This is a genomic window from Streptomyces sp. TP-A0874 (genome assembly GCF_001748085.1).
Classification (GTDB): domain Bacteria; phylum Actinomycetota; class Actinomycetes; order Streptomycetales; family Streptomycetaceae; genus Streptomyces.
This window is the reverse complement of sequence record NZ_BBZK01000003.1, coordinates 690407-921092: the sequence shown is the minus strand read 5'-3', so window position 1 is coordinate 921092 and position 230686 is coordinate 690407. Positions and strand designations below refer to the sequence as shown.

The following is a 230686-nucleotide window of genomic DNA, read 5'->3' as shown; positions in this document are numbered from 1 at the left end:
TCACGCTGTACAGGCCGATGCCGGGTGCCGGCGTGTCACCGGTGACGGAGGAGAGGTTGACGACGGTGCCGCGGCGCTGGGTGAAGTGCAGCTCGGGGTGTGCGAGAGCGGCCTGCACCCACGCCAGCGTGGCGAGGACGTTGACCTCCAGCACCTTGCGGGCGGCGTCGAGGTCTATCTTGCTGACCGGACCGTAGGCGGGGTTGACGCCGGCGTTGTTGATCAGGATGTCCAGGCCTCCGAACTCCCGCGCCACGGTGTCGAGGACCTCGGCACGGTGCCGCGGGTCGTCTGCCTTGCCTGCCACGGTGAGCACCCGGGCGGCGGGCAGCGTCCGGGCGGCCTCGCCCAGCGGCTCGGCGTTGCGGGCGGTGATGCAGACCCGCGCGCCCTCGCTCACCAGGCGTTCGGCGATGGCCAGGCCGATACCGCGGCTGGCTCCGGTCACGACGGCGGTGCGCCCGGCGAGGCGGCCCGGTGGCTGTCGGCTGTGCTGGTCCTCGCTGGTGTGCTGGTAGGGCACCGGTCAGCCTTTCGTTGTGGTGGGCGGGAGATCACGGTCCGATGTCCGGCGCAGTTCGGCGCGGCGGATCTTGCCGCTCTGGGTCTTGGGGAGATCGGCACGGAGGTGCACCTCGGTGGGGCGCTTGTACGCGGCCAGCCGGTCCCGGGTGAAGGAGATCAGCTCATCGGGGGTGGCGGTGGCGCCGGCGGTGAGCGAGACGTAGGCGACGACGGTCTCGCCGCGGTAGTCGTCAGGCTGTCCGACCACGGCGGCCTCGTGCACCGCCGGGTGCTCGTAGAGAGCGTCCTCGACCTCCCGAGGCCAGACCTTGTAGCCGGAGACGTTGATCTGGTCCTTGAGCCGGTCGACGAGATAGACCCACCCCCGCTCGTCGATGATCGCGCCGTCACCGGTGCGCAGCCGACCGCCGGGCATGGTCTGCTGGGTGGCGGCGGGATGGCGCCAGTAGCCGGGCGCCACCTGAGGGCCGCTCAGTTCGAGTTCACCCTGCTCGCCGGGGGGCAGTGCATGGCCGTCGGGGTCGATGACGCGGGCGGTGAGGTTGGGCAGCGGGACGCCGATGGAGAGGGTGCCGCTGGCCTCGTGCACCGGGGCGCTGGTGCCGGGCGGCACGGCGATGACGGCGGAGCTGGTCTCGGTCATGCCGTAGATGTTGTGGATGTAGACGCCGAACCGGTTCTGGAACCGGTCGACTGTGGAGGGCGGAACGGGGGAGCCGCCGGAGAAAAGGTGTTTGGCGGTGGCGAAGTGCTCCGGGCCGGCGTGCTCCACCGCGTACATCGCGTTGTAGGCGGTGATCGAGCCGACCATGAAGGTGACGCGGTGCTCGGCGAGCGCGTCCAGCGCGACCTCGGGATGGAATCGGCCGGTGAAGACCAGGGTGGTGGGGGTGATCAGTGAGATGGCCGCGTTCACCACCGCCCCGGTGATGTGGAAGAGCGGGGCCAGCGCGTACACCACGTCTCCGTCGGCGAGATCGGCCCAGGCCGCGTTGGTGAGCGCCACGTTGAGGACGTTGCCGTGGGTGTTCATGGCCCCCTTGGGCGGGCCGGTGGTTCCGGAGGTGTACGTCAGCAGGGCCACGTCGTCGCGGGTGAGCTCCACCGGATCGGGACGGCAGCCCGTGAATTCGCGCAGCAGGGCGGAGAGATCACCGTCGGGGGCGGGCGTGGGGCGCTCGGCCGAGAGGAAGACGCGCGGGTCGTCACGGTTCTGGAAGTCGAGTGCCGACGTGCTGACGGTCCAGCGCACCGGGCTGCCGGCGAGGGACGCTCGCATCTCCCCCACATCGGTGTCGGCGCAGACGATGCCCACGGTCGCAGCGTCGTCGACCAGGCGGCGCAGCTCATCGCGGCGGTACATCGGATTGAGGAGGAGGGCGACGGCGCCCAGCTTCCACAGGGCGAGCAGCACCAGGGCGTACTGCGGGATGTTCTGCAGGTAGATCCCGACCCGGTCACCGCGGCGGGTGCCGCGGGCCGCGAAGGCGACGGCCAGCGCGTCGGAGGCGGCATCCACTTCCTGAGCCGTCAGGGCACCGTCGAAGTAGCGCAGGGCGACGGCGTCGGGGGCACGCGCCACGCGGGCCCGCCACGCCGCTGCCAGGGAGTCGTGCTCCACCGCCATCTGTGCAGGGACCGCGGCCGGGTACAGATCCCGCCACGGACATGCCTGGGGTATCGACATCTCCCGCTCCCTCCCACCGTCCCGAACGGTTCCGGGTATGCTGGACGACATACCGACCGATCGCTCGCTCGGTATATTGCAGGTGAGGATCTACGGGGCGCAGCAGCGTGTCAAGGGGGTGCGCGGCGGTTCCCGGGTCGGCCGGGCGGTCGGGGAGCCGGGGGCATACTTGCCTGTCAGCCCCAGCACACGCGGGTGAGGAGAGCAGTGACTGAAGCCGACGCCATGACCGCTGGCAAAGCTGCCGTGACCAGCGTTGACGAGGCCGGAACCGCGGCGGGCTGGAGGCTCTACACCGACGACGGCCTACCGCCCGTCCTGCAAGCCGCGTTGGCCTGCTTCGTGGAGCAGGGCTATCACGGCACCACGATCCGGGAGGTGGCCGCGCGGGCCGGCCTGTCGGTGCCGGGGGTGTACCACCACCATCCCTCGAAACAGGCTCTGCTGGTCGGGATCGTCACCCGGGCCATGGCGGAACTGTGGGAGCGGAGTACGGCGGCCCTCGAAGAAGCCGGGCCGGATGTCGGGCGCCGACTGGATCTGCTGGTGGAGTGTCTGGTGCTGTTCCACGCACACCGGCGGGAGTTGGCCTTCATCGCGGCGAGCGAGATCCGCAGCATGCTCGGCGACGACCGCACCACCTACATCGAAGCCCGCGATCGGCAACAGCGGCTCATGGACACGGTGGTCGAGGAAGGCGTGACACGGGGAGCGTTCACCACCGACTACCCCCGCGAGGTCAGCCGGGCGATCGTCACCATGTGCACAGCGGTGTCCCAGTGGTACCGCACGGACGGAGAACTCTCGCCCCCGGAACTGGCCGCCCGCTACCGAACCATGGCTCGCATGACCGTCGGCGCGGCCTGACCCCTCCCCACCGCCGCCCGTGGAAAAGGGTTTGCCGAAGAGAACCGGGGTCGGATAGACAAGGCGACGGCTCCCCAGCCACAAGGGGTTGCGGGCCATGACGACGAAAGGAGGGGTGAGCCGATGTTTCCCCTGTTTACCGCGCTTGCGTCCTCCCGGGCCGCGGACCGAGTCTGACCCGGAAACGGACGGGCGCTTTCCATGGAGCGTGCCTTGACCGTCCTGCAGCATGAACTGATCATGCGTCCGATCACCGGACACGAAGAACTCGACCTCTTCTGTCGGCTTCCCTACGTCCTCAACAGGGAACTGGCCGACGACCTCGCCAACGACCGCCGACGGCCGGAGTGGCTGTGGGTTGCCCTGCGGGGCGACCGGCTGCTCGCCAGGGTCGCCTGGTGGAGCCGATCAGGCGATGACGCGCCGTTCATTTTGGACGTCGTCGATATCGACGACACCATCCCCGGGCCCGATCGGGTGGAAATCGGCTCGCGGCTGCTACGCACTGCCATGGCCGCCGTCCTTCCGTCCGGGGCCCGACCGCCCAGGTACAGCCGTTTCACGCCGCCCCACTGGCGGGAAGACACCGCGGCCAGAAGGGCCGTCGGAGACCGTATGGCGGTGCTGGAGCGGCTCGGCGCCCGGCTGTTCGTGGAGCGTCTGCGGCTGGAGTGGCGCCCGGAGACGCCTGTGCCGAAACACAGCGGGCGCCTAACGTTCCGGCCCGTCCGCACCACCGAGGAAATCCTCTCGATGATGACCTCGGTTCTGGACGGCACGCTGGACGCCCACAGTCGTGACGAACTGAGCCGGATGTCCGCCCGCGAAGCGGCGGACAGCCAGTACCGGAACGAGCTCACGCGTTACGGGACCCCGAGGGAATGGTGGCAGGTCGCGACCCTGCCCGAGGGCGAGCCCGTGGGGTTCGTGATCCCGGCCCGTAACGACTACAACCCGGTCATCGCCTACATCGGCGTGCTGCCGCAGCATCGGGGCAACGGCTATATCGACGACATCCTCGCCGAAGGAACCCGCATCCTCGCCGGAGAAGGAGCCCCTCGTATCCGGGCGGCCACCGACCTCGGCAACATCCCCATGGCGAACGCCTTCCGGCGTGCGGGATACGACAATTTCGAGCGCGAGATCAACATGACCTGGAGCTGACCGCGCATGGGCGGGGGCACCTCGGGAAGTGCCCCCGCCCTACTCGCCGAAGTGGTCGACGCGGGCCGTCCGGCACGGCGCTGGGTCGCGCAGGAATCCCAGAACCGCGTCCACGAACGCCTTGGGCTCCGTCTCGTGTATCAGGTGCCCTGCCGGAATGGTGGTCGCTCTCGCCCGGGGAATGCGGTGGGCCAACTCCGCAACGCCTCGTTGCGGCACATGGCTTTCCGGGCCGCCAGCCAAAACCAGGGTCTCCGCGGTGATGTCACCGAGGCGCTCCAGCCACCGGGGGTCGGGCGTGTCGATCTGCCTCCGGACCGCCAGCACCATCTCCCAGTCGAAGTTGAGCTCCCCCTCCGGGCGGGTCACGGTGGCCGGCCGCCGAGGCCGTGGGACGGGTACGTCCTCCAGGATCAGCCGGTCCACCCGCTGCGGATACTCCTCGGCGAGGAGATAGGCGACGACCCCGCCTATCGAGTGCCCGATCAGATCGACCCGCTTGAGGGCGAGCATGTCCAGGAAACCGAGGACATCGTCCCGCATGAGTTGCAGCGAGTACTCCCCCGGCCAGCCACTCCGACCATGTCCCCGAAGCTCAAGGGCATGGACCCGCCGAGCAGCGGCCAAGGCGGGCGCCACCACGCTCCAGTCAGCGGCGTCCGCGCCCAGCGCGTGCAACAGCAGGAGCGGGGGAGCGTCCGGCGGTCCGGAGACCTCGTAGGCCAGCCGGAGACCTCCGACGTCGACCCCGCGTTGATCAGCCATAGCCGAAACATAGGGCGGAGCACCAACACGGGAGGCGCTTCTTCACCGCCGGCCGAAGCGGCTTCCGCAAGCCCGTGACGACGGCCTCACTCCGGCGGGTTCGACTCACCGCCCGTACCCACCGAACCGGGCGATCGCCTCCCCGACCGCCCGGCCCATCGCCGGGCTTCCGGTGTGGCCGGAGTCGTCGATCACCTTCAACTCCGCATCCGGCCATGCCTTCGCCAGTTCCCAGGCACTCTGCAACGGTCCGCTCAGATCGAGCCGGCCGTGGATGAGCACGGCCGGTATGCCGGCCAACCGGTGGGCGTCGCGCAGCAGCTGCCCGTCGTCCAGCCAGGCGTGGTTGGCGAAGTAGTGGGTGCAGATACGGACGAAGGCCATCAGCTCGTCCTGCGGTTTGCGGCTGTACTGGCCCGGATTGCCCAGCGCCTCGTGGGCGATGACGGCGTCCTCCCAGGCACACCAGTCGAGCGCCGCCTTCCGTCGGACGGCCTCGTCCGGGCTGTTCACCAGCCGGCTGTAGGCGGCCACCAGGTCGCCGCCGCGCTCCGTCTCCGGCAGCGCGTCGCGGAACGCCTCCCAGGCGTCGGGCAGCAGCCGGCCGACCCCGCGGTAGAGCCAGTCGATCTCCTGGGGCCGGGTCATGGTGACGCCCACGATGACGATCTCCGAGACCCGCTCGGGATACCGCTCGGCGTAGGCGAGTATCAGCGTCGATCCCCAGGAACCGCCGTACAGCAGCCAGCGTTCGATGCCCAGATGCTCGCGCAACCGCTCCATGTCGGCGATCAGGTGGTCGGTCGTGTTGTGCTCCAGGCTGACGGACGGGTCGGAGGCGTGCGGCCGACTCTGACCGCAACCGCGCTGGTCGAAGATGACCACGCGGTAGGCCTCGGGGTCGAACCCCTTGCGGCTGCTACGGCTACCGCCGCTGCCGGGGCCGCCGTGCACACAGAGCGCCGGCTTGCCCTCGGGGTTGCCGCTGGCCTCCCAGTAGATCTGCTGGCCGTCGCCGACGTCGAGCAGGCCCTGCGCGTACGGTTCAGCGGATGGGAAGAGTCCGGCCACGGCGATCCTCGATCTCCTCGACAGGTGGAAAACAACCTCTTGAGAGTAGGCATCTGCCGGACCGGCGGCATCCGCTTTATCCGCTCACAGCTGCCGGCCGTCTCCGCGGTCAGTCGCGGCGCTCGTCGTCCGCCGCAGCGGCGAACGCCACGAACTCCGACCAACCCGCTACGCGGACCCGGAGTTCACGATCGGACGCCCGCTTTGAATCCCGCACATGCACGACACCGGACCGCCCGGCCGCCACCTCGACACAGTCGCCGCCGTCCGAGCCACTGTGGCTGCTCTTGAACCAGGTCAGCCGATCAGGACCGGGACTCGCCTGTTCGCTGCTCATGCTTCTCCCGCCAGACGCTCGAGGAAACGAGTCGACTCTTCGAAGGTCGACTTGGCCGGTCGTCTTCCCTGTTCCACCGAGGCGACCAGTTCGCATGAGTAGCCGAGTGCCTCGCCCAAGGCCTGCTGGGTCAGCCCGGCGCGCTCCCGGAAGAGTTTGACGAGCTTTCCGTAGCCGACCCAGATGTCCGGGCGCTTGTCGTCGGTGTCACGCCGTTTGGTACGGCTGCTGTCGGTGTTCGCCACGTTCCCACGCCCCCACTGCCTGGTGCCGATGTGCTCGGGTCGGCCTTCCGCCGGCACGGCCGCGATCGCACAGCCGTACGTACGTGGTGCAACGAACAGCGACCGGAGCGGACACGGAGGGCGGGCCGTAGAGGAGCGGCCCGCAGCCGTACGGGGTTGGTACCGGTCAGCCGGCACCGGGCCCGGGGCTCATCGGCTGCCGCGTCGGGAAGGTGAGGGCCGAGCGCCCGTGCAGGAGAGTACGGTCGTACGCATGTCGACGGACTACTTCGCTCAGGATCCACGCAGCAACCTGGAACGGATGGCCGCGGGGGACCTCTACATCGCCGACGACCCGGAGATCGCCCGGCGTCAGCAGCGCGCGATGCGGCTCGCCACCCGCTATCACGCCGCCTACGTCGAGGACGCCGACAGCGCCCGGCCGCTCCTGACCGAACTGCTCGGCTCCGTCGGCGAGGGCGTCGACGTTCGGCCGCCGCTCTCCGTCGACTACGGCGGGAACATCAGCATCGGGGCGCGCACCTTCGTCAACTACAACCTGACCGCGCTCGACGTCGCAGGGATCGTCATCGGCGAGGACTGCCAGCTCGGACCGAACGTGCAGTTGCTCACCCCGACCCATCCCGTGGAACCGCAACCCCGGCGGGACAAACTGGAGGCGGCACGCCCGGTCACCATCGGGGACAACGTCTGGCTCGGAGGCGGCGCCATCGTCTGTCCCGGGGTGACGATCGGCGACAACTCGGTCATCGGCGCGGGCGCGGTGGTCACCAAGGACATCCCCGCGAACGTCGTGGCCGTCGGCAACCCTGCCCGTCCCGTCCGCGAGATCTGAGGCTCGTCCCCCGGCCACCGGACTCACCGGCCCCGCAGCGGCGCGAACGACCCTCGCCGCGCGCCGCCCCGAATACCGGCACGGCCGACCCAGGCCCGGACGGAGCGCAGCCGCCGCCTCCCGGAGCGGCACTTCGCCCCGACCACCGCCCGCCGGCTGAACGCCTTGTCGAAGGGTTGACGCCGCACCGCGCTCTCGGCGCCGCACGACCGTGAGCTGACACATGCGGCCGTCACCCGGCTCACCACCGCTGCGCAGCCTCCTCCAGCAGCCCGTGGGGTCCCGTGGACCTGACACCGCACGGCCCCACGGGCCCCACCCGGCGGGTCTCCGGCCCCGCGGTCAGCCGGTGGTGGAGCCTGCTCGGCACAGGACGGCGAGAAACCGCGGAGGCTACCGGGCGGGGTGGACGCGGGTGGCGTCCGCCCCGCCCGGTCGAGGTGGGCGGTTCCGGAGGAGTCAGTCGTTGCTGTGCAGGGCTGCGTTGAGCCCGCCCCAGGAGCCCGAGCGCTGGATCGCCTGCACGGTGCCCGTGGTGGAGTTCCTGCGGTACAGGAGGTTGTCGGCGCCCGCCAGCTCCAGCGCCTTGACGATCTTGCCGTCCGGGAGGGTGACCCGGGTGCCGGCGGTGACGTACAGCCCGGCCTCCACGATGCAGTCGTCACCGAGCGGGATACCGATGCCCGCCTCCGCGCCCAGCAGGCAGCGCTCGCCGATCGAGATGATCTGCTTGCCGCCGCCGGAGAGGGTGCCCATGATCGAGGCGCCCCCGCCGATGTCCGAGCCGTCGCCGACGACGACGCCCGCGCTGATCCGGCCCTCGATCATGGAGGTGCCCAGCGTTCCGGCGTTGAAGTTGACGAACCCCTCGTGCATGACCGTGGTGCCGGAGGCCAGGTGGGCCCCGAGCCGGACCCGGTCGGCGTCGGCGATCCGGACGCCCGCCGGGGCGACGTAGTCCGTCATCCGGGGGAACTTGTCGACGCTGGTGACGGCGAGGTGCAGGCCCTCGGCGCGGGCGGCGAGGCGCACCTGCTCCAGGCGGTCGACGGGGACGGGGCCGAGGTTCGTCCAGGCGACGTTGGCCAGCAGGCCGAAGATGCCGTCCAGGTTCTGACCGTGCGGCCGGACCAGCCGGTGGCTGAGCAGATGCAGCCGGAGGTAGGCGTCGTGCGCGTCGGCCGGCTTCTCCTCGAGCGAGGAGATGGCCGTACGGACGGCGACGGTCTCGACCCCGCGGCGCGTGTCGAGGCCGAGTGCCTTCGGGGCCGACTCCCCGAGCAGTTCGGCGGCGCGGGCGGCGTCCAGCCGCTCGGTGCCGGCGGGGCCCGGTTCGGCGACGAGTTCGGGGGCGGGGAACCAGGTGTCGAGGACGGTTCCCTCGGGGGTGATGGTGGCGAGCCCGGCGGCGACCGCGCCGGTGGTGGTGCGAGTAGTGGCTGCATCGGTCATGGTCGAACGCTAACCGGAGCGGACTCTCCCTGGCGAACCGGGAGCGTCGATGACCTGGGAAATGACCTGCCGGGCCGAGGCCGGGTCGAACGGTCTTCCGGTGAGCAGGAGCTGGAGCATCAGGCCGTCGATGAGGGCGACGAGGGTTCGGGCGGTGGCCTCGTCGGCGGTGCGGCGGCGCAGTACCGCGGCCGTCCGGTCGAGGCAGTCGGCGGCGATCGGCCGTACGGCTTCGTAGCGCAGTGCGGCGAGGTACAGCTCGTACTCGAGCCCGACACGGGTCCGGTCCCCGGCCATGTGTTCCTCGATGAAGCGGACGATCTCGTCCGCGAGCGGAAGCGCGGGGTCGATACCGCGTTCCCACCGTTCGAGCTGCTCCAGCCACTGTTCGTCGATGACCTGGGTGAGGGCGGCCGCGAGAAGATCGTCCAGGGTGGTGAAGTGGTATGTGGTGGAGCCCAGCGGCACGTCCGCCTCGGCGGCGACCGAGCGGTGGCTGAGCCCGGCGATCCCGCCTCGCTCCACGACCCGGACGGCCGCGTCGACGATGCGCTGGCGGCGGTCGGGGTCGTGTCGGCGGGGGCGGGCCATCACCGGGCCCCGGTGAGGTTGAGGACGATGACTCCGGCGATGATCAGCGTGATGCCGAGGAGCTTCGCGGCGCTGGCGGTCTCACCGAGGAAGAACATGCCGATCGCCGCGATGATGGCCGTTCCGGCCCCGGACCAGACCGCGTAGGCGGTACCCACCGACATGGTCTTGAGGGTCTGGGCGAGGAGCAGGAAGGCGACACCGTATCCGGCGACCGTTCCCAGCGACGGCCAGAGCCTGCTGAAGCCGTCGCTGTACTTCATGGCGGTGGTCCCGAGCACCTCGGCCAGGATCGCGGCCGCCAGCATCACCCATGGCATGTGTACGACCGTACACAACCGCCCGTGATACTCCCAGACGGCCTCGGAGGGGAACGGAACGGCGGTGGTCCTCAGCCGTGGCCCCGTTCGCCCGGCGCAGCGATCCACCGTGCTCGGGCCGACCGCTGCACTGCGCGCTCGACGCCGAGAAGGACCGGGCGGGACGCGCCACCCGGTGGTCGGCGACGGCGGTTACCCGCTGACCGAAGGCGCAGACCGCGCCTGTCCTCCCACGCGCTCCCGCTCCGGGCGCGGACGGCAGGACGCGGTACGGCCGTGACCCCCAGAAGAGCTCTGGTGGCCACGGCCGTACCGGTGTCGGCGGGCGTTGGGACGCCTCAGACGTTGAAGCCGAGCGCGCGGAGCTGCTCGCGCCCATCGTCGGTGATCTTGTCCGGACCCCACGGCGGCATCCAGACCCAGTTGATCCGCAGCTCATTGACGACGCCCTCGGTGGCCGCCTTCGCCTGGTCCTCGATGACGTCGGTCAGCGGGCAGGCCGCCGAGGTGAGCGTCATGTCGATGGTGGCGACGTTGGACTCGTCGACGTGCACGCCGTAGATGAGCCCGAGGTTGACCACGTCGATGCCCAGTTCGGGGTCGACGACGTCGTAGAGGGCCTCGCGGACCTCTTCCTCGCTCGCCGGCTGCGTGGTGGTCTGCCCGCCGCTCTGGTCGTTCTCGGTAGTGGTCATGCCGTCTTCCTCGCAGACTTCTCGTCCAGGGCCTGGGCGGTGGCGTCCTTCCAAGCCATCCAGCTCAGGAGTGCACATTTGACGCGGGCCGGATACTTCGACACTCCGGCGAACGCGACGGCGTCCTCCAGTACCTCCTCCATCGCGTCGTCCGGTTCCAGCTTGCCCTTCGACTGCATCAGCTCCAGGAAGGTCTCCTGGATCCGCCGGGCTGCGTCGAGGTCTTTGCCCACCAGCAGTTCGTTGAGCACCGAGGCGCTGGCCTGGCTGATCGAGCAGCCCTGCCCCTCGTAGGAGATGTCCCCGACCGTCTCCCCGTCGAGCCGCACCCGCAGGGTGATCTCGTCCCCGCACGTCGGATTGACATGGTGCACTTCGGCGTCGCCGTCGCGCAGCCCGCGCCCGTGCGGGTGCTTGTAGTGGTCCAGGATCACGTCCTGGTACATGGAGTCAAGCTTCACGAGTCACCCTCTGCTCGTTCGTTCACCCGAAGAAGTTCCGTACGTACTCCAGGCCCTCGGCCAGTGCGTCGACCTCCGCCCGGGTGGAGTACAGATAGAACGACGCTCGGGTGGTCGCCGGAATTCCGTACCGAAGGCAGACGGGGCGGGCGCAGTGGTGTCCGACCCGCACGGCGATGCCCTGCTCGTCGAGCACCTGTCCCACGTCGTGGGGGTGGATGTCCCCCAGGGTGAAGGAGATCGTGGCACCCCGGTCCTCGGCCGTGGTGGGGCCGATGATCCGCAGGTCGGGCACGCGGGCCAACTCGCCCACGGCGTACTCGGTGAGCATCCGCTCGTGGTCGGCGATGTTCTCCATGCCGATCGCGGTGAGGTAGTCCACCGCCGCGCCGAGACCGACGGCCTGGGCGATCGGCGGCGTACCGGCCTCGAACTTGTGCGGCGCCGGCGCGTACGTCGACGAGTGCATGGAGACGGTCTCGATCATCTCGCCGCCGCCGAGGAAGGGCGGCAGGTCCTCCAGGAGCTCCTGCCGCCCCCACAGCACCCCGATGCCGGTCGGCCCGCACATCTTGTGGCCGGTGAAGGCCACGAAGTCGGCCTGGAGCGCCTGTACGTCCAGGAGCATGTGCGGGGCCGCCTGCGAGGCGTCGACGACGACCAGCGCGCCGACCGACTGGGCCCGGCGGACGATCGCCTCGACCGGGTTGAACGTGCCGAGGATGTTCGAGACCAGGGTGAAGGAGACCACCTTGGTCTTCTCGGTGATGATCTGGTCGATCGCGGAGAGGTCGAGCCGGCCGTCGTCGGTCAGCCCGAACCACTTCAGCTTCGCTCCCGTGCGCTGCGCCAGCAGCTGCCAGGGCACGATGTTGGAGTGGTGCTCCATCTCCGTGATCACGATCTCGGTGTCGCCGTCCACCCGGTAGGGCTCGTCCGCCCAGCCCAGCATGTTGGCGACGAGGTTGAGCGACTCGGAGGCGTTCTTGGTGAATATGACCTCGTCGCGGCTCGGCGCGTTGATGAAGGCGGCGACCTTGTCGCGGGCGCCCTCGTACAGTGCCGTGGCCTCTTCGGCGAGGACGTGCACGCCCCGGTGCACATTGGCGTTGTGTCGCTCGTAGTAGGCGCTCAGGGCGTCGAGCACCTGACGCGGCTTCTGGGACGTCGCGGCGTTGTCCAGGTAAACGACCTTCTTCCCGTCGTGGACCTGACGGTCCAGCAGTGGGAAGTCCTTGCGGATCGCCTCGACGTCGTAGGGAGCCGCGGAGAGGAGGCCCGGCAGCTGTGTCACGCGGTCGCGCCTCCCTTCGTGTACTGCTCGTAGCCCTCGGCCTCCAGGACGTCGGCGAGCTCGGCGCCACCGGACTCGGCGATCCGGCCCCGGGCGAAGACGTGCACGTGGTCCGGCTTGATGTAGCGGAGGATGCGGGTGTAGTGGGTGATCAGCAGGGTGCCGACCTCGCCGGTCTCCCGCACCCGGTTGACGCCCTCGGAGACGGTGCGCAGGGCGTCCACGTCCAGACCGGAGTCGGTCTCGTCGAGGATCGCGACCTTCGGGCGGAGGAGCTCCAGCTGGAGGATCTCGTGGCGCTTCTTCTCACCACCGGAGAAGCCCTCGTTGACGTTGCGCTCGGCGAACGAGGGGTCGATGTCGAGGCGCTCCATGGCGCCCTTGACCTCCTTCACCCAGGTGCGCAGCTTGGGGGCCTCGCCCCGGACGGCGGTGGCGGAGGTGCGCAGGAAGTTGGAGACCGAGACGCCTGGCACCTCCACCGGGTACTGCATGGCGAGGAACAGGCCGGCGCGGGCGCGCTCGTCGACGGACATCTCCAGGACGTCCTCGCCGTCGAGGGTGACGGTGCCACCGGTCACGGTGTAGCGCGGGTGGCCGGCGAGGGCGTAGGCGAGGGTCGACTTGCCGGAGCCGTTCGGGCCCATGATGGCGTGCGTCTCGCCCTGCTTCACGGTCAGGTCGACGCCGCGCAGAATCTCCCGCGGGCCGTTCTCGGCCTCGACGGAGACGTGCAGGTCGTGGATCTCAAGCGTTGCCATGGGTGCCTCAGGACTCCTGGGTGACGGAGACGAGCACGTCGTCCCCTTCGATCTTTACGGGGTATACGGGTACCGGCCGGGTGGCGGGCGGGCCGGAGGGCTTGCCGGTGCGCAGGTCGAAGCTGGAGCCGTGCAGCCAGCACTCGACCTGGCAGTCCTCCACCTCTCCCTCGGCGAGGGAGACGTTCGCGTGCGAGCAGATGTCGTTGATCGCGAACACCTCGCCCTCGGTGCGGACGACGCAGACCGGGGTGCCGTCGAGTTCGACCCGCTTGGGGGTGTCCTCCGCCAGCTCCTCCAGCGCGCAGGCGCGTACGAAAGTCGGGGCGGCTGTCATCCGACGGACGCCTCCAACTCCTCCTCGATCTTGGCGATGAGCCGCTCCTCCAGGTCGGGGACGCCGATCTGCTGGACCAGCTCCGCGAAGAAGCCGCGGACCACCAGCCGGCGGGCCTCCTCGGCCGGGATGCCGCGGGCCATCAGGTAGAACAGCTGCTCGTCGTCGAAGCGGCCGGTCGTCGAGGCGTGGCCGGCTCCGACGATCTCGCCGGTCTCGATCTCCAGGTTGGGCACCGAGTCCACCCGGGCCCCCTCGGTGAGGACGAGGTTCCGGTTGAGCTCGTAGGTATCGGTGCCCTCCGCCGCGGCCTGGATGAGCACGTCGCCGATCCAGACGGCGTGTGCCTCCTTGCCCTGGAGGGCGCCCTTGTAGACGACGTTGCTGCGGCAGTGCGGCGTGTCGTGGTCGATGAAGAGCCGGTGCTCCTGGTGCTGTCCGTTGTCGGTGAAGTAGAGGCCGTAGAGCTCGGCCTCGCCGCCGGGACCGCTGTAGACCACCCGCGGGTGGAGCCGCACCAGGTCGCCGCCGAAGGTGAGGACCACCGACTTGAAGGTGGCGTCCCGGCCGACCAGCGCGGTGTGCTGACCGGCGTGGACCGCGCCGTCGGCCCAGTCCTGGAGGGAGACCACGGTGAGCTTGGCGCCGTCCCCCACCAGGTACTCGATGTTGGAGCCGAAGGTCGCCTCGCCGGTGTGGTCGACGATCACCACCGCCTCGGCGAAGGCCCCCACCTCGACGACCTGGTGGTGGTAGGCGGTGCCGCCCGTACCCTGCACGCTGATCCGGACCGGCTCGGTCAGCACGGTCTCCTTGGGGATCGAGAAGACGGCGGCCTTCTCGAAGGAGCTGTACGCCTGGGCTGCGACCCGGTCCACCGGCTTGCCGGCCCGACCCAGCCGCGGGTCCTCCCGGTCGACCAGCTCGTAGGTGACGCCCTCGGGGGTGGTCACCTCGAACCGGATGCCGCCGTCGGCCGTGGCGGTGCCGTCGTGCAGCCCGCGGAGCCGCTCGAGCGGGGTGAACCGCCACTCCTCCTCGCGGCCGTGTGGTACGGGGAAGTCCGCGACGTCGTACGAGGGTGCGGCGCTCATCCGCGCCTCTGCGGGACGGTGCTCGCCCCCGCCCACCTGCACGGCACCCTCGGTGGTGCTACCGGCCGGAATGTTGTCAGCCATGGCTGTCGTACTGCTCACTTTCTCGAAGGACGGGCGCCTCGTGGTGGTGCGCCGGGGGGAGGTGTCGCGGTGCGGCGGTCAGCCGACCGCGCCTTCCATCTGCAGCTCGATCAGCCGGTTGAGCTCCAGCGCGTACTCCATGGGCAGCTCGCGAGCGATGGGCTCGACGAAGCCGCGCACGATCATCGCCATGGCCTCCTCCTCGGAGAGCCCACGGCTCATGAGGTAGAAGAGCTGGTCGTCGCTGACCTTGGAGACCGTGGCCTCGTGGCCCATCGACACGTCGTCCTCACGGACATCCACGTAGGGGTAGGTGTCCGAGCGGGAGATGGTGTCCACGAGCAGCGCGTCGCAGAGCACGTTGGACTTCGAGCCCTCGGCGCCCTCGCCGATCTCGATCAGACCGCGGTAGGACGTCCGCCCGCCGCCGCGCGCCACCGACTTGGAGACGATGTTCGAGGAGGTGCGCGGAGCCATGTGGACCATCTTCGCGCCGGCGTCCTGGTGCTGGCCCTCGCCCGAGAAGGCGACCGACAGGGTCTCGCCCTTGGCGTGCTCGCCCATCAGGTAGACCGCCGGGTACTTCATGGTGACCTTGGAGCCGATGTTGCCGTCGACCCACTCCATGGTCGCGCCCTCGTACGCCACGGCACGCTTGGTGACCAGGTTGTAGACGTTGTTCGACCAGTTCTGGATGGTCGTGTAGCGGCAGCGGCCGCCCTTCTTGACGATGATCTCCACGACGGCGCTGTGCAGCGAGTCGGAGGAGTAGATCGGCGCCGTGCAGCCCTCGACGTAGTGCACGTAGGCGTTCTCGTCGACGATGATCAGGGTCCGCTCGAACTGGCCCATGTTCTCGGTGTTGATCCGGAAGTAGGCCTGGAGCGGGATGTCGACGTGGACGCCCGGCGGCACGTAGATGAAGGAGCCGCCGGACCAGACCGCGGTGTTCAGCGAGGCGAACTTGTTGTCGCCCACCGGGATCACCGTGCCGAAGTACTCCTTGAACAGCTCGGGGTGCTCCTTGAGCGCGGTGTCGGTGTCCAGGAACAGGACGCCCTGCGCCTCCAGGTCCTCGCGGATCTGGTGGTAGACGACCTCGGACTCGTACTGCGCCGCGACACCCGCGACCAGCCGCTGCTTCTCCGCCTCGGGGATGCCCAGCTTGTCGTAGGTGTTCTTGATGTCCTCGGGCAGCTCCTCCCAGGACGTGGCCTGCTTCTCGGTGGAGCGCACGAAGTACTTGATGTTGTCGAAGTCGATGCCCGACAGGTCGCTGCCCCAGCTGGGCATGGGCTTCTTCTCGAAGAGCTTCAGGCCCTTGAGCCGCAGCTTCAGCATCCAGTCCGGCTCGGACTTCTTCTCCGAGATGTCCCGGACGACGGCCTCCGAGAGGCCTCGCTTGGCCTGCGAGCCGGCGATGTCGGAGTCGGCCCAGCCGTACTCGTAGTTGCCCAGGCCCTCGAGCTCGGGGTGAGCGGTCTCCGTGGGGAGTGTCATGCGGGGTTCCTCCCGGCCGTGCTTGGTGGATGCTGTGGTGTGTCGATGGTGAACGCGGTCTGTGGTCTAACGGGCGGGGGGTTTGGCGTTCGGGACGAACGTCGTACACACCCCGTCGCCGTGGGCGATGGTGGCCAGTCGCTGCACATGGGTGCCGAGCAACTGGGAGAAGAGCTCGGTCTCCGCCTCGCAGAGCTGTGGGAACTCCTCCGCGACGTGGGCGACCGGGCAGTGGTGCTGACAGAGCTGTTCGCCGACCGGTGCGCTGCGCGCCGTAGCAGCGTACCCGTCGGTGGTCAACGCCTTGGCCAGGGCACCGGTCCGCTGTTCGGGCGCGGCGCTGCGGACCGCCTCGCCGTACCGCTCGGCGTAGGCGGCCATCCGGGCCCGGGCGAAGGCGGCGACCGCGGCCTCGCCCATCTGGCCGCCGCCGGCGGCCTGGGCGATCCAGCGGAGCGCGTCGACCGCGAGCTTGTCGTAGGCCTGGTCGAAGGCGTCCCGACCGAAGTCGGTGAGGGCGAAGGCACGGGCGGGCCGTCCGCGGCCGCGGGCCCCGTAGACCCGGCGTTCGCGCGGCTCGACGACCCCTTCCGCGACGAGTGCGTCCAGGTGCCGGCGGACCGCCGCCTGGGTCAGCTCCAGCCGCTCGGCGAGATCCGCGGCGGTGGACGGGCCGTGGTCCAGGATCGAGCGGACCACCCGGTTGCGGGTGCTGCGCTGCCCGTCGTCCCCGAACGAGGCCGACATCGACTGCGGACCGGCGGTCGTCTCGACCGCCGGTTCCATGCCGTATCCCTCGCCGGTGTATTTCACAACGCCATTGTTGCGTAATTCCCCGCGACCCGACAACTCGCGGCTCGCGGGGACGGGAGTGCCCTTGATCACTTAGGGTGACCTAACCCCTCTGCCCCCTGCCGCCCCGCCCCCGGCGAAGCCCGCCGCCCGAGGGAGCGTCCGGCCCTCCGTAGACTTCCTCCCATGGGAAACACGCCCGTCGTCCAGCTCCGGGGCCTGGTCAAGCGCTACGGCTCGAAGACCGCGGTGAACGGGCTCGACCTGTCCGTCCGGCGCGGGACGATCACCGCCGTCCTCGGCCCCAACGGCGCCGGGAAGACCACCACCGTCGAGATCTGCGAAGGCTACCGGCGCCCGGACGCCGGATCGGTGCGGGTCCTCGGGCTCGACCCGGTGACCGAGGCGGCCGCGCTGCGGCCTCGGATCGGCGTGATGCTGCAGTCCGGCGGGGTCTACCCCGGGGCCCGCGCGGAGGAGATGCTGCGGCACATCGCCGGACTCCACGCGGAGCCGGTGGACGTCGGACTGCTGGTCGACCGACTGGGGCTGGGCGGCTGCGGACGCACGCCCTACCGCCGACTCTCCGGCGGTCAGCGGCAGCGCCTGGCCCTGGCCATGGCGGTCGTGGGCCGACCGGAGCTGGTCTTCCTCGACGAACCCACCGCCGGCCTGGACCCGCAGGCCCGGCACGCCACCTGGGAGCTGCTGCGCGAACTCCGCGCCGACGGGGTGAGCACCGTGCTGACCACCCACTTCATGGACGAGGCGGAGCAGCTCGCGGACGATGTGGCGATCATCGACGCCGGCAGGGTGGTGGCCCAGGGCAGCCCCGAGGAGCTGTGCCGCGGTGGCGCGGAGAACACCCTGCGCTTCACCGGCCGCCCGGGCCTGGACCTCGGCGGGCTGCTCGAAGCACTGCCGGCCGGCACGGCCGCCGCAGAACCGGCGCCCGGTTCCTACCGCGTCACCGGGACCGTGGACCCGCAACTGCTGGCCACCGTCACCTCGTGGTGTGCGCAGCACGGCGTACTCCCCGACCGGATCTCGGTCGAACGCCACACACTGGAGGACGTCTTCCTGGAGCTGACCGGCGAGGAGCTGCGCGTATGACCACCGACACCACCGGCACCACCGGCCCCGGGGTCTTCCGCCCGGCGCCGGGGGCGGCCCCGCTCAGCCGGATGATCCTCGCGCAGACCGCCCTGGAGACCCGGATGCTGCTGCGCAACGGCGAGCAGCTGCTGCTGACCGTGATCATCCCGACCCTGCTCCTGGTGCTGTTCAGCACCGTGGACATCGTGGACTTCGGCGCCGACGGCGCTTCGGTCGACTTCCTGGCCCCCGGGGTGCTGGCGCTGGCCGTGCTGTCGACGGCCTTCACCGGGCAGGCCATCGCCACCGGCTTCGAACGCCGCTACGGGGTCCTCAAGCGGCTGGGCGCCTCGCCCCTCCCCCGCTGGGCGCTGATGACCGCGAAGACCGGCTCCGTGCTGGTCGTCGAGGCCCTGCAGATCGCGCTGCTCGCCGTGGTGGCGGTCGCTCTGGGCTGGTCCCCCGAGGGCCTCGGCTCGCCGGGCGGGGCGCTATCCGTCGTGCTGCTGCTGGCCCTGGGCACCGCCGCGTTCTGCGGACTCGGCCTGCTGATGGCGGGCACCCTGAAGGCCGAGGCCACCCTCGCCGCGGCCAACCTCGTCTTCCTCCTCCTGCTGGTCGGCGGCGGCGTGGTGGTACCGCTGGACAAGTTCCCCGAGGCGGCGCAGGGAGTACTCTCCCTGCTGCCCATCACCGCGCTCTCCGAGGGGCTGCGCGGGGTGCTCCAGGGAGCCGGTCCGGTGCCCTGGCGGGAGCTGGCCGTGCTGACCGCCTGGTCGGTGCTGGGCCTGTCCGCCGCCGCCCGCTTCTTCAAGTGGGAATGACCCTCGTGAAAAGTTGCACAAGCTCCCGCGTAGGATGAACCGCGTGTCCCAACTGACCCAAGCCGTGCGCAATCCCCTCGCCTACCTCGCCGAGCGCTGGACCCCCACCTCCAAGACGGTCCAGCGGGCCGCCCTCTCCTCCGTGGTGATGATCGTGGTCATCGTGGTCACCGGCGGGGCCGTGCGTCTGACCAGCTCCGGCTTGGGCTGCCCAACCTGGCCGTCCTGCACCGAGGAGAGCCTCACCACCACCCGTGAGATGGGGCTGCACGGCGTCATCGAGTTCGGCAACCGGCTGCTGACCTACGCGGTCTCCGCGGCCGTCGGCTGGACGATCCTCGCCGCCCGCTCGGCGAAGCCTTGGCGGCGCTCCCTGACCCGGCTGGGCTGGTGGCAGTTCTGGCTCGTCATGGGCAACGCGGTGCTCGGCGGTATCACGGTGCTCACGGACCTCAACCCGTACACGGTGGCCTCCCACTTCCTGCTCACCACCGCCCTGCTCACGGTCGCGCTGGTCACCTGGCAGCGCACCCGGGAGGGCGACGCGGCCCCGCGCCCGCTGGTCGGTCTCCGGATCCGTCGTCTGGTGCAGGCGATGGTCGGCGTCTCCGCGGTCCTGATCGCCGTCGGCACCGTGGTGACCGGCGCCGGTCCGCACCCGGGCGACTCCAGCGAGGTGCCCCGCATCCCGGTCGACTGGGAGGGCATCTCCAAGTTCCACGCCGCCTTCGCCTGGCTACTGGTGCTGCTCGCCCTGGCGCTCTGGGCCGTGATGCGCGCCGTGGACGCCCCGGCGGGCCCCCGCGCGCGCACCAGGGAACTCCTGGCGATACTGGTCGCCCAGGGCGCGATCGGCTACGTGCAGTACTTCACCGGTATGCCAGAGGTCCTGGTGGCGGCCCACATGCTCGGCTCCTGTCTGCTGTGGATCGCGGTGCTCCGCCTCCTGCTCTCCCTCCGGGAACGCCCGCTCCCCCCGGCCTCCCCCACATCCACCCCCACCCCGGGCGAAGCCTCGGCCCCGCTCCCCACCCCCTCCGCCTGACCCGGGACAGTCACCGCCCTCAAACCAAATACCCCCCGAACCCCGGCCACGCCCCAGGCGCCCTCTCCTCCCCCGAACCGGGGCGGGCGGGGCCACGGGGCCTGAGGGGGTCGATGCTGGTGGGGTGGGGTGGGGTGCGTGCGACACTGCCGTGCGTTTGCGGGGCTTACGGTCCCGCGGCGAGAAGCCGATCCTCAGGCCCCGTGAACATACGGTCGCGGCGCCCCATCCCACCGGCAGCCGTACCACCACGCACCCGCGACAGCCCCCGGACCACGACGCACCCAGCCCGCGCCCGCAACAGTCCCGCGCCACAGCAACCCCGCCCGCCGCAGCAGGCCCCCGGCCCCGACCGGCGAGACCGCTCACCCCCCGCGCGGTCCCCCGATCTGCATCCCCGCCATCCGCGACCACTCGTACCGCCCCGTGCGGACCTTCGCGGCCAACTCCCCGTCGAAGGACTCCCGCACCTGGATCCCGGCCCGCTCCAGGGCCTGCCGGCCGAGCTGGTACGAGGGTGCTGTCAGGTCCCCCCACTGCCCGTTCTCACCGACGAGGACGATCCGTGCGCCGACCTGCCCGAGGTAGGCGAGCTGCCCCTCGGCGTTCCCACCGTGCCGCTTGGCGAAGTCCCTGATCTGCCGGGCGAGTCTCGCCGTCCGCCACCGGTCCGCCAGAGCGGCCCACCGTTCCCTGCCACCCGGGGTGCGCTCCGGCTCCTGGTCGGACCGGCTCGCACCCGCTCGCTTCTCATCCGTCATGACGACGATGCTACCGACCAGTAGGGCAAGGGTCGACGGCATGGTCGAAGGCCGTGGCCGATGTCTCGAAGACGCTGTCGCAGCGGGCCCCCGCGCCACACGCGGACCGCCGCGCTGCCCGACGGGCAGCGCGGCGGAGGAAGGGGAACGGGGTCAGCGGAGGAAGGGGTCCACCGCGACGGCCACGAAGAGCAGCGACGCATAGGTGATGGACCAGTGGAAGAGCCGCATCTCCTTGAGCTTGGCGCCGGTGAGTCCGGCCCTGGCCCGGGCCCGCAGGGCGTACGCCTCCTTGAGCCAGAGCACCCCGAGCACGAGCGCCGCCGCGGGGTAGAACCAGCCGGTGTAGCCCAACGGCCAGAGCAGGAGCGAGACCCCGACCATGACCCAGCTGTAGAGCACGATCTGTCCGGCGACCGCCTTGTTGCCGACCACGACCGGAAGCATGGGGACACCGACCCGCTCGTAGTCCTCGCGCACCTTCATCGACAGCGGCCAGTAGTGCGGCGGCGTCCAGAAGAAGATGACGAGGAAGAGGACCACCGCGGCCCAGGAGAGCGAGTTCGTCACCGAGGACCAGCCGATGAAGACCGGCATGCAGCCGGCGATGCCGCCCCACACGATGTTCTGCGCGGTGCGCCGCTTGAGCCACATCGTGTAGACCACGACGTAGAAGAGGAGCGCCCCGAGCGACAGCATCGCGGACAGCGGGTTGACCAGCACCCAGAACCAGACGGTGGAGGCGACGGCGAGGGTGTAGGCGAAGACCAGGCACTCGCGTGGCGAGACCATCCCGGTGACCAGGGGGCGCTGCGAGGTGCGCCCCATCAGCCGGTCGATGTCCCGGTCGAGGTACATGTTGAACGCGCCGGCGCCGCCCGCCGACATGAAGCCGCCGACACATGTGGCGACCACCAGCCACAGCGGCGGCACCCCCTGGGCGGCGAGGAACATCACCGGAACCGTCGTCAGGAGCAGCAGTTCGATGACGCGCGGCTTCGTCAGAGCGAAGAAGGCCTTGGCCCTGGCCCCGAACGGCCGGTGGCCGGGGCCTTCGGTGAGGACCCCCGCAGGACGGGATTCGACGGCCGTCACGCACACCCCTGGTTAGTGACATCGGCGGCTGTTGCCGCGAGGAATGACCAGCAAGCACTCGGGCTTCCGGCCCGTTCGGAACTTGCACTTACCACGCCACTCTAGACGTAGGGGAGGGGCGCTCCGGCGCCGGGGGTGGCTGTGTTGGCCGTGCTCCGTCCGCCCCGCAAGGGGCCGGCGAGGCGGCCGGGAACGCTGCCGCACGGCCTGCGGCGGGCCGTGGCACGCCGCCGCGGGGGCCGTGCGCCACGGTGCGGGCGGGGGCCTTTCGTCGGTCCGCGGTCGGCGGTCACAGCGGTGCCGACCTCAGCAGATAGGCTCGGCCCTGTTCGGTGGATTACGTCACCGGCGTCCGACATTGTGGAGAGGAGCCCTGACTCAGGGTGAGCACCAAGCCGACCACCACAGACCTCGAGTGGACCGAACTGGACCAGCGTGCTGTCGACACGGTCCGCGTCCTGGCCATGGATTGCGTGCAGAAGGTCGGCAACGGCCACCCCGGCACGGCCATGAGTCTGGCACCGGCCGCCTATCTGCTCTTCCAGAGGCTGATGCGCCACGATCCGGCGGACGCCGACTGGATCGGCCGGGACCGTTTCGTCCTCTCCCCGGGCCACTCCAGCCTGACGCTGTACATCCAGCTCTACATGGCCGGCTACGGTCTGGAGCTGGACGACCTCAAGGCCTTCCGCAGCTGGGGCAGCCGGACGCCCGGCCACCCGGAGTACGGCCACACGGTCGGGGTGGAGACCACCACCGGCCCGTTGGGCCAGGGCATCGCCAACGCGGTGGGCATGGCGATGGCCGCCCGCTACGAGCGCGGCCTGTTCGACCCGGAGGCGCCCCGGGGCTCCTCCCCCTTCGACCACACCATCTGGGCCATCGTCTCCGACGGTGACCTGGAGGAGGGCATCGCCGCCGAGGCGTCCTCGCTCGCCGGCCACCAGAAGCTGGGCAACATCGTCGCCCTCTACGACGACAACCACATCTCGATCGAGGGCGACACCGCCACCGCCTTCTCCGAAGACGTGCTGAAGCGCTACGAGGCGTACGGCTGGCACGTCCAGCGGATCGAGCAGGCCCCGAACGGCGACTTCGACGTGCGGGAACTGCACTCGGCGCTGCTGGCCGCCCAGGCGGAGACCGAGCGCCCGTCGATCATCGCCGCCCGGACGATCATCGCCTGGCCGGCGCCGAACGCCCAGAACACCGCGGCCTCGCACGGCTCGGCGCTGGGCGCCGAGGAGGTCGCCGCGACCAAGCGGGTGCTCGGCTTCGATCCGGAGCGGCACTTCCAGGTCGACGACGAGGTCATCGCGCACGTCCGGGCGGTCCGGGAGCGGGGGCGCGAGATCCGTTCGCGGTGGGAGGAGGAGCTTCGGCAGTGGCGGTCGGCCCAGCCGCAGCGCGCCGCCGAGTTCGACCGGATCACCGCCGGGGAGCTGCCGGCGGGCTGGGAGAAGGAACTGCCGGTGTTCGAGCCGGGCAAGTCGATCGCGACCCGCAAGGCCTCCGGCGAGGTCCTGAAGGCGCTCGGCGGGGTGCTCCCCGAGCTGTGGGGCGGTTCCGCGGACCTGGCCGGTTCCAACAACACCACCATCGACGCGTCCTCCTCGTTCCTTCCCGCGGACAACCCGCTGCCCGAGGCCGACCCGTACGGCCGCACGGTGCACTTCGGCATCCGCGAGCACGCCATGGGCTCGACCATGAACGGCGTCGCGCTGCACGGCAACACCCGTATCTACGGCGGCACCTTCCTGGTGTTCTCGGACTACATGCGGCCGGCGGTGCGGCTGGCCGCGCTGATGGGACTCCCGGTCACCTACGTCTGGACGCATGACTCCATCGGTCTCGGCGAGGACGGCCCGACCCACCAGCCGGTCGAACACCTGGCCGCCCTCCGGGCGATCCCGGGCCTGAACATGGTCCGTCCGGCCGACGCCAACGAGACCGCGATCGCCTGGCGGGAGATCACTCGGCGGCACACCGCCCAGCCCGCCCCGCACGGCCTGGCGCTGACCCGGCAGAACGTGCCGGCCTACGAACCGAACGAGGCGGCGGCCAAGGGCGGATACGTGATGCTGGAGGCCGCCACGGCCGGCGGCGCGGCCACCGACCCCCAGGTGATCCTGATCGGGACCGGCTCCGAGGTTCAGCTGGCGGTGGAGGCCAGGGAGCGGCTCCAGGCCTCCGGCGTGCCGACCCGCGTGGTGTCCATGCCGTCGATCGAGTGGTTCGAGGAGCAGGATCAGGGGTACCGCGAGAGCGTGCTGCCGCCGTCCGTGAAGGCCCGTGTGGCGGTGGAGGCCGGAATCGGTCTGACCTGGCACCGTTTCGTCGGGGAAGCGGGACGCATCGTCTCGCTGGAGCACTTCGGAGCCTCCGCGGACTACCAGGTGCTGTACCGGGAGTTCGGTCTCACCGCTGACGCCGTAGAGGCCGCGGCCCGGGAATCTCTCGCCGCCGCCGGTCGCTGACGCCCATAGACGACAAGTAGGAGCTGCATTTCCCATGGCAGACGCACTAGAGCGCCTCTCCGGAGAGGGCGTGGCGATCTGGCTGGACGACATGTCCCGCCAGCGCATCACCTCCGGCAACCTCGCCGAACTAATGGACCAGAGCCATCTCGTCGGCGCCACCACCAACCCGACGATCTTCCAGAAGGCGATCTCCGCCGGGGACGGCTACCAGCAGCAGATCGCCGACCTCGCGGTCCGCCGGGTCGGGGTCGAGGAAGCCCTGCGCATGATCACCACGGCGGACGTCCGGGACGCGGCGGACGTCCTCCACCCGGTCTTCGAGGCGACCGACGGCCGGGACGGCCGGATCTCCATCGAGGTCGACCCCCGGCTGGCCCACAGCACCGACGCCACGGTCGCCGAGGCCAAGCAGTTGGCGTGGTTGGTCGACCGGCCGAACACCTTCATCAAGATCCCGGCGACCCGGGCCGGCCTGCCCGCGATCACGGAGACGACCGCGCTGGGCATCAGCGTGAACGTCACCCTGATCTTCTCCCTGGAGCGCTACCGGGAGGTGATGGACGCCTTCCTGACCGGCCTGGAGAAGGCCAAGGCCGCCGGCCTGGACCTGTCCAAGATCGAGTCGGTCGCCTCCTTCTTCGTCTCCCGGGTGGACACCGAGATCGACAAGCGGCTGGACGCGTTGGGCACCGACGAGGCCAAGGCGCTCCGCGGCAGGGCGGCGGTGGCCAACGCACGCCTCGCCTACCAGGCGTACGAGCAGGTGTTCGGGTCGTTGGACGGCTCCACCCCGGCCAGCGAGCGCTGGGCCGCGCTGGAGCGGGCCGGCGCCAACCGGCAGCGTCCGCTCTGGGCGTCCACCGGGGTGAAGGACAAGTCCTACCCGGACACCAAGTACGTCGACGGCCTCGTCGCTCCGGGCACCGTCAACACCATGCCGGAGTCCACCCTGGAGGCCGTCGCCGCCCGCGGCGAGATCCCCGGCGACACGGTGACCGGCGGGTACGAGCAGGCCCGGGCCGACCTTGACGCCCTGGCCGGTGTGGGCGTCTCGTACGACGAGGTCGTCCAGCTCCTCGAGGTCGAGGGAGTGGAGAAGTTCGAGGCGTCCTGGAACGATCTGCTGAGGTCCACCGAGGCCGAGCTGAGCCGACTCGCTCCCCCGGAGGCATGAGTGACCGGCGGGAACCCGCTGCGTGACGCACAGGACCGACGGCTGCCGCGGATCGCGGGGCCGTCGGGCCTGGTCATCTTCGGCGTCACGGGCGACCTTTCGCGGAAGAAGCTCATGCCCGCCGTCTACGACCTCGCCAACCGGGGACTGCTGCCCCCGGGCTTCTCGCTGATCGGATTCGCCCGCCGGGACTGGGCGGACCAGGACTTCGCGCAGGTGGTGCACGACGCCGTCCGGGAGCACTCCCGGACCCCCTTCCGGGAAGAGGTCTGGCAGCAGCTCGCCGAGGGCTTCCGCTTCGTCCCCGGCGAGTTCTCCGACGACCAGGCCTTCGAGAACCTGGGCTCGACCATCGAGGAGTTGGACAAGGCACGGGGTACCGGCGGCAACTTCGCCTTCTACCTGTCGGTGCCGCCGAAGTTCTTCCCCAAGGTCGTCCGGCAGCTGAAGGACCACGGGTTGTCGGAGGGTCGGGGCGACTCCTGGCGCCGGGCCGTCATCGAGAAGCCCTTCGGACACGACCTGGCCAGCGCCCAGGAGCTGAACAAGGTCGTCCACGAGGTGTTCCGGCCCAGTGACGTCTTCCGGATCGACCACTACCTGGGCAAGGAGACCGTCCAGAACATCCTGGCGCTGCGCTTCGCGAACACGATGTTCGAACCGCTGTGGAACCGCTCGTACGTCGACCACGTGCAGATCACCATGGCCGAGGACATCGGCATCGGCGGTCGGGCGGGCTACTACGACGGCATCGGCTCCGCCCGGGACGTCATCCAGAACCACCTGCTCCAACTGCTGGCGCTGACCGCCATGGAGGAGCCGGCCTCCTTCGACGCCAAGGCGCTGGTGGCCGAGAAGCTGAAGGTGCTGATGGCGGTCAAGCTGCCCCAGGACCTCGGCAAGCACACCGTGCGCGGCCAGTACGCGCACGGCTGGCAGGGCGGTGAGGAGGTGCTGGGGTACCTGGAGGAGGAGGGCATCGACCCGAACTCCACCACCGACACCTACGCCGCCATCAAGCTGGAGATCGACAACCGGCGCTGGGCCGGGGTGCCCTTCTACCTGCGCACCGGCAAGCGGCTGGGGCGGCGGGTCACCGAGATCGCGATCGTCTTCCAGCGCGCCCCGTACTCGCCGTTCGACACCACCGACACCCAGGAGCTGGGGCAGAACGCACTGGTCATCAGGGTGCAGCCGGACGAGGGGGTCACCATCAGGTTCGGCTCCAAGGTGCCCGGCACCTCCATGGAGATCCGGGACGTGACCATGGACTTCGCCTACGGCGAGTCCTTCACCGAGTCCAGCCCCGAGGCGTACGAGCGGCTGCTGCTCGACGTGCTGCTGGGCGACGCCAACCTCTTCCCCCGGCACCAGGAGGTGGAGGAGTCCTGGCGCATCCTCGACCCCGTCGAGGCCTTCTGGGAGAACGCCGGCAAGCCGGAGCAGTACACGGCGGGCACCTGGGGGCCGAAGGCGGCGCAGGAGATGCTCGCACGAGACGGACGGAGCTGGCGCCGGCCATGAACATCGACCTGACGGACACCACCTCCAGCCAGATCAACTCAGCGCTGGTCAAAGCGCGGCGGGCCACCGGCTCGCCGGCTGTCGGCATGGTGCTCACCCTGGTCATCGTGACCGACGAGGGCAACCACTACGACGCGCTGAAGGCGGCGAACGAGGCTTCGAAACAGCACCCCTCCCGCATCCTCGTCGTGATCAAACGGCCCGGGCGCTCACCGCGCGACCGCAGGGTCACCCGGCTGGACGCGGAGGTCCGGGTCGGCGGGGAGACCGGTACCGGGGAGACCGTGCTGCTGCGGCTGCACGGGGAACTCGCCAACCACGCCCACGCCGTGGTCCTGCCGCTGCTGCTGCCGGACGCGCCGACCGTCGTCTGGTGGCCGGAGCAGGCTCCGGAGAACCCCTGCCAGGACCTGCTGGGGCAGCTCGCCGCACGTCGCATCACCGATGCCTCGGCCACCGAGGACCCGGTGGGGACGCTCTCGCTGCGGGGCGGGAACTACTCTCCCGGCGACACCGACCTGGCCTGGACCCGGATCACCCCCTGGCGCAGCGTGCTGGCCGCCGCCCTCGACCAGCGCCACTCGCAGATCAGCGCGGCGGTGGTGGAGGGCGAGGCGTACAACGCGAGCGCGGAGCTGCTGGCGCTCTGGCTCGCCGACCGGCTCGGCGTTCCCGTGGAGCGCGTCGTGTCGGAGGGTCCGGGACTGACCGCGGTGCGGATGACCACCCGGGACGGGGAGATCTGCCTGGACCGGGCGAACGGTTCGATCGCCGAACTCGCCATGCCGGGCCAGCCGGACCGCCATGTGGCACTGCACCGGCGGGCGACCTCCGAGCTGATCGCGGAGGAGCTGCGGCGGCTCGACCCTGACGAGACCTACGCGCGCACGGTGAAGTTCGGGCTCGCCAACCTCGAGGCGATCGAGGCGGGACAGCGGGAGGCCGCTCCGGCTCCGTCGGAGCGGAAGGCCGGCGAGCGAGCCTCCTCCGAGCGGCGCTCCTGAAGACCGACCGGAGGTCCCGGCTGGTTCATCAGGCGGGTGCTCGGGAGAGGTCGCCGCGCCGGCCGGGAGCGCCCCGGCGGTGCGCAGTCAGTCGGGACGGATCGAGGAGAGAATGAGCACCACCCCGCAGATCGTCGTACACGACGACAAGGACGAGATGGCGCGGGCCACGGCAGCGCGGTTGCTCCACCGGATCGTCGACGCGCAGTCCTCCCGTGGTTCGGCCTCCGTCGTGCTGACCGGCGGCCGGAACGGCAACGGCGTACTGGCCGCGCTGGCGGCCGCACCCGCCCGGGACGCCGTCGACTGGACCCGGATCGACCTGTGGTGGGGGGACGAGCGGTTCCTGCCGGAGGGCGATCCGGAGCGGAACGTCACCCAGGCGCAGCAGGCGCTGCTCGACTCGGTACCGGTGGATCCCGCACGGGTCCACGCCATGGCCGCCTCGGACGGGCGGTACGGCGGCGATGTCGACGGGGCGGCGGAGGCGTACGCGGCGGAGTTGGCGGCGGCCGCCCGGCCGGAGGACCAAGGGCCGGTGCCCGCCTTCGACGTGCTGCTGCTGGGGGTGGGCCCGGACACCCATGTCGCCTCGCTGTTCCCTGAGCACCCCGCGGCGCGGGAGCGGGAGCGCATGGTGGTCGGCGTCCACGGCGCGCCGAAGCCTCCGCCCACCCGGATCTCCCTGACGCTCCCCGCTATCCGCTCGGCCCGCGAGGTGTGGCTCCTGGCTGCCGGCGAGGACAAGGCAGGCGCCGCCGCCCTCGCACTGGCCGGCGCGGGCGAGGTGCAGGCCCCCGCCGCCGGGGCGTACGGCCGGACCCGCACGATGTGGCTGCTCGACACCGCGGCGGCCTCACAGCTCCCGCCCGAGCTGCGGCGGTCCGCCTCCTGAACCGGCGCGGGCCCCTCCCCGGGATCCACGCCCGCACTTGCGCCTTCCCTGACGTCAACTCCTACCGTCCTCGGTAGGGCCGGAGAGACCGGCCCGGCGAGCGGAGGCGGCGATGGCCTGGTCGATCGCGGAGGTGGCCCGGATGTCCGGGGTAACCTCCCGGACCCTGCGGCACTACGACGAGATCGGACTGCTCCCTCCCGCATGGATCGGCGGCAACGGGCACCGCTACTACGAGCGCGCCGACCTCCTGCGGTTGCAGCAGATCCTGCTGCTGCGGGAGCTGGATCTGGGACTTCGCGAGATCGCGGAGGTCATGGACGGGGGCCGAGACCGGGTGGCCGTGCTGCGGGAACACCATCGGCGGCTGCTGCGGGAGCGGGACCGGCTGTCGACACTGGCCCGCACGGTCGGCCGCACCATCGCCGAACTACAGGAAGGCGGAGGCGAGATGGTGGAGATCAACCGTCCGGAGAACCTGTTCGAGGGGTTCGACCCGGCCCGGTACGACGCGGAGGCCCGTGAGCGGTGGCCGGCGGAGTGGGAGAGTTCCCGGCGGTTCGCCGACACCCTCACGGAGGAGGACCAGACACGGCTGCAACGCGAGACCACCGCGCAGATGATCCGGCTGGCGGAGCTCATGGCGGCCGGCACGCCGGTGTCGGATCCGGCCGTGCAGCAGGAGATCCACGAGCACTACCGGGGGATCTGCCGCTTCTGGACCCCGAACGCCGCAGCGTACAAGGGGCTGGGGCAGACCTACGTCGAAGATCCGCAGTTCCGCGCCAACTACGAGAAGATCGCCACCCGGCTCGCCGAGTACCAGCGTGACGCGATGGCCGTCTACGCCGACGCGCGGCTGGCCTGATCGCTCACCGGTCGGCACCGGGGGGCGGCGGCCCTCCGGTGCCGGGTGCGGCGGTCGGGGCCGAGCGTGCGACGCGGAACCCGACGTCGTCGATCCGGAAGGTCGGGTGGCTGCGCCGCCGAACCGAGGCCCGGCAGCTCCAGTGCTCGTCGAACCATCCGCCGCCTCGCAGCACCCGGTAGCTGCCGTAGACCTCCGGGTCGTAGTGGTCCCAGCACCACTCCCAGACGTTGCCGAGCATGTCGTACAGGCCCCAGGCGTTCGGCTGCCGGCCGCCCACCTCGTGGATCCGCTCGGCGGAGTTGCCGCGGTGCCAGGCGATCTCGTCGAGGGGTCCGTACCGGGCGTCCGCCGTACCGGCCCGGCAGGCGTGCTCCCACTCGGCCTCGGTCGGCAGCCGGTATCCGTCGGCAGCCGTGTCCCAGTCGACGGTGGCGCGCTCGGAATCGAGACGGTAGGACGCCGTCAACCCCTCGTCGCGGGAGAGCGCGTTGCAGAACCGGGCCGCGTCCCACCAGGAGACGCCCTCGACGGGCAGGCGGTCGCCCTCCGCGCTGCTCGGCCGCTCGCCGGTGACCCGGGCGTACTGTTCCTGGGTGACCGGAAAGGCGGCCAGCCGGTAGGGGCCCAGCTCGACCGACCAGCTGGTCCGCGTCCGCCGGTCCGTCAGTGTCGCCCGCCCCGGCGGGACCGCGATCATGTCGTTCGTCATGCTGAGATCCATGAACCGGCCAGCCTACCAGGGCGGTTCACCGGCCGGCGCCGGGCGGACCGACGGCTGCCGGAGGGGCCTGGTGAGGGGCGGGGGCCGTTGCCGCCCGCGCGTTCCGGCGACAACGGCCCCCCGCCGCTGCTGCCGGCTCAGCGGCCCCGAAGCTCGCGGTAGCGGTCCACCAGCGCGCGGGTGGAGGGGTCGAGACCCTGGACCGCCTCGCCCCGGGTGAGCGCGGGCTCGATCCGTTTGGCGAGGACCTTTCCGAGTTCGACGCCCCACTGGTCGAAGCTGTCGATGTCCCAGATCGCGCCCTGCACGAAGACCTTGTGTTCGTAGAGCGCGATCAGCTGGCCGAGCACTGAGGGCGTGAGTTCGCTCGCCAGGATGGTCGTGGTGGGGTGGTCGCCGTGGAAGGTGCGGTGCGGCACCTGCTCCTCGGGGACGCCCTCGGCTCGCACCTCGTCAGCCGTCTTGCCGAAGGCGAGCGCCTGTCCCTGCGCGAACAGGTTGGCCATCAGCAGGTCGTGTTGGGCGGCGAGCCGCTCGTCGAGTTCACCGACCGGCCGGGCGAATCCGATGAGGTCCACGGGGACCAGCTTGGTGCCCTGGTGGAGCAGTTGGTAGTAGGCGTGCTGCCCGTTGGTGCCGGGGGTGCCCCAGACGATCGGACCGGTCTGCCAGTCGACGGGACGGCCCGCGCGGTCGACCGATTTGCCGTTGGACTCCATGTCCAGCTGCTGGAGGTAGTCCGTGAAGCGGGAGAGGTAGTGGCTGTAGGGCAGCACTGCGTGCGACTGGGCGCCGAGGAAGTTGTTGTACCAGACGCCGAGGAGGCCGAGGAGCATCGGCGCGTTCTCCTCGGGCCGGGTGCAGAGGAAGTGCTCGTCGACCAGGTGGAAGCCGGCCAGCATCTCGCGGAAGCGGTCCGGACCGATCGCGATCATGAGGGAGAGACCGATGGCCGAGTCGTAGGAGTACCGGCCGCCGACCCAGTCCCAGAACTCGAACATGTTGGTGGTGTCGATACCGAACTCCGCGACCTTCTCGGCGTTGGTCGACACCGCGACGAAGTGCTTGGCGACGGCCCGCTCGTCGCCGCCGAGCCCCGCCAGCAGCCAACTCCGGGCGGAGGTGGCGTTGGTGATGGTCTCGATGGTGGTGAAGGTCTTGGAGGAGATGACGAAGAGCGTCTCCTCCGGATCCAGTCCGCGGAGCGCTTCGTGGAGATCGGCGCCGTCGACGTTGGAGACGAACCGAAACTGGAGGTTCCGGTCGGTGTACGGCCGGAGCACCTCGTAGGCCATGGCCGGCCCCAGGTCCGACCCCCCGATCCCGATGTTCACCACCGTCCTGATCCGCCGTCCGGTGTGCCCGGTCCAGTCGCCGGAGCGGACCCGGCCGGCGAACACCGACATCTTCGCCAGGACCGCCTGGACGGCGGGGACGACGTTCTGCCCGTCGGTCTCGATGACGCTGTCGTGCGGGGCGCGGAGCGCCGTGTGGAGCACCGCGCGGTCCTCGGTGGTGTTGATCCGCTCGCCACCGAACATCGCGTCCCGCAGCCGCTCCACTCCGGTGGCCGCCGCCAGCTCCTGGAGCAGGGCGAGCGTCTCGTCGTTGACCAGGTGTTTGGAGTAGTCGAGGTGGAGATCGCCCACCTGGAGGGAGTAGCGGGCGGCACGCTGCGGATCGGCGTCGAACAGCTCACGGAGCCGCACCTTCCCCAGCCGCTGCCGATGATCGACCAGCGCCGTCCACTCGGGCCGCCGGTCCAGCCTGATACGGGTTTCGCTGTTCATCTCCGCCATCAGTCCCACTTCTCTACTCGCTCGAACCTGCCCCGCTGGGTCTCCAACCTAAGGGATCAAGCCGCCGTAGAAGGGGTGCCTCCGACCTCCGGCCGCCGCACGGCGGGGACCAGCGACACCACTCCGAGCAGGAACAGGGCGGCGGCGAGCAGGGCGGGGGCGTTCAGCCCCCAGGCAGTGGCGACCACACCGCCCAGCAGGGCACCCAGCGGAGTCACCCCGACGGAGACGGTGCGGAACGCCGAACTGACCCGCCCCAACATGCCCAGCGGACTGCGCTGCTGCATCAACGTCACATGGATGACGTTCCAGACCATTCCCACGAAACCGAAGGCGGCCATGGCGGCCATCGCCACCGGAAGGCTGCGCGCCAGGCCGAGCACCACCAGGCAGACGACCTGCAGCGCCCCGCCGAGCATCAGGGTCAGGGGGGCTCCCAGCAGTCGGGCGAGCCGTCCCGCGACCAGGCCGCCGACCACACTGCCCACCCCGTACGCCGTGATGACGGCCGCGTAACCGGTCTCCCCCGCGTCCAGCCACCCCGTCACATGGAGCACGAGCGTGGCGATGAGCGCACCGACCCCGATGTTGCAGAAGACCTCCGAGGCGCACAGCACCCGGAGCATCCGGTCCCGCCACAGCGTCCGCAGCCCCTCGGCGATGTCGCGCCGCAACGTGGCGCCGGCCGCGCGTGGTTCACGGAGCACCCTCTCGACCCGCACGCCCGCCACCAGCAGCGCGGCCAGGAGGTAGGTGACGGCGTTCACCCCGAAGGGCGCCGCGATGCCGAGGACCAGCAGCGCCGGTACGAGAGGCGCGGCGACGAAGGATCCGGCGATCTGCTGCCCCGTCATCAGCCGGGCGTTCGCCGTCGGCAGTGCGGAGTCCGGAACGACACAGGGGAGCAGCGCCGTGGCGGCGTTGTCGAAGAGCGTCTGGAGGGTGGTGAGGGTGAAGGCGAGCCCGAGGAGCAGCGCGATGGTGGCGTGTCCGAGCAGGACGGCTACCGAGAAGCCGGCCATCAGCAGCCCGCGCAGGATGTCCACCGCCCACATCGCACGGCGCTGGTCCACCCGGTCCGCCACCGCTCCGCCGAGCAGCCCGAAGACCAGCCAGGGCAGGAAACCGCAGGCGGTGACCAGGGAGACCAGCAGCGGCGAGTCGGTCAGCGAGACGGCCAGCAGCGGTAGCGCCGCGCTCCGCAGGGCGTCTCCGAACCGGGAGAGTACGGCCGCGCTACACAGCAGCCCGAACCCGCCGCGCCAAGTGGGCCGCACTGGTGCCGGCCCGGCATCCGTCACGGTTATCGGGTCAGCGACCGTTCCGCCGTGTCGTTCTGCTGACTCGTCCATCCGCCTTCTCCGGGCACCCGTACCGCAATCAGACGCCGGACGGTAGCAGCAGTGAGTGACAACGAACGCCGGTTCGGGGGAGCCTCAGGAGCGGTGCCGCGGCAGGTGCCGGGACGCGGTCGGTGGTGGGCCGGGTTCCGGCGGGCGGGGCCGTTGCGGGAGGGCTTCGGCGGTCAGCCCGGGCCGACGGCCGGTGGGGCTCCGGCCGGGGGTGCGTCCGCTGTCAGATCTCGCCCCGCAGCTTGGCGAGCGCCTCGGCGAGGATCGCTTCCCCGTCGGCGTCGCTGCGCCGCTCCCGCACGTAGGCCAGGTGGGTCTTGTAGGGCTCGGTCCGCGGCGGGTCCGGCGGGTTGTCGCGGTCCTGGCCCGCCGGGAACCCGCAGCGGGGGCAGTCCCACGTGTCCGGCACCTGCGCGTCGCTGGCGAAGCTCGGTTCCGTCTCGTGCCCGTTCGAACACCAGAAGGAGATGCGCAGACGCGGCGCCGCCTCGCCTCGCTCAGCCTCTCCCATCGGCCCCGCTCCGACCCGGCTACCACGGATCGCGTTGCCACTTGCCACGGTCGTAACTCCCTGCGTGATGGTGCTGCGAGCATCGGTGGGCAGCTCGGCTGCCGAGCACCCCAGTCTACGTAAGGCCCAACGCGCGTCCAGTCACGGGAACTAACGGCCGTAACACTGTTCCGGAGCAATCACGGGAGCCGATCCACCGGGCTCCCTACACGGAGCGGACCAGCAGGGAGCGGATCAGCTGTCCAGTTTCATCAGCACGCCGAGCACGGCGATGCAGGCGAACCAGAGCAGACCGACCACCACCGTGATCCGGTCGAGGTTCCGTTCCGCCACCGAGGAGCCGCCGACGGAGGACTGCATACCGCCTCCGAACATGTCGGAGAGACCGCCGCCCTTCCCCTTGTGCATCAGTACCAGCATCATCAGCAGCAGGCTGAAGAAGATGAGGAGGATGGAGAACCCCAGGACCACGGCTGGACCAACTCTCTGCGATGTGACGGCGGCATTGCTGTGTGTGAACGTTTCGGGGGCCGGAACAGTGACGCAGCACCGCGCCGGCCCCCGACAGAGTACGACGGAGTAGCCCCTCCGGCCCACTCAGAACGGTCTCAATCTGTCCGGAAGGCCGTGGTGGGAGCGTTTCTACTGGTCACGGAACCGGATGATCTTCACGAACTCGTCGGCGTCCAGCGCCGCCCCGCCGACCAGCGCACCGTCCACATCGGGCTGGGCCATGATCGCCGCGACGTTGCCGGACTTCACCGAGCCGCCGTACTGGATCCGGACCCCGTCCGCCAGCTCCCGCGAGTACAGCTCGGCGAGCCGGCCGCGGATCGCACCGCAGACCTCCTGGGCGTCCTCCGGGGTGGCGACCTCGCCGGTGCCGATCGCCCAGACCGGTTCGTAGGCGATCACGATCATCTCCGCCTGCTCGGCGGGGACGTCCTTCAGCGCGCCGTCGACCTGCGCGAGGGTGTGCGGGACCTGGTTGCCCGCCTTGCGGACGTCCAGCCCCTCGCCCACGCAGAGGATCGGGGTGATGCCGTGCTTGAAGGCCGCCTTGACCTTGGCGTTGACGATCTCCTCGTCCTCACCGTGGTACTGGCGGCGCTCGGAGTGGCCGATGGCCACGTAGCGGCACTTCAGCTTGGCGAGCATCGGTCCGGAGACCTCTCCGGTGAAGGCGCCGGAGTCGTGCGCGGAGATGTCCTGGGCACCGTAGGCGATCTTGAGCTTGTCACCGTCCACCAGGGTCTGCACCGAACGCAGGTCGGTGAAGGGAGGGAGGACGGCGACCTCGACGGCCTCGTAGTCCTTGTCGGTGAGGGCGAAGGCGAGCTTCTGGACATGGGCGATGGCCTCGAGGTGGTTGAGGTTCATCTTCCAGTTGCCCGCCATCAACGGCGTACGGCCCTTGGGGGTCTCGGTCATCGGTCAGTCCTCCAGTGCTGCCAGGCCGGGGAGCGTCTTGCCTTCGAGGTACTCGAGGCTCGCGCCGCCGCCGGTTGAAATGTGGCCGAATGCGTTCTCGTCGAATCCGAGCGTCCGTACCGCTGCGGCGGAGTCGCCGCCGCCGACGACCGTGAAGGCGCCCTTCCCCTCCTCGGGGGAGGCCGCGTCGATGAGCGCCTGGGCGACCGCGGCCGTGCCACCGGCGAAGTCGGGGTGCTCGAAGACCCCCATCGGCCCGTTCCAGAAGACGGTGGCCGCGTCGGCGAGCTTGCCCGCGAAGAGCTTCCGGCTCTCCGGGCCGATGTCGAGTCCCATCAGGTCGGCGGGGAAGGCGTCCACCGAGGTCGTCACCGCGGTCACCGGCGCCTTGGCCCTGAGGTCCGGGAAGGCGCCGGCGGCCAGCACGTCCACCGGCAGCACGAACTCCACGCCCCGCTCGGTGGCCCTCCGCAGGTAGTCCTGGACGGTCGGGACCTGGTCTTCCTGGAGCAGCGAGGCCCCGACCTCGTGGCCCTGCGCCTTGAGGAAGGTGTAGGCCATACCGCCCCCGATGAGGATGCGGTCCGCCTTCTCCAGCAGGTGGTCGATCACCCCGAGTTTGTCGGAGACCTTGGCGCCGCCGAGTACCACGGCGTAGGGACGCCGGACGTCCTCGGTGAGCCGCTTGAGGACGGCGACCTCGGTGGCGATCAGCCCGCCCGCGGCATGCGGCAGCCGGGCCGGCAGGTCGTAGACGGAGGCGTGCTTGCGGTGCACGGCGCCGAACCCGTCTCCGACGTAAAGTTCGGCGAGCTCGGCCAGTCGGTCGGCGAACGCGCCCCGCTCGGCGTCGTCCTTGCTGGTCTCTCCCGGGTTGAAGCGGAGGTTCTCCACGACGGCGACCTCGCCGTCGCCGAGCCCACGGACCGTCGAGCGGGCCGAGTCGCCCACCGTGTCGTCGGCGAACGCCACGTCGGCGCCGAGGAGTTCACCCAGGCGGCGGGCGGCGGGGGCCAGCGAGAAGCGTGGGTCGGGTTCGCCCTTCGGCCTGCCCAGGTGGGAGGCGACGATGACCCGGGCGCCGGCCGCGGCGAGTTTGCTGATCGTCGGAAGGACGGCGCGGATCCGGCCGTCGTCGGTGATGGTGCCGCCGTCGAGCGGCACGTTCAGGTCGGCGCGGACGAAGACCCGCCGGCCCGAGACCTGGAGGTCGTCGATCGTCTTCATGAGGGTGGACTCCTTCGTGGCGTCTGCGCGCGGGGCGGAGCGGCCACCGCTCGGTCAGGTGGCCGGCCGGAACCCCGTCGGGCGGTATCCGGCTGCTGGAACGACGGACAGGGCCCGTGCGGCGCGGCGGTGCGCTGCCCGAGCCCTGTCGTTCACATCGCGTTCTCCGCCGCGGTCAGAGCCGGCCGCCGACGAAGGTGGTCAGATCCACCAGGCGGTTGGAGTAGCCCCACTCGTTGTCGTACCAGCCGACGATCTTGACCTGCTTGCCCTGGGCCATCGTCAGCTGGGAGTCGAAGGTGCAGGAGGCGGGCCAGTTGACGATGTCCGAGGAGACGATCGGGTCCTCGGTGTACTCCAGGATGCCCTTGAGCTGGCCTCCGGCGGCCTGCTGGAAAGCGGAGTTGACTTCGTCTCGGGTGACCTCGCGGTCCAGCTCCAGGACGAGGTCGGTGACGGAGCCGGTCGGAACCGGCACCCGCATGGCGATGCCGTCCAGCTTCCCCTTGAGCTGCGGGAGCACCAGCGCGGTGGCCTTGGCGGCCCCGGTGGAGGTCGGGATGATGTTCTCCGCGGCGGCGCGGGCGCGGCGGAGGTCCTTGTGCGGGAAGTCCAGGATGCGCTGGTCGTTGGTGTAGGCGTGGACCGTCGTCATCATGCCGCGGACGATGCCGAAGGACTCGTCCATGACCTTGGCCATCGGCGCCACGCAGTTGGTGGTGCAGGAGGCGTTGGAGACGACGTGGTGCTGCGCCGGGTCGTACTTGTCCTGGTTGACGCCCATCACGATCGTGAGGTCCTCCTCCTTCGCGGGCGCGGAGATCAGGACCTTCTTGGCGCCGGCGGCGAGGTGCTTGGCGGCGTCGGGGCGCTTGGTGAAGATGCCGGTCGACTCGATCACGATGTCGGCGCCGAGCTCTCCCCAGGGAAGTTCGGCCGGGTCACGCTCAGCCATCGTCCGGAAGGTCTGGTTGCCCACCGTGATGGTGTCCTCGGTGTGGCTGACCTCCTGCTTCAACCGACCCAGAATCGAGTCGTACTTGAGCAGGTGGACCAGGGTGGCGTTGTCGGTCAGGTCGTTGACACCGACGATCTCGATGTCCGCGCCCTGCTCAAGGAGCGCGCGGAAGTAGTTGCGACCGATACGGCCGAATCCATTGATGCCTACGCGGATCGTCACGAAACCGATCTCCTCGTTGGTGCGCCGGTGCGACACCGGCGTGCTGTATGGGATGTCCCCGACCACGTCCGACCCTACCTCTAAGAGGGGACGTACGCGGCATTGGCGGTAACGCTCACCCCAACGTGGAGAGCCGGTTTCCCGGGCCGCGTTCAGCTCACCATTTCGCCGGGCAGATCCTCGGACATCTCTTCGGTCAAGTTCGATTCCGTGGTCGGAATGCCGAGGTCCTGGGCGCGCTTGTCGGCCATCGCCAACAGCCGCCGGATCCGGCCGGCCACGGCGTCCTTGGTCAGCGGCGGATCGGCGAGCGCCCCCAACTCCTCGAGTGAGGCCTGCTTGTGCTCCATGCGCAGTCGGCCCGCCGCGGCGAGGTGGTCCGGCACCTCGTCGCCGAGGATCTCCAGGGCCCGCTGGACCCGGGCGCCGGCGGCCACCGCGGCCCGTGCCGAACGGCGGAGGTTGGCGTCGTCGAAGTTGGCCAGCCGGTTGGCCGTGGCGCGCACCTCGCGGCGCATCCGCCGCTCCTCCCAGGCAAGCACGGACTCGTGGGCGCCGAGCCGGGTCAGCAGGGCGCCGATGCCGTCGCCGTCCCGGACCACCACCCGGTCCACGCCGCGCACCTCGCGCGCCTTGGCCGGGATGCCCAGCCGCCGGGCCGCACCGACCAGCGCCAGCGCCGCCTCGGGCCCCGGGCAGGTGACCTCCAGGGAGGAGGACCGGCCGGGCTCGGTCAGCGAGCCGTGGGCCAGGAACGCCCCGCGCCAAGCCGCCTCGGCGTCGCAGGTGGCGCCGGAGACCACTTGCGGGGGCAGCCCCCGGATCGGGCGGCCGCGCCCGTCCACCAGGCCGGTCTGCCGAGCGAGTTGGTCGCCTCCGGCCACCACGCGTACCACGTAGCGGCTCCCCCTGCGCAGTCCACCGGGGGCCATCACCACCAGGTCGGAAGCGTGCCCGAAGATCTCCAGGACGTCCTTGCGCAGTCGCCGGGCCGCGATCCCGGTGTCGAGTTCCGCCTCGATCACGATGCGACCGCTGACCAGGTGCAGTCCGCCGGCGAACCGCAGGATCGACGAGACCTCCGACTTCCGGCAGCAGGTCCTGGTGACGGGGAGTCGGGAGATCTCGTCCTTCACCGCAGCCGTCATCGCCATGGGCCGATCCTTCCATACATGCGAAAAATACGGTCGTACGCGGCTGCCAACCGCTCCGGGTCGTGTCGGGCGGTGCCTCCCCGGCCGTCCGCCTCGGAGGTGTCCCCCGCGGCGGCGACCCGGGCCAGTTGCAGCGTGCCGCCCAACTGCTCGGCGGCCTCGGCCAGGCTTTCCCGGTCGGGCACGGCGTCCTCGTCGGCGAGGACCGCGTCAAAGGCGAGTTTAGGGGCGTGTCGGGCCAAAACCTCCAAATGACGCTGCGGTGAAAAGCCCTCGGTTTCTCCGGGCTGCGGTGCCAGATTGAGCGAGAGCACCCGCCGGGCCTTGGTCTCCATGAGCGCGTCGAGCAGCTCGGGCACGAGCAGATGGGGGATCACCGAGGAGAACCACGACCCCGGGCCGAGTACCACCCAGTCGGCGTCGAGCACCGCCTCCACGGCCTCCGGAACGGCCGGCGGGTCGTTCGGCACCAGGTGCACCGACTGCACCTCACCCGGTGTCAGGGCGACCGTCGCCTGACCGCGGACGGTGCTGATCTCCTCGGGCAGCGCGGGGTCGTGGCCGCGCACCAGCGCCTGGAGTTCCAGCGGTACTGCGGACATCGGCAGGACCCTGCCGTGCGCCCCGAGCAGCCTCGCCACCCACTCCAGCGCCCTGACGTGGTCACCGAGCTGTTCCCAGAGGGCCACGATGAGCAGGTTGCCCACCGCGTGGTCGTGCAGGTCCCCGCCGCTGGCGAAGCGGTGCTGGACGACCCGCGCCCAGGTCTGCCCCCACTCGTCGTCCCCGCAGAGCGCGGCGAGCGCCTTGCGCAGGTCGCCGGGCGGCAGCACCCCGAGCTCGTCCCGGAGCCGGCCGCTGGAGCCGCCGTCGTCAGCCACGGTCACCACCGCGGTCAGTTCTCCGGTGATCCGGCGCAGCGCCGCGAGCGAGGCGGACAGCCCCATACCGCCGCCGAGCGCGACCACCTTGGGCGCCGTGCCCCGCCTGCGGGTGCGGCTGGGCCGGGACTCGCCGCCGCCGGCGGTCCGCTCGGGCACCAGTCGCCGCACCCGTCCCAGCCGAGACGGTTTGCCCCTCGTCACTCCCGCCCCATGTCCCGGTGGACGACGACGGTCTCCACCCCTTCGGAGGCGAGCCTGGCGGCGAGCTTCTCGGACATCGCGACGCTGCGGTGCTTGCCGCCGGTGCAGCCGACGGCGATGGTCACGTAGCGCTTGCCCTCCCGGCGGTAGCCGCTGGCGATGAGGCGGAGGAGCTCGGTGTAGCGGTCGAGGAACTCCTTGGCCCCGGGCTGGTTGAAGACGTAGCCCGACACCTCCTCGTTGAGTCCGGTGAACGGGCGCAGCTCCGGCACCCAGTGGGGGTTCGGCAGGAAGCGGCAGTCGGCGACCAGGTCGGCGTCGACCGGTAGGCCGTACTTGTACCCGAAGGACATCACGGTAGCCCGGAGCTCCGGCTCCTCCTCACCGGCGAACTGGGCGTCCATCTTGGCGCGCAGTTCGTGGACGTTGAGACCGGAGGTGTCGATCACCAGGTCGGCGTCGCCACGCAGCTCCCGCAGCAGGCTCCGCTCGGCGTCGATGCCGTCGACGATCCGCCCGGAGCCCTGCAGCGGGTGCGGCCGGCGGACGGACTCGAAGCGGCGGACGAGCACCTCGTCGGAGGCCTCCAGGAAGATCACCCGGCGCTTGACCTGCTTGGCGTCCAGATCCGCCAGCGCCTCGCGGAGGTTGTCGAAGAACCGCCGGCCGCGGACGTCGACCACCACCGCGATCCGGGCCACGTTCCCCTGCGAACGGGCGCCCAGGTCCACCATGGTGGGGATCAGGGCGGGGGGCAGGTTGTCGACGACGAACCAGCCGAGGTCCTCCAGACACTTGGCGGCGGTGCTGCGGCCGGCGCCGGACATTCCGGAGATGATCACCAGCTCCGGGATCGGGGCCTGCTCGGTCCCGCCTTCGGCCGCCGTACCTCTGTTCACCGGCGCTCCTCCTCTGTCGCCGCCCTGGGGCCCGCGGCCCGTGGCGGTGCCGCGGTCTGTGTCGCTGCCGTTCTCGCTCATCGCGCCTGTCCTCGTTCCGCCGCAGCCGTGCCGGGCTCGGCCTCGTCTTCGATGATCTCCCCGGTGGCGGTGTTCACCGCGGGAGCGGCCGGGGCCGCCTGGGCGAGCGCGGCGACGACGGTCTCGGCGGTCTTGCGGCCGACTCCGGGCACCTCGCAGACCTGGTCGACGGTGGCGGTCCGCAGCCGCTTGACCGAACCGAAGTGCTTGAGGAGCGCCTTGCGCCGGGTCTCGCCGAGGCCCGGAATGGTGTCCAGCGGGCCGGCCCGCAGCGTCCTACCGCGCTTGCTGCGCTGGTAGGCGATGGCGAAACGATGCGCCTCGTCGCGGACCCGCTGGAGGAAGTAGAGCCCTTCGCTGCTGCGGGGCAGCACCACCGGCTCGTCGTCGTCCGGCAGCCAGACCTCCTCAAGGCGCTTGGCCAACCCGCACACGGCGACGTCGTCGATGCCGAGTTCGTCGAGGGCGCGCCGGGCGGCGGTGACCTGTGGGCGGCCGCCGTCCACCACGACCAGTTGCGGCGGATAGGCGAAGCGCCGGGCCCGGCCGGTCTGCGGGTCGATCGGCCCGCTCTGCACCTCGTCGGCGTCGGCCCCGCCGGGGACCGGGACCGCCTCCGGATCCGCCACCGGACCGCCGTCCCGCTCTTCCTCCCACTCCCCCGTCTTCTGCTTCTCCAGCAGGTAGCGGCGGAAGCGGCGGCTGATCACCTCGTGCATCGAGCGGACGTCGTCCTGCCCCGCGCCATGCCAGACCTGCTCCTCCCCCACCCGTCCCTTGATCTGGAAGCGGCGGTACTCGCTCTTCCGGGCCAGGCCGTCCTCGAAGACGACCATGGAGGCGACGATGTCCTGGCCCTGGAGGTGGGAGATGTCGAAGCACTCGACGCGCAGCGGGGCCGAGTCGAGTCCGAGCGCCTCGGCGATCTCCTCCAGCGCGCGGGAGCGGGTGGTGAGGTCCGAGGCCCGCTTGCTCTTGTGCATCACCAGGGCCTGCTCGGCGTTCCGCTGCACCGTCACCATGAGGTCGCGCTTGTCCCCGCGCTGCGGGGTCCGCAGGTCGACCCGGGAGCCGCGGCGCTCGGCGAGCCAGGCGGCGGCCGGCCCGGCGGGCTCGGGGACGGCAGGTACGAGCACCTCCCGGGGGACGCCCTCACCCGACTCGTCGGCGTAGAGGTGCTGCAGCGCGTGCTCGACGAGATCGGCGGTGTCCACCGCCTCCACCTTGTCGGTCACCCAGCCGCGCTGACCGCGCACCCGGCCGCCGCGTACGTGGAAGATCTGCACCGCCGCCTCGAGCTCGTCCTCGGCGACGGCGATGAAGTCCGCGTCGGTGGCGTCGGCGAGCACCACGGCGTTCTTCTCCATGGCCCGCCGCAGCGCCTCCAGGTCGTCCCGGAGCCGGGCGGCCCGCTCGTACTCCATCAGCTCGGCGGCCTCGCGCATCTCCCGCTCGAGCCGGCGCAGGTAGGCGCCGGTGCGGCCGGCCATGAAGTCGCAGAACTCCTCGGCGAGGTGGCGGTGCTCCTCCGCCGTCACCCGACCGACGCAGGGTGCCGAGCACTTTCCGATGTAGCCGAGCAGACAGGGCCGGCCGATCTGGGCGGAGCGCTTGAAGACTCCGGCGGAGCAGGTGCGGACGGGGAAGACCCGGAGCATGAGGTCCACCGTCTCCCGGATGGCCCAGGCATGCGAGTACGGTCCGAAGTAGCGAACCCCCTTCCGCTTCGATCCACGCAGTACCTGGACCCGGGGGAACTCCTCGTTCAGGGTGACCGCGAGCGAGGGGTAGCTCTTGTCATCGCGGTACTTGATGTTGAAACGCGGGTTGTACTCCTTGATCCAGGAGTACTCGAGCTGGAGCGCCTCCACCTCCGTGGAGACCACCGTCCACTCCACCGAAGCCGCGGTGGTGACCATCGTCCGGGTGCGGGGGTGCAGGCCGGCGAGGTCCTGGAAGTAGGAGGAGAGCCGCTGTCGGAGGCTCTTGGCCTTCCCGACGTAGATCACCCGACGGTGCTCGTCACGGAACCTGTAGACCCCCGGCGAGTCGGGGATCTGTCCCGGCTTGGGTCGGTAGCTACTGGGGTCTGCCATGTTTCCCACCCTACTGGCGACCACCGACGGTCACGATCGCTTCCCCTGTCCGGGCGCTCGGTCCACGCCGGGGCCGGGCCCACCAGCACGGTGGACCGGTCTCAGCCCGCGACCAGCTTCCCGGAGTCGACCCTGACGGGCACCCGCGGCAGCTCCTCCACGGCGGGACCGGCGAGGACCTTCCCGGTGTCGACGGCGAAGCGGCTGCCGTGGCAGCCGCAGACCGCCTCGGCGACCTTGACCGCGCTCAGCACACACCCCCGGTGGGTGCAGAGGGCGCTGAACGCCCGATACTCGTCGGCTGCCGGCCGGCTGACCAGGATCCGGGCTTCCGCGTACAGCTTGGCCCCGCCGACCGGCACGTCCTCTGCCTCACCCAGCTCCACCGGGGCGGTGGGCGAGGCGGCGCGGCGGCCACCGCCGGCGCCGTCGGACCCCGTCTCCGGTGCGCAACCGCTGATCGCGGCCCCGGTCAGGCCGGCGACACCGGCCAGCGCCGCGGAGCAGAGCACGGTCCGGCGGGGGGCGGGGCGGTCGGGCATGGTGGCTCCACTGCGTTCGGCGGGGTCTCGTATCAGACCATATCGGCTGAGAGCGCAGCCGGCCGAAGCCCCTCGGGAGCGCGCGGTCCTGGGCGGCGGCCGGCACCGGGGGGCCGGTTGGACGCCCCCGCCGTGGGCACGGAAGGATCGGAGCCGTGATCGTGATAGCTGGAGAAGCCCTGATCGACCTGGTCCCCGCGGCAGCGAGCGCCGAGTCCGCTCCCGGGGTGCCCGGGACCGACGCGCTGTCCCCGCGGCGCGGCGGCGGCCCCTACAACACCGCGGTGGCGCTGGGCCGGCTGGGATCGCCCACCGCCTTCTGCTCCCGGGTGTCGACCGACCGGTTCGGTCAGGGGCTGATGAGCGGACTCCGGGACGCCGGAGTCGACGTCTCACTGGTGCAGCGGGGGCCGGAGCACACCACCCTGGCGGTCGCGGAGATCGGGGAGGACGGCTCGGCGGGCTACAACTTCTATGTGGAGGGGACCGCCGACCGCCTCTTCGAGCTCCCCGAGCGGCTGCCCGAGGCGGCGACCGCGCTCTGCGTGGGCACCTGCTCGATGGTGCTGGAGCCGGGCGCGAGCGCCTACGAGGCGCTGCTGCGGCGGGAGGCGGCGCGCGGGCTCTTCACCATGCTCGACCCCAATATCCGTCCCGGCCTGATCGGGGACCCGGAGGCGTACCGCGAGCGTTTCCGCTCCTGGCTGCCGCACACCGCGCTGGTCAAGCTGTCGGTCGAGGACGCGGAGTGGCTCGGTGGCCGGCCGCAGGAGTGGTTGGAGCAGGGTCCCTCGGCCGTCGTGCTGACCCGGGGCGGCTCGGGCCTCTCGGCATGGACCCGGGAGGGCGAGATCTCCGTGCCGGGGGAGCCGGTCGAGGTGGTGGACACCATCGGCGCCGGGGACACCGTGAACGCGGCGCTGCTGCACCGGCTGGCGACGGTCGGAGCACTGTCCCGCCCCGCGGCCGCGGGGCTCGACGCGGCCGGTTGGCGCGATGTGCTGGCCTTCGCGGCCCGCGCCGCGGCCGTCACCTGTTCCCGTGCGGGAGCCGAACCGCCCTACGCGGCGGAGTTGGCCGACTGACGGCCGCCGGACGGTGCTCCCCGAGAGGGCCCGTTCCAGGAGCGGGGCGGGAACGGACGGAGGAGGCCCGGGACGGCCGGGCCTCCTCCACAGGCCTTGATCACCTGAGCACAGGATGACAGGACCGGCAGCCCAGCGCCCGGGCTGCCGGCCGGGACGGGCTAACGCCGCCGCCTCGTCTTTCTGGCACCGCCGTCCGCGCCGCGGGAGAACGCCGCGTCGCTGACCCGGTTCCCCAGCACGTCTCGGAGGAACTTCCCGGTGTGGCTCGCCGGTTCCGCCGCCACCTGCTCGGGGGTGCCCTCGGCGACGACGAGGCCACCGCCGTGGCCACCCTCCGGCCCCATGTCCACGATCCAGTCCGCGGTCTTGAGCACATCGAGGTTGTGCTCGATGACGATCACGGTGTTCCCCTTGTCCACCAGCCCGGACAACACCTTGATCAGCTTGCTGATGTCCTGGAAGTGCAGCCCGGTGGTCGGCTCGTCCAGCACGTAGACCGTGCTGCCGGTCGAGCGCTTCTGCAACTCGCTCGCGAGCTTGACCCGCTGGGCCTCGCCCCCCGAGAGGGTCGGCGCCGGCTGGCCCAGGCGGACGTAACCGAGCCCCACCTCGTTGAGGGTGCGCAGGTGCCGGGCGATCTTGGGGACCGCCTCGAAGAAGTCGAGGGCCTCCTCTATCGGCATGTCCAGCACTTCCGCGATGGACTTGCCCTTGTAGTGCACCTCCAGGGTCTCGCGGTTGTACCGCGCACCGTGGCAGACCTCGCACGGTACGTACACGTCCGGCAGGAAGTTCATCTCGATCTTGATCGTGCCGTCGCCGGAGCAGTTCTCGCACCGGCCGCCCTTGACGTTGAAGGAGAAGCGGCCCGGCAGGTAGCCGCGGACCTTCGCCTCCGTCGTCTCCGCGAAGAGCTTGCGGACGTGGTCGAACACACCGGTGTAGGTCGCCGGATTGGAGCGCGGGGTACGACCGATCGGCGACTGGTCGACGTGGACGACCTTGTCCACCAGTTCGTCGCCGTCCACCCGGGTGTGCCGGCCCGGGACGGCCTTGGCTCCGTTGAGCTCGCGCGCCAGGTGGGTGTACAGGATGTCGTTCACCAGCGTCGACTTACCGGAACCCGAGACCCCGGTGACCGCGGTGAGCACCCCCAGCGGGAAGGAGACGTCGATGTCCCGGAGGTTGTGCTCCCGGGCGCCGCGGACCGTCAGGCGCCGTTCGGTGTCGACCGGCCGCCGGTCCTTCGGAAGCTCGATCGCCTCCGTTCCGGAGAGGTACCGCCCGGTGATCGACTCCTCGTTGGCCAGGAGTTCCTTCAGCGTCCCGCTGTGCACCACCTGGCCGCCGTGCTCGCCGGCGCCGGGACCGATGTCCACGACCCAGTCCGAGGCCTTGATGGTGTCCTCGTCGTGCTCGACGACGATCAGCGTGTTGCCCAGGTCCCGCAGGCGCACCAGGGTTTCGATCAGCCGGTGGTTGTCGCGCTGGTGGAGGCCGATCGACGGCTCGTCCAGCACGTACAGGACCCCTACCAGGCCCGAGCCGATCTGGGTGGCGAGCCGGATCCGCTGCGCCTCACCGCCGGAGAGGGTGGCGGCCGCGCGGTTCAGCGAGAGGTAGTCGAGGCCGACGTCGACGAGGAACCTCAGCCGCTCGTTGACCTCCTTGAGCACCCGCTCAGCGATCCGCCGCTCCCGCGCCTCCAGCTCCAGGCCGCTCAGGAAGTCCGCGCAGTCGTTGATCGACATCCCGGAGATGTCGGCGATGGACCTCCCGTGGACGGTGACGGCCAGCACGATCGGCTTGAGGCGGGTCCCCTCACAGGTCGGGCAGGGCACTTCGCGCATATAGCCCTCGAAGCGCTCCCGGCCGGTGTCCGTCTCCGCCTCGGCGTACCGCCGCTTGACGAAGGGGATCGCCCCCTCGAAGGAGGTGGTGTAGGCGCGCTGGCGTCCGTAGCGGTTGCGGTAGCGGACCTCGATCCGCGTCCGGTGCCCGTTCAGCAGCGCCTTCTTGGCCCGCCGAGGCAGGCCGGCCCAGGGGATGTCGGTGCGGAAGCCGAGCTCCTCGGCGAGGGCGCCCACCAGCCGGTTGAAGTACTCCTTGGTGTGCCCGTGCGACCAGGGGTGGATGGCGCCCTCGTCCAGCGAGCGTTCCTCGTCGGGCACGACCAGCTCCGGGTCGACCTCCATCCGGGTGCCGATGCCGGTGCAGTCGGGGCAGGCTCCGAAGGGTGAGTTGAAGGAGAAGGAGCGGGGCTCCAACTCCTCGAAGGAGAGGTCGTCGTACGGGCAGTAGAGGTGCTCGGAGAACATCCGCTCCCGTTGCGGATCGTCCGGCTCCAGATCCACGAAGTCCAGGATCACCATGCCGCCGGAGAGGGCGAGGGCGGTCTCCACCGAGTCGGTCAGCCGCCGCTTGGCGCCCTCCTTGACCGTGAGGCGGTCGATGACCACCTCGATGGTGTGCTTCTCCTGCTTCTTGAGCTCGGGCGGCTCGCTCAGCCGTACCGTCTGCCCGTCCACCCTGGCCCGGCTGTAGCCCTTGGTCTGGAGGTCGGAGAAGAGGTCGACGAACTCGCCCTTCCGCTCCCGCACCAGCGGCGAGAGCACCTGGAAGCGGCTCCCCTCCTCGAGGTCCAGTACCCGGTCGACGATCGCCTGCGGCGACTGGCGGGAGATCGGGCGGCCGCACTCGGGGCAGTGCGGCTTGCCGATGCGGGCGAACAGCAGCCGCAGGTAGTCGTAGACCTCGGTGATCGTGCCGACCGTCGAGCGCGGGTTGCGGGAGGTCGACTTCTGGTCGATCGAGACCGCCGGCGAGAGCCCCTCGATGAAGTCCACGTCCGGCTTGTCCATCTGGCCGAGGAACTGCCGAGCGTAGGAGGAGAGGGACTCGACGTAGCGACGCTGCCCCTCGGCGAAGATCGTGTCGAAGGCGAGGGAGGACTTGCCCGAACCCGACAGCCCGGTGAAGACGATCAGGGAGTCGCGGGGCAGGTCGAGCGAGACGTTCTTGAGGTTGTGCTCACGAGCGCCGCGGATGAGGAGACGGTCGGCCACGCCGGTCGGCACCTTTCTTGAGGAGGAGGAAGCCAGGGCGGAGCCCCGGAATCCAGGGTAGGGGGCGCCACAGCGAGCTCTTGGGGAAGCAACCCTGAGCTTATAGCACGCACATTCGATTCTGCGGGCTCTCGGGTTTCTTTCACCCGGACGAGTATCAACGCTCCGCGGCCCCCGCTTCATCCCGCTGACCGGATCCCTTCGGTCAGGATCGACCGCGGCGGTTCCTGTCCGATTCAGCCCGATACCGACCGTCACGAGGTCGGCGGCCACGACGACCCGGCAACCACCGAACGGCGTACCGCACGCAGCGAACCCGAGACCCGCGGCCACCGGATCGGGGCGGGCGCGGCACTCGCGACCCCGTGCACCGGGAAGCGGGCGGCAGCACACCGGGTGCCGGACCGCCGGCGGAGCGCGGGCCCCGGCTGTCCTGTGCGCCCGCCGGTGGGGATGCGACAACCCTTAGTGTGGCCCCCATGACGTACAGCGGAAGGGTCACGGTCGGCGGACCCGCGGATGTGCACGAACTCACTGACCTGATGATCTCCAAGGTCGCCGTCGGCCCGATGGAGAACAACGCCTATCTACTGCGCTGCCGGGCCACCGGCGAGCAGCTGCTCATCGACGCGGCCAACGAACCGCGCACCCTGCTGAACCTCGTCGGCGAGGACGGCCTCGTCTCCGTGGTCACCACCCACCGGCACGGCGACCACTGGCAGGCCCTCGGGGAGGTCGTCGAGGCGACCGGCGCCCGCACCCTCGCCGGACGGTACGACGCCGAGGGCATCCCGGTCGCCACGGAGGTGCTGGTCGAGGACGGGGACACCATCCGGGTCGGCCGCGTCGAACTCACCGCCCGCCACCTGGTCGGTCACACCCCCGGCAGCATCGCCCTGGTCTACGACGACCCGCACGGACATCCCCACCTCTTCACGGGCGACTGCCTCTTCCCCGGCGGCCCCGGCCGGACGACCAGCACCGAGGAGTTCACCAGCCTCATGGACGGCCTGGAGGAGAAGATCTTCCCGCTGCCCGACGAGACCTGGGTCTACCCGGGGCACGGCAACGACACCACACTCGGCGACGAGCGACCGCACCTGCCGGAGTGGCGCGCCCGCGGCTGGTGAGCCGGAGCGGTGGCCGGCGGGGACAGTTCCCGCCGGCCCCGGTCGAACGGGACACCGCTCAGTCCGCGTCCCGCCTCCCGCCGGTGACCGCCTCCCGCTCCGCCTGCTTCCGGGAGGCCCTGAGACTGGAAGCCGTGGTGACGAGGAGGACACCGCAGATCACCGCGAGCGAGACCGGGGTGCTGATCTCGGGAACGGCCGCCCCGGACTCGTGAAGCGCGTGGAGCACCAGCTTCACCCCGATGAACCCGAGGATGGCCGAGAGGCCGTACGAGAGGTGCACCAGCCTCTCCAGCAGTCCGCCGATCAGGAAGTACAGCTGACGCAGCCCCATCAGGGCGAAGGCGTTCGCGGTGAAGACGATGTACGGGTCCTCCGTCAGCCCGAAGATGGCGGGGATGGAGTCCAGCGCGAAGAGGACGTCCGTGGTGCCGATGGCGACCATCACCACGAGCATCGGGGTGAGCAACCGCTGCCCGTCCCGGACCACGAACAGCCTGGTGCCGTGGTAGTCGTCGGTGGAGGGGAAGCGGCGGCGCACCAGCGCGAGGAAGCGGTTCTCCCGGAACTCCTGCTCTCCCTGGCCCGAGTCGCCCGCCCCGGCCTCCCGGAGAAGCTTCCACGCCGTCCAGATGAGGAACGCGCCGAAGAGGTAGAAGACCCAGGAGAAGTGCGCGATGATCGCGGCCCCGCCGGCGATGAAGACCGCGCGCAGCACCAGGGCGATGAGCACCCCCACCATCAGCACCCGCTGCTGGTAGCTGCTCGGCACCGCGAACTTCGCCATGATCAACACGAACACGAACAGGTTGTCGACGCTGAGCGACTTCTCGGTGATGTATCCGGCGGTGAACTCGCCTGCCGGTCGGCCACCGCCGAAGAGCAGCAGGGCGAGCGCGAACACCGCGGCCAGCAGCACCCAGACCGTGGTCCAGGCAGCGGCTTCCTTGATGGTGACCTGGTGCGGCTTCCGGCCGCCGACGAAGAAGTCAACGGCGATCAGGAGACAGAGACCGACGACGGTCAGCGTCCAGACGGTCAGGGAGACGTCCACTGCGTTCCTCCGGGCAGAGTCCTACGGCTCGGAGCTCCCCGGGACGGGCGGCCGGCCGCCGCGTCGCGCGGGTGCGACGTGTACCGGCCGAGCGCGGTGAGGAGCCCTTATAGCTCTGGTGCTGCCGGAGGTCTCTTCCGCCCGCTGAATTCCGGGCCGACGGCCCGGGCTCGCGGCGGCCCGGGACCGGGCCGTCGCTCACCGTACTGACGGGCGCATCGCGTAAGGAGTACTCCCCTCCGCTGCGGCGAGAGTAGCAGGAAGCCCAAGGAAGCGTAAAATATTCACCAAAAGCCCAGGCGGCGCGGGGTTGTGGGACGGGGCGAGCAGTTCCAGGACGGCGAGGACGGCCGAGGCCCCGCGGAGAGGCTCCGGCCCCCACGGCGTGCGGCGGGTGGGTCCCCGCCGAGCCGGAAGCCCCGCGGCAGGGCCCCGGGCTTCCGGTCGACGCGGTGCGGGGCACTCACCATCGGCGGCCGGGGGACGAACCACCGCCAGGACCGCGACGGCCGCCCCCTTCCGCCACCGGCACCGCCTACAGGTGCGGCAGTATCGCCGGCATCAGGTCCTGGAAGGTCCGCCCGTTGGCGGGCTCCCCGATGGCCGTCATCTGCCAGCCGCCGCCCACCCGGTGCACCTTCGCCATGATCTGCGCGGTGTACTGACCACCACCGGTGAGCGTGTAGCGGGCGGTCTCCTGGCCGGTGGTCTCGTCGACGAGACGGCAGAACGCGTTCTCGACCTCGGCGAAGGTCTGGCCGGTGAAGGAGTTCACCGTGAAGACGATCTGGTCGACGTGGGCCGGCACCCGCCGGAGGTCGACCGAGATCGACTCGTCGTCGGCGCCCTGGCCGGCTCCCCCGGAGAGGTTGTCGCCCGAGTGCTGTACCGAGCCGTCGTCACTGGTGAGGTGCCGGAAGAACACCACGTCCACCGGCCGCTCGCCGTCGAACAGCACGGCCGACGCGTCGAGGTCGATCTCCCGTGCCCGGAAGGCGAAGAACCCGCGCCGGGGAGCCGCCTTCCAGCCGAGCCCCATCCGCACCGCGGTGAGGGTCCCACCGCCGGACTTCTCCAGGCTGATGCCCTGCCCCTTCGCCAAGCTGACACTCACCGCTGTCCCCTCTCAACTTCACTGAACAGCAGCCGATTTTCTGGATATCGACTGGTCTGTACGGTCGCGGTGAAAGACTAGGCAGGACAGCGCCCGGGAGGACACCCCCGGTGTTGTTTGTGTCGCAGCTGCTACAGAGCGCCTCCGGGTCAGGAGAGCCCCGCCTCCCTCATCTGCCGTAGCTCCTTCTTGAGTTCGCCGACCTCGTCCCGGAGCCGTGCCGCGACCTCGAACCGCAGGTCGGCGGCGGCGGCCCGCATCCGTCCGGTCATCTCCTCGATCAGCCCGGCGAGCTCGGCGGCCGGCCGGTCCGTCAGCGCCCTCCCGCCGTCGCCGGACGGCGTCCTGCCACCGGGGTCGGGGACCCCCGCCTTGATCTCCTGCGGTGCGTCCGCGCCCTCCCCGGCGGTGCGCTCCCCGCCCTTCCGGTAGCCGGTGCCCAGCAGCTCGCGGGTGTCGACCTCCTCCCGGGCGATCGCGGCCACGATGTCGTTGATCTTCTTCCGCAGCGGCTGCGGATCGACACCGTGCAGGGTGTTGTAGGCGATCTGCTTCTCCCGGCGCCGGTTGGTCTCGTCGATCGCCTTCTCCATCGCCGGCGTGATCCTGTCGGCGTACATGTGAACCTGCCCGGAGACGTTGCGGGCGGCCCGGCCGATGGTCTGGATGAGGGAGGTTCCGGAGCGGAGGAAGCCTTCCTTGTCGGCGTCGAGGATCGCGACCAGCGAGACCTCCGGCAGGTCGAGGCCCTCCCGCAGCAGGTTGATGCCGACCAGCACGTGGTACTCACCGGAGCGGAGCTCCCGGAGCAGCTCGACCCTACGCAGGGTGTCGACGTCGCTGTGCAGGTAGCGGACCTGGATGCCGAGCTCCAGGAAGTAGTCGGTCAGATCCTCGGCCATCTTCTTGGTGAGGGTGGTGACCAGGACCCGCTCGTCCCTCTCGGTGCGGAGCCGGATCTCGTGCACCAGGTCGTCGATCTGCCCCTCGGTGGACTTCACCACCACCTGCGGGTCCACGAGTCCGGTCGGCCGGATGATCTGCTCGACCTGTCCGTCGGCCCGGGAGAGCTCGTAGTCTCCGGGGGTTGCCGAGAGGTAGACGGTCTGACCGATGCGCTCCGTGAACTCCTCCCACTTGAGCGGGCGGTTGTCCATGGCGGAGGGCAGTCGGAAGCCGTGTTCGATGAGGGTCCGCTTCCGGGAGGCGTCGCCCTCGTACATCGCCCCGATCTGCGGCACGGTGACGTGCGACTCGTCGATCACCAGGAGGAAGTCCTCCGGGAAGTAGTCGAGCAGGGTGTGCGGGGCCGAGCCCGGTTCCCGGTCGTCGATGTGCCGGGAGTAGTTCTCGATGCCCGCGCAGGAGCCGACCTGGCGCATCATCTCGATGTCGTAGGTGGTGCGCATCCGCAGCCGCTGGGCCTCCAGCAGCTTGCCCTGCTTCTCCAGCCGGGCCAGCGTCTCCTCCAGTTCCTGCTCGATCCCCGTGATGGCCCGCTCCATCCGCTCCGGGCCGGCGACGTAGTGGCTGGCGGGGAAGACGTAGAGCTCCTCGTCCTCGGAGAGGACCTCGCCGGTGAGGGGGTGGAGGGTGGACAGCGCCTCGATCTCGTCGCCGAACATCTCGATCCGGACGGCGAGCTCCTCGTAGACCGGGAAGATCTCTATGGTGTCGCCGCGGACCCGGAAGGTGCCTCGGGTGAAGGCCATGTCGTTCCGGGTGTACTGGATGTCGACGAAGCGGCGGAGCAGCTGGTCCCGGTCGTACTCCTCGCCGACCTTGAGCGGCACCATCCGGTCGACGTACTCCTGCGGGGTGCCCAGACCGTAGATGCAGGAGACGGAGGCCACCACGACGACGTCCCGCCTGGTCAGCAGCGCGTTGGTGGCGGAGTGGCGGAGTCTCTCGACCTCCTCGTTGATCGAGGAGTCCTTCTCGATGTAAGTGTCCGACTGCGGTACGTAAGCCTCGGGCTGGTAGTAGTCGTAGTACGAGACGAAGTACTCGACCGCGTTGTTCGGAAGCAGCTCGCGGAACTCGTTGGCGAGCTGGGCGGCGAGCGTCTTGTTCGGCGCCATCACCAGGGTCGGACGCTGGAGGCGCTCGATCATCCACGCGGTGGTCGCCGACTTGCCGGTCCCGGTGGCACCGAGCAGCACCACGTCCTTCTCGCCCCCGGTGATACGCGCCTCGAGGTCGTCGATGGCGGACGGCTGGTCGCCGCTGGGCTGATAGGGGCTGACGACCTCGAAGGGCGCCACCTTGCGTTCGATGTGGGATACGGGCCGCATGGTTTCCACGGTACGTCCCCGCACCGACAAACCAGCTGGTGATCGTCGCGCCCACCGCTCCGGCGGCAGCCCCGCGATCGTCTCGCCACCGCCGCCGCGGTGGCCGGCCGACCGGGGACGCATCGTCTGGGCGGCTGGGAAAAACCAGCGGGAACAGCAGCGATCAACCTGTTTTCTGGGTAAGTCGCCGTCAGTGCTCAGTTGTTCGACATCACATGTCCGGATGGTGGTTGCCGGCGTGTTCCCGTAAAGTCCGTTTTCTCAACGGACATCCGGCGAGCACCTCTTGCGGGTCGATGTCGAACTTCTGGCTCCGTCATGCTCCCTCACTCGAAGGCGGCACATGGACCGACACGTTCACGCAATCGTGTGCTTGTTCAGCCTCCGGCCACTCCGAGACCGTCCGTCGTTAGCCCGCGCCTGCGAACCTCAGCGCGTCCTTGACCAGACAACGCGAGGAGTCCACGTGCTCAAACGCCCTGTCGCAGCCGTAGTCGCCGCGCTCATGGGGTTCTCCGCGCTCTCCGTCTCCGCCTCGTCGGCAGAGGCACTCGGGCGTTCACACCCGCCGGTGCTCGTAGCGCACCGCGGCGCCTCCTCCTACGCCCCCGAGAACACCCTGGCGGCGGTCGACGAGGCCCGGGACCGCCATCTGCCCTGGGTGGAGAACGACGTCCAGCGCACCAGGGACGGCAAGCTCGTCGTCATCCACGACACCACGCTCGGCCGCACGACCGACGCCGAGGACCGCTATCCGGACCGAGCGCCGTGGAACGTGTCAGACTTCACACTCAGGGAGATCAAGCGGCTCGACGCGGGTGGCTGGTTCTCGGCGGAGTACCGGGGCGAGCGGGTGCCGACCCTCACGGAGTACCTGCGCACCATCACCCGCAACGGGCAGAACCTGCTGCTCGAGATCAAGTCGCCGGAGCTCTACCCCGGCATCGAGCAGCAGATCCTGGACGAGCTGCGGGCCGGTGGCTGGCTGGACCGCGACCACGTTCGGAACCGGCTCATCATCCAGAGCTTCAGCGCCGACAGCGTGCGCACCGTCCATCAGCTCCGGCCCGATGTGAAAACCGGTTTCCTGGGCACCCCGGCCGTGGCCGAGCTCGCCGACTACGCCCGCTTCACCGACCAGATCAACCCCAGTCACACCACGATCGACGCCGATTACGTGAAGGCGGTCCACCGGTTCAGGGGCCCGCACCACGCGCCGCTGGAGGTGTACACCTGGACGGTCGACGACGGGCCGACCGCACGCTCGCTCGCCCGTTACGGCGTCGACGGCATCATCAGCAACTCCGCCGACGTCGTCCGCGCCGCCCTCCGCGGCCACCATCCGGACACGGAGTCGCCGACCGAGGCACTCCTCCCGGCCGGGCGTTGATCGAGCCCGACCCACCCCGGCAAGGCCGGCAGGCCGTGTCCCGTGCGTCGGGACACGGCTCGTGCCGTTTCCGGCCGCTCCCGGCCGCACCGGGGCCCCGGGCGGACGGAAGCGGTCGCCGGTCCGGAGCGGGCGGTTAGGCTCTCCCGGTGAGCGCAGTGAGCTGGACGGTACTGGAGAGCCCCATCGGCCCGCTCTTCGTCGCGGCGACCGACCGCGGGCTGGTCAAGGTCGTCTTCAACGCCGACCAGGACCGGGTCCGCCGCACGGTGGCGGCCCTGGCGAGCCGGTGCGGCACGGAGCCGGTGGCGGCCCCTGAGGCCCCGGGGCTCGCCGAGGCGTCCCGGCAGCTGCGGGAGTACTTCGCCGGCGGGCTCCGCAGCTTCACCCTCGAACTCGACTGGTCGCTCTCGGGCGGCTTCAACCTCCGGGTGCTCCGGGAGCTGGCGTCCACCGTGCCGTACGGGGCGGTCGTGGGGTACCAGCAGTTGGCGGACCGGGTGGGCGAGCCGGGCGCGGCCCGAGCGGTCGGCGCGGCCATGGGGTCGAATCCGCTGCCGGTCGTGGTGCCCTGCCACCGGGTGGTCGCCAGCGACGGGGGGATCGGCGGCTTCGGCGGCGGTCTGGAGGCCAAGCGCACCCTGCTGGCGCTCGAAGGCGTCCTCCCGGCACCGCTCTTCTGACCTGGAGCGAACCGCCGGTCACTCTGAGCCCGGGGCGGTCGGGGTCGCCCGGGCCACGACGCACGGGCCCCTCGCCGTGCACCTCGGCTCCGGTGGCGGCGCCCCCGTCCCAGGGTGATGCTGGAGGGCAACGGCCGGCCCGCACCTGCCTGCTCGTGCCCGCCCCAAGGGGCCTGCTCTTCTGTGCCGGCACGGGCCACGCCATCCGCGAAACGAGCCGAAAGGACGGCAGCCATGAGCGGAGGAAACCGCGGAGTCGCATACCTCGGCCCCGGAACCGTCGAAGTGAGGACTACCGACTATCCGACGCTGGAACTGAAGGACGGTCCGGGTGTGGCTCCGGAGAACGCCGGCCGCAAGTGTCCGCACGGTGTGATCGTCAAGGTGCTCGCCACCAACATCTGCGGAAGCGACCAGCACATGGTGCGCGGTCGGACCACCGCTCCGGCCGGTCTGGTGCTCGGCCACGAGATCACCGGGGAGGTCGTGGAACTCGGCCCGGACGTGGAGTTCATCAAGGTCGGTGACATCGTCTCGGTGCCGTTCAACATCGCCTGCGGGCGCTGCCGGAACTGCAAGGAGCGAAAGACCGGCATCTGCCTCAACGTCAACCCGGTGCAGCCCGGCGGTGCTTACGGCTATGTCGACATGGGCGGCTGGGTCGGCGGGCAGGCGGACTACGTCATGGTCCCCTACGCGGACTTCAACCTCCTGCCGTTCCCGGACCGGGACGCCGCCCGGGAGAAGCTCCTCGACCTCACGATGCTCTCGGACATCTTCCCCACGGGGTTCCACGGCGCGGTCACGGCCGGGACGAAGGTGGGGAGCACCGTCTACGTCGCGGGGGCCGGCCCGGTCGGCCTCGCCGCCGCCTGCTCCGCCCATCTGCTGGGTGCGGCGGTGGTCATCGTGGGCGACCTCAACCCCGAGCGGTTGGCCCAGGCCCGCAGCTTCGGCTGCGAGACGGTCGACATCTCCCGCGGCGACATCGGTGAGCAGATCGCCGAGATCCTCGGCGAGCCGGAGGTCGACGCCGCGGTCGACGCGGTCGGCTTCGAGGCGCGGGCCCACGGCAGCCCGGACGCGGAGGAGGCCCCCGCGACGGTGCTGAACTCGCTGATGAGCGTGACCCACGCCGGCGGTGCGCTCGGAATCCCCGGCCTGTACGTGACCGCCGACCCGGGCGCCTCCGACCAGGACGCCCAGACGGGCACCCTGAAGGTCCGACTCGGCCTGGGCTGGGCGAAGAGCCACCGGTTCACGACCGGCCAGTGCCCGGTCATGAAGTACCACCGGGGGCTGGCCAAGGCGATCCTCCACGAGAAGGTCCACATCGCCAAGGCCGTCAACGCCACGGTCATCAGCCTCGACGAGGCTCCGCGCGGGTACGCGGAGTTCGACAAGGGGGCGAGCCGCAAGTACGTCCTCAACCCGCACGGCGCGCTCGACGGGGTCCGCCCCGTCTGAAGCCTCGGCCGCCGTCGCGGGCTCCGTCCGCCGACCGCCGCGAGGTCCGGGAGACCCTGCGGCGGTCGGCCACGCGCATCCGGCGGGACGGCCGCGCGCGGCGGACGGCGAGCTCCGTGCAGCCCACGTAGCCCTCAGCCCACGTAGCGTCGGGCGGTGGAGGCCCGCTGCGCCTCCTCCAACCGCGCCAGCCGCTCCTCCAACCAGCCCGGCACCGGGTCGCGGGTCTTCAGCACCCACGGGATCCCCGCCGCCGCCTGGAGGAACGCCCTCAGCGAGGCGGTGTCGCGGGGGACGGTCCGCAGCAGGTACCAGGTGCGGCGCACCGCCGGCAGTGCGGGACGCCGCAGCCAGGTGAACCAGAGCGTGTTCCGCAGGCCGACGACGCGGCGGGCCGTGCTGTCCCGCACCTCGGAGACGGCGTGATGGATCGTCATCTCGGGGACGTAGCAGAGCCACCAGCCCTGGCGGAGCAGATCGGTGGCGAGCAGTTCCTCCTCCCCGCCGAGCCAGAGGCCCGGGTGGAATCCGCCCGAGGAGCGGAAGGCGTCGGTGCGGAGCACGGTCGCGGCGGCGAGGAAGGAGCCGAGGGCGGGGCCGGGCAGCCAGTCGGGGCGGGGCAGCGGTGAGTCCCGGAGTTCCCCGACGACCGGGTCCTCCCGGTCATCGGGTTCCACCAGGATCCGGGCGGTGACCGCCGCCAGGGAGGGGTGCGCGTCCAGCAGGTCGGCCGCGCGCTGCAGCGATCCCGGCTCCCACCTGGTGTCGTCGTCGCAGAAGGCGACATAGGGGGTGGAAGCCTGCTCCACCGCGAGGTTGCGGCCGATGGACCCGAGGTTCTCGCCGGGCTGCAGCAGTGTCATCTCCGGGAAGTCCCGGGCGACGGCCTCCGCCGTCCCGTCCGTCGAGGCGTTGTCGGTGACGATGACCCGGGGCCGTTCGGGCAGTTCGCGGAGGCTGCGCAGGGTGCGGAGCAGCTCGGGGCGGCGGTTGCGGGTGATCACCACGACGGTGGTGCGGTGGTCCGCGGCCGACCCGACATCGCCCGGGTGATCCGCCGGGGCACCGGGGCGCGGCCGCCCACCGCGTCCCTCCTCCGCGGGCCGGCCGCCGGGCCGACTGCCGTCCGGCCGGTGGTCGCCGGTCATGCCCGCGCCTTCCGACGGCCCGGTCGGCGACCGTCCGCGGCCCGGGGCTCCGGCTGTCGCCGTTCGACGGTGCGGACGGCGTCCTCCACGTGCGGCGGCAGCGTCCTGCGCTGCCGCAGCGCGGCGGGGAGGCGGACGAGCGCCGAGCACAGCGCGGTGGCGGCCCCGGGGTCCCGACGCGCCGCGGCCAGCGCGAGCCGGCCGGTGCCGCCGAGGGCGACCCGGAGCGGCCGGCGCAGCCAGTCGGTGAGAAGGGCGTTGCGGCGCACCCGGGGTGAGCGCCCCGGCCGTTCCTCGGCGGCCGGGTGGTGGTGGGCGACGAGCGAGGGTTCGTAGGACACGCCCCATCCGCCCGCTGCCAGGTCGTAGGCGAGCAGGGTCTCCTCGGCGCCGAAGAAGAGCAGTGGATGGTAGCCGCCGACGGCGAGGAAGGCCCGGCGGCGGACCACTGCGGCGCAGCCGAGGAAGCCGAGTACCGGCCGGCCCGGGAGGTCTTCGGCGGGCGGCAGGGGGGATGCGGCCAGCACGGCGTTCAGCGGGTCCTCGGTCTCCACCGGGCCGACCAGTGTGCGGGCCGCCAGCAGGCCGAGCCGAGGGTGTGCGTCGAGCAGCGCGGCGGCGGTGCGGAGCGCCCCGGGGCGCCACCAGGAGTCGTCGTCGCTGAAGGCGACGTACCGGGTGCCCGCCTGCTGCACCGCGAGGTTGCGGCCCAGCGCCCCGGTGTTGCGTCGGGGGGTGAGCAGCCGCGCCCCCACCGGGTGGTCGCGGACCCGTTCCGCGGTGTCGTCACCGGAGGCGTTGTCCACCACGATCACCTCGGGTCGCTCCGGCAGTTCCGCGAGACGGTCGAGGGTGCGTAGCAGGCTCGCGCAGCGGTCCCTGGTGATGACGACCACGGTGACGCCCTCGGCCTCGGCTGCCGTGGAGGCCGCCCCGGGTGCGCCGTGGGCCGGGGCGGCGGAACGGTCATCCGGCACGGCTGCCACCTCCGCTCCGGTTCTCCGTCCTGGCGGGCTCCGGTCGGCTTCCCTCGGCGCGGGGTACGAGGGCGGTGGCCGGCGGCTCCGTCCGGCCGGCCGCGGCCGCGAGGACCTCCTCGGCGGTGATGCGCAGCAGCAGCGGATCCGGCTCGGCGGCGTGCGGGTCCCCCGGGGGGCCGGGGTGCCAGAGCGCGGTGTGCCTCTGGTCACTGGGCGGCGGCCCCCACAGCCGGGGCGGGACGGGGCCGTACAGGGTCACCGAGGGGGTGCCGTGGGCGACGGCCAGGTGCGCGGGACCGGTGTCGCCGCTGAGGAAGAGCGCCGCTCCGGCGATCAGCGCGGAGAGTTCGGCGAAGGGGAGTCCGCCGGGGAAGGTGTCCCGGGCCGGTAGGCGGGCGCCGTGGGCGACCCGCCGCAGCAGGGGCTCCTCCCCCGGGCCACCGGCGAGTACCACCCGGTGCCCGGCGGCCCGCAGCCGGCGGGCGACGGTGGCGTACCGGTCGGCGGGCCACCGCCGGGCGGGGGAGTCGGCGCCGGGGTGGACCACGACGGCACCGGGGGCCGGGGAGGGGGTGGCCGGGGAGGGGGTGGCCGGGGAGGGGAGCCGCAGGTCCGCCGGGTCGGCCGGGACGCCGTAGGCGCGCAGGAAGCGGCACCAGCGGTGGCGTTCGTGTTCCTCGCTCCGCCAGTCGGGCGGGGCCTGGCGCCCCGTGCGGGGTGCGGCGAAGGCCCACAGCCGGCGGGGCCGGAGTTCGGCGAGCGCGTCCCGGCTCGCCGGGCCGTTTCCGTGCAGGTCGATCGCCAGTTCCGGCGGGTCGCCCGTCCAGTGGCGCAGTACCGGCACGGCCCGGCCCGGGGCGTGCGCCGGCAGCAGTCGGTCGACCGCTCCGGTGGCCAGGGCCGGCTCTTCGAGGGCCGGCGGCGCCGCGAGGACGATCTCGTGACCGGGGAAGGCGCGGCGGACGGCCCGCAGCGCGGGGACGCCGGCCAGCAGGTCGCCCAGGCCGAGGGCGCGTAGCACCAGCAGCCGGGGGCGCGGCGGATCGGTGGGCACCGGTCACCTCCGAAGGCTCACGGGCCACTGGCCGGGGTCGCCGTCCGCGGGCGGCGCGGTCGGCCGTCCGGCGGCGCGGTCCGCGAGCCGGGTGGTGGAGCGCCCGTCGAGGTACGGAAGGAGGACGACCTGGCCTCCCCAGCTCTCCAGGAGCGCGGTCTCGGGCAGTTGGGAGAGCGCGTAGTCGCCGCCCTTGGCCCAGACGTGGGGGCGGAGTTCGCGCAGCAGCGACTCGGGGGTGTCCTCCTCGAACACGGCGACGGCGTCGACGCACTCCAGGGCGAGCAGTACCCGGACCCGGTCGGCGACCGGCACCAAGGGCCGGCCGCTGCCCTTGCGGCGGCGCACCGAGGCGTCGGAGTTGACGCAGACGACGAGGCAGTCACCGGCGCGGCGGGCGGCCTGGAGGAGCGCCACATGGCCCGCGTGCAGCAGGTCGAAGCAGCCACCGGCGGCGACCACGGTGCCGCCGGCCGCGCGCACCCGGGCCACCGTCGTCGCGACGTCCGTCGCTCCGGGGCCGCCCGGGACGGCCGACGGCGGGTCCGGCTCCGGTTCTACGGCGTGTGCGCCGCCGTCGGCGACGTAGCGGGCGGCGGCGTGCACGGCCCGCTGCACGGCGGTCTCCGGAAGGACTTCGTCGGCCAGCAGCCCCGCCACGGCCGAGGCGAAGCGGTCACCGGCCCCGCAGGCGTCGCCCTCGGCCCGCCAGGGGGTGGGCACCAGCAGGGGGGCCTCGCCGTGTGAGAACAGCGCGCCCTGCGGCCCGAGGGTGACGGCCACGGAGGTGACGCCCCAGCCGCGCACGAGCCGCCTGGCGTCCCGTGCGGCGCCGCCCAGTTGGCGTCCCGCGCTCTCCTCGGCCGCGTCGGCCCGGCCGCCGTCTCCGCTCGGACGTCGGCCCGCCCTCGGGTCCTTCTGCTCGGCCTCCCGGCGCAGCGACTCGGCCGCCATCGGAGAGGCGAACGCCCGCGCCTCGTGGGCCGCCGGGGTGGCCAGCCGCACCCCCGCGACGGGGGCCCCGCCGCGGGGGTGGGGGTCCCAGACCACCGGTACCCGGCGGCAGGCCGCGGCGAGGTGGGCCCGCAGCGTGTCGGCGGCGCCCCGGCCGTAGTCGGAGACGAGGACGGCCCGGGCCCGGGCGAGGGCGGCGACGGCCTCCTCGGTGGCGCCCGCGGCGCCGCCCGCGCCGTCGTCCATCCGCAGCAGCACCCGACCACCGGCCATGATCCGTGTCTTGCGGGGCAGTCGGCCGGTCAGCGGCAGTTCCACCAGCCGGACACGTCCCCTGAGCAGCCGTCGGAGGGCGCTGCTGGCCTCGTCCGGGCCGAGTCCGGTGATGAGGGTTACTTCGCGCCCGTCCGAGGCGGCCAGGTACGCCGCGAGGGCCGCGCCGCCGGGCCGGGTGGTCCGGCGCGCGTCCTCGACCACCGGGGCGGGTGCGTCCGGTGCCAGTCGCTCCGCCCGGCCGGACAGGTCGGTGTCGAGCAGGCTGTCGCCGACCACCAGGAGCGGGGTGAGGCCGCTCATGCTCTGCCTCCTTTGCCTCGGTCTCGTACGCGGTGGCTTCCGGCGGCCGCCTCCCCGGGGTGGCGCCGACCCCGCCGCGCCGACGCTCAGACGTTCTCGTCGAATGCCTCGCAGATCATGTGGAGGGCGACCAGGTGCAGTTCCTGGACGGTCGGCGTGCTGGCGGCGTTCACGCACCAGGCCTCGTCGCTGGCGGCCGCGAGCGGGTTGGGCTCCGGTCCGGTCAGGGACCACACGCTCATGCCGATCCGGCGGGCTTCGGTCGCCGCGGAGAGCAGGTTGGCGCTGGATCCGCTGGTGGAGAGCAGCACCAGCACGTCGTCGGGCCGCCCGTGGGCGAGCGTCTGGCGGGCGAAGACGTCCTGCACTCCGTAGTCGTTGGCGATCGCCGTGGTGGACGAGGTGTCGGCGTGCAGGGCGAGCGCGGAGAACGGTGGCCGGTCGTCCCGGTACCGGCCGACCAGTTCGGCCGTCAGGTGCTGGGCCTGGGCCGCGCTCCCCCCGTTGCCGGCGGCCAGTAGCCTGCCGCCCGCGCTCAGCGAGCGGGCCAGTTGGGCGCCCCAGCGTTGCGCGGTGCCGCTGGAGTGCCGGAACTCGGCGAGCGCGGTCAGCAGCTCGTCGCAGTGCTGGCTGGTGGTGGCGAGTTTCGGGGGGCCGCTCCTGAGAGAGGTCATGGTGCCACTCCTGACAGAGGGGGGATGGCGGCGAGTTCGTCGTAGACCCGGGCGACTCCGTCGGCCACCCGGTCCCAGGTGTACCGGGCGAGCACCCGGTCCCGACCGGCGGCGCCGTACCGGGACAGCAGTTCGGGCGAGTCGAGCAGACCGCGGATGACGCCGGCCAACTGGTGGGTGTCGTCGGTGGACACCAGCGCACCGGTCACCCCGTCGAGCACGGTGTCCAGGTGGCCGCCGACGGCCGTCGCGACCACGGGCCTGCGGCAGGCCATGGCTTCCAGCGGGACGATGCCGAACGGCTCGTAGCTCGGTAGGGCCAGCACCAGGTCGGCGCCGGAGATCAGCTCCGGCATCCGGTTCCGGGACACCCCGCCCAGCAGCCGGACCCGGTCGGCGACCCCGTGTTCGGCGGCGATCCGCCGCAGCCGTTCGGCCTCCGGGTCGGCGAAGAGCAGAGCGGGCTCCGGGCCGCCGGCGATGAGCAGTTCGGTGTCCGGAACGGCCGGCAGGGCCCGGATGGCGCGGTCGAAGCCCTTGCGGGGCACCAGTCGGCCGACCGCCAGGAGGCGCCGTGGCGCCCGGTCGCGGCGGGCGGGTGTGGCCACCGGGGCGAAGTGCTCGGCGTCCACACCGCAGGGCACCACCGAGACGTGGGCGCCGGACACGCCCATGGCCGCCAGTTCGGCGACTTCGTCGGCGCAGGTGGCCAGGACCCGGTGGCACTCGCGGCCGTTCCGCCGCTCGATGGCGACGCGCTGCCGGGGGCTGCTGTCCTCAGCCCCCTGATGTCGCCTCTTGACGGTGCCCAGCGCGTGGTAGGTCTGCACCACCGGGACGCCGAGTCCGCGCGCCCCGGTCAGCGCCGCGACCCCGGACATCCAGAAGTGGGCGTGCACCACGTCTGGCCGCGCGAGCGTCCAGGTGCGGGCCAGGTGGGCACCGAAGGACGGCATGTGGACCAGCAGTTCGTCCTTGAGCAGTGGCGCGGGCGGCCCGGCGGGCACGTGGACGACGCTCACCCCGTCGTCGGTCTCGACCTGGTCGGGCAGGTCGGTGTCGTCCCGGCGGGTGTAGACGGTGACCTCGTGTCCGCGGCGGGCGAGGTGACCGGCGAGTTGTGCGACGTACACGTTCTGCCCACCGGCGTCCGGCCCGCCCAGCGCGGCCAGCGGGCTGGCGTGCTCGGAGACCATGGCGATGCGTCGGCGGGCGGATGCTGCCTGTTTCATCGCGAGACCTCTTTCGTCAGGTGTGCCCAGTCGTCGAGGAACCGTCGCACCCCGTAGCGGACCTGCACGGCGGCTCTGGCCTTCTCCCCCGCCCGCCGGGCGTGTTCGGGGTCCCGAAGGAAGCCGCGGACGGCCTCGTCGAGTACCTCGAAGCGGTTGGACACCACCCCGGCGCCCTCCGGCACCGCCTCCCGCACCTCCGTGGTGTCCAGCGCCACGATCGGCATGCCCAGGAACATCGCCTCCAGCAGGGAGAGTCCGAGGGAGGTCCAGCGGACCGGGTGGAGGTAGAGGCGGCAGCGGGCCATCTCCGGGTGGAGCCGGCCCTGCGGCAGGTCCCGGGCCCGGCACCGCTCCGGTGGCAGGCCGAGGTGGTCGGCCAGGCCCTCGCTGCCCATGCCGAACACGTCCAGCGGTGCGGCCCGCGCGAACCGCGGGAGCAGGTCGGTGCCGGTGGTGCGGCCCCGGCGCACCGGCTCGTTGACGACCACCGCCGCCCGGCGCTCGGTGCCCGTCCACAGCGGGCCGGGGTCCATGACGCCGTGTTCGACCACGGTGGTGGGGGCGCGTCCGCTGTCCCACATCAGGCGGTTGAAGTGGGTGACGTGGACGAGGGGGATGTCGTCGCGTTCGGCGAGCGGGTGCCGGGTCCCGACGGCCGTGCCGTGGGGACTGTTGTGCTCGACGTAGACCGCCGGTACGTCACGGCCGGGGCTCCGACCGGTCCAGGAGCGGGCTAGTTCGATCTCGTGCGGACGCTGGAGCACCATCAGGTCGATCCGGCTGCGACGGAGCTGCTCAGGGGTGACCTCCCGGACCGACGGCGGCCACTGCCAGGTGCGAGCCCGCCCCAGACCGTCCGGTCCGCGGTCCGGCGTGACCGGCACCAGGTAGTCGTGCGGCCCCTGGACGAACGACGTGATCCAGGACCCGTGCACATGCCAGATGAGGACGTTCATGTGCTCTCCTTGAGGAGTTTCTGCACGGCGCGGACCACGTCCTCCCCGGTCACCTCGGTCAGACACGGGTGTCCTGGCACCGGGCAGCGCCGGGCGCGGGAGCCCGCGCAGGGAGCCGACTGGTCGCCGAGCAGGACACTGGGCACCCGGTACGGGCCCCAGCGGTCGGCCGGTACCACGGGGGCGAAGAGCGACACCACCGGGGTGCCGACCGCCGCCGCCAGATGGGCGGGTCCGGTGTTGCCGCTGACCAGGACGTCCGCGGCGCGCACCACGCCGGCCAGCTCCCCGGGATCGGTGCGCCCGCCGAGGTCGATCGCCGTGCCACCGCTGACCCGCCGGGTCAGCGGGGTCTCCGCGGGCCCTCCGGTGACCACGACGCGGTGGCCGGCGTCGGCGAGGAGGCCGGCCGCCTCCGCGCAGCGGTCGGCGTCCCAGGCGCGCGCCGGTGCGCTGGCCCCCGGGTGGATGACGACGTACGGTTCGCGGCCGGTGAGGTGGCCGGTGTCGGGCGTCGAACGGATCCGGAGGCGACCGTCGTCCCCAGAGGGGAGGGGGAAGCCCAGGGCCTCGGCGGTGTCGAGCGCCGCCTCCGCCTCGTGCCGGCCGGGGCGGCGCCGGTGGCGCACGTCCAGGAGGCGACCCGGGTTGTCCTCGCTGTCGGCGCCGATCCTCGGGACGCCTGCCAGCCGCAGCAGCAGCGCGGTGGGCAGCGGGCTCTGGTGGAAGGAGGTGAGTACCAGGGCCGTGTCGAACTCCTGCTCCCGGAGCCGGTGCACCAGGCCGGCGATGTCGGCCGCGTCGACCTCGGGCGGGTCGTCCCCTTCCCACGGCGCTTCCCAGACCAGCACCTCGTCCACGCCCGGCAGCAGCCGGGCGGCCTCCTCGCCGCGCGGCCCGCACCACATCGCCACCCGTTCGGAGCGTGCCGCGACGGCCCGTACCGCCGGACCGGCCAGCAGCACGTCACCGAAACCGTCCAGACGCACGACCAACGACCTCATCCGCCCCTCCACTCCCGGCCAAGGGCCTCTCTCGCCGAGCCCACGGGGCGGGCCGCGCCCCGCAGCAGACGGCGTACCGCGGTCAGTACGTCGGGGGCCGTGCAGGGCTCCGCCGCGATCTCGGCTGGCCGGGTCGCGGCGTTCGGCACGAGGACGGCCCGGGCCCCGGCCGCGCGCGCGGCGTCCGTGTCGGCGGCGATGTCGCCGACCACCACGGTGTCCCGCGCGGCGACGCCGAGCCGTCGGGTGGCCTCCAGCACCAGTCCCGGGGCCGGTTTGCGGCAGCGGCAGCCTGCCTCGGGTCGGTGGGGGCAGTACAGCCAGGTGTCGAAGGGGCCCAGCAGTTCCTCGACCCGTTCGTTGACCCCGCGCACCTGCCGCTCGGTGACCAGGCGGCGGCCTATCCCGGACTGGTTGCTGACCACACCGGTGGCGATGGACACGCTGCGTAGCAGCCGCAGCGCCTCGGACACTCCGGGCAGGACGCGCACCCGCTCGGGGTCCGGGTTGTAGGGGACGTCCTCGATGAGTGTGCCGTCCCGGTCGAACAGCACGGCCGCCGGGACGCCCGGCGCCCAGCCGTCTTCTCCCGCGCCCCGCACCGCGCTCGGGCGGAGGCGTCGATCGGGGATCCGCGCCCCGTCCATCAGCCCGCCCCCTGCCAGGCGGTGACGTCACGATGGCGCACCAGACCGGCGAGCCAGTGCCCGACCGCCGCCGGGGGGATGACCACGCTGGTGCAGACCATGGTGGCGACCTCCTGCCGGGTGCGGGGGCCGGGGGCGATCCGCGCCCCGGCGAACTCGGCGGTCCCCGCGGCCCACACGGCCGCGCTGACCGCCGCCGCCGTGCGGCGCCCCGTCAGCCCCAGTAGGACCGTCGCCAGAGCGGTGGCGGTCACCACCAGATGCCGGGGCAACCGTCCTCGCGGGGCCCGGGCGCGCGACCACCAGTCGCGGCCGTGCAGCCGGCCCATCAGGACGTCGTCGGCGTTCCCGCGCTGGGCGCGCAGCGAGGCCCAGCGGTCGGCGCGCCGGACCGGGTGGTCGGTGACCCGCTCGCCGCGCCGCAGCGACCAGCCGGCGGCCAGCACTCGGAGGGCCAGGTCGGCGTCCTCCCGGAAGGCCCTGGTGAACCGCTCGTCGAAGCCCCCGACCTCACGGAGCGTCTCGGTCCGGTAGGCCATGTCCGCGGTGGCCCAGGCCGCCTCCTCCAGTCCGGCGGTGCCCCGCTCCCAGTCGGTGGGCCGTCTGCCTTCCGGGAGCGGGACCTGCAGCCGGCCCTGGACGCCGCCGACGGCCGGGTCGGCCGCCGCGAGGTCGGCGGAGAGCAGACGGGGCCAGTCGGGGCGGACCCGGACGTCGTCGTCGAGGAAGACCACCCACGGCGTGTCCACCGCCCGCAGGCCGGTGTTGCGGGCGGCCGCGGGCCCCCGGCCGCCGCTGGTGAGGACCCGGGTCCGCTCCGACAGCGGGCCGGGCGCCTCCGGCACCAGCGGACCGGCGGGGTCCGGGCGGTCGTCGACCACCACCACCTCCCGTGGCGGCGGCCCGCCGCTCAACCCCAGCGCCCACAGGCACTCGGCCAGGCAGTCGCGCCCGACGGTCGGGACCACCACGGAGTAGGCGTTCTCCGGCGTTCCCGGCCCGGTGCTCCCGGCGTACCGGTGAGGGGCGGTGTTCATGCGAAGGCCTTTCCTCGACGCACCACGAAGGGTCCGAGGGCCAGCAGGTCGATCGGGGCGGAGCCGAAGCACTCCAGCGCGTCCCGGGGGGCGTCCACCATCGGACGTCCGGCGGTGTTGAGGCTGGTGTTGACCACGGCGGGCAGGCCGGTCCGCCGTTCGAAGGCCCGCAGCATCCGGGCGACCAGCGGCTCCCGCTCGTCGTCCACCGTCTGGACGCGCGCGGTGCCGTCGACGTGCACCACGGCCGGGAGGCGCTCCCGCCAGGCCTCGGACACCTCGTGGACGAAGAGCATGTAGGGGCTGGGCAGCGGGCCGGTGAAAACGTCGGCGGCCCGGTCGGCGAGCACCATGGGTGCCACCGGCCGGAACTCCTCCCTGCCCTTGACCGCGTTGAGGCGGTCGAGGTTCGCCGCGCGGCCCGGGTGGGCCAGCAGGGAGCGCCGGCCCAGGGCCCGCGGGCCGAACTCCCCCCGTCCCTGGAACCAGGCGACGATCCCGTCGCGGGCCAGTTCCTCGGCCACCGCCTCGGCGACGTCCTCCGGCTCCGTGTAGGGCAGGGCCGAGCGCTCCAGCCAGTCGCGCAGCTCCGCCGCGTTCCAGTGCCGTCCGAGTGCGGCCCCCTCCATGGGGGCGGTCCGGTCCTGCTCGGCGGCGATGTGCAGGGCGGCGCCGAGCGCCGTCCCGGCGTCGCCGGCCGCCGGCTGCACCCAGATCTCCCGGAAGGGCCCCTCGCGGTCCAGCCGGGAGTTGGCCACGCAGTTCAGGGCGACCCCGCCGGCCATGGTGAGCCGCTTCTCCCCCGTGCGGTCGTGCAGCCAGTGCGCCAGGGCGAGGATGACGTCCTCCAGGCAGGCCTGGGCGCTGGCGGCGAGGTCCGCGTGGTCCTGGCTCCAGGGCGCTCCCGGCTCGCGCGCCGGGACCAGCGACTCCCAGGGCACCGACCGGGCCCGGAAGCCACCGTCCCCGAGGGCGCGCACATGCTCGCCGAGGTGGTCACGGAAGCGTGGCACGCCGTACGAGGCGAGGGCCATGACCTTGTACTCGTCGCTGCTGCGGAGGAATCCGAGGTGCTCGGTGAGCTCCTCGTAGAACAGTCCGAGCGAGTCGGGGAGCTCCTGACCGCCGAGCACGGTCAGCTCCCGGTCCCGGTAGTGGCCCGCGAGGTGGGAGGCGCTCTCCCCGCGGCCGTCCAGCACCAGCACGGCGCAGTCGCTGTGCGGGGAGGCCGGGCCGGCCGACGCGGCGTGCGCCACGTGGTGGGCCACGAAGCGGACTTTCTCGGGGTCCAGCCCGGGCAGCGCCGTCGCCAGGAACTCCGGGGCCCGGCGGGCGTACTCCTGCCGGAGTGCGTCCCACGGGTCGTCGAGCCCCATCCGGTCGGCGGGGCGGGCCAGTGCGGGGTCGTAGGAGTAGGCGACCGCGTCGAGGTCGGCCGGGGCGAGACCGGCCTGTTCCAGACACCAGCGGGCGGAGAGCTCGGGCAACTCCCAGGCCGAGAAGGGGACCGGCCGCTTACCGTGCTTACGCCTGCTGAAACGTTCCTCCTCAGCTGCGGCCGCGACTCTGCCGTCCACGACCAGAGCCGCGGCGGGGTCGTGGAAGAGCGCGTTGACGCCGAGAACACGCACGGTTGCCTCCGTCAGGGCTGCGGGGCCGGCTCTTCGGAGAAAGCGCTGCGGAGCCCCGTGCCGGCACTCCGGATCCGGGGGAGCCGCTGGTCCTCCAGCTGCTCGGCGAAGTACTCGACGGTCCGTCTGAGCCCCTCCTCCCAGGGGACGCTGGGCGACCAGCCGAGCAGCTCGCGGGCGAGCGTGGTGTCCGGCCGACGCCGTTCGGGGTCGTCGGTGGGGCGCTCCACGTACCGCGGGAGGGAGGACGAACCGGTCAGCTCCAGCACCCGGTGGGCGATCTCAGCGACACTGGCCTCGTCGGTGGCACCGATGTTGACCGGGCGCACCGAACGGCTCGCCGCCACCAGCAGCACCCCCTCCACGGTGTCGTCCACGTAGCAGAGCGAGCGGGTCTGCTCCCCGTCGCCGGCGATGGTCACCGGCTCCCCCGCCAGCGCCTGGCAGATGAAGGTGGGGACGGCCCGGCCGTCGTGGGAGCGCATCCGAGGCCCGTAGGTGTTGAAGATCCGGACGATCCCGGCGTCCGTGCCGCGGGCGCGGGCCTCCGCGGTGACCAGCGCCTCCGAGAAGCGCTTGGACTCGTCGTAGACACTGCGCGGACCGACCGGGTTGACGTTGCCCCAGTAGTCCTCCCGCTGCGGGTGCACGAGCGGATCGCCGTACACCTCGGAGGTGGAGGCGAGCAGGAACCGCGCACCGTCCCGATGGGCGACGGCGAGCGCATTGCGGGTGCCTGAGCTGCCGACCTCCAGGGTCTCCAGCGGCATGCGCAGGTAGTCGGCCGGGGAGGCGGGGCAGGCGAAGTGGAGGACGAGGTCGTAGTCGCCGTCGAGCCGGTCGAGGCACTCGGAGGAAGAGACGTCGCACTCCAGGAAGCGGAAGCCCGGGCGGCCGAGCAGGTGCCGAACGTTCTCCCGGGACCCGGAGGAGAGGTTGTCGACGCAGTCGACCTCCACCCCGGAGTCGACCAGACGCTCGCAGAGATGGGAACCGAGGAAACCAGCACCGCCCGTCACCGCGGCACGTCGCCAGGAGGCTCGCGTCGGTATGGGGACCATCAGGCGGACCTTCCTTCCACGCTCGGGCTCGCGCGGCCGTGCGGCCGCCTCGCCGTGGTCGGTCGGCTCCGTCGGCCACGGCCGTCCCGGGGCTTCCCGCGGACGCTGCCGACGGTGTTCGCCACCGCGAGTCCCCCCAGCTCCCGCCTTCACACCTTGACGACCACTACCGCCGGTGGCACGGGGTACCCGTCACCCTCGCCAGGCCGACCGGCCCGCACCCCGGGACGACCGTCCTCAAGGCCTGGGCGCCCCGGCGGCCCGCGAAGCCTGCCGGGGCGGCGGAGCAGCGGACACCGGGATGGGAGAAGGATGGGAGAGAACCAGCCGGCGCCGACGGTGCCGGGGACCCTGGACGAGCTGCGGGGGGCCACCGCGGGCCGCCGCCGCACCCTGCTGACCGGCTGGTTCAGTTTCCGAGACGGCGAGGCGACCGCCGGAGACGTGCTGGCCTGGCGGCTCGTCTCGGAGCGGCTCGACTGTTGGGGAGTCCTCCACGACACCGCCTGGAGTCCCGGTTTCGCCCCGGGAGCGCTCCATCTGGCGGACGTCGACCCCGCCGCCTACGACCAACTGCTGTTCGTCTGCGGACCGGCGCACGGACCGCGGGTGGCCGAGCTGCACCGCCGTTTCTCCCGGTGCCACCGGGTGGCCGTCGACGTCTCCGTCGTGGATCCGGCGGACCCGGCCGTCACCGGCTTCCACCGCGTCCTGCCCCGGGACGGCCCCACCGGCCCGTCCCGGACCGACCTCTCGGTGGTCGCCGTCCTCGGGGACCGGCCCCCGGTGGCGGGGGTGATCCTCTCCGGCGGGCAGGGCGAGTACGGCGGACGGCGGCGCCACTCGGAGCTCTCCGCGACGCTGACCCGGTGGATCGGCGAACGGGACTGCACTCCGGTGGAGGCCGACACCCGGCTGGACACCCGGGACTGGCGGCACTGTGCGACGCCGGAGCAGCTGCTGGCGCTCCTGGAGCGGCTCGACATCGTCCTGACCACGCGCCTGCACGGCATGGTGCTGGCCCTGCGGGTCGGCACCCCGGTGCTGGCGGTCGACCCCGTGCGGGGCGGCGCCAAGGTCTCCGCCCAGGCGAGCGCTCTGCGCTGGCCCGCCCTCCTCCAGACCTCCGAGGTGACCGAGACGGCGCTGGGGCAGTGGTGGGAGTGGTGCCTGTCGCCCGCCGGACTCGCCGCCGCCCGACGGCGGTCCCGGCTGCTGCGGCACCGGCGCCGGTCGCTGCGCGCCGGCTGATAGGCGGCTCTCCTTCGGTCGGCCCATGGCGGCGGAGCACTCGGGTGGCAGGCGGTCGGACCCGGTCCGCTCGGAGCGCGGAACGGGAACGGAGAAGGCGTGCCCGATGTGCCCCAACCCGTCATCGCCCTGGTCCGGCGCCGCAAGGAACCTGTGGTCGTGCAGACGGTGCGTTCCACGGTCGCCGCGGTGCTCAGCTATGTGGCGGCGCTCTGGCTGAGCAACGCGAAGGTCCCCCTGCTGGCTCCGCTGACCAGCCTGCTGGTCGTGCAGGTCACCCTCTACGCCACCCTCACCCGGGGTATCCGGAGGGTGAACGCCGTGGTGGTGGGCGTCCTGGTGGCCGTCGGCTTCAGCTCACTGGTCGGGCTGAGCTGGTGGAGTCTGGGACTGCTCATCCTCGCCTCGCTGACCATCGGCCATATCGTACGGGTGAACGAGTTCGTGCCGGAGGTGGCGATCAGCGCCATGCTGGTGCTGGGCGTGAGCGTCAGCCGGGTCGCGGCCACAGCCTGGGACCGGGTGCTGGAGACGCTGATCGGCGCCGTGGTCGGGCTGCTGTTCAACGTGCTGTTCGTGCCGCCGGTCTGGACCGAGTCGGCCGGAGAAGCGATCGGGGGCCTCACCAACCGGATGCGGCAGTTGCTGCTCCGCATGGGTGAGCAGCTCGGTGGACACACCCCGGTGGACCTCGCTGCCGCCCGCCTCCACGAGGCACGCCAGCTCGACCAGGACATCGTGCAGGTGGACGCCGCCCTCACCCAGGCCGAGGAGAGTCTGAGACTCAACCCCCGCGTCCGCGAGGGCCTGCTCTCCCGCGTCGTCCTCCGCACCGGTCTGGACACCGTGGAGGTCTGCGCCGTGGCGCTGCGCGTCATAGCGCGCACCATCACCGATCTGGCCAAGAACCGGACCGAGGAGGAGTTGTTCCCTCCGGAGGAGGCCGAGGCCCTGGAGGGGCTCCTCCGGCATGTGGCCGGTGCCATCGAGGCGTTCTCGCTGCTGATCACCACCGATGTCACCGCCGACGCCGAGGTCGCGGAGGCCCGTCTGCTGGCCGAGCTGTCGGCGAGCCACGAGACCCGGGAACGCCTCGCCCACCTGCTGCTCGCCGGTGTCCAGCAGCATCCGCGCCAGTGGCAGCTGCACGGGTCGCTGCTTGCCGGGGTCGACCGGATCCTGGACGAGCTCGACGTGGAGAAGCGTTCGCTACGGCTGGCCGAGGAACTCGACCGCTACTCCCGGGAGCAGGTCGAGGGCCACCCCCGCCTGGCTCGGATCAAGCAGTTCATCTCGCTGGGCCGCCCCGGCCGGGAGGTCCGTCCGCCCAGCCGAAGCCCGTTCTGACCGCGGCAGCGGGGGCGGGCCCACCGGGAGCGGGTCCCGCACCCGACCCGCCGCGGGGACTGGGCGGGCCTCGCGGCGGAGGTGCGGGGACGGCTGGGCGGCTCCCCTCAGCCGGTCTCCGATCCCCACCGCACCGGCGGTGGCTACCCCCCGTTTCCTCGGGCGGCTGGAAGACTGGGCGGTATGCCGAGCGCCCCCCGGCCCCCCTCCTCGCCCTCCGACCCACCGCCGCTGCTCACCTTCGGGCACGGCACCGCCGGACGCGAGGAGTTGGCTTCCCTGCTGCTCGGCGCCGAAGTGGCGACCGTCGTGGACGTCCGCACCGCCCCGGGCAGCCGACGCAATCCCGATGTGGGGAGGTCCGCGCTGAGCCAGTGGCTTCCGGAATCCGGCATCGACTACCGGTGGGAACCGCGACTGGGCGGTTTCCGGAAGGTGGCGGCGGACGCGCCGGACACCTTCTGGCGCAACGATTCCTTCCGTGGCTACGCCGGCTACACCAGGGACCCGGAGTTCGTCGCCGCCATGGACGAACTGCTCCACGACGCGCGGTCCAACCGCCATGCGGTGATGTGCGGCGAGACCCTCTGGTGGCGCTGCCATCGACGGATCATCGCCGACTTCGCCGTCCTGGCCCGCCGGACACCCGTGCTCCACCTGGCTCACGACGGCCGCATGACGGAACACCAGCCGACCTCGGGCGCCAGGCTCGGCAGTGACGGGCTCCTGCACTACCCCGGCCCACCGGACCGATAGTTGGTCGACCGGTACCGGACGTGCTAACAAACACTCGGACAGTACCGGCCCGCACACGGACAGTGGCGGGACTCACGCAGCGTTAGGGGACCGTCATGATCGGCCGTGAGGACGGCCCAGGCCCGGGCCGTGGAGGGCAGCCGGGTGCCCCGCTCCGCCCCCGGGAGAGGCACGCGGACAACCATCCGGAGGGCTTCAACCGTCAGGTGGGACTGGCTTCGCTGCTCTTCAGCTCACTGCTCGCCGTCGTCTTCGCCGGCCTGCTGGTCTTCTCCGCCTGTACCGAGCACTTCACCTGGGGCCGGCTGGCCGTGGCGCTGATGGCCACCGGGGGTGGCGCCGCCGCCTGGTACGGATGGCGGCGGGAGTCGGCCTCCGCCTCCTGGTGCGGACTCTTCCTGGCCGTCACCTCCACGGCGCTGGCCCAGTCCCTGCTCTGAGGTGGCGGTCAGCGGGAGCGCTCAGCGGCGGGGGTCACCCGCCGGCTCCCGTGCGGGTCGTCAGTTCCCGCCACAGCCGCCCGACCTGAGGTTCCAGATCCTCCAGCGGACCGTCGTTGCTGATCACCAGGTCGGCGACGGCCAGGCGTTCCTCTCTGGTCGCCTGCGCCGCCATCCGGGACCGGGCCTCGTCCTCCGTCATGCCGCGGAGCCGCACCAACCGGTCCATCTGCGTCTCCGGCGCCGCGTCCACCACGACGACGAGGTCGTAGAGCGAGGCGAGGCCGTTCTCGGCGAGGAGCGGCACGTCGTGCACGACGATGGCGTCCTCGGCGGCGGCTGCCTCCAGCTCCGCCGACCGGTCGCGCACCAGCGGGTGGACGATGGCGTTGAGCGCCTGCAGCCGCTCGGCGGAGGCGAAGACGATGGAGGCGAGTCCCGGCCGGTCGAGGCAGCCGTCGGGTGCCAGCACCTCGGGGCCGAACTCGCCGACCACCGCCGCGAGACCGGGGGTGCCCGGCTCCACCACCTCCCGGGCGATCCGGTCGGCGTCGATGACCACCGCCCCGCGGGCGGCGAGCAGCCGGGACACCTCGCTCTTGCCCGCGCCGATCCCGCCTGTCAGTCCCACCTTCAGCATGTGGTCAGCCTACGTCCGGCTCAGCCGGTCTCTCCCTCGCGCTCGGCGAGGAACCGCTCGAACTCCTGGCCGATCTCCTCGGCGGACGGCAGTTGGGAGGGTTCGGCCACCAGGTTGCCCCGGCTCTCGGCCCCGGCCACCGCGTCGTACTGGTTCTCCAGACCTCGCACCAGGCTGACCAACTCGTCGTTGCCCTCGCTGATCTGGCGTTCGATCTCGCTCTGGGTCCGCTGGGCGGCGGTGCGGAGTCCCTGGGCGATGCCGGGCAGCACGAGGCCGGTGGCCGCTGTGATCGCCTCCAGCGCCGTGAGCGCCGCGTCCGGATACGGCGATCGGGCGACGTAGTGCGGCACGTGCGCCGCGACCCCCAGGACGTCGTGCCCGGCCTCCGTGAGTCGGAACTCAACCAGGGACTCGGCGCTGCCGGGCACCTGGGCCTGTTCGAAGACGACTCCGTGCCCGGGCACGAGGTCCGCCCGGTTGCCGTGCGGGGTTATGCCAACCGGCCGGCTGTGCGGCACCCCCATGGGGATGCCGTGGAAGTTCACCGAGAGCCGCACCCCGAGGCGTTCCACGATCTGGATGACGGCCGCCGTGAAGCGTTCCCACTCGACGTCCGGTTCGGGGCCGGAGAGCAGGAGGAACGGGGTCGCCGTCGCGTCCCGCACCAGGTTGACCTCCAGGCGCGGCATGTCGTACGCGGTCCAGCGGTTCCGCTCGAAGGTCAGCAGCGGCCGGCGGGCCCGGTAGTCGATCAGCCGGTCCACGTCGAAGCGGGCGACGGGCTGCCTGGGCAGGCCTTCCAGTAGCCGTTCGATGATCTGGTCGCCGGTCTCTCCCGCGTCGATGTACCCCTCGAAGTGGTACAGCAGCACCAGTCCGGCGGAGTACCGGTCCCGCGCCGCGTCGATGGCCGCGAGTCCGCTCCGTTCCCACTCGTACAGGTCCCGAGGATTTCGCACAGCACCGTCCTTCTCAAGTCTGTCCGTTCAAACGCGGCACGCCCGCACGGCATTCCTGTCGGCGCCGGGCCCCGGCACCGGCAACGGCAAGGCCCGCCCTCACGTGGAGAGCGGGCCTTACCGTATACATCTTGTTCAGCTGTTCAGCCCTGAGGGGGTGAGCAGCCGGGGAGCCGGAGCGTCAGCTCTGGCCGCCCGCCAGCTTCTCCCGGAGCGCGGCCAGGGCCTCGTCCGAAGCCAGGGCGCCGGAGTTGTCCGCCGACTCCGAGGAGTAGGAGCCACCGGAGTTACCGCCACCGGAGTTACCGCCCTGGGCGGAACCACCGCTGCCGGCCTCGGCCGCTGCCTGCTCGTCGGCCTCGCGGGACTTGACCACCTGCGCCTGGTGCTGCTCGAAGCGGGCCTGCGCCTCGGCGTACTGGCGCTCCCACTCCTCACGCTGCTTCTCGTAACCCTCGAGCCAGTCGTTGGTCTCGGGGTCGAAGCCCTCGGGGTAGATGTAGTTGCCCTGGTCGTCGTAGGACGCGGCCATGCCGTACAGGGTCGGGTCGAACTCGACCGCCGTCGGGTCGGCACCGAAGGACTCGTTCGCCTGCTTCAGCGAGAGGCTGATGCGACGGCGCTCGAGGTCGATGTCGATGACCTTGACGAAGATCTCGTCGTTGACCTGGACGACCTGCTCCGGGATCTCCACGTGGCGCTCGGCCAGCTCGGAGATGTGCACCAGGCCCTCGATACCCTCGTCGACACGGACGAACGCACCGAACGGCACCAGCTTGGTGACCTTGCCGGGGACGACCTGCCCGATCTGGTGGGTCCGGGCGAACTGCTGCCACGGGTCTTCCTGGGTCGCCTTGAGCGACAGGGACACGCGCTCGCGGTCCATGTCGACGTCCAGCACCTCGACCGTGACCTCCTGGCCGACCTCGACCACCTCGGAGGGGTGGTCGATGTGCTTCCAGGACAGCTCGGAGACGTGCACCAGACCGTCGACGCCGCCCAGGTCCACGAACGCACCGAAGTTGACGATCGAGGACACGACGCCCGAACGGACCTGGCCCTTCTGGAGGGTGGTGAGGAAGGTCTGGCGGACCTCGCTCTGGGTCTGCTCGAGCCAGGCACGGCGGGACAGGACCACGTTGTTGCGGTTCTTGTCCAGCTCGATGATCTTCGCCTCGAGCTCCTTGCCCACGTAGGGCTGGAGGTCGCGGACGCGACGCATCTCGACCAGGGAGGCCGGGAGGAAGCCACGGAGGCCGATGTCGAGGATGAGACCACCCTTGACGACCTCGATGACCGTACCGGTGACGATCCCGTCCTCTTCCTTGATCTTCTCGATGGTGCCCCAAGCGCGCTCGTACTGCGCGCGCTTCTTCGAGAGGATCAGGCGGCCTTCCTTGTCCTCCTTCTGGAGGACCAGGGCCTCGATCTCGTCACCGACGGCCACGACCTCGTTCGGGTCGACGTCGTGCTTGATCGAGAGCTCGCGGGAGGGGATGACGCCTTCGGTCTTGTAGCCGATGTCGAGCAGGACCTCGTCCCGGTCGACCTTCACGATCACGCCGTCGACAATATCGCCGTCGTTGAAGTACTTGATCGTCTCATCGATCGCGGCGAGGAAGGCTTCCTCGGAACCGATGTCGTTGACCGCCACCTGCGGGGTGGTGGGGGTTGCCTCGGTGCTGCTCGTCATGTGGGAAAGGGCTCCGGTACGGACATTGAGTCGTAGGTACTGCTACGCCGAGAACCCGTATCGCACCGCCGAAGCCGAACAGCCCGGGGAGGACGTCTCTTCTCTCACTGGAAGATCAGGAGACGCCTCGACAGCTGAGGGGACATGCGACAAATGCGAGCGCGACCTGCTCTGTCTGAGGCGCGCAGGCCCGCAGCGCAACTTGTAGCATACGGGGGCGACCGGAGACGGTCAATGCACGAAGAGCCATACCTGGGTCGGAATCACCCATATCAGGCAGAAGTCACCCGAGAAGCGGGGGTCCGGGTGGTCGGTCGACCCCCTACCTACGCCGTCCGGTGCCCGGCGACGCAGTGCGCGGACGCTGGTGCCGACCCGTTCCACCGACGAAGACTACGACGACGGGCACGATGATCCAAGAGGACGATGCAGAGGCGGTACGGCGCGAGGCGGGCCCTGCCGAGAGCAGCCGGGCCAACCGGGGCTGGTGGGACCGGAACGCCGACGACTACCAGGAGGAGCACGGCGGCTTCCTCGGTGACGACCGCTTCGTCTGGGGCCCGGAGGGCCTCAGCGAGGACGAGGCGGCCCTGCTCGGACCGGCCGCCTCGCTGCGGGGGCGGGACGTGCTGGAGGTCGGTGCCGGGGCGGCGCAGTGCTCCCGGTGGCTCGCGGCCCGCGGTGCCCGACCGGTCGCCCTGGACCTCTCCCACCGCCAGCTCCGCCACGCGCGCCGGATGGATCTGGCGAACCCGGCCGCCCCGCCGGTCCCCCTGGTCCAGGCCGACGCCGCCGCCCTGCCGTTCCGGGACGGCTCCTTCGACCTCGCCTGCTCCGCCTTCGGAGCGCTGCCCTTCGTGGCCGAGCCGGTCCGGGTGCTGCGGGAGGTGCGGCGGGTGCTGCGCCCCGGAGGACGCTGGGTGTTCTCGGTGACCCATCCGTTCCGCTGGGCCTTCCCGGACGAGCCGGGGCCCGAGGGGCTGACCGTCTCGGGCTCCTACTTCGACCGCACGCCCTACGTCGAGCAGGACGCCGAAGGCCGGGCCGTGTACGTCGAGCACCACAGGACCCTCGGTGACCGGGTGCGGGACGTGGTCGCGGGCGGTTTCCGGCTGCTCGACCTCGTGGAGCCCGAGTGGCCAGCCTGGAACACCCAGGAGTGGGGCGGCTGGTCCCCGCTGCGGGGAGAGCTCCTCCCCGGAACCGCGATCTTCGTCTGCGAACGAGACTGAACGACTCCGAGGGGCCGCACGGTCGCCGGAGTCGACCTGAGGTGCCACCCGGAGCCGGGCGGGGCGCTGCGAGGATGGTCCGGTGAGCATCCGGACCGACGCCCTCGCCTCGCTCCCCGTCCGCGCCGCGCTGCCCCGCCTGCTGGCCGAGCTCGACCGCTGGGGGACCGCCGTGCTGTGCGCCCCACCGGGCACCGGCAAGACCACCGCAGTCCCGCTGGCCCTGGCCGGCCTGCTCCCCGGGACGTCCGCCCGCACCGGCCGCGTCCTGGTGGCCGAACCACGGCGGATCGCGGCCCGGGCGGCGGCCCGGCGGATGGCCTGGCTCCTGGGTGAGGAGGTCGGGGGGCGGGTCGGCTTCACCGTGCGCGGCGAGCGGCGGGTCGGTCCCGGGACGGTGCTGGAGGTGGTGACCACCGGGGTGCTGCTGCAGCGGTTGCAGCGGGACCAGGAGCTGGCCGGGGTGGACACCGTACTGATCGACGAGTGCCACGAGCGCCATCTGGACGCGGACACCGCCGCGGCCTTCCTACTGGATGTGCGGGCCGCCCTCCGCCCCGAGCTGCGGCTGGTCGCCGCCTCGGCGACCACCGACGCCGAGGGGTGGGCCCGGCTGCTGGGCGCGGACGGCGGCCCGGAACCCGGCGAGGGGGCGCGCCGCCCCCCGGCGACCGCCCCCGTCGTCGAGGCCGCCGGCGGCTCCCACGAGGTGGCCGTCGTGTGGGCCCCGCCGCCCCGGCCGGTGCGCCCGCCGCACGGCACCCGGGTGGATCCGGACCTGCTGAGGCATGTGGCCGCCACCGTCCGGCGCGCCCTGCGGGAGCAGGAGGGCGACGTGCTCTGCTTCCTTCCCGGCGTGGCCGAGATCGCGCGGGTCGCGACCGACCTGGTCGGCGCCGGCGTCGAGGTGCTCCAGGTGCACGGACGCTCCCCCGCGGCCGTCCAGGACGCGGCGCTGGCCGGCGGGGACGGGCGGCGGGTGGTGCTCGCCACGTCCGTCGCCGAGTCCAGCCTGACCGTGCCCGGGGTGCGGGCGGTGGTGGACGCCGGCCTGGCCCGGGAACCGCGGGTGGACCAAGCCCGCGGGCTGAGCGCGCTGACGACCGTACGGGCCTCCAGGGCCTCGACCCGGCAGCGCGCCGGACGGGCCGGGCGCGAGGCGCCCGGAACGGTCTACCGGTGCTGGTCCGAGTCCGAGGACGAGCGGTTGCCGCGGTGGCCCGCTCCGGAGATCGAGGTCGCGGACCTCTCGGCGTTCGCCCTGTGGGCGGCCTGTTGGGGCGATCCAGGGGCCCGCGGACTGGCTCTGCTGGACCCGCCGCCGGAGGGGGCGATGGCCGCCGCCGGCGAGGTGCTGACCGCGATCGGGGCGCTCGACGCCGCCGGGCGGGCCACCGAACGCGGGGTCCGGATGGCCCGGTCAGGGCTCCACCCGCGGCTCGCCAGGGCGCTGCTGGACGGTGCGGAGGAGTTGGGGGCGCGACGGGCGGCGGAGCTCGTGGCACTCCTCTCGGAGGAACCGCCGCGCGGGCTGGGAGACGACCTGGCGACGGTCTGGCGTGCGGTGCGCGGCGGCGGCAGCGACGGCTATCCCGCCCGGTGGCGCCGGGAGGCCCGCCGGTTGGAGAGCGCCCTGCGCTCCGGCGGATCGGCACCCGCCGGTCCCGGGGCCGGGCGCGGTGACGACGCCTGCGCCGGGCTGGTCGCGGCCCTCGCCTTCCCGGAGCGGGTGGCCCGGTCCCGTGGCCCCGGGTCCTATCTGATGGCCAGCGGGACCCGGGCGGAACTCGTGGCCGGCTCCGCGCTGGCCGCCGCTCCGTGGCTGGCGGTGGCCGTTGCGGACCGGCCGGTGGCCGCGCCGTCGGCCCGTATCCGGCTGGCCGCGGTGGTGGACGAGGAGTCTGCCCTGCTGGCCGCCGCGCCGCTGCACACCGCGGAGGAGGAGGTCGGCTGGTCGGCGGAGCGGGCGGATGTCATCGCCCGGAGCGTCGAACGACTCGGGGCGATCGAGCTCTCGGCACGCCCGCTGGCCGCCCCGGCTCCGGCGCTGGTGCGGACCGCTCTGCTGGACGGGTTGCGGCGGCGGGGACTCGGGCTGCTGCACTGGTCACGGCAGGCGACCGAGTTGCGCCGGCGGCTCGCCTTCCTCCACCGGGAACTCGGCGAGCCGTGGCCCGAGGTGTCGGACCGGGCGCTGCTGGCCGAACCGGAGAGCTGGCTGGGCCCGGCCTTCGCCCGGGCCCGCAGCCGAGCCGACCTGGAGCGGCTCGACGCGGGCGAGGCCCTGCGGAGTCTGCTCCCGTGGGCCAGCGGTGAGGCGGCGCTGCTGGACGAGTTGGCGCCCGAGCGGGTCGAGGTGCCGAGCGGATCGCGGGTCCGTGTCGACTACAGCGGCGAGCAGCCCGTACTGGCCGTGAAGCTGCAGGAGCTCTTCGGGTGGTCGCAGGGCCCCCGGATCGCCGGCGGACGGGTGCCGCTCCTGATCCACCTGCTCTCGCCGGCCGGCCGGCCGGCGGCTGTCACCGCCGATCTGGCGTCCTTCTGGCGGGAGGGGTACCGCTCCGTGCGGGCGGAGTTGCGCGGCCGGTATCCCCGGCATCCCTGGCCCGAGGACCCGTCCACGGCGGAGCCGACCCGTCACACGAAGAGCCGGGCCGCCCGCTGACCTGGCCGCCCGGCTCCGCTCGGTCAGTAGGTCGGCCGGGTGGTGCCGAGCGCCGCGATGGTGGTGCTGGGGGAAGGCCGGGGGCTCGGCTCCGTGCCCTCGCTCCCGTCGTCGCCACCCGGGCACGGGTCCTCACCGGTCGGGCTGGGCGACGGGGAGCCGGTCTCGCCGTCGCTCGGCGAGGGCGTGGGGGTCGGCGTCGGGGAGGCGGTCGGTGAGGCGGTGGGGCTGGGCGAAGCCGTCACGGTGGGCGTGGGTATGGGGGATGTGGTGGGCGACGGCGAACTGCTCGGGCTCGGCGACGGAGAGGCGGTAGGCGTCGGCGAGGCGGAGTCCGTGGGGCAGACGGTCGGGGTGGGGCTGGGCTCACCCGGCTCCGCGGTGCCGGTGTCCGAGGGGGTGGGCGAGGCGGTGGGCGAGGCGGTGGGCGAGGGCTCGATACTGCCGGTGGCCGAGACCGTCGGTCGGGGCGAGCCGCTCGATTCCCCCGGGGAGCCGGGGCGCGGGGAGTGGCGCGGGCCGCCCGAGCCCCCGGAACCGCCGGGCCGGTCGGAGCCCGCCCCGGGCGAGGTGGGCAGCACGCCCGTGTTGTCGGGCACTTCGTGAGTGCCCTTGCGGTAGTACTCGTACCAGGTCAGGACGGTTCGGAGGTACTCGCTGGAGCGGTTGTAGCCCAGGATGGCCTGCTCCAGATCGTTCCTGACCGAGAGGTCGCGCCCGTTGGCGCACAGGTACCGCCCGGCGGCCAGTGCCGCGTCGTAGATGTTGTTCGGGTCCTTCCGGCCGTCCCCGTTGCCGTCCGCACCCCAGTTGGCCCAGGTCGAGGGGATGAACTGCATGGGGCCCACAGCACGGTCGTAGACCGGGTCCCCGTCGTACTCGCCGCCGTCGGTATCCCGTATCTCGGCGAAGCCGTTGCCGTCGAGGCGCGGACCGAGAATCGGCTTGAGAGTGGTCCCCTCGGAGTCCACGTTGCCGCCGCGGGCCTGGCCGGACTCGACCCTGCCGATGGCGGCCAGCAGTTCCCACCTCAGGTTGCAGCCGGGGTTGCTGCTCTTCAGCTGGGACTCGGCCTTCCGGTAGGCGTCGAGCACGGTGGCCGGGATACCCGCCTCGGTCGCCGGCTTCTCGGGTTTGCTCTCGCCCTTCTCCGGCGTCCGGAGCGGCGGGAGTTCGGTGTGGTATTCGGAGCCTCCGTCGATGGGCGGCTCCTCGGTGGGCGCGGAGCCGGCCGGTGGCTCCGGATCGGCTCGGAGGAGTCCGGGGGCCTGCGAGGCGGTCAGTGCCGCCATGGCGACGGCCGCCACCGCGGTCGTCGCCGCTCCCCTGCGCAGTCGGCGCCCGAGTTCCGCTGCCATCCTTGGCTCCCCCTCCGTCCGGGGCCTCGGGGCGAGGTCGCTCCCCCGCTCTCCGCACGGCCCACCCGCTCACCGTCCCGCCCCCAACGACCCGACGTGTGTGGGGACTTTGGGTGACCCTACGGCAAGCACCGCCCCCGGCGGCAAGGTGTCCGGCCGTCTGCGGCCACCGGGGGGCGGGGGTCAGTGCGCCGCCGACTCCCAGTCCGCCCCGCGGCCGACCGACACGTCCAGCGGGGCCCGCAGCGACACCGCGCCGATCATCTCGGTACGGACCAGCTCCTCCACGCGGTCCGCCTCTCCGGGCGCGATCTCGAGCACGATCTCGTCGTGCACCTGGAGCAGCATCCGCGAGTTGAGCCCTCCGCCGCGCAGCGCCTCGTCCACCCGCAGCATCGCGATCTTCACGATGTCCGCCGCGGTGCCCTGGATGGGGGCGTTGAGCGCCATCCGCTCGGCCATCTCCCGGCGCTGGCGGTTGTCGCTGTTGAGGTCCGGCAGATAGCGGCGGCGGCCGAGCATCGTCTCGGTGTAGCCGGTGTTCCGGGCTTCGACCACGGCCCGCCGCAGGTAGTCGCGCACCCCGCCGAAGCGCTCGAAGAAGGTGTCCATCAGCCTGCGCGCCTCCTCCGGCGCGATGTTGAGCTGCTGGGACAGGCCGAAGGCGGACAGCCCGTAGGCGAGCCCGTAGGACATCGCCTTGATCTTGCGGCGCATCTCCGGGTCCACCTCGGTCTTGGCGACGCCGAAGACCTGTGAGGCGACGGTGGTGTGCAGGTCCTCACCGGAGGTGAAGGCGTCGATCAGGCCCTCGTCCTCGGAGAGGTGGGCCATGACCCGCAGCTCGATCTGGCTGTAGTCCGCCGTCATCAGGGACTGGAAGCCCTCGCCCACCACGAAACCGCGGCGGATGGCCCGGCCCTCGTCGGTGCGGACCGGGATGTTCTGCAGGTTGGGGTCGGTGGAGGAGAGGCGGCCGGTCGCGGCCACCGTCTGATTGAAGGTGGTGTGGATCCGCCCGTCCGGGGCGATCGTCTTGATCAGACCCTCGACCGTGGAGCGCAGCCGCGCCTGCTCCCGGTGGCGCAGCATGATCACGGGGAGTTCGTGGTCGGTCTGGGTGGCGAGCCAGGCGAGCGCGTCGGCGTCGGTCGTGTAACCGGTCTTGGTCTTCTTGGTCTTCGGCAGACCGAGCTCTCCGAAGAGCACTTCCTGGAGCTGTTTCGGAGAGCCGAGGTTGAACTCATGGCCCACCGCGGCGTGCGCCTCCCGCACGGCCTGCTGCACGGCGCCGGCGAACTGCTGCTCCATGCGGTCCAGCCAGCCGCGGTCGGCCGCGATGCCCGAGCGTTCCATCCGGGCCAGCAGTGCGGAGGTCGGCAGTTCGACGTCGCGCAGCAGATCGGCGGTCGCGCCGGCGGGCGGGCCGCCCGCGGCGGGGGCGGCAGTGGGACCCTCGACCTCCGGGAGCTTCTCCTCGAATACCTCGGCGAGGTCCAGGATCGTCCGGGCCTGGGCCATCAGGGCGTCCTGTTCGGCCTGTTCCTCGGCCCCGAAGGCGAGTTGGCCGTCGTCGGCGACCGGGGTCCGCAGCTCCCGGCCCAGGTACTCGATGGACAGCGCGTCCAGCAGGAAGGAGCGGCGGCCCGGCTTGACGAGGTAGGCGGCGAGGGCGGTGTCCATGGTGACCCCCTCGACCCGCCAGCCGTGCTCGGCGAAGGACCGCATCGCCGCCTTGGCGTCGTGCATGGCCTTCGGCCGGGCGGGGTCGGCGAGCCAGGCGGCGAAGGCCCGCTCGTCGGCTTCGTCCATCTCGGAGGGCTCGAACCAGACGGCGGGGCCGGAGCCCAGCGCCAGGGCGATCTCCCGGACCTCCCCGCTGCCCAGGGCCCAGCTGTGGACCGTGGCCACTCCGAGCTGCTGGCCGCCGTGCTCCGCCAGCCAGGGGGCCAGTTGGCCGGCGGCGAGCGGCTCCCCCTCCACCTCCACGGCGCCGACCGGTGTCGGCTGTGCCTCGGCGGCGCCGGGGTCGGCGGCCATCAGCCGGTCGCGGAAGTTGGGGTGCCGGAACTCCAGGGCGTCGAGCAGCACGACGAAGGCCTGCCGGTCGTACGGGGCGCGTACCAGCTCGGCAGGGCCGGCCGGCAGCTCCACGTCCCGGATCAGCTCGGTCAGCCGGCGGTTGAGCCTGACGGAGTCCAGATGGTCGCGGAGGTTCTGCCCGACCTTCCCCTTGATCTCGTCGGCGCGCTCCACCAGCGCCTCGAAGGACCCGAACTGCTTGATCCACTTGGTGGCGGTCTTCTCCCCCACCCCGGGGATGCCGGGGAGGTTGTCGGAGGGGTCGCCGCGCAGGGCCGCGAAGTCCGGGTACTGGGCCGGGGTGAGCTGGTAGCGCTCCTCGACCTTGGCGGGGGTGAACCGGGTCAGCTCGGAGACGCCCTTGGTGGGATAGAGCACCGTCACGTGGTCGGTGATGAGCTGGAAGGTGTCCCGGTCCCCGGTGACGATCGAGACCTCGAACCCCTCGGCCTCCGCCTGGGTGGCGAGGGTGGCGATGACGTCGTCCGCCTCGAAGCCCTCCACCGCGAAGCGGGGGACGTTCATCGTGTCCAGCAGCTCGCCGATCAGCTCCACCTGCCCCTTGAACTCGTCCGGGGCCTTGGAGCGGTTGGCCTTGTAGTCGGTGAACTCCTCCGAGCGCCACGTCTTGCGGGAGACGTCGAAGGCGACCGCGAGATGGGTGGGCTGTTCGTCACGGAGCGTGTTCGCCAGCATCGAGGCGAAGCCGTAGATGGCGTTGGTCGGCTGCCCGGAGACCGTGCTGAAGTTCTCCGCCGGCAGCGCGAAGAAGGCCCGGTACGCCAGGGAGTGCCCGTCCAGCAGGAGGAGGCGGGGCCGCTCTCCCGAGCTGGGGGTCCCGGGGTCGGGGGCGGCGGTCGCTGCGGTCTTCTTCGATGCTGTCTGTGCCACGCCCCGATCCTGCCACGACTCACTGACAGCCTTGACTGCGCCGACCGGAAGCACTCCTTCCGCAGCCCGGCCGGAAGCGACCCCTCCCTACCCACCGCCCCGCGTACATGGGAGGATCGCTTTTCAACCATCGGATCGTATCCGCAGCTCGACAGGCCGAAGGGAGAGCGACATGGCATCGAAACCCCCCGCCGGGGATCCGATCCAGGACGCCCCGGAGGTGACCGCCCCGCAGCACGCCGCCGCCGGCCTGCCCGCGATCGGCCACACCTTGCGGATCGCCAACCGACAGATGGGTGCCACGCGCACCGCGCTGACCCTGCTCCGGGTCAACCAGAAGGACGGTTTCGACTGCCCCGGCTGCGCCTGGCCCGAAGGCGACAAGCGCCATATGGCGGAGTTCTGTGAGAACGGGGCGAAGGCCGTCGCCGAAGAGGCCACACGACGCCGGGTCACCGCGGAGTTCTTCGCCTCCCACCCGGTCTCCGACCTGGCGAACCGGAGCGGCTACTGGCTGGGCCAGCAGGGCCGGCTGACCCAGCCGATGCTGCTGGAGAAGGGCGGCGAGCACTACGAGCCGGTGAGCTGGGAGCGCGCCTTCGACATCGTCGCCGAGGAGCTCCGGGCCCTGGACTCGCCGGACGAGGCGCTCTTCTACACCTCCGGCCGGACGAGCAACGAGGCGGCCTTCCTCTACCAGCTCTTCGCGCGCGAGTTCGGCACCAACAACCTGCCGGACTGCTCCAACATGTGCCACGAGTCCTCCGGCTCGGCGCTGAGCGAGACGATCGGCGTCGGCAAGGGCAGTGTGCTGCTGGAGGACCTCTACCGCGCCGACCTGATCATCGTCGCCGGCCAGAACCCGGGCACCAACCACCCGCGGATGCTGTCCGCGCTGGAGCGGGCCAAGAAGGAGGGCGCCCGGATCATCACCGTCAACCCCCTCCCCGAGGCCGGGATGGAGCGGTTCAAGAACCCGCAGACCCCGCTCGGCCTGAGCCGCGGCACCGCCCTCACCGACCTCTTCCTGCAGATCCGGCTCGGCGGCGACCAGGCGCTGTTCAGGATGTTGAACAAGCTGATCCTGGAGACCGAGGGCGCCCTGGACGAGGAGTTCATCCAGCAGCACACCCACGGCTACGAGGAGTTCGCGGCCGCCGCGCGCGACGCCGACTGGGAGGAGACGCTGCGCGCCACCGGGCTCGACCGGGAGGCCGTCGAGCAGGCGCTGGGCATGGTCCTGGAGTCGCGCTCCGTCGTCGTCTGCTGGGCGATGGGCCTGACCCAGCACAAGCACTCGGTGCCGACCATCCGGGAGATCGTCAACTTCCTGCTGCTGCGCGGCAACATCGGCCGCCCCGGCGCGGGCGTCTGCCCCGTCCGCGGTCACAGCAACGTCCAGGGCGACCGCACCATGGGCATCTTCGAACGTCCGCCCGAGGAGTTCCTCGACGCCCTGGAGAAGGAGTTCGGGTTCGCCCCGCCGCGCGGGCACGGCCATGACGTCGTCCGGGGCATCCGCGCGCTGCGGGACGGCGAGTCGAAGGTCTTCTTCGCCATGGGCGGCAACTTCGTCTCCGCCTCGCCCGACACGGAGGTCACGGAGGCGGCGATGCGCCGCGCCCGGCTCACCGTCCACGTGTCCACCAAGCTGAACCGGTCCCATGTGGTGACCGGAGCCCGCGCGCTGATCCTGCCCACCCTCGGCCGCACCGAGCGGGACCTCCAGGCCAGCGGGGAGCAGGTGGTCACGGTCGAGGACTCGATGGGCATGGTGCACGCCTCGCGCGGACGGCTGGAGCCGGCGAGCAAGGAGTTGCTCTCCGAGACGGCCATCGTCAGCCGGCTGGCCCGCCGGGTGCTCGGCGACGCCAGCAAGACGCCCTGGGAGGAGTTCGAGAAGGACTACTCGAAGATCCGCGACCGGATCTCGCGGGTGGTGCCGGGCTTCGAGGACTACGAGGAGAAGATCTCCCGCCCGGGCGGCTTCGTGCTGCCGCACGGCCCTCGGGACGACCGCACCTTCCCGACCGCCACCGGCAAGGCCAACTTCACCGCCGCGCCGATCGAGTACCCGGAGCTGCCCGAGGGCCGGCTGCTGCTCCAGACGCTCCGCTCGCACGACCAGTACAACACCACGATCTACGGACTCGACGACCGCTACCGCGGCATCAAGAACGGCCGCCGGGTGGTGCTGGTCAACCCGGAGGACGCGGAACGGCTGGGGCTGGCCGACGGCGCCTACGCCGACCTGGTCAGCGAGTGGCGGGACGGCGTCGAGCGCCGTGCGGCGGGCTTCCGGGTGGTCCACTACCCGACTGCGCGGGGCTGCGCCGCCGCCTACTACCCGGAGACCAACGTGCTCGTGCCGCTGGATTCCACGGCCGACACCAGCAACACCCCGGCCAGCAAGTCCGTCGTCGTACGGATCGAGCCGGGCGACCGCGAAGAGGCCGCCGCTCCGGCCGCCCGGTAGCGGTCGGCCGGAAGCGCACGGAGGGCAGGGCGGCGCCGGTAGCGGCGCCGCCCTGCCCTCGCCCTCCGGCGGACTCCGCTTCCCGGTCCCGCCGGCAACGCCCCCAGAAGTCATCCCGATCGGAGCAGGAGCCCATGGGCGAGCAGCGACTCAGCACGAAGTTCCCACCGGAGGTACTGGACGCCTATGCCGACAGCGGCGTCGACCTGTCGGCGCTGTTCTCCGCCGGCAGCCTCGGTTCCCGGATGGGTCTCACCGTGCTCGAGGCCTCCGCCGAGCGGGTGGTCGGCACCCTGCCGGTGGAGGGCAACACCCAGCCGTACGGGCTGCTGCACGGGGGCGCCTCCGCGGTGCTGGCGGAGACCCTCGGCTCGGTCGGCGCGATGCTGCACGGCGGGCCCGAGAAGATCGCGGTCGGGGTCGACCTGAACTGCACCCACCACCGCAGCGCCCGCTCCGGGCAGGTGACCGGTGTCGCCACCCCGCTGCACCGCGGCCGATCCACCGCCTGCTACGAAGTCGCCATCACCGACGAAGCGGGCAAACGGGTCTGCACCGCCAGGCTCACCTGTGCGCTCCGGCCGGCCAAGGCCGCGTAGGCGCACAGCGCTTCCCGCGCCGGGTGGGGCCGCCGGCCCCGTCACCGCCGACACGGGATGCTACTGCCCGTAGTCACGATCGCACCTCTCCGCGGGGCGGCCGTACCGTCCCTCCGGGCCGGACGGTACGCCCCGCCGCGCGTTCGATAGCCGGACGCGCCAGAGCGCCCCCGCCTCCCTCCACTTGGCGGAACTGCACATTCAGCGCCTTGCGGCCGTCCGCCGCCGCCCGCCCGCTTCGTCCCCGGAAGCCCCAGAAAGCCAGCGTCCGGCAGTGAGACCTACGTCATAACAAGAGAGTCACATCCTGTTCCGGCTCTCTACCCAGGCACAGCAGTGGACATATATTCACGGCCAGTCACCGCGCAGTCGGGCGTCTGCGGTACGGAACACTCCGACCGGCGCGCGACACGGCCCCTCGACAGGAGGAGGCCGCCGCGCCAGGGGAAAGGACTGATCGTGCGTCACCGTTCCTTGCTCATACTCACCACTGCGGTAACCGCCGGGGCGTTGACGCTCTCCGCCTGCGGTTCCCGCGGCGACAGCGACGACGGCGCCAGTGGCAAGACGACCCTGGTCATCGGCCTGGACGCACCGCTGACCGGCGATCTCTCGGTGCTCGGGCAGGGCATCAAGAACTCCGCCGACCTCGCGATCAAGATCGCGAACAAGAACGAGGAGGTGCCCGGGGTCACCTTCGAGCTGCAGGCGCTCGACGATGTCGCCCAGGCCGCCACCGGCCTGCAGAACGCCACCAAGTTCGTCGGCAACAAGAAGGTCATCGGCGCCGTCGGCCCGCTGAACTCCAACGTCGGCCAGTCCATGCAGAAGGTGTTCGCCAACGCCGGCATGGTCCAGGTCTCCCCCGCCAACACCGCGCCCGAGCTCACCCAGGGCGCCGGGTGGAGGACCGGGGAGAAGAAACGCCCCTTCGACACCTACTTCCGCACCTCCACCACGGACGCCATCCAGGGCCCGTTCGCGGCGCGGTACATGTACGAGGAGAAGAAGTTCCGGAAGGTCTTCGTCATCGACGACAAGAAGACCTACGGCGCGGGCCTCGCGGGCACCTTCAAGGACGAGTTCACCAAGCTCGGTGGGAAGGTCGTGGGCACCGACCACGTCAACCCCGAGGACAAGGACTTCTCCGCGGTCGCCACCAAGGTCAGCCGCTCCGGGGCGGACTTCGTCTACTACGGCGGCGAGTTCCCGGCCGGTGCCCCGCTCGCCGACCAGATCAAGAAGGCCGGGGCCAAGATCCCGACGGTGGGCGGCGACGCCCTCTTCAGCGCCGAGTACATCAACCTGGCGAAGAAGAACTCCGAAGGCGACTTCGCCACCTCCGTCGGCGCGCCCCTGGAGACGCTCGACACCGCCAAGACGTTCATGAAGAACTACAAGGACGCCAAGTACGGCGTGCCGTACGAGGCCTACGGCGGTTACTCCTACGACAGCACCTGGGCCATCATCCAGGCCGTCAAGGCCGTGGTGGAGAAGAACGACGGCAAGCTCCCCAGCGACATCAACGAAGCCCGCAAGCAGGTCGTCGAGGCCACCCAGAACGTGAAGTTCCAGGGTGTCAGCGGCGACATCGGCTTCGACGAGTTCGGCGACACCACCAACCGGCAGCTGTCGATGTACGAGGTGAAGGACGGCAAGCACGCGCCGGTCAAGATCGACACCTTCGACGACTGACCGCGGTCCCCTCCCACCTCCCGATCCTGCTGCCCGCGCGGAGGCGACACCACCGCCTCCGCGCGGGTGCCTCAACACCATCCCGGAGGCCCCGCGGTGCAAGATCTGCCGCAGCAACTCGCCAACGGCCTGATACTCGGAGCGATGTACGGCCTCATCGCCATCGGGTACACCATGGTCTACGGCATCGTTCAGCTCATCAACTTCGCCCATGGCGAGATATTCATGATCGGGGGCTTCGGCGCGCTGACCGCCTGGCTGATGCTCCCCGAGGGCACCTCCCTGCTCGTCGCCCTCCCCCTGATGATCCTCCTGGCCGTCCTCTGCTCCGTACTGGTCGCCGTCGGAGCCGAACGCTTCGCCTACCGTCCGCTCCGCGGCGGGCCGCGACTGGCCCCCCTGATCACCGCCATCGGCCTCTCGATCGCCCTGCAGCAGGCCGTCTGGGCCCTCTACCCGGACGCGACGAAGGCCCGGACCTTCCCGCAGTTCTCCGGCGGGCCCGTCGAGATCGGCCCGATGTCCGTCCAGCGCGGTGAGCTCTTCCTGCTCATCGCCGCCCCGATCTGCATGATCGGCCTGGGCTTCTTCGTGGCCAAGACCCGCACCGGCCGGGCCATGCAGGCCACCTCGCAGGACCCGGACACGGCGAAGCTGATGGGCATCAACACCAACCGCATCATCGTCACCGCCTTCGCCATCGGTGGAGCGTTCGCCGCCGTCGCCGCCGTCGCCCACGGCCTCAAGTTCGGCCAGGTGGACTTCAAGATGGGCTTCATCGCCGGACTGAAGGCCTTCACCGCCGCCGTGCTCGGCGGGATCGGCAACATCTACGGCGCCATGATCGGCGGGCTCGCCCTCGGCTTCGCCGAGGCCATGGCGACCGCCTACATCGAGAACATCCCCGGCATGCAACAACTCGGCGGCGGGGCCTGGAAAGACGTCTGGGCCTTCGCTCTCCTCATCCTCGTACTGCTGCTGCGGCCCCAGGGCCTGCTCGGCGAACGCGTTTCGGATCGGGCGTGATCCCCTTGACCAGCACCGCACCCCCCAACACGGCGTCTGCGCAGAGCGAGTCCGCCCGGGCCACCGTGGCCGGCACCCTGGCACTGCCCCCGGCCGTCGCCCGTCCCTCGGTCGCCGCCGCGGCGGCGGTCACCTTCGCCAGCACCTTCCTCGCGTGGACCTGGACCGCGGAGTTCCCCGGCGACCTCACCGTCGACGGCTACCCCGGCGGGCTCCAGGTGCTGACCCTGGTCGGCGCCGCGCTCACCTTCCTCTTCACCCTCTCCGGATACGGAGTCCGCGGTCTGCGCTGGCTCACCCCCGGGGGGCGGACCAGCCCGGTGCTGCTGCTGGCCCTGGGCACCTTCGCCACCACCTGGTACGCCGTCGGCGCGATCGCCGTCTCCCTCGGCGGCCTGGTCAATCTGGAGCCCGGCGGCTGGATCGCCGCTCTCGCCTCGCTCGCCACCGCCCTAGCGGCTCTCGGCCTCCCCGCCGACCAGCCCGCGGATCCCGACGCCCCGGACGGCCCGCCGAGCAACGCCTGGGCGCGCCTGCGCCACTCGCTGCAGGCCCCGGCCCCCTCCGAGGCGGAGCTGCGTCTGCCGTCCTGGGCGGAGCTCCTGGTGATCGCCGCCGCCGTCGGCCTGGGCCTGTACGTGTTCACCTACGGCATCGACACCGAGTACGGGGAACTGTTCGTCGGTTTCCTGCTCCTGGCGGGCCTCGGTTCCGCCTCGGTCGGCAAGGCCGGGCTCGGCCAGCGGCTGTCGGCCCTCACCGCCAAGCACCGAAGCGTCACCATGGCCGCGGCGTTCGTCGCGGCCGCCGCCTTCCCCTTCACCCAGAGCAGCGACACCTACACCTCGATCGCGACCAACATCCTGATCTTCGCCACGGTCGCCCTGGGGTTGAACGTCGTGGTGGGCCTCGCCGGCCTGCTGGACCTGGGCTACGTCGCCTTCCTCGGCGTCGGCGCGTACACCGCGGCCCTGGTCTCCGGCTCCCCGTACTCCAGCATCGGAGTCCAGTTCCCGTTCTGGGCGGCGGTGCTCACGGGAGCCGCCGCGTCGCTGGTCTTCGGTGTGGTGATCGGCGCGCCCACGCTCCGGCTGCGGGGTGACTACCTCGCGATCGTCACCCTCGGCTTCGGTGAGATCTTCCGCATCGCCATGAAGAACCTGGACGGCGATTCCGGGCCGGACGTGACCAACGGGCCCAACGGCATCCCGAACATCCCCGACCTGGAGCTGCTCGGCTTCAACTTCGGCCAGGAGCACAGCTTCCTCGGCTTCACCCTCGGCAGGTTCGCCAACTACTACCTGCTGATGCTGTTCTTCACCGCCATCGTCGTGATGGTGTTCCGGCGCTCCGACACCTCCCGCATCGGGCGGGCCTGGGTCGCGATCCGGGAGGACGAGACGGCGGCCCGGGCGATGGGCATCAACGCCTTCCGGCTGAAGCTGCTCGCCTTCGCGCTGGGCGCGACGCTCGCCGGTATGGCGGGCACCGTCCAGGCCCACGTGGAGTTCGCGGTCAACCCGGAGAGCTACAAGTTCGTCGAGTCCGTCCCGCCGAACTCGGCGTTCCTGCTGGCCGCCGTGATCCTCGGCGGCATGGGGACGGTCACCGGCCCGCTCATCGGCGCCGCGCTGCTCTTCCTGATCCCCTCGAAGCTGCAGTTCATCGGGGACTACCAGCTCCTGCTCTTCGGCATCGCGCTGGTGCTGCTGATGCGCTTCCGCCCGGAGGGAATCGTCGCCGACCGGAGGAAGAAGCTCGAGTTCCGCGAGACCGGCCAACTGGACGTCCCCGAGGGCGGCGTCGGCCTCAGCAAGGTGGAGGCGTGAGCCATATGACCAGCGACACCATCACCGAGACCGCCGGCCGGGCGGAGCAGCGCGGACAGGTGCTGCGGGCCACCGGGGTGACCATGCGCTTCGGCGGCCTCACGGCCGTGCGCGGCGTCGACCTCTCGGTGGACAGCGGCGAGATCGTCGGACTGATCGGGCCCAACGGGGCAGGTAAGACCACCTTCTTCAACTGCCTCACCGGCCTCTACGTCCCCACCGAGGGCACGGTCGCCTACCGCGGTACCGTCCTCCCGCACCGGTCCCATCTGGTCACCCAGGCCGGCATCGCGCGTACCTTCCAGAACATCCGGCTCTTCGCCAACATGACGGTGCTGGAGAACGTGCTGGTCGGCCGGCACACCCGGACCCGGGGCGGGCTGTTCTCGGCCCTCGTCCGCGGCCCCGGCTTCCACCGGGCCGAGAGTGAGTCCGAGGCCCGTTCGATGGAGCTGCTCTCCTTCGTGGGCCTGGAGTCCAAGCGGGACCACCTGGCGAGGAACCTCCCCTACGGTGAGCAGCGGAAGCTGGAGATCGCCCGCGCCCTGGCCAGCGACCCCGGTCTGCTGCTGCTCGACGAGCCGACGGCGGGGATGAACCCGCAGGAGACGCAGGCCACCCAGGAGCTGGTCTTCGCCATCCGCGACCAGGGCACCGCGGTCCTCGTCATCGAGCACGACATGCGCTTCATCTTCAACCTCTGCGACCGGGTCGCCGTCCTGGTCCAGGGCGAGAAGCTCGTCGAGGGCACCCCGGACGTCGTGCAGGCTGACGAGCGGGTCGTCTCCGCCTATCTCGGTACCCCCTTCGAGGGGGAGCCGGGCGAGGAGGAGGCCGCCGAGGTCGAGGCGGCCGAGGCGCACAGCACGGCCCGCAGCGAAGGAGAGGACGGGGCATGACGGCACTGCTCGAAGTGGAGGACCTCCGGGTCGCCTACGGCAAGATCGAGGCCGTCAAGGGCATCTCGTTCACGGTCGAGGCGGGCCAGGTGGTCACCCTCATCGGTACCAACGGCGCGGGCAAGACCACCACCCTGCGCACCCTCTCCGGACTGCTCAAGCCGGTCAGTGGCCGCATCGTCTTCGACGGGCAGCCGCTGAACGGCATTCCGGCGCACAAGATCGTGGCGCTGGGGCTGGCCCACTCCCCGGAGGGCCGCCATATCTTCCCCAGGCTCTCGATCGCGGAGAACCTCCAACTCGGCGCCTTCCTGCGGAAGGACGCCGACGGCATCGAGAAGGACGTCCAGCGCGTCTACGAGCTCTTCCCGATCCTGGGAGAGCGGCGGAAGCAGGCCTCCGGCACGCTCTCCGGCGGTGAGCAGCAGATGTTGGCGATGGGGCGGGCGCTGATGTCACGTCCGAAGCTGCTGATGCTGGACGAGCCCTCGATGGGGCTCTCCCCGATCATGATGCAGAAGATCATGCAGACGATCGCCGAGCTCAAGGCGGAGGGCACGACCATCCTGCTGGTGGAACAGAACGCGCAGGCCGCCCTGTCCCTGGCGGACCAGGGGCATGTGATGGAGACCGGGCGGGTGGCCCTCTCCGGCACCGGTGAAGCGCTGATGCACGACGAGTCGGTGCGCAAGGCCTATCTCGGCGAGGACTGAGGACCGGCCGGAACCAAGGGGGTCGGCGCCGCGGCGACAGCGGTGCCGACCCCTTCCGACGCCCGTCCCGCCGCTCAGGCCTGCTGTTTCCTCTCCTCGCCGTCCGCGATGACCGCCTCGGCCACCTGGCGCATGGAGAGCCGGCGGTCCATGGAGGTCTTCTGGATCCACCGGAAGGCGGCCGGTTCGGTCAGGCCGTACTGCGTCTGGAGGACGCTCTTGGCGCGGTCCACGAGTTTGCGGGTCTCCAACCGCTCCGCGAGGTCGGCGACTTCGGACTCCAGCGCCCGCAGCTCCGCGAAGCGGGACACCGCCATCTCCACGGCGGGTACCACGTCGCTCTTGTTGAAGGGCTTCACCAGGTACGCCATCGCGCCCGCGTCCCGGGCCCGTTCGACCAGTTCGCGCTGGGAGAAGGCGGTCAGCATCAGCACCGGGGCGATGCGTTCCGCGGCGATCTGCTCGGCGGCGGAGATGCCGTCCAGCACAGGCATCTTGACGTCGAGGATGACGAGGTCGGGGCGGAGCTCGCGGGTGAGGTCGACGGCTTTCTCTCCGTCGCCCGCCTCGCCGACCACGGTGTAGCCCTCCTCCTCGAGCATCTCCTTGAGATCGAGGCGGATGAGCGCCTCGTCCTCGGCGATGACGACTCGGGTGGTCTGTGGCGGGAAGTGCGACTGCTCGTCGTCGACGGGCTGCTCGGGCTCGGCGGCGGTCACGGGACTCCTCGTTCCAGGCAGGTGGTGCTCCACGAGCCTACCCAGCTCCTGTATGTTTGACGGACAGAGGGTATAGGCTAGCCTTCGTTTCAAAGGGGCCCCGGTAGCCCAGCGGTAGAGGCAATGGTCTCAAACACCATCCAGCGTGGGTTCGAATCCCACCCGGGGTACTTGACCTTCGTTTTCCATTCGTTTTCCGGGCATCTCCGGCACGGTCTTCGGTTCCGGAGCGCCCGCACTCCGTTCCCGGCCGGCGCCCGTGCCGCCCTCCGCCACGGCGGCCCGGTCCGGTGCCCGGCGGACCGGAGCACCGCCGCCCGCTGGGCCGGAGCCGCTCGGACCCACGCCTCCAGACCTCAGCCGGAGGCCTCCGGTTCGCCGATGCGGTGGACCCGCACCAGGTTGGTGGAGCCCGGGACGCCCGGTGGGGAACCCGCCGTGATGACCACGACATCGCCCTTCCGGCAACGGCCCAGCCTCAGCAGTTCGGCGTCGACCTGCCTGACCATCTCGTCGGTGGACTCGACCTCGGGCCCGAGGAACGCCTCCACTCCCCAGGTGAGGTTGAGCTGGGCCAGCGTCGCCGGCTCCGGCGTGAAGGCCAGCACCGGGATCGGGGAGCGGTAGCGGGAGAGGCGGCGGGCGGTGTCGCCGGTCTGGGTGCAGGCCACCAGGTACCGGGCGCCGAGGAAGTCGCCGATCTCCGCGGCCGCCCTGGCCACCGCGCCGCCCTGGGTGCGCGGCTTGTTCCCCTCGCTCAGCGGCGCCAGCCCGCCGGCGAGCAACTCGCCCTCAGCCGCCGCGGCGATCCGGGCCATGGTGCGGACCGTCTCACCGGGGTACTTGCCGACGCTGGTCTCACCGGAGAGCATCACGGCGTCGGTGCCGTCCAGCACGGCGTTGGCCACGTCGGAGGCCTCGGCGCGGGTGGGTCGGGAGGCCTCGATCATCGAGTCCAGCATCTGGGTCGCCACGATGACCGGTTTGGCGTTCCGCCTGGCCAGTTCGACGGCCCTCTTCTGCACCAACGGCACTGCCTCCAGCGGCATCTCGACGCCCAGGTCGCCGCGGGCGACCATGATGCCGTCGAAGGCGTCGACGATCTCCTCCAGGTTCCGCACGGCCTGCGGTTTCTCGATCTTGGCGATGACCGGGAGCCGGCGGCCCTCCTCCTCCATGATCCGGTGGACGTCCTCCACGTCGCGGGCGCTGCGGACGAAGGAGAGGGCGATGACGTCCGCTCCGGTGCGGACGGCCCAGCGGAGGTCGTCGACGTCCTTCTCCGAGAGCGCGGGCACCGAGACGGCGACGCCGGGGAGGTTGAGCCCCTTGTGGTCCGAGATCAGGCCGCCCTCCAGCACCGTGGTGTGCACCCGTGGGCCCTCGACGCCGGTGACCTCGAGGGTGACCCGTCCGTCGTCGACGAGGACGCGCTCTCCCGGGCCGACGTCGGCGGCCAGGCCGACGTGCGTGGTGCCGCACCGGCGGGAGTCACCCTCGACGTCCTCGACGGTGATGGTGAAATCATCACCGCGTTCAAGGAATACAGGCCCATCATGGAAAGTCCCCAGCCGAATCTTCGGACCTTGAAGGTCGACCAGGACCCCGACGCTCCGGTCAGCCTCCCCGGAGGCTTTCCGCACCCACTGGTACCGCTCCTCGTGCTCGGCGTGGCCGCCGTGGCTGAGATTGAGTCGGGCCACATCCATTCCCGTCTCAATCAGAGCCTTGATCTGCTCATATGAGTCGGTGGCGGGGCCCAGGGTACAGACGATCTTCGCTCGGCGCATGATGCGAGCCTACGACTTACCAATCGGTAGAGAATCTCTTACGCACAAACTCAGAGAATCGACTCCACTTCGACTGCCGACAACTATTGAAAAGTGCGCGGATGCTCGCTCGGATGAGCAACAACCTGGCCCGGCCGCGGTTCCCCGGTATTCCCCTCGCCGCGTTCCCTGATCATCAACACGGCCTGCTTCTCCGGTAGCCGCAGGGCGCGCACCTGCCGGAAACCGGCCCGCCGGAAGGCGCGCACCGAGCGGACGTTGCGGACGTCGGGCTCGGCCACGACCCGCTGCGCGGCGGGATCAACGGCCAGTTGCCATGCGGCGACCGCCCGGAGCAGCCGTGCCCCCAGGCCACGGCCGCGGAACCGGACCGGCCCGAGCAGGAGGTGGACGCCCGCGTCGTGCGGACGGGCGGGGTAGTGCTCGGCGATCGGATCCAGATCGGCGCGGTAGAGCTCCCAGTAGCTCATCGGTTCCCCGTCCAGGCAGCCGAGGTAAGGCACCGAGCGGCCACCGCCCGACTGGTCCCGCAGATGGGCCTCGATCCGGTCCAGCGGTCCCGCCATCTCCCAGAAGCGGGCGACCTCCGGGTCGTTCATCCAGCCGTGCACCAGCCTGGCGTCGGTGTCCGGGTCGACCGGACGAAGAGTGAAGGCGCCGGGCGTCGGTCCGGGGAAGGCGGTCGGCAGCGGAAGGCCGAGCGAAACCGCCTCCGGGAGGTGCGGGGCGGGCCGCTCCCCCGGGCGGAGCGCACGGCTCCGGTGCCCGGCGGGGGTGGTGGCGACCTGGTCGGCGGAAGGTTCCTCGGCGGTGGCGCACGGCCGGTGGTGCCGGGCGGCCGGGGGCTGCGACCTCGGCAGCCCGAAGGAGGTGAACGCGGTCCGGGCGGGCAGGCGGTACACCCCACCGGTGAGGGCGTTGAGCACGAGGGCCGAGCGCCAGGCGGCGAGTCCGAGGTCGGGCGTGCCGACGCCGTGGGTGTGCCGCTCGACGTTCTGCACGAACACCGCACCGCCGGAACGGGTGGCTCCGCAGCCTCCGCCGCCCGTCGCCGCGCTCATGGGGCCCTCCAGTTCGAGGCGCTGGTCCTCGTCGACCAGCGGGCGGCCGGACGCGTCCCGCCGGACGTACTCGCCGACCTCCCCCAGGAGCTGCTCCAGCGGCCGTTCCCGGTAGCCGGTGGCCAGCACGACTCCGTCGGTGCTGAGCCGGTGGCTGCTCTGCTGCTCGGAGTGGGTCAACCGGAGCTCGACCCGGCCCGCGGACCGGGCTGCGCCCACCACGGAGACCCCCGGGGTGAGGGTGACCTCCGGCCACCGACCGGGCAGCGCGCGCCGGTAGAGCTCGTCGTGGATCGCGCCGAGTGTCTCGTGGTCCACCCCCTTGTAGAGCTGCCACTGCCGGGGAAGCAACCGGTCGCGCTGGGAGGGGTCCAGGCCGTGGAAGTAGCGGGTGTAGTCGGGGGTGAACTGCTCCAGGCCGAGCTTGCTGTACTCCATGGGCGCGAAGGAGGGCGTACGGGCCAGCCAGCTGAGCCGCTCCCGACCGGTGGGACGCGAGCGCAGCAGGTCCAGGAAGACCTCCGCCCCGGACTGCCCGGACCCCACGACCGTGATGTGCCCCGCCCCGAGCAGCCGCTCACGCCAGTGCAGGTAGTCCGCGGAGTGCAGCACCGGGGCCGCCTCGCCGGCGTCCTCGGCGCTCTCCGCGAGGAGTGGGCGGAGCGGTTCGGGGACGTGCGGGGCGGTTCCGACGCCGAGGGCGATGTTGCGGGCGAGGATCCGACCGGTGCCGCCGGCGGCGGGCCGGCTGAAGACCACCTCGTAGGCCTGGCGCTCCGGTTCCCAGCGGAACGTCTCGACCCGGTGGTCGAAGTGGCAGGAGTCCAGTCGGCCGCTGACCCAGCGGCAGTAGGCGTCGTACTCGGCGCGGTGCACGTGGAAGCGCTCGGCGAAGTAGAACGGGAAGAGCCGGTCCTGGTCGCGCAGGTAGTTGAGGAACGACCAGCGGCTGCCGGGGTCCACCAGGCTCACCAAGTCCGCCAGGAACGGCACCTGGAGGGTGGCGCCCTCGATCAGCAGACCCGGGTGCCAGTGGAAGGCGGGCCGCTGCTCCAGGAAGGCGGTGCCGAGCTCGGGGACGGCGTCGGCGAGCGCCGCGAGCGAGAGGTTGAACGGGCCGACACCCACACCGAGGAGGTCCAGCGGCTCGCCCTCCTCGCGGAGTTCGGCCGGGGCCGGACGTCCGGGGGCCGGAGCGGGGTTGTCGGGGCCGGTGCGCGGGTGGTTCATCGCCGTCCTTCCGCCGAGGGCGCGGTGGCGGATGTCCGAGCGGCCGGCTCCGCCGCCCCGGTGACGCCGTCCGCGACCAGCTTCAACAGCCCCTCCAGATCGGAGCGGGCGGCGGTGGGGTGCAGCAGCGTCGCCTTGAGCCAGAGGCGGCTGCGCCCGTCCGAGTCCTCGGCCCGGGCCCGGCCGAGGACGGCGCTCCCCTCGGTGAGCAGTCGCCGGCGTACCCGAGCTACGAGTTCGTCGCCCGCCGGGCCCGGGAGCCGGTCCGCGGCCCGCGGCCGGAACAGCACGGTCGTGATGCCGATCGGCCCCGGCCGCAGGCGGAGCGCGGGGTGTTCGTCGATGAGTCCGGCCAGCAGGTGCGCCCGGTCGACACAGCGTTCGACGAGTTGGGCGATGCCCTCCCGGCCCAGGGCCCGCAGGGTGACCGCCATCTTGAGCGCGTCCGGCCGGCGGGAGGTGCGGATGGAGCGGCCGAGCAGGTCGGGGAGGCCCGCCTCGCTGTCGTCGTCGGCGTTGAGGTAGTCCGCCTGGTGGCGGAGCGGGCGGAGCGCGCCGCCGTCGGCCACCGCCAGCAGACCGGCGGCGACCGGCTGCCAGCCGAGCTTGTGGAGGTCGAAACTGACGGAGGTGGCGGCGCCGAGACCGTCGAGCAGCGGTGCGAGGCGTTCGCTGAAGAGGAGCGGTCCTCCGTAGGCGGCGTCCACGTGGAGTTCGGCGCCGTGCGCCGCGGCGGTCTCGGCGAGCGCCGGCAGCGGGTCGACGGCGCCTTGGTCGGTGGTGCCCGCGGTGGCCACGACCAGGCAAGGGGCGGTGACGGAGCCGAGCAGCCGAGCGAGGTCGGCCGGGTCCATCCGGCCACCGGGGCAGGCCACCTCCACCGGTGCGGGGAGCCCGAGGATCCAGGCGGCGCGGTGGACGCTGTGGTGTGCATTGGCCCCGCACACCACCTGGGTCGTCCGGGCTCCGGCGGTCTGGGACCGTTCCCTGGCCAGCAGCAGGGCGACCAGGTTGGACTCGGTACCGCCGCTGGTGACCACCGCCGCCGGGGTGTCCTGTCCCGGGTAGATCAGGCGGGCCAGGGCGGAGGCGGTCTCCTCCTCGACGACCCCGGCGGCCGGGGCCTGGTCCCAGGAGTCCATGGAGGGGTTGAGGGCGGAGGCGGCGAGATCCGCGGCCGCGGCGACGGCCAGCGGCGGGCAGTGCAGATGGGCCGCGCAGTGCGGGTCGGCGGGGTCGGCCGCGCCTTCCGCGACCGCGCGGACCAGAGTGCGCAGCGCGTGGTCGGCACCGGTGCCGCGCTCGGGCAGCGCGGGGGTGCATACCGCCCGCACCCGTTCGGTGACGGCCGCCGGGCCGCCGGGGGGCAGCGGTCCGCGACGGGCGTGGGCACCGTCGGCGAGTGCGTCCAGCACGGTCCGGGTGAGTCCGCGCAGCCGGCGGGGGCCGTCGGTACCTCCGGCGAGGATGGACGGGGCGGCGCCTTGACCGGGGACAGCGGCGCGGTGGGTCCGCGCTTCCGGATCGTCATAAGCCATAGCGGGGCCCTTCGGTGGGGTGTGTTCGGCTAGTCGGTGAGAAGCCCACCAAGCAAGTTAGGCAAGCCTTGCCTGGCCCTCTATCGACCTCCCCTTGGGCGGCGCCGCTTCGAGCGGCTCGGAGCTCTCAACTCCCCTTGGGTTTCCATGACTTGGCCGACCTCGACACTCAAGAGCGATGCGGTCAATGGAGATTGACGACAGGCTCGCGGCCGCGCCCACCGCCGCGCCACGGGATCGGACCGGTCGGCCCTCGCCCCTCCGCCAACGGGCATGCGTCGGAGGGCGGTTGCATTCCGGACACCACCGGGCTGTCGCCGCGGCCGGTCCCTGAGCAAGAATCTACGCGCGTTATGGATCGTCTGACCGACCCCGGCGCGACGGAAGTCCCGCGGCACCCCGCGGGAGACGCACCAGCAAGAGTGGAACGAGGAGCAATCGATGTCTTTCGACCGGAGGAAGTTCCTGGGCCGGACCGCGGCCGCCGGCGCCGGGGCCGCACTGGCCGGTACAGCCGCCAGCACCCCGGCCCAGGCGCACGGCGGGGACGGCCACCACCACGGCAAGCGGCCGGAGCGCTACTCCTTCACCGTCATGGGCACCACCGACCTGCACGGCCACGTGTACAACTGGGACTACTTCACCGACGCCGAGTTCGACGACGCGGACCACAACGACGTGGGGCTGGCCAAGATCTCCACCCTCGTCCAGCGGGTCCGCAAGGAGAAGGGCCGTCGGAACACCCTGCTGATCGACGCCGGCGACACCATCCAGGGCACCCAGCTCTCCTACTACTACGCCAAGATCGACCCGATCACCGGGACGAACGGCCCGGTGCACCCGATGGCACGGGCGATGAACGCCATCGGCTACGACGCCGCCGCCCTGGGCAACCACGAGTTCAACTACGGCATACCCGTGCTGCGCGCCTTCGAGAAGCAGTGCCGGTTCCCGCTGCTCGGCGCCAACGCCGTGGACGCCAGGACCCTCCGCCCAGCCTTCCCGCCCTACGTGATCAAGCGGCTCCGCACGCCCGGCGGCCGGGAGGTCAAGGTGGGCGTCCTCGGCCTCACCAACCCGGGCATCGCCATCTGGGACAAGGCCAACGTGCAGGGGAAGATGGCGTTCCCCGGTCTTGAGGAACAGGCCGCCAAGTACGTGCCGCGGCTGCGCTCACTCGGAGCCGACGTGGTCATCGTCTCCGCCCACTCCGGCGTCAGCGGCACCTCCTCCTACGGGGACCAGCTGCCGCACGTGGAGAACGCCTCCGCCCTCGTCGCCGAGCAGGTACCGGGCATCGACGCGATCCTCGTCGGCCACGCGCACGAGGAGATCCCCGAGAAGCGGGTGAGGAACCGCCGGACCGGCGCGGAGGTCGTCCTCTCCGAGCCGCTCATGTGGGGCCAGCGGCTGACGCTCTTCGACTTCGACCTGGTCTGGCAGCGCGGCCGCTGGACGGTCGACTCGGTCACCGCGAAGGTGCTCAACTCCAACACCGTCGAGGAGGACCCGCGGATCACCGGGCTGCTCACCAAGGAGCACCAGAAGGTGGTCGACTACGTCAACCAGGTGATCGGCACCTCCCTGGAGGCCATGGCCGCCACCGAGGCGCCGTACAAGGACACCCCGATCATCGACTTCATCAACCACGTGCAGGCCGAGACGGTGAAGACCGCGCTTGCCGGGGGCGAGTACGCCGAACTGCCGGTGATCTCCCAGGCGTCCTGTTTCTCCCGCACCGCCGAGATCCCGGCCGGCGACGTCACGGTCCGCCAGGTTGCCGAGCTCTACCCCTTCGAGAACACCCTCGAGGCACGACTGGTCACCGGCGCCCAACTCAGGGAGTACCTGGAGTTCTCCGCCCGCTACTACGTGCAGACGCCGGCCGGCGACGAGGTGGACCCGGCCGAGCTGACCAACGCGGACGGCATACCGGACTACAACTACGACGTGGTCAGCGGACTGAGCTACGACATCGACATCGCCAAGGCCCCCGGCTCGCGGATCGCCAACCTCACCTACCAGGGCGAACCGCTCGACGACACGGCGCGGTTCGTGCTCGCGGTGAACAACTACCGGGCCAGCGGCGGCGGCAACTTCCCGCACGTCCCCGAGGCCGAGCAGCTGTGGTCGGACTCCGAGGAGATCCGCCAGACGATCATCGCCTGGGTGCAGGAGCGGGGCACGATCGACGGCGAGGAGTTCGCCTCGATGGACTGGCGACTGACCCGGGACGGCGCCCCCGTCTTCTGACGGACCCGTCGCAGCCGGCCTACGGCTCCGCACCGCCCTCTCCACCGCGGCGGTGCGGAGCCGTAGGCCGGCGGCCCCCGTTCAGGACCGCGAAAACACGACGGGCGGCCTCAGCCCCGGCGCACGCCCGGCACCCCGTACGCCCGGCGCCCTCACGCTCAGCACCCGCGTACCCGCAGCACCCGGCCCAGATCGTCCAGCCGGTCCTCCAGGGCGCGGCGCAGCGCGGGCAGGACATCACGCTCCCGCAGGCACTCCTCGCCGAGCCGCAGCAGCTCCGGGTCGGCGGTGTGCAGCGGAAAGCCCTCCCGGCCCAGCGTCGCGGCGATGGCGGGGCCGCGGCGCCCGGCGACCGCGACGGCCGCGGGGAAGTACCGGGGCACGTACTCGTCGAGCAGCTCGCGCTGCTCCGGCTGCCAGAACCCCTCCACGGTGGCCGTCAGCAGGTAGTTGGAGAGTTCGTCCGTCTCGTAGACCGCCGCCCAAGCCGCGGCCTTGGCCCGGGGGTCCGGGAGCGCGGCGCGGCAGCGGGCCGCACCCTCCTGCCCGGTGGCGCTGGCGTCCCGCCGCAGCTCCGCGTCGATGTCGTCCGGGGTGGCGGCACCGAGCGCGGACAGTCTGGCCAGCAGCCGCCAGCGCAGCTCCGCGTCGAGCTCCGGGCCGCCCGGGGCGGCTCCGTCGGTCAACCAGTCGCGGAGGACATCGGTGTCGGTGCTGCTGTCGATGAACGTCCGTACCGCGGTCAGCCGGAGCCCGGGAGCAGAGCCGTCCTCGGTGCGCCGGAGGAGGTCCCGGCAGAGGGCGGTGAGGGCGCCAAGGGCGGCGGGGCGCTCGGCGGGCGGTAGGTAGCGGTCGGCGATCTGTCGGCGGGTGAAGACCAGCACCGCCTGGGTGATGGTGAGCTCCGTCTCGAACGGGAGGTGGGCGCGGGCGAGTTCCAGGTAGCCGGCGGGCTCCAACTCGCCCTCCCGCACCATGTCGCGTGCCGCGTTCCAGACGACCGCGCGGCTGAGCGGGTCGGGCAAGGCGGCGAGAGCGCCGCGCACCGTCTCCCAGGATGCCTGGTCGAAGCGGATCTTGGTATAGCTCAGGTCGCCGTCGTTGAGCAGCAGCAGATCCGGGCGGGCGCCCGGGAAACCCATCGGCTGCGGGTCGCCGTCGGCGGGCACGTCCAGGTAGATGCGGTCCCGGGCCACCAGCCGGTCCGCGGCGGCCGGACCGCTGCCCGCGGCCGCCGACAGCGGTCCGGCCGCCGCACTGCCCGGCCTGTCGGCGCCGACCCGGTCGTAGGGGGTGACGGCGATGCGGTGCGGACGGCTGCCGGTGTGCCGCACCTCCAGCCGCCAGCCCACCTCGCCGGCGCCCGGCCGGGCGGGCGCCGGCGAGGTGATCTCGGGCACCAGGATGTCGACGCCCGTGGTGCGCAACCACTGCTCGGCCCAGCCGGCGACGTCCCGGCCGGAGGCGTCGGCCAGCGAGTCGATGAAGTCGGCGAGCGTGGCGTTGCCGAACCGGTGCCGGGCGAAGTGCGTGTTGATACCGGCCAGGAAGTCCTTCTCACCGAGCCAGGCGACGAGTTGACGCAGCGCGGAGGCGCCCTTGGCGTAGGAGATGCCGTCGAAGTTGAGGCGGGCCGCGGCGGTGTCGGGCACGGCGCCGGGCTCCGGGGCCACCGGGTGGGTGGAGGGGCGTTCGTCTGCCTCGTAGCCCCAGTCCTTGCGGGCTATGGCGAAGTCCGTCCAGGTGCCGGTGTAGTCGGTCGCCTCGGTGAGGATCTGGAACCCCATGTACTCGGCGAAGGACTCGTTCAGCCAGATGTCGTCCCACCAGCGGAGGGTGACCAGGTCGCCGAACCACATATGGGCCATCTCGTGGGCGATCACCATCGCCCGGGTCTGCCGCTCGGTCTCGGTGACGGCGGAGCGGAAGACGAACTCGTCGCGGAAGGTGACCAGCCCCGGGTTCTCCATGGCGCCGGAGTTGAACTCGGGCACGAACGCCTGGTCGTAGGAGTCGAAGGGGTAGGGCTCGGCGAAGATCTCCTGGTACCGGTCCAGGCAGCGCCGTGTGATGTCCAGGAGTTCCGCCGCGTCGGCTTCGAGGTGCGGGGCGAGGGACTTCCGGACGTGCAGGCCCAGCGGGAGCCCGGCGTGTTCGGCCCGCACCGAGTGGTAGGGACCGGCGACGACCGCCATGAGGTACGTACTGATGGGCGGCGTGGGGGCGAGGCGCCAGCGCACGGCGTCCGACCGCTCGTGGCCCGCCTCCCGGTCGCCGACGACAGGTGCCGAGTCGCGTTCGGCGATGCCGTTGCCGAGTACCGTCCAGTCCGCCGGAGCGGTGACGGATACCTCGAAGACGGCCTTGAGGTCGGGCTGGTCGAAGCAGGCGAAGACGTTCGGCGCGTCCGACATGCAGCACATGGTGTACAGGTACGTCGCACCGTCGGCCGGGTCGGTGAACCGGTGCATGCCCTCGCCCGTGCGGGAGTAGCGCATGTCCGCCTCGACGCGCAGCCGGTGCACTCCGGGCGTGAGTCCGGCCAGCGGCAGCCGCCCCGCGGCGAAGGTGGCCGGATCCAGCCGCTCGCCATCGAGGAGCACCCGGTGCAGCCGGCCGGGCCGCAGTTCCACGAAGGTGTCCCCGGCCCGGTGAGCGGTGAAGTCGATGGTGGTGGTGGAGCCGAAGAGTTCGTCGTCACCGGCCAGGTCGAGGTCGATGGTGTAACGGTCCACCTCGATCAGGCGGGCACGGCTCTGCGCTTCGTCGCGCGTCAGTTCGGACATGCGCCCTATGCTGCCGTATCCGCGCCGGCCGGCACAGCAGCGGAGGGGGACAGCGTGGTTTCGGCCAGCACCGGTTGGCCCCGCCGCCGTTCTGCGACAGGGTGGGGCGGAGGCCGCCGCAGCTGGAGGAAGAACCGTTGGACGCCGTAGAGGAGCGCGTGAACGCGCGGATCCGGGAGTACTCCGGACAGTTGGTCGAGCTGAGTCGCGCACTGCACGCCGACCCGGAACCCGCCTTCGCCGAGCACAGGTCGGTGGAGCGGTTGGCCGCGCTGCTGGAGGGCGCGGGTTTCACCGTGCGGCGGGCCGCCCACGGCCTGCCGACCGCGCTCGACGCCCGTTACGGTGCGGACGAGCTGGTGATCGGGGTCTGCGCGGAGTACGACGCGCTCCCCGGCCTCGGTCACGCGTGCGGCCACAACCTCATCTGTGCGGCCGGGGCCGGGGCCGCCATCGGCCTGGCGGCCGTCGCCGACGAGCTGGGCCTGGCGGTCCGACTGCTCGGCACCCCGGCTGAGGAGGAGGGCGGCGGCAAGGTCCTGATGCTCGAACGGGGCGCCTTCGACGAGGTGACGGTGGCGATGATGGTCCACCCCGGCCAGCAAGACGACACCGATCCCCGGTCCTCGACCACATCGGTCGCCCGCTTCGAGGTGACCTTCACCGGACGGCCGGCGCACGCCGCGCTCGCCCCGCACCTCGGGGTCAACGCGGCCGACGCGGCGGTGGTGGCGCAGGTGGCGGTGGGCCAGCTGCGGCAGCAACTGCCGGACGGCTACCGGGTGGCGGGGATCGTACGGAGCGGCGGCGAACGGACGAACATCATCCCGGAGCGGACCGTCCTGGAATGGGAGGTCCGCGCCCCCACCGCCCCGGAGCTGACGGAGCTCAAGGAGCGGGTGCTGGCCTGTTTCCGAGGTGCGGCGACGGCCACCGGTTGCGAGGTGGCCTTCCGGCCGACACAGCCGGACTACCTGGACCTCCGCAACGACGCCTGGCTGATGGCCGCCTACGACGAGGGGCTGCGGGCCACCGGACGCCACCCCGGCGAACCGCCCGCCACCCCGCGCCGGCTGGGGGCCTCGACCGACATGGGCAACGTCACCCACGCGCTGCCCGCGATCCATCCGCACATCGGCATACCGGACGCCGCGGGCCCACCGCACACCCGGGAGTTCGCACAGGCCGCGGTGGGCCCGGCAGCCGAGGAGGCGCTGCTGGCGGCCGCTCGGGCGATGGCCCGGGCGGGCGTGGCGCTGGCCGCCGATCCGACACGGCGAGCCCACTACCTGGCGCTGCGGCGCGGAGCACGGGACGGCGCCGGGGCCGGACCGGCCCACCCGACCGACCGAGGACCCTTGGCCGGGGAGCCGGTCGCTTCAGCCCGGTCTTCGCGACAGTGAGCCGCCCCTGGCCGTCCGTCCTGACTGGTGGGCGGTCGGGCTTCCCGACCACGACCTACCCGCGGCACGCGGACTCCCTTCACCTGGGGTCCAGGCCCGCATCGCGTAAGGGGTACCTCCATCGAAGGCGTTCCGCCCCCGAAGGGCTGGGGCCGGTGTCTTTTCTGAGACTCGTCCGGGCAGGCGAGGACGCGGCGTTCGGGGCGGCGACGTGCCCGCCGAGCCCCTGTTTGCCAACTGCGGGCTCAGGCGGTGAGCCTTGTCGACCTTCTGCTCCAGGATTCAACCGGTTCCATGCCAGTCCAGGACCATGACCGTGGCGTCGTCCTCCAGAGGACCGTCGCAGGCTCGGAGGACTGCCGTGGTCAGGACCTGCGCCGTCTCCCGGGGATGAAGGTCGTGGCAGCCCCGCAGGACGGCAGCGAGGTCGACGCCTTCGGCCCGGCGCTCGAGCATGCCGTCGGTGAGCATGACCAGTCGGTCGCCGGGGCGCAGGTCCAGGTTCTGTACCTCGTAACTGTGGGGGAAGGGCAGACCGAAGGGCTCGTCGACCGCCAGGCTGACTTCTTCTACCTTCCCAGCGCGCACCCGTAGCGGCCAGGGGTGGCCGGCGTTGACGAGTTGGGTCCCGCCGTCATGGAGGTTGATGCGCAGGAGTTGCCCGGTGGCGTAGCCGGCGCCGAGGACGACAAGGGCTTGGTCGGCTAGTCGGGCTTGCTCCGCGATGTCGGCCCCTGCTCGGCGAGCACCACGCAGCGCGCCCATGAGAATGGTGGAGATCAAGGCGGCGTTGAGGTCGTGACCCATGGGGTCGGTCACCGACAGGTGGAGCGTCTCACGGTCGAGGTTGTAATCGAAGGTGTCACCGCTGATGGTTGCCGCGGGCTCCAAGGCGCTGGTCAGACTGAATTGGGATGCTTCACAGGACAGCGACGGGGGCAGCAGCCGGTGCTGGATCTCCGCCGGCAGGACGACAGGTCGGGTGGTGCGTCTGCCCCAGGTGAAAAGGTCGGTGAAACGCTCGTTGGCGATCACGTTGTAGGCGAGCGCGCGAGAGGCGTCGCCCACCGCCTGCAGAACCCGCCCCTCGGGTGCCGTGGGCAGGGTCATCTCCAGCAGTCCGATGGCGTCTCCGCGGTTCGTGACCGGACTGATCACCCGCACTCCGCCACCCGTCGATTGCTGGAGGAGGCGCTGGGTTCGGAGCACCTGTTCATAGACACTGCCGGGCAGGTCGACGGCTTCGGCCTCACGGCCCGACCATTCCTGCTCGGCGGTGGCGAGCCGGACCACCACCTTCCCGGTGAGGTCCAGGATGAGGAAGGACACCGCCTCGGCAGCGAAATGTCGGCGCACGGCATCGACGATCACGTCAACCGACTCCACCGGTGTTGTCGTCTCCGCCACTCTCAACAATTCCGGAAGAAGGTACCCCTCTTCAACCATGACGCTGTGTCCTTTCGCCGGTCAGTGTTCTTCAGCTCGCCGATGACTGGCACCAGCCCTTTTATGCGCAAGAAGCCCTCCGGTTGCTCCGACCGCTGGCCTTCGCGGTCCGCAGTGGCCACCGGCGGCGTGTTCTCCGATCACCTCGATCCGCGTCAGCTCCGAAAGGGGCTGCTGCTGTGAGCCTGCGCGCATCAGGTCTGACAGATCGATCCCCCGGACCTCCGGGTTCTACCGCTCCTCCTGGTCGATCCGCCCATACAGCCGCTCAGCCGATCACTGCGGCACAAGTCTCCTGGCAGCACAGCGGTCGAACCACGGAGCAGGCGCTGCCGAACGACCAGCCCACTCATCGCAACGAAAGCGGCATGTCGTTTGCCGTCACACAAGGGGGCAGGACTCCGTTGCGGGGATCCCGTATCCATGCCTCTCCGTCCGCACCAGCTTGGTTCCCCCGGCGGGAAAATCAGATGCCGCATGCCTTCGGACACAAGGCGGCACCCGACAGCATCAGGTGACTGCTACCCGAAAGGCAGACGTCGGCCCCGACGGGAGGAAAAATGTTCGGTGCTCTCCTGGACTGACTTCCCTGGCCCTTGGCACAGCGGCAGGAAGAGAACCCGATGGGACAACTCTCGCCAGAAGGGATGCGAATTGTATTTCGAGTTCCAGGGGCTGCAGGACAGCTGCTCGCCGGTACCGCTCCGAGCCACGTCAAGCATCCACACGGCCCTTGTCCGCGGTTCGTCGACCGACTCCTCGAACGATGCGGGTTCGAACCCGGATTCGACATGGGCGAAATATTCACGCCGGTCACCCACCGGCGAGTCACCATAGGTGACAGCCCCAGAACTCCTCGCTGAAGTCCGCTCGGAATACACGCAGATCTCGGAGCCTGGCGTTACACAGGCTGTCCGCGCCCAGGATCGGCGAGCCCGGCCGACCGCTACCCGGGGGCTTCTCCCCGGTGCCGACGGCGCGGGTGGCGCCGCCTCGGGGGGCGGTCGCCGGGCGGGGCGGATTCCGACGGTGCGTGTCAGGAGCGGGCGATCGTCTCGTGGTGGCGGATGACCTCGGCGATGATGAAGTTCAGCAGCTTCTCCGCGAAGGCCGGGTCGAGTTTGGCGTTCTCCGCGAGTTGGCGGAGCCTGACGATCTGCCGCGCCTCGCGGGCCGGGTCCGCCGCCGGCAGCTGGTGCACGGCCTTCAACTCGCCCACCTGCTGGGTGCACTTGAACCGTTCGGCGAGCATGTGGACGACGGCGGCGTCGATGTTGTCGATGCTGTCGCGCAGCCGCGTCAGCTCGGCTTGCACGGACTCGTCGTCGACGCCACCGGTCGCAGGCTGGTTCGTCAAGCGGATCTCCCCGTCACCGATCGTCGCCGATCACTGTTCCAGAAGGCGTCACGGTAACAGCCGGGAGTGGCCGGCGGTCGGCGTGGTCACTCTGCGGACAGGCTCCGGCCCGGCGACCGGGGTCGCCGGGCCGGAGGTGCCCACCGGCTGTGGGCGCGGCCGCGCCACGCCGGGGTGGTGTGTCAGCCGAGTTGGGCCGCCCCCGCCTTGATGTCGGCGGCGAAGGTGCTGACCTCGGTGTAGACACCGGGCTTGCCCGCCCGGGCGCAGCCCTCGCCCCAGCTGACTATGCCGACCTCGACGTACTCGCCGGCCTCGTCCTTGCGGAACATCGGACCACCGGAGTCGCCCTGGCAGGCGTCGATCCCCCCGGTGTCCAGGTAGCCGGCGCAGATCTCCTCGGCGTCGATCAGGTCACCGCCGTAGGCGGCGCTGCAGGTGGCGTCGTCGACGAACGGCACGGTGGCCTTCAGCAGGCGCTGCTGCTGGCTCCCGCCCTCCCGGTCGGCGCCCCAGCCAGCGACGATGAAGTCACCGCTGTTGAGCTCGGCCGACTCGGCGATCTTCAAGGTGGGCTGGTCGATCGGCTCCGCCAGCTTGATCAGCGCCCAGTCCTTGCCGTAGCCGTTGTAGCCGGGGGCCTGGAGCACCTCCTTCGACTTCACCTTGATCGCGGCCGGGTCGCTCAGGTCCACGACTCCACCGGTGACGGTGATGGAGGTGTCCGGGCCGGAGCCGTCCACGCAGTGCGCGGCGGTGAGCACGACGTCCTGCTCGTACAGCGCCCCGCCGCAACCCATCGACAGCCGGACCATGAACGGGAACTCGCCCTGGCTGGCCGGTGTTCCGCCGACGACGGTGGGGCCGATGTCCCTCTGCGGGGCCACGTCGGCGCTGGCGGCGGTGGGCTGGAGGCTGAAGGCGATGCTGGCGACCGCCATGACGGCGGCGGCCCGCTTGAGCGGCTTCAGAAGTTTCTTCAACGGTTGTCCTCTCGTGGGGGGTTCGGCGCCTGTCAAGCTCATGCCAAAAACCGCAGCACGGGACCGGCTGCGGCCGTCGGGAGCCAGGCGGAAACCGCCCACAACGTCCGAAAGCCGGTGAGGGGAGTCCGCAAAGGGCGCCATCGGATTATCCAGAGCCAGCCGTGCCCATGACAAGAGTGGCTACCGGCCGGTTTCACTGTGGGGTGACTCGCCCCGGTCGCCGTAGAGTTGAGGGGTGGGCTCCTCCAGCGAAGTCGTGCACGGCTACCCGCACCTCGACACCGTGCGGGCGTCCATCACGGCGCTCTACCGTCGTCTCTCCCACCACACCGTGCGCACCTTCGAGACCAGCGTCCTCCCGGTCGAGGTCGCCTTCTCCGACCAGGAGGAGCTGTACGCCGGGGTCCAGCGGGTGGCCGGAGCCATGGTGCGGCAGCTGCGACTGCCGGACGCCCGGATGGTGGTGAGCTTCCGGGAGATGCGGCACGCCGCAAACGTGGAGCTGGAAGCCGGCCCCGAGTACTTCATCGAGCTCAACGCCCGGTTCAAGAACCACCGGCGGGACATCGGCGCAGCGCTCGCACACGAGGTCACCCACGTCTACCTGCACCGCCTGGACCTCGGTTTCCCCGCCGTCCGCGACAACGAGATCCTCACCGACACCGCGACCACCTATCTGGGCGCGGGGTGGCTGCTGCTCGACGCCTTCCGGGAAGACGCGCTGACCTCCCAGAAGCTGGGTTACCTCACCCCCGAGGAGTTCGGTTACGTACTGGCCAAGCGGGCCCTGCTCTTCGGTGAGGACCCCGCCATCTGGTTCACCAGCCCCCAGGCGTACACCGCCTACACCGAAGGCATGGCCCTGGCCCGCCGCGACGGGCGGCAGCCCCCGCTGGCCGCCGCCGGCTGGGCCGGCCGCCGCCGCTACGCCCGGGACCGGAGGGCGGCCCTGCTCGGCGGATCGCCGGCGGCCGGCGCCGGCTACGCCTTCGAACAAGGGCCGGACGGGCCAGGAGAGCAGTTGCGCGTCATCTTCCCCTGCCCCACCTGCCACCAGCGCATCCGGCTGCCGGTACGCGGCCGACTGCGAGCCCGCTGCGGGCTCTGCGACACCCTGCTGGAGTGCGACACCTGAGCTGACCGGCGCACCGCGATCGCCCGTACCGGCCGGGTGGACCGCCGGGGAGGATATCCGCGTGGATCTCCCGCGACGCCCCGGGAGACGACCACCCTGCTGAAACTGGTCCGGAGCGACACAGCTGCCTCGCCCGAGCAGTGCGGTCATCCTGCGGATGCCGGCCGCAGGGATCCGACAGCACCGGACCACCGCCGAATCCACGAGGAAATCGGCGACTCCGCGAGTGTCTGTTGGCGCGCACCGCCCCGGCACTGCTTGATTGGCCGTCGGCAGGCCAGCGAAGACAGGAGCCCACATGGACCTCGACGGAGGGATCGGCCGCCGGACGGTCATCACCGCCCTGGCGGCACCGCTGCTCAGCGGGTGCGGGCCGGGGAGGGCCGAACAGACGGTACGCGCGTCCGGGGACGCCTCCCCCAGCCCACTCCGCTTCCGGCGGCTGGAGCGGGAGTTCCACGCTCGACTCGGGGTCTACGCCGTGGACACCGGGACGGGCCGCAAGATCGAGCACCGCTCCGACGAGCGGTTCGCCATGTGCTCCACCTTCAAGACGTACGCGGCAGCCTCACTGCTGCGCTCCCACTCCCTCAGCGGCCCCTTCTTCGACCGGAGGGTCCGCATCGAGGAGGCCGACCTGGTGGACAACTCACCGATCACCGAAGCCCGTCTGGGCGAGCGGATGACCGTCGCAGAACTCTGCGGGGCGGCCATCACCCACAGTGACAACACGGCGGGGAACCACCTGCTGAGGCTCCAGGGCGGCCCCGGCGCGGTCACCCGGTTCGCCCGCTCCATCGGTGACCGGGCCACCCGGCTCGACCGGTGGGAGACCGAACTCAACAGCGCCTTGCGCGGAGACCGGCGGGACACCACGACGCCGGCGGCCATCGGAGAGGGCTACCGGACGATCGCGCTCGGCTCGGTGCTGCCCGCCGCGGAGCGGAAGCAGCTCATCTCCTGGCTCAAGGCAAACACCACCGGCGACGAACGTATCCGGGCCGGGTTGCCGGACGGGTGGATCACCGGCGACAAGACAGGCGCGGGCTCCTTCGGCACACTCAACGACGTGGCGGTCGCCTGGCCGGCCGAGGATGCCGACCCGATCGTCATCGCGCTGCTGTCGGACCGTTCGAAGGTCGACGCCGTCCCGGACAACGCCCTGCTCGCCGATGCCGCCCAGGCCGTGGTCGAGGCGCTGAGGTCCTGACGGCCGCCCCCGTGCACCCGTCGCTGCCGGTGGCGGGCCGGGACCGTCAGCCCAGGGTTGTCCCGAACAGCACCCCCAGGCCGTACGTCACCCCAGCCGCGGCGCCGCCCAGCAGCAACTGCCGCAGCCCGCTGTACCACCAACTCCTCGCGGTCACCTTGGCCACCACGGCGCCGCAGACGAAGAGGCCGGCCAGTGCCAGCAGCAGCGCGGGCAGCAGGCTCACACTGCCTAGCAGGAACGGCAGCACGGGCAGCAGCGCGCCGAGGGCGAACGACCCGAACGAGGAAACCGCCGCGACCAGGGGTGAGGGAAGGTCCGAGGGATCCACGCCCAGTTCCTCGCGGGCATGTATCTCCAGCGCCTGTTCCGGGTCGTGGGAGAGCTGGCGGGCCACCTCCGCGGCGAGATCGGCGTCCACACCCCGGGACCGGTAGAGCTCCGCCAGTTCGCGCTGCTCATCCTGCGGGTGCCGGCGGAGTTCCTGCCGCTCGACCTCCAGCTCGGCGAGGACCAGCTCCCGCTGGGAGGCCACCGAGGTGTACTCACCGGCGGCCATGGAGAAGGCACCGGCGGCCAGGCCCGCCATACCGGTGATCACGATCGTTCCGGGCGCCACGGCACCGCCGGTGACTCCGGTGATCAGCGCGAGGTTGGAGACCAGACCGTCCATGGCTCCGAACACCGCGGGGCGGAGCCAGCCGCCGTTGACGTCGCGGTGCGTGTGGTTGTCCCGGTGGGCACTGTGCGGGGTGGGGTTCGGCGAGCCGTCGAAGGTCCTCCCCACGATGCGCTGCGCCGCGTCCCCCATGGAGGCGATCATGGTCATCTGCTGTGCTCCCTTCCCCGGGAGCGCGGAAAACGCAGCGCCCCCAGGTCTCGAAGGTACGCACGAAAGACACTCCCCCGCCAGCAAGGCAGGCCGAACTTACCTCGCTGACCTGCGGCTTTACCAAAAGCCGGGAGCCACTGCGCCGTGTCGGGCCGCGCCGAGGGGTGGAGCCGGCAGTCGACCGGCCACGGAGGTCGGATGGCCGAGAGCCGCCGTCCGGTCACGGACAGCGGCTCTCAGTCGTTCACCGCGGTTCTTGCGTTCCGGGTCCGAACGGTCGAACGGGCCGTCCGGTGCGGAAGCCGCCGAGCGCTCATTCCGGCGTGCCGGCCTCCCGAGCTTCGGCCGCCGGGCGCGGCTTCTCCGACTCGGGCTTCTGCGGATCCTGCTCCGCGCCGCTCCCGGCGGCTTCCTGCTCCCCCGGTCCCGTCGTGTTCCCCTCCGGTCGGGCGGAGCCGTCCGCAGTGACCGCCTCGGACTGCGCCGCCGGCTCCACCACGCTCTCCCGGCCCGGCCTGAGCCTCGCGGAGAGCACCAGGTAGACCACCGCGCCGACGAAGACGAGGATCGAGGTCCAGACGTTGAGCCGCAGCCCCAGGATGTGGTGCGCCTCGTCGATCCTCATGTACTCGATCCAGCCGCGGCCCACCGTGTACCCGGCGACGTAGAGTGCGAACGCCCGACCATGCCCCAGCCGGAAGCGGCGGTCCGCCCAGATGACCAGCAACGCGAGGCCGACGCACCAGAGCGACTCGTACAGGAAGGTGGGGTGGAAGGTGCCGATCTCCGGCCCCTTGTCGATCTTGAGCGCCCAGGGAACATCGGTGCGCTTGCCGTAGAGCTCCTGGTTGAACCAGTTGCCCCAACGGCCGACCGCCTGCGCCAGCGCCAGACCGGGTGCGATCGCGTCGGCGTAGGCCGGCAGGGGCACTCCCCTCCGGCGGGCTCCGATCCAGGCGCCGACCGCACCGAGTGCGACCGCCCCCCAGATGCCGAGGCCGCCCTCCCAGATCTTGAAGGCGTCGACCCAGTGGCCGTCCTCACCGAAGTAGGGCTCGTAGGTGGTGCACACGTGGTACAGGCGTCCGCCGACGAGCCCGAAGGGCACCGCCCAGATGGCGATGTCACTCACCGTACCCGGCAGGCCGCCGCGGGCGACCCACCGTCGGCTGCCGATCCAGATCGCGAGGAAGAGACCGGCGAGGATGCAGAGCGCATAGCCGCGCAGCGGGAACCATCCGAGATGGATCACGCCGGTCGACGGGCTGGGGATGAATGCGAGGTCCATGACAGTCTCGACGCTACCGCGCCGGGAGGGGTGGGCGGCAACCGGGGCGCAACGGCTCAGTAACACCGCCCCCTCCGGTTACTCCTTCCGAACCATTTGCTTCAGCTTGTCCGGGGTCAGCGGATTGCGCTGGTCTCCGTAGACGTTCTCGCCGTCCAGCAGGACCGTCGGGGTGCCCTCGTGTCCGGACTCGAGGAAGGCCCGGTTGGCGGCCTCCACCCAGCCGTCGTGCTCGCCGCCGTCCACGCACTTCCGGAAGCCGTCGGTGACCAGGCCGTCCACCTGCTCGGCGAGCTTCACCAGCCGCTTGTTGTCTGCGAAGGCGTCGTCCGCCTCCGCCGGCTGGTTCCGGAAGAGCACATCGTGGTACTCCGGGAACTTCCCGGCGTCCTGGGCGCAGGCCGCGGCGTTGGCAGCGCGGAGCGAGCCGGTGCCGCCGACGTTGCCGTCGATGATCGTGGCGAGGTGGTACTCCACCTTCAGCCGGCCGTCTTTCTCCAGATCGCGGATGGTGTCGCGGAAGGCGTCCTCGAACTGCCGGCAGGCCGGGCAGCGGAAGTCCTCGTAGATGGTGAGGGTGGACGGGGCGCCCGGCTTGCCTACCGGGATCACCAGGTTGTTCCGCCCGGTGGCGTTCTTGGGCGTGGCCACCGCCCGGCGGGCCTCTCCCGACGTCCCGTCCTCGGATCCGTTGACCGCGAAGCCGACGGCCGCGGCGATGCCCAGGACCCCGACCCCGGCGACCACGACGAACAGCGTCCGCCTGCGCTTCTCCCGCGCCTTCTCCCGTGCACGCTGCTGTCGCAGCCGCTCCCGGGCGGCGCGCTTCCCATCAGGCTTCTTCTCGCTCACACCCTGAGGCAACGAACCGGGAGCGCCCAGGCCCCGTCCCCCGTTCCGCTTTCCCTCGAAGGAGCGACGGGACCGGCTCCCCGGGATGACCTGGCGAGGGGAACGGCTGAACCGCCGCCGCGGTGGGATCCCGATGCCGGCTCGAAGGGGACCGGCGGTCCGGGGCGGTCGGCACCGCGCCCCGGGCGCACGGGCCCGGGGCGCGGTGCCACAAAGCCGGGGAGCACCCGCATACCCGGAGTATGCGGGTGCTCCGAGCGACGCGGCGGAGCTTCACGGGCCCGTGCGCCCGCCGGGGCTCCGGGGCGGTCCTCAGTCCCGGACGGCGTGCGCCACCCCACCGGCCAGTTCGCCGGCCAGCTCCCGCACCCCGGCCAGCCCGGTCTCCAGGTCGGTGGCGTCCAGGAGCCGTTTGACGAACGCCGAGCCGACGATCACCCCGTCGGCGAAGGAGGCGACCTCGGCGGCCTGCTCGGCGTTGGAGACTCCGAGCCCCACGCAGACCGGCAGGCTCGTGGTGGCCTTGGTGCGCCGGACGAGTTCGCGGGCCTGCCCACCGACCGAAGCCCGGGTGCCGGTGACACCCATCAGCGAGGCCGCGTAGACGAAGCCGCTGCCGGCCGCGGTGATCCTGGTGAGCCGCTCGTCCCGACTGCTGGGGGCGACCACGAAGACGGTGGCCAGGCCGTGCTGCTCGGCCGCCTTCCGCCAACCCTCGGACTCCTCCACCGGAAGGTCCGGCAGGATGCAGCCGGCTCCACCGGCCTCGGCCAGCTCGGCGGCGAACCGCTCCGGCCCGTACCGGTCCACCGGATTCCAATAGGTCATGCAGAGCACCGGAGCGCCGGTGGCGGAGTGGGCGCGCTGGACGGTCTGGATGACGTCCGCGATCTTCACCCCGCCGCGCAGCGCGATGTCGTCGGCGGTCTGGATGACCGGCCCGTCCAGCACCGGGTCGCTGTGCGGCAGCCCGATCTCCAGGACGTCGCAGCCGCCCTCCACCATCGCCACAGCGGTGCGCACGCCGCCCTCGACGGTGGGGAAGCCGGCCGGGAGGTAGCCGATCAGGGCCGCCCGGCCCTCCTCGGCCGTCCGGGCCAGGGTGCTGCTCAGCAGTTCGAGGTTGCCCGCCATCACTTCGCCTCCTGGTCGTAGAGCCCGAAGTAGCGGGCGGCGGTGTCCATGTCCTTGTCGCCGCGGCCGGAGAGGTTGACCAGCACCACGGCGCCGGCACCGAGCTCGGGCCCGAGCTCGATCGCTCCGGCCAGCGCGTGCGCGCTCTCGATGGCGGGGATGATCCCCTCGGTCTCCGAGAGCAGCCGGAGCGCCTGCATCGCCTGGTCGTCGGTGACCGCGCGGTACTCGGCCCGGCCGCTGTCCTTGAGGTAGGCGTGCTCGGGGCCGACGCCCGGGTAGTCCAGGCCCGCCGAGATCGAGTAGGGCTCGGTGATCTGCCCCTCCTCGTCCTGGAGGACGTAGGAGCGTGAACCGTGCAGGATCCCCGGCTCGCCGCGGCTCAGTGTGGCGGCGTGCTCACCGCTGTCGAGTCCGCGCCCCGCGGGCTCGAACCCGAGGACCCGGACGTCCCGGTCCTCCAGGAAGGCGTGGAACAGGCCCATGGCGTTGGAACCGCCGCCCACGCAGGCGGCGACGGCGTCCGGCAGCCGGCCGACGCGTTCCAGGATCTGCCGGCGCGCCTCGACCCCGATCACCCGGTGGAAGTCGCGGACGAGTGCCGGGAACGGGTGCGGCCCGGCCACCGTGCCGAAGAGGTAGTGCGTGCGGTCGACGTTGGCGACCCAGTCGCGGAACGCCTCGTTGATCGCGTCCTTGAGGGTGCGGCTGCCCGAGGTGACAGCCACCACCTCGGCGCCGAGCATCCGCATCCGGGCGACGTTCAGAGCCTGCCGCTCGGTGTCGACTTCGCCCATGTAGACGGTGCAGTCCAGCCCGAACAGCGCGCAGGCGGTGGCGGTGGCCACCCCGTGCTGCCCGGCACCGGTCTCGGCGATGATCCGGGTCTTGCCCATCCGCCTGGTGAGCAGCGCCTGGCCCAGCACATTGTTGATCTTGTGGGAGCCGGTGTGGTTGAGGTCCTCCCGCTTGAGGAAGATCCGGGCCCCGCCGGCGTGCTCGGCGAAGCGGGGCACCTCGGTCAGCGGGCTGGGCCGACCGGTGTAGTTGACCAGCAGCTCTTCCAGCTCCGCGGCGAAGGCGGGGTCGCTCTTCGCCTTCTCGTACTCGGCGGCGACCTCGTCCACCGCGGCGACGAGCGCCTCGGGGATGAACTTGCCGCCGAAGGCGCCGAAGTAACCGGCGGTGTCGGGCACCGGACCAGCGGGGTCCGGAATGAAGAAATCGGAGGACATCGGTCTGCTCCTCTAACGGGGACGAGCCCCGGAAAACGATCTGCGGGATCAGCTCCGGCGCCGACCGCGGTACGGCCGGTCCGGGGCCGGCATGGACGGCGGGGAGGCCGGCTCCGACACGACGTGTGCCGGACGGCCGGCCTCCGGCCATCGCATCCCGTTGATCTGCCCGGGTTCGCAGCCGATGTGGTAACGCACCCGGCGGCCCCGCACCCTCCGGGCGGGGGCGCGGCAGCCCCGCGGCCGGCAGCCGGGGGCCAGGTGGGCGTGCGGGCTCATCTCAGCTCGGCCCCGGCCCCTGCCGGAGTGCCGGGTGGGCCCCGGCGGCGACGAGGTCGGCGACCGCGGTCCTGGGGTCCCGGCCGGTGACCAGCGACTCCCCGACGAGCACGGCGTCCGCGCCCTCGTTGGCGTAGGCGATCAGGTCGTGCGGGCCGCGGACCCCCGACTCGGCGACCTTGACGACGTGGTCCGGGATGGCGGGGGCGATCCGGGCGAAGTTGCCCCGGTCCACCTCCAGCGTCCGCAGGTTGCGCGCGTTGACGCCCACCACCCTCGCCCCGGCGGCCAGCGCGCGCTCGGTCTCCTCCTCGTCGTGCACCTCGACCAGCGGGGTGAGTCCGATGGACTCCGCCCGCTCGATCAGCGAAACCAGGGCCTCCTGGGGCAGCGCGGCGACGATCAGCAGGGCGATGTCCGCCCCGTACGCGCGGGCCTCCCACAGCTGGTAGGAGGTGACGATGAAGTCCTTGCGGAGCACGGGGACGTCGACCCTGGCCCGGACGGCCTCCAGATCGGCCAGCGACCCGCCGAACCTCCGCTGCTCGGTCAGCACGCTGATGACGGACGCCCCGCCCGCCTCGTAGTCGGCGGCGAGCCCGGCCGGGTCGGCGATGGCCGCCAACGCGCCCTTCGAGGGGCTGGAACGCTTGACCTCGCAGATCACCTTCACGCCGTCGCCCCGCAGTGCGGAAGCCCCGTCCCTGGCCTGCGGCGCCTTCGCCGCACGGTCCTTGAGCTGGTCGAGGCTGACCGTCGCCTGCCGCTCCGCGAGGTCGGCCCGGACTCCATCGATGATCTCGTCGAGCACACTCACGCGAGCGGCCCCCTTTCGGAGGTGGTGGAGCTGTCGTCGGCGTCCTGGCGGACACCTGCGGGCGGGCGGCCGGCGGCCGGCTCTGCCCTGGTCTGTACTGCGATGGTATCCGGCCGGGATGCGCCGCCCCGCATCCGGTCTCCCGGGACACGTCGCCGACCTGCTGGAACCGGGGCGTGCGGCGCGGCGGCGACCGGCTCACATCCCGCCCTCCCCGGGAACCGCGGCGCGCGTCCGCACCCTGGGATGCCAGTGCCTCAGGGCGCCAGTACGGAGCCGAAGGGAAGGTTCCGGACAACCGTGAAGACGGCGAGCAGGGCAGCCAGCAGCCAGGCGTGCACCGGGCGCAGGGGGAGGCTCATCGGCCGGCCGCGGGCCGCTCGGCCGACCCAGAGCGCCCAGACGCAGAGGAAGGCGGCACAGCCTGCGACCACCGGCGCGTTGGCGCCGAGGGCGGCGGTGAGGTCGCCGTGCGCGAGGGAGTGGACGCTGCGCAGGCCGCCGCACCCCGGGCAGAGCACACCCGTCCAGCGGAAGAGCGGACAGACCGGGTAGTGGCCGGGCTGGTGCGGATCGACGGCGCCGACGTAGCCGACCGCGGCAGCCACCCCGGCCAGGGCCGCTGCCGGGGCCATGAGGTTCCGGCCGGTCGATCGGCGTCGGCCGGTGGCTCCGAGCGGAGGCCGCCGCGGGGCGCCGGCGGGCCGGTTCCGTCCGGCGCCGGGCCGCGTCCACGCTTTTCCCGCGCTGGGAGCGGCCGGTCCCGGAGCGGCGCCACCGAGGGAGCCGGTGGTCCGGTTCGGGGAGGTGTCGGTCATGCCGCCGAGTCTCCTCCCGGTGGCGCGGGACCGCAGCCGGGACGGCGGCCCCACTGGCCGGGAGGGTTGCCCCGGGAGCCGTTCGACGGGGCCGCCCTGCCCGGTGGCGGCCCCGTCGGCGAACGACTCCCGCCCCGCTCGGTGCCGCGGCTCGGACCGGCGGGCTCAGCGAACGGGCTCGGTGCGACGGCTCAGTACTGGGGTTCGTTCTCCCGCCGGGCCTCGTCACGCTCCCGCTTCTGCTCCAACTCCCGCTGGCGCCTGCTCTCCTGCCCCAGTCCCGCTCCGCGCATCAGCAGCCCGACGAGGGCACCGGCACCGACGATCGCCATGCCCACCAGGAACCCGACGGGTTGAGCCATGACGGTGCAGATGCCGGCCACGCAGAAGCCGGCGAAGGCGATGATGACGCCGGTCCAGGCGGCCGGGGTGTGTCCGTGATGGCTGTTGGCCATGAGTACTCCTCGTTGCAGTGTCGCTCTCCGGAACCCGGGATGGCCGGGCGGGGCCTGTCCAGGCCGGGGCAGGCGTTGAACGCTCGTCCCATTGTCCCCGATGGGCCCGACCACCGTGATCGGGGGTGGAGGCCCGCCTCAGGTCTCCTGTGTCGGGTCCTCACCGCGGTCCAGGGCCTTCCAGATCTCCTCGGGTCGTTCCGGGTCCGCAGCCCTGGGACCGCGTGCCGGCGTCGTCCGTTGGCCGGGCCGTTCGTACCGGCCCGACATGGCCGGCCAGCGCGCTCCGTACCGCAGCGCGAGGACTCCGGCGAGAAGGAGTAGCAGCCCGCCCACGGCGGAGACCCAGGGCCACACGGTGTGGGTGACGTGCTCCACCCCGGCGTTGGTGAGACCGGTGACCTCGGCCGCCTTCGACCGCAGGGCCGCGGGGTCCCGGGCACCGAGAAGAGAGGTGAGTACGGTCGCCGCCCCGCTGAGCGACAGCAGGCCGGCCACGACGGTCCGGCCCGCGCCGCGCACCGCGAAGACCGCGACGAGGGCGGCCAGCCCGGCGATGGCCAGTGCCGCCGGCAGCCCGGTGACCTGGCGGCCGCTCACCGACACCGGCAGCGCGCCCTGACCGGCCGTGGAGACGGCCTCACTCCAGGTCTGTCCGCCGGCCAGCAGGCACAGGGCGGCGCCGGCGGCGCCCAGCAGCAGGGCGGCGGCGAGGCTGCTACGGCCGCTCCGCCCGGTTTTCGGGGGGACGGCCTCGCGACGGGGCTCGGGTACGGCGCTCACCCCTCCACTATCGCCTGTCCGGCCGCGGTGTGCCGGGCCGGGGGCGGATCCGGGGCGGAAATCCGGGCCGCGGCAGGGCTCCAGGAGGGAATGGTCCGGTGTCCGAGAGCCGTGCTCAGCTGCGCCCGGCCGACTCCGGCTGGGTCAGTCCGCTCGCCATCGCGACGGCCCGGAGGACCGCAGCCGCCTTGTTGCGGCACTCGGTGTCCTCGGCCACCGGGTCGGAGTCGGCCACCACCCCGGCCCCCGCCTGCACGTAGGCGGTGCCGTCGCGCAGCAGCGCGGTGCGGATGGCGATCGCTGTGTCGGAGTCACCGGCGAAGTCGAGGTAGCCGACGCAGCCCCCGTACAGGCCCCGGCGCGTGGGTTCGAGCTCCTCGATGATCTGGAGCGCCCGTGGCTTTGGCGCTCCGGAAAGGGTGCCGGCCGGGAAGCAGGCGGTCAGGGCGTCGAAGGCGGTGCGGTCCGCGGCGAGTCGGCCGACGACCGTGGAGACGATGTGCATGACGTGGCTGTAGCGCTCCACGGACATGAAGTCGACGACCTCGACGCTGCCGGGCTCGCAGACCCTGCCGAGGTCGTTGCGGCCGAGGTCGACGAGCATCAGGTGCTCGGCCCGTTCCTTGGGATCGGCGAGCAGCTCCTCGGCGAGCGCGGCGTCCTCCTGCGGGGTGGCACCGCGGGGCCGGGTGCCCGCGATGGGGTGCAGCATGGCCCGGCCGTCCTCGATCCTCACCAGCGCCTCGGGGCTGGAGCCGACGACGTCGAACCCGTCGAAGCGGAAGAGGTACATGTAGGGGCTCGGGTTGGTGGCCCGCAGCACCCGGTAGACGTCGAGCGCGGAGGCCGAGCAGGGTGCCTCGAACCGCTGGGAGGGCACCACCTGGAAGGCCTCACCGGCATGGATCCGCTCCTTGATCTCCGCCACGGCGCCCTGGTAGGCGGCCCCGCCCCAGAGCGCGGTGTACTCGGGGAGTTCGGAGGTGGGGAGCAGGGCCGGTCCGGTGGGGACCGGACGGGCCAGGTCGGCGGTCATGGCGTCGAGCCGGGCGACGGCGTCCGCGTACGACTCGTCCACACCGGTGTCGAGGTCGTTGTGGTTGATCGCGTTGGCGATCAGCAGCACGCTCCCGTCGCGGTGGTCGAGCACCGCGAGGTCGGAGGTGAGCAGCATGGTCAGTTCGGGGAGCCCGAGGTCGTCCCGGGCGCTGTCGCCGACCCGCTCCAGGCGGCGCACCACGTCGTAGCCGAGGTAGCCCACCATGCCGCCGGTGAACGGCGGCAGGGAGGCCAGACCGCCGAGGTCGCGGGGGGTGTGGAGGACTTCCACGGTGGCCCGCAGGGCGGCGAGCGGATCGCCGCCGGTGGGGACGCCGACAGGCGGGGTGCCCAGCCAGTGGGCCTCGCCGTCCCGGACGGTCAGGGTGGCGGCGCTGCGCACGCCCACGAAGGAGTAGCGGGACCAGGTCCGGCCGTTCTCGGCCGATTCCAGCAGGAAGGTGCCGGGGCGCTCGGCCGCCAGCTTGCGGTAGAGGCCCACCGGGGTGTCGCCGTCGGCCAGCAGTCTCCGGGTGACCGGGATCACTCGGCGGTCGGCCGCCAGCTTGCGGAAGGTCTCGAGGTCCAGAGTGGGTGCACCGGTGGTCATGTCAGTGAGCCTTAGCGTTGTCGAGCGGCAGGGTGTCGGCGTCGAAGCAGGTGCGGTCACCGGTGTGGCAGGCGGCCCCCACCTGGTCGACCCGGACGAGAACGGTGTCGCCGTCGCAGTCCAGCGCCACCGACTTCACCCATTGGTAGTGGCCCGAGGTCTCCCCCTTGACCCAGTACGCGCGGCGGCTGCGGCTCCAGTAGGTGCACCGGCCGGTGGTGAGGGTGCGGTGGAGGGCCTCGTCGTCCATCCAGCCGAGCATCAGCACCTCGCCGGTGTCGTACTGCTGGGCCACGGCCGGGAACAGGCCCTGGTCGTTCCGGTTGAGGCGGGAGGCGATGGCGGGGTCGAGCCCGGCGCCGGGCGTGCTGCTGGACATGCGCCCATTGTGCCGTGTTCCGGCACCGCGCCGTCTCCCGCCGCGTCCGCGGGTCCCGCGCGGCGCCGTGGCCGGCTGTCGGCCGCAGCCCGTACCCTGTCGGACATGTCGACCCATGCCAAGCGCGAACGCCTCCTGCTCGCAGACCTCTTGGAGAGCTCCGGGCCGGCTGCGCCGACCCTCTGCGACGGCTGGACCACCCGAGATCTCGCCGCCCATCTCGTGGTGCGGGAGCACCGCACGGACGCCGCCGGCGGCATACTCTTCAAACCGCTCCGGCCCAGGCTTGACCGGGTGCAGGCGGAGTACCTGGAGAAGCCCTACGAGGAGTTGCTCCAGCTGATCCGCACCGGCCCGCCCCGCCTGTCGCCGTACGCCCTCAAACAGGTCGACGAGGCGGCCAACACCGTGGAGTTCTTCATCCACGCGGAGGACGTCCGCCGCGCCGCTCCCGACTGGACGCCGCGGGAGCTGGACCCGGTCTTCGCCGACGCCCTGTGGTCCCGCATCGAGCGGTTGGCCAGGGTGGTGGGGCGGAAGTCGCCGGTGGGCCTGGTGGTGCGCCGGCCGGACGGCCGTACCGCGGTGGCCCGCCGGGGCACTCCGGTGGTGACGGTCACCGGCGAGCCCGGCGAGCTCACCCTGTTCCTCTTCGGCCGTCAGGGCGTCGCGGACGTGGAGTTGGAGGGCGAACAGGACGCGGTGGCGAAGCTGCGCCAGGCGAAGCTCGGTATCTGACCGGGGCGGTCCGAGTTCAGCGGACAGGATGCCCGGCCGCCCGGAGCGCCTGCTTCACCTCGGAGATCCGCAGGTCGCCGAAGTGGAAGACGGAGGCGGCCAGCACCGCGTCGGCGCCCGCCGTCACGGCCGGGGCGAAGTGCTCGGCGCGGCCCGCTCCACCGGAGGCGATCACCGGGACGCTGACCTCCCGGCGGACCGCCTCCAGCATCTCCGTGTCATAGCCGTCCTTGGTGCCGTCGGCGTCCATGGAGTTCAACAGGATCTCGCCGGCGCCCAGTTCGGCCGCCCGTCGGGCCCACTCTACGGCGTCGATGCCGGTACCCCGCCGGCCGCCGTGGGTGGTGACCTCGTAGCCCGAGCCGGTGGTTGTGCCGTCGGCGGACGGCGGGCAGCGGCGGGCGTCGACCGACAGCACCACCACCTGCCGACCGAAGCGTTCGGCGATCTCCCTGATCAGCTCCGGGCGGGCGACGGCGGCGGTGTTGACGCCGATCTTGTCGGCGCCGGCGCGCAGCAGCCGGTCCACGTCGTCGGCGGTCCGGACGCCGCCGCCGACGGTGAGCGGGATGGAGACCTGCTCGGCGGTGCGCCGCACCACGTCGTAGGTGGTCTCCCGGTCGCCGGAGGAGGCGGTGATGTCGAGGAAGGTGAGCTCGTCGGCGCCTTCGGCGTCGTAGAGCCTGGCCATCTCGACGGGGTCGCCGGCGTCCCGCAGATCACGGAAGTTGACGCCCTTGACGACCCGACCGCCGTCGACGTCCAGGCAGGGGATGACACGGACCGCCAGGCTCATCGCCGGGACTCCTCACTGCCGCGCACGGCTTCGAGTTCCACCTCGACCAGGACCCGGGAGTCGACGAAGCCGGAGACGACCACCACGGTGGCAGCCGGCCGTACGGCGTCGAACAGCTCCTTGTGGGCGCGGCCGACGGCGTCCACGTCCCTGGCGTGGGTGAGGTACATACGGGTACGGACGACGGACTGCGGGCCGAGGCCGAACTCGCCCAGGGCCGCCAGTCCGTTGCGGAAGGCGGTGAGCGCCTGGAGGTAGGGGTCGCCCTCGCCCTGGAGATCTCCCTCGGCCACCGGCATGGTGCCGGAGACCAGCACCCGGCCATCGACCTCGACGGCGCGGGCGAATCCGATCGACTCCTCCCACGGACTGTCGGACTGGACCCGCCGGACCGCCTCGCTCATCGCTCCACGGCCTCCAGCGCCTCTTCCAGGGTGAACGCCCCCGCGTAGAGCGCCTTCCCCACGATGGCGCCTTCGACGCCCTCCGGCACCAGCTCGGCGATGGCCCGCAGGTCGTCGAGGGAGGAGACGCCGCCGGAGGCGACGACCGGCTTGTCCGTGGCGGCGCAGACGTCCCGCAGCAGCCCCAGGTTCGGGCCCTGGAGCGTGCCGTCCTTGGCGATGTCGGTGACGACGTACCGCGCGCACCCCTCGGAGTCCAGCCGGGCGAGCGTCTCGTAGAGGTCGCCTCCGTCGCGGGTCCAGCCCCGGCCGCGGAGCGTGGTGCCGCGGACGTCCAGGCCCACCGCGATCCGGTCGCCGTACTCGGCGATGACCTTCGCCACCCACTCCGGGCTCTCCAGCGCGGCGGTGCCGAGGTTGACCCGGGCGCAGCCGGTGGCGAGGGCCGCCTCGAGGGAGGCGTCGTCCCGGATGCCGCCGGACAGCTCGACCTTGATCTCCATGGCACGGGCGACCTCCGCGATTTGCTCGCGGTTGTCACCGGTGCCGAAGGCCGCGTCGAGGTCGACCAGGTGCAGCCATTCGGCGCCGGCGCGCTGCCAGGCGAGGGCGGCGGCGAGCGGGTCTCCGTACGACGTCTCGGAGCCGGACTCGCCGTGCACCAGGCGGACGGCCTGACCGTCCCGGACGTCGACGGCGGGAAGGAGTTCGAGTCGGTTCGTACTCATGGCGTCTGGAGCCTTCGGTTCGTTGCGGGTGGGGGTGCTTGCGGGACGGGAGCGGCGCCGGCCGTAGCCGTGCTCTCAGAGGGTCTCGATCCAGTTTCTGAGCAGGTGGGCGCCGACGTCACCGGACTTCTCGGGGTGGAACTGGGTGGCCCACAGCGGGCCGTTCTCGACGGCCGCGACGAACGGTTCGCCGTGGGTGGCCCAGCTGACCTTGGGCGGCCGGAGGGCGGGGTTGGCGCTCTCCAGGCTCCACTCGTGAACCGCGTAGGAGTGCACGAAGTAGTAGCGGCTGTCCGCGTCCAGCCCGGCGAAGAGCCGGGAGCCCTCGGCGGCCCGTACGGTGTTCCACCCCATGTGGGGTACCACGTCGGCGCGGAGCGGGCCGACGGTGCCGGGCCATTCGTCCAGCCCTTCGGCCTCCTCGCCGTGCTCTACGCCGCGGGAGAAGAGGACCTGCATCCCGACGCAGACACCGAGGACGGGTCGGCCGCCGGCCAGCCTGCGGCCGATGATCCAGTCCCCGCGGACGGCCCGCAGGCCGGCTATGCAGGCGGCGAACGCCCCCACCCCGGGCACCAGCAGTCCGTCGGCGGCCATCGCCCGGTCGTAGTCGCCGGTGATCTCGACCTCAGCCCCGGCGCGGGCGAGGGCCCGCTCGGCGGAGCGGACGTTGCCGAAGCCGTAGTCGAGGACGACGACCTTCCCCGCGGCACCGCTCATGCCCAGACCCCCTGGATCCGCAGGACGCCGGCGAGCAGGCACATCGCGGAGGAGAGCGCCAGCAGCAGGACGACCCCTCGGGGCAGCCCCTGCTTGACGAACGAGAAGACCCCGCCGGCCAGGAAGAGCCCGACGACGATCAGCAGGATGGAGATACCGGTCACAGCGCACCCTTGGTCGACGGGATGACGCCCGCGGCCCGGGGGTCGCGCTCCGAGGCGTAGCGCAGCGCCCGCGCCAGGGCCTTGAACTGGCACTCGACGATGTGGTGGGCGTTGCGGCCGTAGGGCACGTGCACGTGGAGCGCCACCTGTGCCTGCGCCACGAAGGACTCCAGGATGTGCCGGGTCATGGTGGTGTCGTACTCGCCGATCATCGGCGCCATCTTCTCGGGCTCGGTGTGCACGAGGTAGGGGCGGCCGGAGAGATCGACGGTGACCTGGGCCAGGGACTCGTCGAGCGGCACCGTGCAGTTGCCGAAGCGGTAGATGCCGGCCTTGTCGCCGAGCGCCTGCCGGAAGGCGGCACCGAGCGCCAGCGCGGTGTCCTCGATGGTGTGGTGGCTGTCGATGTGCAGGTCGCCGTCGGTCTTGACCTTCAGGTCGAAGAGGCCGTGGCGGCCGAGTTGGTCGAGCATGTGGTCGTAGAAGCCCACCCCGGTCGAGATGTCGGCCACACCGGTCCCGTCGAGGTCGATCTCGACCAGTACGGATGTCTCCTTGGTGGTGCGCTCCACCCGGCCCACGCGGCTCATCTGTCGTTCTCCTTCATCACTGCACGTACCGCGTCGAGGAACGCGTCGTTCTCGGCCGGGGTGCCCGCGGTGACCCGCAGCCGTCCCGGCACACCGTTGTCCCGGACCAGCACTCCCCGGTCCAGCAGCGCACGCCAGGTGGCCTGCACGTCGTCGAAGCGGCCGAACTGGACGAAGTTGGCGTCCGATTCGGTGACCTCGCAGCCCGCCGCCCGCAGCTCGGTGACCAGCCGATCACGCTCGGCGCGGAGTCTGTCGACGTAGCCCAGCAGCGTATCGGTGTGCTCCAGCGCGGCGAGCGCGGTGGCCTGGGTGACCGCCGACAGGTGGTAGGGCAGCCGGACCAGTTGGAGGGCGTCCACGACCGCCGGATCGGCGGCGAGGTATCCCAGGCGCAGCCCGGCGGCGCCGAAGGCCTTGGACATCGTGCGGCTGACCACCAACCGCGGGCGCCCCTCGATCAGCGGCAGCAGCGAGGGGCGGTGGCTGAACTCCACATAGGCCTCGTCGAGCACGAACATCGACGGGCCCGCCTCCTGCGCCGCCTCGTAGAGCCCCAGCACGGTCTCGGTGTCGACGGCCGTACCCGTCGGGTTGTTCGGGGAGGTGACGAAGACGACGTCGGGACGGTGCTCGGCGATGACCGACCGGGCGGCGCCGAGGTCGATGCCGAAGTCCTCCCGGCGGGGTCCGGTGATCCAGCCGGTGCCCGTCCCCCGGGAGATCAGCGCGTGCATGGAGTAGGAGGGCTCGAAGCCGATCGCGGTCCGGCCCGGACCGCCGAAGGCCTGCAGCAGTTGCTGGAGGACCTCGTTGGAGCCGTTCGCGGCCCAGATCGACTCGGCGCCGAGCCGGGGTCCACCGCTGCGGCCGAGGTACCTCGCCAGCTCGGTGCGGAGTTCGATGGCGTCCCGGTCGGGATAGCGGTTGAGCGAGCGGGCGGCCTCCGCGACCCGCTCGGCGATGCTGGCCACCAGCGGCTCGGGCAGCGGGTACGGGTTCTCGTTGGTGTTCAGCCGCACCGGGACGTCGAGTTGCGGGGCGCCGTAGGGCGACTTGCCGCGCAGTTCGTCCCGGATGGGCAGATCGTCGATGCCCGCCATCAGCTCGGCACCTGCCAGTCGAAGCGGGCCTTGACGGCGGAGCCGTGGGCCGGGAGGTCCTCGGCCTCGGCGAGCGCCACCACCTGGCCGGCGACCTCGGCGAGCGCCTCCCGGCTGTACCGCACGACCTGGACGCCGCGCAGGAACGACTGCACGGACAGCCCCGAGGAGTGGCAGGCGCAGCCTCCGGTGGGAAGCACGTGGTTGGAGCCGGCGCAGTAGTCACCCAGCGAGACGGGGGCGTGCGGCCCGACGAAGACGGCGCCGGCGTTGCGTACCCGCTCGGCCACCGCGTCCGCGTCCTCGGTCTGGATCTCCAGGTGCTCGGCGGCGTAGGCGTCGACGACCCGGAGGCCCTCGTCCACCCCGTCGACCAGCACCGTGGCGGACTGCCGACCGGTCAGCGCCTCGGTGATCCGTTCCCGGTGGCGGGCGGCGGCGACCTGGGCGTCCAGCTCGGTGTCGACGGCGTCGGCGAGTTCCGGGGAGTCGGTGACGAGCACCGCGGCGGCCAGCGGGTCGTGCTCGGCCTGGCTGACGAGGTCGGCGGCGATGTGCCTGGGGTCGGCCCCGGCGTCGGCGAGGACGGCGATCTCGGTCGGCCCGGCCTCGGCGTCGATGCCGATCCGCCCGCGGAGCAGACGTTTGGCGGCGGCCACGTAGATGTTGCCGGGGCCGGTGACCAGATTGACCGGCGGGCACTCCTCGGTGCCGTAGGCGAACATGGCGATCGCCTGGGCACCGCCGGCCGCGTACACCTCGTCGACGCCGAGCAGCGCGCAGGCGGCGAGGATGGTGGGGTGCGGACGCCCGCCGAACTCGGCCTGCGGCGGGGAGGAGACGGCGATCCCCTCGACGCCCGCCTCCTGGGCCGGGACCACGTTCATCACCACGGATGACGGGTAAACGGCCCGCCCACCGGGTACATACAGACCGACTCGCTCGACCGGGATCCAGCGTTCGGTGACGGTGCCGCCGGGCACGACCTCGGTGGTGTGGCTGGTGCGGCGCTGCTCCCGGTGGACCAGTCGGGCGCGGTGGATCGACTCCTCCAGCGCCTTCCGGACCTCGGGGTCCAGCTCGTCCAGTGCCCGGGCGAGGGTCCGTCCGTCCACCCTGACCTGCTGGATGGCGACCCCGTCGAACTGTTGTGCGTAGTCGATCAGCGCGGCGGTGCCCCGTCGACGCACCTCGGCGCAGATCGGCCTGACCCGCTCCAGGGCGGCCTCGACGTCGAACTCGGCTCGGGGCAGGAGGTCGCGCAGGGCGGCGCCCGAGGGCAGGGCGGCACCACGCAGATCGATTCGGGAGATCACACGGCCAAGTGTGGCAGATCAGGCCAGCCGACCGGCCGCCCGTATCACCCGTTGATACGGGTCACGGACTCTTCCGTCACGGTCGGCTTTCAATCCGTTACGCGTCGGGAAGGTATCGGGACAGAGAATGCTTGCGCGATCCTCGGGGGTGCGCCGGGTGGCGAGGGGGGCTCCATTGTCCGGGTCGGGAGACGGCGAACCGCCGTCGTCGCTCCAGTTGACCTCGTCCGAGTGGGGCATGTGGCAGGCGTTCCGCAACGGCAGCACCCATGACCTCAGCAGTGGCAACCCCGCGCACGACGACCCGGACGGCCAGTACCCCTGGGGACCGGACCGCAGCGTCCGCGCCCGGGTGATCGCCCTGCTGCTGCTCGACGGCCCGCCGGCCCAGCCGGGCCGGGTCGCCGCGCTCAAGCTGAACGGCGCCTGCGTCACCGGCAGGCTCGATCTCTCCGGAGGCGAGGTCGAGCCGTACGTGGAGTTACGGAACTGCCGTTTCGAGGAGCGGGTGATGCTGGCGGAGTGCCACTTCTCGACGCTGCGCCTCGTCGGCTGCCGCATTCCGCGGCTGGAGGCCGCCCGGCTGACCACCGAGGGGGACCTCCATCTCCAGCGCTGCACCGTCGCGGGCGGCATCCGGCTCACGGACGCCCACGTGGGCACCGATCTGCTGCTCAACCAGCTGACGGTGCGCAGGGACCGCAAGGGCCGCTCGATCAGCGCGGACGGCCTCTCCGTGGCCCAGGACCTCCATGCCGAACTCTTGGACTCGGAGGGGGAATTCAGTCTGCGGGGGGCGCAGATAGGGGTCTCGCTCAGCCTCCGCGGCAGCCACCTGAGCAACAGCTACGGCAAGCGGGCGCTCAACGCTCCGCAGCTGACCGTGGAGCGGACGATCCACCTGACCTCCGCGACGATCAGCGGCGCCACCGCGCTCTCCGAGGGCAACGCGCCACACCAGTTCGCCGCCACGCCGGCGCGCGGCACCCGGATTCAGCGTTTCGAGTGCCAGGGCGGTGTCCGGCTGGACGACGGGAGGTTCGGCGACGCGGTCGACTTCAGCCAGGCCCGGTTCGTGATGGAGACCGATCAGGAGCTGTCCCTGCGCCGTATCCAGACGCCGGAGCTGCGGTTCCTCTGCGAGCGGCAGCAGCGTGGCCGGGTGGTGCTCTCCGGCGCCAAGGTCGTCAACCTGGTGGACCGGTCGTCCAGCTGGCCGGGGCCGGGCGGGTTGGCGATGGCCGGGTTCTCCTACGAGACGCTGATACCCCGCGGCCCCTTCCCCCTCCACCGGCGGTTGGAGTGGGTGGCGGCGGCGACTCCGGAGTACGCCCCCGAGCCCTACGAGCAGCTGGCGCACGCGCTGCGGGCCGGCGGCGAGGACGCGGACGCCCGGGAAGTGCTGCTGGCCAAGCAGCGACGGCGCCGCGAGACCCTGCCGGTGGCCGGAAAGCTGTGGGGCTTCCTCCAGGACTGGACGGTCGCCTACGGCTACCGTCCCGGCCGGGCGGCGATCTGGATGGCGCTGCTGTGGGCGATGGGCGCGGCGGTCTTCTCCCATTCCCAGCCGCACCCCATAAAACCGGACGAGGCGCCGGAGCTGAACCCCTCGCTCTACGCCCTCGACCTGCTGGTGCCGGTCATCGACCTGGGGCAGCAGAGCTACTTCGACCCCGGCGGCCGTCTCCAGTGGGCCGCCTCGGCGCTGATCGTGCTCGGGTGGATGCTCGCCACGACCGTCGCGGCCGGAGCCTCCCGTCTGCTGAACCGCGGCTGACACCCGCGGCCCCTCCCCCACCGCGGCGCCGCCGCGGGGGCGGAGCGACTTCTTTACCGGTTGTTGACCATCCCGCAGGCAACCGATTTTCCGATATCGAAGCGTCATGCGTTCCGGCTGGTACCACCTGCGACCTGCGGTTTTCATAGAAGGACCGCTCGTTTCCCCTACCGCCGGAAGGCACGATGGTCTTCCTCCGCGCCCTCGTCGGCACCGCGCGCATGATCCACCACACCCCCCGACTCGCCGTCGGACTGCCACCGGACGACCAGGTGGTCCTGGAAGCGCCCGACGACCGACTCGGGCCGGCGCTCACCGCCGCCGGACGCGGCGACCACCGCCCCGCCGCCAGGCTGCTCGCCATGACCCGTGAGGCGGGCGAGTGGGAGTCCCGCGACCACTACACGTCCCAGCTCGTCCGACTCGTCCCCGCCGGCCGCTCCGACTGGCTCCGCGCCTGGCTGTCCGCCGCGCCCCGAGATCCGGACGCCGCCCTGCTCAGGGCGGGGGTGGCGGTGCGGCGCGCCGAGGACCGGTCCCGGGGAGAGGACTCCGCCGGGGCTACCAAAGACTCGGCCGCGCTGCCGCTCGTCGAGGCAGCCGCCGAGGCGTCCCCGCGGGATCCGGTGCCCTGGCGCCTCGCCCTGGACCGTGCCCGCTCCACCGGGGCTCCGCCCGCCGAGTTCGAGTCGTACTGGTCGGAGGCGGTCAAGCGCGCACCGCACCACTACGGCTGCCATCTGGCGGCGCTGCGGTACCGCGGCGCGGACTGTCCGGCGGCGGAGGACCGGCCCCGGCCTCACCTCGAAGCTGACCTGACAGGCCGTCAGCCGTGGTCGGGAGGCGGGAGAATCACCGGCGCCGCCCCCACCGCACCGGGCGGGTCGGGTGGCGGGTGCCCGACCCGGCACGACTGCCTCGGCTTCGCCGAGCGCGCCGCGGAGCAGGCCCTGCCCGGCTCCCTGCTGCGGGCGCTGCCCCTCCGCGCGGTCTTCCACCACCTGGCTACCGTTCCGGTCCGCCGCACCGACGCAGCCGCCGACCTGGCGATCGCGCTCTCCTCGCGCTACGCCCCCGGTGACCTCTGGCCCGCCGAGGCCCGGAACCTGCTGGTCTTCCTCCTGATCCACCGGGGCCGCTGGCAGGCGGCGCTCGACCAGTTCCGGCTGCTCGGCCCGTGCGCCACGGCCTTTCCGTGGAACCGGATCAGCGACGACCCGCTCGGCCAGTTCCTGGAGGCGCGGGACGGGACCCGGATCCAGGTGGCCGCCATGACACCGCTCCGCCCCGCCCGAAGCGCCGACCGGCAGGACTGAGCACTCCGGCGCCCGCGCCGGTCTCTCCGCCGGCCGCCGCCGGGCCGACTGACGACGACAGGGGGCGCCGCCGGAGCGGGAACCGGGGCGGCCGGGCGCGAACCACTACCCTTTGGGGTTGTGACCACCGCTCGCCTGCCGCTCTTTCCGCTCAACACCGTGCTGCTGCCCGGCCTGGTACTGCCGTTGAACGTCTTCGAGCAGCGGTACCGCACATTGATGCGGGATCTGCTGGACATGGAGGAAGAAGAGTCGCGCCGCTTCGTCGTGGTGGCCATCCGCGACGGCGCGGAGGCCGCCCCGAGCGCGCCCGGTCTCCCGGACCCGACGGGGCTGCCCGAGCGCGGTGCGGCGGCCGGCTTCGGCGACGACCCGATCGGGGCGTTCTATCCGATCGGTTGTGTGGCGGACGCGACCACCATCCGGAAGAAGGACCCGGACGACGAGGAGAGCGGGTTCGAGGTGCTCGCCACCGGCACCAACCGCTGCCGGCTGCTCTCGGTCGACTCCAGCGGCCCGTACCTGACGGCCGAGTTGGAGGAGATCGCCGAAGTGGACGGGGACGGCGCGGGGGCCCTGGCCTCCGGGGTGGAGAGCGCCTTCCTCACCTACCAGAAGCGGTTAGCGGGGGCGAGCGAGCAGACCCTGGCCGCGGGGCAGGAGCTTCCGGAGGAGCCTTCGGTGCTGTCCTATCTGGTCGCCGCGGCCTTCGTGCTGGACACTCCGGCGAAGCAGCGTCTGCTCGAAGCGCCGGACACCTCCACCCGGCTGGCACGGGAGCTGAAACTGCTCCGTTCGGAGAGCGCGCTGATCCGCAACCTCCCCTCACTGCCCGCGGTGGACCTCACCCGGCAGCCGACCAGCCCCAACTGACTCCCGGCCACCCCTCGGAGGAGTGCACCGGGGCTCGGGCGCTTCGGTGCCGCGGCTCAGGACCGCGGCCACGCCCCCGCCGGCAGCGGCTGCTCGGGCTCCGGGTCACGTGGGGTGAAGAAGCCGGTCAGCGCCAGGTGGACGGCCATCGCCGCCAGCGGCCAGACCAGCAACGCACCCTTGGCCCGCAGCTCCAGCGGGGCGTCGAAGACCACGCCCTTGCCCACCTGCCTGGCGTGTCGGGCGACGTCGTTGTCCGGACCGAAGGCGATGCCGAACCGCCAGGCGATCACCGAAGCCAGCACCCCGCCCAGTGCCAGCGCCACCACCAGGGCGACCCCGCCGCTCCTCGCACAGAGGAAGACCACCGCGCCGCTGATCACGCCGAAGCCGAGCGCCAGCAGCACGAAAGTCCCGTCGGCACCGATCGCCTCCTCCCCCTCGGTGTTCTGGAAGTAGACGACCTTGCCGTTCGAGACGAGCGGGATCTTCGGTGCCAGCCAGAGCCAGAGGAGTCCGAGCAGCACCCCGGCGACGGTCACGCCGAGCGCCACCCACGCCGCCCGGCGCAGTTCGGCCCGGTGGTCGGTACCGCCGTCACCGGGCGGGGGCGGCCAGGGGGCCTCGTAGTCGCTTGAACCGTTCGAAGGCGGGTCGGGCGGAGTCAGCGGTGCGTTCACTCCGCCATCGTGCCAGGTGGCCGACGACGGCTGGGGCCCAGGAGGGGGCGTTGGGCGCGTCACCGGGTCACCGCCCGCCGGTAGGCCCAGGTGGCGACCGTCAGCGAGGCGACCGCGACGACCGCGCAGACCGCCAGGGAGAGGGTGACCGTCCCCCAGTCGGGCCGGTCCACGAAGGTGCGGGCGAGCGCCTCCACGCCATAGGTCGAGGGCATCAGGTCGCGGAGCCAGGAGACCGGGGTGGGCAGCCGCTCGGCGGGAAGCACACCGAGCAGCAGCGCAGCGGACATGCCCAGCTGCCCCAGCAGGGTCGCCAGCTCCTGACGCGGCGCCAGCAGACCGAGTGCGGCCCCAAGGCCGGCCAGCGACGCCCCCGCGAGGGGGATCACCGCGGCCAGCACCCAGAGGTTGCCCATCGGCAGGCCGAAGAGCACGCTGCCCACCACCGCCGTCACGACCGTCCCCGGCACCGTGAAGGAGGCGTACGCGCCGGCGGCGCCGAGCACCACGGCCGCGGGCGGCACCGGAAGGGTGGCGTAGTGGTCGAGCCCTCCGCTCGCGCGGAGCTGTCCGAAGTACTGGGCCAGCAGGTTGAGTGCGACGAAGGCGACCACCAGGACGGCCGAGCCCGCCACCACCGCCCGGGCCTCCGCCCCGCCGTCGACCACGCCGCGCATCAGCACCATGATCCCCACGGACTGGAAGGTCGCGACGAAGAGCAGGGGCATCCGGGCCACCCGGGCCCGGGAGAGCTGTGCTCCGTAGACGGCACCGAGGGCGGGCAGCAGTCCCGCCCGGGGGGCCAGTGGGGCGGGCGCCCCTTCCCGGACCTCCGGGCGACTCCCGGCCACCGCCTCCGCGGACCCGACGCTCACCTTGCTCTGCTCCCGTCCCACGCTCCGATCGACCCGTCGATCACGCCTTCACCAGACCTTCCGAACGGCCGCCCAGCGCGAGGTAGACGTCCTCGAGGCTGGGGGTGGTGAGAGTGAAGTCGTCGAGTTCCGCGAACGCCCGGCCGCCGGTGATCACCGCGACCAGGGAGCGGGCCTCCTGCGGGGAGAGCCGCAGCACCCAGCGCCGGCCGGACGTCCGGGCCGAGGACTCCAGGGCCGCTATCTCCGGCACCTCCAGTGGTGCCCGCTCCCGCCACACCAGCTCCAGCCGGACCTCGTCGGCGACCATCGCCTTCAACCCGGCCGGGGTGTCGCAGGCGATGACCTGACCGCCGTCCAGCACGGCGACCCGGTCCAGCACCGTCTCGGCCTCGATCACGTTGTGGGTGACCAGCAGCACGGTCGTGCCCCGCTCCGCCCGGCGGCGGTCCACCGCGGCCCAGACGGCCCGGCGCGCCATCGGGTCCATGCCCGTGGTCGGCTCGTCCAGGACCAGTAGCGGGCGGTCTCCTACCAGCACGGCGGCGAAGCAGGCGAGCCGCCGCTGGCCACCGGAGAGCTTCTTCAGCGGCCGCCCGGCGATCCCCTCCAGCCCGAGTTCGGCCAGGACCCGGTCCCGCTCGGCCCGGGCCTCCCTGGTCTCCAACCCGCGGAGCCGTCCGGTGGTCTCCGCCGCGAGCGCCACCGTCAGCTCGTCCAGTGCGACGGTCTCCTGCCCCAGGTAGCCGATCAGCCGTGCGGCGCGTTCCGGATGGCGTACGAGGTCGTGGCCGAGCACCCGGACCTCCCCGGCGTCGGGCCGCGTCAGGCCGGTGAGCTGGCGCACCAGGGTGGACTTGCCCGCGCCGTTGGGGCCGAGCAGCCCGAAGATCTCGCCGTGTCGTACGTTCAGGCTGATGCCGTCGCTGGCCCGGACGGCCGGGTGGCCGGGCACGCCGCGCCGGGCGCGGACCGCCGGAAAGGTCTTGACCAGGTCACGCACCTGGATAGGCATGGCCACGCTACCCGCCCGCTCGGTGCCGCTCATCACGGTTCACGAGGGTACGCCGCCCGTCGGCCGATCAGGCTCCCGGGGCCGCTCACGCCGCCTTCCGCCGCCGGACCGCCGCCGTCTGCAGGCGCCTCCTCGCCCGCCGCCCGGCAGAGGGACCGGCAGCGGCGACGGGTCATCCGTCCCCGTCCTCCTGCTCGGCCGCCGTGCGCAGGTCGACCTCCCGCCAGAACCCGGCGCGGATGGCATAGCGGTCCCGCTCGTCGATCTGGTCGTCCTTGTGTGCCAGCAGCCCGAACCGGGCGGCGTAGCGGAGCAGCTCGCCGTCGATGCGGTGCGGGATGCGGGGGTAGTCGGCGGCCAGCTGCCGCAGCTGCTTGGGGGTGGCGAGCCGCTCGGTCCACCGCCGGGCGAAGACCTGGCCCACCTCGAAGGGGTCTCCGCTGACCGCGGTGATGTCCTCCTCCCGGTCCGCCCAGCGCTGCTCCGCGGTGGTGAGCTGGGAGAGCGTCGGCAGGGCGGCCTGGTCCTGGAGCTCGGGCTGGGCGGCGTCGCGGTCCACCCAGCCCCGATCCGAGGACCAGCGCAGCATGGCCTTGGGGGCCGGCGTCATCGAGCCGGGGTGGTGCGCCGCGTTCGACTGACCGTTGGGGACCAGCGCACCACGGGCCAGCCCGGCGAGGTCCTTCGGGGTCGGCACCCCCTTGCCTCCGTTCTCGGCACGGCCCGTGGCCGGGGTGCTCTCCGCCCCCTCGACAGCCGGGGCGGGAAGTTCCCGCGGGCGGTCGGGGGGCGGCGCGGTGCCGGCCACGCCGGTGTCGCCAGGGCTGTCGGCGGCGACGGGGGCGGCCTCGGCGTTCTCCGGGAGCGGTGCGGCGAGGATCGCGGCGATCTCCGGGCCGGGCGGCGGGCAGATCCCGCCTGACTCCCTGGCCCGCACCGCCTGGATGATCCAGGAGCGGTCGAGTACCCGGCGCTCGTCCGCCTCGGCGACGAGGTCCTCCGACTGGTTGTAGTCGCCGTCCGCGGCCTGGACCGCCCAGAGATGGACCGCGACACCGTGTTCCTTGGCGGACATCAGCCCGGGCAGCAGATCGCCGTCCCCGGTGACCAGCACGATGTCGGAGCAGGCGCGGTTGCGCGCCAACTCCGTCAGTTCGGTGTGCATGGCCGCGTCGACGCCCTTCTGGGCCCAGCGGCCGTCGGCCCGCGTCAGGGCGCCGAGGCGGACGGTGACACGCGGCATGACCCGGAGTCGTCGATGCTCGGGCTGGGGCACCCGGTCCGGGGCTCCGTCGAACCAGTAGATGCGGAGCAGGGGATGCCCGGTCTCCGCCTCGGCCCGCTCGCGCAGCCCCTGGACGAGTGCGGTGTGGTCGACGCTGATCCGGGACCGGGCGGGTTCTCCGGCGAGCAGGCTCGCGGCGGCGCCGAGCAGATAGCCGGCATCCACCAGGACGACGCAGCGGTCCACGTTCCACCCTCTTTCCAGACTTTCTCGGTGGCACCGGTGTTCTCGGCCCGCTGGGAGTTTTCCCGAAAGTCTCGCTGGTTCCTTTGCGTCCGTCACCTCGGGTAACGATTCACTTCCGCTTTCCTTCGAGTCTGCCCGAGAGCTGCTGGGTTATCTGCCGAAACGGACAGCGGCGCGCCGAGTGGCGCCGGGAAAGACGACGGGAGAACCACCCTCGTACTAAGTGCCTGAAATGCGATCTTTAACAGGATATGTAACCGTGAGGGCGCGAAGGCGCCTCGTCTCCCAGGAGTTCGACCAGGTCCACGGACCGTTCGCCAGGAGGCACGATCATGGCCAAGAACAAGAACCGAAGTCGCAGGCGGCAGAGCCGCAGCGCCGCCGAGGAGCAGAACATCAAGAGCGCGTCGGCCGAGACGCAGCAGCAGGCCCAGGACAGCCCCCCGGACGTCCCGGGCAGACGGCAGCGCAAGTTCGGCCACAACTGACCGAACGCGCCTGCTGAGTCCTCGGGCCTGATCGGCCCCGACTGCGGGGTGTGCCCGGAACCAGCCGGGCACACCCCGCACATCCGTTCCTTTCCCTGCGCGGACCGCCCGGCAGGGACCAGACGGCGGCTAACCGGCGAGGCAGGACGGCCCGAGCAGCACCTTCAGATCCCCGAAGAGCGCCGGATCGGCGGTGACCCGGTGCCGGTCGAGCCGGAGCACCGTGGTCTTACGGGCCCCCTGGAGCCTGATCCGCACCTCGGTGTGCCCCCGGTGCTGGCTGAGCACCTCACCGAGCTTCTCCACCAGCGGCGGGGTCACCCGCACGGTGGGGATCGTGATGGTCACCGGGGCGTCCGCCGATGCTTCCGAGAGGTCCGGCACCATCATCTCCATGGCGACCAGCCGCGGCACGTCCTCCCGCTTGTCCAGTCGGCCCTTGACGAAGACCACGGTGTCCTCGACGAGTTGGGTGGAGACCAACTGGTAGGTCGCGGGGAAGAACATGCAGTCGATGGAGCCCGCCAGGTCCTCGACGGTCGCGATGGCCCAGGCGTTGCCCTGCTTGGTCATCTTCCGCTGCAACCCGGAGATGATCCCCCCGATGGTGACGATCGCCCCGTCGGCGTGTTCGCCTCCGGTGAGCTGCGAGATGGCGGCGTCGGACTTCTCCGCCAGGACGTGCTCGATCCCGAAGAGCGGGTGGTCGGAGACGTAGAGGCCGAGCATCTCCCGTTCCTGGGCGAGTAGATAGGCCTTGTCCCACTCGACGTCGGAGAACTCGACGTCCAGGCCGAAGCCCGGGGTGTCCTCACCGCTGCCGTCGTCCATGCCGCCGAAGAGGTCGAACTGTCCCTCGGCCTCCTTGCGTTTGACCTGCACGACGTTGTCGATCATCGGCTCGTAGTGCGCCACCAGCCCCTTGCGGGTATGGCCCAGTTCGTCGAACGCCCCGGCCTTGATGAGGGACTCGACGGTGCGCTTGTTGCAGACCACCGCCTCCACCTTGTCGAGGAAGTCCGGGAAGGAGCTGTACTTCCCCTTGGACTTGCGGCACTTGACGATGGAGTCGACGACGTTCTGGCCGACGTTGCGGACGGCCGTGAGCCCGAAGACGATCGTGTCGTCCCCCCGCGGGGTGAAGTTGGCGTCGGACTCATTGACGTCCGGCGGGAGCACCTTGATGCCCATCCGCCGGCACTCGTTGAGATAGACCGCCGACTTGTCCTTGTCGTCCCGCACCGAGGTGAGCAGCGCGGACATGTACTCGGCGGGGTAGTTGGCCTTGAGGTACGCGGTCCAGTAGGAGACCAGGCCGTAGGCCGAGGAGTGCGCCTTGTTGAAGGCGTACCCGGCGAAGGGCACCAGGGTGTCCCAGACCGCCTGGATGGCCTCGTCGGAGTAGTTCCGCTCCCGCATACCCTCCCGGAACGGCACGAACTCCTTGTCGAGGACTTCCTTCTTCTTCTTGCCCATCGCCCGGCGCAGCAGGTCGGCCTGGCCCAGCGAGTAGCCGGCGAGCACCTGGGCGGCCTTCTGCACCTGCTCCTGGTAGACGATGAGGCCGTAGGTGGTGCCCAGCACCTCCTTGAGCGGTTCCTCCAGCTCGGGGTGGATCGGGGTGATCTCCTGCTGGCCGTTCTTCCGGAGGGCGTAGTTGATGTGCGAGTTCATGCCCATCGGGCCGGGCCGGTAGAGCGCACCCACGGCCGAGATGTCCTCGAAGTGGTCCGGCTTCATCATGCGCAGCAGCGAGCGCATCGGTCCGCCGTCGAACTGGAAGACGCCGAGCGTGTCGCCCCGGCCGAGGAGTTCGAAGGTCTTGGGGTCGTCCAGCGTCAGGTCGAGGAGTTGGAGGTCGATCCCCTTGTTCTTCCTGATGAGCTTCACCGCGTCATCCATGATGGTGAGGTTCCGCAGGCCCAGGAAGTCCATCTTCAGCAGGCCGAGCGACTCACAGGTGGGGTAGTCCCACTGGGTGATGGTGACGTTGTCGGAGTGGCGCACCCAGACCGGGACGTGGTCGGTGATGGGCTCGCTGGACATGATCACTCCGGCCGCGTGCACACCCATCTGCCGGACCAGGCCCTCGACCCCCCGGGCGGTGTCGATCACCTTCTTGACATCGGGTTCGCTCTCGTACATCGCGCGGACCTCACCGGCCTCGCTGTAGCGCGGGTGGCTGTCGTCGGTGATGCCGGACAGCGGGATGCCCTTGCCCATCACGTCGGCGGGCATCGCCTTGGTGATCCGGTCTCCCATGGCGTACGGGTATCCCAGGACGCGGGCGGAGTCCTTGATCGCGTTCTTCGCCTTGATGGTGCCGTAGGTGCCGATCATGCACACCTTGTCGGCGCCGTACTTCTCGGTGACGTAGCGGATGACCTCGGCCCGCCGGCGCTCGTCGAAGTCGATGTCGACGTCGGGCATCGACACGCGTTCGGGGTTGAGGAACCGCTCGAAGATGAGGCCGTGCTCCAAGGGGTCCAGGTCGGTGATGCCCAGGGCGTAGGCGACGATCGAGCCCGCCGCGGAGCCGCGGCCGGGTCCCACCGCGATGCCGTTCTCCTTCGCCCACATGATGAAGTCGGCGACGACCAGGAAGTACCCGGGGAACCCCATCTGGATGATGATGTCCATCTCGTACTCGGCCTGCTGCTGCCGGTCCTCGGGCACGCCGCCCGGGTAGCGGCGGGCCATTCCCCGCTTGACCTCCTCCCGGAACCAGGTCACCTCGGTGAAGCCCTCGGGCACGTCGAAGCGCGGCATCAGGTCGCGCTTCTCGAACCAGCCCTCGGTATCGATCTGCTCCGCGACCCGCAGGGTGTTCGCACAGCCCTCCTGCCAGGCGTCGGAGGAGTCGACGGCGTACATCTCCTCGGTCGACTTCAGGTAGTAGCCGGTGCCGTCGAAGCGGAAGCGGTCCGGGTCGGAGAGGTTCTTGCCGGTCTGGATGCACAGCAGCGCGTCGTGTGCGGACGCCTCCCGGGCGTAGGTGTAGTGCGAGTCGTTGGTCACCAGCGGCGGGATGGAGAGCTTCCGGCCGATGTCCAGCAGTCCCTGCCGGACCCGCTTCTCGATGTCCAGACCGTGGTCCATCAGCTCCAGGAAGTAGCGGTCCCGGCCGAAGATCTCCTGGTACTCGGCCGCGGCCTTGAGAGCCTCCTCCTCCTGGCCCAGCCGGAGCCGGGTCTGCACCTCTCCGGAGGGGCAGCCGGTGGACGCGATCAGCCCCTCCGCATGCTGGGCGATGACCTCCTTGTCCATCCGGGGCCACTTGGTGAGCCAGCCCTCCGCGTAGGCGTCCGAGGAGAGCCGGAAGAGGTTGTGCAGGCCGGTCTTGTTCGCCGCCCAGATGGTCTTGTGGGTGTAACCGCCGGAGCCGGAGACGTCGTCGCGCTTCTGGTGCGGCTGGCCCCACTGGATGCGCCGCTTGTTCCGGCGGGACTCGGGGGCGACGTACGCCTCGATCCCGATGATCGGGGTGATGCCGGCCGCCGTCGCCTGCTGGTAGAAGTCGTAGGCGCCGTGGAGGTTTCCGTGGTCCGTCATGGCCACGTGGGACATGCCCATCTCCTGGCAGGCCACAAAGATGTCCTTCAGCCGCGCGGCACCGTCCAGCAGCGAGTACTGGGTGTGGACGTGCAGGTGCGTGAAGGGCGGCTTGGTCACGGGGAAGACCTCCGACGGGAGCGGCAGCGAGGACGACGGCTCCGGAGTCTACTTCCGCCCCCCGACACAGCCCCGCCGCGACCGGCGCCGCCGACCTGCCGGACCGCGAAGATCGGCCCGCCGGGGACTGGCCTCCCCCACCACCCCCCGTGGCACACTTTCCCACGATGGACATATCAGGGGCTCCGCTACGGACACTGCGGGCAGCGTTCTTCACGGCACTGTGCGTGACGCTGTCCGTCGGTTCGCATGTGCTGCTCTCCGGCGCGCCCCTGCCGGTCGCTCCAGTGGCCGGGCTCAGTGTCGGCGTGTTCCTGGTCGCCTACGCACTGGCCGGCCGGGAGCGCCGCTACCCCGCCATCGCCGGTCTCCTGGTACCGCTGGAGCTCGGCGCCGACACGCTCTTCACCACCGGCCAGCACGCCTGCTACGGCCCCCGCGGCGGACCGGTCACCGGGGCACTGCACTCCGTCGGGGTCGACCTGCTCTGCGCCGGCGGCGGCCTCGGCACGCCGCTGGGCCGGCTGGCCGGCCGGGAAGGCGGCGCCGCGGCCCCGGCAGCGGTGGCCTCGGCCACCCCCTGGCTGCTGCTCGCCGCACACGTCGGGGTCGGTCTGGCCGCCGCGCTCTGGCTTCGGAGCGGTGAGGCGGCACTGGGCCGGCTGCTGCGCGCCGTCGCCGGCTCGGCCTTCCGGCCACTGCTGGTGGCGGTCTCCGCGGTCAACCGGCTCCCGGAGCGGCTGGCATCCGGGTCGGCGCGCCCCGTGCCCGCCCGCTCCGTCCCCGGCAGCCTCCCGCTGCTCGTGCACTCGCTCCTACGGCGCGGACCGCCGTGCCGGCCGGCTGCGCTCTGACCGACACCGCGAGCGCGGCGCCCCTTCCGACGAGCGTTTCAGACCGGAGCGCGGGGTCCGCAGGCCGGACGCCCGGCGCCCTACGACCTTCAGGGATTACGGAGCGAACACCACCATGAGCAAGCGCAACAGCCAGGACGCCAAGCGGGCCGCACGGGAACGGCTGCGGGCGGAGCGCGAGCGGCAGGCGAAGAGGGACAAGGTCCGCCGTCAGCTGCTGGTCGGCGGATCCGTCGTCGCCGTCCTCGCGATCGCGGCCGGTATCGGGGTGGCCGTCACCAAGATGAACAGCGGCAGCGACACCATGGTCAGCAACGCCGACTGGAAGGCGGCGGCGAAGAAGACGAAGTTCGCCAAGCCGGCGAACACCTCGGGCGCCAAGGGGACCACCGTCGTCATCGGGGAGGAGGGTGCGGAGAACACCCTCGAGGTCTTCGAGGACATGCGCTGCCCGATATGCGCGACCTTCGAGCAGAACGTCGGTGAGAACCTCACCAAGGGCATGGACGACGGCACCTACAAGGTGAAGTTCACCATGGGGACCTTCCTGGACGAGATCGACCAGATCAAGGGCTCCGGCTCCCACAACGCCCTGAGCGCGTTGGGCGCCGCCCTGGACGTCAGCCCGGACGCCTTCGTGCAGTACAAGAAGGCGCTGTTCTCACCGGAGAACCACCCGGAGGAGAACGACGACGCCTTCTCCTCGGACGCCAAGCTGATCGAGATCGCCCAGCAGGTCAAGGAGCTGAAGGGCAACAAGGACTTCGAGAAGGCCGTGGAGAACGGCACCTTCGACAAGTGGGCGCTGGAGATGTCCGCCGCCTTCGACAAGGACAAGAGCGTCACCGGCACCCCGACGCTCAAGCTGAACGGTGACAAGCTGACCGACGAGGGCGGTCAGAACGCGCCGATGAGCCCCGAGCAGTTCGACGCCGCGGTCAAGAAGGCGCTGAGCGACAAGGGCAAGGCTCAGGACGCCAAGAAGTAACCCCCGGTCCGCTCGGGCCGGTCGGGTTGCCAGCGGGTGGGCCCGCAGGCGAACTTCCGTGATTCGCCGGCGGGTTCACCCGCCCGCCCACTACTCTGATCGGCCGTGACCGATCTCCGCGCCGAGAACACCAGCCGTCGTACCGTCGTCAAGGCGGCGGCCGCCGCCTCCGCCGCGCTGATTCCCCTCGCCGCCGTCCCCGCCGCGGCCGCACGGACGGGCCCGGCCTTCCTGCACGGCGTCGCCTCGGGCGACCCGCTCCCCGACGGGGTGCTCCTGTGGACCAGGGTCACCCCGGTCCCCGAGGCGCTCCCCGGCTCCGGCCTGGGAGCGGACACCGAGGTGGGGTGGGAGGTCGCCGAGGACCGAGCCTTCGAACGCGTCGTCGCGAGCGGCACCACGACGGCCCGACCGTCCGCCGACCACACCGTCAAGGCCGATGTCCGCGGTCTGCGGCCGGCCACGGACTACTTCTTCCGCTTCAGCGCAGCCGGTGCCGCCTCCCCGGTCGGCCGCACCCGGACCGCCCCGGCCCCGGAGGAGGCCGTCGCCGACCTCCGCTTCGGGGTGCTCTCCTGCGCCAACTGGGAGGCCGGCTGGTTCTCCCCGTACCGCCATCTCGCCGCCCGCGCCGACCTGGACGCGGTGCTCCATCTCGGCGACTACATCTACGAGTACCGTTCCGGTGAGTACCCGGCGGAGAAGTACGTGGTGCGCCCGCACTCCCCCGCGCACGAGGTCACCACCCTCGCCGACTACCGGCTCCGTCACGGCACGTACAAGACGGACGCCGACCTCCAGGCGCTGCACGCCGCGCACCCGGTCATCGCGATGTGGGACGACCACGAGTTCGCCAACGACACCTGGTCGGGCGGTGCGGAGAACCACTCGCCCGAGTCCGAGGGCGAGTGGGCCGACCGGGTGGCGGCGGCCAAGCAGGCGTACTTCGAGTGGATGCCGGTCCGCACCTCGACCGAGGGCACCACGTACCGCCGGCTGCGCTTCGGGGTGTTGGCCGAACTGCACCTGCTCGACCTGCGTTCTTTCCGCTCCCGGCAGTCGACGATCGGCAGCGGGGACGTCGACGATCCGAACCGCACGATCACCGGGCGCGCCCAGTTGGACTGGCTGAAGGAGGGGCTGGCCGGCTCGGCGGCCGGCTGGAAGCTGGTCGGCACCTCGGTGATGGTCTCACCGGTCGCCTTCGGATCGGTCCCCGCGCATCTGCTGGGACCCCTGGGCGAGTTGCTGGGCCTCCCCACGGGCGGGCTGGCCGTCAACGTCGACCAGTGGGACGGCTACACCGCCGACCGGCGGGAGCTCCTGGACCACCTGCGTGACCGGTCCGTCGAGAACACCGTCTTCCTCGCCGGGGACATCCACATGGCCTGGGCGAACGACGTACCGCAGACCGCCGCGACCTACCCCGGATCCCCCTCGGCGGCCACCGAGTTCGTGGTCACATCCGTCACCTCGGACAACCTGGACGACATCCTGCGCGTTCCGCCGCAGACGGTCTCACTCCTCGCGACGACCGCGGTGCGGGCCGCCAACCGCCATGTGCGGTGGGTCGACATGGACTCCCACGGGTACGGCGTGCTCAGCGTGTCCGCCGAGCGGGCCCAGATGGACTACTACACGGTCTCCGCCAAGGACGACCCGGACGCCACCGCCCGGTGGGCCCGGTCCTACCTCACCCGTTCCGGCACCCAGCGGTTGGAGCGGACCGACCGGCCGGTGCGCTGAACCGGGTCGGTCGGCACCCCGGTCACAGCTGCTGGAGGAAGCCGAGCGCCACCCGCCAGGTGGCCTCGGCGGCCTCTTCGTCGTGGTCGGCCAGCCCGGGGTCGGTGTAGAGGTGGCCGGCGCCCGGGTACCGGAAGACCTCGACGTCCGCTCCCGCCCGGCGCATCCGCAGATACCAGGCGTTCAGCCAGTCGTGCGGCTCGAACGGGTCCGGATCGGCCACGTGCAGCTGCACCGGCAGGTCCTCGGCCACCGCGCCGTCCGGAACGTCCGAGGTGCCGTGGAGCAGGAGCAGACCGCGGGCCTTCTCGTCGGCGAGCGCCAGGTTCTGCGCGATCGCCCCGCCGAGGGAGAAGCCGGCGTAGACCAGGCCCCGGTCGGACGACGGCGCCACCGCGGCGACCGCCCGCCGCAGCAGTTCCTCGGTTCCGATCTCCTCCTTGAGGGCCATGCCCTCGGTGGCCGTGTCGGCCGTCCGCCCCTCGTACAGGTCAGGCACCAGCACCTCGTGCCCGGCGTCCCGCAGCCGCTCGGCCGCGGTGTGCACGGCCGGTCGCAGTCCGTAGACACTGTGAAAAAGAACAACCGTCGACGCAGCCACCACCGGTGTCACTCCCCTGTTGCTGGTTAGCAGTCTCCACATCGTGCCAGTTACCGTCTCTGGAGACCGCCGCGGCAGGATCGGAGAGGAAGGAAGAGGTGGCCATGGAGGACGTACTGCGCCCGGTGATCGTCGTGGGGGGCGCGGTCGCGATCACCCTGCTGGTCGGATGGGCCGTCGACCGCGGTCTGCGCCGGGCCGACGTGAGACATCCGGAGACACCGCTGTGGGGTCTGCTGCGGAGGGCTCTGCCGCCGATGCAGGTGGCCCTCTGCGCCGCGCTGCTGCGTGGCAGCTACCCACATGCGCGGGTCGCCGAGGGGTACGCCCAGGACCTGGCCAGACTCCTCAGTCTGTCGCTGATCGGGGCCACCGCCTGGCTGGTGGTCCGGATCGTGTCGGCGGTCGTGGAGTCCAGCTACTCCCGTTATGCGGCCAGCACGCGCGATCCGGCCCGGGTGCGACGGGTACGCACCCAGGTGACGCTGATCCAGCGGGTGGTCACCTGGGTGGTCGCCGTGGTCGCGATCGCCGCCATGCTCCTCACCTTCCCGGCGATGCGGACCTTCGGCACCTCGATGCTCGCCTCCGCGGGACTGATCGGCATCGTCGCGGGCATCGCCGCGCAGTCGGCCCTGGGCAACCTCTTCGCCGGTCTGCAGATCGCCTTCGGCGACATGGTGCGCATCGGGGACACGGTCGTCGTCAACGACCAGTGGGGCATCGTGGAGGAGATAACGCTCACCTTCATCACCGTGAAGACCTGGGACGAGCGCCGCTGGACCATGCCGGTCTCCTACTTCACCAACCAGCCCTTCGAGAACTGGTCGCGCGGAGGCGCCGAGAAGACCGGCACCGTCTACTTCCAGCTCGACCACTCGGCCCCGATCGAGAAGATGCGGGAGAAGCTCGGCGAGATCGTGCGGAGCCTCGACACCTGGGACGGGCGGGACTGGAATCTCCTGGTCACCGACACCACCCCCAGCACCATCGAAGTGCGGGCGCTGGTGACCGCCGCCGACAGCGGAACCGTCTGGACCGCCCGCTGCCAGGTCCGGGAGCAGATGATCCTCTGGCTGCGCGAGGAACACCCCTACGCGCTGCCCCATATCGCCACCGCCCCGGCCGCGCTGCCGCAGCCGTCCGACGCCTCACTCCCCGACCAGCGCCGGAGGCGCGAGCAGGAACCGGAACACGCTCTGGCACACCCCGGGGGGCTGACCAAGCAGGGCGCCGAGCACGGTCACGGCTCCGGCTGAGACGCGCGGCGCCGGTCGCTCCCGGGCCACCGCGGCTGCGGGAGCGACCGGTGGTCAGGCGCTCTCGGCCCGCACCGTGTCCAGAGCCTGCTGGAGGTCCTCCGGGTAGTCGCTCCGGTACTCCACCCAGCGCCCGTCCGAAGGGTGCTCGAAGCCGAGCCGCACGGCGTGCAGCCACTGCCGGCCGAGCCCCAGCCGCTCGGCCAGGGTCGGGTCCGCACCGTAGGTGAGGTCGCCCACGCAGGGGTGCCGGTGGGCCGACATGTGCACCCGGATCTGGTGCGTGCGGCCGGTCTCCAGCCTGATGTCGAGCAGGCTGGCGGAGCGGAACGCCTCGACGAGGTCGTAGTGGGTGACGCTGGGCTTCCCGGCCGCGGTCACCGCCCACTTGTAGTCGTGGTTGGGGTGCCGGCCGATCGGCGCGTCGATGGTGCCGCTCAACGGGTCCGGGTGGCCCTGGACCAGCGCGTGGTAGCCCTTGTCGACCACCCGCTCCCGGAACTGCTGCTTGAGCAGGGTGTAGGCCCGCTCGGATTTCGCCACCACCATCAGCCCCGAGGTGCCGACGTCCAGCCGGTGGACGATGCCCTGCCGCTCGGCCGCCCCGGAGGTGGAGATCCGGTAGCCGGCCGCGGCGAGCCCGCCGATGACCGTCGTACCGCTCCATCCGGGGCTCGGGTGCGCCGCCACCCCGACCGGCTTGACGATCACCACGATGTCGTCGTCGTCGTGGACGATCTCCATGCCCTCGACGGGCTCCGCCACGATCCGCACCGGGGTGGCGGGCCGCGGCAGCTCGACCTCCAGCCAGGCGCCGCCCATCACCCGGTCGGACTTCCCGGCGACAGCACCGTTGACCTGGACCTTTCCGGAGGCGGCCAACTCCGCCGCCTTCGTCCGGGAGAAACCGAACATCCGGGCCAGCGCGGCGTCGACGCGCTCGCCCTCCAGACCTTCGGGTACGGGCAGGGTGCGGATCTCGGGAAGCGTGCTCACGCGTCGAGTATGCCGGACGGCGGGCCGGGCGGGCCCTGCGGCCGGTCAGTCCCGGTGGACGGTGCCGTCCGGGTCGAGCCCGCGGAAGGAGAGGATCACGATCAGGATGCCGCCGCAGACGATGGCCGAGTCGGCGAGGTTGAAGACGGCGAAGCCCTTGGGGGCGATGAAGTCGACCACCGCGCCCTCCAGCACCCCGGGCGCGCGGAAGATCCGGTCCGTGAGGTTGCCGAGCGCCCCGCCCAGCAGCATCCCCAGCGCGATGGCCCACGGCACGCTGTACAGCTTGCGGGCGATCCTCGCGATCACCACGATCACCGTGGCCGCGATGATGGTGAAGACGATGGTCAGCGCCTCGCCCATGCCGAAGGCCGCGCCGGCGTTGCGGATCACCTCGAAGGTCAGCAGGTCCCCGACGACCTGGACCGCCGCGCGGTGCTCCAGCACGTTCACCACGATGGTCTTGCTGATCAGGTCGAGTGCGTAGGCGACCGCGGCGACCAGGGCGAGCACTCCGATCCGGCGCACGCCTTTGGCGGCACCCGAGTCGGCCGCCGCCTCCTCGCGCTCCTCGGCCGGCTCCGGCTCCGCCCCCTCAAAACCTGGAGTACCGATGATCCGCTCCGCCTCTGCCACGTGAGTCCCTCAGCTCGTCCGCACCCCGGCCGGGCCCCACCCGGCCGGGGGCTCCACCGGACGGGACCGTCCCTGGTCAGGGCGGCCCCGCCGCGCGGAGCTCTGGGGACGAGGGTACGGCACGGCGGCCCGCCGCTCCCCGGTCGGCGGACCGCCGGCGGCCGATCCGTTACCGGCGCTCCTGCCGCTGCTTGCAGTCCACACACAGGGTGGCCCGGGGGAACGCCTGCATCCGGGCCTTGCCGATCGGGCCGGCACAGGACTCGCAGCGGCCGTAGGTGCCGGCGTCCAGCCAGAGCAGGGCGCGTTCGTTCTGCTCCAGCATCTCCCGGGCGTTGGCGGTCAGCGCCATCTCGTGCTCCCGGGTGATGTTCTTGGCACCGCTGTCAGCCTGGTCGTCGCCGGCTCCGTCCCCGGAGTCGCGCATCAGTCCCGCCAGCGCCTCTCCGGAGGCGCTGATCTCAGCCCGCAGCCGCTCCACCTCGCCCCGGAGCAGCGCCCGGGCCGCGGCCACCTCCTCGGCGGCCCAGGGTTCCTCGTCGGCACGCACCGGCAGCTCAGCCGAGACGGAGGGCAGGGATCCGGCCTGGGGCACCGCGTCGCGCAGCGGCCCGGCCGGCACCTGTTCGTCCACGCCGCCGGGGATTCCCGCACCAGGAGTCTTCTTCGTGACCAACGACTTGGCTCCCGTCTTCCGCACCAGGCGCTCACCAGCGCAACAGCAATTGGGCCGGTAAACTGCGATATTCCGCTAAACGTTCTGGGACGATAAATCGACTTCCCTCCCGCGGCAACGGGGCACGCCGCCCTTCCCGTCCGGGAAGCGCCACCAAAGAGGTCGCCGCTCCCCGCACGCCCCGTACACTGGGTGGCGCGAGAGGCGTTGATGGGGACGAGTAGCGCCGTCACGCGGCCTTGAGCGACCCGGGGACGGTGGAAGCCCGGGGGCCCGCGCGGCACGAAGATCACCCCGGAGTCGTCGGAAGAAAGCTCCCCGGAGCGAGTAGAACCGGCAGCGCGACCCCAAGTGAGGGGGCCTCGGGTGGTTCTGTCCGCCCGGCGGCCAAGGAGGGTGGTACCGCGGGAGCGAGGCTCTCGTCCCTCCGACGGAGAAGCTCATGTCCGCCGGAGGAAGATCCGATGTCCCAGTACCGCCAGGTGCCCGCCCAGGTAGACCTGCCCGCCCTCGAGCACGCCGTACTCGACTTCTGGCGGGAGAACAAGGTCTTCGAGCGCACCCTCGAGCAGTCCGAGGGGCGCCCCGAGTGGGTGTTCTACGAGGGCCCGCCGACCGCCAACGGCATGCCGGGGGCGCACCACATCGAGGCCCGGGTCTTCAAGGACGTCTTCCCCCGTTTCCGGACCATGCGCGGCTACCACGTGGCCCGCAAGGCGGGCTGGGACTGCCACGGCCTCCCGGTGGAACTGGCCGTCGAGAAGGAACTGGGCTTCAACGGCAAGCGGGACATCGAGGCCTTCGGAATCGCCGAGTTCAACGCGAAGTGCCGGGAGTCGGTGACCCGGCACACCGACGCCTTCAGCGAACTCACCACCCGGATGGGTTACTGGGTCGATCTGGACGACGCCTACCGGACCATGGACCCGGAGTACATCGAGTCGGTCTGGTGGTCGCTGAAGGAGATCTTCGACAAGGGCCTGCTGGTCCAGGACCACCGGGTGGCGCCCTGGTGCCCCCGCTGCGGCACCGGCCTCTCCGACCACGAGCTGGCCCAGGGGTACGAGACGGTCGTCGACCCCTCGGTCTACGTGCGTTTCCCGCTCCTGTCGGGGCCGCTGGCCGGCGAGGCCGCGCTGCTGGTCTGGACGACGACCCCCTGGACACTGGTCTCCAACACCGCCGTCGCCGCCCACCCCGAGGTCCGCTACGTCGTGGCGACGGACGGCTCGGAGAAGCTGGTGGTCGCCGAACCGCTGCTGGAGCAGGCGCTGGGCGAAGGCTGGCAGCCCACCGGCGAGTCCTTCACCGGAGGCGAGATGGAGCGCTGGTCCTACCAGCGCCCGTTCTCCCTGGTGGACTTCCCGGCCCCCGAGGGAGCGGACGGCGAGGGCAGCGGTGCGCACTTCGTCGTCAACGCCGACTACGTGACCACCGAGGACGGCACCGGACTGGTCCACCAGTCCCCCGCCTTCGGTGAGGACGACCTCAAGGTGTGCCGTGCCTACGGGCTGCCGGTCGTCAACCCGGTGCGTACCGACGGCACCTTCGAGGAGCAGCTGCCGTTGGTGGGCGGCGAGTTCTTCAAGAAGGCCGACGAGGCGCTGGTCACGGACCTCTCGACCCGCGGGCTGCTCTTCCGTCACCTGCCGTACGAGCACAGCTACCCGCACTGCTGGCGCTGCCACACCGCGCTGCTGTACTACGCCCAGCCCTCCTGGTACATCCGCACCACGGCGATCAAGGACGCGCTGCTCCGGGAGAACGAGAACACCAACTGGTTCCCGGACTCCATCAAGCACGGCCGCTACGGCGACTGGCTGGACAACAACATCGACTGGGCGCTCTCCCGGAACCGCTACTGGGGCACCCCGCTGCCCATCTGGCGCTGCGCCGAGGACCACCTCACCTGCGTCGGCTCGCTCACCGAGCTGTCCGCCCTCACTGGCACCGACCAGACCGGGCTCGACCCGCACCGCCCCTACATCGACGAGGTCACCTTCCCCTGCCCGTTCGACGACTGCGCGGAGCGCGCGGTCCGGGTGCCCGAGGTCATCGACGCCTGGTACGACTCGGGGTCGATGCCCTTCGCGCAGTGGGGCTACCCGTACCGCAACAAGGAGCTCTTCGAGAAGCGCTACCCGGCGCAGTTCATCTGCGAGGCCATCGACCAGACCCGCGGCTGGTTCTACACGCTGATGGCGGTGGGCACCCTCGTCTTCGACCGGTCCAGCTACGAGAACGTCGTCTGCCTGGGGCACATCCTGGCCGAGGACGGCCGGAAGATGTCGAAGCACCTCGGCAACACCCTGGAACCGGTGCCGCTCATGGAGCGCCACGGGGCGGACGCCGTCCGCTGGTTCATGGCGGCCGGCGGCTCGCCCTGGGCCGCTCGCCGGGTCGGTCACGGCACCATCCAGGAAGTGGTCCGCAAGACCCTGCTCACCTACTGGAACACCGTCGCCTTCCAGGCTCTGTACGCCCGCACCTCGGGCTGGTCCCCCTCCGCGGCCGACCCGGCCCCCGCCGACCGCCCGGTGGTGGACCGCTGGCTGCTGAGCGAACTCAACACCCTGGTCACCGAGGTCACCGAGGCGCTGGACGGCTACGACACCCAGCGGGCCGGCCGGATGCTGTCCGCGTTCGTCGACGATCTGTCCAACTGGTACGTGCGCCGCTCCCGCAGGCGCTTCTGGCAGGGCGACGCCGCCGCGCTGCGCACCCTGCACGACACCCTGGAGACGGTGACCAGGCTCCTCGCCCCCGTCGTCCCGTTCATCACCGAGCGGGTGTGGCAGGACCTCGTCGTACCGGTGACCCCCGGCGCCCCGGACTCCGTCCACCTCGCCTCCTGGCCGACCGCGGACTCCTCGCTCGTCGACCCCGCGCTCTCCCGGCAGATGCTCCTGGTGCGCCGGCTGGTCGAACTCGGCCGGGCCACCCGGGCGGAGTCGGGGGTGAAGACCCGGCAGCCGCTCTCCCGCGCGCTGATCGCCGCTCCCGGCTTCGAGGAGCTCTCCGCCGAGCTCCGCGCCCAGATCGCCGAGGAGTTGAACGTCACGGCGCTCGCCGCGCTCTCCGGCGGCTCGGCTGGCGAGTCCCCGGACGCCTCGCTGGTGGACACCTCGGCGAAGGCGAACTTCCGGGCCCTGGGCAAGCGTTTCGGCAAGGGCACCCAGGCGGTCGCCAGGGCGGTGGCCGAGGCGGACGCCGCCGCACTCTCCCGGGCACTGCGGGAGGGCACCGCCACGGTGTCGGTCGACGGTGAGGAGGTCTCCCTCTCGCCTGAGGAGGTGATCATCACCGAGACTCCGCGGGAGGGCTGGTCGGTGGCCTCGGAGGCGGGCGCCACCGTCGCCCTGGACTTGGAGATCACCCCCGAGCTGCGCCGGGCGGGCCTGGCCAGGGACGCCATCCGGTTGATCCAGGAGGCCCGTAAGAACAGCGGGCTGGACGTCGCCGACCGCATCGCACTGCGCTGGCTCGCGAGTTCCGAGGAGACGTCCACCGCGCTGGCCGAGCACCAGGCGCTGATCTCGGACGAGGTGCTCGCCACGGACTTCGCCGAGGGCGATGCGGACGCCTCCTTCGGTGAGCCGTTCGCCGACGAACCGCTCGGCCTCACCTTCCGGTTGCGCAGAGTCGAGGCGTGACCCCCTCCCCGGCCGGGGAGCATCCTCCGGCCGGTGTGCCGCGAGGCGACCTGGAGGTCTGGGCGCCGTCAAACCGGACACCGGTGCCCAACTCACTCGCCGGGCCCCTCAGCGGGGACCGGTGACCGCGCTCCGGCTGCGACGCGGCCGACGCCGGCCGTTGGGGGAGCGGCCTCGACCGGCCGGTGGGAAGTGCCCCCCGTCCTCGGGTGCTCGGTCCTTCGGCCGGCGCGGCGAGCACTCTCCTCTCCGGCGGGCAGCAGGGACGCACACACGAGGCCGGGCCCCGGAAACTCCGGGGCCCGGCCTCTGACATGCCGACGGTCCATGCGCGCCTCGGGCGCGCCGGCGCCTAGTTGTCGTCCTCGTCGATCAGGAAGCCCCGCATCGGCGAGGGCGCCTGCTGCATGGGCTGCTGACCCTGCGGCCTCACGGGGGCCATCGGTTGGGTCATCGCCGGGGACATCTGCTGCTGGCCGCCGTAGGACGGTGCACCGCCGCCGCCCTGCTGGCCGCTGTGGCTGCCGCCGTGGCCGCCCATCGACGGTCCACCGCCCATACCGGGCTGGCTTCCGCCCATGGTGTGACCGCCGCCCATGGTCCCGGCACCGCTCGAGGCCATCGACGGCGACGGCGGCAGCGAGGCGGTGGCCGGGGTCCGCGGCGGGGCGAGCGAGTCGTCGGCCTGGTTCTCCAACTGGCGCAGCTGGCTCTCCAGGTAGGACTTCAGGCGGGTGCGGTACTCCCGCTCGAAGCCGCGCAGGTCCTCGACCTTCCGCTCCAGCGTGGCGCGGGCGGACTCCAGGGAGCCCATCGCGACGCGGTGCTTCTCCTGGGCGTCCCGCTCCAGGGCGTCGGCCTTCGCCCGGGCGTCGCGCTCCAGCCCCTCAGCGCGGCTGCGCGCCTCGCCCACGATCTTGTTGGCCTCGGAACGGGCCTCCTGGATCGCCTGGTCGGCGGTCTGCTGGGCGAGCGAGAGCACCCGGGCCGCACCGCCGTCACCGTGCTGCTGCATGTGCGGACCACCGGGCCCGCCCATGGGGCCGCCCATCGGACCGCCCTGTCCCTGCATCGGGCCGGGCCCGTGCTGTCCCTGCATGGGGCCGGGACCGTGCTGCCCCTGCGGACCGTGTCCACCGGGGCCGGCAGGCAGCTGGGGTGCTCCTCCTGGCAGTTGGGGTGGGCCCATCTGCTGCTGAGGAGGCACCGGCTGCGGTCCCGATATGGCGGCGGGCACCGGCCCTCCGGGACGCTCCTGCTGCTCCTGCTGCTTCCGCATGTTCTGCTGCTGCTGTTGGCTCTGCGCGGCAGCGCGCGTCGCAGCGGCGAGTTTGGCCCGAAGGTCCTCGTTCTCGCGCAGCAGCCGGGTCAGCTCGGCTTCGACCTCATCGAGGAAGGCATCGACCTCATCCTCGTCATAGCCCTCTCGGAGGCGGACAGTCGTGAACTGTTTGTTCCGAACGTCCTCGGGGGTCAACGGCATCTCTTCACCTCAACGTAGTCGTCGGCATATCGGCAAGACCGTATCGTTCACAGCTGCCTCACGACGGAGATCAGGATGTAGACGATGATCATCAGTACGAAGAAGGACAGGTCGAGCGCCACGCCCCCGAGACGCAGCGGCGGGATGAACCGCCGCAGAAGCTTGAGTGGCGGATCGGTGACCGTGTAGGTCGCCTCCAGGAGGACCACCATGGCCTTCCCTGGTCGCCACGAGCGGGCGAACAGGAAGACGTAGTCCATGACCAGCCGGAAAATCAGTACGATGAGGAAGCACATCAGCGCGATGTAGATCACCTCGAGTGCGATGCCCATCTCGCGCTTCCCTCTCCCCTTGCTCTCGTGTTCGCGGCCTCCCGGCCGCGATCGACCGCTGTCGGCCGAGTGTCGCGTCTCAGCTTTGGTTGAAGAACCCGCCCTCTGCGATACGGGCCTTGTCCTCCGCCGTCACGTCGACGTTAGCAGGCGACAACAGGAACACCTTCTGCGTCACCCGCTCGATACTGCCATGCAGGCCGAAGACGAGACCGGCCGCGAAGTCGACAAGTCGCTTCGCGTCGGTGTCGTCCATCTCCGTCAGATTCATGATCACCGGAGTGCCCTCACGGAAGTGTTCCCCGATAGTACGGGCTTCGTTGTACGTTCGGGGGTGCAGTGTGGTGATGCGGTACGGCTCCCGCTCGGACACGACCTTCGGCATGATCACCGGCCCGCTCTTCTCCAGGTTGTGGCGTTCGGATGTGATGGATGCCACGGGGGCGATTCGCGCCGGTCGTCCACTTTCCGCCGCGGCCACGACGGGTTCACGCGGCGCGGGCGGCTGGACACCTCTCGCCGATTCATCCGATTCCGCCCGATCCGGGTGGGGTTGGTGGGATCGACGGGCCCGTTCGGGCTCCGGCTCGGGCTCGAACTCGTCGTCGGGGTCGAAGCCCCGACCGTCATACCCATCGTCCTCCATCATTCCGAGGTAGACCGCCATCTTGCGCATCACGCCGGCCATTCTCTGCGCCCTCCGCTCTGTGGTGGATCGACTCCATCACCGGGTGCCTTGGATCCACTCGGCCTGTCCGTATGTTGGCGGAAATGACCATATTTTCTGCTGTGGTCCGACTTTGTTTTGGACGTTACCGGAGCTGAGGTCGGAGTCCGAGTACCGCGGTGCCGACGCGTACATGTGTCGCCCCCGCCGCGATCGCCTCCTCGAGGTCCGCGCTCATGCCCGCCGATACCATGGTTGCAGCAGGATGGTCGGACCGCAGCGTCGCGGAGATTTCCATCAACCGCTCGAACGCGGCCGACTCCCGTCCCGCGTAGGGCCCGACGAGCGGAGCGACCGTCATCACCCCGTCCAGCCGGAGCCCTTCGGCCGAGGCCACCGCCTCCGCGAGGCCCGGAAGTTGCTCGGGGGCGGCGCCGCCGCGACGGGCCGGGCCGCCATGCTCGGCGTCCAGGGCGACCTGGAGCAGACAGCCCAGTTCCCGCTCGGCCCGGAGAGCCGCGGAGGAGAGCGTCCGGACGAGCTTCAACCGATCGACTGACTGCACGACATCCGCGTAACCCACCACGGAACGAACTTTGTTGGTCTGCAATTGACCGACGAAATGCCAGGAAAGCGGAAGATCGGCGCATTCCGCAGCTTTCGGAGCCGCTTCCTGATCGCGGTTCTCGGCCACGTGCCGCACGCCGAGTTCGGAGAGAACCCGGACATCGCTCGCCGGGTAGGTCTTGGTGACCACGACCAGGGTCACCTCCCCCCTCTTCCGGCCGGCCGCGGCGCAGGCGGCGGAGATCCGCCGCTCCACCGAGTCCAGATTGGCTGCCAGTTCACTCCTGCGGTCCGTCACTTCGTCAACCGTCCAACCAGACATAGCTCGCGAGCCGCCCCGTTTCGCGGTCCCGCCGGTACGAGAAATGGTCCGTGGACTCCCTGGTGCAGACCTCGGAGTGCTCGACGTCCCGCACGCCCAACCCGGAAAGTTGTGCGCCCACCCCGGCCACGACGTCCACCGCCGGGGTGCCCCAGGAGGTCACCGCCCAGCTCTCGGGCACGGTGGACGCCACGTCCCGGCGCATCTCGGCGGGGACTTCGTAGCACCGCCCGCAGACCGCGGGTCCGGTGCGCGCCCGGATCCGGGTGGGCTCGGCGCCCAGCTCGCGCATGGCCGCCAGCACCGCGGGGACGACGCCGGCGACGAGCCCGGGGCGCCCGGCGTGGGCGGCGCCGACGACCCCGGCCACCGGGTCCGCGAGCAGCAGGGGTACGCAGTCGGCGGTCAGCACCGCGAGCGCCAGGCCGGTTCGGCCGGTCACCACCGCGTCCGCCGGCGGTACGGCGTCCTCGTGCCAGGGCCGCTCGACCACCAGCGCCTCCCGGCCGTGCACCTGGTTCATCCAGACGACCCGCCGCGGGTCGAGACCGAGTTCCGCGGCGGCGAGTTCGCGGTTGGTGTGCACCGCCTCCGGCCGGTCGCCGACCGCTCCGCCGAGGTTGAGCTGCTCATAGGGAACGGCGCTCACTCCACCCCACCGGTCGGTGAAGGCGAAGTTAGCGCCGTCGGCGTGGTGCTGCTGCCCTATCACGCGGTTGCCGCCGGGACTACTTCAGGAAGTCCGGCACGTCGAGTTCCTCGGCCTGGCTGTCCGAGTACGGACGGGCCGGCGGGACCTGCGGCGTGACGGGCGGCGGCAGCACGTCGGCCGGACCCATGTCCGCCGACTCCTCTTCACGGGCGGTGACACTCCCGAGGCCCTCGAAGGACGGCCGGATCTCCTCGGCCTGGTCGGCGGCGCGGCCCACGGCCGACTGCTCCTCCCGGCCGCCGTAGGAGCCGAGCACCTTGTCCCTGCCCTCGCGGCGCGAGGGCGGCTGTCCGCCGTCGAAGCCGGCCGCGATGACGGTGACCCGGACCTCGTCGCCGAGGGCGTCGTCGATGACGGCGCCGAAGATGATGTTCGCCTCCGGGTGGGCGGCCTCGCTCACCAGCTGGGCCGCCTCGTTGATCTCGAAGAGACCGAGGTCCGATCCACCGGAGATGGAGAGCAGCACTCCGCGGGCGCCGTCGATGGAGGCCTCCAGCAGCGGGGAGGAGATCGCCATCTCGGCGGCGGCCACGGCCCGGTCGTCGCCCCGCGCCGATCCGATCCCCATCAGCGCGGAACCCGCCTCCGACATCACCGACTTGACGTCCGCGAAGTCGAGGTTGATCAGCCCGGGGGTGGTGATCAGATCGGTGATCCCCTGGACACCGGAGAGCAGCACCTGGTCGGCCGACTTGAACGCGTCGAGCACGCTCACCTGACGGTCGGAGATCGACAGCAACCGGTCGTTCGGGATCACGATGAGGGTGTCGACCTCCTCCCGCAGCTCGGCGATGCCGTCCTCGGCCTGGTTCGCCCTGCGGCGCCCCTCGAAGGTGAAGGGCCGGGTGACCACACCGATGGTCAGCGCGCCCAGCGACCGGGCGATGTTGGCGACGACCGGCGCCCCGCCGGTTCCGGTCCCGCCGCCCTCTCCTGCGGTGACGAAGACCATGTCGGCCCCCTTGAGGACCTCCTCGATCTCCTCGCGGTGGTCCTCGGACGCCTTGCGGCCGACGTCCGGGTCCGCCCCGGCGCCGAGTCCGCGCGTCAGTTCGCGGCCGACATCGAGCTTGACATCGGCGTCGCTCATCAGCAGGGCCTGCGCATCGGTGTTGATCGCGATGAACTCGACGCCCTTGAGACCGACCTCGATCATCCGGTTGATGGCGTTGACGCCACCGCCGCCGATGCCGACGACCTTGATGACTGCGAGGTAGTTCTGCGGTGCTGCCACGTCGAAGGCCTCTCGCCTCGAGTTACGTATGCCTGTGGGTCGGTTCGCACCCCGACCCGAACCCTAAACCTGAACTTCAGGGTTACCAGTGCCTCTGTCCTGGGACTCTCGTACGAGACACTAAGTCGATAAGCGCTGCGTGTTCAATGAACACGCCGAACCTCCCGTTTTTCTTTTCACCCTATGTGATCACGCAGTGCACCGGTCAAGCCGGGGGCCACCCGGGCTGTCAGCCCGTCAAGACCGCGGGCGCCGAAGGGGCTCGCACGTCGAAGCGCTCGGCGTCCGGTTCGCTCTTCAGCAGGGCCAGCAGCGTCTCGGCCTTCCGCGCCCCGCGCTCCCCGCTCCCCCACTCCACGAGCTGACCACTAGTCAACTCGAAGGTGATGTAGTCGTACGAACGGACCCGGATCACCTGGATACGCCGGTGCAGGGCGGCCGGCATCCCCGCCACGACCTGCACCGCCTCGCGTTCCAGTCGCCGCTCGCCGAAGCGCCGCAGGCTCGGCGAGCGCGCCGCGTCGACCTCCAGCAGCGGCACCCCCCCGGGGGCCTTCTCCAGGGTGCCGAACCGCACCCCGCCGTCGTCCACTTCGACGAACTTCCCGTCCTCCGCCACGACCGCTTCCGCCTGCCGTTCGGCCACCTCCAGCCGGACGGTGTGCGGCCAGGAGCGCACGACCTCGACGGTGTCGATCCGCGGCAGCCGTCCGCGCAGGCGTTCGGCCACCGCAGCGGTGTCCACCGAGATCATCGGAGCGCGCTCCGGGACGGCGGCCACCGTCCGGAGCTCACTCTCCGTCAGGACGTCGGCGCCGCGGACCTCCAGCCGCTCCACCCGGAGCCACTGGGAGCCGTACAGCAGCCAGACCGAGCAGGCGCACAGCAGGGCGATGGCCAGCGCCCCCCAGACGACCCGCCGCCGGTCGAGGCGGGGCGGACGGCGGGCACCGGCCTCCCCGCCCGCCGCGTTCGGCCGCTCCGGGGCGAGGGAGCCGGACCGCGGACTCCCGCTCGCACCGCGCCGGTTAGGCCTCGGTCCGGCCAAGCCGCTCGCCTCCTCGCTCGCCGATGCCGCCCGCCAGCCCCGCCGGTCAGCCGGCGGGGCGCGCCGCCACCGCGTCGTAGACCATCCTGACCAGCAACTCGTCGGCGTCCCGTCGGCCGAACTCGGCCGCCGCCCGGGACATCTCCCGCAGTCGGGCCGGGTCGGTGAGGACCGGGAGCACCTCGCCGCGCACCCAGTCGGGGGTCAGTTCGGCGTCGTCGACCAGCAGCCCGCCGCCGGCCTTGACCACCGGCTGGGCGTTGAGCCGCTGCTCGCCGTTGCCGATCGGCAGCGGGACGTACGCCGCGGGCAGTCCGACCGCGGAGAGCTCGGCGACGGTCATCGCACCCGCCCGACAGAGCATCATGTCCGCGGCGGCGTAGGCCAGGTCCATCCGGTCCACGTACGGCACGGGGACGTACGGGGGCCGCCCCGGGGCGTTGTCGGCGACCGGCAGTTCGTTCTTCGGGCCCACGGCGTGCAGGAGCTGCACCCCGGAGGCCTGCAGCGCCGGCGCCACCGACTGGATCACCTCGTTCAGCCGCCGCGCCCCCTGGGAGCCGCCGGAGACCAGCAGCGTCGGCAGGTCCGGGGCGAGTCCGAAGGCGGCGCGCGCCTCCGGGCGGGCCGCCGCACGGTCGAGCGTGGCGATGGTCCGGCGCAGCGGGATCCCGACGTAACGCGCACCGCGGAGCTTGCTGTCGGGGGTGCTCACCGCGACGCCCGCCGCGTAGCGGGAACCGATCTTGTTGGCGAGTCCGGGCCGGGCGTTGGCCTCGTGGATGACGATCGGCACCCCCAGCCGTTTGGCCGCGAGGTAGCCCGGGAGCGCGACGTAGCCACCGAAGCCGACCACGCAGTCAGCCTTGGTGCGTTCCAGCACCTGCTCGGCCGCCTTGATGGTGCCGCGCAGCCGGCCGGGCACGGTGATCAGCTCCGGTGTCGGCTTGCGCGGCAGCGGTACCGCCGGGATCAGCGCCAGTTCGTAGCCGCGCTCCGGCACCAGCCGGGTCTCGAGTCCGCGCTCGGTGCCCAGCGCCGTGATCCCCACGGCCGGGTCCTTCCGTCGCAGGGCGTCCGCGAGGGCGAGCGCGGGCTCGATGTGGCCGGCGGTCCCCCCACCGGCGAGAACAACATGCACCGAAATTCACCGCTCTCCGGACGGTCGCTTCTCCATGCGCCGTCTCATCGTCTTCGATCTGACTCCGGCCAGCCTTCTTCGCAGCACCGGCTGCCGCATGGCCAACGCCGCCCGGGCGGCGGGCTCCTGACGCGCGTAAGCGATCAGCAGTCCGACGGCGAACATGGTCGGCAGCAGCGCGGACCCTCCGTAGGAGAACAGCGGCAGCGGGACACCGGCGATCGGCAGCAGACCGAGCACCGCCCCGATGTTGATCACGGCCTGGGCCGAGATCCAGGTGGTCACGCCTCCCGCGGCATACCTCACGAACGGGTCCTCCGTGCGTCCGGCCACGCGGATACCCGCATAGCCTAGAGCCGTGAAGAGGACGAGCACCGACAGCGTCCCCGCCAGACCGAGTTCCTCCCCGGTCACGGCGAAGATGAAGTCGGTGTGAGGTTCCGGGAGTTCGCCCCATTTCTCCACTCCTGCCCCCAGGCCGGAGCCGAACCAGCCACCGTTGGCAAGGGCGTAGATTCCGTGCACCGCCTGCCAGCACTGGTCGTTCTCGCCCGGTTCGGTGGCGCCCAGGCACGCCAGCCGGGACATCCGGTTCTCGCTCGTCCAGATCAGCAGCGCCCCGATCAGGGTGGCGCCGCCGAGCACGGTGCTGAACAGCCGGGTCGGGGCTCCCGCCAGCCACAGCAGTCCGAAGAGGATCACGGCGAGGATGACCGCGGTACCCAGGTCACCGCCGAGCATGATCAGCCCGAGCAACCCGAAGGTCGCCGGGACGAGCGGAACCAGCAGGTGCTTCCAGTGGTTCAGGAGCTTCTTCTCGTGTTTGCGCGCGAGGAGGTCGGCGGCCCACAGCACCAGCGCCAGCTTGGCGAACTCGCTGGGCTGGAGCTGGAAGGGGCCACCGAGCTGCAACCAGTTCCGGTTGCCCTTGATGGTCATACCCAGCCCCGGTACCTGGACCAGAGCCATCAGCACGGCGGAACCCACCAGGAGCGGATAGGCCAGGGTCCGCTGCCTGTTCACCGGCATGCGGGCGGCCAGCAGCAGCAGGCCGGCTCCGATGGCCGCGGCGAAGGACTGCTTGCGGGCGAAGTACGTGGACGGCAGACCGGAGCGGAGCGCCTCGATCTGGGAGGCGGAGAAGACCATCACCAGGCCGAGCACGGCGAGCAGCAGACTGCTCCCGAGGATGAGGTAGTAGGCCGTCAGCGGCCGGTCCCAGGCCCGTAGCAACCGGTTGCGGAGCTTCCGGATCCGTTGGGCGAGCCCCCTGGGCCGCGGGCGCGGTGCCCGGGGTACCGCACGGGCGGTCCCGGGGCGGCGGCCGGGCCGGGGTGCCGCCGGTCTCTCGGTCCGGGCCGTCATCTCCGCTCCCCACTCCACACTCCGGCCACTCCCCACTCCGGTCGTCGACCGGGCGAATCCTGGGGGTGCCGCCGCCCCCAAGGCGGCGGCACGGGAACCCTTCGGCTACTCCTCCGCCCCGCCGTCCTCGAGCGCGCGCACGGCCTCCGCGAACGCCTCGCCGCGCCGGACGTAGTTGGCGAACATGTCCATCGAGGCGCAGGCGGGGGCGAGCAGCACGGTGTCGCCGGGGCGGGCCAGCGCCCTCGCCTCCCGGACCGCCGCGGCCATCGCCCCAGTGTCGGTCCGGTCCAGGTCCACCACCGGCACCTCGGGGGCGTGTCGGCTGAGCGACTCGTGGATCAGCGCCCGGTCGGCTCCGATCAGTACCACGCCGCGCAACCGCTGCGCCGCCCCGCCGACCAGCCCGTCGAAGGTGGCGCCCTTGGCCAGCCCGCCCGCGATCCACACGATCGAGTCGAAGGAGGCCAGCGAGGCCTCGGTGGCGTGCGTGTTGGTGGCCTTGGAGTCGTCGACGTAGGAGACCCCCCCGACATCGGCGACACGGGCGATCCGGTGCGCGTCGGGCTGGAAGGCGCGTAGCCCGTCCCGGACCGCCGCCGGGCCGACCCCGTAGGCCCTCGCCAGCGCGGCCGCCGCCAGGGCGTTGGCGATGTTGTGCGGGGCCGGCGGGGAGACGTCGTCGGCCCCGGCCAGCTCCTGGGCGCTCCGCCAGCGGTCCGGAACGAAGGCGCGGTCCACCAGGAGTCCGTCGACCACCCCGAGTTGGGAGGGGCCGGGGGCTCCGAGGGTGAAGCCGACGGCCCGGCACCCCTCCTCCACGTCGGCGGCGCGCACCAACTCCTCGGTGGCCGGGTCGGCGGCGTTGTAGACGCAGGCGATCGTGTTGCCCTGGTAGATGCGGCCCTTGTCGGCGGCGTACGCCGCCATCGAGCCGTGCCAGTCGAGGTGGTCCGGGGCGAGGTTGAGCACGGCCGCGGAGTGCGGCCGCAAGCTGGGCGCCCAGTGCAGCTGGTAGCTGGAGAGCTCCACGGCCAGTACGTCGTACGGCTCCTCTGCGAGCACCGCGTCCAGGACCGGGGTGCCCACGTTGCCGACAGCGGCGGCCCGCAGCCCCTCGGCCCGGAGGATCTCCGCGAGCATCTGGACCGTGGTGGTCTTCCCGTTGGTGCCGGTGACCGCGAGCCAGGGCGCCGCCCCGGGACCGCGCAGCCGCCAGGCGAGCTCGACGTCGCCGATCACCTCGACGCCGACCTCGGCGGCGGCGGTGAACAGCGGGCTCTCCGGCTGCCAGCCGGGAGAGGTGACCACGAGTTCGGTGGCGTCGGGCAGGGTCGTGCCGTCGCCGAGGCGGACGGCGACGCCGTCCGCCTCCAGCTCGGCGGCGGAGGCACGCTGCCGCTCCCCCCTGCCGCCGTCCACCACGGTGACCCGGGCGCCGAGGCCGGCCAGGGCGCGGGCGGCGCTCGCACCGCTCACCCCGAGGCCGGCGACGGTGACCCGGCTGCCGTCCCACTTCACTTGGACGCCACCCACGCGGCGTAGAAGACTCCGAGGCCCACGATGACGCACATGCCCTGGATGATCCAGAATCTGACCACCACCAGCACTTCCGTCCAGCCCTTGAGCTCGAAGTGGTGTTGTAGTGGGGCCATCCGGAAGACTCGTTTCCCGGTCAGCCGGAAGGAGCCGACCTGGATCACGACCGACATCGTGATGAGGACGAAGAGGCCCCCGAGGAGCGCAAGCAGGAACTCGGTGCGGGAGCAGATGGCGAGTCCGGCCAGGGCGCCGCCGAGCGCCAGCGAGCCGGTGTCCCCCATGAAGATCTTGGCGGGCGAGGTGTTCCACCACAGGAAGCCGAAGCAGGCGCCCATCAGCGCGGAGGCGACCACGGCCAGATCGAGCGGATCTCGGACCTCGTAGCAGCCCGGTCCCGAGGTGAGCGGGTCGGCGCAGGACTCCTGGTGCTGCCAGACCCCGATGAAGGTGTAGGCGCCGAAGACCATGACGGAGGCTCCGGTGGCCAGTCCGTCGAGACCGTCGGTGAGGTTCACCCCGTTCGACATGGCGAGGATCATGAACAGCGCCCAGATGACGAAGATCACCGGGCCGAGCGACCAGCCGAAGTCCTGGGTGAAGGAGAGCCGGTCCGAGGCCGGGGTCTGGCCGCGCTGGTCGGCGAAGTTCAGCGACAGCACCGCGAAGGCCACACCCACGATGAGCTGACCGGCCATCTTCGCCTTGGCCCGCAGGCCGAGGCTCCGCTGCTTGACGATCTTGATGTAGTCGTCGAGGAAGCCGACCAGTCCCATCCCGGCCGTCAGGAACAGCACCAGGATGCCCGAGAACGTCGGTTGACTCGAAGTCAGGACCTTGGTCAGGGCGTAGGCGATGAGCGTGGCCAGGATGAAGGCGATGCCACCCATGGTCGGGGTGCCGCGCTTGCCCTGGTGGCCGCGCGGGCCGTCGTCCCGGATGTACTGGCCGTACCCCTTCTTGGCCAGCAGCTTGATCAGCAGGGGGGTTCCCATCAGGGACAGGAAGAGTCCGATGACTCCGGAGAAGAGGATCTGCCTCATCGACCGGCGACCTCTCCCTCACCCGCGGCCGCCGGAGCGAGCAGCTCCTGCGCGACCCGTTCCAGGCCGACCGACCTTGACGCCTTCACCAGCACGACGTCTCCCCGGCGCAACTCCCTGCGCAACAGCTCGACCGCCGCATCCGCGTCGGACACGTGCACCGACTCCTCACCCCACGAACCCTCGTTCTTGGCGCCCATGTCGAGCCAGCCGGCCTCCCGGCCGCCGACCGTCACGAGCTTGCTGACGTTGAGTCGGACGGCCAGCCGTCCGACCGCGTCGTGCTCGGCGAGCGACTCCTCACCGAGCTCGGCCATCTCGCCGAGCACCGCCCACGTACGCCGCCCCCTGCCCATGGACACCAGCGCGCGGAGCGCCGCCCGCATGGACTCGGGATTGGCGTTGTAGGCGTCGTTGACGACGGTCACGCCGTCCGAGCGCTCGGTGACCTCCATCCGCCAACGGGAGAGTGAGTCCGCTTCGGAGAGCGCGGTGGCGATCCCGTCCACGGGCATGCCCGACTCGTGGGCGACGGCGGCCGCGGCGAGCGCGTTCGACACGTGGTGCTCACCGTACAGCCGCAGCGTCACGCCACTGCACCCGGTGGGTGTGTGAAGCGTGAAGGCAGGCTGCCCGCGGTCGTTGAGCCGGACGTCCTCGGCCCGCACGTCGGCGTCCTCGGCCTCGCCGAAGAGAACGGTACGGGCCCGGGTGCGGGTGGACATCGCGCGCACCAGCGGGTCGTCGGCGTTGAGCACCGCGACCCCGCCCTCAGCCGCCGGAGGCAGCGCTTCCACCAGTTCGCCCTTGGCCTCGGCGATCTGCGCCCGTCCCCCGAACTCGCCGATGTGCGCGCTGCCGACGTTGAGCACCACACCAATCCGCGGTGGCGTCAGCCCGGTGAGGTACCGGATGTGGCCCTTGCCGCGGGCTCCCATCTCCAGCACCAGGTGCCGGGTGCCGGGGCCGGCGCTGAGGGCGGTGACCGGCAGACCGATCTCGTTGTTGAGCGAGCCGGGCGTCCAGACCGTCGGTCCGACCCGCTGCAGCAGCTGGGCCATCAGGTCCTTGGTGCTGGTCTTGCCGGCCGAGCCGGTGAGGGCGACGACGGTGGTGCCGAGGCGTTCGACGACGGCTCCGGCCAACGCCCCCAGGGCCGCGGTCACATCGTCGACGAGCACCGCCGGGACACCGACCGGCCGGGTGGCGAGCACCGCCACCGCGCCGGCGTCGACGGCGCCCCGGGCGAAGTCGTGGCCGTCCACGCGCTCTCCGGCGAAGGCGGCGAAGAGGCCGCCGGGCCGTACCTCACGGGAGTCGATCACGACCGGTCCGGTGACCTGGCGGTCGGGCTCCGGGACTTCGTGCAGCCGGCCGGAGACGATCTCGGCCACCTCGCCGAGGGAGAGCGGGATCACCGGGGCTCACCCCCCAGCGTGCGGAGTGGCGGCAGGTTGGAGGCGTATGCGGGCATGGCGGTCCGTCATCCCTGGTCGGTCGGTTGGGCGGGCATCGTCCGCTCGATGGCCTCGCGCAGCTCCTGCCGGTCGTCGAAGGGGCGTACCACCCCGGCGACGTCCTGTCCCTGCTCGTGGCCCTTGCCGAGGACGAGCACGGTGTCGCCGGGCTCGGCGCGGGCGACGGCCGCGGCGATCGCCTCGGCACGGTCGGCGTGGAGCAGTACGTCGCCGCGCTCGTGGACCGGGACCTCGGAGGCCCCGGTGAGCATGGCGGCGAGGATCGCGAGCGGGTCCTCGGAGCGTGGGTTGTCCGAGGTGAGCACAGCGGTGTCGGAGAGCCGGGCGAGAGCCGAGCCCATCCGGTGCCGCTTGTGCGGGTCGCGGTCGCCGCCACAGCCGAGCACGGCGTGCAGCCTGCCGTCGCTGACCCGGCGCATGGCGCGCAGGACCGACTCGACGGCGTCCGGCTTGTGGGCGTAGTCGACGATCGCGAGGTACGGCTGGCCGGCGTCGACTCGCTCGAGCCGGCCCGGTACGCCCGGGGTGGCCGCGACCCCGTCCGCGGCGGTCTGCGGGTCGATCCCGGCGGCGACCAGGGCGGTGATCGCGGCCAGCGCGTTGGCCACGTTGAACGGGCCGGGCAGCGGCGCCGCCGCGCTGGCCCGGACGCCGTCCGGGCCGACCGCGGTGAACGTGGAGCCGAGCGGGCCGACCTCGACGTCCTCGGCCCGCCAGTCGGCGTCCGGGTGTCCTTCGGCGGAGAAGCTGACGGTGGGCACCTCCGACTCCTGGAGCAGGCGGCTGCCGTACTCGTCGTCGAGGTTGACCACGCCCAGGCGGCTGCGGCGCTTGGTGAACAGCTGCGCCTTGGAGCGGAAGTAGTCCTCCATGTCGGTGTGGAAGTCCAGGTGCTCCGGGCTGAGGTTGTTGAAGACCGCGACGTCGAAGACGCAGCCGTCCACCCGGCCCAGCACCAGGGCGTGGCTGGAGACCTCCATGGCCACGGCGCGCACCCCGCGCTCGCGCATCACCGCGAAGAGGGCCTGGAGGTCGGTCGCCTCCGGGGTGGTGCGCTCGCTCTTGAGCCGCTCGTCGCCGATCCGCGACTCCACCGTGCCGATCAGCCCGGTGAGCCCGCCCCGCTCCCGCTCGGCGGCGCGCAGCCCGCCTTCGATCAGGTAGGCGGTGGTGGTCTTGCCGGAGGTGCCGGTGATACCGATCTGGAGGAGGTCGCGGCCGGGCTCGCCGTAGACGGTGGCCGCCAGTGCGCCCATCCGGCCGCGCGGATCGCCCACGACGAGGACGGGCAGACCGGTCGCTGCGGCCCGGTCGCCGCCGGCCGGGTCGGTCAGTACGGCGACGGCGCCGAGGCCGGAGGCCTGTGCGGCGAAGTCGGCGCCGTGGAACCGGGCACCGGGCAGCGCGGCGTAGATGTCGCCCGGGCGGACCGCCCGCGAGTCGTGCGTGATGCCGGTCACCACCGTCTCGGCGGCCGCCTCGGGCGGCCAGATGCCGAGCTGATCGGCCAGCGCCTTGAGCGGGGTCGGACGGATCTGCTCCGGTCGTGGCGCTCCCGGGTAGGTGACGGGGGCGTCCTCAGGAACGGTGTGGGACTGATCAGGGTGTGGCACGGCCGTGAGCGTACCGGCCCGACCCACCTCACCGCGAAATGAGGGGGCCGACGCGGAGCGGCGTCACCTGAGGGCGGCGGCGGGAGACGGGCGGGAGAGGGGGCCGAAGCGGAGCGGCGTCATCTGAGGGCGGCGGCGGGAGACGGGTGGGAGAGGGGGCCGACGCGGAGCGGCGTCGGGGCATCAGCCGGGTCAGCCGTCGGGGTCGAAGGTCACCGGGAGTTTGGCACGCTCCTTGCCGCTCGGTGGCGTCCGGAGGGTCTTCAGCACGAACTCCATGACCTGCTGGTAGATCGGGCCGCAGACCTGGCCGCCGTAGTAACTGCCCTTGGTGGGGTTCTGCACGGCGCAGTAGATCGCCACCCGGGGCTGGTCGGCGGGGGCGAAGCCGGCGAAGGAGGCGGTGTACCCGCGGTAGCGGCCGGTGTCCGGATCCACCCGGTTGGAGGTACCGGTCTTCCCCGCGACCCGGTAGCCGGGGATCTGTGCCCGGCCGCCGGTCCCCTCCTCGTCGTCCACCACCGACTCGAGCATGGCGGCCACGGTCCGGGCGGTCTCCGCGCTGACGACCCGGGTCTTCCGGGGAGCCGGGGCAGGGGTGTGCTCTCCGTCGGGGCCCCGGGTGCCGCGCACCAGGGTGGGTTCGACGCGCACCCCGCCGTTGGCGATCGTCGAGTAGACGGAGGTGGCCTGTACCGCGTTGAGGGAGAGCCCCTGGCCGAAGGGGATGGTGTACTGCTGCGAGGCGCTCCACTCCGCGGGATCGGCGAGGATGCCGCGGGTCTCGCCCGGATAGCCCAGGCCGGTGGGTTGCCCGATGCCGAACTTCCGCAGGTAGGAGTGGAGGACTTCGTTGGCCTCCTGCTGGGTCGGTCCGAGCTGCTCGGTGGCGAGGATGGTGCCGATGTTGCTGGATTTGGCGAGCACCCCGTTGAGCGTCAGGTGCCAGGTGGGGTGGTCCACGTCGTCGGCGAAGAGCCGGTCGGCCCGGTGCAGCCGGTTGGGCACGGTCACATGGGTGTCGGCCGTCGCGACGCCCTCTTCGAGCACCGCCGCCATCGACATGACCTTGCTGGTGCTCCCCGGCTCGTAGGCGTCCTGGAGCGCGGCGTTGCCCAGGCTCGCGCCGTCGGCGGAGGAGATGTCGTTGGGGTCGAAGCCGGGTGCGTTGGCGAGCGCCAGGAGTTCGCCGGTGCGGACGTCCTGGACGACCACGTAGCCCCGGTCCGCCTTGGACTCCTTCACCTGCTCGGTGATGGCCCGCTGGGCGGCCCACTGGATGTCCCGGTCGATCGTCAGCTCTATCTCGGTGCCGGGTACGGCGGGTTGCTCCCTGCTGCCGACCATCGGCAGCTGGCGGCCGCCGGACTGCGCGTAGGTGATCTTTCCCGGGGTGCCGGCCAGCTCCTTCTCCAGGAGGGCCTCCAGGCCGCCGGCGCCCTTGCCCTCGCTGTTGACGAAGCCCAGCACGCTCGCGGCCAGCTCCTTGTTGGGATAGACCCGCTTGCTGTGCGGCTCGGGGTTTATCCCGGCCATGATGTTGGGGCCTCTGCCCTCGGCCGCCCGCTCCGCGTACGTCTGCTTCAGCCGCTTGATCTTCTTCCAGACCTCGGGCGCCTGTTGGCGGGCGAGGACGGCGTAGCGCGATCCCGAGACGCCCAGCCGCTGGGCCAGCACGCTCTCCGGCTCCCCGAGGATCGGTGCCAGAACGGCCGCGGCCCGCCGCGGGGCGTCTTCGACACCGCTCTGCTCCGGGGTGAGGAAGAACGGGTCGCCGATGATGTCGTAGGCGTCGACGGTGGTGGCGAGCGCCTTCCCGGTGCGGTCGGTGATGGCGCCGCGCTCGGCGGCGAGGGGGTGGGTCACGTAGCGGTTGACCTCGCCCTTGGTCGCGTAGGCCGTGGCGTCGACGGCCTGCACCTGGAGGAGCCGCCCCGCGAAGGTGAGCATCACCAGCGTCAGCAGGAGGCTCACCAGGCGCAGTCTGGGACGCGGGCTGCCGAGCCGCAGAGTCCCGGCGGGGCGTTTGACCGCCGGGCGGGGCCGGCGGGGGGCGCCGCTGCTCGGACGGCTTCCCCGCCGGTGTCCGGAGGCGGGGCGTCCGCCGCCGTTCCGGGGCCCGCCCCGGCCCGCCCCCGGGCGGTCGGGGTACCGCCGGCTAGTCATCTCCGTCCCCGCGGGGGTGCGGCGCCCCCGCGGAGGGGTCGGCCGCGGCCGGTGAGGGCACTCCGTACACCGTGCCGTCGGGGGCGAGAAAGACGGGGGCCCCGCCGGGCACCAGGCCGAGCCCGCGGGCCCGCCGCTCCAGGGCGTCCGGCGCGGAGTAGCCGTCGACCTCCTGCTGCAGCGCCTGCTGCTGGTCGGTGAGTTCGCCGGTCTCCCTCTCCAGCTGGCTGAGCCGGAAGGAGCCCTGGTTGAGGGAGGCGTTCAACAGGAGCAGGGTGATCAGTCCGCTGGCGAGCAGCACCACCACCAGCAGCACGAAGGGCGTCCGGGGTGCGGTGCTCCGCCCGGCCGGCAGCACCCGGGCCAGCCGGGCGACCCCGTCCCGCAGAGTTGTCGTCATCCGGCCTCCTCCCGAATCCGCCGGGCGCCGCGCAGCCTGACGGGCGCGGCCCGGCTGTTCTCCGCGATCTCCTCCTCGGTCGCCAGCTCGGCGCCTCTGGTCAGCAGCTCCAGACGCGGCTGGTAGCGCTCGGGGACGACCGGCAGCCCGGCCGGCGCGGTGCTGCGCGCACCGGCGGTGAGCACCTGTTTGACCAGCCTGTCCTCGAGTGAGTGGTACGAGAGGACGGCGATCCGGCCCCCGACCGCCAGCGCTTGGACGGCCGCGGGTATCGCCCGTTCCAGGGTGGTCAACTCGCCGTTGACTTCGATGCGCAGCGCCTGGAAGGTGCGCTTCGCCGGGTTGCCGCCGGTCCGCTTGGCGGACTGCGGCAGGGCCTCGCGGATCAGTTCGACCAGCCGCGCACTGTCGCTGAAGGGCTCCTTCGCCCGCTCCCTGACGACCGCCTCCACGATCCGGCGAGCGAACCTCTCCTCGCCGTACTGGCGCAGGATGCGCACCAGCTCGCCGGGCGGATAGGTGTTGAGGACCTCGGCCGCGCTCTGTCCGGTCGTCTGGTCCATGCGCATGTCGAGGGGGGCGTTCCGCGCGTAGGCGAAACCGCGCTCCGCCTCGTCCAGCTGCATGGAGGAGACCCCCAGGTCGAAGAGGACGCCCTGGACCCGCGGCACCTCCAGCCGGTTCAGGACCTCCGGCAGCTGGTCGTAGACGGCGTGGACGCAGGTGGCCCGGTCGCCGTACGGGGCCAGTCGCCGTCTCGCGAGTTCGAGCGCCGCCGGGTCGCGGTCGAGCCCGATCAGCCGGGCGGTGGGGAAGGCCGCGAGCAGCGCTTCGCTGTGGCCGCCCAGCCCGAGCGTGCAGTCGACGACGACGGCTCCCGGCTCACCCAGAGCCGGCGCGAGTAGGTCCAGGCAGCGTTGGAGCATCACCGGGACGTGTCGGGTCTGGCTCATGCGCCTTCCGTTGCGGGCGGTCGAGCGGCGGCCCGTACGCACCGCCGGGTCCCCGCCCGCTCTGAAGGGGACGGCCCTGCTGGCGCCGGGGAAGGGGCGCCAGCCGGACCGGCGAGCGGGAGGAGGCCGAGCCGTACGTACGCGCCGCGCACGCGGAGGTGTTCGAATCCCAGGGGGAGCCTCACGCCTCCCACTTCGCGTCACTTTAGTCCACTCGTCCCTTCGGTCAACCAACTGGCCTGCGCGGCGGGGCCTCGGCTCGACTCACCCGTCCGGCGGGCCCTCAGGAAGCCCTGTGCGATGCGTCACAAGGGTTTCCTCTGACCGATTTCATGGGACTTATCGCTCACCCAACCGGCGTCCGCGCTATAACTTCGTACGCATGTCGACACCAGCACCCCAGTCCGCGGGCTCGTCCGGTCCGGCCGCTCCGGAGCAGCCCGCCCGAGCGGAGGCCGCTTCCGGCGGCACCGTCACCGACCGCCTGCTCGAGGCAAACCGCCACTACGCCGCCGACTTCCGCGATCCGGGGATGGACGCCCGCCCGGTCCTGAAGGTGGCGGTGGTGGCGTGTATGGACGCCCGGATCGACCTGCACGCGGTGCTCGGACTGGAGCTGGGCGACTGCCACACCATCCGCAACGCCGGCGGGGTGGTCACCGACGACACCATCCGCTCGCTCACCATCAGCCAGCGCGCTCTCGGCACCCGGAGCGTGATCCTCATCCACCACACCAACTGTGGTCTGGAGAGCATCACCGAGGAGTTCCGGCACGACCTGGAGATGGAGGTCGGGCAACGTCCGGCCTGGGCCGTGGAGGCGTTCCGCGATGTCGACCAGGACGTGCGGCAGTCGATGCAGCGGGTGCGCACCTGCCCGTTCCTGCTGCACACCGACGACGTCCGCGGATTCGTCTTCGACGTGACGACCGGCCTGCTGCGGGAGATCGACCCGCGGTGATGTCGGCAGCCCGGCCGACCGGCACGGGTCCGGGCGAAACCCTCCCACCAGGGAACTTCACCCGTTATCCACAGGCGAGTGACGGGAGGGCGCTGAGGCGGCGAGAATGCGGGGGACGGTTACCGCTGCCGGCCTGTCCGGGAGCGGACACCCGTCGTTTCGGGGTGGGCCGGTCCGTGGGCAGCGGCGTCGGCCCGGAGAAAGGGCTGAGGAGGGCCGGGTGACGACCCATGACGAACGAGCGAGCCTCGCTGACCTGACCACCACCACGGAGCGGATCCGCACATCGGTGGAGCGGGTGATCGAAGGCAAGCCGGAGGTCGTACGGCTCTCACTGACCGTGCTGCTCGCAGCCGGCCACCTGCTCATCGAGGACGTGCCCGGGGTGGGGAAGACCATGCTCGCCAAGGCGCTGGCGCGATCGGTCGACTGTTCGATCCGGAGGGTCCAGTTCACCCCGGACCTGCTGCCCTCCGACATCACCGGGGTCAGCGTCTTCGACCAGCAGCGCCGGGACTTCGAGTTCAAACCCGGGGCGATCTTCGCCCAGATCGTGATCGGCGACGAGATCAACCGCGCCTCCCCGAAGACGCAGTCGGCGCTGCTGGAGTCGATGGAGGAGCGCCAGGTCACCGTGGACGGGCACACCTACGAGCTGCCCAGTCCCTTCATGGTGGTCGCCACCCAGAACCCGGTCGAGATGGAGGGCACCTACCCGCTGCCGGAGGCCCAGCGCGACCGGTTCATGGCCCGGGTGTCGATCGGATACCCGAGCGTCGAGGCCGAGTTGGAGATGCTCGACGTGCACGGCGGCGCCCCGGCGCTGGAGCAGCTACGGCCGGTCGCCCACGCCGACGAGATCGTCCGCCTGATCGCCGCGGTACGGACCGTCCACGTCGCCGGCCCGGTGCGCCGCTACGCGGTCGACCTGGTCACCGCCACCCGGAACCACCCGGAGCTGCGGCTGGGCGCCTCACCGCGGGCGACACTGCACCTGCTGCGGGCCGCGAAGGCCACGGCGGCGCTCGACGGCCGGGACTTCGCGCTCCCGGACGACGTGCAGTCGATGGCCGTGCCCGTACTGGCGCACCGGCTGCTGCCGACCGCGCAGGCCCAACTGAACCAGCGGACCGCCGAGCAGATCGTCGCGGAGATCCTGCGAACCGTGCCGGCGCCGGCCGGGTACGCCCAACCCTCCGGGGCGCGGGGGCTGTGATGCCCGCGGCCGGGCCGGACCCGCACCCGGCGGCTCCCGGGGCGGCCTTCGCTCCGGAAGCCGCCCCCGGGCGGACCGCGGACCCGGCCGGGCGGCTCGCGGAACCGGGGGCCGAGGCCGGCCGGGCCGGCCTCGGGGCCGCTTTCGCGGGGCTGACGACCCGGGGAAGGTCGTTCCTGGCCGCCGGTCTCGCCGCCGGCGGATGCAGCTTCGCGCTGGGGGAGGCGGACCTGCTGCGGGTGGGGCTGCTGCTGGCGGTGCTGCCACTGGTCTGCGTGGTGGTGCTGTACCGCACGCGCCACCGGGTGACGGGCGTTCGGACGGTGTCCCCGACCCGGGTGACCGCCCTGTCCGAGTCCCGGGTGTGGCTGCGGATCAGCAACGCCTCCCGGCTGCCCACGGGGCTGATGCTCATCCAGGACCAGGTGCCCTACGTGCTGGGCGCGAGGCCGCGGTTCGTGCTCGACCGGGTGGAGCCCGGAGGGCTGCGGGAGGTCTCCTACCGGGTCCGCTCCGACCTGCGGGGGTGCTACCCGCTGGGGCCGCTGCAGCTGTGGGTGGCGGACCCGTTCGGCATGTGCGAGCTCGCCAGGCCCTTCACCGTCCAGGACACCCTCACCGTGGTCCCCAGGGTCGATCCACTGCCGCCGGCGCGGCTCTCCGGGGATGCCGCCGGCTACGGGGACGGCCGTCGGGCCTCGCTCGCCCTGGCCGGCGAGGAGGACGTGATCCCGCGGGACTACCGGCACGGTGACGACCTGCGCCGGGTGCACTGGCGCTCTACCGCCCGCTACGGCGAGCTGATGGTCCGCCGGGAGGAGCAGCCGCGGCGCGCCCGGTGCACGGTCCTGTTGGACACCCGCTCGGCCGGGTACCGGGGCAGTGGGCCCGACTCGGCCTTCGAGTGGGCAGTCTCGGGGGCCGCCTCGGTCCTCTCCCACATGCTGGAGCGCGGCTTCTCGGTCCGGTTGCTGACCGACACCGGCTTGTCGGTGCCCGGCCAGGGGAGCAGCGGTTTCAGCAGCGACTCACCGGAGGTCGCCGCCCTGCTGCTGGACTCCCTCGCCGTACTGGACCACTCCGCGGAGCCGAGCCTCTCCCGCGCCTACGACGTGATGCTCCAGGGCGGTGAAGGACTGCTGATCGCCTTCCTCGGCGACCTCGACCCGGAGCAGACCGCCCTGGTGGCCCGGATGGGTCGCCGCAGCGACGCCGCGGTGGTTTTCCTGCTGGACTCCGCCGACTGGTGGTCGGAGGCCGACCGGTCGGAGTGGTCCGCCTCGGAGAGCCTGGGCGAGGAGCGGCTGCGGCCGCTGCGTGAGGCCGGCTGGACCGTGGTCCCCGTCCCACCGGGCGCCTCCTTGCCGGAGCTCTGGCAGCGGGCCGACCGGGATGCCGCGGCGGGCCGGCCCAAGGGTTTCGCGGGGGGTGTGGAGGCGTGATGAGCGGACCGGGCCGGCTCGCCCTCTGCGCGGCGCTGGCCACCCTGTTGACGGCGTGTTCGCTGTTGCCGCTGGTCGAACCGGTCGGCTGGATCGTCCAGGCGACGATCACACTGGCCGTGGTCTCGGGCGCCGGGGTGGTGGCCCGCCGGGTGCCGCTGCCCCGGCCGCTGACGGTGGCGGCACAGGCCCTGGTGGCCCTGCTCCTCCTCACCCTCCTCTTCGCCCGTGGCCAGGCGCTCGGTGGGCTGCTGCCGGGCCCGTCGGCCCTCGCCGAGCTGGGCCGGCTGCTGGGCCAGGGCGGCGACGACGTGCGGCAGTACGCCATACCGGCGCCGGTCACCCCGGGCATCCGGCTGATGCTGGTGGGCGGGGTGCTGCTGATCGGGCTGATCGTCGACTCGCTCGCGGTGACGTACCGGACGGTCGCTCCGGCCGGTCTCCCACTGCTGGCGCTGTACTCGGTGGCCACCGGGCTGTCCCAGAGCGGGGCGAGCTGGTTGTGGTTCGTGACGAGCGCCGCCGGTTTCCTGCTGCTGCTCCTGGCCGAGGGCCGGGACCGGCTCTCCCGGTGGGGCCCGGTGCTCTCCGGCCCCTCCCGCTCCGCCAGCCGGCTGGGGGCTGGGCTGGGGGAGCGCCGCCACTGGTCCTTCGCCCCCGCGCGCACCGGCCGCCGGATCGGTGCGGCGGTACTCGGGGTCGCGCTGCTGGTGCCCGCGCTGGTGCCGTCGCTGGGGTCCGGGGTGCTGAACGCGCCGAAGCGCGGCTCCGGCGAGGGGCCCGGGAGCGGCACCATATCCGCGGTGAACCCGCTCGTCTCGCTGCAGAACAGCCTCAACCAGCCGGAGAACCGGGAGGTCCTCAGATACCGCACCGACGCGCCCAGCGCGCGCGACCTCTACCTGCGGATCGTCGCTCTGGACAGGTTCGACGGAGACTCCTGGAAGTCCTCGGAGCGCCCGGTGAGCGCTGTCCCACCCCGGCTGCCGGACCCGTCCGGGCTGAGTGAGGACGTCTCCACCAGCACGGTCGTGACCAGCGTCTCGGCCGCGGACTGGTACCGGCAGGACTGGCTGCCGCTGCCGTATCCGGCCACCAAGGTGGAGGTCGACGGCCGCTGGCGGTTCGAGCCGGAGGGCCGCACCCTCGTCGGTGACCGGGGCCAGACCACCCGGGGCGCCCGCTACCGGGTCAGCAGCCTGCTCCTGGAGCCCACGGCCGAGCAGCTCCGGGAGGCCCGTCCGGCTCCGAAGCGGCTGCAGCGGGAGTACACCAGCGTGCCGGACTCACTCCCGAAGGTGGTGGCACGGACCGCCCGCCGAGTGACCTCCGGTGCGAGCGGGCCCTATGAGCAAGCGGTGCGGCTTCAGGACTGGTTCGCCTCGGACGGCGGCTTCAGCTACGACACCGAGGTGGCCAGCGGCACGGGGCCGGCGGCGATCGCCCGTTTCCTGAAGGAGAAGGAGGGCTTCTGCGTCCACTTCGCCTTCTCCATGGCGGCGATGGCCCGGACCCTGGACATCCCGGCCCGGGTCGCGGTCGGCTTCACCCCCGGTTCCGCGGAGTACGACGGCTCGGTCTCGGTGGGACTGCGGGACGCCCACGCCTGGCCCGAGCTGTATTTCGAGGGCATCGGCTGGCTCCGTTTCGAGCCGACCCCCTCCCGTGGGACGGTGCCCGACTACGCGGTCGGCGACAACCCCACCGTCGGCGGCTCCGATCCGGACGAGCCCCGGGTACGGGATTCCGCCGCACCTCCGCAGTCCCCCGCGGACAGCGACCGCTGCTCACCGCAGATGCGCGGGGCCGAGCTGTGCGGTGCCGGCACCGAGGACGGGGGAAGCGCCACTCCGACGGGCGGCGGCTCCTCGCTCGCTCCCGCGCTCGGTCTGGCGGCCCTGGCGCTGCTGCTGGCCGCGTCGGTGACACCGGTGCTGTGGCGCTCCTGGGTGCGCCGCCGCCGGTTCGGCGACCGGGGTGAAGGAGAGCCGGACGGCGCCTCGCCCACCCTCGCGCTCTGGCGCGAGCTCATCGACTCGGCCTGGGACTACGGCATCTTGCCCGACGACTCCCAGACGCCCCGGCAGGCGGCCGAGCGCGTGGTGTCGGCCGGCGGACTGGTCGGCCCGCCCGCGGAGTCGGCTCACCGGGTCGCCCGCGCGGTGGAGCAGGTGCTGTACGCACCGAAGCCCCGAGCGGCACCGGGGCTGGCGGAGGATGTACGGCGGGTCCGGACCGGACTCTCCGCCCGGGCCAGCGGGTGGCGGCGGTTCCGCGCCCGGTTCGCCGCTCCGTCCACGGTCCGACTGCTGTGGAGCTGCTCCCGGCGCTGGGGCGCGCTGACCGAGCGACTCAGCCCGGCGCGCTGGACAGGGCTGCTACGGAGAGGGCCGAGTTCCCCGTGAGGGCTCGGCCGTCGATCCGGCCGTCATGCTCCGGCCCGTCTCGTCGCTCCGGCCGCCATGTGGCACAGGCCCCTCATACGGAAGTGCGGCTGCCATGGAGGTATGGCAGCCGCGGAGACTCCCCGCCACGGCGGCTGTGGGTCTAACGGGGAGCGGTGGCGTCACAAGCTTGGAGCCGCCGTCAGGGGCCGGGGGTCGGGAACGGGAGGGCCGGGGAAGGGTGGTCCGTCCGGACGGGTGCCCCTCAGTGCCCCTGATCGTCGCGGCGGCGCTGCCAGCGGTCTTCGATGCGGTTCATCATGGAGCGGCGCTGCCTGGCCTGGCGCCGCGCTCCTCCCCCGGTGTCGGCGGGCTGCTCGCCCGGCTTGGGCGCCTTTCGCCAGCCGGTCACGGCGAGGACGGCACACCCCAGCATGACGAGAAAGCCCACCACGCTGACCCAGATCTTCTGAGCGACCATGCCGGCCATGAGAAGCGCGATACCCACGAGGAAGCCCGCGACCGCCTGGTAAACCCGGCGTCGGGTGTACCTGCGCAGCCCGCTTCCCTGAAGCGCTGTCGCGAACTTAGGATCTTCGGCGTACAGCGCTCGCTCCATCTGCTCGAGCATTCGCTGCTCGTGCTCCGAGAGCGGCACGGAGTCCTCCTACTCGTCGGCCGCGGGGGGCGACCGGGTGCGACCCTTCCAGGATAGGCGGGGAATCACCCCCGTGAAACCCGCCCCTCTGCCCCAAATTCGCCGACCTCCACCGACAAGGCGGTGGAAGTCGTAGAGCTGACATTCCCCGACCAGCGGTCCGTCATGCCGGACCGTGTTCCTCCGATCATACGGTGCACCGGCACCGATCGGGTGACCTGGCGTCCCCGGGCGGTCCGAAGGGGTGGCCGGCCCGGGAGTCTCGCCTTCCGGGTCAGTCGGCTCCGCGCTGGGCGAGCACATGGAGCTGCGTGGCCACCGCGTGGAAGGCCGGTGACTGGGCCGCCGCCGCTTCCAACCGCAGCAGGGCCTCGCTCGCCCCCGGCTCGGTGTCGACCAGCACTCCCGGCACCAGGTCCGAGAAGATCCGCACGCCGTGCACTGAGCCGACGGTCAGGCCGCTCGCCCTGACCAGTTCGGACAGTTGGTCGGCGGTGAAGCGGCGCGGAACCGGGTCCCCCTCGCCCCAGCGGCCGTCCGGGCCGGTCAGTGCCTGGTGGGCCTCGCTGAAGTGCCCGGCGAGGGCTCGGGCGAGTACCGCGCCCCCCAGACCGGCTGCGAGCAGGCTGAGCTCCCCGGACGGACGGAGCGCCGCGGTCGCGTTCCGCAGGCTCTCGGCCGGGTCGTCGACGTACTCGAGCACACCGTGGTAGAGCACGATGTCGTACTCCGCGCGCTCCACCACGTCGAACAGTCCGGCGGTGTCCCCCTGCACGGCGTGCACCCGGTCCACGACACCCGCCTCCGCGGCCCTTCGCTCCAGCGCGAAGAGCGCGTTGGGGCTGGGGTCGACCACGGTGACCCGGTGGCCGAGCCGCGCCAGCGGCACCGCGAACTTCCCCGTCCCGCCCCCGGTGTCCAGCACGTCCAGCGCCTCCCGGCCCACCGCTTTCACCCGGCGTTCCAGAGCTTCCCGGAGCACCTCCCAGACCACGGCGGTACGGAGAGAGGCGCGGGGGCGCAGCGGATCGGACACGGCGAGTGGCTCCTGGGCGCGGGGCCGCCGCGGGCGGCGCGGGCGAACGATGGCTGATCGCCTCCACCCTATTGCCTCCGAGGCTCTTGCGTGCCCCGGCAGGACGCGCTGCGGTCGGGCCCGGCCCGGGAGAGCGTCGCCACGCGGCTCCGGGGCCGAGAAGCGGCGCGGTGCGGCGGGGTGGGCGGAGGTGCGCCCGGAGCAAGAATGTCGGCATGGACATCCGCAGCCCCCGCCGCCGGACCACCCAGGAGCGACTCTATGAGGCAGCCGTCACCCTCTTCGCCGAGAAGGGCTTCTCCGCCACCACGGTCGAGGAGATCGCGGAGCGCGCGGGGGTGGCCAAGGGCACGGTCTACTACAACTTCGGCAGCAAGACCGAGCTTTTCGAGGAACTGCTGCGGCACGGCGTCGGCCAGCTGACCACGGGGCTGCGGAAGGCCGCCGAGGAGACGACGGTCCGTGGCGGCAGCCGGGTCGAGGCGCTGGACGCGATGGTCCGCGCCGGTCTGGGGTTCATGGACCGCTACCCGTCGTTCACCCAGCTCTACGTCGCCGAGCTGTGGCGGACCAACCGGGCCTGGCAGTCCACCCTGCTCGTGGTGCGGGAGCAGGCGGTGGCGGTGGTTCGCGAGGTGCTGCGGGAGGCCGTGGAGAGCGGGGAACTGGGCGAGGAGGTGGACGAGGAGCTGACGGCCGCGGCGCTGGTGGGCATGGTGCTGGTGGCCGCGCTCGACTGGCAGGCGTTCCAGCCCGAGCGCTCTCTCGACGAGGTGCACTCGACGCTCTCCCGGCTGCTCCGGGGGCTGGTCCGGGAGGACCGGCCGTCCCCGGGCTCCTGACCGGCCCCCGCACCGCCTGTCTGCGGGAGGAGCCGGCCACGCTGCGGCCCGCCTCCGGCGTTCTCTCGACCGTGCTCCGCCTCATCTCGTTGCCGCGCGGCGGCCTCGAACCTCCTCCGTCCATCGCCAGAGCTCCTCGGCCACCGCCTCCGCGCCCGGTGCGGCCGCTCCTGGTGCGCCCGTCTCCGGCCGGGTCGTTAGGGTCTTGGTCCATGTCACAGATCGTGGTGATCGGCGCCGGCATGGGCGCCATGGCGGCGGCGGCCCGACTGGCGACGGCCGGCCACCGGGTGAAGGTGTTCGAGCGGTCCGAGACCCCCGGTGGCGCGGTCCGGCGCCTGGAGCGGGACGGCTTCGCTTTCGACACCGGCCCGGGCCTGCTGCACCTGCCGGCCGTCTACCGTGACCTCTTCCTCAAGACCGGCCGGGAACCCCTGGAGCAGTGCGTCGCGCTGAGCCAGGTCGACCCGGCCGCGCGGCACCTCTTCCCGGACGGCACCGACCTGCGGTTGCCCAACGCCTCCCGGGCCGGGGTGACCGCCGCACTGGACGCGGCCTTCGGGACCGGCAGCGGAGCCAGGTGGGGCGCGATGCTCAACCGCGCCCGGGAGGTCTGGGACGCCACCCGCCGACCGCTGCTGGAGGAGCCGCTGCGGAACGAACGGCTGGCGGCCCTGGGCCGGGACCCCTATCCGGCCGCCGGGGGCGGGCCGCTGCGCCGCCCCGCCCGTTCCCTCGCCGAGGTCGCCGGGCGGGAACTGCGTGATCCCCGGCTCGGCGCGCTGCTGGAGAGCTATGCGCTGGCCCACGGTCTGGACCCGAGGGAGACACCGGCCGGGGCGGTCGTACTGCCCTATCTCGAACAGACCTTCGGAAGTTGGTACGTCGCCGGCGGCTTGGGGGCGCTCGCCGACGCCCTCTGGCGGCGGTGCCGGGACCGGAAGGTGGAGTTCGTCTTCGGTGCCGAGGTCGTCCGGATCCTGGAGCGCGGAGGCCGAGCCGCGGGCGTGGAGTTGGCGGACGGCGGCCATGAGGAGGCGGACCTGGTGGTCTGCGGGGTCGATCCCCGACGGCTGCCGGGGTTGCTGGGCGCGTCCTCGCCCACCCAGTTGTGGGGAGAGGTCGGCGTCCGGCCTGCGGAGCGGCGGCCCGCCGGCCGGTTCACCGTGCTGCTCGCGCTGGGCGGCGCCCGGCCGGCGGGTGCGGTGCACCGGACCGTCGTCCATGCCGGGGACCGGGAGGCGGAGTTGGCCGCCGTCTTCGGGCCGGCCGGCAGCCGGTGGAGGATCGGCCGGAGCGGGCGGAGCGAGGCCCACGGCGCGCTCTGTGAGCGCCCGACGGTGACGGTGCTGCGTCCGGACGACCCCGCCGGGCGTCCGGACGCCGAGCATGAGGCGGTCACCCTGCAGGTCACGGTGGCGGCGCACGCCTCGGCCGGGGCGCCCGCCGACTCCACCGCCGTCGACTGGGCCGCCCCGGGGGTGGCCGAGGGTTTCGCGGACCGGGTGGTCGAAGTGGCCGAGGCGGCCGTTCCCGGACTGGCCGGCAGGCTGCTGTGGCGGGAGGTCGTCACCCCGGCCGACACCGCCGCGGTGACCGGGAGCGTCGGCGGGGCGGTTCCCGCGCCGGCGCTGGCCGGAGCGGGTGGGAGGCGACTGCTGCCGGCCAACGCCACCGGGCTCCCCGGTCTGTACTCGGTGGGCGGCTGGTCGCACCCGGGCGGCGGCCTGGCGCACGCCGGGATGTCGGGCGCGCTGGTGGCGGGGCTGATCGTGGAGGGGGCGGACTGGCGCGGCTCCTACTGAGAGGGCGACAGCCGCGGGCGCCACGGTCGGCAGCGCCGGTCAGTAGTAGTGGTGGCCTTCGGAGCCCTCGTATCCCTGCCGGTAGGGATAGGCGCTCTCCTGGGGCGCGGGTGCCGCGGGCTGCCGCGGGTCCTCACCCCCGCGCTGCGGCGGTATCCAGACTCCGCCCGGCGGGGTCTGGGGGTACTGCTGGGCGGCCGGGTCGGCGTAGGGGCCGTCGTAGTGGGCGGTGGTCGCCTCGTGTGGGTGCTGGCCGGTGTAGTACTGCTCGGCGTAGGGGGACGGCTCACCGTAGGAGGGTTCGGTGTGGGACGGCTGGCCCGTCCCGTACTGCTCGCCGTACTGCTGGTGGTAGCCGGCGTCGTACGGCGTCTGAGCCTCGTACGAGGCCTGACCGCTGTACAGGCCACCGTCCTGGGGGACTTCCCGGTAGCCGTCGGAGTATCCGCCGTAGTAGCCGTGGCCCTGTGGGTCGGCGTGGCCATAGGGCGCTCCGTAGGCCGGGTCCTGGCCGGCGTGGGCCGTCGCGGAGTCCGGTATGTAGCCGTCGTACCCGTGGCCTCCGTGGCCGTAGTCGGCCGGCTGGTACTCACCGAACACGGAGCGCTCAGCGGTGTGGTCGGCTCCGGAGTACGGGGAGTCGCTGTACACGCCGTACTGACCGGTGTCGTCGGGCATCGGCTCGGGCCGGTAGACCGGGGCTTCGTCCGGGCGGTGGTCGGACCGGCCACCGGACTCCTCGCCGTGGCCGTGGACCGGCCCGTACCCGTACCCGGTCCCGTGTTCGCCGAGGTGGTCGCCGGCGTACTCCGGCGAGGGACTTCCCTCCCGGCTGCCGGCTGACCGCTCCCCGCTCTCCGACCACTGCGGGGCCTGGCCTTCGGCGGCTGCGGGGCCCCAGCCTTCCTCGGCGTACGCCCACCCCTCCTCGGCCCGCGTGGTTCCCTCCTGTTGATCGGCCTCTTCCGAAGGCTCCGGAGCCCGACGCCGGCGGCTCGTGCCGGGGCTCCCTCCGATGGCCCAACCGGTGGAGAAGCCGCGCCGGAAGGAGAGCGTGACGCAGGTCTGCCCCACCGCGAAGGCGGCCGCGCCCACCCCGATCACCGGGACCGAGGGCAGCAGCACCCCGACGACCACCCCGAGGAATCCCACGAACGCGAGCAACCGCCAGCGCAGTCTCGCCTTGTACTGCAGCAGCACTTCGCCGAGCAGCCAGAGCGCGACGACCCCGAATGCGATGTAGAGGACCGTCCAGCCCATGTGCTGCCCCGCTTCCGACGCTTCTCAGGCCACTGTCAGGACTGCTCGTGCAGACCCAGGTTCTCGTAGATCTCCAGGGTTGCCGTGGAGTGGTTCAGGGTAATGAAGTGCAACCCGGGGACGCCCTCCGCCAGGAGTCGGGCGCAGAGCTTCGTGGCGTACTCGATGCCGATGGAGCGTACAGCCGCCGGATCATCCTGTACCGCCAGGATGCGGGATGCGAGTTCCGGCGGGAAAGTCGCGTTGCTGAGCTGGGCGAACCGCTCGATCTGCCGGACGTTGGTGACCGGCATGATCTCCGGGATGATCGGGGTGCCGCAGCCCTTCGCCGCGACCCGGTCGCGCAGTCGGAGGTAGTCCTCGGCGTTGAAGAACATCTGGGTGATCGCGAAGTCCGCGCCGGCTCGGCACTTCTCGACGAAGTACCTGATGTCCGTCTCCCAGTCGGTGGAGCGCGGGTGCATCTCAGGGAACGCGGCCACCCCGACGCAGAAGTCTCCCGACTCCTTGATCAGCCGCACCAGGTCGGCCGCGTAGCGCACCCCTTCGGGGTGCTGGACCCACCGGCCCATGGGGTCGCCGGGCGGGTCGCCCCGCAACGCGAGCATGTTGCGGATCCCGGCGTCGGCGTAGTGGCCGATCACGTTGCGCAGTTCGGCGACGGAGTGGTTGACGGCCGTGAGGTGGGCGACCGGGGTCAGTGTGGTGTCGGTGGCGATGCGTTCGGTGGCCCGCACCGTGCCGTCGCGGGAGGAACCACCTGCGCCGTAGGTCACGGAGACGAAGGTCGGCGCCACCGCCTCGATGCGCCTTACGGCGTTCCAGAGGGTCCGCTCACCCTTCTCCGTGCGAGGGGCGGCGAATTCGAATGAGAACGAACGTTCACCAGAGGCGAGGAGATCACGCACCGTGCGCGCGCGATCGGTCCGCGTGGAAGGGGTCCCAAGGGCCATGCCAGCCAAGTTAACCAGCGGCTCGACAGGTCCCCAACCCTTACCTGCGAAATGTGCCGTTGACCCCGGTTCCGCCACGCCCCGATAGGGCGTTTCGCCCTGTTCAGCCCTTACGTCCCCTTTCTGCGTGGGGCGTTGCGTCAAGGACACGCGTGGGCCGCTCACCGTGCTCACGTACGCGCCTCGCCAGCTCGGCGGCGGCCGCCCCCGGGTCGTCGGCCTCGGTGATCGCCCGGACCACGACCACGCGCCGAGCTCCGGCGCTCAGTACCTCTTCGAGGTTGCCGGTGCCGATGCCACCGATCGCGAACCAGGGCCGGTCGGTGCGGAGCGAGGCGGCGTAGCGGACCAGGGCCAGCCCCGGCGCGGCGCGTCCGGGCTTGGTAGGCGTGGGCCAGCAGGGACCGACGCAGAAGTAGTCGAGGTCCGGGTCCGAGGCCGCGGCGGCCGCCTCCGCTTCGGAGTGCGTGGACCGGCCGATGAGTATGGCCTCCTTGCCGCCGAGGATGGCACGGGCGGCGGGCACCGGCAGGTCGCCCTGGCCGAGGTGGAGCACGTCGGGACCGACGGCGTGGGCCACGTCGGCCCGGTCGTTGACGGCGAGCAGCTTGCCGTGGCGGCGGCAGGCCTCGGCCACGACCGCGAGGTGCTCGATCTCCTCGGCCGCCTCCAGGCCCTTGTCACGCAGTTGCACGATGTCCACCCCGGCCGGGAGGACCTCGTCGAGGAATGCCTCGAGATCACCCTGGCGCCTGCGGGCGTCGGTGCACAGGTAGAGCCGGGCCTCCGCGAGGCGGCGCCACCGGGCGGACGGAGCGGAGGCCTCCTGAGTCTCGCGCTCCTCCGAACCGGCGGAGGCGCTGTCAGCGGTGACATCGGTGGTGGCGTTCAGGGCAACCCCCTTGTTCGGTGGTGTGCGGGACCGCCGACCGGTGGGGTGCGGGGCCGGGAACGGGGCCGGCCCCGTTCCCGGCCCCGCGCCGACGGCTTGTCAGCGGTTCGGCGACGGCGGGCGGGTCAGACGGCGAGCGCCTGGGCCCGGCGCTTCACCTCGGTGCCCCGGTTCTCCCGCAGAGCCTGGGCAGGGGTGCCCGGAAGGCTCGGATCCGGCGTGAAGAGCCACTCCAGCATCTCCTCGTCGCTGAAGCCGTCGTCCCTCAGGAGGGTGAGCGTACCGGCGAGGCCCTTGACGAGCCGGTTCTCCCCGATGAAGGCGGCCGGCACTTGGAGCACCCGGTTCTCTCCCCGGCGCACGGCGATCAGCTGGCCCTCCTTGACCAGCTGTCGCACCCGGGTCACCTCGACGTCGAGCCGCTCCGCGACCTCGGGGAGGTTGAGCCAGTCGGAAACGAGTGCATCGGTCTTCGCGTCAATCTCGGTCACAGGGCAAGCCTGCCATCCCGCGCTGACAGTCGGGAGCGGGGCACCAGCACACGCCGGTGTTTCGCCCGGAGGCCGGCCGCGGCCGGAACACCCGCCCGTGCCACACCCCTCCGCGCTGTTCCGGCCCGGGCCTAGCCGCCCCGCCGCTCCGCGACCGCGGTCTTGAGCGGCACCGAGGTGTCGGCGGCCGGACCCCGGTCCAACACCGCTCCGCGCTCGATGAGTTTCCGCCCCTGCGCGAGGTCACGGGGCCGCCCCACCGCGAGCACCGCGACCAGCTTCTCCGCCCGCAGCCAGCAGACCGACCACGCCGTGTCCGTCGGATTCCCTCGCCAGAGCATCTCGTCCGCTCCGGTGTGGTGGCCGGCGTACTGCACGAACCGCCCGAACTGCTCCGACCAGAAGTACGGCACCGGGTCGTGGACCGCCGCTCCGGCCGGCCCGGAGACGATCTGGGCGGCTACCGTCCGCGGCCCCTGCAGGGCGTTGTCCCAGTGGTGGATGAGCAGCCGTTCGCCGTACCGGGCCGAGGGGAAGGAGGCACAGTCCCCCACCGCGTAGATCTCGGGCACCGAGGTCCGCAGCCGTTCGTCCGCGCGTACCGAGCCGTCCGGGCACAGGTCGACGCCGGAGCCGGCCAGCCAGTCGGTCACCGGCCGTGCGCCGATTCCCACCACGACCTCGTCCGCCGTCAGCCGTCGGCCGTCCGCCAGGAGCACGGTCCCGTCCGCCACCGCGCTGACCTGCGCCCCGGTGAGCAGCCGCGCGCCGCTCTCGGCGTACCAGTCCGCCATGTGCCGGGTGATCTCGGCGGGCAGGGCCCCGGCGAGCGGCTGGTCCGCCGCCTCCACGACCGTCACTTCACAGCCCGCCTCCCGGGCCGCCGTGGCGAACTCGGCCCCGATCCAGCCCGCTCCCACCACGACGATCCGCCGGCGCGCCGCCAGCACTGACCGCAGCCGTTCGGCGTCGTCGAGGGTGCGCAGCACGTGGATTCGGGGAGCGGCGTGGCTGCCGGAGAGCCTCCGGGGTTCGGCCCCGGTGGCGATGACCAGGTGGTCGTAGGCGATCGGTCCGGCCTCGGTGTCCAACCGCCGCTCGTCCGGGTGGAGTCGGTGCGCCCGCCGACCGAGCAGCAGCTCGACGTCGAGCGCGGTGAAGTCGATGTCGAAGGCCGAGCCCTCGGCCGCCCCCAGGAGCACGGCCTTGGAGAGCGGCGGCCGGTCGTACGGCGGATGAGGTTCGGCCCCGACCAGCGTGATGGCGCCGGGCCAGCCCTCCTCGCGCAGGGCGACCGCGGTGTGTGCCCCGGCCATCCCGGCTCCCACGATCACGACCTGGCGCTGTGTGTGCTCGACCTCGTCCACGCGTTCAGCCTAAGGCCCCGTCGGAGATCAGCACCGTCCGCCCGGTGTACGGGAAGCGGCGGCCTCCGGGCGGCGCGAAAAGGCCGGGGCGCGCCCTCTGCAGGATCGGGCCCGGTGGAGCGGCGGCCCGGCCCGGTCAGCCAAACCGGCGGGCACACCGCGCCTTGACGGTCGGCCGGCCGGGGCTAGGCTGGCTGGCGCAGAGCACTCGCGGGAGCCCGGCGTACCGGGCTGAGAGGGAGGCTGGAGGCCTCCGACCGTACGAACCTGATCCGGATCATGCCGGCGAAGGGAGGGGTTGGAGACCCATGCACGCACCCCCGGAGGGCGGTTCGGCGCCCGCGCGTCGACCGCTTCCGCAGCCCTCGTCCAGCCACGACGTCCTGGTCGTCGGTGGCGGTGTGATCGGGCTGGTCACCGCCTGGCGGGCGGCTCAGCGCGGTCTGCGCACCGCCGTCGCCGACCCCGCGCCCGGCGGGGGCGCGGCGCGGGTGGCGGCCGGCATGCTCGCCGCGGTGACCGAACTGCACTACGGCGAGGAGGCGCTGCTCGGTCTCAACCTCGCCGCGGCGCGCGGCTACGCGTCCTTCGTCGAGGAACTGGAGGAGGCGAGCGGCCAGAGCGTCGGCTTCCGCGCCTGCGGCACCCTGGCCGTGGCACTGGACGCGGACGATCGGGCACAGCTGCGGGATCTCCACGGCCTCCAGCGCGGTCTCGGTCTGGAATCCCAGTGGCTGACGGGCCGTGAGTGCCGTCGGCTGGAGCCCCTGCTGGCCCCGGGGGTGCGCGGCGGCCTGCGGGTGGACGGGGACCACCAGGTCGATCCCCGGCTGCTCGCCTCGGCCCTGCTGCGCGCCGCCGAGCGGGCCGGGGTGGTCTTCCACCGGCAGTGGGCCGAGAGCCTGTCGGTCCGCGCCGGTCGGGCCACCGGAGTCCGCCTCACTGACGGGACGGGGATCCACGCCGAGCAGACGGTCGTGGCCGGCGGGAGTCTCAGCGGCCGGCTCGCCGGCCTGCCGGCGGAGGTGCTGCCGCCGGTCCGCCCCGTCAAGGGGCAGGTGCTGCGCCTCCGGGTGCCGAAGGGCCTGGCGCCCTTCCTGTCCCGGACGGTGCGCGCGGTGGTCCGCGGCGGCCAGGTGTACCTGGTGCCGCGGGAGAGCGGTGAGCTGGTGATCGGCGCGACGAGTGAGGAGCTCGGCTGGGACACCACGGTCACCGCGGGCGGGGTCTACCAACTCCTGCGGGACGCACATGAACTGGTGCCCGGCGTCACCGAACTGCCGCTGACGGAGACCTCGGCCGGGCTCCGTCCCGGCTCCCCGGACAACGCCCCGCTGCTCGGCCCGACCGCCCTGCCCGGCCTGCTGCTGGCCACCGGCCACCACCGCAACGGGGTACTGCTCACCCCGGTCACCGGGGACGCGCTCGCCGAGGCCCTGACGACCGGCGAGTTGACCCCCGAGGCCCGCCCCTTCTCCCCCGATCGCTTCGCCGGCCCGGTGAACCGCGCCGCCAGCACCCCACGACAAAGGAGCACCCAGTGACCTCCTCCGCCGCCGGTCCACTGCCCGGTCCCTCCTCCGACGTCCAGGTCTCCCTCAACGGCGCCCCCCGGGAGATCCCGGCCGGCAGCACCCTCGACCACCTGGTCACCATGCTCACCACGGCACCCTCCGGAGTCGCGGTGGCGCTCAACGAGACGGTCGTCCCGCGCGGCCGGTGGTCCACCACCCCACTCCGACCGGGTGACCGGGTCGAGGTCGTCGCCGCGGTGCAGGGAGGCTGAGGTGCCCTCCCCGCCGACCGGAACACCCGGCCACCCACCGGCCCAGCTCTCCGCACCCGGCGCTTTCGGCGAAGGGGCCGATCCGCTCCACCTCGGCGGCGCCGTCCTCACCTCCCGGCTGATCATGGGGACGGGCGGCGCCCCGAGCCTCGACATCCTGGAGCGGTCCCTCGTCGCCTCCGGCACGGAACTGACGACGGTGGCGATGCGCCGTCTCGACCCGGCCGTCAGCGGCTCCGTCCTGTCCGTCCTGGACCGGCTGGGCATCCGGACCCTGCCGAACACCGCGGGCTGCTTCACCGCCGGGGAGGCGGTGCTCACCGCGCGGCTGGCCCGCGAGGCGCTCGGCACGGACTGGGTGAAGCTGGAGGTCGTGGCGGACGAGCGGACGCTGCTCCCGGACCCGGTCGAACTCCTGGAGGCCGCCGAGACGCTGGTCGACGACGGCTTCACCGTCCTGCCCTACACCAACGACGACCCGGTGCTCGCCCGCAGGCTGGAGGATGTCGGGTGCGCGGCGATCATGCCGCTCGGCTCCCCCATCGGCTCGGGGCTCGGCATCCGCAACCCGCACAACTTCCGGCTGATCGTCGAGCGGGCCCGGGTGCCGGTCATCCTGGACGCCGGAGCGGGCACCGCCTCGGACGCCGCGTTCGCGATGGAACTGGGCTGCTCGGCGGTGATGCTCGCCTCGGCCGTCACCCGGGCGCGGCACCCCGTGGCGATGGCGGAGGCCATGCGGTACGCGGTCGAGGCGGGACGTCTGGCCCACGAGGCCGGGCGCATCCCCCGCCGCCACTTCGCCGAGGCGTCCTCCCCCTCGGAGGGCGTGGCGTTCCTTGACCCGGAGCGCCCCGCCTTCGGGTGACCGTCTGTCCGCGGGCGTCATCGCTGGTCAGGAAGTGGCGGGGCGGTTCCGCGCAGGTCACCATTTCGCTGCATCCCGCTCTCCGGAGCAGTGAGAAAGCCCGGTGTGTCCGCGTTGCCTCGTAGACTCATCGCGTGGATACGACCCTCCAGGACCCGCTCGTCGGTCAGGTGCTCGACAGCCGTTACCGGGTCGACGCGCGCGTTGCCGTCGGCGGCATGGCCACGGTCTACCGGGCCATGGACACCCGGCTGGACCGGGTGCTCGCCCTCAAGGTGATGCATCCGGCGCTCGCGGCGGACGAGGCCTTCGTGGACCGGTTCATCCGGGAGGCCAAGGCGGTGGCCCGGCTCGACCACCCGAACGTCGTCGGTGTCTACGACCAGGGAACCGACGGGACGTACGTCTACCTCGCCATGGAGTACGTCGCCGGCTGCACCCTGCGCGACGTGCTGCGCGAGCGGGGCGCCCTCCGGCCGCGGATCGCGATGGACGTCCTGGAACCGATCCTCGCCGCGCTCGGCGCCGCCCACCGAGCCGAACTCGTGCACCGCGACATGAAGCCGGAGAACGTGCTGATCGGTGACGACGGCAGAGTGAAGGTCGCCGACTTCGGCCTCGCCCGGCCGGTGGACACCAACACCTCCGCCTCCAGCGGAGCGCTGCTGGGCACCGTCTCCTACCTGGCGCCGGAGCAGATCGAGCACGGGACCGCCGACACCCGCGTCGACGTCTACGCCTGCGGCATCCTGCTCTACGAGATGCTGACCGGCGGCAAGCCGCACACCGGGGGCACTCCGGCCCAGGTGCTCTACCAGCACCTCCACGAGGACGTGCCGCCGCCCTCGGAGACGGTGGCCGGGCTCGCCCCCGAGCTGGACGCCCTGGTGGCCGCGGCCACCGCCCGTTCCCCCGAGGCCCGCCCGGCGGACGCCGTCGCGCTGCTCGCCAGGGCCAAGGAGGCCCGGAAGGCGCTCACCGACGAGCAACTGGACACCGTGCCGCCGCAGGCCCTCGCCCGGGAACCCTCCGGCTCGGAGGACCTGACCAGCGTGATCCCGCGGCACGGCGCCGGGCGCGCCCTCCCCGCTCCGGCCGGAGCGGACCCGCTGAACCTGACGACCAGGCTGGAGCCGTCCGAGGCGGTGTCGGGGACCGGTCCCCTGGAGCCGGGCGGCGGCCCGGGGCGCCGGGGCGGGCGCTGGTGGCTCCCGAGCCGCGGGGTGCTGGCGCTGCTGGCGGCGGTGCTCATGGTGGTGGGCCTCGGCGCAGGCGTCTGGTACATCAACTCCGGTCAGTTCACCAGGGTGCCCGGAGTGCTCGACATGCCCCGGCAGCGGGCCGAGCGGGTCCTGTCCGACAAGGGGCTGTCGGTGTCGTTGAAGGAGGCGTTCAGCGACACCGTGGAGCAGGGCCGGGTGATCAGCTCGGCCCCCGAGCCGGGCTCCCGGGTGCGGGGGAACGGCACCGTCACCCTCACCGTCTCCCGGGGCCCCGAGCTCGTGAAGGTCCCGGACGTCCAGGAACTGCCGCTCGGGGAGGCGAAACGGAAGCTGCGGAAGGCCGGCCTGGCCCCGGGCATCGTCAATAAGGAGTTCGACGAGGAGGTACCGCCGGGCTCGGTGATCCGCACCACGCCCGAGGCCGGTACCGAGCGCCGGTCGGAGTCGGCCATCGCGATCATCGTGAGCCGAGGCGCCCCGATCGAGACCCCGGACGTCGTGGGCGACTCGGTCGACGAGGCCCGGGAGGCGCTTGAGGAGGTGGGCCTCAAGGTCAAGATCGCCACCTCCGGCGCGTTCTCCAAGGAGGACAAGGGCTCGGTCGCCGAGCAGTCACCGGGCCGCGGAGAGGAGCTCGCCAAGGGCGACACGGTCACCCTGACCCTCTCCAAGGGCCAGGAGATGATCAAGGTCCCGAACGTCGAGGGCATGCACCAGGACGAGGCCAGGAAGAAGCTGGAGAAGGCCGGGTTCAAGGTGCGGGTCAGCCGCTTCTTCCTCGGCGACACCGTCTTCAGCCAGTCGGTGGGGGGCGGCGAGAAGGCCCCCAAGGGCAGCCAGATCACCATTCGGATCCGGTGAACCGACGGGAGCCTCCGCTCCCCGCCCCGCTGCGGACCGGCACCAGTGACGGCGATCCGGGCCCGGCCCCGCCCCGCCACCGACCTGGCACCCTGGAGGGGTGAACACTGACGATCGCTCCCTCCGCAACCCCGTCGGCGGCCATGTGCCGGTGGCGGGCGGGCTCGCCACCAAGGGTCTGTCCTACGCCCACGAGATCGGCGCCGAGGCCGTGCAGGTCTTCGTCGCCAACCCGCGGGGCTGGGCCACTCCTCCCGGCGCACCGCAGCAGGACGAGGCCTTCCGCGAGGGCTGCCGGCAGCGGTCGATCCCGGCCTACGTCCACGCCCCGTACCTGATCAACTTCGGCTCCCACACCGAGGCGACGGTCGACCGGTCGGTGGAGTCACTGCGACACTCGCTGCGTCGGGGCCGGGCCATCGGAGCGCTCGGCGTGGTGGTGCACACCGGCGCGGCCACCGGGGGCCGTCCGCGCTCGGAGGCGCTGGCCCAGGTCAGGGAGCGGATGCTGCCGCTGCTCGATGAGCTGACCCATGACGACGACCCGTGGCTGCTCCTGGAGCCGACGGCCGGCCAGGGCGCCTCGCTCTGCGCGCTGGCCGAGGGTCTCGGCCCCTACCTGGAGGCGCTGGACCACCACCCCCGGCTCGGCCTCTGCCTGGACACCTGCCACGCCTTCGCTGCCGGCCACGACATGGCGGCGCCCGGCGGGATGAAGGCGCTGCTCGACGAGGTGGTGGAGACGATCGGTACCGGCCGGTTGAAACTGGTCCACGCCAACGACTCCAAGGACGTGGCCGGCGCATTCAAGGACCGGCACGAGAACATCGGCGCCGGCCACATCGGGGCGGACCCGTTCCGCGAGTTGCTCCGCCACCCGGCCACCGAAGGGGTGCCGCTGGTCATCGAGACCCCGGGCGGCAAGGAGGCACACGCGGTGGACGTGGCCCGGCTCAAGGAGTTGCGCGAGGACTGAGGTCCGGAGGGCGGGACGGCCCGGTGTGCCGGCCCCCGGCGCGCTAGAGTTCCGGGCCGTCTCCGGGCTCCTCCTGGTAGGAGTAGCGCTGCTCCCGCCAGGGGTCCCCGATGTTGTGGTAGCCCCGCTCCTCCCAGAACCCGCGCCGGTCAGCGGTCATGTACTCCACGCCCCGCACCCACTTGGGCCCCTTCCAGGCGTACCGGTGCGGTACCACCAGTCGGGCGGGGAAACCGTGCTCGGCGGTGAGTGGTTCACCGTCCTTGTGGGTGGCGAAGATGGTGTGCTCGGCCTCGAAGTCGCAGAGCCGCAGGTTGGCGCTGTAACCGTACTCGGCCCAGACCATCACGTGGGTGACCTCCGGTGCCGGTGGCACGAGCTCCAGGAAGGTCCGGGCGACGACCCCGCCCCACTCCGCTCCGAGCATGCTGAACTTCGTGACGCAGTGCAGGTCGCCGACGACCGTGGAGTAGGGCAGGGCGCTGAACTCCTCGTGGTTCCAGCTGCGTTTGTCCCCGCCGAGCGTCGCACCGAAGATCCCGAAGTCCCAGCGGTCCGGCTTGAACCTGGGCACCGGGCCGTAGTGGGTGACGGGCCAGCCACGCTGCAGACGCTGCCCCGGCGGAAGCCCGGGCTGCTCCCCCTCCTGGCTTTCCGGCTGGCCCATGGCTCCATGGTGACAGACCGGGGTCGAGCCTCGGGAGGAGGGCTACGGCAACCGGCGCAACTCGCACTAGATCCGTACTTACTGGATCAGGCCTCCGAGCGGTGCGAGGATGCGGCGAACCTGCCGTTCCGCCCGGAAGGAGTCATTTGCGATGCAGGGCGATACCGAGGTCATCGAGTTCCTCAACGAACAGCTGACCGCCGAGCTCACCGCGATCAACCAGTACTTCCTGCACTCCAAGATGCAGGACAACTTCGGCTGGCCGAAGCTCGCCAAGTACACCCGGGCCGAGTCGTTCGACGAGATGCGGCACGCGGAGGTGCTCACCGACCGCATCCTGTTTCTGGAGGGCCTGCCGAACTACCAGCGCCTCTTCCACGTCCGGGTGGGGCAGACGCTCACCGAGATGTTCCGGGCAGACCTGCAGATCGAGCTGGAGGCCGTGGACCGGCTGCGCCGCGGGGTGGAGGTGATGCGCGCCAAGAGCGACATCACCTCGGCCAAGATCTTCGAGAGCATTCTCGCCGACGAGGAGCACCACATCGACTACCTGGAGACCCAGCTGGACCTGATCCAGAAGCTCGGCGAGGAGCTCTACATCACCCAGCTGGTGAAGCAGCCGGACAGCTGACCGGAGCCCGGAGAAGAACGGCGGTTCAGAAGACCGACGGGGCGGCAGGTACCGGTGCCCCGTCGACGGACTCCGCTGGAGTCACCGTCCCGGCGTCCAGTGCGACCGGGGCGCTCCGCTCCCCCAGCCCTCGGGCCGGGCCGTAGGCGCCACGGCCCAGCAGCGCCTGGATGCGTCGGACGCAGCCCCCGCAGTCCGTACCGGCCCTACACAGGGAGGCGATCCGGCGGGGGGAGCATGCGCCGGAGTCCGCGTGCTGGCGCACCTGTTCCTCGGTGATGCCGAAGCAGGAGCAGACGTACACGCGATCACCTCCATAACCACAGATGAATAAGGCAAGCCTTAGGAAAGTAAACCTAACCTTACTCATCTCGCCATACCTGGACAATGCCGAGGGGCGCGGATCGATGTGATCCGCGCCCCATTGAGCGGTGCTCCGGCTTACTGGTCCCGGTACATCTCCGCCACCAGGAAGGCCAGGTCGAGCGACTGGCTGCGGTTCAGCCGCGGGTCGCACGCCGTCTCGTAGCGCTGGTGCAGATCGTCGACGAAGATCTCGTCGCCCCCACCCACGCACTCGGTGACGTCCTCCCCCGTCAACTCGACGTGGATGCCGCCCGGGTGGGTGCCGAGGCTCTTGTGGACCTCGAAGAAGCCCTTCACCTCGTCGAGCACATCGTCGAAACGGCGGGTCTTGTGACCGGAGGCCGCCTCGAAGGTGTTGCCGTGCATCGGGTCGCACACCCAGACCACCTCGGCACCGGAGGCGGTGACCTTCTCCACCAGGGTCGGCAGCCGGTCGCGGATCTTGTCCGCGCCCATCCGGGTGATGAAGGTCAGCCGGCCGGGCTCACGGTCCGGGTCGAGCCGCTCGATGAGGGAGAGCGCGTCCTCCGGGGTCGTCGACGGGCCCAGCTTCACCCCGATCGGGTTGCGGATACGGGAGGCGAACTCGATGTGCGCCCCGTCCAGCTGCCTGGTCCGCTCACCGATCCAGAGCATGTGACCGGAGACGTCGTAGAGCTGGCCGGTACGCGAGTCGGTCCGGGTGAGGGCGGACTCGTAGTCGAGGATCAGCGCCTCGTGGGAGGCGAAGAACTCCACGGTCCGGAACTCCTCCGGGTCCACCCCGCAGGCGTTCATGAAGTTCAGCGCCCGGTCGATCTCCCGCGCCAGCGCCTCGTAGCGCTGGCCGGAGGGCGAGGACCGGACGAAGTCCTGGTTCCAGGCGTGCACCTGCCGCAGGTCCGCGTAGCCACCGGTGGTGAAGGCCCGCACGAGGTTCAGCGTCGCGGCGGAGGCGTGGTACATCCGCTTGAGCCGGTCCGGGTCCGGAACCCGCGCCGCCTCGGTGAACTCGAAGCCGTTGACGGAGTCCCCGCGGTACGTGGGGAGCGTCACACCACCGCGGGTCTCGGTCGGCTTGGAGCGGGGCTTGCTGTACTGCCCGGCGATCCGGCCCACCTTGACCACCGGCACCGAGCCGGCATAGGTCAGCACCGCGCCCATCTGGAGCAGCGTCTTCAGCTTGTTGCGGATCTGGTCGGCGCCCACGGCGTCGAACGCCTCGGCGCAGTCGCCGCCCTGCAACAGGAACGCCTCGCCCATGGCAACGGCCCCCAGCCGGGCACGCAGCTGGTCGCACTCGCCGGCGAAGACGAGCGGAGGATACGACTCGAGGTCCGCCACTACATTGCGCAGCGCCTCGGAGTCGGGCCACTCGGGCTGCTGCGCCGCGGGAAGGTCTCGCCAGGTGTTGCCACCGGCAGTGGTTTCTGCGTTCACGGTCACATCGCCAACCTTACGGGGTCTTGTCCGCCACCCCACCCGATGCCCGTAGTCTGAGACAGCCGATGGCGGTCCCGGCCCCGCCGCGCCGCCGGCCTCCGGGGTGGTTTTCCTCCCTGGACCGGACAACGCCCCGCCGCGCCGCCGGGATCCCGCTCGGCGGGCGCCGCCCGTCAGCGACGCCCGCCGTGCGGGTCACCGGTCAGCCGAAGAAGACCCCCGCTTCCTCGTAGAGCGCCGGATCGACGGTCTTGAGCTTGGCCGTGGCCTCCACGATCGGCACTCGGACGATCTCCGTGCCGCGCAGGGCCACCATCTTGCCGAAGTCCCCCTCCCGCACCGCGTCGATCGCGTGCAGCCCGAAGCGGGTGGCGAGCCAGCGGTCGAAGGCGCTCGGGGTGCCGCCGCGCTGCACATGGCCGAGGACCGTGGTGCGGGCCTCCTTGCCGGTGCGCTCCTCGATCTGCTTGGCGAGCCACTCGCCCACCCCGGACAGCCGGACGTGGCCGAAGTCGTCCTGGGAGGCGTCCTTGAGCACCATGTCCCCGCCCTTGGGCATGGCGCCCTCCGCCACCACCACTATCGGGGCGTACCGGATCCGGAACCGCGACTCGACCCAGGAGCACACCTGGTCGAGGTCGAATCGCTGTTCCGGGATGAGGATGGCGTTGGCGCCACCGGCGAGCCCGGAGTGGAGGGCGATCCAGCCGGCGTGGCGACCCATCACCTCGACCACCAGGACACGCATGTGCGACTCCGCCGTCGTGTGGAGGCGGTCGATGGCCTCGGTGGCGATGTTGACCGCGGTGTCGAAACCGAAGGTGTAGTCGGTGGCCGAGAGGTCGTTGTCGATGGTCTTGGGGACGCCGACACAGGCGATGCCGTACTCGCCGGACAGCCGGGCGGCGACCCCGAGGGTGTCCTCGCCGCCGATCGCGACCAGGGCGTCCACCTCGGTCTTGGTCAGCGTCTCCCTGATCCGCCGGACACCGTGCTCGACCTTGAACGGATTGGTCCGGGAGGATCCCAGGACGGTGCCGCCGCGAGGCAGGATGCCACGCACCGCGGGGACGTCCAGCCGTACGGTGTCCCCTTCCAGCAGCCCTCGCCAGCCGTCGCGGAATCCGACGAAGTCGTAGCCGTACTCCTGGGTGCCCTTGCGGACCGCCCCCCGGATGACGGCGTTGAGCCCGGGACAGTCGCCGCCCCCGGTCAGAACTCCCACCCGCATGGTGTTCCCTTCCCCTTCTGCGTCTCTTCTCGCGCGTCCTCCCGTACTGACCAGACCCTCCTGCGGCCCGGCCGGCCTCACGCTAACGGTGATCCACGTCACAGGGGATGGAGGAAAAGGGGGCAATTCGCCGATTGTGCAGTACAGGGCGGAAGATGGATCACCCGGACGAACGACGCGGCCTCAGGTCCGCACAACTCGAACGAATGAAGATCGACGACGCAGGGGTCCGGCTCACCGGCCGGTGCGGTGGTGAGCGGCTGACGAGCGGGCGGGACGGGCAGCTATCCGGCCGTGCCTTCCGCCTCCTCGGAGCCGGTACGCCCCCCGGCGGGGTCGCGCGGGCCGTCGCCGTCCGGTCCTGGGCGGTTCGACTTCGCCGCCGCGGCCCGCTCCTTGGCGGCCTCGGCCAGCCGGCGCTTGGCCTCGGTGGCATAGATGTCGACGTACTCCTGCCCGGACAGCTTCATGATCTCGTACATGACCTCGTCGGTCAGCGACCGGAGGACGTAGCGGTCGCCCTCCATGCCCTGGTAGCGGCTGAAGTCGAGCGGCTTGCCGATCCGGATACCCGGGCGGATCATCTTCGGCACCACCGTGCCCGGCGGCTGCACCTTCTCGGTGTCGATCATCGCGACCGGGAGCACCGGGGCGCCGGTGGCGAGCGTGACCCTCGCGAGGCCTCCAGGCTTCCCCCGGTACAGCCTGCCGTCCGGCGAGCGCGTCCCCTCAGGGTAGATCCCGAACAGCTCACCGCGCCGGAGCACCTCGATGCCGCCCTGGATGGCCGCCTCTCCCGCCCCGCGCTTCCCGGATCGGTCCACCGGCAGTTGGCCGACGCCCTTGAAGAAGGCGGCGGTCAGCTTGCCCTTCAGCCCCGGTGAGGTGAAGTACTCCGACTTGGCGATGAAGGTGACCTTCCGGTGGAGCACCGCGGGTAGGAAGAAGGAGTCCGAGAAGGACAGGTGGTTGCTCGCCAGGATCGCTGGCCCCTCGGCCGGCACGTGTTCCAGTCCTTCCACCCAAGGACGGAAGGCGAGCTTCAGCGTCCCTCCGATGGACAGCTTCATCGCACCGTAAATCAACCGAGGACCTCCTGTGTGTGGGAACAGACCTTAACGCCCCGGCGATCGTCCGTTCCCCCTCGGGAGGTGGTCACCGGCACGGCCTTCCGGCCTACCGGGTGTCGGCCCGCTCGCGTACGGTGAAGACGCGCCCCCAGACACACGACGAACAGGAGTCCGCCGGTGCAGCTCCTCCCCGGGGCCGAGCCGTTCCGCCACCAGGGCGGAGAGGTCGGCGTCCTTCTCTGCCACGGTTTCACGGGGACCCCGCAGTCGCTCCGCCCCTGGGCCGAATTCCTGGCCGAGCGGGGCATGACGGTGTCGCTACCGCTGCTCCCCGGACACGGCACCCGGTGGCAGGACCTCCAGTACACCGGTTGGCAGGACTGGTACGCCCAGGTCGACCGGGAGCTCCGGCTCCTTGCCGAGCAGTGCGAGCGGGTCTTCGTCTTCGGCCTCTCGATGGGCGGAGCGCTCGCCCTCCGGTTGGCCGCACACCACGGGCACACGGTGAGCGGCCTGGTCCTGGTCAACCCGGCCATCAAAGTGCACGGGCTCACGGCGTACGCCCTGCCGGCCGCGCACCACCTGGTCCGCACCACCAAGGGGCTGGTGAGCGACATCGCGAAACCGGGTGTCGAGGAGACCGGGTACGACCGGGTCCCACTGCGGGCCGCCCACTCGCTGCGGCGCTTCTTCCAACTGGTCGACGGCGAGCTTCCGCAGGTCACCCAACCACTGCTGCTGGCGCACAGTCTGCAGGACCACGTGGTGCCACCCGCGGACTCGGCCCGGGTCCTGAGCCGGGTCTCCTCGCGGGACATCACCGAGGAACTGCTGGAGCACAGCTTCCACGTCGCCACCCTCGACCACGACGCGGAGCGGATCTTCCGGGGCTCCTACGAATTCGTCGGCCGCCTCACCCCCAGTGGCAGCGGGAAGAGGACGGCGAGCGGTGGCTGAGCGGAACGACATCGGCGCCGGCAGCGGGGACGGCGAGAACCGGGAGCCGTTCGACGAGGAAGCCGCCTGGGCGGCGATCGTGGCCGGCTACGACAAGGTGCCCGAGAGCCCCGGTGAGGACGGCAGGGGAGTCGACCTGCCAGCCGGCGGGCCGGTCCCGGACGCCGGGGCCGACCACGGAACGGACCCTTCGGAGGGAGCCCCCGAGGCCGCCGTCGCCGACGATGAGCGGCAGCCGCGCCCGGATGTTCCACCCCCGTCGGACCGACCGCTCGGTTCCAGCGTGGTCATCTTCTCCGCGGGGCTCGGACCACGGGACTGGACCCCGCGTGAGCTGACACCGAAGGAGGCGGAGGCCGAAGACCGCTTCGTGCCCCCGGAGCCGCCGCCACTGCCGAAGGGTGACCCCACCTCCCGGATGGCCTGGGTCGCGGTGCTGGGCGGGCCGCTGCTGCTCCTCCTGATGGTGTTGATGCAGTGGGAGATGCGCAGTTGGGTCACCTTCCTCGGGGTGGGCGGCTTCCTCGGTGGCTTCGCCACCCTGGTGGCCCGGATGAGGGACGGGGATGAGGACGACGAGGACGACCCGGGCCGGGGCGCGGTGGTCTGAGCTCCGGCCGAGCGTCCGGCCCCCTCGGAGCTGTGTCCCTCGGGCTCCTGACCGCTCGGAACCCTGATCACTCACAACCCTGATCAGCCAGGATCCACCACGGCAGCGGTCACCGCGCCGAAGGCGCTCGCCGTCGGGGTCAGGGGTGCCTCAGGCCGCGGGGATCCTCAGGGCCGCCAGGACGGGAAGGTGGTCGCTGGCCGCCCGCAGGTCCGCGTCGCTGACCGCCGGCAGTCCGACCGGTACCCCGCAGCCGAGCACCTCCACGCCGTCGGTGGTGAGAACCGCGTCGATGCGCTGGTGCGGCCGGTCAGCGGGCGAGGTGTGCTCCAGGCCCCAGGGCCGCACGGCGTGGGCGTCCCGCAACCGGCCCGACAGTCGGCGGAAACTGCGCCCGCCGGGAGGCTCGTTCAGGTCTCCGGCCACCACCGTGTGCGGCGCTCCGAGGGCTTGGGCCTGGTCGAGAAGCGCCCCCGACTGCCGGTACCGCTCGTCCGAGGCGAGGCTGAGGTGGCAGCTGAGCACCCCGAGTCGGGCTCCCCCGATCCGCAGCACGGCCATGGCGAGGCCACGCCGGTGCAGCCCAGGGGTGAGCGGCAGCAGGACGTCCTCCGACCGCTCCACCAGGGCCCGGAGCGAGGAGAGGATCATCGGGCCGGCGGCCGGGGCCCCACCGGTGACGTACACCAGGTCGGTCTCCCGGGCGAGCCAGGCGGCGGCCTTGCGCCAGCGGAAGAACCTCGGTGCCTCCTGGAGGAGCAGCAGATCGGGGGCGCAGGCCCGGATCACCCGGACCAGGGCGGCCCGGTCGTCGCGCAGCGATCTGATGTTGTAGCCGAGCACCCGGACCACCACCGAGCCGTCCGGTTCGGTGCGGGATGCGGGGAGGTCCGTGAGCAGGCCCACTTCGGAAACCGTCCTCAGCCGTGCCGGGCCAGGTCGGCGGCGCCCACCATGCCAGCCTTGCCGCCGAGTCGGGCGGCGAGGACCTGGGCGCGGGGCCGGTACTCACCACCGACCAGCCAGCGCCGGAAGGACTTGCGGATCGGTTCGAGCACCAGGTCGCCCTCGTCGGACACGCCGCCGCCGATGATGAAGGCCGACGGGTCGAAAAGGGAGGCGAGATCGGCGAGTCCGGCGCCGGCCCAGCGGGCCAGTTCGCGGAAGGAGTCGATGGCGACCGGATCTCCCTGCCGGGCGGCCTCGCTGACGTGCTGGCCCTCGATGCCGAGCGGGTCGCCCTGCCCGAGGCTCAGCAGGATCTCGGCGTTCTCCGGCGTCGCAGCGGCCCGTTGCCGGGCGTAGCGGACCAGCGCCCGCCCGGAGGCGTACTGCTCCCAGCAGCCCTGACTGCCGCAGCCGCACAGCAGGCCGTCCGGCACGACCCGGATGTGGCCGAACTCGCCGGCCACCCCGAAGCGTCCCCGGCGCAGCTTGTTGCCGATGACGATGCCGCCGCCGAGGCCGGTCCCGAGCGTGATGCAGATGACGTCCTCGTGGCCCTTGCCGGCTCCGAAGCGGTACTCGCCCCAGGCGGCGGCGTTGGCGTCGTTCTCGACGACGACCGGCGTCCCCACCCGCTGTTCGACCTTGTCCTTCAGCGGCTCGTTCCGCCAGTTGACGTTGGGGGCGAAGAGCACGGTGGCGCGCTTGTCGTCGACATAGCCGGCGGCTCCGATACCGACCGCCTCGACCCGGTGGTCGCCGCTGACGGCGCGCACCGCGTCCGCGATGGCGTCGACGACGCCCTCGGGGGTCGTTGGAGTGGCCACCTTGCAGGTCTCGAGGATCGAGCCCTCCTCGTCGACCACGCCGGCTGCGATCTTCGTACCGCCGATGTCGACACCGATGGTGAGTCCCATGTGCCCCTCAGTTGTTCAGTCGATCCGCGCTGGTGCTGCGCCCGGCCCAACGTTACCGGAGGGGGCTTCAGTCGAGGTCGACGCGCCTGCCGCCGGAGGTCCCCTCGGGCCCGCCGCGGTCCTGTTCGTCGCCGGCCCCGTTCCGCGCCGAACCGGGGCCCGGCGGCTGCTCCTGCCCCGCCACGGCCGCCCGGAATGCCGCGAGCAGTTCGGAGCCGGCGTTGGTCAGGTGCTCGAAGACCTCGGGGTTCCGCCGGACGACCGGCTCGACGGCGGACCGGGCCCGGTCGACCAGTTGCCGCGCGGTGGCCTGGGCCGCCGGTCCGGCCACCGGAAGCCCCAGAGAGGAGAGCTTGTCGAGCCCGTCGGCGATGGCGTCGGCGAGCTTCTTCAGTTCGTCGGCGGCGCCGCCGGACTGCCGGCCGTAACGGGCGCGGCGTCGGGCCTGCTCGGCGGCGAGGTCCTCGGCGCAGGCCTCGGCCCACGGATCGGCGTCGGCGGCCGGACGCTTCGGGGTGTCTTTCATGACGGCCTCCTGCGGCGGGCGTCGGAAGTCGCCCCGACGTTACCGAATCTCCGCCCGGCCCTCATGCGCTGCCCTCCGGGGGCAGCATGCCGCCCGGGAGCGGATGGCCCGGCCGGCGGGCGCGGTCGGGGGCGAAGCGCACGCTCAGCCGCCCGTCGGCCATCCGCGCGCCGGCGACCGTACAGCTGCGGAGCGGCAGGGGCAGGGGCAGGATCCGCCGGAACCGGCCCACCGAGAGGCTCACTTCCCCGCCCCGTCGAACGAGTTGTATCTCCCCGCGTTCGACGTCGGGCAGCGGCAGGTGCCAGAGGAGAAAGCCGTCGCTGTCCAGCAGGTCCTCCACCGTCCACGGGTCGTCAGCGCGCCCGCCGGGCCGCGGTGAGGGGGTGAACGGCCCCTGCTCCTCCGCCGGTTCCGGCTGCCCGGCGGCGGCGAGGAGTTCGACGAGATCCGCGAGGCCGCGCGGGTCACGGCCCAGGTGGGGCACCGGGTGGACGGGATGGCCGGCTGCTCGTCCGCTCCGCCGGAGCCCGTCGAGTCCGCGCCGCTGCTGGTCGGCGAGCGACTCGGCCCAGGGGTCCGGAGAGGAGGCCGGCAGCATCCGGTTGGCGGTGAGGCAGTCGACGCGGTGCCCGTACAGGGCAATGCCGCCGCCGGCGTCATGCAGCGCTTCGACAGCGGCGGGTCCCGGCTCGACGACGAGTCGCAAGGTGGTCGTGCGGGCCTCGACCACCGCCTGGGCGAGGGAGAGTTCCTCCTCCCAGCGGGCGGCAGCCGCGTGGAGCCAGCCGTCGGGCATCGGTACGCCGGCGAGCTGTGCGAGCAGCGGGCGGAGCGAACCGCCGGTCTGCCGCCGGGCCGGCAGCAGCCGGCGTAGGTAGCGGCGCAGTTGTTCGGGGAGTGCGAGGAGTTCCAGCGTCTCCGGAAGGGGCGGCATGTCAATGACGACCAGGTCCCAGGCCAGCGGCCCGCCGCGCTGGGGTGACGCTGCCGCCGCCCCGTCGTGCAGCGCCCGCAGGGCGCGCAGCAGCGCCAGCGCCCTGCCGCCGGGGAGGGCGGTGAGCTCCTCCCGGTCGAGCGGTGTCGTGCCGAGCAGTCGCAGGGCGGCCGAGCCCTGCCGCTGGAGGGCGAGGAACTCCTCCCGGTGTCCTTCCGCCGTCTCCAACCGGGCCGCCCACAGGCCGGGGGCGGCCTCGACGGGGGCCGGCCAGGCCGGGTGGCCCACCTCGGCCCCACCGGTCGCCTCGTCCGTGGACCGCTCGGTTTCCGTGGAGGCGGCCGGCTCTCCTTCCGGAGCGCCGGGCAACTGTCCTTCCGGGGTGACGGGCAGCCTGACGGCGAGCGCGGCCTGGGTGCCGAGGGCGTCGGTGGTGAGGAGCAGCGTGCGCCGCCCGCCGCGGGCAGCGGCCAGGGCGGTCGCCGCCGCCACCGTGGAGCGGCCCGCGCCTCCCGCTCCGGTGACCAGCACCGTGCGCGGGAGGGCGGTGGGCTCAGGAAGCGACGTCACCGCGGCTCTCGACCCGCTTCTTCAGGCCGGCGAGCGCACGGTCGATGATGACCTTCTCCGCCTTGCGTTTGATCATGCCGAGCATCGGGATCTTGACGTCCACGGTCAGTTGGTAGGTGACCTCGGTCCGGGCGCCGCCGTCCACCGGGTCGAGGCTGTAGGAGCCGTCGAGGGAACGCAGCATCTGCGACTTGACGAGCGACCAGCTCACCTTCCGGTCACCGGCCCAGGTGTAGGCCAGGGTGTGGTCGTCCTTGATCGCACCCGCGTCCAGTACCAGCCGGACCTGTTCGGCCCGGCCCTGCGCGTCCTCGGCGAGGACCTCGGCCTCCTTGACCTCTCCGGTCCACTCGGGGTAGCGGTCGAAGTCCGCGATCACCGACATGACCTCGGCCGGTGCCGCCTCGATCGTGATACTCGAGTTTGTGTGTTCCGCCATCGCGGTGGCTCCTCCACTACGGTCCCGTGCCGGCGTGTGCGCCTGCCGGTGAAGGCTACCGCGCGGATCGGGCGCCGCCGCCCGCCCCCTCCTCCCGACGGTGCGCACCGCCCGCGCCAGCGGCGGGACGCCCCGCGACCGGTCTTCGACCGGAGGGGTGGACCGGTGGTAATCCGGGAGTTCCCCTACCCCAAGCCTTTACCGACCGGTAACGTCCAGCCAGTCCTGAGCCTGTCTCGGGTCACGGCGCGGGCGCGCACGGCGCCGGGTCCGCGGTGGCGTCGGCCCCCGCCGTCACCGCCCGAGCCGCGGGTCCGCCGCACGCCCGGCTCGCCGTCTCCGCCCCCTCGGGGGCGGGGCGGACCACGCGGAGTCGGGAGCGCCGCACCCGGCGACGGGTACCGCGGTGATCCGTGAGACAGGTCTTCCCCCCACCGTCCGCGAGAACGACCATGGGCCTCGGCCGCGCGGTACGCCGGAGACGGCGTGAGCGGCCCCGGCCCCCGACGAGGAGCAGCAGTCTTGCCCGAGTTCAGCCTTCCGGCCCTGTACGAGGTACCCGCGGACGGCAACCTGACGGACCTCGTCAGCCGCAACGCCGCCCGCCACCCCCGAACGCCGGTCATCGCCCGCAAACGCGCTGACCGCTGGGAGGACGTCACCGCGGAGGACTTCCTGACGGAGGTGCGGGAGACCGCCAAGGGCCTGCTCGCCGCCGGGGTGGGGCCGGGTGACCGGGTGGGGCTGATGTCCCGCTCCCGCTACGAGTGGACCCTGTTCGACTTCGCGGTGTGGGCGGCGGGAGGGGTCACGGTGCCGGTCTTCGAGACCAGTTCGCCGGAGGAGATCGCCTGGGTGCTCGGTGACTCCGGCGCCGTCGGCTGCGTGGTGGAGACCGCGGAGCACGAGGCGGCGGTTGAGGCGGTACGGGACCGGCTCCCGCTGCTGGACGGGGTTTGGCGGATCGAGCAGGACGCGGTGTGGCGACTGCGGCAGGAGGGGACGCGGGTCTCGGACGCGGAGTTGGACCAGCGCTCCGCGGTGGCGACCGCGGACTCCCCCGCCTCGATCGTCTACACCTCGGGAACCACCGGCCGCCCCAAGGGCTGCGTGCTGACCCACCGCAACTTCCTCGCGGAGTGCGGCAACGCCGTGGAGCGGCTGCAACCGCTGTTCCGGACCGGAGAGGGTTCTGTGCTGCTTTCCCTGCCGCCGGCCCACGTCTTCGGCCGGCTGTTCGCGGTGGCCTCGGTGCTGGCGCCGATCAAGCTCGGTCACGTGGGCACCCCCGAGGAACTCCCCGCGGAGCTCCCGGCCTTCCGCCCCACCGTGCTGCTCGGCGTACCGCAGGTCTTCGAGCGGCTCTACAACACGGCGCGAGCCAACGCCCGGGCCGCCGGCCGGGGCCGGCTCTTCGACCGCGCGGCGGAGGCCGCCATCGCCTACAGCCGCGCGCTGGACACCTCGGACGGTCCCTCGCGCGGTCTCCGGCTGCGGCACCGGCTCTACGACCGCCTGGTCTTCCGGGAGCTGCGGCGGGGCCTGGGCGGACGTGCCCGCCACGCGGTCTGCGGCGGCTCGGCCCTGGGCGAGCGGCTGGGCCACTTCTTCCGCGGGGTCGGTTGCCCGGTCCTGGAGGGGTACGGGCTCACCGAGTCCTGTGCCGCCACCGCCTTCAACCCGTACGACCGGCAGAAGATCGGCACCGCAGGGCAGCCGCTGCCCGGATCGGTGTTGCGGATCGCCGACGACGGCGAGGTGCTGCTCCACGGCGAGCACCTGTTCGCCGGCTATTGGAAGGACGATGCGGCGACCGCGGTGGCGCTCTCCGACGGCTGGTTCCACACGGGCGATCTGGGCGCCCTCGACGAGGCCGGTTACCTGACGATCAGCGGCCGGAAGAGCGAGGTGATCACCACGGCGGACGGGATGCGGACCGTTCCGTCGGCCCTGGAGGGCCGGATCCGGGCGCACGAGCTGGTCGGCGAGTGCGTGGTCGTCGGTGAGGGACGGCCGTTCCTCGGCGCACTGATCACCCTGGACGAGGAGTTCGTCTCCCGGTGGACCACCGGGCGCCGCGGATCGGCGCGCCCCCCGGCCGGCGACCCGCGTAACGATCCCGAGCTGCTGGCCGCCGTGCAACAGGCGGTCGACGAGGGCAACGCGGCCGTCGGAGCGGCGGCCGGTGTGCGGCGGTTCCGCGTTCTTGCCAGCCGCCTCTCCCAGGAGGCCGGCCATCTGACCCCCACCCTGGTGGTCAAACGGGCCGCGGTCATGAAGGACTTCGCCCACGAGATCGAAGCCCTGTACCGCTGAGAGCCGGCCAACGTCTCGCTCTCGGCTCTCGGGCCGATCAGGCTTGGGCGGGGCGGGCCCGGGGCAGCCGGAGCCGGAGCACCTGATGCCCCAGCCGGCCCGCGAGAGCCCGGCCGGCGTGGCAGCGCCTTGATCAGAGCAGCGCCTTGAGACGTTCGGCGAGCAGGTCCCAGCGCCAGCGTTCCTCGACCCACGCCCGGCCCCGCTCCCCCGTCCGGGCGCGCAGCCCGGGGTCTTGGAGCAGGGGGACGATCCGGTCGGCGGCCTCCCGGGGGGAGCCGCCGCGGACCACCCAGCCGGTCTCATCCTCCAGTACCGCGTCCGGAGCCCCGCCGGAGTCACCGGCCACGACCGGCAGTCCGGTGGCGGAGGCCTCCAGGTAGACGATGCCGAGCCCCTCGACGTCCAGCCCACCGCGGCGGGTACGGCACGGCATGGCGAAGACGTCGCCGGCGCCGTAGTGGGCCGGCAGTTGCTCCCAGGGGACGACCCCGGTGAAGCGGACGCTGTCCGCGACACCGCTCGCGGCCGCCAGCTTCTCCAGCCGCGCCCGGTACGGGCCGCCCCCCACGACCAGCAGCACCGCGTCGGGCACGGCGGCCAGGACCCGCGGCATGGCTTCGATGAGCGTGTCCTGGCCCTTGCGCCGCACCAACCGGGAGACGCAGACCACCACGGGGCGGTCGGTGAGCCCGAGCCGGGCCCGCACCTCCTCGCCGCCGGAGCCCGGGTGGAAGGTCTTCTCGTCGACACCGGGCGTCAGTTGCACCATCCGGGCGGCGGCCTGCGGGGTGAGCGCCTCGGCGATCCGAGAGCGGGTGTACTCCCCCAGGTAGGTGAGGGTGTCGGTGCCCTCACCGATCCGCCGCAGCAACCGCCGGGCCACGGGGAGCCTGGCCCAGCCCGCCTCGTGCCCGTGGGTGGTGGCCACCAGCCGGCCGGCGCCGGCCGCCCGCAGCGCGGGAGCCATCAGCCCGAGCGGCGCGGCGGCCCCGAACCACACCGAGGTGCAGCCGTGCTCCCGCAGCAGCTCCGTCGCCCGGCGGGTGACCCGTGGTGTGGGCAGCAGCATGCTGGATGGGTCCCGGACGACCGGGAAGGGCTGCTGCCGGTCGAAACTGGCTACCTCGGTGCCGTCCTTCCAGGTGGACGCGTAGACGACCACCCGCTCCGGGTCCAGTCGGAGCGCCATGCTGTGCAGGAAAGCCTGGATGCCGCCGGGCCGGGGCGGGAAGTCGTTGGTGACGATCAGGGTCTTGTCCATCCCCGCCGACGATATCGCCCGCTCCCCGCGGCGCCCGGGCGACCACCGTCGTACTGGTCCGGAGGGCCGGCGGCGGCGGTGGCCGGGGCCTCAGACCCGGGTGACGGCCGAGATCGGCATCATGCCGACCGGGTCGTAGCGCACCGCGGCACCGGGGCGCGGAGCGTGCACCACCTGGCCGCCGCCGACGTACATCGCGACGTGGCTGGCGTCGGCGCGGTAGAGGACGAGGTCCCCGGGGCGTGCCTGGGAGAGCGGCACCTGCCGGCCGGCGTTCCGCTGTGCCTGGGAGGTGCGCGGAATGGCCACCCCGGCCTGCCCGTAGGCCCACTGCGTGAGTCCGGAGCAGTCGAAGGAGTCCGGCCCGGTGGCACCCCAGACATACGGTCTGCCGACGGCCTGCCGGGCCGCCGCCACGGCCGCCGCGGCCCGGGCGGAGGCCGCCGGAGCTCCGGACCCGCCGCCCGGGAGGGGTCGGGGGCTGTGCGGGCCGGTGAGATAGTCGGTCCGCTGCTGCGCGGTCAGCCGGTGCAGCGCTCGCCGGGCCGTGGTGAGTCTTCGCTCCACCCGCTTCTTGTGGCGAGCGACGGCGCTGCGGCTCTCCTCGAGTTCGGCCAGTTTCCCGATGGTGGCGGAGCGCTGTTGCCGCAGCGAGCGTTCCGCACCGCGCAGCGCATGCAGCCGCCCCGCCTCCAGGTAGCCGATCCGTTCCAGAGTCGCCGCCCGGTCCAGGTAGCGGCCGGGGTCCGTCGAGAGCAGCAGGGCGACCGTCCGGTCGATGCCGCCGGAGCGGTATTCGGCGCCGGCCAGGGAGGCGAGCGAGCCGCGCATCCGGTTCACCTCCTCCTGGGCCCGGGCGAAGCCGTCCTGGAGGTGGCCGGCCTGTTCCCGGAGCCGCCGCCTACGCTCGTCCGCCGCGTTGAACCTCTCGGTGGCCCGCTCGACTTGGGCGTACAGTCCGTCAATCCTCGCCCGCACCTCCGCCGGTCCTTCCTTCGGTGCGGCCCCCGCTGGACTGCCGGTGCCGAGTGTGGTGGCGGCCACCGCCATCGTGGCGGACAGAACCGTGGCCAGGGCCGCTCGGGCGAACCCCGAGTACGGCGATCGACGATGGGATCCCACTGGAAGCCGTGCTCCCCTCCGCTGGAAGGGTCCGCCCGCACATACGCGGGACGGACCGACAACTGCGCGGCAGAGAGTAGCCGTACGGTGACGCTCCGTTCAAAGAACCGGGGTGGCGTCCGAAAACCCGAAACCCCGTCGGAGACCCAGGTCACCGACGGGGTGCGGAGGGAGCACCGGCTGCACCACTTCGCTCGTTCGGGCGAACATTCAGCCGGTGAGGGAACCTCAGATACGCACGCCGAACTGGAACGGCATGTTGTTGATCGACTCGTAGCGCACGTTCGCACCGGGCTTCGGGGCGTGCAGCACCTGCCCGTTGCCGGCGTAGAGGCCGACGTGGTGCAGGTCTCCGTAGAAGAACACCAGGTCGCCCGGCTTCAGCTGGCTCTGCCCGATGCGGACACCGTTGTTGGCCTGGGCCTCCGAGGTGCGGTCGAGGCTGACCCCGGCCTGCGCGTAGGCCCAGGAGGTGAGGCCCGAGCAGTCGAAGGAGCTGGGCCCGGTGGCACCCCAGACGTACGGTGCGCCGATCTTGGTCTGGGCGGCGCTGAGCGCCACCGCGGCCCGCTGCGACTCCGGCACGTCGTTGCCCAGGTTGACGCGCTCGTTGTTCCGGTTGGCGCGTTCCTTGGCCTCGAGCGCCTCGCGCTCCTTGGCGGTCAGGGAGTTGAGGAGCTCCTGGGCCTTGGCGAGCTTGCCCTTGATCTGCTCCTTCTTCTCCCCCAGCGTCTTGCGGGTCTCGGCGAGCTCGCCGAGCTTCTCCTTCGCCTCGGTGCGCTGCTGCTGCTGGGTGCGCTGCTTCTCGGCGATCTTCTGGAGCGCCGCCGCCTGCTTGCTGGTCAGCTGGTCCAGAGCGGAGGCGCGCTCAAGGTAGTTGTCCGGGTCGGAGGAGAGGAGCAGCTGCATCGAGGGGTCTATTCCGCCGTTGCGGTACTGCGCGCTGGCCATCGCTCCGAGGCCGTTGCGCATCTCGTTCAGCTCTTCCTGACCGCGCGCGACCTTGTCCTGGAGGTCTTCGACCTGCTCCTGGAGCTGCTCCTGCTTCTCCTTGGCGCCGTTGTACTTCTCGGTCGCGACCTCGGCCTGCTCGTAGAGCTTGTCGACCTTTGCCTTGACCTGTTCCTTGGTCGGCTTCGGGTCGGCGTGTGCGGCCTGGGACGTGAGAGCGACGGCTGCGGCAGCGGTGGCGGTGAGCACGGTCACGCGTGCCCGACTCGGCTGCTTGGGTCGACGGTGGGACGCCACGAAGGCGAGCTCCTTCTTCCTCCAGCCGCCTACCGGGTTGGGGGGTACTCGTACCCCGGCTCCACTGCTCGGTTCCCCCACGTGCGACCGAACGAGCGGACTCGGCGGTTCCTCCGCCGATATCCCGGATGGATGATCGACCGCGCGGAGGTTCGAGCCCAGACCTTAGTGACCCTTCTGTGATCGGATCAAATCCTCATCGGAAAATTCTTCTTCCAGCGCGCATTCTTTACTTATGTCGCACAGTCAGTAGCGCTGAATTAACACTGGGCTGACTTTTCAGCTTCTGGCGAGGCGCTTCAGCAGCAGGCTGGACGCCACCGGTCGCGCACCGGCACGCGCAACCCCGTCGGCCACCTCGCGGTCCGTGGAGACCACGACCACCGGACGGCCCGGAGGCTCGGCCCGGACCAGACGACGGATCAACTCGTCAGCGGTCTGTCCGGGTTTGCTGAAGAGGACCCGGACCCCGCGCGGCGGGGCGAGCAGCACCGGAGCGGCCAACTCCGCGCCGTCGAAGACACAGGTCATCTCGGCCCCGGTCTGCGCGGCCAGCCCGGCCAGGCCGCCCAGCAGCCGCAGCCGCTGCTTCTCCAACGGCATGGTGGGATAACCGGTCTTGGTCACGTTGTAGCCGTCGACCACCAGATGGGCCCGCGGCAGTGCGAGCAACTGGTCCAGAAGCGCCGGATCGGTCTCGGCCAGCGCCCGGTTCGCCACGTCCTTCGGCGTCAACCGCCCCGGCTCCACCGCCTCCACGGTGTCCGCGGGACGCGTGGAGGCCGGCGGCAGCGCCAGCTCCCGACGCAGCCCCTGCGCCGTCTCCAGCATGGTGTCCAGCAGCAGCCGCAGCCGCATGTCCGCAACGCTCCGCCCTTCACGGGCCGCCCTCCGGCTGACCTCCAGGGCCGACTCCGCCTCCGCTAGCCGGGACTTGAGGCGCCGGGCCTCGCTCTCGGCAGCCGCCTTCTCAGCCGCCGAGGCCGCCCGCAGTGACTCCAGCTCCGCCTCGACCTTGCGGAGCGCGGCCTGTCCGCGGCGTATATCGCTCACCGCGCTGCGCAGCTTGCGCTGCAGCGCGTCCGCCTCCTTGCGTCCGGACTCCAACTCCGTCCGAGCCCGCTCGGCTTCGTCCCGCGCCGCCGCACGCGCCTCACTCAGCTCCGCCCGGAGCTTGCGCAACTCTCGCTGGGCCTCGGCGCCGGCCCGCCCGGCTTCCGCCTGCCGGGCCTCCTCCCCCGCCACGGCGACGAGTTCCACCCAGCCGGCAGGGCGCAGCACATAGGCCGCGGCGGCGACGTCCAGCGGATCAGCCGCCCGCGGCGGTGTGCCCGCGGCCAGGGCCGAGGCCAGCTCCGGCTGCGCTTCGCGGAGCCGCTCGGCGATCCGGGTCCGGAACGGCGGATGGGTCTCGAGCGCCGCGGCCATGGCACTACCGGCGAACTTCGCCCGACGGTTCGGGGTGAATCGGACGTACTGCCGCAGTTGCGGCGGTAGTTCGGCCACCGTCAGGCTGCCGAAGGCGTCGGCCACGATGGCGATGACCCGGCGTCGGACACCCTCGGGCAACGGGCCGTCGAGCACCTCCGCGCCCTCGGAGGCCTCTTCGGCCTCACCGTCTTCGCCCGTCGGCTCCGCCACCAGTCACCGCTCCGATCTCATGTGCTCGCCCCGGGCCTGTCCACCAGCTCGACCTGGTCCACCGCGTTGCACCAACGGCAGCGCACCGACTCGAGTGTCTCGCTGAGCACGTTGCGCTCCTCGGTCCTGGGCTCTCCGGAGAGGTCCAGGTGCACGTACTCGACGGCCCTGGTCGACCGCGTCACGTCGAAGCGGGTGAGATTGCCGCACAGTGTGCAGCGCCAGCGGGTCTCGGCCGTCGGCTGGGGAACATCACCCATCGTGCCATCCTCCTTCTCACCGCTCCGCGTCGGTGTCGCGTGAGACTGGGCCTGTGACGCAGCCTCGCGGTCCGCCCCGCAGAGCGCCCACCGTCCGCGGCGCGCCTCGGACCGCGGATCTGCTTTTCACAACCCTACGGCCTGACGGATGGCGCGCGCGGACGCTGGGCGACCATGACGGCGAGGCACCGTGCGGGGCCGCACCCCGGTGCGACATGATCCGTGGGTGATCAGAAAGGTGCGCTCGGCCACCGCCGCCGTCCGGCGAGCGGCGCGATCCGACGCTCCGCTGGTCACCTGGTTCCTGATCGGACTCTGCTGCCTCGTCTTCCTGCTGAGCCCGGTCTCCGGGTTCGCCGTCACCGACCGGCACGGAGACGGGGCCGTGGCGGAACAGCTGCGGTACTTCCGCCACTGGGGGGTGATCCCGCGCGACCTGATCGGCGGGAAGCCCCGGGCGCTGCTCACCCTGCTGACCGCCCTGTTCGTCCACGGCAGCTGGCTGCACCTGATCGGGAACATGCTCTTCCTGTACGTCTTCGGCGGCATGGTCGAAACCCGGATGGGGCGCGTCCGCTTCACTCTCTTCTACCTCTGCTGCGGCGTCCTGGCCCTGCTCGCCTTCGCCCTCGCCAACCCCACCGACCCGCAGACGCTCGTCGGCGCCTCGGGCGCCGTCGCGGGGCTCCTCGGCGCCTTCCTCTACCACTTCCCCAGGGCTCGGATCACCAGTCTCTTCCCGTTCCTGTTCTTCCTGCCGCTCCGCTTCCCCGCCTGGGTCGTCCTCCCCTTCTGGTTGACCCTCCAGTGGCTGGCCACCCGGACCACCGTGGAGGGGCCCGCCGTCGCCTACCTCGCCCACCTCGCGGGCTTCGGCCTCGGCTTCTGCTACACGTGGGCCCACTACGGGCGTGGCACTAGAGTGAGCGGCGTAGCCAGGGCGACCGAGGGAGAAAGCCAACCGTGATCACCGCGATCGTGCTCATCAAGACCACCGTGGACCGGATTCCCGAGATCGCCGAGTCGATCGCCGCCCTGGAGTCGGTCAGCGAGGTCTACTCCGTCACCGGCACCTACGACCTGGTGGCGATGGTCCGGGTGGCCTGCCACGACGATCTGGCGGACGTCATCCCCGGACGGATCAGCAAGGTCCCGGGGGTGGAGGCGACCGACACCCATGTGGCCTTCCGCACCTACTCCCAGCACGACCTCGAGGCCGCCTTCGCCATCGGCCTGGACTCCTGACGCCGCGACCGGTCAGCCTCCGCCGCTGCCGGGCGGCCCGAGAGCCGGAGGGACGGTGTCGGAGTCCGGAGCGGCACCGACCGGCGAGCCGTACACGGAGGGACGGGCGGAGGCTCCCGCCCCGCAGCGATGGTCCGGCGGCTCCGCGTGGCGGCCCTGCCAAACCAGCGCCGCCCCGGACCGACCGGGGCCCGGGGCGGAGACTCAGTCGACCGGTCAGCCCCTGTTCGTCGCCGTGACCCAGTGTTCCAGCGTCCGGCGGGCCGCGCCGGAGTCGATCGCCTCGGCGGCCCGCCGCATCGCGCCGCTGATCCGCTCGGCGAGCGGGGCCTCCGACGGCTCGTCCTGGGCGACGAGGGCGGCGGCGGAGTTCAGCAGCACCGCGTCACGCACCGGGCCGGGCTCGCCGCCCAGCAACCTGCGTGCGACGTCGGCGTTGTAGGAGGCGTCGGCGCCGCGCAGCGCCTCGACCGGCACGAGCGGCAGGCCCACCTCCCGCGGGTCGAACCTCTCCTCCCGCACCCGGCCGTCGCGCACCACCCACACCCGCGAGGTGGCGGTAGTGGTCAACTCGTCGAGACCGTCGTCACCGCGGAAGACCAGGGCCGAGGAGCCCCGCTCCGCGAGAACCCCCGCCACGATCGGCGCCATCCGCTCGTTGGCCACCCCGGTGGCCTGGGCACGTACCCGCGCCGGGTTGGTGAGGGGGCCGAGGAAGTTGAAGGTGGTGGCGATGCCGAGTTCCCGGCGGGCGGGCGCCACGTAGCGCAGCGACGGGTGGAAGCGCACCGCGAAACAGAAGGTGATCCCGACCTCTTCGGCCACCTCGGCCACCCGCTTCGGGGTCAGGTCCAGATTGACGCCCAGCTTCTCCAGGACGTCCGAAGCGCCGCTGGCGGAGGAGGCGGCACGGTTGCCGTGCTTGACGACCTTGACCCCCGTAGCGGCCACCACGATCGACGACATGGTGGAGATGTTGACCGTCTTGGCGCGGTCGCCCCCGGTCCCCACGATGTCGACCGCCGGCCCCGGAACCTCGATCAACCGAGCGTGTTCGTACATCGTGCGCACCAGCCCGGAGACCTCGGCGACCGTCTCCCCCTTGGCCCGCAGGGCGACCGCGAAGCCGGCGATCTGCGCGTCGGACGCCTCCCCGCGCATGATCCGGTCCATCGCCCAGGCGGTGTCGTCCGCGCTCAGGTCGGCTCCGGCCAGCAGCGATTCCAGTACGTCCGACCAGGTACGGGCCGCCACGCCGCTGTCTCCTCCGGCCGGGGTCACAAGCTCCATGGTCCGCTCCTGGTCGTGGACAGATCGTGAGGGCCGCCTCGAAGCCCCCCACCAGCCTATCCGTGGCTGCTGAGCGGTCCGGCGGGGCGGCCGGTGGAAAGGGCCGGGGCCCCGCGCGCACCCGAGAGTACGCACAGGGCCCCGGCCCACTTCTCGGGCCGAGCGGCCCGACACGGCAGGGTCAGTGGTGACCGTCGCCGCTGGTGATCTCCCTGAACTCCTCCGGAGTCGGCTTGGGGATGAACGCATGCTCCCCGTACCAGCCCCGGGAGAGCTTGGCCCGCACCCGGTCCGTGATCGGGATCCGCCGCCGAACGCCGTTCTCGTCGACCGCCGGTCCCGGGTCGAAGGGCTTGGGCTGGTCATGGGCGGTGAGGGTGTGCAGCTGCTCCTGCGAGAGGGGCTCGTGCACCTCGACGAACTCACCGTGCGGCAGCCGCTTGATGATGCCCGACTCCCGCCCGTGCAGCACCTTCTCCCGGTCCTTGCGCTGCAGGCCCATGCAGATCCGCTTGGTCACCATGAACGTCACCAGCGGCACCAGGAAGAAGCCCACCCGGACGAACCAGGTGATCGCGTTGATCGACAGGTCGAAGTGGGTGGCCCAGAGGTCGTTGCCGCCGCCGACCAGCAGTACGAAGTACCAGCTGATCCAGGCCGCTCCGAAACCGGTGCGGACGGGGGCGTTGCGCGGGCGGTCCAGGATGTGGTGCTCGCGCTTGTCCCCGGTCACCCACGCCTCGATGAACGGGTAGGCGGCGATGGAGAGCAGCACCAGCGGGAAGATGATCATCAGCGGGATGGCCACGCCCAGTGCGAGCGTGTGACCCCAGAAGTTGATCTCCCAGGCGGGCATCACCCGGATCAGGCCCTCGGAGAAGCCCATGTACCAGTCGGGCTGCGCTCCGGTGGACACCTGGTCGGGCCGGTAGGGACCGATGTTCCAGACCGGGTTGATGGTGAACACCGCCGCGATCGCCGCGATGATGCCGAACACCACGAAGAAGAAGCCACCCGCCTTGGCCATGTACACCGGCAGCAGCGGCATGCCCACGACGTTCTTGTTGTTCTTGCCGGGGCCCGCGAACTGCGTGTGCTTGTGGTAGAAGACCAGGATCAGGTGCGCCACCACCAGGCCGAGCATGATGCCCGGCAGCAGCAGGATGTGGATGGTGAAGAACCTCGGGATGATGTCCGTGCCGGGGAACTCGCCGCCGAAGAGGAACATCGAGATGTAGGTGCCGACAACCGGCATGGAGAGGACCGCGCCCTCCATGAACCGCACGCCGGTGCCCGACAGCAGGTCGTCCGGGAGCGAGTAGCCGGTGAAGCCGGTGAACATGCCCAGCACGAACAGTAGGAAGCCGAACAGCCAGTTGATCTCACGCGGCTTGCGGAAGGCTCCGGTGAAGAACACCCGCATCATGTGGACGAACATCGTCACGAGGAAGATCAGCGCGGCCCAGTGGTGGATCTGCCGGATGAGCAGACCGCCACGGATGTCGAAGCTGATCTTCAGTGTCGAGGCGTAGGCCTCCGACATCTGGATGCCGTGCATCGGCACGTACGAGCCTTGGTACGTCACTTCGCCCATGCTCGGCACGAAGAACAGCGTCAGGTACACACCCGTGAGGATGATGATGATGAAGCTGTACAGCGCGATCTCGCCGAGCATGAAGGACCAGTGGTCCGGGAACAGCTTGCGCATGTTGGACTTGGCGATGTTGTAGATGCCAAGCCGGCCGTCGACCCAGTCGGCCACGCGTTCACCGGCGGGCGCCTTCCCCCGCCGCGTGTCGGTAGCAGTACTCATCCGCGCTCCCAGAAACTCGGGCCGACAGGCTCCTCGAAGTCACCGAGCGCCTCGAGGTAACCGTCCTTGTTAACACCGATCCGCAGCTGCGGCAGCGCATGGCCGGCCGGACCGAAGATCACTCGCGCACCGTCGGCGAGGTCGAACGTCGACTGGTGGCAGGGGCAGAGCACGTGGTGCGTCTGCTGCTCGTAGAGACTGACCGGGCAGCCCACGTGGGTGCAGATCTTCGAGTAGGCGACGATGCCCTCGTGCGACCAGTCGAGTTCGCGCTTGTCCTTGATGTCCTCCGGCTGGATCCGGACGATCATCAGGGCCGCCTTGGCGATCTCCTTCTGGAAGTCGTGGTCGTCGTCCTCCAGCCCCTCGGGCTTGGCGAAGGTCAGCGAGCCTACGGGGATGTCCTCGGGGCGCAGCGGCTGGTTGGTGTTCTGGTTGACCAGCAACTTGCCCTTCGACCAGAGGGTGTGCCGGAGCTTGTCCTCAGGCAGCGGCCCGAGGTCCCGGAGCAGCACCACACCGGAGAGCGGCACCAGGGCCAGCGCGCCGAACATGGTGTTGCGGATCAGCTTGCGGCGGCCGAACCCGGACTCGTCCACCCCCTCCCGGAAGTCGGACATGACCTTGGCCTTGACCTCCGGCGTCGCCGCGATGGGGTGCCGGTCGTCGGAGACCTCCACGTCGGTCATCAGGGTGCGGGCCCAGTGGATGGCGCCCGCACCGATGAAGAACAGCGCCACGCCGAGGGTGAGCCCCAGCGAGAGGTTGAGCGCGCTGACGTGCCCCAACGGCCACACATACACGATCTTGTCGATCGAGAAGGCGACGTACGAGGCGATGAAGCCGACGGTGGCCAGCATGGACAGCACGAAGAACAGGGCGACGGTGCGCTCCGACCGCTTGGCGGCCCGCTCGTCGATGTCCTGGACGCGGTGCTGGTGGGGCGGCAGCCCGGGATCCGCGAACGGGTCGTCCGCGGACACTACGGCGCCGTCGCGAGCCGTGGCCTGCTCACTCGGCAGGTTTTCTTCGGACACGTCTTTGTTCGATCCAGTCTGACTCATGACTTCTTGACCTTTGCCGTCCGGGCCGCGAGCCAGACAGCGGCGGCGACCAGAGCACCCATGCCGAAGACCCAGGCGAACAGACCCTCGCTGACCGGGCCGAACCCGCCGAGCGCGAAGCCACCAGGGCTCTTCGACTGGTCGCTGTTGACCTCGCCGAGGTAGGCGATGATGTCCTTCTTCTCGCTCTCCGGCAGCGTGGTGTCGGGGAACGAGGGCATGTTCTGCGGGCCGGTGACCATGGCCTCGTAGATGTGCTTGGGGCTGACGCCCTCGAGGTCCGGCGCGTACTTGCCGTCGGTCAGCGCTCCACCCCGGCCGGTGAAGTTGTGGCACTGCGCGCAGTTGGTGCGGAACAGCTCACCGCCCTTGGCGATGTCCGCGTTCTCCGGGCTGTACTGGTTCTCGGACGGGATGTTCGGACCCGGACCGAGGGAGGCGACGTAGGCAGCGAGGTGGTTGATCTCGGTCTGCGTGTACTTCGCGGGCTTCTTCGGCACCTGGGCGCCCGGCTGCTGGGCCGGCATCCGTCCGGTACCGACCTGGAAGTCCACGGAAGCGGCACCGACACCCACCAGGCTCGGCCCGTCAGTGGTCCCCTGACCGCCGGTGCCGTGGCAGCTGGCGCAGCCGACAGCGTAGAGCTTCTTGCCCTCCTCGATGCCATTGGGGGACTGGGCGGTGGCTTCAGCCTGGGCCTTGTCCGCGGGAGCGAGCGCGGCGTACAGCCCCCCGGTGACCGCCAGCGCGAAGAGTAGGACGACGAGCGCCGCCAGCGGATGGCGCCGTCGTGCGGAGAGCTTTTTCACGGATTACCCCGGTGTCAGGATCTTCTGCGTCGATGCTTCTGGTTGAGTGTCTGCGGGCCGGCGGGCCCCCATTACTTGATCATGTAGATGGTGGCGAAAAGGCCGATCCAGACCACGTCGACGAAGTGCCAGTAATAGGACACGACGATGGCCGAGGTGGCCTGTTCGTGGGTGAACCTCTTGGCCGCGTAGGTCCGGGCCAGGATCAGCAGGAAGGCCAGCAGGCCGCCCGTCACGTGGATCCCGTGGAAGCCGGTGGTCAGGTAGAACACCGAGCCGTAGGGGTCCGAGGAGAGCGAGAGCCCCTCCTTCTTGACCAGCTCGGTGTACTCGAAGACCTGGCCGCCGATGAAGACCGACCCCATCACGAACGTGATGATGAACCAGGTACGCAGCTTCTTCACATCGCCCCGCTCGGCGGCGAAGACGCCGAACTGGCAGGCGAGTGAGGAGAGGACCAGGATCGTTGTGTTCCCCGCTGAGAACTTGAAGTCCAGCGCGGACGCCATTTCCTTCCAGTGCTCGGCACCGCTCACCGACCGCAGGGTGAAGTACATCGCGAAGAGGGCAGCGAAGAACATCAGCTCGGAGCTCAACCAGATGATGGTTCCGACGCTGGTGATGTTCGGCCGATTGACCGGCGGATGCGCTTGCCCGGTGTCTACTGTCGTTGCTGTCGCCACGCCGACATTATGTCGGTCGCTTATCCCGCCCTCACCCCGGGGGGTGCTCTTCGGAGTGTCAGGCCCATTTGCGCAGATCGTGCGGCCTGTGCCGAGGGGGCTCGGATGCCCGTCCCCGGGGGCCGCGGACGCCCGCCGCGGACGGCGCCGGCGCCGAGTGGGCCTCCGTTGCGCCCACACCCTCCTCCGGGGCCCCCTCCGCGGAGTAGCATCCGCCTATGGGGTCCCCCGCGACCCCCAGAGAGCGCTCCTGGACGGCCCGTTCCGTACCGAGCGGTCCGGAGACGGAGCAGTCCGAGCATGAAGCATGGAGGAACGATGCAGCCGACCGCGACGGTGCTGGTCTACAGCGACAACGCGAGCACCCGCGAACAGGTACGGCTGGCGACCGGCCGCCGCCCCGCGGCCGACGTGCCCCCGGTGGAGCTCCTGGAGTGCGCCACCCTCCCGGCCGTGCTCACCGCGCTCGAGCAGGGCGGGATCGACGTCTGCGTCCTCGACGGTGAGACCAGCCCGGCCGGCGGCATGGGGGTCTGCCGCCAGATCAAGGACGAGATCTTCCGCTGCCCGCCCGTGCTGCTCCTCATCGGCCGTCCCCAGGACGCCTGGCTGGCGACCTGGAGCCGGGCCGAGGCCGCGGTGACCCACCCGATCGACCCCGTGGAGTTCGCGGACGAGCTCGCCGGGCTGCTGCGCACCCGGCAGGCCGTGCAGGCCTGACCGCCCGCACGGCTTCTCGTCGGCCCGAAGCCGGCCGTGGCACCGGGCGATCGGCGCCACGGCCGGCTTCGGGCCGTTGCGGGCCCCGGGCCGCCGCCCCCGCGCCGTGCGCGGAGGCCTCGGCGCGGGGCTCAGACGCCGGGCCGGAGCCTGCTCGACTGGGCCGCCCCGGCGCCGCCTGCTCCGGAGCTCTGGGTGGCGCTCCCGGCCCGCCACTTCGCCCAACTCAGGTTCCAGTCGCCGAAACCGTTGTCGAAGGGCGTCATCTTCTCGCCGCCGCTGCCCTTGACGACCACGATGTCCCCGACCCGCACGTGGTCGAAGAACCACTTGGCGTTCTCCGTGCTCATCCCGGTGCAGCCGTGGCTGGTGTTGGCGCTGCCCTGCGATCCGACGGACCAGGGCGCGGCGTGCAGGTACTCCCCGCTCCAGGTGACCCGGGTGGCCCAGTGCACCCCGAGGTCGTAGGACTCCGCGCTGCCCGCGGCGATGCCCACGCTCTGACTGCGCATCTGCACGAAGGCCTCTTTGCCGAGGATCGTCTTGATGCCGTTGCGGGTGTCGAAGCCGGGTTTGCCGGTGGTGACCGGGATGGTCCGCAGCACCTTGCCGTTCCGTTTGACGGTCATGGTGTGCCGGGAGGCGTCGGTGACGGCCTCCACGCGGGCGCCGATCCGTAGTTTCAGGGGCTTGGCGGCGCCGCCGCGCATCTTGCCCACCCGGACGCCCTGGAGGCCGCTGTGCACCTCGATCCTGGCGCCCGCGGGCCAGTACTCGCGTGGGCGGTAGTGGAGCGTCTTGTTGTCCACCCAGTGCCAGAGACCGGTCACCCGTGGGTGTGACTCGACCCTCAGGGCCCGTTCCACGGTGGCCCGGTCCTTGTGGCTCTTGATCGGCCGGCTGAGTTCGGCGGTGATGGGCTGCCCGACCCCGTAGGTGCCGCTGTCCGGGCCGAAGGCCACCCGGAGCAGTTGGTCGGCTCCGGCGGTCTGGAAGCCGATGCTGCGGAGGCCCGGGTCGCCGTCACCGTTCTCGGTGCTGACCCGGACCGTGTAGTGCGCCCCGGCGGCCAGCGGGGTGGTGCTCTGCCAACGTGTTCCGTCGTGGGTGAGAGCGCCGCGTACGTGGCGTCCGGCGGCGTCCGTCGCGGTGACGTCGGTTATTCGGCCACCCTTCCGGGCGGTGATCTCCAGCGGCTTGTCCGGGTTGACCTTCTGGTCGCCGTCGCCGTTGAAGACGATCTGCTCGGAGGCGTCGTAGGGCTTGCTGGACAGGGGGTGCGGGTCACCCGCGCAGGCCGCCGAACCGAGCGCGAGCCCGGGTATCAGCAGGGCGAAGACCGGCACCGTCGGAAATCCGCGTATGCGACTCATGGCCACAAATTATGGAAAGTCAACCCCTTCAGCCCGCTGGATGCGGCCGAACGGGTCGAGCCGACCTCCCGGGACTCCGAGGTCCCGAGGGGCCGGCTCGACGAGCCTCCGTGCGCCCGAGGGCGCACGGGACTCACTGGTTCTGGTTCTCGCCGTGGTAGTACTCGAACACCCAGCCGAAGACCCCCAGGAGGAGGAACGGCACCGAGTAGTACATCAGCCACCAGCCGAAGGCGATGCCCAGGAAGATGAGCGCGCACCCGACGGCCAGCGCCAGCGGCTGCCAGCTGTACGGGCTGAAGAAGCCCACCTCGCCGGCCTCGTCCGCTACCTCGGCCTCCTTGTTGTCCTGCGCGCCCGCGTCCACCCGGCGAGCGGTGTAGGCCAGGTAGAAGCCGATCATGATCGCCAGGCCGAAGCCGAGGAACAGGGCGGTGGTGCCGACCGGCTCCTTCGACCAGACCCCGTAGACGATCGAGACGATCAGGAGGAAGACGGCCAGCCAGGCGAAAATGCGTCCCTGGATCTTCACTTGCCGGCCTCCTTGTCACCGGTCACGGCCTTGGCGGCCACCGTCTCGCGGGCCTCGAGCTGCTCCATCTCCGTGATCTCCGGGTGATGCAGGTCGAACGCCGGCGATTCGGAGCGGATCCGCGGCAGCGAGAGGAAGTTGTGCCGCGGCGGCGGGCAGGAAGTCGCCCACTCCAGCGAACGGCCGTAACCCCAGGGGTCGTCGACCTCGACCTTCGGCGCGTACTTCGCGGTCTTCCAGATGTTGTAGAAGAACGGCAGCACCGACAGCCCCAGCAGGAACGAGGCGATCGTGGAGACGGTGTTGAGCAGCGTGAAGCCGTCCGCGGCAAGGTAGTCCGGGTACCGCCGAGGCATGCCCTCCGCACCGAGCCAGTGCTGCACCAGGAACGTGCCGTGGAAGCCCACGAACAGCGTCCAGAAGGTGATCTTGCCGAGCCGCTCGTCGAGCATCTTGCCGGTGAACTTCGGCCACCAGAAGTGGAAGCCGGAGAACATCGCGAAGACGACCGTGCCGAAGACCACGTAGTGGAAGTGCGCCACCACGAAGTAGGAGTCGGACACGTGCAGGTCCAGCGGCGGGGAGGCGAGGATGACGCCCGTCAGGCCACCGAAGAGGAAGGTCACCAGGAAGCCGACCGCCCAGAGCATCGGTGTCTCGAAACTGAGACTGCCCTTCCACATGGTGCCCACCCAGTTGAAGAACTTCACACCGGTCGGCACCGCGATCAGGAAGGTCATGAACGCGAAGAAGGGTAGTAGCACGCCTCCGGTGGCGTACATGTGGTGCGCCCACACCGTCACCGAGAGACCGGCGATGGAGATCGTCGCGCCGATCAGGCCGATGTAGCCGAACATCGGCTTCCGGCTGAAGACCGGGATGACCTCGGAGACGATGCCGAAGAACGGCAGGGCGATGATGTACACCTCGGGGTGCCCGAAGAACCAGAACAGGTGCTGCCACAGCAGCGCGCCGCCGTTGGCGGCGTCGAAGATGTGGGCACCGAACTTCCGGTCCACCTCCAGCGCCAGCAGCGCACCCGCCAGCACCGGGAAGGCCAGCAGCACCAGCACACCGGTGAGCAGCACGTTCCAGGTGAAGATCGGCATCCGGAACATCGTCATCCCGGGCGCCCGCATGCAGATGACGGTGGTGATGAAGTTGACCGAACCCAGGATCGTGCCGAAGCCGGAGAGGGCCAGACCCATGATCCACATGTCGGCGCCGACACCGGGGGTGTGGACCGCGTCGGAGAGCGGGGTGTAACCGAACCAGCCGAAGTCCGCGGCCCCCTGCGGCGTGATGAAGCCGGCCACCGCGATCAGCGAGCCGAACAGGTAGAGCCAGTAGGCGAACATGTTCAGCCGGGGGAAGGCCACATCCGGCGCGCCGATCTGGAGCGGCATGATCCAGTTGGCGAAGCCGGCGAACAGCGGCGTCGCGAACATCAGCAGCATGATCGTGCCGTGCATCGTGAACGCCTGGTTGAACTGCTCGTTCGAGATCACCTGCGTGCCGGGGCGGGCGAGTTCGGCGCGCATCACCAGCGCCATCACACCGCCGACGATGAAGAAGGCGAACGCCGTCACCAGGTACATCGTGCCGATGGTCTTGTGGTCGGTGGTGGTCAACCACCGCACCACGGCGCTGCCCGGTTTCTTCCGACGGACGGGCGCCGCTACCGGCGCGGCTTCGGCGGCACCCCGGGATTCATTGAGGATGCTCATGGATTGTTCGTCTCCGCATTCTTGGCGGCGTCAGTCTGGGGGATCCCCGCCGGGATGTACCCGGTCTGGCCCTTCTTAGCCAGGTCTTCCAGGTGCTTCTGGTAACGCTCCGGGGAGACGATCTTGACGTTGAAGAGCATTCGGGAGTGGTCGACGCCGCACAGCTCGGCACACTTGCCCTTGTAGGTGCCCTCCTTGCTCGGGGTCACCTGGAAGACGTTGGTGTGGCCGGGGATGACGTCCAGCTTCATCAGGAAGGCCGGCACCCAGTAGGAGTGGATGACGTCCCGCGAGGTGAGGATGAACTGGACGGTCTCGCCCTTGGGAAGCCACAGGGTCGGGCCCGGGTCCCCGTTCTGGGGGTTGCGCTCTCCGGGAGTGCCCACGTCGTAGACGCCCTCGGCGCCCTCGGGGACCGCCTTGAGCTTGCTGTCCGCGATGGAGCTGACCTCGGAGGGCAGCTTCTTCGGAGTGGACGGGTTCCCGTCGACGTTCTCCATGTAGTTGAAGCCCCAGCTCCACTGGAAGCCCACCACGTTGATGACGTGGTCCGGCTTCGCGGAGGTCTTCAGGATCGCGGTCTCATCGCGCGCGGTGAAGTAGAACAGCACCGAGATGATGACCAGCGGGACCACCGTGTAGAGGGCCTCGATGGGCATGTTGTAGCGGGTCTGGTGGGGGACCTCGACCTTGGTCCTGCTGCGCCTGTGGAAGAAGATGCTCCACAGGATCAGTCCCCACACCAGGGCACCCGTGGCGAGCGCAGCCGCCCACGAGCCCTGCCACAGGGAGAGGATCCGGGGAGCCTCCTCCGTGATCGGCGTCGGCATGCCGAGGCGGGGAAAGTCCTTGTATGTGCAACCGGTGGCGGTCACCAGGACCAGGCCCGCGGCCAGCGCCTGCGGCAACAGCCGCCACATCGGGCGCCGCGACGAGCGGTCGGAGCCGTTGGGACTCACGTAGCGCCTTCCCGAGAGTCTCGCCCGCCGATCCGCGGCCGCTCTCTGGTCGGTCGCCGACCCTGTCACGGGCAGGGTTTGGATGTTTATGCGGACCAAACCCTACTGGACGTCCCCGAGCACCGTGCGGGGAGGGTGCCCCAGGGTGCGTCGTTTGCATCTCCGGGGAGCAAGCGGCCGGAGCCGGCGCCCGGGATCGCACGGCGCGGGAGGTCTCCCGCGCCGGAGTCACCAGGGCTTTCGGCCGGTCCGGTGCGAGCGCTTCCCGGTGCCGGCCGGGGCGCACGGCCCCGGAGGCGCGGAGCCGCGCGGCACCGCGGAGACCGAACGACACGACCCCGCCCGATCGAAGCACACCCGGCGGGGGCTCCTCCCCGTGGCCCCCGCCCTCCACTTCGGACTTCCCCCCGGCCGGGCCGCGCCTGGGCCGGGCGCGGTGGGCGGGTTACCGTGCCGCCGTGGCCTACTTCGACAGCGCTTCTTCGGCTCCGCTCCACCCCGTGGCCCAGCAGGCTCTGCTGGCCGCCTTGGAGGACGGTTGGGCCGACCCCGCCCGACTGCACCGCGAGGGCCGGAAAGCCCGGCTGCTGCTCGACGCGGCCCGGGAGACCGCCGCGGCCGAGGCAGGGTGCCGCCCGGACGAGCTCTCCTTCACCCCTTCGGGCACCCAGGCCGTGCACACCGGGATCGCCGGGGCGCTGAACGGACGGCGGCGCGCCAGCCGCCACCTGGTCGTCTCCGCCGTCGAGCACTCGTGTGTGCTGGCGGCCGCCCAGGTCCACGTGGACGACGGCGGCACGCTGGAGACCGTCCCGGTGGACCACGGCGGACGGGTGGCGCCGAACGCCTTCGCGGCGGCGCTGCGCGACGGCGCCGCACTCGCCTGCCTCCAGTCCGCCAACCACGAGGTGGGCACCGAGCAACCCGTGCCGGAGGTCGCGGAGATCTGCCGGGCCGCGCAGGTGCCGCTGCTGGTGGACGCCGCCCAGTCGCTCGGCTGGGGTCCGGTCGGGGGCGACTGGTCCCTGCTCACCGCCAGCGCCCACAAGTGGGGCGGGCCGCCGGGCGTCGGGCTGCTGGTGGTGCGGAAGGGGGTCCGTTTCGCCGGCCCGGCGCCCGCCGACGAGCGCGAACACGGCCGGACGCCGGGCTTCGAGAACATCCCGGCGGCGGTGGCCGCCGCCGCCTCGCTGCGCGCGGTGCGCCAGGAGGCGGCGGCGGAGGCGGAGCGGCTGCGGGCACTGGTGGACCGGATCCGCGCCCGGGTGCCGGAGCTGGTGCCGGAGGTGGAGGTCGTCGGCGACCCGCTGCGCCGACTGCCGCACCTGCTGACCTTCTCCTGCCTCTACGTCGACGGTGAGGCGCTGCTGCACGAGCTGGACCGGCGGGGGTTCTCGGTCTCCTCCGGGTCCTCGTGCACCGCGAGCACACTGACCCCGAGCCATGTGCTCCGGGCCATGGGGGTGCTGTCGGAGGGCAACATCCGCGTCTCGCTGCCCCCTGGGACGGAGGAGGAGACGGTGGAGCGCTTTCTGACGGTGCTGCCGGAGGTGGTCGGGGGTGTCCGCGAGAAGCTGGGTGCGCCGAGCGCGTCCGGGGACCGTCCGGCCGCCGAGCGGCAGCGGGGCGAGGCCGCCCCGGCCCGGGAGGAGGCTCCGGCGCTGACGGTCGACTCGCTGGGGAAGCGGTGCCCGATCCCGGTGATCGAGTTGGCCAGGGCGATCGGTGGGGCGCCGGTGGGCTCGTTGGTCGCCGTGCTCTCCGACGACGAGGCGGCCCGGCTTGACATCCCGGCGTGGTGCAGGATGCGCGGCCAGGAGTACGCGGGCGAGCGTGCGGCGGAGCGCGGCGCGGCCTATCTGGTGCGCCGCCGGCTCTGACCCCCGCCCGCTCCGGACAGCGCTCCGGGCCGCCCGGCGGGCGGCCCGGCGGGCGGCCCGGCGGGCGGCCCGGCGGGCGCGGCTACGGGAGGTGCGTCTGGACCTCCGCCGCCGCCTGTTCCCCGTAGGCCTTCGCGAAGCGCTCCATGAAGTGGCCGCGGCGCAGCTCGTACTCCTGGGTGCCCAGCGTCTCGATCACCAGCGTCGCCAGCATGCAGCCGAGCTGCGCCGAACGCTCCAGCGAGAGGTTCCAGGAGACTCCCGCCACGAAGCCGGCCCGGAAGGCGTCGCCGACGCCCGTCGGGTCGACCTTGGCCTCCTCCTCCGGACACCCGACCTCGATCGGCTCCTCACCCGCCCGCTCGATGCGCACGCCCCGGGCGCCGAGCGTGGTGACCCGGGTGCCGACCTTGGTGAGGATCTCCTCGGCCGTCCACCCGGTCTTGGACTCGATCAGCGCCTTCTCGTACTCGTTGGTGAAGAGGTAGGCCGCCCCCTCGACCAGCACCCGGATGTCCTCGCCGCCCATCCGGGCGAGCTGCTGGGACGGGTCGGCGGCGAACGGGATCCCCCGGGAGCGGCACTCCTCGGTGTGCCGGATCATCGCCTCCGGGTCGTCCGCGCCGATGAGCACCAGGTCGAGGCCGCCGAGCCGGTCCGCCACCGGCTTGAGTTCGATGTTCCGGGCCTCGCTCATGGCGCCGGTGTAGAAGGAGGCGATCTGGTTGTGGTCGGTGTCGGTGGTGCAGACGAACCGCGCGGTGTGCAGCATCTCGGAGATGTGCACCGAGGAGGTGTCGACGCCGTTCCGCTCCAACCAGGCCCGGTACTCACCGAAGTCGCTGCCGGCGGCGCCGACCAGCACCGGCCGAAGTCCCAGGACCCCCATGCCGAAACAGATGTTCGGTCCAACGCCTCCGCGGCGGACGTCCAGGGCGTCCACGAGGAAGGAGAGGGAGACTGTGTGCAGCTGATCTGCGACCAGTTGATCGGCGAATCTGCCGGGGAAGGTCATCAGGTGATCGGTGGCGATGGAGCCGGTGACTGCGATATGCACGACGGGTCTGCTCCTGCGAAGGGGGCGACGGAATAGGGATAGTTCACGCTACCCTTTCCGACTCCCGCTTCCGACCTGTCAAAACCGCCCGATAGCCGCCCTTTTCCCCCGCACCGCGGTCACAGCCGCCAAGGGCGGTCCCCCTGAGGCCCGGCACTCGCGGGAACCACTCGCGCCACTGCTCCGTCCAACCGGCGTCCTCACTGAGACGAGGACCGACGATCGCCGTCGAGCGGGCAGAGGAGCAATTCGGTGAGCAGCGACAAGACTTCGGAAGAACGCCCGGACAGTCCGGACAGCCCCGACGGCCCGGAGAGCCCGGCCTCCGGGGCGAAGAGGCAGCGTTCCGCGGTGGTCGTCGCCTCGGCCGTCGCGGTGCTGCTGGCCGGAGGCGGCGGCGCCTTCTGGGCCGCGACCGCTTCGAGCGGGCCTCGCGGCGAGGTGGCGGGGCAGGGCGAACCGCCCCCGCTGCGCATCGACGACCTTCCGCGCGCCCCCGCCGGCCCGGGCATCGCGCCGGGCGAGCCCGACCCGGCGGGGAAGCGCTACCGGGCGACCGGCGACCTCCCTGCCGGGCCGGGCAGCGCCGCGGTGCACCGCCCCGCCGGGAAGGTCACCGAGGAGCAGGTCGAGCGGCTCGCCGCGGCGCTGGATGTGCCGGGCACGCCGAAGCTGGAGGCCGGGGTCTGGGCGGTGGGCGAGGGCAAGGAGGGCGCCGGGCCGACGCTCGAAGTGGTGGAGAAGGCCCCGGGCTCCTGGACGTACTCCCGCTACGGCACCGCGGTCGGCACCGACTGCGGGCCGCAGGCGAGCGGTGAGCACCGCAAGGACGTCGGGTCAACCGCCTGCCGCGCCGAGGACCGGGCCGGTTCGGCGGGCCGGGCGGTCTCCGAGGAGGCGGCGCGGAAGGCCGTCCGGCCGGCGCTGCGCGCCGCGGGGCTCGGCAAGGCGAAACTCGACGCGGGCCGGACGATCGGGGCGGTGCGGACGGTGAACGCCGACCCGGTGGTGGCCGGGCTGCCAACCCACGGCTGGCACACTGGTTTCCAGGTGGGTTCGGACGGCCAGGTCGTCGGCGGCAGCGGACATCTGGCGACGTTCCGGAAGGGGGCCGAGTACCCGGTGCTCGGCGCCGCGGAGACGCTCGACCGGCTGGGCGAGGCCGGCGGCGCCGACGCTCCCGGCTGCGCCTCCCCGCCCCCGCACAAGCTGCCCGAGCCGGGTGGAGCGGGCGCGGAGCACAAGAAGGGCGGCGATCCCGCGCCGCGAGTCTGCGCCTACGCGGGGGAGGCGTCCCCCGCAGGTGAGCCCGCGGAGGTCACGGAGGCGGTGTTCGGCTTGGCGACGCACTCGGTGGCGGGCGAACGCACCCTGGTGCCCTCCTGGCTCTTCCGGGTGGAGCGCCCCGGCGGCTCGCCGGTCACGGTCACCCATCCCGCGATCGCCCCGGAGTATCTCGACGCGCCGTCGCAGTCGCCCAAGGAGCCGAAGCCGACGCGGTCCGACGGGCAGGCCACCGCGCGCCTGCACTCGTACCGGGCGGACGGGCGCACCCTGACGCTGCGGTTCTGGGGCGGCGTCTGCAGCCACTACTCCGCCACCGCGGAACCGGCTTCCGGAACGGTGCGGGCTGAGGTCTCCGGCGCGCCGAAGGAGCCCGGGCGGGCCTGTATCGGGATGGCCAAGCTGCACGAGCGGAAGGTGACGCTCGACAAGCCGCTGGGCGACCGCGAGGTGGTCGACGAGACGACGGGCGAGACCGTCCCCCTGAAGCATTAGCGCGGGGGGAGTAAAGACGGCGGAGGCGGCGGACCTGTGGGGGGTTCCGCCGCCTCCGCTCCGTCGTGTCCGGGGCGTCCGCCGCCGGCTGAGTCAGCTGAAGGAGTCGCCGCAGGCGCAGGAGCCGGTGGCGTTCGGGTTGTCGATGGTGAAGCCCTGCTTCTCGATGGTGTCGACGAAGTCGATGGAGGCGCCGCTCAGGTAGGGGGCGCTCATCCGGTCGGTGACGACCTTGACCCCGCCGAAGTCCTTCACCACGTCGCCGTCGAGGGAGCGCTCGTCGAAGAACAGCTGGTAACGCAGGCCGGAGCAGCCACCCGGCTGGACCGCGACGCGTAGCGAGAGGTCGTCACGCCCCTCTTGCTCCAGCAAGCTCTTGACCTTCGCGGCAGCTGTGTCGGACAGGAGAATGCCGTCGCTCGCGGTGGTCTCGTCCTGAACGGTCATCTGCTCTCTCCAGGGTTGTACGGATCGCCTGCCGTGGGCTGGAACCTACGGCGCCCCCGTTTCATTCCGGGGCCGACGGCGTTCGTTCCACGTTCATGCTCGCACACCGGGCCGCAAGAGGGAGCACCGCGCCGACGCGGGGAATGCGTCACATCGACGCTTTGCCCATCGTCAATCTGACGCGAAGCGGTTATGATAGATAACGTCAATCAGACGAAAAGGTGTCTGTGAAACCAAGAAAGGGTGCGTGACGTGACCACCGCCCAACCTCTCGACGTCCAGCCGACGCCGCTGGCCCTCCTCCTGCTCGGCCGTGACGCGGACCCGAAGAGCGAGCGCGGCGTGGAGTGTCCCGGAGACCTCCCCGCGCCGTCCGACCCGGATCTGGTGGAACGGGCCCGCGCGGCGAAGGAACGGCTCGGGGAACGGGTCTTCGTGCTCGGCCACCACTACCAGCGGGACGAGGTCATCCAGTTCGCGGATGTCACCGGCGACTCCTTCAAGCTGGCCCGGGACGCGGCCGCCCGCCCGCAGGCCGAGTACATCGTCTTCTGCGGTGTGCACTTCATGGCCGAGTCCGCGGACATCCTGACCACCGACGACCAGCAGGTCGTCCTGCCCGACCTGGCCGCCGGCTGCTCGATGGCCGACATGGCCACCGCCGAGCAGGTGGCCGAGTGCTGGGACGTGCTGACCGACGCCGGGATCGCGGACCGGACGGTTCCGGTCTCGTACATGAACTCCTCGGCCGACATCAAGGCCTTCACCGGCCGGCACGGCGGCACGATCTGCACCTCGTCGAACGCGGCGCGCGCCCTGGACTGGGCCTTCCAGCAGGGCGAAAAGGTGCTCTTCCTCCCCGACCAGCACCTGGGCCGCAACACCGCGGTCCGCGACATGGGCATGTCCCTCGACGACTGCGTGGTCTACAACCCGCACCGACCGAACGGCGGGCTGACCGCGGAGGAGCTCCGCGCCGCCAAGATGATCCTGTGGC

At 71.6% G+C, this 230686-nt stretch carries 204 protein-coding genes, 1 tRNA gene, 1 pseudogene and 1 riboswitch (2 of these 207 cut by a window edge); of the genes and pseudogenes, 66 read left to right on the top strand and 140 right to left on the bottom strand.

What is annotated here, in order from left to right; genetic code table 11:
* On the bottom strand, nt 1-523 hold the 5' portion of the coding sequence (locus tag BGP73_RS03785) for an SDR family oxidoreductase (protein ID WP_069811931.1). The gene continues 284 nt to the left of window position 1, outside the view; 523 of the gene's 807 nt are visible here — the first part of the coding sequence; it begins with the start codon at nt 521-523; the stop codon falls past the left edge of the window.
* A 3-nt stretch (nt 524-526) separates the two neighbouring features.
* The gene (locus BGP73_RS03780) at nt 527-2212 is read right to left on the bottom strand and encodes a class I adenylate-forming enzyme family protein (protein WP_079127167.1); all 1686 of its coding nucleotides are present in this window, start codon (nt 2210-2212) and stop codon (nt 527-529) included.
* 207 nt (nt 2213-2419) lie between these two features.
* Here BGP73_RS03780 and BGP73_RS03775 point away from each other — a divergent pair, with 207 nt between their 5' ends.
* Together BGP73_RS03775 and BGP73_RS03770 are read left to right on the top strand one after the other, a co-directional pair.
* A complete protein-coding gene (locus BGP73_RS03775) occupies nt 2420-3079 on the top strand; it encodes a TetR/AcrR family transcriptional regulator (protein WP_244501064.1) in 660 nt (219 codons plus the stop codon).
* A 240-nt stretch (nt 3080-3319) separates the two neighbouring features.
* Nucleotides 3320-4243: a GNAT family N-acetyltransferase gene (locus BGP73_RS03770; RefSeq protein ID WP_079127195.1), complete on the top strand. Its 924-nt coding sequence runs from the start codon at nt 3320-3322 to the stop codon at nt 4241-4243.
* A gap of 39 nt (nt 4244-4282) precedes the next feature.
* Here the strand turns inward: BGP73_RS03770 and BGP73_RS03765 are convergent, their stop codons facing one another.
* From BGP73_RS03765 to BGP73_RS03750, 4 genes are all read right to left on the bottom strand, one after another.
* Entirely contained in the window at nt 4283-5008 is a 726-nt protein-coding gene (locus BGP73_RS03765) for an alpha/beta fold hydrolase (protein WP_069811928.1), read from the bottom strand.
* Between the two features lie 105 nt (nt 5009-5113).
* Nucleotides 5114-6079, bottom strand: a complete 966-nt coding sequence (gene pip / locus BGP73_RS03760) for a prolyl aminopeptidase (protein ID WP_069811927.1) — start codon at nt 6077-6079, stop codon at nt 5114-5116.
* Between the two features lie 109 nt (nt 6080-6188).
* Nucleotides 6189-6416, bottom strand: coding sequence for a DUF397 domain-containing protein (locus tag BGP73_RS03755; protein WP_069811926.1), 228 nt, complete (start codon nt 6414-6416; stop codon nt 6189-6191).
* The gene (locus BGP73_RS03750; protein ID WP_069811925.1) at nt 6413-6661 is read right to left on the bottom strand and encodes a helix-turn-helix domain-containing protein; all 249 of its coding nucleotides are present in this window, start codon (nt 6659-6661) and stop codon (nt 6413-6415) included. Before BGP73_RS03750 ends, BGP73_RS03755 begins: the two co-directional genes overlap by 4 nt.
* A 253-nt stretch (nt 6662-6914) precedes the next feature.
* Between BGP73_RS03750 and BGP73_RS03745 the strand changes: the two genes are divergently transcribed.
* A complete protein-coding gene (locus BGP73_RS03745; RefSeq protein WP_069811924.1) occupies nt 6915-7496 on the top strand; it encodes a sugar O-acetyltransferase in 582 nt (193 codons plus the stop codon).
* Nucleotides 7497-7955: 459 nt separating this feature from the next.
* On the opposite strand, the gene dapD is transcribed toward BGP73_RS03745, so the two are convergent.
* From dapD to BGP73_RS03690, 11 genes are all read right to left on the bottom strand, one after another.
* Nucleotides 7956-8948, bottom strand: coding sequence for a 2,3,4,5-tetrahydropyridine-2,6-dicarboxylate N-succinyltransferase (gene dapD, locus BGP73_RS03740; protein ID WP_069811923.1), 993 nt, complete (start codon nt 8946-8948; stop codon nt 7956-7958).
* A 9-nt stretch (nt 8949-8957) separates the two neighbouring features.
* Entirely contained in the window at nt 8958-9539 is a 582-nt protein-coding gene (locus BGP73_RS03735; RefSeq protein WP_069811922.1) for a TetR/AcrR family transcriptional regulator, read from the bottom strand.
* Nucleotides 9539-9859, bottom strand: a complete 321-nt coding sequence (locus BGP73_RS03730; protein ID WP_069811921.1) for a DMT family transporter — start codon at nt 9857-9859, stop codon at nt 9539-9541. Before BGP73_RS03730 ends, BGP73_RS03735 begins: the two co-directional genes overlap by 1 nt.
* A 338-nt stretch (nt 9860-10197) precedes the next feature.
* Nucleotides 10198-10554, bottom strand: coding sequence for a metal-sulfur cluster assembly factor (locus BGP73_RS03725; protein WP_069811920.1), 357 nt, complete (start codon nt 10552-10554; stop codon nt 10198-10200).
* Nucleotides 10551-11015, bottom strand: a complete 465-nt coding sequence (gene sufU, locus BGP73_RS03720) for a Fe-S cluster assembly sulfur transfer protein SufU (RefSeq protein ID WP_069811919.1) — start codon at nt 11013-11015, stop codon at nt 10551-10553. Before sufU ends, BGP73_RS03725 begins: the two co-directional genes overlap by 4 nt.
* A gap of 22 nt (nt 11016-11037) precedes the next feature.
* Entirely contained in the window at nt 11038-12309 is a 1272-nt protein-coding gene (locus tag BGP73_RS03715; protein ID WP_069811918.1) for a cysteine desulfurase, read from the bottom strand.
* On the bottom strand, nt 12306-13070 hold the full coding sequence (sufC, locus tag BGP73_RS03710) for a Fe-S cluster assembly ATPase SufC (RefSeq protein WP_069811917.1): 765 nt from the start codon (nt 13068-13070) through the stop codon (nt 12306-12308). The genes BGP73_RS03715 and sufC overlap by 4 nt, the downstream gene beginning before the upstream one ends.
* Nucleotides 13071-13077: 7 nt before the next feature.
* A complete protein-coding gene (locus BGP73_RS03705) occupies nt 13078-13407 on the bottom strand; it encodes a bifunctional 3-phenylpropionate/cinnamic acid dioxygenase ferredoxin subunit (protein ID WP_069811916.1) in 330 nt (109 codons plus the stop codon).
* Complete coding sequence (gene sufD / locus BGP73_RS03700; RefSeq protein WP_069811915.1) at nt 13404-14585, bottom strand: Fe-S cluster assembly protein SufD; 1182 nt, start codon at nt 14583-14585, stop codon at nt 13404-13406. The genes BGP73_RS03705 and sufD overlap by 4 nt, the downstream gene beginning before the upstream one ends.
* Nucleotides 14586-14663: 78 nt before the next feature.
* Nucleotides 14664-16085 (bottom strand): Fe-S cluster assembly protein SufB, encoded by a 1422-nt coding sequence (gene sufB, locus BGP73_RS03695; RefSeq protein WP_069811914.1) that lies wholly within the window; start codon nt 16083-16085, stop codon nt 14664-14666.
* Between the two features lie 66 nt (nt 16086-16151).
* The gene (locus tag BGP73_RS03690) at nt 16152-16934 is read right to left on the bottom strand and encodes a helix-turn-helix transcriptional regulator (protein WP_374701115.1); all 783 of its coding nucleotides are present in this window, start codon (nt 16932-16934) and stop codon (nt 16152-16154) included.
* A 129-nt stretch (nt 16935-17063) separates the two neighbouring features.
* On the opposite strand from BGP73_RS03690, the gene BGP73_RS03685 reads away from it, so the two are divergent.
* The 3 genes from BGP73_RS03685 to BGP73_RS03675 are packed head-to-tail and all read left to right on the top strand — an operon-like array spanning nt 17064 to nt 19841.
* A complete protein-coding gene (locus BGP73_RS03685; RefSeq protein ID WP_069811913.1) occupies nt 17064-17990 on the top strand; it encodes an ABC transporter ATP-binding protein in 927 nt (308 codons plus the stop codon).
* Nucleotides 17987-18796 carry an ABC transporter permease gene (locus tag BGP73_RS03680; RefSeq protein WP_069811912.1) on the top strand — a complete coding sequence of 270 codons (810 nt, stop codon included), beginning with the start codon at nt 17987-17989 and terminating at the stop codon, nt 18794-18796. Before BGP73_RS03685 ends, BGP73_RS03680 begins: the two co-directional genes overlap by 4 nt.
* A 34-nt stretch (nt 18797-18830) precedes the next feature.
* Nucleotides 18831-19841 (top strand): COX15/CtaA family protein, encoded by a 1011-nt coding sequence (locus tag BGP73_RS03675; RefSeq protein WP_069811911.1) that lies wholly within the window; start codon nt 18831-18833, stop codon nt 19839-19841.
* Nucleotides 19842-20206: 365 nt separating this feature from the next.
* Here the strand turns inward: BGP73_RS03675 and BGP73_RS03670 are convergent, their stop codons facing one another.
* Together BGP73_RS03670 and BGP73_RS03665 are read right to left on the bottom strand one after the other, a co-directional pair.
* Entirely contained in the window at nt 20207-20602 is a 396-nt protein-coding gene (locus BGP73_RS03670) for a hypothetical protein (protein ID WP_244501063.1), read from the bottom strand.
* Nucleotides 20603-20755: 153 nt separating this feature from the next.
* Nucleotides 20756-21697 (bottom strand): heme o synthase, encoded by a 942-nt coding sequence (locus tag BGP73_RS03665; RefSeq protein WP_069811910.1) that lies wholly within the window; start codon nt 21695-21697, stop codon nt 20756-20758.
* A 383-nt stretch (nt 21698-22080) separates the two neighbouring features.
* Here BGP73_RS03665 and tkt point away from each other — a divergent pair, with 383 nt between their 5' ends.
* The 6 genes from tkt to BGP73_RS03635 all read left to right on the top strand — a co-directional run bounded on the left by tkt (nt 22081) and on the right by BGP73_RS03635 (nt 29642).
* Nucleotides 22081-24174 (top strand): transketolase, encoded by a 2094-nt coding sequence (gene tkt / locus BGP73_RS03660; protein WP_069811909.1) that lies wholly within the window; start codon nt 22081-22083, stop codon nt 24172-24174.
* A gap of 34 nt (nt 24175-24208) precedes the next feature.
* Nucleotides 24209-25351 carry a transaldolase gene (gene tal / locus BGP73_RS03655; RefSeq protein ID WP_069811908.1) on the top strand — a complete coding sequence of 381 codons (1143 nt, stop codon included), beginning with the start codon at nt 24209-24211 and terminating at the stop codon, nt 25349-25351.
* Complete coding sequence (zwf, locus tag BGP73_RS03650) at nt 25352-26875, top strand: glucose-6-phosphate dehydrogenase (protein WP_069811907.1); 1524 nt, start codon at nt 25352-25354, stop codon at nt 26873-26875.
* Nucleotides 26872-27879 (top strand): glucose-6-phosphate dehydrogenase assembly protein OpcA, encoded by a 1008-nt coding sequence (gene opcA / locus BGP73_RS03645; protein ID WP_069811906.1) that lies wholly within the window; start codon nt 26872-26874, stop codon nt 27877-27879. The genes zwf and opcA overlap by 4 nt, the downstream gene beginning before the upstream one ends.
* A gap of 112 nt (nt 27880-27991) precedes the next feature.
* Nucleotides 27992-28774, top strand: a complete 783-nt coding sequence (gene pgl / locus BGP73_RS03640) for a 6-phosphogluconolactonase (RefSeq protein WP_069811905.1) — start codon at nt 27992-27994, stop codon at nt 28772-28774.
* Between the two features lie 112 nt (nt 28775-28886).
* Nucleotides 28887-29642 (top strand): TipAS antibiotic-recognition domain-containing protein, encoded by a 756-nt coding sequence (locus tag BGP73_RS03635; RefSeq protein WP_069811904.1) that lies wholly within the window; start codon nt 28887-28889, stop codon nt 29640-29642.
* A gap of 4 nt (nt 29643-29646) precedes the next feature.
* Here the strand turns inward: BGP73_RS03635 and BGP73_RS03630 are convergent, their stop codons facing one another.
* The 13 genes from BGP73_RS03630 to BGP73_RS03570 form a co-directional block, all read right to left on the bottom strand.
* Nucleotides 29647-30366, bottom strand: a complete 720-nt coding sequence (locus BGP73_RS03630) for a formylglycine-generating enzyme family protein (protein ID WP_069811903.1) — start codon at nt 30364-30366, stop codon at nt 29647-29649.
* 137 nt (nt 30367-30503) lie between these two features.
* Nucleotides 30504-32156 (bottom strand): glucose-6-phosphate isomerase, encoded by a 1653-nt coding sequence (gene pgi, locus BGP73_RS03625; protein ID WP_069812110.1) that lies wholly within the window; start codon nt 32154-32156, stop codon nt 30504-30506.
* Between the two features lie 65 nt (nt 32157-32221).
* The gene (locus BGP73_RS03620; protein WP_079127166.1) at nt 32222-33517 is read right to left on the bottom strand and encodes an MFS transporter; all 1296 of its coding nucleotides are present in this window, start codon (nt 33515-33517) and stop codon (nt 32222-32224) included.
* Nucleotides 33518-33740: 223 nt separating this feature from the next.
* The gene (locus BGP73_RS03615) at nt 33741-34076 is read right to left on the bottom strand and encodes an RNA polymerase-binding protein RbpA (RefSeq protein WP_079127165.1); all 336 of its coding nucleotides are present in this window, start codon (nt 34074-34076) and stop codon (nt 33741-33743) included.
* A gap of 186 nt (nt 34077-34262) precedes the next feature.
* Nucleotides 34263-34499 (bottom strand): preprotein translocase subunit SecG, encoded by a 237-nt coding sequence (gene secG / locus BGP73_RS03610; protein WP_069811901.1) that lies wholly within the window; start codon nt 34497-34499, stop codon nt 34263-34265.
* A gap of 171 nt (nt 34500-34670) precedes the next feature.
* A complete protein-coding gene (gene tpiA / locus BGP73_RS03605; RefSeq protein WP_069811900.1) occupies nt 34671-35459 on the bottom strand; it encodes a triose-phosphate isomerase in 789 nt (262 codons plus the stop codon).
* A gap of 3 nt (nt 35460-35462) precedes the next feature.
* Nucleotides 35463-36686: a phosphoglycerate kinase gene (locus BGP73_RS03600; RefSeq protein ID WP_069811899.1), complete on the bottom strand. Its 1224-nt coding sequence runs from the start codon at nt 36684-36686 to the stop codon at nt 35463-35465.
* A gap of 175 nt (nt 36687-36861) precedes the next feature.
* Nucleotides 36862-37866 carry a type I glyceraldehyde-3-phosphate dehydrogenase gene (gap, locus tag BGP73_RS03595; RefSeq protein WP_069812108.1) on the bottom strand — a complete coding sequence of 335 codons (1005 nt, stop codon included), beginning with the start codon at nt 37864-37866 and terminating at the stop codon, nt 36862-36864.
* A gap of 152 nt (nt 37867-38018) precedes the next feature.
* Nucleotides 38019-39020, bottom strand: coding sequence for a DNA-binding protein WhiA (gene whiA, locus BGP73_RS03590; protein ID WP_069811898.1), 1002 nt, complete (start codon nt 39018-39020; stop codon nt 38019-38021).
* The gene (locus BGP73_RS03585) at nt 39011-40105 is read right to left on the bottom strand and encodes a gluconeogenesis factor YvcK family protein (RefSeq protein ID WP_069811897.1); all 1095 of its coding nucleotides are present in this window, start codon (nt 40103-40105) and stop codon (nt 39011-39013) included. Before BGP73_RS03585 ends, whiA begins: the two co-directional genes overlap by 10 nt.
* A complete protein-coding gene (gene rapZ, locus BGP73_RS03580; protein WP_069812107.1) occupies nt 40102-41004 on the bottom strand; it encodes an RNase adapter RapZ in 903 nt (300 codons plus the stop codon). Before rapZ ends, BGP73_RS03585 begins: the two co-directional genes overlap by 4 nt.
* Before the next feature lie 77 nt (nt 41005-41081).
* A complete protein-coding gene (gene uvrC / locus BGP73_RS03575) occupies nt 41082-43181 on the bottom strand; it encodes an excinuclease ABC subunit UvrC (RefSeq protein ID WP_069811896.1) in 2100 nt (699 codons plus the stop codon).
* A 101-nt stretch (nt 43182-43282) separates the two neighbouring features.
* Nucleotides 43283-43723, bottom strand: coding sequence for a Rieske (2Fe-2S) protein (locus BGP73_RS03570; RefSeq protein WP_069811895.1), 441 nt, complete (start codon nt 43721-43723; stop codon nt 43283-43285).
* 155 nt (nt 43724-43878) lie between these two features.
* Between BGP73_RS03570 and BGP73_RS03565 the strand changes: the two genes are divergently transcribed.
* Entirely contained in the window at nt 43879-44808 is a 930-nt protein-coding gene (locus BGP73_RS03565; RefSeq protein WP_069811894.1) for a carbohydrate kinase family protein, read from the top strand.
* Between the two features lie 161 nt (nt 44809-44969).
* Here the strand turns inward: BGP73_RS03565 and uvrA are convergent, their stop codons facing one another.
* Nucleotides 44970-47876 (bottom strand): excinuclease ABC subunit UvrA, encoded by a 2907-nt coding sequence (gene uvrA / locus BGP73_RS03560; protein WP_069811893.1) that lies wholly within the window; start codon nt 47874-47876, stop codon nt 44970-44972.
* Between the two features lie 479 nt (nt 47877-48355).
* Between uvrA and BGP73_RS03555 the strand changes: the two genes are divergently transcribed.
* Entirely contained in the window at nt 48356-49006 is a 651-nt protein-coding gene (locus BGP73_RS03555; protein WP_069811892.1) for an MBL fold metallo-hydrolase, read from the top strand.
* Between the two features lie 58 nt (nt 49007-49064).
* On the opposite strand, the gene BGP73_RS03550 is transcribed toward BGP73_RS03555, so the two are convergent.
* From BGP73_RS03550 to uvrB, 3 genes are all read right to left on the bottom strand, one after another.
* The gene (locus BGP73_RS03550; protein ID WP_069811891.1) at nt 49065-50060 is read right to left on the bottom strand and encodes a TerC family protein; all 996 of its coding nucleotides are present in this window, start codon (nt 50058-50060) and stop codon (nt 49065-49067) included.
* Nucleotides 50061-50595: 535 nt separating this feature from the next.
* Entirely contained in the window at nt 50596-51174 is a 579-nt protein-coding gene (locus tag BGP73_RS03545; RefSeq protein ID WP_069811890.1) for a TerD family protein, read from the bottom strand.
* Between the two features lie 149 nt (nt 51175-51323).
* Nucleotides 51324-53468, bottom strand: a complete 2145-nt coding sequence (uvrB, locus tag BGP73_RS03540; protein WP_069811889.1) for an excinuclease ABC subunit UvrB — start codon at nt 53466-53468, stop codon at nt 51324-51326.
* 466 nt (nt 53469-53934) lie between these two features.
* On the opposite strand from uvrB, the gene BGP73_RS03535 reads away from it, so the two are divergent.
* The 3 genes from BGP73_RS03535 (at nt 53935) to fdhA (ending at nt 57008) form a co-directional block, all read left to right on the top strand.
* A complete protein-coding gene (locus tag BGP73_RS03535) occupies nt 53935-54858 on the top strand; it encodes a glycerophosphodiester phosphodiesterase (RefSeq protein ID WP_107473936.1) in 924 nt (307 codons plus the stop codon).
* A 149-nt stretch (nt 54859-55007) separates the two neighbouring features.
* A complete protein-coding gene (locus tag BGP73_RS03530) occupies nt 55008-55541 on the top strand; it encodes a methylated-DNA--[protein]-cysteine S-methyltransferase (RefSeq protein WP_069811888.1) in 534 nt (177 codons plus the stop codon).
* A gap of 234 nt (nt 55542-55775) precedes the next feature.
* Nucleotides 55776-57008: a formaldehyde dehydrogenase, glutathione-independent gene (gene fdhA, locus BGP73_RS03525; RefSeq protein WP_069811887.1), complete on the top strand. Its 1233-nt coding sequence runs from the start codon at nt 55776-55778 to the stop codon at nt 57006-57008.
* Nucleotides 57009-57142: 134 nt separating this feature from the next.
* Here fdhA and BGP73_RS03520 read toward each other — a convergent pair whose 3' ends face one another.
* The 12 genes from BGP73_RS03520 to BGP73_RS03465 all read right to left on the bottom strand — a co-directional run bounded on the left by BGP73_RS03520 (nt 57143) and on the right by BGP73_RS03465 (nt 69965).
* On the bottom strand, nt 57143-58156 hold the full coding sequence (locus BGP73_RS03520) for a glycosyltransferase family 2 protein (RefSeq protein ID WP_079127164.1): 1014 nt from the start codon (nt 58154-58156) through the stop codon (nt 57143-57145).
* Nucleotides 58153-59052: a glycosyltransferase family 2 protein gene (locus BGP73_RS03515; RefSeq protein ID WP_069812104.1), complete on the bottom strand. Its 900-nt coding sequence runs from the start codon at nt 59050-59052 to the stop codon at nt 58153-58155. Before BGP73_RS03515 ends, BGP73_RS03520 begins: the two co-directional genes overlap by 4 nt.
* A gap of 70 nt (nt 59053-59122) precedes the next feature.
* Nucleotides 59123-60190, bottom strand: coding sequence for a glycosyltransferase family 9 protein (locus tag BGP73_RS03510; protein ID WP_244501061.1), 1068 nt, complete (start codon nt 60188-60190; stop codon nt 59123-59125).
* A 3-nt stretch (nt 60191-60193) separates the two neighbouring features.
* Nucleotides 60194-61720: a D-glycero-beta-D-manno-heptose 1-phosphate adenylyltransferase gene (rfaE2, locus tag BGP73_RS03505; RefSeq protein WP_069811886.1), complete on the bottom strand. Its 1527-nt coding sequence runs from the start codon at nt 61718-61720 to the stop codon at nt 60194-60196.
* An 86-nt stretch (nt 61721-61806) separates the two neighbouring features.
* A complete protein-coding gene (locus tag BGP73_RS03500) occupies nt 61807-62394 on the bottom strand; it encodes a D-sedoheptulose-7-phosphate isomerase (protein ID WP_069811885.1) in 588 nt (195 codons plus the stop codon).
* A complete protein-coding gene (locus BGP73_RS03495) occupies nt 62391-63626 on the bottom strand; it encodes a glycosyltransferase (RefSeq protein ID WP_069811884.1) in 1236 nt (411 codons plus the stop codon). The genes BGP73_RS03500 and BGP73_RS03495 overlap by 4 nt, the downstream gene beginning before the upstream one ends.
* On the bottom strand, nt 63623-64585 hold the full coding sequence (locus BGP73_RS03490; protein ID WP_069811883.1) for a glycosyltransferase: 963 nt from the start codon (nt 64583-64585) through the stop codon (nt 63623-63625). The genes BGP73_RS03495 and BGP73_RS03490 overlap by 4 nt, the downstream gene beginning before the upstream one ends.
* Nucleotides 64582-65589: a glycosyltransferase family 9 protein gene (locus BGP73_RS03485; protein ID WP_069811882.1), complete on the bottom strand. Its 1008-nt coding sequence runs from the start codon at nt 65587-65589 to the stop codon at nt 64582-64584. The genes BGP73_RS03490 and BGP73_RS03485 overlap by 4 nt, the downstream gene beginning before the upstream one ends.
* The gene (locus tag BGP73_RS03480; RefSeq protein ID WP_079127163.1) at nt 65586-66236 is read right to left on the bottom strand and encodes a D-glycero-alpha-D-manno-heptose-1,7-bisphosphate 7-phosphatase; all 651 of its coding nucleotides are present in this window, start codon (nt 66234-66236) and stop codon (nt 65586-65588) included. Before BGP73_RS03480 ends, BGP73_RS03485 begins: the two co-directional genes overlap by 4 nt.
* Entirely contained in the window at nt 66236-67273 is a 1038-nt protein-coding gene (locus tag BGP73_RS03475; protein ID WP_069811880.1) for a glycosyltransferase family 2 protein, read from the bottom strand. Before BGP73_RS03475 ends, BGP73_RS03480 begins: the two co-directional genes overlap by 1 nt.
* Nucleotides 67270-68904, bottom strand: coding sequence for a carbamoyltransferase family protein (locus tag BGP73_RS03470; protein ID WP_069811879.1), 1635 nt, complete (start codon nt 68902-68904; stop codon nt 67270-67272). The genes BGP73_RS03475 and BGP73_RS03470 overlap by 4 nt, the downstream gene beginning before the upstream one ends.
* Nucleotides 68905-68915: 11 nt before the next feature.
* A complete protein-coding gene (locus BGP73_RS03465) occupies nt 68916-69965 on the bottom strand; it encodes an NAD-dependent epimerase/dehydratase family protein (protein ID WP_079127162.1) in 1050 nt (349 codons plus the stop codon).
* Nucleotides 69966-70277: 312 nt separating this feature from the next.
* On the opposite strand from BGP73_RS03465, the gene BGP73_RS03460 reads away from it, so the two are divergent.
* The 4 genes from BGP73_RS03460 (at nt 70278) to BGP73_RS03445 (ending at nt 73759) form a co-directional block, all read left to right on the top strand.
* A complete protein-coding gene (locus BGP73_RS03460) occupies nt 70278-71216 on the top strand; it encodes a polysaccharide pyruvyl transferase family protein (protein WP_079127161.1) in 939 nt (312 codons plus the stop codon).
* Nucleotides 71217-71315: 99 nt separating this feature from the next.
* Nucleotides 71316-72563 carry an aromatic acid exporter family protein gene (locus tag BGP73_RS03455; RefSeq protein WP_069811878.1) on the top strand — a complete coding sequence of 416 codons (1248 nt, stop codon included), beginning with the start codon at nt 71316-71318 and terminating at the stop codon, nt 72561-72563.
* Between the two features lie 183 nt (nt 72564-72746).
* The gene (locus BGP73_RS03450; RefSeq protein ID WP_069811877.1) at nt 72747-73319 is read left to right on the top strand and encodes a DUF488 domain-containing protein; all 573 of its coding nucleotides are present in this window, start codon (nt 72747-72749) and stop codon (nt 73317-73319) included.
* A gap of 95 nt (nt 73320-73414) precedes the next feature.
* Nucleotides 73415-73759, top strand: a complete 345-nt coding sequence (locus BGP73_RS03445) for a hypothetical protein (RefSeq protein WP_069811876.1) — start codon at nt 73415-73417, stop codon at nt 73757-73759.
* Nucleotides 73760-73793: 34 nt separating this feature from the next.
* Here the strand turns inward: BGP73_RS03445 and coaE are convergent, their stop codons facing one another.
* The 3 genes from coaE to rpsA form a co-directional block, all read right to left on the bottom strand.
* Nucleotides 73794-74399, bottom strand: coding sequence for a dephospho-CoA kinase (coaE, locus tag BGP73_RS03440; RefSeq protein ID WP_069811875.1), 606 nt, complete (start codon nt 74397-74399; stop codon nt 73794-73796).
* Nucleotides 74400-74419: 20 nt separating this feature from the next.
* The gene (locus tag BGP73_RS03435) at nt 74420-75361 is read right to left on the bottom strand and encodes a PAC2 family protein (protein WP_069811874.1); all 942 of its coding nucleotides are present in this window, start codon (nt 75359-75361) and stop codon (nt 74420-74422) included.
* Nucleotides 75362-75542: 181 nt separating this feature from the next.
* Nucleotides 75543-77054, bottom strand: coding sequence for a 30S ribosomal protein S1 (gene rpsA, locus BGP73_RS03430; protein WP_069811873.1), 1512 nt, complete (start codon nt 77052-77054; stop codon nt 75543-75545).
* A 410-nt stretch (nt 77055-77464) separates the two neighbouring features.
* Between rpsA and BGP73_RS03425 the strand changes: the two genes are divergently transcribed.
* Both BGP73_RS03425 and hrpB read left to right on the top strand, forming a co-directional pair.
* Nucleotides 77465-78286 carry a class I SAM-dependent methyltransferase gene (locus tag BGP73_RS03425; protein WP_069811872.1) on the top strand — a complete coding sequence of 274 codons (822 nt, stop codon included), beginning with the start codon at nt 77465-77467 and terminating at the stop codon, nt 78284-78286.
* Between the two features lie 82 nt (nt 78287-78368).
* The gene (gene hrpB / locus BGP73_RS03420) at nt 78369-80951 is read left to right on the top strand and encodes an ATP-dependent helicase HrpB (protein WP_170837733.1); all 2583 of its coding nucleotides are present in this window, start codon (nt 78369-78371) and stop codon (nt 80949-80951) included.
* Between the two features lie 23 nt (nt 80952-80974).
* Here the strand turns inward: hrpB and BGP73_RS03415 are convergent, their stop codons facing one another.
* Nucleotides 80975-82309 (bottom strand): lytic transglycosylase domain-containing protein, encoded by a 1335-nt coding sequence (locus tag BGP73_RS03415; RefSeq protein WP_069811871.1) that lies wholly within the window; start codon nt 82307-82309, stop codon nt 80975-80977.
* A 183-nt stretch (nt 82310-82492) separates the two neighbouring features.
* Complete coding sequence (gene polA / locus BGP73_RS03410) at nt 82493-85282, bottom strand: DNA polymerase I (RefSeq protein WP_069811870.1); 2790 nt, start codon at nt 85280-85282, stop codon at nt 82493-82495.
* 172 nt (nt 85283-85454) lie between these two features.
* On the opposite strand from polA, the gene BGP73_RS03405 reads away from it, so the two are divergent.
* From BGP73_RS03405 to BGP73_RS03375, 7 genes are all read left to right on the top strand, one after another.
* Nucleotides 85455-87758, top strand: coding sequence for an FdhF/YdeP family oxidoreductase (locus BGP73_RS03405; RefSeq protein WP_069811869.1), 2304 nt, complete (start codon nt 85455-85457; stop codon nt 87756-87758).
* A 134-nt stretch (nt 87759-87892) separates the two neighbouring features.
* On the top strand, nt 87893-88357 hold the full coding sequence (locus BGP73_RS03400) for a PaaI family thioesterase (RefSeq protein ID WP_069811868.1): 465 nt from the start codon (nt 87893-87895) through the stop codon (nt 88355-88357).
* A gap of 459 nt (nt 88358-88816) precedes the next feature.
* Complete coding sequence (locus BGP73_RS03395; protein ID WP_069811867.1) at nt 88817-90052, top strand: branched-chain amino acid ABC transporter substrate-binding protein; 1236 nt, start codon at nt 88817-88819, stop codon at nt 90050-90052.
* A 96-nt stretch (nt 90053-90148) separates the two neighbouring features.
* On the top strand, nt 90149-91078 hold the full coding sequence (locus BGP73_RS03390; protein WP_069811866.1) for a branched-chain amino acid ABC transporter permease: 930 nt from the start codon (nt 90149-90151) through the stop codon (nt 91076-91078).
* Between the two features lie 5 nt (nt 91079-91083).
* Nucleotides 91084-92907: a branched-chain amino acid ABC transporter permease gene (locus tag BGP73_RS03385; RefSeq protein WP_079127191.1), complete on the top strand. Its 1824-nt coding sequence runs from the start codon at nt 91084-91086 to the stop codon at nt 92905-92907.
* Nucleotides 92908-92912: 5 nt separating this feature from the next.
* Nucleotides 92913-93806: an ABC transporter ATP-binding protein gene (locus tag BGP73_RS23855; RefSeq protein ID WP_069811865.1), complete on the top strand. Its 894-nt coding sequence runs from the start codon at nt 92913-92915 to the stop codon at nt 93804-93806.
* Nucleotides 93803-94519 (top strand): ABC transporter ATP-binding protein, encoded by a 717-nt coding sequence (locus tag BGP73_RS03375; protein ID WP_069811864.1) that lies wholly within the window; start codon nt 93803-93805, stop codon nt 94517-94519. The genes BGP73_RS23855 and BGP73_RS03375 overlap by 4 nt, the downstream gene beginning before the upstream one ends.
* A gap of 74 nt (nt 94520-94593) precedes the next feature.
* Here the strand turns inward: BGP73_RS03375 and BGP73_RS03370 are convergent, their stop codons facing one another.
* Nucleotides 94594-95238, bottom strand: coding sequence for an ANTAR domain-containing response regulator (locus tag BGP73_RS03370; protein ID WP_069811863.1), 645 nt, complete (start codon nt 95236-95238; stop codon nt 94594-94596).
* Nucleotides 95239-95335: 97 nt separating this feature from the next.
* Here BGP73_RS03370 and BGP73_RS03365 point away from each other — a divergent pair.
* Nucleotides 95336-95408, top strand: a tRNA-Leu gene (locus tag BGP73_RS03365).
* A 186-nt stretch (nt 95409-95594) separates the two neighbouring features.
* On the opposite strand, the gene pyk is transcribed toward BGP73_RS03365, so the two are convergent.
* The 4 genes and pseudogenes from pyk to BGP73_RS03350 all read right to left on the bottom strand — a co-directional run bounded on the left by pyk (nt 95595) and on the right by BGP73_RS03350 (nt 100857).
* Complete coding sequence (pyk, locus tag BGP73_RS03360; protein WP_079127160.1) at nt 95595-97028, bottom strand: pyruvate kinase; 1434 nt, start codon at nt 97026-97028, stop codon at nt 95595-95597.
* 83 nt (nt 97029-97111) lie between these two features.
* Nucleotides 97112-97717: a GNAT family N-acetyltransferase gene (locus tag BGP73_RS23820; protein WP_306303445.1), complete on the bottom strand. Its 606-nt coding sequence runs from the start codon at nt 97715-97717 to the stop codon at nt 97112-97114.
* 132 nt (nt 97718-97849) lie between these two features.
* A pseudogene (locus BGP73_RS03355) lies at nt 97850-99319 on the bottom strand (lysine N(6)-hydroxylase/L-ornithine N(5)-oxygenase family protein); the annotation flags it as partial.
* On the bottom strand, nt 99316-100857 hold the full coding sequence (locus tag BGP73_RS03350) for a pyridoxal phosphate-dependent decarboxylase family protein (protein ID WP_079127159.1): 1542 nt from the start codon (nt 100855-100857) through the stop codon (nt 99316-99318). The pseudogene BGP73_RS03355 and the gene BGP73_RS03350, both read right to left, overlap by 4 nt.
* A 441-nt stretch (nt 100858-101298) precedes the next feature.
* Here BGP73_RS03350 and BGP73_RS03345 point away from each other — a divergent pair, with 441 nt between their 5' ends.
* Nucleotides 101299-103110, top strand: coding sequence for a bifunctional metallophosphatase/5'-nucleotidase (locus tag BGP73_RS03345; RefSeq protein WP_069811860.1), 1812 nt, complete (start codon nt 101299-101301; stop codon nt 103108-103110).
* 158 nt (nt 103111-103268) lie between these two features.
* Here BGP73_RS03345 and pepN read toward each other — a convergent pair whose 3' ends face one another.
* On the bottom strand, nt 103269-105896 hold the full coding sequence (gene pepN, locus BGP73_RS03340; RefSeq protein WP_069811859.1) for an aminopeptidase N: 2628 nt from the start codon (nt 105894-105896) through the stop codon (nt 103269-103271).
* A 137-nt stretch (nt 105897-106033) separates the two neighbouring features.
* Here pepN and BGP73_RS03335 point away from each other — a divergent pair, with 137 nt between their 5' ends.
* Nucleotides 106034-107299 (top strand): amidohydrolase, encoded by a 1266-nt coding sequence (locus tag BGP73_RS03335; protein WP_069811858.1) that lies wholly within the window; start codon nt 106034-106036, stop codon nt 107297-107299.
* 282 nt (nt 107300-107581) lie between these two features.
* Here the strand turns inward: BGP73_RS03335 and BGP73_RS03330 are convergent, their stop codons facing one another.
* The 3 genes from BGP73_RS03330 to BGP73_RS03320 form a co-directional block, all read right to left on the bottom strand.
* Nucleotides 107582-108745: a PP2C family protein-serine/threonine phosphatase gene (locus BGP73_RS03330; protein WP_069811857.1), complete on the bottom strand. Its 1164-nt coding sequence runs from the start codon at nt 108743-108745 to the stop codon at nt 107582-107584.
* A 1036-nt stretch (nt 108746-109781) separates the two neighbouring features.
* Complete coding sequence (locus BGP73_RS03325) at nt 109782-110102, bottom strand: chorismate mutase (RefSeq protein ID WP_069811856.1); 321 nt, start codon at nt 110100-110102, stop codon at nt 109782-109784.
* 182 nt (nt 110103-110284) lie between these two features.
* A complete protein-coding gene (locus BGP73_RS03320) occupies nt 110285-111127 on the bottom strand; it encodes a S1 family peptidase (protein ID WP_374701111.1) in 843 nt (280 codons plus the stop codon).
* Nucleotides 111128-111323: 196 nt separating this feature from the next.
* Here BGP73_RS03320 and BGP73_RS03315 point away from each other — a divergent pair, with 196 nt between their 5' ends.
* Nucleotides 111324-112223: a hypothetical protein gene (locus tag BGP73_RS03315; protein WP_069811854.1), complete on the top strand. Its 900-nt coding sequence runs from the start codon at nt 111324-111326 to the stop codon at nt 112221-112223.
* Nucleotides 112224-112521: 298 nt separating this feature from the next.
* On the top strand, nt 112522-113433 hold the full coding sequence (bla, locus tag BGP73_RS03310; RefSeq protein ID WP_069811853.1) for a class A beta-lactamase: 912 nt from the start codon (nt 112522-112524) through the stop codon (nt 113431-113433).
* 46 nt (nt 113434-113479) lie between these two features.
* Here bla and BGP73_RS03305 read toward each other — a convergent pair whose 3' ends face one another.
* The 12 genes from BGP73_RS03305 to hisI form a co-directional block, all read right to left on the bottom strand.
* The gene (locus BGP73_RS03305; protein ID WP_069812099.1) at nt 113480-114244 is read right to left on the bottom strand and encodes a VIT1/CCC1 transporter family protein; all 765 of its coding nucleotides are present in this window, start codon (nt 114242-114244) and stop codon (nt 113480-113482) included.
* Between the two features lie 334 nt (nt 114245-114578).
* Complete coding sequence (lgt, locus tag BGP73_RS03300) at nt 114579-115553, bottom strand: prolipoprotein diacylglyceryl transferase (protein ID WP_069811852.1); 975 nt, start codon at nt 115551-115553, stop codon at nt 114579-114581.
* A 78-nt stretch (nt 115554-115631) separates the two neighbouring features.
* Entirely contained in the window at nt 115632-116405 is a 774-nt protein-coding gene (locus BGP73_RS03295; protein ID WP_069811851.1) for a DsbA family protein, read from the bottom strand.
* A 312-nt stretch (nt 116406-116717) separates the two neighbouring features.
* The gene (gene trpA, locus BGP73_RS03290) at nt 116718-117539 is read right to left on the bottom strand and encodes a tryptophan synthase subunit alpha (RefSeq protein ID WP_069811850.1); all 822 of its coding nucleotides are present in this window, start codon (nt 117537-117539) and stop codon (nt 116718-116720) included.
* Complete coding sequence (gene trpB, locus BGP73_RS03285; RefSeq protein ID WP_069811849.1) at nt 117539-118774, bottom strand: tryptophan synthase subunit beta; 1236 nt, start codon at nt 118772-118774, stop codon at nt 117539-117541. The genes trpA and trpB overlap by 1 nt, the downstream gene beginning before the upstream one ends.
* Before the next feature lie 48 nt (nt 118775-118822).
* Nucleotides 118823-119053, bottom strand: coding sequence for a tryptophan biosynthesis modulator TrpM (trpM, locus tag BGP73_RS23405; RefSeq protein ID WP_107473934.1), 231 nt, complete (start codon nt 119051-119053; stop codon nt 118823-118825).
* Between the two features lies 1 nt (nt 119054).
* Entirely contained in the window at nt 119055-119870 is an 816-nt protein-coding gene (trpC, locus tag BGP73_RS03275) for an indole-3-glycerol phosphate synthase TrpC (protein ID WP_069811848.1), read from the bottom strand.
* A 257-nt stretch (nt 119871-120127) separates the two neighbouring features.
* Nucleotides 120128-120688, bottom strand: a complete 561-nt coding sequence (locus BGP73_RS03270) for a DUF2752 domain-containing protein (protein ID WP_079127155.1) — start codon at nt 120686-120688, stop codon at nt 120128-120130.
* 191 nt (nt 120689-120879) lie between these two features.
* Entirely contained in the window at nt 120880-121143 is a 264-nt protein-coding gene (locus BGP73_RS03265) for an HGxxPAAW family protein (protein WP_069811847.1), read from the bottom strand.
* A 138-nt stretch (nt 121144-121281) separates the two neighbouring features.
* On the bottom strand, nt 121282-121926 hold the full coding sequence (locus BGP73_RS03260) for a TIGR02234 family membrane protein (RefSeq protein ID WP_069811846.1): 645 nt from the start codon (nt 121924-121926) through the stop codon (nt 121282-121284).
* Nucleotides 121927-122041: 115 nt separating this feature from the next.
* The gene (locus BGP73_RS03255) at nt 122042-123574 is read right to left on the bottom strand and encodes an anthranilate synthase component I (protein ID WP_079127154.1); all 1533 of its coding nucleotides are present in this window, start codon (nt 123572-123574) and stop codon (nt 122042-122044) included.
* 1 nt (nt 123575) lies between these two features.
* A complete protein-coding gene (gene hisI, locus BGP73_RS03250) occupies nt 123576-123953 on the bottom strand; it encodes a phosphoribosyl-AMP cyclohydrolase (protein ID WP_069811845.1) in 378 nt (125 codons plus the stop codon).
* Nucleotides 123954-124058: 105 nt separating this feature from the next.
* On the opposite strand from hisI, the gene BGP73_RS03245 reads away from it, so the two are divergent.
* Nucleotides 124059-124691 (top strand): TIGR03085 family metal-binding protein, encoded by a 633-nt coding sequence (locus BGP73_RS03245; protein WP_069811844.1) that lies wholly within the window; start codon nt 124059-124061, stop codon nt 124689-124691.
* A 16-nt stretch (nt 124692-124707) separates the two neighbouring features.
* Here BGP73_RS03245 and hisF read toward each other — a convergent pair whose 3' ends face one another.
* From hisF to hisD, 8 genes are all read right to left on the bottom strand, one after another.
* Nucleotides 124708-125487: an imidazole glycerol phosphate synthase subunit HisF gene (gene hisF / locus BGP73_RS03240; RefSeq protein ID WP_069811843.1), complete on the bottom strand. Its 780-nt coding sequence runs from the start codon at nt 125485-125487 to the stop codon at nt 124708-124710.
* Complete coding sequence (locus BGP73_RS03235; RefSeq protein WP_069811842.1) at nt 125484-125891, bottom strand: RidA family protein; 408 nt, start codon at nt 125889-125891, stop codon at nt 125484-125486. The genes hisF and BGP73_RS03235 overlap by 4 nt, the downstream gene beginning before the upstream one ends.
* A complete protein-coding gene (gene priA, locus BGP73_RS03230; protein WP_069811841.1) occupies nt 125888-126619 on the bottom strand; it encodes a bifunctional 1-(5-phosphoribosyl)-5-((5-phosphoribosylamino)methylideneamino)imidazole-4-carboxamide isomerase/phosphoribosylanthranilate isomerase PriA in 732 nt (243 codons plus the stop codon). Before priA ends, BGP73_RS03235 begins: the two co-directional genes overlap by 4 nt.
* Nucleotides 126620-126694: 75 nt before the next feature.
* Nucleotides 126695-127339, bottom strand: a complete 645-nt coding sequence (hisH, locus tag BGP73_RS03225) for an imidazole glycerol phosphate synthase subunit HisH (protein ID WP_069811840.1) — start codon at nt 127337-127339, stop codon at nt 126695-126697.
* A complete protein-coding gene (locus BGP73_RS22965; RefSeq protein WP_170837732.1) occupies nt 127336-127503 on the bottom strand; it encodes a hypothetical protein in 168 nt (55 codons plus the stop codon). The genes hisH and BGP73_RS22965 overlap by 4 nt, the downstream gene beginning before the upstream one ends.
* Complete coding sequence (gene hisB, locus BGP73_RS03220) at nt 127500-128093, bottom strand: imidazoleglycerol-phosphate dehydratase HisB (protein WP_069811839.1); 594 nt, start codon at nt 128091-128093, stop codon at nt 127500-127502. Before hisB ends, BGP73_RS22965 begins: the two co-directional genes overlap by 4 nt.
* Complete coding sequence (locus tag BGP73_RS03215) at nt 128090-129196, bottom strand: histidinol-phosphate transaminase (protein ID WP_069811838.1); 1107 nt, start codon at nt 129194-129196, stop codon at nt 128090-128092. Before BGP73_RS03215 ends, hisB begins: the two co-directional genes overlap by 4 nt.
* The gene (gene hisD, locus BGP73_RS03210; RefSeq protein WP_069811837.1) at nt 129196-130512 is read right to left on the bottom strand and encodes a histidinol dehydrogenase; all 1317 of its coding nucleotides are present in this window, start codon (nt 130510-130512) and stop codon (nt 129196-129198) included. The genes BGP73_RS03215 and hisD overlap by 1 nt, the downstream gene beginning before the upstream one ends.
* Nucleotides 130513-130687: 175 nt before the next feature.
* On the opposite strand from hisD, the gene BGP73_RS03205 reads away from it, so the two are divergent.
* The 3 genes from BGP73_RS03205 to BGP73_RS03195 all read left to right on the top strand — a co-directional run bounded on the left by BGP73_RS03205 (nt 130688) and on the right by BGP73_RS03195 (nt 134478).
* Complete coding sequence (locus BGP73_RS03205; protein ID WP_069811836.1) at nt 130688-132289, top strand: oxidoreductase; 1602 nt, start codon at nt 130688-130690, stop codon at nt 132287-132289.
* Nucleotides 132290-132474: 185 nt separating this feature from the next.
* Complete coding sequence (locus BGP73_RS03200) at nt 132475-133605, top strand: hypothetical protein (RefSeq protein ID WP_069811835.1); 1131 nt, start codon at nt 132475-132477, stop codon at nt 133603-133605.
* A gap of 120 nt (nt 133606-133725) precedes the next feature.
* Entirely contained in the window at nt 133726-134478 is a 753-nt protein-coding gene (locus BGP73_RS03195; RefSeq protein ID WP_069811834.1) for an LON peptidase substrate-binding domain-containing protein, read from the top strand.
* Between the two features lie 56 nt (nt 134479-134534).
* Here BGP73_RS03195 and BGP73_RS03190 read toward each other — a convergent pair whose 3' ends face one another.
* The 4 genes from BGP73_RS03190 to BGP73_RS03175 all read right to left on the bottom strand — a co-directional run bounded on the left by BGP73_RS03190 (nt 134535) and on the right by BGP73_RS03175 (nt 138519).
* Nucleotides 134535-135158: a hypothetical protein gene (locus tag BGP73_RS03190; RefSeq protein ID WP_069811833.1), complete on the bottom strand. Its 624-nt coding sequence runs from the start codon at nt 135156-135158 to the stop codon at nt 134535-134537.
* 59 nt (nt 135159-135217) lie between these two features.
* A complete protein-coding gene (locus tag BGP73_RS03185) occupies nt 135218-136033 on the bottom strand; it encodes an ABC transporter permease (protein WP_069812097.1) in 816 nt (271 codons plus the stop codon).
* Between the two features lie 40 nt (nt 136034-136073).
* Entirely contained in the window at nt 136074-137048 is a 975-nt protein-coding gene (locus BGP73_RS03180) for an ABC transporter ATP-binding protein (protein WP_069812096.1), read from the bottom strand.
* A gap of 172 nt (nt 137049-137220) precedes the next feature.
* Complete coding sequence (locus BGP73_RS03175; RefSeq protein ID WP_069811832.1) at nt 137221-138519, bottom strand: NYN domain-containing protein; 1299 nt, start codon at nt 138517-138519, stop codon at nt 137221-137223.
* Nucleotides 138520-138851: 332 nt separating this feature from the next.
* Here BGP73_RS03175 and BGP73_RS22960 point away from each other — a divergent pair, with 332 nt between their 5' ends.
* The gene (locus tag BGP73_RS22960; RefSeq protein ID WP_170837731.1) at nt 138852-139007 is read left to right on the top strand and encodes a hypothetical protein; all 156 of its coding nucleotides are present in this window, start codon (nt 138852-138854) and stop codon (nt 139005-139007) included.
* 129 nt (nt 139008-139136) lie between these two features.
* Here BGP73_RS22960 and dnaE read toward each other — a convergent pair whose 3' ends face one another.
* Nucleotides 139137-142679, bottom strand: coding sequence for a DNA polymerase III subunit alpha (gene dnaE, locus BGP73_RS03170; RefSeq protein ID WP_069811831.1), 3543 nt, complete (start codon nt 142677-142679; stop codon nt 139137-139139).
* Between the two features lie 167 nt (nt 142680-142846).
* On the opposite strand from dnaE, the gene BGP73_RS03165 reads away from it, so the two are divergent.
* The 3 genes from BGP73_RS03165 to BGP73_RS03155 all read left to right on the top strand — a co-directional run bounded on the left by BGP73_RS03165 (nt 142847) and on the right by BGP73_RS03155 (nt 146267).
* The gene (locus tag BGP73_RS03165; RefSeq protein WP_069811830.1) at nt 142847-143533 is read left to right on the top strand and encodes a hypothetical protein; all 687 of its coding nucleotides are present in this window, start codon (nt 142847-142849) and stop codon (nt 143531-143533) included.
* 115 nt (nt 143534-143648) lie between these two features.
* The gene (locus tag BGP73_RS03160) at nt 143649-144521 is read left to right on the top strand and encodes a thioredoxin domain-containing protein (RefSeq protein WP_069811829.1); all 873 of its coding nucleotides are present in this window, start codon (nt 143649-143651) and stop codon (nt 144519-144521) included.
* Nucleotides 144522-144626: 105 nt separating this feature from the next.
* On the top strand, nt 144627-146267 hold the full coding sequence (locus BGP73_RS03155; RefSeq protein ID WP_069811828.1) for an alkaline phosphatase D family protein: 1641 nt from the start codon (nt 144627-144629) through the stop codon (nt 146265-146267).
* Between the two features lie 22 nt (nt 146268-146289).
* On the opposite strand, the gene BGP73_RS03150 is transcribed toward BGP73_RS03155, so the two are convergent.
* Nucleotides 146290-146910, bottom strand: a complete 621-nt coding sequence (locus tag BGP73_RS03150) for a dienelactone hydrolase family protein (RefSeq protein ID WP_069811827.1) — start codon at nt 146908-146910, stop codon at nt 146290-146292.
* A gap of 62 nt (nt 146911-146972) precedes the next feature.
* Between BGP73_RS03150 and BGP73_RS03145 the strand changes: the two genes are divergently transcribed.
* On the top strand, nt 146973-148127 hold the full coding sequence (locus BGP73_RS03145) for a mechanosensitive ion channel family protein (protein WP_079127152.1): 1155 nt from the start codon (nt 146973-146975) through the stop codon (nt 148125-148127).
* A 54-nt stretch (nt 148128-148181) separates the two neighbouring features.
* On the opposite strand, the gene BGP73_RS03140 is transcribed toward BGP73_RS03145, so the two are convergent.
* The 3 genes from BGP73_RS03140 to BGP73_RS03130 all read right to left on the bottom strand — a co-directional run bounded on the left by BGP73_RS03140 (nt 148182) and on the right by BGP73_RS03130 (nt 150459).
* Nucleotides 148182-149123, bottom strand: coding sequence for an RluA family pseudouridine synthase (locus tag BGP73_RS03140; RefSeq protein ID WP_069811826.1), 942 nt, complete (start codon nt 149121-149123; stop codon nt 148182-148184).
* A 45-nt stretch (nt 149124-149168) separates the two neighbouring features.
* Nucleotides 149169-149759 (bottom strand): signal peptidase II, encoded by a 591-nt coding sequence (lspA, locus tag BGP73_RS03135; RefSeq protein ID WP_069811825.1) that lies wholly within the window; start codon nt 149757-149759, stop codon nt 149169-149171.
* Nucleotides 149760-149928: 169 nt separating this feature from the next.
* On the bottom strand, nt 149929-150459 hold the full coding sequence (locus tag BGP73_RS03130; RefSeq protein ID WP_306303444.1) for a TraR/DksA family transcriptional regulator: 531 nt from the start codon (nt 150457-150459) through the stop codon (nt 149929-149931).
* Nucleotides 150460-150899: 440 nt separating this feature from the next.
* Between BGP73_RS03130 and ileS the strand changes: the two genes are divergently transcribed.
* Nucleotides 150900-154088 carry an isoleucine--tRNA ligase gene (ileS, locus tag BGP73_RS03125; RefSeq protein WP_069811824.1) on the top strand — a complete coding sequence of 1063 codons (3189 nt, stop codon included), beginning with the start codon at nt 150900-150902 and terminating at the stop codon, nt 154086-154088.
* A 352-nt stretch (nt 154089-154440) separates the two neighbouring features.
* Here the strand turns inward: ileS and BGP73_RS21745 are convergent, their stop codons facing one another.
* The 16 genes from BGP73_RS21745 to rsmH form a co-directional block, all read right to left on the bottom strand.
* The gene (locus BGP73_RS21745) at nt 154441-155571 is read right to left on the bottom strand and encodes a DivIVA domain-containing protein (protein WP_079127150.1); all 1131 of its coding nucleotides are present in this window, start codon (nt 155569-155571) and stop codon (nt 154441-154443) included.
* A gap of 47 nt (nt 155572-155618) precedes the next feature.
* Nucleotides 155619-155903, bottom strand: coding sequence for a YggT family protein (locus tag BGP73_RS03110; protein WP_069811823.1), 285 nt, complete (start codon nt 155901-155903; stop codon nt 155619-155621).
* Between the two features lie 79 nt (nt 155904-155982).
* Nucleotides 155983-156591, bottom strand: coding sequence for a cell division protein SepF (locus BGP73_RS03105; RefSeq protein ID WP_069811822.1), 609 nt, complete (start codon nt 156589-156591; stop codon nt 155983-155985).
* Nucleotides 156592-156715: 124 nt separating this feature from the next.
* Complete coding sequence (locus tag BGP73_RS03100) at nt 156716-157435, bottom strand: YggS family pyridoxal phosphate-dependent enzyme (RefSeq protein WP_069811821.1); 720 nt, start codon at nt 157433-157435, stop codon at nt 156716-156718.
* Nucleotides 157436-157439: 4 nt separating this feature from the next.
* Nucleotides 157440-158171 carry a peptidoglycan editing factor PgeF gene (gene pgeF / locus BGP73_RS03095; protein WP_069811820.1) on the bottom strand — a complete coding sequence of 244 codons (732 nt, stop codon included), beginning with the start codon at nt 158169-158171 and terminating at the stop codon, nt 157440-157442.
* A 16-nt stretch (nt 158172-158187) separates the two neighbouring features.
* Nucleotides 158188-159405 carry a cell division protein FtsZ gene (gene ftsZ / locus BGP73_RS03090; RefSeq protein WP_069811819.1) on the bottom strand — a complete coding sequence of 406 codons (1218 nt, stop codon included), beginning with the start codon at nt 159403-159405 and terminating at the stop codon, nt 158188-158190.
* Nucleotides 159406-159634: 229 nt separating this feature from the next.
* Nucleotides 159635-160453, bottom strand: coding sequence for a cell division protein FtsQ/DivIB (locus tag BGP73_RS03085; protein WP_069811818.1), 819 nt, complete (start codon nt 160451-160453; stop codon nt 159635-159637).
* A gap of 46 nt (nt 160454-160499) precedes the next feature.
* Nucleotides 160500-161594: an undecaprenyldiphospho-muramoylpentapeptide beta-N-acetylglucosaminyltransferase gene (gene murG, locus BGP73_RS03080; RefSeq protein WP_069811817.1), complete on the bottom strand. Its 1095-nt coding sequence runs from the start codon at nt 161592-161594 to the stop codon at nt 160500-160502.
* 6 nt (nt 161595-161600) lie between these two features.
* A complete protein-coding gene (gene ftsW, locus BGP73_RS03075; RefSeq protein WP_069811816.1) occupies nt 161601-162959 on the bottom strand; it encodes a putative lipid II flippase FtsW in 1359 nt (452 codons plus the stop codon).
* A gap of 105 nt (nt 162960-163064) precedes the next feature.
* On the bottom strand, nt 163065-164495 hold the full coding sequence (gene murD, locus BGP73_RS03070; RefSeq protein ID WP_244501058.1) for a UDP-N-acetylmuramoyl-L-alanine--D-glutamate ligase: 1431 nt from the start codon (nt 164493-164495) through the stop codon (nt 163065-163067).
* A complete protein-coding gene (gene mraY, locus BGP73_RS03065; RefSeq protein WP_069811814.1) occupies nt 164477-165541 on the bottom strand; it encodes a phospho-N-acetylmuramoyl-pentapeptide-transferase in 1065 nt (354 codons plus the stop codon). The genes murD and mraY overlap by 19 nt, the downstream gene beginning before the upstream one ends.
* Nucleotides 165538-166959 carry a UDP-N-acetylmuramoyl-tripeptide--D-alanyl-D-alanine ligase gene (locus BGP73_RS03060; RefSeq protein WP_069811813.1) on the bottom strand — a complete coding sequence of 474 codons (1422 nt, stop codon included), beginning with the start codon at nt 166957-166959 and terminating at the stop codon, nt 165538-165540. Before BGP73_RS03060 ends, mraY begins: the two co-directional genes overlap by 4 nt.
* A 65-nt stretch (nt 166960-167024) precedes the next feature.
* Nucleotides 167025-168632, bottom strand: coding sequence for a UDP-N-acetylmuramoyl-L-alanyl-D-glutamate--2,6-diaminopimelate ligase (locus BGP73_RS03055; RefSeq protein ID WP_069812092.1), 1608 nt, complete (start codon nt 168630-168632; stop codon nt 167025-167027).
* 192 nt (nt 168633-168824) lie between these two features.
* Nucleotides 168825-170798 (bottom strand): peptidoglycan D,D-transpeptidase FtsI family protein, encoded by a 1974-nt coding sequence (locus tag BGP73_RS03050; protein ID WP_069811812.1) that lies wholly within the window; start codon nt 170796-170798, stop codon nt 168825-168827.
* Nucleotides 170791-171198, bottom strand: coding sequence for a hypothetical protein (locus BGP73_RS03045; protein WP_069811811.1), 408 nt, complete (start codon nt 171196-171198; stop codon nt 170791-170793). Before BGP73_RS03045 ends, BGP73_RS03050 begins: the two co-directional genes overlap by 8 nt.
* Nucleotides 171195-172151, bottom strand: coding sequence for a 16S rRNA (cytosine(1402)-N(4))-methyltransferase RsmH (gene rsmH, locus BGP73_RS03040; protein WP_069811810.1), 957 nt, complete (start codon nt 172149-172151; stop codon nt 171195-171197). Before rsmH ends, BGP73_RS03045 begins: the two co-directional genes overlap by 4 nt.
* A 382-nt stretch (nt 172152-172533) precedes the next feature.
* Between rsmH and BGP73_RS03035 the strand changes: the two genes are divergently transcribed.
* The 4 genes from BGP73_RS03035 to BGP73_RS03020 all read left to right on the top strand — a co-directional run bounded on the left by BGP73_RS03035 (nt 172534) and on the right by BGP73_RS03020 (nt 178175).
* Complete coding sequence (locus BGP73_RS03035; protein ID WP_069811809.1) at nt 172534-173112, top strand: beta-class carbonic anhydrase; 579 nt, start codon at nt 172534-172536, stop codon at nt 173110-173112.
* 220 nt (nt 173113-173332) lie between these two features.
* Complete coding sequence (locus tag BGP73_RS03030; RefSeq protein WP_069811808.1) at nt 173333-174328, top strand: AAA family ATPase; 996 nt, start codon at nt 173333-173335, stop codon at nt 174326-174328.
* Complete coding sequence (locus tag BGP73_RS03025) at nt 174328-175770, top strand: DUF58 domain-containing protein (protein ID WP_079127148.1); 1443 nt, start codon at nt 174328-174330, stop codon at nt 175768-175770. The genes BGP73_RS03030 and BGP73_RS03025 overlap by 1 nt, the downstream gene beginning before the upstream one ends.
* Nucleotides 175770-178175, top strand: a complete 2406-nt coding sequence (locus BGP73_RS03020) for a transglutaminase TgpA family protein (RefSeq protein ID WP_069811807.1) — start codon at nt 175770-175772, stop codon at nt 178173-178175. Before BGP73_RS03025 ends, BGP73_RS03020 begins: the two co-directional genes overlap by 1 nt.
* Nucleotides 178176-178419: 244 nt before the next feature.
* Here BGP73_RS03020 and BGP73_RS03015 read toward each other — a convergent pair whose 3' ends face one another.
* Nucleotides 178420-178812, bottom strand: coding sequence for a DUF3040 domain-containing protein (locus tag BGP73_RS03015; protein WP_069811806.1), 393 nt, complete (start codon nt 178810-178812; stop codon nt 178420-178422).
* Between the two features lie 274 nt (nt 178813-179086).
* Nucleotides 179087-179848, bottom strand: coding sequence for a methyltransferase (locus tag BGP73_RS03010; RefSeq protein WP_069811805.1), 762 nt, complete (start codon nt 179846-179848; stop codon nt 179087-179089).
* 215 nt (nt 179849-180063) lie between these two features.
* Here BGP73_RS03010 and BGP73_RS03005 point away from each other — a divergent pair, with 215 nt between their 5' ends.
* Entirely contained in the window at nt 180064-180690 is a 627-nt protein-coding gene (locus BGP73_RS03005; RefSeq protein WP_069811804.1) for a TetR/AcrR family transcriptional regulator, read from the top strand.
* Nucleotides 180691-180902: 212 nt separating this feature from the next.
* Entirely contained in the window at nt 180903-182495 is a 1593-nt protein-coding gene (locus BGP73_RS03000) for a phytoene desaturase family protein (RefSeq protein WP_069811803.1), read from the top strand.
* Between the two features lie 39 nt (nt 182496-182534).
* Here BGP73_RS03000 and BGP73_RS23400 read toward each other — a convergent pair whose 3' ends face one another.
* From BGP73_RS23400 to BGP73_RS02975, 5 genes are all read right to left on the bottom strand, one after another.
* Complete coding sequence (locus tag BGP73_RS23400; protein ID WP_069811802.1) at nt 182535-183755, bottom strand: hypothetical protein; 1221 nt, start codon at nt 183753-183755, stop codon at nt 182535-182537.
* 35 nt (nt 183756-183790) lie between these two features.
* Nucleotides 183791-184708 (bottom strand): methylenetetrahydrofolate reductase [NAD(P)H], encoded by a 918-nt coding sequence (metF, locus tag BGP73_RS02990; protein ID WP_079127147.1) that lies wholly within the window; start codon nt 184706-184708, stop codon nt 183791-183793.
* A gap of 103 nt (nt 184709-184811) precedes the next feature.
* Entirely contained in the window at nt 184812-185480 is a 669-nt protein-coding gene (gene thiE / locus BGP73_RS02985) for a thiamine phosphate synthase (RefSeq protein ID WP_069811800.1), read from the bottom strand.
* 245 nt (nt 185481-185725) lie between these two features.
* On the bottom strand, nt 185726-186091 hold the full coding sequence (locus BGP73_RS02980; RefSeq protein ID WP_069811799.1) for an Rv2175c family DNA-binding protein: 366 nt from the start codon (nt 186089-186091) through the stop codon (nt 185726-185728).
* A gap of 131 nt (nt 186092-186222) precedes the next feature.
* The gene (locus BGP73_RS02975; protein WP_107473949.1) at nt 186223-187407 is read right to left on the bottom strand and encodes an NAD(P)/FAD-dependent oxidoreductase; all 1185 of its coding nucleotides are present in this window, start codon (nt 187405-187407) and stop codon (nt 186223-186225) included.
* 251 nt (nt 187408-187658) lie between these two features.
* Nucleotides 187659-187770, top strand: a riboswitch (TPP riboswitch).
* Here BGP73_RS02975 and thiO point away from each other — a divergent pair.
* The 5 genes from thiO to BGP73_RS02950 all read left to right on the top strand — a co-directional run bounded on the left by thiO (nt 187767) and on the right by BGP73_RS02950 (nt 193172).
* On the top strand, nt 187767-189002 hold the full coding sequence (gene thiO, locus BGP73_RS02970; RefSeq protein WP_069811797.1) for a glycine oxidase ThiO: 1236 nt from the start codon (nt 187767-187769) through the stop codon (nt 189000-189002). It overlaps the preceding riboswitch by 4 nt.
* Nucleotides 188999-189244 carry a sulfur carrier protein ThiS gene (gene thiS / locus BGP73_RS02965; RefSeq protein ID WP_374701110.1) on the top strand — a complete coding sequence of 82 codons (246 nt, stop codon included), beginning with the start codon at nt 188999-189001 and terminating at the stop codon, nt 189242-189244. The genes thiO and thiS overlap by 4 nt, the downstream gene beginning before the upstream one ends.
* A 1-nt stretch (nt 189245) precedes the next feature.
* Nucleotides 189246-190112 carry a thiazole synthase gene (locus tag BGP73_RS02960; protein WP_280138120.1) on the top strand — a complete coding sequence of 289 codons (867 nt, stop codon included), beginning with the start codon at nt 189246-189248 and terminating at the stop codon, nt 190110-190112.
* Between the two features lie 134 nt (nt 190113-190246).
* Nucleotides 190247-192196, top strand: coding sequence for a Stk1 family PASTA domain-containing Ser/Thr kinase (gene pknB / locus BGP73_RS02955; RefSeq protein ID WP_069811796.1), 1950 nt, complete (start codon nt 190247-190249; stop codon nt 192194-192196).
* Nucleotides 192197-192296: 100 nt separating this feature from the next.
* Entirely contained in the window at nt 192297-193172 is an 876-nt protein-coding gene (locus BGP73_RS02950) for a deoxyribonuclease IV (protein ID WP_069811795.1), read from the top strand.
* Nucleotides 193173-193215: 43 nt separating this feature from the next.
* Here the strand turns inward: BGP73_RS02950 and BGP73_RS02945 are convergent, their stop codons facing one another.
* Nucleotides 193216-193839 (bottom strand): sulfite oxidase-like oxidoreductase, encoded by a 624-nt coding sequence (locus BGP73_RS02945; RefSeq protein WP_069811794.1) that lies wholly within the window; start codon nt 193837-193839, stop codon nt 193216-193218.
* Between the two features lie 151 nt (nt 193840-193990).
* On the opposite strand from BGP73_RS02945, the gene bfr reads away from it, so the two are divergent.
* The gene (bfr, locus tag BGP73_RS02940; protein WP_069811793.1) at nt 193991-194470 is read left to right on the top strand and encodes a bacterioferritin; all 480 of its coding nucleotides are present in this window, start codon (nt 193991-193993) and stop codon (nt 194468-194470) included.
* Between the two features lie 25 nt (nt 194471-194495).
* On the opposite strand, the gene BGP73_RS02935 is transcribed toward bfr, so the two are convergent.
* The 4 genes from BGP73_RS02935 to BGP73_RS02920 all read right to left on the bottom strand — a co-directional run bounded on the left by BGP73_RS02935 (nt 194496) and on the right by BGP73_RS02920 (nt 198559).
* Nucleotides 194496-194774, bottom strand: a complete 279-nt coding sequence (locus tag BGP73_RS02935) for a (2Fe-2S)-binding protein (protein WP_069811792.1) — start codon at nt 194772-194774, stop codon at nt 194496-194498.
* A gap of 137 nt (nt 194775-194911) precedes the next feature.
* Nucleotides 194912-196255 carry a class II 3-deoxy-7-phosphoheptulonate synthase gene (locus BGP73_RS02930; protein ID WP_170837746.1) on the bottom strand — a complete coding sequence of 448 codons (1344 nt, stop codon included), beginning with the start codon at nt 196253-196255 and terminating at the stop codon, nt 194912-194914.
* A 205-nt stretch (nt 196256-196460) separates the two neighbouring features.
* Complete coding sequence (locus BGP73_RS02925; RefSeq protein WP_069811790.1) at nt 196461-197489, bottom strand: 6-phosphofructokinase; 1029 nt, start codon at nt 197487-197489, stop codon at nt 196461-196463.
* A gap of 284 nt (nt 197490-197773) precedes the next feature.
* Complete coding sequence (locus tag BGP73_RS02920) at nt 197774-198559, bottom strand: lysophospholipid acyltransferase family protein (protein WP_069811789.1); 786 nt, start codon at nt 198557-198559, stop codon at nt 197774-197776.
* 177 nt (nt 198560-198736) lie between these two features.
* Here BGP73_RS02920 and BGP73_RS02915 point away from each other — a divergent pair, with 177 nt between their 5' ends.
* Together BGP73_RS02915 and BGP73_RS02910 are read left to right on the top strand one after the other, a co-directional pair.
* Nucleotides 198737-199516, top strand: a complete 780-nt coding sequence (locus BGP73_RS02915; protein WP_069811788.1) for an alpha/beta hydrolase — start codon at nt 198737-198739, stop codon at nt 199514-199516.
* Nucleotides 199509-200126, top strand: coding sequence for a hypothetical protein (locus tag BGP73_RS02910; protein WP_069811787.1), 618 nt, complete (start codon nt 199509-199511; stop codon nt 200124-200126). The genes BGP73_RS02915 and BGP73_RS02910 overlap by 8 nt, the downstream gene beginning before the upstream one ends.
* 150 nt (nt 200127-200276) lie before the next feature.
* On the opposite strand, the gene BGP73_RS02905 is transcribed toward BGP73_RS02910, so the two are convergent.
* The 5 genes from BGP73_RS02905 to BGP73_RS02885 all read right to left on the bottom strand — a co-directional run bounded on the left by BGP73_RS02905 (nt 200277) and on the right by BGP73_RS02885 (nt 204460).
* A complete protein-coding gene (locus BGP73_RS02905; protein ID WP_069811786.1) occupies nt 200277-201032 on the bottom strand; it encodes an endonuclease/exonuclease/phosphatase family protein in 756 nt (251 codons plus the stop codon).
* Between the two features lie 14 nt (nt 201033-201046).
* Nucleotides 201047-201988: an ROK family glucokinase gene (locus BGP73_RS02900; protein WP_069811785.1), complete on the bottom strand. Its 942-nt coding sequence runs from the start codon at nt 201986-201988 to the stop codon at nt 201047-201049.
* A gap of 67 nt (nt 201989-202055) precedes the next feature.
* On the bottom strand, nt 202056-202514 hold the full coding sequence (locus tag BGP73_RS02895) for a DUF5304 family protein (RefSeq protein ID WP_069811784.1): 459 nt from the start codon (nt 202512-202514) through the stop codon (nt 202056-202058).
* 61 nt (nt 202515-202575) lie between these two features.
* Nucleotides 202576-204021 (bottom strand): ArsA family ATPase, encoded by a 1446-nt coding sequence (locus BGP73_RS02890; protein ID WP_069811783.1) that lies wholly within the window; start codon nt 204019-204021, stop codon nt 202576-202578.
* Entirely contained in the window at nt 204005-204460 is a 456-nt protein-coding gene (locus tag BGP73_RS02885; protein WP_069811782.1) for an SRPBCC family protein, read from the bottom strand. Before BGP73_RS02885 ends, BGP73_RS02890 begins: the two co-directional genes overlap by 17 nt.
* Nucleotides 204461-204982: 522 nt before the next feature.
* Between BGP73_RS02885 and BGP73_RS02880 the strand changes: the two genes are divergently transcribed.
* Complete coding sequence (locus BGP73_RS02880; protein ID WP_069811781.1) at nt 204983-206776, top strand: AMP-dependent synthetase/ligase; 1794 nt, start codon at nt 204983-204985, stop codon at nt 206774-206776.
* Between the two features lie 133 nt (nt 206777-206909).
* Here the strand turns inward: BGP73_RS02880 and BGP73_RS02875 are convergent, their stop codons facing one another.
* From BGP73_RS02875 to BGP73_RS02855, 5 genes are all read right to left on the bottom strand, one after another.
* A complete protein-coding gene (locus BGP73_RS02875; protein ID WP_069811780.1) occupies nt 206910-208040 on the bottom strand; it encodes a glycosyltransferase family 4 protein in 1131 nt (376 codons plus the stop codon).
* A gap of 90 nt (nt 208041-208130) precedes the next feature.
* On the bottom strand, nt 208131-209162 hold the full coding sequence (locus BGP73_RS02870) for a C40 family peptidase (RefSeq protein ID WP_069811779.1): 1032 nt from the start codon (nt 209160-209162) through the stop codon (nt 208131-208133).
* A 228-nt stretch (nt 209163-209390) separates the two neighbouring features.
* Nucleotides 209391-210410, bottom strand: coding sequence for a C40 family peptidase (locus BGP73_RS02865; protein ID WP_069811778.1), 1020 nt, complete (start codon nt 210408-210410; stop codon nt 209391-209393).
* A 279-nt stretch (nt 210411-210689) separates the two neighbouring features.
* Nucleotides 210690-212054, bottom strand: coding sequence for an NYN domain-containing protein (locus BGP73_RS02860; RefSeq protein WP_374701114.1), 1365 nt, complete (start codon nt 212052-212054; stop codon nt 210690-210692).
* Nucleotides 212055-212068: 14 nt separating this feature from the next.
* The gene (locus BGP73_RS02855) at nt 212069-212311 is read right to left on the bottom strand and encodes a hypothetical protein (RefSeq protein WP_069811776.1); all 243 of its coding nucleotides are present in this window, start codon (nt 212309-212311) and stop codon (nt 212069-212071) included.
* A gap of 229 nt (nt 212312-212540) precedes the next feature.
* On the opposite strand from BGP73_RS02855, the gene BGP73_RS02850 reads away from it, so the two are divergent.
* Both BGP73_RS02850 and BGP73_RS02845 read left to right on the top strand, forming a co-directional pair.
* Nucleotides 212541-213278: a rhomboid family intramembrane serine protease gene (locus BGP73_RS02850; RefSeq protein ID WP_374701113.1), complete on the top strand. Its 738-nt coding sequence runs from the start codon at nt 212541-212543 to the stop codon at nt 213276-213278.
* Nucleotides 213275-213556: an Lrp/AsnC family transcriptional regulator gene (locus tag BGP73_RS02845; protein WP_069811775.1), complete on the top strand. Its 282-nt coding sequence runs from the start codon at nt 213275-213277 to the stop codon at nt 213554-213556. The genes BGP73_RS02850 and BGP73_RS02845 overlap by 4 nt, the downstream gene beginning before the upstream one ends.
* Before the next feature lie 216 nt (nt 213557-213772).
* Here BGP73_RS02845 and trpD read toward each other — a convergent pair whose 3' ends face one another.
* From trpD to ctaE, 5 genes are all read right to left on the bottom strand, one after another.
* The gene (gene trpD, locus BGP73_RS02840) at nt 213773-214846 is read right to left on the bottom strand and encodes an anthranilate phosphoribosyltransferase (protein WP_069811774.1); all 1074 of its coding nucleotides are present in this window, start codon (nt 214844-214846) and stop codon (nt 213773-213775) included.
* A gap of 181 nt (nt 214847-215027) precedes the next feature.
* Nucleotides 215028-216659 (bottom strand): cytochrome bc1 complex cytochrome b subunit, encoded by a 1632-nt coding sequence (gene qcrB, locus BGP73_RS02835; RefSeq protein WP_069811773.1) that lies wholly within the window; start codon nt 216657-216659, stop codon nt 215028-215030.
* The gene (qcrA, locus tag BGP73_RS02830) at nt 216656-217723 is read right to left on the bottom strand and encodes a cytochrome bc1 complex Rieske iron-sulfur subunit (protein WP_069811772.1); all 1068 of its coding nucleotides are present in this window, start codon (nt 217721-217723) and stop codon (nt 216656-216658) included. Before qcrA ends, qcrB begins: the two co-directional genes overlap by 4 nt.
* On the bottom strand, nt 217720-218532 hold the full coding sequence (qcrC, locus tag BGP73_RS02825; RefSeq protein WP_069811771.1) for a cytochrome bc1 complex diheme cytochrome c subunit: 813 nt from the start codon (nt 218530-218532) through the stop codon (nt 217720-217722). Before qcrC ends, qcrA begins: the two co-directional genes overlap by 4 nt.
* Before the next feature lie 71 nt (nt 218533-218603).
* On the bottom strand, nt 218604-219215 hold the full coding sequence (gene ctaE / locus BGP73_RS02820; RefSeq protein ID WP_069811770.1) for an aa3-type cytochrome oxidase subunit III: 612 nt from the start codon (nt 219213-219215) through the stop codon (nt 218604-218606).
* A gap of 318 nt (nt 219216-219533) precedes the next feature.
* Here ctaE and BGP73_RS02815 point away from each other — a divergent pair, with 318 nt between their 5' ends.
* Complete coding sequence (locus tag BGP73_RS02815) at nt 219534-219935, top strand: hypothetical protein (protein WP_069811769.1); 402 nt, start codon at nt 219534-219536, stop codon at nt 219933-219935.
* 131 nt (nt 219936-220066) lie between these two features.
* Here BGP73_RS02815 and BGP73_RS02810 read toward each other — a convergent pair whose 3' ends face one another.
* From BGP73_RS02810 to ctaC, 4 genes are all read right to left on the bottom strand, one after another.
* Nucleotides 220067-221308, bottom strand: a complete 1242-nt coding sequence (locus tag BGP73_RS02810) for a L,D-transpeptidase (protein WP_069811768.1) — start codon at nt 221306-221308, stop codon at nt 220067-220069.
* A 133-nt stretch (nt 221309-221441) separates the two neighbouring features.
* Complete coding sequence (locus BGP73_RS02805) at nt 221442-221840, bottom strand: cytochrome c oxidase subunit 4 (protein ID WP_069811767.1); 399 nt, start codon at nt 221838-221840, stop codon at nt 221442-221444.
* A complete protein-coding gene (gene ctaD, locus BGP73_RS02800; RefSeq protein ID WP_069811766.1) occupies nt 221837-223567 on the bottom strand; it encodes an aa3-type cytochrome oxidase subunit I in 1731 nt (576 codons plus the stop codon). Before ctaD ends, BGP73_RS02805 begins: the two co-directional genes overlap by 4 nt.
* Nucleotides 223564-224526, bottom strand: a complete 963-nt coding sequence (gene ctaC / locus BGP73_RS02795) for an aa3-type cytochrome oxidase subunit II (protein WP_069811765.1) — start codon at nt 224524-224526, stop codon at nt 223564-223566. The genes ctaD and ctaC overlap by 4 nt, the downstream gene beginning before the upstream one ends.
* A 458-nt stretch (nt 224527-224984) precedes the next feature.
* Here ctaC and BGP73_RS02790 point away from each other — a divergent pair, with 458 nt between their 5' ends.
* Nucleotides 224985-226406, top strand: coding sequence for a cysteine desulfurase/sulfurtransferase TusA family protein (locus BGP73_RS02790; RefSeq protein WP_069811764.1), 1422 nt, complete (start codon nt 224985-224987; stop codon nt 226404-226406).
* 82 nt (nt 226407-226488) lie between these two features.
* Here BGP73_RS02790 and BGP73_RS02785 read toward each other — a convergent pair whose 3' ends face one another.
* Entirely contained in the window at nt 226489-227463 is a 975-nt protein-coding gene (locus BGP73_RS02785; protein WP_069811763.1) for a carbohydrate kinase family protein, read from the bottom strand.
* Nucleotides 227464-227715: 252 nt separating this feature from the next.
* Between BGP73_RS02785 and BGP73_RS02780 the strand changes: the two genes are divergently transcribed.
* Nucleotides 227716-229242 carry a hypothetical protein gene (locus tag BGP73_RS02780; protein ID WP_139134521.1) on the top strand — a complete coding sequence of 509 codons (1527 nt, stop codon included), beginning with the start codon at nt 227716-227718 and terminating at the stop codon, nt 229240-229242.
* 93 nt (nt 229243-229335) lie between these two features.
* Here the strand turns inward: BGP73_RS02780 and BGP73_RS02775 are convergent, their stop codons facing one another.
* On the bottom strand, nt 229336-229689 hold the full coding sequence (locus BGP73_RS02775) for a HesB/IscA family protein (RefSeq protein ID WP_069811762.1): 354 nt from the start codon (nt 229687-229689) through the stop codon (nt 229336-229338).
* A 252-nt stretch (nt 229690-229941) separates the two neighbouring features.
* On the opposite strand from BGP73_RS02775, the gene nadA reads away from it, so the two are divergent.
* On the top strand, nt 229942-230686 hold the 5' portion of the coding sequence (gene nadA, locus BGP73_RS02770) for a quinolinate synthase NadA (protein WP_069811761.1). 428 nt of this gene lie beyond the right edge of the window; 745 of the gene's 1173 nt are visible here — the first part of the coding sequence; the start codon lies at nt 229942-229944; the stop codon falls past the right edge of the window.

Coding starts and splice junctions, on each gene's coding strand:
- BGP73_RS03770 (WP_079127195.1), top strand. CDS start 3,320: ATGCGTCCGATCACCGGACACGAAGAACTCGACCTCTTCTGTCGGCTT.
- BGP73_RS03475 (WP_069811880.1), bottom strand. CDS start 67,273: ATGAACACCGCCCCTCACCGGTACGCCGGGAGCACCGGGCCGGGAACG.
- BGP73_RS03755 (WP_069811926.1), bottom strand. CDS start 6,416: ATGAGCAGCGAACAGGCGAGTCCCGGTCCTGATCGGCTGACCTGGTTC.
- BGP73_RS02925 (WP_069811790.1), bottom strand. CDS start 197,489: ATGCGGGTGGGAGTTCTGACCGGGGGCGGCGACTGTCCCGGGCTCAAC.
- thiO (WP_069811797.1), top strand. CDS start 187,767: ATGCACGCACCCCCGGAGGGCGGTTCGGCGCCCGCGCGTCGACCGCTT.
- ftsW (WP_069811816.1), bottom strand. CDS start 162,959: ATGACGGCCCGGACCGAGAGACCGGCGGCACCCCGGCCCGGCCGCCGC.
- pepN (WP_069811859.1), bottom strand. CDS start 105,896: ATGTCCGAACTGACGCGCGACGAAGCGCAGAGCCGTGCCCGCCTGATC.
- BGP73_RS03165 (WP_069811830.1), top strand. CDS start 142,847: ATGGACATATCAGGGGCTCCGCTACGGACACTGCGGGCAGCGTTCTTC.
- BGP73_RS03425 (WP_069811872.1), top strand. CDS start 77,465: ATGATCCAAGAGGACGATGCAGAGGCGGTACGGCGCGAGGCGGGCCCT.
- trpA (WP_069811850.1), bottom strand. CDS start 117,539: ATGGCGGGCAACCTCGAACTGCTGAGCAGCACCCTGGCCCGGACGGCC.
- BGP73_RS03735 (WP_069811922.1), bottom strand. CDS start 9,539: ATGGCCCGCCCCCGCCGACACGACCCCGACCGCCGCCAGCGCATCGTC.
- fdhA (WP_069811887.1), top strand. CDS start 55,776: ATGAGCGGAGGAAACCGCGGAGTCGCATACCTCGGCCCCGGAACCGTC.
- BGP73_RS03025 (WP_079127148.1), top strand. CDS start 174,328: ATGCCCGCGGCCGGGCCGGACCCGCACCCGGCGGCTCCCGGGGCGGCC.
- BGP73_RS03400 (WP_069811868.1), top strand. CDS start 87,893: ATGGGCGAGCAGCGACTCAGCACGAAGTTCCCACCGGAGGTACTGGAC.
- BGP73_RS03600 (WP_069811899.1), bottom strand. CDS start 36,686: ATGAAGACGATCGACGACCTCCAGGTCTCGGGCCGGCGGGTCTTCGTC.
- BGP73_RS03725 (WP_069811920.1), bottom strand. CDS start 10,554: ATGACCACTACCGAGAACGACCAGAGCGGCGGGCAGACCACCACGCAG.
- BGP73_RS02900 (WP_069811785.1), bottom strand. CDS start 201,988: ATGGGACTCACCATCGGTGTCGACATCGGCGGTACGAAGATCGCAGCC.
- BGP73_RS03050 (WP_069811812.1), bottom strand. CDS start 170,798: ATGACTAGCCGGCGGTACCCCGACCGCCCGGGGGCGGGCCGGGGCGGG.
- hisI (WP_069811845.1), bottom strand. CDS start 123,953: ATGTCCAGCAGCACGCCCGGCGCCGGGCTCGACCCCGCCATCGCCTCC.
- BGP73_RS03450 (WP_069811877.1), top strand. CDS start 72,747: ATGCCGAGCGCCCCCCGGCCCCCCTCCTCGCCCTCCGACCCACCGCCG.
- BGP73_RS02810 (WP_069811768.1), bottom strand. CDS start 221,308: ATGAGTCGCATACGCGGATTTCCGACGGTGCCGGTCTTCGCCCTGCTG.
- lgt (WP_069811852.1), bottom strand. CDS start 115,553: ATGGACCTCGCATTCATCCCCAGCCCGTCGACCGGCGTGATCCATCTC.
- BGP73_RS03245 (WP_069811844.1), top strand. CDS start 124,059: ATGTCGACCCATGCCAAGCGCGAACGCCTCCTGCTCGCAGACCTCTTG.
- BGP73_RS02815 (WP_069811769.1), top strand. CDS start 219,534: ATGCAGCCGACCGCGACGGTGCTGGTCTACAGCGACAACGCGAGCACC.
- BGP73_RS03745 (WP_069811924.1), top strand. CDS start 6,915: ATGTCGACGGACTACTTCGCTCAGGATCCACGCAGCAACCTGGAACGG.
- BGP73_RS03345 (WP_069811860.1), top strand. CDS start 101,299: ATGTCTTTCGACCGGAGGAAGTTCCTGGGCCGGACCGCGGCCGCCGGC.
- BGP73_RS03215 (WP_069811838.1), bottom strand. CDS start 129,196: ATGGCGGGCATCGACGATCTGCCCATCCGGGACGAACTGCGCGGCAAG.
- BGP73_RS03000 (WP_069811803.1), top strand. CDS start 180,903: ATGTCACAGATCGTGGTGATCGGCGCCGGCATGGGCGCCATGGCGGCG.
- BGP73_RS03520 (WP_079127164.1), bottom strand. CDS start 58,156: ATGACCGGCGACCACCGGCCGGACGGCAGTCGGCCCGGCGGCCGGCCC.
- BGP73_RS03465 (WP_079127162.1), bottom strand. CDS start 69,965: ATGGTCCCCATACCGACGCGAGCCTCCTGGCGACGTGCCGCGGTGACG.
- BGP73_RS02975 (WP_107473949.1), bottom strand. CDS start 187,407: ATGGCCGGGGCACACACCGCGGTCGCCCTGCGCGAGGAGGGCTGGCCC.
- trpD (WP_069811774.1), bottom strand. CDS start 214,846: ATGGAGCTTGTGACCCCGGCCGGAGGAGACAGCGGCGTGGCGGCCCGT.
- BGP73_RS03635 (WP_069811904.1), top strand. CDS start 28,887: ATGGCCTGGTCGATCGCGGAGGTGGCCCGGATGTCCGGGGTAACCTCC.
- BGP73_RS03570 (WP_069811895.1), bottom strand. CDS start 43,723: ATGCCCGACCGCCCCGCCCCCCGCCGGACCGTGCTCTGCTCCGCGGCG.
- mraY (WP_069811814.1), bottom strand. CDS start 165,541: ATGAGGCAGATCCTCTTCTCCGGAGTCATCGGACTCTTCCTGTCCCTG.
- BGP73_RS03005 (WP_069811804.1), top strand. CDS start 180,064: ATGGACATCCGCAGCCCCCGCCGCCGGACCACCCAGGAGCGACTCTAT.
- uvrC (WP_069811896.1), bottom strand. CDS start 43,181: ATGGCAGACCCCAGTAGCTACCGACCCAAGCCGGGACAGATCCCCGAC.
- BGP73_RS03630 (WP_069811903.1), bottom strand. CDS start 30,366: ATGGATCTCAGCATGACGAACGACATGATCGCGGTCCCGCCGGGGCGG.
- dapD (WP_069811923.1), bottom strand. CDS start 8,948: ATGACCGATGCAGCCACTACTCGCACCACCACCGGCGCGGTCGCCGCC.
- BGP73_RS03320 (WP_374701111.1), bottom strand. CDS start 111,127: ATGAGCTTGACAGGCGCCGAACCCCCCACGAGAGGACAACCGTTGAAG.
- BGP73_RS03350 (WP_079127159.1), bottom strand. CDS start 100,857: ATGGCTTATGACGATCCGGAAGCGCGGACCCACCGCGCCGCTGTCCCC.
- BGP73_RS03675 (WP_069811911.1), top strand. CDS start 18,831: ATGAACCGCGTGTCCCAACTGACCCAAGCCGTGCGCAATCCCCTCGCC.
- BGP73_RS03405 (WP_069811869.1), top strand. CDS start 85,455: ATGGCATCGAAACCCCCCGCCGGGGATCCGATCCAGGACGCCCCGGAG.
- BGP73_RS03330 (WP_069811857.1), bottom strand. CDS start 108,745: ATGGTTGAAGAGGGGTACCTTCTTCCGGAATTGTTGAGAGTGGCGGAG.
- BGP73_RS03105 (WP_069811822.1), bottom strand. CDS start 156,591: ATGGCCGGCGTGATGCGCAAGATGGCGGTCTACCTCGGAATGATGGAG.
- coaE (WP_069811875.1), bottom strand. CDS start 74,399: ATGCTGAAGGTGGGACTGACAGGCGGGATCGGCGCGGGCAAGAGCGAG.
- qcrB (WP_069811773.1), bottom strand. CDS start 216,659: ATGAGTACTGCTACCGACACGCGGCGGGGGAAGGCGCCCGCCGGTGAA.
- BGP73_RS03500 (WP_069811885.1), bottom strand. CDS start 62,394: ATGACCTCTCTCAGGAGCGGCCCCCCGAAACTCGCCACCACCAGCCAG.
- metF (WP_079127147.1), bottom strand. CDS start 184,708: ATGGCCCTTGGGACCCCTTCCACGCGGACCGATCGCGCGCGCACGGTG.
- BGP73_RS03020 (WP_069811807.1), top strand. CDS start 175,770: ATGAGCGGACCGGGCCGGCTCGCCCTCTGCGCGGCGCTGGCCACCCTG.
- BGP73_RS23400 (WP_069811802.1), bottom strand. CDS start 183,755: ATGGGCTGGACGGTCCTCTACATCGCATTCGGGGTCGTCGCGCTCTGG.
- BGP73_RS02885 (WP_069811782.1), bottom strand. CDS start 204,460: ATGGCGGAACACACAAACTCGAGTATCACGATCGAGGCGGCACCGGCC.
- BGP73_RS03670 (WP_244501063.1), bottom strand. CDS start 20,602: ATGACGGATGAGAAGCGAGCGGGTGCGAGCCGGTCCGACCAGGAGCCG.
- tal (WP_069811908.1), top strand. CDS start 24,209: ATGGCAGACGCACTAGAGCGCCTCTCCGGAGAGGGCGTGGCGATCTGG.
- sufC (WP_069811917.1), bottom strand. CDS start 13,070: ATGGCAACGCTTGAGATCCACGACCTGCACGTCTCCGTCGAGGCCGAG.
- rfaE2 (WP_069811886.1), bottom strand. CDS start 61,720: ATGAGCGGCCTCACCCCGCTCCTGGTGGTCGGCGACAGCCTGCTCGAC.
- ileS (WP_069811824.1), top strand. CDS start 150,900: ATGTCCCAGTACCGCCAGGTGCCCGCCCAGGTAGACCTGCCCGCCCTC.
- BGP73_RS03305 (WP_069812099.1), bottom strand. CDS start 114,244: ATGGGGGACGCGGCGCAGCGCATCGTGGGGAGGACCTTCGACGGCTCG.
- BGP73_RS22960 (WP_170837731.1), top strand. CDS start 138,852: ATGGCCAAGAACAAGAACCGAAGTCGCAGGCGGCAGAGCCGCAGCGCC.
- BGP73_RS03705 (WP_069811916.1), bottom strand. CDS start 13,407: ATGACAGCCGCCCCGACTTTCGTACGCGCCTGCGCGCTGGAGGAGCTG.
- BGP73_RS02895 (WP_069811784.1), bottom strand. CDS start 202,514: ATGAAAGACACCCCGAAGCGTCCGGCCGCCGACGCCGATCCGTGGGCC.
- BGP73_RS03035 (WP_069811809.1), top strand. CDS start 172,534: ATGTCGACACCAGCACCCCAGTCCGCGGGCTCGTCCGGTCCGGCCGCT.
- BGP73_RS02875 (WP_069811780.1), bottom strand. CDS start 208,040: ATGGACAAGACCCTGATCGTCACCAACGACTTCCCGCCCCGGCCCGGC.
- rsmH (WP_069811810.1), bottom strand. CDS start 172,151: ATGAGCCAGACCCGACACGTCCCGGTGATGCTCCAACGCTGCCTGGAC.
- BGP73_RS03460 (WP_079127161.1), top strand. CDS start 70,278: ATGGGAGAGAACCAGCCGGCGCCGACGGTGCCGGGGACCCTGGACGAG.
- BGP73_RS03375 (WP_069811864.1), top strand. CDS start 93,803: ATGACGGCACTGCTCGAAGTGGAGGACCTCCGGGTCGCCTACGGCAAG.
- BGP73_RS03045 (WP_069811811.1), bottom strand. CDS start 171,198: ATGACGACAACTCTGCGGGACGGGGTCGCCCGGCTGGCCCGGGTGCTG.
- BGP73_RS23855 (WP_069811865.1), top strand. CDS start 92,913: ATGACCAGCGACACCATCACCGAGACCGCCGGCCGGGCGGAGCAGCGC.
- BGP73_RS03150 (WP_069811827.1), bottom strand. CDS start 146,910: ATGTGGAGACTGCTAACCAGCAACAGGGGAGTGACACCGGTGGTGGCT.
- BGP73_RS03200 (WP_069811835.1), top strand. CDS start 132,475: ATGGTCTTCCTCCGCGCCCTCGTCGGCACCGCGCGCATGATCCACCAC.
- BGP73_RS03480 (WP_079127163.1), bottom strand. CDS start 66,236: ATGGACGGGGCGCGGATCCCCGATCGACGCCTCCGCCCGAGCGCGGTG.
- qcrA (WP_069811772.1), bottom strand. CDS start 217,723: ATGAGTCAGACTGGATCGAACAAAGACGTGTCCGAAGAAAACCTGCCG.
- bfr (WP_069811793.1), top strand. CDS start 193,991: ATGCAGGGCGATACCGAGGTCATCGAGTTCCTCAACGAACAGCTGACC.
- hisB (WP_069811839.1), bottom strand. CDS start 128,093: ATGAGCCGCGTGGGCCGGGTGGAGCGCACCACCAAGGAGACATCCGTA.
- BGP73_RS03490 (WP_069811883.1), bottom strand. CDS start 64,585: ATGAACGTCCTCATCTGGCATGTGCACGGGTCCTGGATCACGTCGTTC.
- BGP73_RS02945 (WP_069811794.1), bottom strand. CDS start 193,839: ATGGGCCAGCCGGAAAGCCAGGAGGGGGAGCAGCCCGGGCTTCCGCCG.
- BGP73_RS03255 (WP_079127154.1), bottom strand. CDS start 123,574: ATGACCACCGGTGCACCCACTCTGGACCTCGAGACCTTCCGCAAGCTG.
- priA (WP_069811841.1), bottom strand. CDS start 126,619: ATGAGTACGAACCGACTCGAACTCCTTCCCGCCGTCGACGTCCGGGAC.
- BGP73_RS03485 (WP_069811882.1), bottom strand. CDS start 65,589: ATGAGGTCGTTGGTCGTGCGTCTGGACGGTTTCGGTGACGTGCTGCTG.
- sufD (WP_069811915.1), bottom strand. CDS start 14,585: ATGGCTGACAACATTCCGGCCGGTAGCACCACCGAGGGTGCCGTGCAG.
- BGP73_RS03555 (WP_069811892.1), top strand. CDS start 48,356: ATGACGTACAGCGGAAGGGTCACGGTCGGCGGACCCGCGGATGTGCAC.
- opcA (WP_069811906.1), top strand. CDS start 26,872: ATGAACATCGACCTGACGGACACCACCTCCAGCCAGATCAACTCAGCG.
- BGP73_RS03730 (WP_069811921.1), bottom strand. CDS start 9,859: ATGCCATGGGTGATGCTGGCGGCCGCGATCCTGGCCGAGGTGCTCGGG.
- BGP73_RS03415 (WP_069811871.1), bottom strand. CDS start 82,309: ATGGCAGCGGAACTCGGGCGCCGACTGCGCAGGGGAGCGGCGACGACC.
- rpsA (WP_069811873.1), bottom strand. CDS start 77,054: ATGACGAGCAGCACCGAGGCAACCCCCACCACCCCGCAGGTGGCGGTC.
- BGP73_RS21745 (WP_079127150.1), bottom strand. CDS start 155,571: ATGCCGTTGACCCCCGAGGACGTTCGGAACAAACAGTTCACGACTGTC.
- BGP73_RS03495 (WP_069811884.1), bottom strand. CDS start 63,626: ATGAAACAGGCAGCATCCGCCCGCCGACGCATCGCCATGGTCTCCGAG.
- BGP73_RS03680 (WP_069811912.1), top strand. CDS start 17,987: ATGACCACCGACACCACCGGCACCACCGGCCCCGGGGTCTTCCGCCCG.
- hisH (WP_069811840.1), bottom strand. CDS start 127,339: ATGAGCGGTGCCGCGGGGAAGGTCGTCGTCCTCGACTACGGCTTCGGC.
- trpB (WP_069811849.1), bottom strand. CDS start 118,774: ATGTCCTCCGATTTCTTCATTCCGGACCCCGCTGGTCCGGTGCCCGAC.
- BGP73_RS03685 (WP_069811913.1), top strand. CDS start 17,064: ATGGGAAACACGCCCGTCGTCCAGCTCCGGGGCCTGGTCAAGCGCTAC.
- pgi (WP_069812110.1), bottom strand. CDS start 32,156: ATGAACAGCGAAACCCGTATCAGGCTGGACCGGCGGCCCGAGTGGACG.
- BGP73_RS03765 (WP_069811928.1), bottom strand. CDS start 5,008: ATGGCTGATCAACGCGGGGTCGACGTCGGAGGTCTCCGGCTGGCCTAC.
- BGP73_RS03780 (WP_079127167.1), bottom strand. CDS start 2,212: ATGTCGATACCCCAGGCATGTCCGTGGCGGGATCTGTACCCGGCCGCG.
- sufB (WP_069811914.1), bottom strand. CDS start 16,085: ATGACACTCCCCACGGAGACCGCTCACCCCGAGCTCGAGGGCCTGGGC.
- BGP73_RS03160 (WP_069811829.1), top strand. CDS start 143,649: ATGAGCAAGCGCAACAGCCAGGACGCCAAGCGGGCCGCACGGGAACGG.
- BGP73_RS03145 (WP_079127152.1), top strand. CDS start 146,973: ATGGAGGACGTACTGCGCCCGGTGATCGTCGTGGGGGGCGCGGTCGCG.
- ctaD (WP_069811766.1), bottom strand. CDS start 223,567: ATGAGCATCCTCAATGAATCCCGGGGTGCCGCCGAAGCCGCGCCGGTA.
- BGP73_RS02920 (WP_069811789.1), bottom strand. CDS start 198,559: ATGAAGCTGTCCATCGGAGGGACGCTGAAGCTCGCCTTCCGTCCTTGG.
- pyk (WP_079127160.1), bottom strand. CDS start 97,028: ATGCGCCGAGCGAAGATCGTCTGTACCCTGGGCCCCGCCACCGACTCA.
- bla (WP_069811853.1), top strand. CDS start 112,522: ATGGACCTCGACGGAGGGATCGGCCGCCGGACGGTCATCACCGCCCTG.
- uvrB (WP_069811889.1), bottom strand. CDS start 53,468: ATGCGGCCCGTATCCCACATCGAACGCAAGGTGGCGCCCTTCGAGGTC.
- BGP73_RS02775 (WP_069811762.1), bottom strand. CDS start 229,689: ATGACCGTTCAGGACGAGACCACCGCGAGCGACGGCATTCTCCTGTCC.
- BGP73_RS03180 (WP_069812096.1), bottom strand. CDS start 137,048: ATGCCTATCCAGGTGCGTGACCTGGTCAAGACCTTTCCGGCGGTCCGC.
- trpM (WP_107473934.1), bottom strand. CDS start 119,053: ATGAGCCCGCACGCCCACCTGGCCCCCGGCTGCCGGCCGCGGGGCTGC.
- hisF (WP_069811843.1), bottom strand. CDS start 125,487: ATGAGCCTGGCGGTCCGTGTCATCCCCTGCCTGGACGTCGACGGCGGT.
- whiA (WP_069811898.1), bottom strand. CDS start 39,020: ATGGCGATGACGGCTGCGGTGAAGGACGAGATCTCCCGACTCCCCGTC.
- BGP73_RS03235 (WP_069811842.1), bottom strand. CDS start 125,891: ATGAGCGAGGCGGTCCGGCGGGTCCAGTCCGACAGTCCGTGGGAGGAG.
- BGP73_RS02855 (WP_069811776.1), bottom strand. CDS start 212,311: ATGGGTGATGTTCCCCAGCCGACGGCCGAGACCCGCTGGCGCTGCACA.
- pgl (WP_069811905.1), top strand. CDS start 27,992: ATGAGCACCACCCCGCAGATCGTCGTACACGACGACAAGGACGAGATG.
- BGP73_RS03110 (WP_069811823.1), bottom strand. CDS start 155,903: ATGGGCATCGCACTCGAGGTGATCTACATCGCGCTGATGTGCTTCCTC.
- BGP73_RS03270 (WP_079127155.1), bottom strand. CDS start 120,688: ATGACCGACACCTCCCCGAACCGGACCACCGGCTCCCTCGGTGGCGCC.
- tpiA (WP_069811900.1), bottom strand. CDS start 35,459: ATGACCGAGACCCCCAAGGGCCGTACGCCGTTGATGGCGGGCAACTGG.
- BGP73_RS03620 (WP_079127166.1), bottom strand. CDS start 33,517: ATGGACGAGTCAGCAGAACGACACGGCGGAACGGTCGCTGACCCGATA.
- BGP73_RS03265 (WP_069811847.1), bottom strand. CDS start 121,143: ATGGCCAACAGCCATCACGGACACACCCCGGCCGCCTGGACCGGCGTC.
- BGP73_RS03445 (WP_069811876.1), top strand. CDS start 73,415: ATGATCGGCCGTGAGGACGGCCCAGGCCCGGGCCGTGGAGGGCAGCCG.